Raw genomic sequence first — 210,576 nt, 5'->3', positions numbered from 1 at the left:
CGATGCTGTGCGCTTATGCGGTATTATCAGTCGTTTCCAACTGCTATCCCCCAGTATGAGGCAGGTTGCCCACGCGTTACTCACCCGTCCGCCACTAAGATTAAACAAGATTTGACCGAAGTCTCGTCAGCGTCTAATCTCCGTTCGACTTGCATGTGTTAGGCACGCCGCCAGCGTTCATCCTGAGCCAGGATCGAACTCTCACGTTAAAATAAGTTCAATTCCAGCCAGAACTAAAACGTTAGCTTTCGTTCTGTCCGTTATTACTTTTGGTTTGTTACTTCTGAATAATTCTCTTGGAATTTTTCAGGGTTGCATTACTGTTTATTTGTCAAGGTGCTATAATTATGACCCTTACTGATTGCGTAAGGCAACGCAGAAGGAGGGATTTGAACCCTCGCGCCGCTATTAACGACCTGCACCCTTTCCAGGGGTGTCTCTTCAACCACTTGAGTACTTCTGCAAAATAGTTGATACACAATAACTTATATTGTTGTAGCAGCGTGTTCATAATTAAGCGGAGCGAAAGGGATTCGAACCCTTGTGGCGTTGCCGCCAAACGGTTTTCAAGACCGCCTCGTTATGACCGCTTCGATATCGCTCCGAGTTAACTTACCACATATATCTCAGATAAGATAACGCTCTGTTTGAGTTGCTGTGGCATCTCGCGCAGCGCAAGATTTATATTAACAAAGCAGGGGGTAGATGTCAACTACATTTTTTAATTTTTTTCTTTTATTTTATAATTTATCAAATTAAAAACGAGCTTTGTGACAAAATAACAAATATCAAATCAGAGAATTGTAGATATTTACTAGTCTTTCCACACTGGCGCTGCTCGAATAATTTTCCTCAACTTTTTTAAAGGCGCTTACTCTAAGTTTATCGGCAAGAGTCTTGTCATTCATAACCTTAAGCACTGCATTTTTCAGCATTTCCGGATCCTTAGGAGGCACAAGCACGCCTGTTTCTCCATCTGTCACCACATCAGGAATGCCCCCAACCTCGCTGGCTACTACAACACAGCCGCCTGCCATAGCCTCAAGGACTGACACCGGGAAGCCTTCATAGTACGAAGGAAGCACGAAGATGCCACATTCGCCCAGGTACTTCTCCTTCTCTTCTCCCGAGATCCATCCCAGGAACTCAACCAGATTGTTACCTTCTATCCTCTTTCTGTAGCTCTCCTCTTCGTAAATTCCACCTATATAAAGCTTTACATCCTTGTTTTCGCGTCCAATCTCCGTAACGGCATCCAGAAGTTCATCAATGCCCTTATCCTTACAAATACGTCCCAGAAAGAGAAGCTTATTCATATCCCTGCAAGACTCCACGCCTTCAGCAAAAGAGATATCTCTTTTAACCGCAACGCAGTTGGGGAAGACTTTGATCTTTCCGGAATCAGTCAAATTAGAGAAATACTCCTTCCAGGAAGGGGTCAGAACCAGCATCACATCTGCCATATCAAGAATAGACTTAAGATACGCTCTTCTCTTATCGCTTATCTGGTTCTCGAAGTAATTCTTGAAATCACCACCATGCTGATGGAGCACGATCTTTTTGTTGCGTCGATAGGCTGCTCTTATAAAGAAAGACTTCCTCATGATGCTGCTGTCTGAGGAGGCGTTAACATGCACAACATCGCACCATGAAAGAGAGCACAAAAACTTAAAGTAAGCAGCGGCAGCTACCAAAAACTTCTTGCCCCTGCTTCCCTCTTTCATTGTTCCTATATATTTGAGGTCGACCTTTTTATCAAGGCCGGCCTCATAGTAGTTGTTAACTATAGCAGCGATTCCGCCGTGGACGCCCCTGTCAGGACCCACCATCAGAACTCTTTTTCTTTCGCTATCCATGTAACCTATCCTTATTTCCTTCCAAGGATTGCCTCTGCTACGGCGATATCCTCTGGTGTAGTGATCTTGATATTATCGTAGGAGCCCTCTACGAGCTTGACCTTTGTGTCTGTGTAATACTCAACAACCATGGCATCGTCGGTGAAGTTGATGCCCTTGGCCATGAGGTCGCCCTCCTCACGATCGAGTCTCTGATAGAGATCCAGTATCATCTTATAAGAGAAACACTGCGGAGTCTGAATAGTCCACATAAGATTTCTGTCCGGGGTTGAAGCTGCAAAGCCCTTTTCGTCAGCGATCTTGATGGTGTCCTTGGCAGGCATACCAACTACGCAGGCCTTGTATTCCTTAACAGCCTGAAGTGCCCTCAGAATAATGTCTCTGTTTATGAAAGGTCTTGCACCATCGTGGATAAAGGCATAGTCGCAATCTGCAGCTGCTGCCTGAAGTCCGAGCCTTACGCTGTGGTATCTTGCAAGTCCGCCTTCAACAACCGCCGTAACCTTATCAAACTTATATTTCTCCACGATTTCTTTTGTCACATAGGAAACGTCGCCTCTTGAGACCACCAGAACGATGTCGTCGATGATGCTCTCCTCAAAAGCCTTGAGAGAATAGTAAATAAGAGGCTTTCCTCCGATCTCCATGTACTGCTTCTTGACATCCGACTGCATTCTGCTGCCGGAGCCTGCTGCCAGAACTACCGCAACTGTCTTCATCTTCGTCCTCCAAAATCCCGCTCAAGCGCATCCAGACGGCTGGCTCTGCCGTGGAAACGTCTCTCGCGATCACCCAGCGGAAGGTTTGGAACTGCGTTCATGTCCAGTCCGAACCTGACGCCTTTTCTGTATTCATAGTATGCTGCTGCACCGATCATTGCCGCATTGTCGGTGCATAAAACAGGACTTGGCCTGTAGAATTCGATATTATTGGCCGCGCACTCTTTTTCCAAAAGCTCGCGAAGTGCAGTGTTGGAAGCAACTCCTCCGGCGATGGCAAGCTTGTTCATGCCGTATTCCTTGCAGGCGCGGATTGCATGTCCGGCGAGGACCTCTACTACTGCCTTCTGGAATGAAGCTGCGATGTCTGCCTGGTTGAGCTCCTGTCCCTGCATCTTGGCCTGATTGATGAGGTTTAGTACTGCGGACTTAAGTCCGGAGAAAGAGAAATCGTACTCCGCACCCTCGATCTTGGCCTGAGGGAATACGAAAGCATCGGGATTTCCTTCCCTTGCTGCTTTGTCAATCTTGGGGCCTCCGGGATAGCCAAGGCCGATGGCTCTTGCCACCTTGTCAAAAGCCTCTCCCGCCGCGTCGTCTCTGGTCTGACCGATTATGTCATACTCGCCGTAGTCCTTGACCACTACAAGGTGAGAGTGACCTCCCGATACCACAAGACACACGAAAGGTGGCTCAAGGTCTTTGTTCTCGATGAAGTTTGCGCTGATATGACCCTCTATGTGGTGGACTCCGATAAGTGGCTTGTTTTTGGCAAAAGAGATTGCTTTTGCCGCGGAGACTCCCACCAAAAGAGCACCTACAAGGCCGGGGCCGTAGGTTACTGCTACTGCGTCGATGTCATCAAGCGTAACTCCCGCTTCGTCCAAAGCTGCTCTTATGCAGCCGTTGATCTTCTCGACGTGCTTTCTGGATGCGATCTCCGGAACAACTCCGCCGTAGATGGTATGGAGCGCGATCTGTGATGAAATGATGTTGGAGAGGACTTCGCGTCCGTTTCTGACAACTGCAGCTGCAGTCTCATCGCAGGAGCTCTCAATGGCAAGGATGGTTACATCACCCTCGCTTCCGGTTTCCTGTGCTCTCTCATCATTCTCTTTTATCGACATGAAGATCACGCCGTCGTTTTCTACATTCTTATCTATCTTCATATAATTATCTCTTTAATCCGCCGCCAAATTTAACAAGGGCCTCAGCCTCTTTTTGTCTGTTAACGCTATTTTCATTAAGAAAATCCAGATCATCTTTGCTTGTGATCTGTGAAACCTCGGTAATATCTGTCACGTCTCCGGGATGGAATAATATCTCCATATCCTGAAGCCCCTTATCTGCCATGATGTCTGCTGCCACAGGGATGCACTCTTTTACATTGTCATAGAACATATGGCCCGAGAGCATGACTCCCATGAAAAACTTCCTCTGAACGCCGAGGCTGACGAGCATATCTTCATACTTTCTCTCATTGCGATTTGCAAGGGTGTTCAGCACAAGAACCTTGACTATATTGATGAGCTTTATGCCCTTTATCTTACCGGAGACCTTGCGATAGAGATTAAGGTCTTCCCTTGGGAACCTGATATAGGAAACCTCCAGGTTATGCTCCTTAACAACATCCATGATTGCATCAAAGACCAGTGGGAGCATGTGGTAGTGAACGTGTCCGTCGAGTCTGAATTTGCCGTCGTTCATGTACTCTCTGCAGGAGAGGATCTGCGCTTCCATCTCTCGTCTTATCTGGCGATAGTAGATCCTGCGAAGTACCGGCACGAAGCCTACAAGTAAAAGCTTCCCAAAGCCGATGCTGAAATTCCCGTCTCCGTCGATGAGCTTTGAAGCCTTAGCGCCGGTCAGTGGCTGTCCCTCCACGAGGTTCAAGTGCACGGTGATGGCGAGCTTTTTCTTAAAGTCTTTTATCTCATCCATGCACTCAGCAAGATATGGGCTGTTTGGCATGATGCTGATACCATTTAAAGCTCCATTGTGGTAACAGTCGATTATATGACGGCTCTGGGTCCTGAACATCCCATAGTCGTCTGCATGATATTCAATCATCTGATTCTTCCCTCTGTGTCCATCCAAGGATCTTCCAGTTGTTTGTGGTCTGATCTCTTCTTAGGATAAATGTATAGTAATTCGAGTAAGTCGGAGTTGTTGCATTTCTTATGTTAAAGAGGCAGTCACAGCTGCACATCTTGCGACCATCCACCACAACCTCCTCAGGCTCTTTTGTCTGAACGACATATGCAGGGATTGAGTACTGCTGCGCTTTTCTGCTGGTGACCTCGATCCTGATGCTTCCCTCGAAATTCTCGTTGGAAGCAAGAAGCTCATCATCCATAAGGCCCTTAAGAACTGCGATCATGGCATCTCTCTGGTCGTCGTCATAGGTCTCTCTGTAAAGAGTCTGCATGATCTTGGCATAGAGCTCAACGACCTTTCTTGCGCTGGCGGGATAGCTCTTTTCAAGGTTGGTGGTTGTGATCTCGTCCACCACCGTGATGACGTAGTCCTCGTCCTTGGCCGGCTGCTTCCTGGTCCTGGTGAGCATCATGTATACTCCCAGAACGATCATCGCTCCGAGCACGATCAGAACAATCGATTTAAGTACCGCTGATCCGACACTGCCTTTTTCCATACTTCCTCCTTCTTATTCGGTAAATCTAAGGGTGCAGCTTCGTCCGTCCTTGGCTGCAATGGTATTAGGAAAGATCTTCTTTGTATCCGACATGAACTCCATAGGATTTACAAGGGATGGGCTGTAGTGGGTAAGCCACATCTCTTTTACCTCGGCGTCCCTCGCCATTTTGGCGGCCTCGTAGAAGGTCATGTGCTTGTATTCCTTGGCCTTCTGGAGCTTGTCAGGCTCGCCGTACATTCCCTCACAGATAAACAGGTCTGACCCGGCAGCGTTTCTTACTATGCTGTCGGTGGGCCTTGAATCCGTACTGTAGGTGAGCTTGATACCCTTTCTCTCCTCTCCGAGAACCATGTCCGGTGTATAGGTGATTCCGTCATCTGTAGTCACGGTTTCGCCCTTTTGAAGGTTGTTCCAGAAGTCTCTGGGAATTCCCTTCTCCTGAGCTGCTTCCACGTTGAACTTGCCCTGACGGCGTAGGTTCATGGTATATCCGTAGCAAGTGATATTGTGGTTAACCTTGAAGGCTGTGATCGTGAATTCAGGCATGCCTTCCAGGTCAAAAGACATCTCGTCTCCGTTAATCTCTTTGAACTTAATCTCAAAAGGCAGCTCCGGCGCGATGGTACGAAGGCTGTTTACCACCTTCTCAAGACCCTTGGGGCCGACCATAAGGAGCGGCTCCGTGCGCTCTGCATTTCCCATGGTCAGCAGCATTCCGGGAAGTCCCGAGATGTGGTCCGCATGGTAATGGGTAAAGCACATTACGTCTATAGGCTTGGCGCTAAGGCCCTTTTTCTTCATGGCAATCTGTGTTCCCTCACCACAGTCGATGAGGATGCACTTGCCGTTATATCTCACAAGAAGTGCTGTGAGAAGTCTGTTGGGGAGTGGCATCATTCCGCCGGTTCCCAGTAGGCATACATCTATCATTAATTTTCTTCTCTCTTCCAATAAATCACTGCGTCGTCCTTGGGATCATCGTAAAATCCCGGGCGAACGCCTTCGCTCTTAAATCCGAGCTTCTCATAAAGTCTTATGGCAGGCGCATTCTGGGCTCTGACTTCCAGAGTATAGTCCTTGATCCCAATGCCCTTGCCCCTTTCAAGGAGCTGCTTGACCATCTTGTAGCCGCAGCCTTCCCTGCGGACATCGCCTGAAACCGAGACATTGGTGACTTCTCCATCGCCGGAGATGTTCTGAACTCCGCAGAGTCCCACGATCCTGCCGGCCATCTCGGCAACAAGGTAAATGGTATCATCTCTTGTCATAGCATCAAGGAGTTGTTTCTGAGTCCAGGCTTCCTTACCAAGGTTTATCTGTTCAAGCTTCCAGGCATCCTCAACATCCTCGGCGGTCATGGGTCTTATGCGGACCTTACCGGGAGTGCTGTGAGCTGCTGCCCTCTTCTCTGAAGCTGAAACGGAATCCGATTCCTCTTTTTCCAGAGACTCACGCTCTGCCTGAGACAGGCGAAGATAATCGGGAGCAAACTCATCGGAGGAAACGAACCTGCCGTCTGCAGCGTACTTAAGGGCCAGGGCTGCAATGGATGCTGCGCTCTGGCGGTTCATATGCAGAGGCGCTACGGTGAAGGGCACCTTAAGCCCCTGTTCAAGCTTGTCATGGTATACGGGAACGCCGTCGCCCAGGAGCACAACGCTCTTGCCGATGCTGTTAAGCTCGGCGATGACATCGTCCACAGAAGCTGCGTACTGTTTCCTTATCACACGCATATCAAAGCCCTGCTCGAAGTTCTTCTCCTCGGTGGGGCTTGGTACGAAGGTATAGATTCCTGTGTAGACCTGATTGCGCCTTGCGTCCATCATAGGGCAGATGATCTTCTCATTACCGTAGAGGTTATAGGCAAGGCCATCCACAGTGGGGATTGGGATGATGGGCTTATCGAGAGCCAGCGCCAGTCCCTTGGCAGTAGCAGAGCCTATGCGAAGTCCGGTAAAAGAGCCGGGACCTTTCGCTACAGCTATCGCATCAATCGTACTAAGGTCGAGCCCTATCTTGTCCGTCATGTCTTTTAACATGGGCATCAGGATCTCTGAATGTGTTGTCTTATGTTGTATTGAGAACTGGGCCTTAAGTAAGTCGCCGTCAGTGATGGCAACGGTTGCAACCAGTCCTGAAGTGTCTATTGCAAGTATTTTCATAATCTATGTTCCTGTTGTTAGTATGGCTTAGTGCCTTGTCATGGTGATGAGCCTGTAATCAAGGCCCTTCTCAAGGTTCTTTTCAATAACGATCTCTGTGTAGTGCTCTGGAAGCAGCTCCTCTATGAGGTTGGCCCACTCAACGAAGCACACGCCGTCGCCGTAGAAGTAATCCTCGTAGCCGATCTCGTCCATCTCACTGATATCGCCGATCCTGTAGACATCGAAGTGATAGAACGGAATCCTGCCCTCGTCATAGACCTGAAGTATGGTAAAGGTCGGTGAACTCACAGGTCCAAGGATGCCGAGTCCTGCTGCCACTCCTTGGGTCAGCACGGTCTTTCCAACGCCAAGGTCTCCTATAAGGGTATAGACCATTCCGGGTGTCGCGCTCTCTCCAATCCTTCTTCCGATCTCGAAGGTCTCACTTGCACTATTTGTCTCATGTCTGGTTACGATTTCCATAAAAACCCCCGTATGCACAAACTAAACCACTTTTATAATATCACAAAAGAAACGCTGCGGGTAGATTCCGCAGCGCTTCGAGGTATGCGTTATTTGGTTGTATTTGTATTATGCCTCTTCTGCCTTGGCTACTCTCTTGCGAACTGCCATGGGAGTGGTCTTAAGGATAGGGCTGAGCTGCTTGTAAACAAGGAAGGTCAGCGTGCTGTCCACTGCACCCTTTAAGAGATTGAATGGTGCTACGCAGATTGCACAGAAAGTAAATACGTTGGTTACAAGAGGATTGATTGCTGTTCCGGCCTCAATGAATACGCTGATGTCGCAGCCGTATGCGATTGCGTATGCAGGAAGCAGGAAGAATGCATTTAAGGTTGATCCTACGATCGCGATGCAAAGTGTACCTGTGATGCAGCTGATAAGGGCAACCTTTCTGGTCTTCTTGAATCTGTAGATGACTGTTGCAGGAATTACGAAAGCTGCTCCAACGCAGAAGTTTGCGATCTCACCTACAAATCCCGGTGTAGGTCCCTGGATAAGGACGTTGAGTGTAACCTTGATGAACTCGATCATCACTGCAACCATGGGACCTGCTGCGAATCCGCCGATAAGAGCGGGAATATCGCTGAAGTCAAATTTGTAGAATGGAGGTGCGATTGGAAGCGGGAACTCAAGGAGCATAAGCACAAAGGCAATTGCGGAAAAGACACCTATGATTGCGATCTTTCTTGTGCTGAACATTGCTTCTACGGTTCCGGTCTTTTCAAGCTCCTGCTTTCTTGCGAGCTTCTCGGCCAGGTACGCAATAACAAATGCCACTACGATAAGTAGCAAAAGTGCTGCGAAACGTCCGGGCGCTCCGGTGATGTTTGCGATTGTTTCTTTCAGATTGTTCATTTTTCTCCTTCTTTCTCATCGGGTGAATTTTTATTTGATTTGAAGGAGAGATAAAGTGGGAATTAATAATGACTTACTCGCACGGCTTCGAGAACCTCAGCTCGTACTCTGCACTTCTTCTCTCATCCAGACTATACTGTCGGTCTTGGAATCTCACCAAGTCGGCCGCTTGAAGATCAAGCAGTTCGCGGACTATACCGCCGGTTGGGAATCGCACCCTGCCCCGAAGAATTATTTTTTCTAGTAAAATACTATCCCTTGCCGAGTGTACTGTCAAGGATTTATAATAATACATATATCTACGTTTTGACGTAAATTCTTTTTGCGAGGGACAATGAAGAGAGTACTCACAAAAAAACTTTTGCCCGGAATGATTCTGGCAAGTGATGTGTTTACCTACGATTCCCACACCAAACTCATGGAAAAGGGAACTGTACTTAATGACAAAGACATTGCCAGACTTGCATTCTACTCAATAATAGACGTACCTATTGAAGAGGCCCAGCCCAAGGAAGCTGCAGATAGCAGCGCCGATGCAGGGCTTACTTATGCTGAGCGTTTAAAGCAGTCAGAGGCCTTCAAGGAGTTCAAGCAGGACTTTGAGCAATGCGCCAGCAAATTCGAGCACACCATCAGTGATATCCTAAAGGGCAATGAAGATCTTGATATTGATGATATGATGACGCCCATCTACTCGCTGCTGAGCGAGGGCAGAACCACAGCCAACATCTTTGACATGCTCCACAACCTAAGACTTTATGATGATGCCACATATACACACTGCATCAATGTTGCCCTCATTACAAATATCATCGCCCAGTGGCTCAGATGGGATGAGGCAGAGATAGAGTTAGCTACTCAGGCAGGTCTTTTCCATGATATCGGCAAACTCCTGATTCCTGATACGATCATAACCAAGCCCGGTGCTCTGACAGATGATGAGTATAACATGATCAAGACACATCCCCAGAAGGGATATGAAGCCATGAAGGCGCTGAATATCAGCGCACATGTCAAGAACGCCGCCCTCATGCATCATGAGAGATGTGACGGAACGGGATATCCCTTGAGATTAAAAGGGCCTCAGATTGATAAGTTTGCCAAGGCTGTTGCCATTGCGGATGTATATGATGCCATGACAAGCTCAAGATACTACCGTGGCCCTTTGTGTCCGTTCATTGCGATCTCAATGTTTGAAGAAGAAGGTTTCCAGAAATATGATCCGGAGATGATCATGTGCTTCCTCAACAATATAGTAAACACATATCTTCTCAACACCGTACGCCTTAATACAGGTGAAGTCGGCGAGATCATATTTATAAACAGTTCACACCTCTCAAGGCCCACCATCAAGGTCGGCAATGATTACATTGATCTGTCGAAATGCCCGGGAGTATACATTCAGGAAATTATATAAGCAAAGAAAAAGCCTGGCATGCTGAGCATGTCAGGCTATTATAATGCGCTTTATGCGTTCTTTAACTTAAACTTCTGGATATCTCTGTCATCATCCACTTTCTCAATCTGAGCACCAAGGCCTCTTAACTTGACCTCAAAGTCCTCATATCCTCTCTCGATGTACTTGATATCCTCTATTGTTGAGTAACCTTCTGCTGTGAGGGCTGCGATAACAAGCGCTGCACCTGCCCTTAAGTCAGGAGCTGAAACTGTTGCGCCGGTGTATCTCTCGACACCTTCGATGATGGCTGTGCTTCCTTCTACCTTGATGGAAGCTCCCATTCTTGTGAGCTCATCAACATACTTAAAGCGGCTCTCAAAGATGCTCTCTGTTACTATACTGATACCACTTGCAAGGCCAAGTGCCACGGTGATCTGTGGCTGCATATCTGTGGGATATCCCGGATATGGCAGGGTCTTAACATGTGTGTTCTTAAGTCTCTTGGCAGCCACAACTCTGACCTCGTCGTCAGACTCGTGGATCTGGCATCCCATCTCTACAAGCTTGGCACTGATGGACTCAAGGTGCTTGGGAATGACATTCTTGACCGTTACATCACCCATGGTTGCTGCTGCAGCCATCATGAAGGTTCCGGCCTCTATCTGATCGGGAATGATTGTATACTCAGTTCCGTGGAGCTTCTCAACTCCCTTGATTCTGATGACATCGGTACCTGCGCCCTTGATATTAGCTCCCATGCTGTTGAGGAAGTTCGCGATATCAACGACGTGTGGCTCCTTGGCTGCGTTCTCGATGATGGTCTTGCCCTCAGCCATTACAGCCGCCATCATAATATTGATGGTAGCACCTACGCTGACAACATCGAGGTAGATGTGGCTTCCTACAAGCTTATCAGCCTTGGCATAGATGATGTCCTGGATGTTGACCTTGGCTCCAAGAGCAGTAAAGCCCTTGATATGCTGGTCGATAGGACGAAGGCCGATGTGACAGCCACCGGGAAGTGCAACTCCGGCATCCTTATACTTACCAAGAAGAGCACCAAGGAGGTAATAACCTGCCCTGATCTTCTTGATATAATCATTTTCAATTGTATGGTTTTTGATCTGAGAAGCATTGATCTTCACAGAATGTCTGCCTGTGCGCTCAACAAATGCGCCTATGCTCTCGATAGCCTGAAGCATTGCATTGGTATCGGAGGCGTCCGGCATATTATCTATATAGACAGTCTCATCCGTCATGGTTGCAGCAGCAAGGATCGCAAGTGCAGCGTTTTTGGCTCCACCGATCTCAACCTCGCCAACCAGCGGATTTCCGCCTTTTATCACGTATTTTTCCATAGGTATCTCTCTTCTTTTTCTTGAACAAATATTAGTTATACCACAATAATGTGTATTTGTAAAACCGATAGTTTAGTTCAAGTAATTAAGCGGGTTAACCTGACTTCCACCCACCAAAATCTCAAAGTGAAGGTGAGGTCCCGTAGATACACCTGTATTACCTGAGAGAGCAATTCTCTGTCCCTGAGAAACCGACTGTCCGACTGAAACCAGGACCTTACTAAGGTGTCCGTACCTGGTCTCCCTGCCGTCCGGATGCCTTATGTATACACAGTATCCGTATCCGCTTCCCCAACCGGCTCTTGTAACAACACCGGAAGATGAAGCAACAACAGAAGTTCCGACAGGAGTAGCCCAGTCAACACCCTTGTGATAGGAGCTTGCTCCCTTGGTGGGACGATTTCTTTTACCAAATCCGGAGGTAAGTCTTCCGCCGGAAATAGGCTTGATATATGTAGGCGGAACGATGGTTCCTCTCTCAACAATCTTGGGAACAGCCTTGTAGGTGACTTCTTCCTTCTCAATCTCACGCCCTACTTCGCTGTTATCCATATATGAAACCAGAGCGACAACCTTTCTGTGTCCGGCTGACGGCTCCTGAAGGACCTTGGTCTGGGTTGTGTACCAGCTGTCGTTGTCGACATACTGAACCTCAGCCTCATAGTCCTCTTCGTAGTATTCCTGAATTGTATAGTTAACTGAGAGCTCGGGCTCAGGAACGGTAACGATCAGGTTATCCTGTACCCTTATCATGGTGCGCTCGCTCTCGAGCTGTTCGTTCATGTTAACAAGGTCATCGACGGTAAGACCGAACTTCATGGCGATGGTTCCAAGAGTATCGCCGGACTGAACCTCGTAGATCTGGTTGGTCTCTTTGTCCTTGGTAACTTCGTCGATGGCTGTTGCAAGGTCAGTGATCTCGCTGTCGGGAAGGTAACTCTCCACGATCTCAACCTTGTCAGCAAAGTCCATGCTCATAAGTCCAAGATCATAGTCGGAGAAATCCTTGTCATAGGCAAGAGGCTTAGCCTCGTTGACGATCTGTGTCAGCTCTGCCTGGAAACCTGCCTGAGGAAGGGAAGTCTCTGCTATCTCTTCTTCCTTCTTAACCTCTTCCTTGCTGAGGACCTGAGGCGTAAGAACGTTAACCTCACGGTCTGTATCAAGAATGAGGTTTACGTCGTAGAGCCCTTCTTCATCATAGTTTGAAAGAGCTGTCGAAAGCAGCTTCATTACATCGTCGATGCTTGCGAGATTGACTGCAAACTCGTTGATCTTGATGGAATAGGATCTGTTGAGTGTGCTCCTGAGGTTCCCTTTAAGGACTGTCGACATCTCTTTTGACATGGAAGAGACAGAGTCTACAGTGCCCCAGAGAACGTTGCTTCCTTCTATGTTAAGGTCTGCCTTGGCAAGAACCAGCTCTCCGTCACTTGATGCGATGGAACGCCTTGCATCTCTGTAGGCCTCGTAAGCCTCCTCTTCAGAGCCTGCTATTCCTACCACTACGTCATTTAATTTTACGGTAAAAATATTGTCGCCGCCCCTTTCAAACTTAACAAAGCTGGGCATAAACAGTATCCAAGCTACGATTATCACCAGTACTGACTGCAAAAACCATACCTTGATCTTGCGGCGAAATACAGTATTGCTAAAACTCATTTATAAAACACCTAAAATTCTAAGAATATTGAGTACCAGGTCTGCGCCTGCTACTAAGAGAGTGATGATAAGAAGGGGAAGAAGCGCGCTGTTCTTGGTCTCTACTGCTACCTGAACAGACTCTATTTTGTGCTTAACCTCTTTAAACTCATCAAGGCTCTTTTCCTGGCCTTTTTCTACTACGGCCTGGACGTTTCTATATACCTGTACACCTACATCGTGAACCTGGGTTTCGCTTTGTTCCAATCTCTCTGTGAGAGCTGCTACGGTCTTGCCGGTTTCCTGAATGGAATTTCTTGCATCCTCGATGGCTGCTCTGTGCTCCTTCTCATTGGCGCGCAGTTCCTCAAGCTGGAGTTTGAACTGCTCCGCCTCCTGCCTGGTCCTCTCAGCTTCCATGGCCTCGGCCTGTGCATTGGCTCTTATTATGTCCTGTGCACCTATTTTCTCTGCAAGCTTGTCCATAAAGTTCTCCACAATTTTTCCTCCCAACATTTTCGCTTACTCCTCTGATGTAATCATGTAATCCACTGATGTTTTATCCACATAAGCTTATCATTTATTATGCAATATATACAAGAATATAATGATTAAAAGAGATTTATTAGCTACTTTTACTATTTGTTCATGCTCAGTTCATAGTTTGTTCATAATTGTCCTGTATATTTATACTACAGTCAAGAGACAGGCAACATGTTAATAACGAAAGATAGATTTTTTCATAATAGGGTAGGCGCAGCGATGTGTCTACCCACTCCTCATTAATGGGGGTTTTCACCCCCGGGAATGTCATTCCTTCTCTATCGCAAGGATCTCCTCATTCAGGGAGAGCATTCTTGCATCAAGATTAGCCACCATTGTGGCACACTCATGGAGCTCCGAATTGATGTGAGCCGGGGCCTTTCCCTCGAACTTATACTGAATCTTGTGCTCTAAGGATGCCCAGAAATCCATGGCAACGGTCCTTATCTGGATCTCAACCTTGACGTTTACGATCTTGTCGGAGAGATAGACAGGGAGAGAGACTATCATGTGATAGCTTCTGTATCCGCTGGGCTTGGGGTTCATGATGTAATCCTTGATGGTATGAACCTGTATATCCTTCTGATTGCTGATCATCTCGGCAATCCTGTAGATATCTGATGTAAATGAGCAGATAATACGGATTCCGGCTATATCATTGACATAGCGCACCATGTTCTCGATGGTGGACTCATATCCGTTTCTCTTTAATTTCTTGACGATGCTCTCGGGGACCTTGACCCTGTATTTAACGTGCTCGATGGGGTTGTACTTGTGAACCTCCTGGAACTCGTCGTTGAGGATCTCGATCTTGGTCTGCATCTGCTTAAGTGCAGCGTTGTAGAGGAGGTTTACTTCCTCCCATGAATTCATGTCGTCGGATATCTTGACGTCCATTCCTGATAAATCTAATTCCATTTGATAATACCTCGTTAGGTCCTATCGGTAAGCCAATACTCCTTATTAAGAGATAGCTTGGGTAAAAGAACTTTCGGCAGCTTTTTATAGTTTCTGCCAAGCTTGTAGCCGAGCCATCTGCAGCCACACATTACGATGTAATGAGGGATGAGATAAGCCTTGCCGACCTGTCTGAAGTGCCCTATTGTCTCAGATACCATCTTTTTGCCCTCGGTCTCTGATCTGATTGAGCCGAAGATCTCAGGATGGTCTGTCTGCGAAACACCGATGTCAAAGTTTCTGTGGAACTGCTGGGCACAGGTGTAGTTGTGGGAATGTATAACTCCTGCCTCAGGAACATAACTGATAGCGTAGCCCTTCTGGCAGATATTTCCTGCATAGACCATATCCTCGTTAAAGATGGTCCTGTGGGTAAATCCCCCTATCTCGTCAAACACGGAGCGCCTGTACATGGCACAGACATTGGAACAAAAGTAGGTCTTTATTCCGAGACGCGGAAGGTCTTTCTGTGTCTTTTTCATAGGCTCGTTGGGGTAGTTGAACTTGCGGGAGTAGCGCTCAGCAAGATTACAGTCTGTCTTGGGGTACTGCCTTGCATAGGCTGCTGCCACGTCGCTGTCCTCAAATGCTTTCACAAGGCTTGAAATAAGCATTTTATCCCTCGGGAAGGCATCCTGTGTCATCATCAGAAAGAACTCCGAATCCGAGTGTTTAACGCCCAAATTCCTGGTCTCTCCGTGATCAAACGAAGCCTTGGTCACATGCTCCACTACTATGTTATCATATTTTTCCTGTGGATTTTCCCTTGATTTTGACAGTAGCTCTTTCCAGTATTTTTCCTCGGTGTTCATGATGATAATCTTTGATGGGCGAAGTGACTGCCTCTCCAGATCATCGATCAGGCGCAAAAGAGCTATATCCGGTTTATAAGTAGGAATAATGATATCTACGGTACTCATTCTTTTCCCTCAAATAGATAAAGAAGAATTAAGGGCCGGGCTCATATGAACCCAGCCCCATAAAATCTGTATTAAAGCATTAAGATCAGCCGATGTACTTGCTTACATCACCCTTGATCTTGTCGCTGTACTTCTGAACATCTGCTGAAGGCTCGTAGCTCTCATCGTTGAAGAGGAACTTGTGGAGCCACTTAACGTTGCTCTGAAGGTCAACCGGAAGTACGCAGCTTCCTGCCTTACCCATGGTTCCTGTTGCACGCATCTCCTCGTAAGGGAATCCGTTGTTATCAACAACCCTGTACTTGGCAACGTTCTTGAGCATATCAAGGATCTCAGAGATATCAAGTGATGTGTAAGTCTCTTTGAATGCGTTGTTGGCAACTGTCTCGAGCTGTGAGTAGCTCATACCCTGTGCCTTCTCAAGGCAAGCCATAAGGACTGTTCTCTGTCTCTCTGCACGTCTGAAGTCATCGCCTGCTGTGTATCTGATACGGCAGTAAGCTGTTGCCTGAAGTCCGTTAAGGGTCTGTACTCCTGCGCTGGTTACAGGTGTGTAGTTGAGCTTGAGCTCCTGAGCCATTGTGGACTGGTAGTTGTTAAGGTGAGAGATCTCTGCATCTGTAACATCGATCGTTACTCCGCCAAGGGCGTCAACAACGTCTGTAAGACCTCTGAATCCGATAGTGATGAAATCAGAAATATCCATATCCAGGTTCATGTTGAGCATTGAAATAGCCTGCTCGGGACCACCCTGAGCGTAAGCTGCGTTACACTTGGTGTAAGTATCGTTACTTAAGTTAAGGTAAGTATCACGGTAAACTGAGCAGAGCTTAACCTCTCCGGTATCATTGTTGATAGATGCAATGATGATGGAGTCGGATCTTGTATTCTTGGTCAGCTGCTCGTCACGGGCATCAACACCAAAGAGTGCGATATTGGTGTATCCCTTCATCTTCTCATCGTTTACAACGGTCTCACTGATACTCTGTGTGATTGCTTCCTCGTTAAGGTTAACCTTACCAACCTTAGTTACGTCAACCTTGAAGAAAAGAGTGTAAGCAACATATACAAGTACGCAGGCAAGGAGCATTTCTGCTACCAGAAGGATTATTGCCTTCTTGTTGTTCTTTTTCTTGCCGTTTCCACCGTTACCGCCTCTTCCGTTACCACCGTTTCCTCTGCCGTTTCCGCCTCTTGAAGATGATGGTCTTGATGAAGAAGGTCTTGAAGATGAACTTCTTGAAGCTGATCCTCTTGATGAAGAAGTTCTGCGTGGATCTCTTGATGATCCTGAAGCTGATCTGCCTGATGCTGATCTTGCTGATCCCTGTGAGCTTCTCCTTGGTCTGTCTTCATAATCGTCGTAGCGATCATCATATCTGTCATCATAGCGATCGTCGTATCTATCATCATAGCGATCGTCGTATCTGTCATCGGTTCTGCGAGATGGTCTGCGACTATCTCTCTCGTAGTATTCGTCGTCTCTGTTTGACATAACACGTCTCCTCGTCCCAACAAAAATTCATGCTAATGCTAATATGGCAAATTAACACCAATATATTCTGCCACAAATGTGTACTATTTACAACCCCAAAAGAAAATGAGAGAGTGGGTGAGTCAGTGGGGACGTTTCAGTTTGACTCATTTTGCCGCGCAAAATGAGTCAAACTGAAACGTCCCCACTGACTCACCCACTCTCTTAATATGCATTTTTATTAACGAAGCCGTGCCTTATGGTTCCAAGCAGTATCTTGAAATCAAAAGCCATGGTCCAGTTTTCGATATAGTAAATATCGTAGTCGATTCTTTTCCTGATAGAAGTATCACCGCGATATCCGTTGATCTGTGCCCATCCGGTAAGGCCGGGGCGAACCTGGTGCTTGACCATGTAGCGTGGGATCTGCTCCTTGAACTTCTCAACGAACTGAGGGCGCTCAGGTCTTGGTCCCACAAGGCTCATCTGACCGATGAAAATATTGAAGAACTGTGGCATCTCATCGATACTGGTCTTACGAAGGAATCCCCCAACTCTGGTGATTCTGGGATCACCCTTGGTGGTCCAGCCTTTCTTTTCCTCAGCTTCTGTCTGAACCTTCATGGTCCTGAACTTGTACATCATGAAAGGAACGCCGTTCCTGCCGACTCTCTCCTGCTTGTAGATGATGGGTCCCGGGCTCGTTGCCTTGATGGCGATGGCCGAAGCCAGCATGATAGGTGAGAATATGATAATTGCGAAAAGAGATCCCACAATATCCACCGTTCTCTTGGCAAATCTGTTAAAAGAGTTTGTAAGAGGCACATATCTGATGTTGATAACCGGAAGCCCCTGTACATCCTCGGTGTATGGACTGCTGGGGATGAGGGATGTGTAATCCGGAATAAACTTGGTGTGAACGCCGGATTTCTCGCATTCGGCAACCAGTTCCTCCAGGCGATCGTAGTCGTTCAGAGGAAGGGTGATGGTGATCTCATCGAAATTATTTTTCTCAAGGAGGTCCGTCAGCTGTTCAATCTTGCCAATGACCTTGATTCCGTGGTAGCTGGTATCAAGGGGAACAAAGTCATCGAGAACGCCCGCGATAACGTAGCCCCACTGCGGATTTTCAAGAATCCTGCTGATGTAAGCCTCAGCGGCTCTTGAGTATCCAACCAGAAGAATATGCTTGATGTTATAGCCCTTCTTGCGGATGAACTGCAGGAACTTACGCAGCATCCAGTGGGCAATCGTCGTCAGGGTAATATTCAGAGCAAAGAAGATGGCCATCATCCAACGCGAGAAATCGCCCTGCTTTAACAGGTACAGGATAACCGTAAAGCCGATGATGCCCATGATATTGGCCTGGACAATGTCTACAAACTCCTCCCAGAGGCGCAGAGCCCTTCTGGAGGTGTAGAGCTGGACCATATAATAAAGAAGAATGTACGCGGGAACCAAAAAATAAAGCGCAGAAAAATAGGTCTCCATCGGAAGTCGTCCGCCGGGCCTTTTATCTGCGAATATAGATTCAAACTTGATATAGTAGGAAAGCACATAGGAACCGGCCACCAAAAGCCCGTCCACGATAACATGTGCCCTATTGAGATGTACCTGATTGTCCTTGATCACAATACTTTTCCATACCTTCCCATAGTTAGGGATATTATATCACACATTCATGATTCTGCGACCAATATTTACCCAGAGCTCGATCTGAAGCCTAAATGCATTGATGATCTCTTTTCTGCCGAAGATCACGCGGTGATTTGCGAACTTTGCAATCTTCTTTAAACCGCCAAGAAGACCTTTTATGTGGGCTTTCCCCAGGCCCTTTCTGGCATAGAAGGCGTGCTTGATGGCGATACCGATGCAGATCGGAATAAAGTTGATAAAGAGCTGGAACGCAGCCATGTTCTTATAAATAAGGAACAGGTTGTTGGCCGCCGTAAGCTCAACCTTAAAGGCATTATATCTTGAGCCGCTGGATCCGCTGCCTACGTGATAGACGATGGCTGTCGGCTCCATAACGTTGGCAAAGCCCTTAAGGCGCGCTCTGTATCCGATGTCCACGTCCTCGAGGTAGCAGAAGTGCTCCGCGTCGAAGTATCCGACTTTGTCAAAATACTCTTTTCTGTAAATCGCAGCACCTGCGCAGGCGCTGGTTATGGACTCCCTCCGGCTAAAGTGGCTGTTATCCGCATCCTTCCCCGGTGTGAAAGCCCAGCCCAGGGCACAGTAGAGGTCTCCACAATCGTCGATATTGTGGGGCTCTTTCATCTGTAGCATCTTAGCCTGTGCGGAAAAGAGCTTTTTCTTATTGTCCATGACTTTGATGAGCCTCTCAAGTACGTACTCATCGCACATGGTGTCGTTGTTGAGCAAAAAGACATACTCAGCATCAGCCGCCTTGATGCCCACGTTCACTGCGTTTGCAAAGCCGGTGTTCTCGCCCAGTTCGATGAGCTCGACGTTTGGCCACTTTTCCTTTATATATTCAACACTTCCGTCCGTGGAGCCGTTGTCGACGATGATGACGTCGAAGGCAACAAAAGTCTGCTTCTCCAGGCTCCTGAGGCAGTCGCCGAGATATTTTTTCCCATTGTAGTTAGGTATTATTACTGTCAAAAATCCCATAGCTTATACCCTCTTTATGATCTGCGGATCCCACATGATGCGGAAGCCGCGCTTTCTGACTTCGCTTCCCAGCTTAATGCTCATGTCCCGTATATCCTCGCGGGAGAGGTCGCCAAATGTGTCATCTATCTGTCTGCCCGTCACCTCTTCAAATACCGGGATCAGTTCGTCCCTTAGTTTCAGGCATCTGATATCAACTGCGTAAGCGTCCTGCTGGAGCACTGCTCTGTGCTGGAGACCACCGGAGAAGCCTTCCGGGAGCCTGTCATAAGCAAGCGTTCCGTCCTTTAAGTACATTCCGCCGCAGATTCTTCCTTTTTTATCAATTATCTTGCCGCCGATACAGCCAAGGTCTCCTCTTTGGGAAAAGACATCTTCGCCGTAATTGAGTCTGTAGAAACCGACATGTTTAAGCTGCGCTGCTGTGGCGTTTAGCTTGTAGTTATCCGAAAGATCCTGAAGAGCACGGCGTCCTGCGTCATAGGCGTAGTCTTTGCTGCCGGGATTGGCGGCGGTTGAAGCATCGTGGCATCTCCAGTGGTAGAGGACTTTGTTTACATGTGCGATCTGTCCTGCTGCCAGTGGCATGTTCAGAGTGGCTTCTGCGCAGGCACGGAGAAATAAGTCGTAGTCCTGGGCGCCGTCGAAGTCCTTCCTGAGTTTGAGTCTCTTTATTATGTCTGCCCTCATGACTGTGAAGTGGCAGATGTAGTTGTTGGACATGAGATAGTCCATGTTAAAAGCGGGCTTTTCGTGATGCTCGTAGTATCTGCCCGAATGGTCGTCGTACTTGTCCTCATCGGAGTAGATAAGGCGCAGCGGACAACTGGAGAACTTGACCAGCTTGTTGGTCTTCATGCTCTTTCTGATGACTCTGTCCACCTCGTAGAGCGCATCAGGGGTCAGGGTGTCATCATGGTCTAAAAGACCTATGTAATCACCGGTCGCCTTTTCAAGGCCGCGGTTAGTGTTCTCGGAAATTCCCGCATTGGAATCAAGGTGATAATAGCGAATACGCGGATCAGAGGCCGCGTACTCTTTTGCCACATCAAGAGGTCTTTCTGAAGCGTCAGCAAGGACCAGCTCCCAGTTTCCGTAGGTCTGAGCGATAACAGAGTCGATCATATCCTTGAGATACTTCTCGGGAGTGTTGTAGAGCGGAACTACGATGCTAAAGCGCACCAGGTCTCCTGCCTGCGCCAGCATCTTGTACTCCTTCTTCTGCTCGGCAAGGACCGCCTCGGAGAGTGGTGTGAAGGTGTAATTATCCTTGCGGTTGTCGGAAACTCTCTCAATGGCAGCAAAAAATGCGGCCCTGACACCATTGCGCTTCGCGTATGCTATTGTCTTGGAGACCGCATTTTTTATTGACATGTTGTTATTACTTCCTTGTAGTTATATTTTTTGAGTCATTGGGGTTTGTTTCATTTTGAGTCACTGGGGACGTTTCAGTTTGACTCATTTTGTTTAGCAAAATGAGTCAAACTGAAACGTCCCCAGTGACTCAAAATGCCCCCTATAATTTCTTTAGATAAAGCTCTTTACTGCCTCTGTAAGTTCGTCCTGGAGCTTAGCTGCGTCCTCAAGGTCTTTTCCCTTAACGCCCATGTAGAACTTGATCTTGGGCTCTGTGCCTGAAGGTCTTGCGCAGCACCATGCGTCGTTATCAAGCGCAAAGTAAAGAACGTTGGAGGTTGGAAGTCCTGTGTCGCCCTCCTTGCCTGTTGCCATGTCGATGGTCTTGTGAGTCTTGTAATCACGGAACTCTTCAACTGTCCACTGGCCGAACTTCTTGGGAGGATTGTTACGAAGCTTGTCCATTAGGGCTGCGATCTGCTCTGCGCCTTCCTTGCCCTTCATGGTGATAGCGTACTGCCCTTCCTTGTAGTAGCCGTACTTGTTGTACATATCGATCATAGCGTCCCAAACGCTCTTGCCCTGCTTCTTGTAGAAAGCAGCGAGCTCGCAGAGCATCATAACAGCTACAACAGCGTCCTTATCTCTTGCGTGGGTTCCTGCGAGGCATCCGTAGGACTCCTCGAGACCGAATACATAGTTGTTGCACTGGCCGTTCTGCTCGAAGAGCTTGATCTGCTCGCCGATGTACTTAAAGCCTGTGAGAACCTCGATGTACTTAAGGCCGTAGTTCTCAGCAACTGCCTTGGCCATGTTGGTTGTAACGATTGTTGTTACGAACGCAGGGTTAGCGGGCATTGTGCCTGTAGCCTGACGCTCTCTTAAGATATAGTCACCGATGAGCATTCCGGACATGTTTCCGGTGAAAGCAACGTACTCGCCGGTCTTAAGGTCTTTTGCATAAATACCGAGTCTGTCGGCATCGGGATCAGTTGCAAGCACGATGTCTGCATCCTTCTCCTTGGCAAGCTTAAGAGCAAGCTCGAATGCCTTGGGATCCTCGGGGTTAGGATAATCAAGAGTTGTGAAGTCGGGATCAGGAAGCTCCTGCTCCGGAACAACAAATACGTTCTTGAATCCAAGCTCCTTAAGAACACGTCTAACAGGGAGATTACCTGTGCCGTGGAAAGGTGTATATACGATGGTGAACTTGTCAGCCATCTCGTCGATAACGTCCTGGTGGATGATCTGCTTCTTGAGCTCAACCATGTACTTGTCATCGATCTCCTCGCCAAAAGAAACATAGAGGCCGGCAGCGATGGCATCTTCCTTGGACATTGTCTTAACGTCATGGTAATCAGTGATGGCTACTACTTCGTCGATGATTCCTGTATCGTGAGGAGGTGTAACCTGTGCGCCGTCCTCCCAGTATACCTTGTAGCCGTTGTACTCAGGCGGGTTATGTGATGCTGTTACCATTACACCTGCGATGCAGCCAAACTCTCTAAGAGCAAATGAAAGCTCGGGTGTAGGTCTTAAGATATCGCTGACATAAGCCTTGATTCCGTTTGCAGCAAGACAAAGAGCTGTCTCATCAGCAAATTCGGGTGAAAATCTTCTGCAGTCATAAGAAATGGCAACGCCCTTCTTTGGAGCGTCAGGTCCGCCGTGCTTCTTGATATAGTTAGCAAGGCCCTGTGTAGCCTTTCTTACAGTGTACTTGTTCATTCTGTTGGTTCCTGCTCCGATTACCCCGCGGAGTCCACCGGTACCAAACTCAAGCTCTCTGTAAAAACGATCCTCAACCTCTGCCTCGTTATTGCGGATAGCAAGAAGTTCATCTTTTGTTTCCTGATCAAAATAGTCGTCATTCAGCCAGTACTCCAGCTGCTTTGTAGCTTCACTCATTACCTTTCCTCCTTAAATAAACATGCTGTTTTTGCACTATGTAATTATACCATGAAATGCAGGGTGAGTCACAACAAATCCTCCATGCTGCATCCTAATGTTCTGGACAGCTGAAGCAGAGTTTGCCCCTGCGTCTTGGTGATATCTCTTTGCCCCTGCTCAAATAACTGGATCTGCCTTAAGGGAACTCCCGATTTATCTGCAAGTGCACGCTGCGACAAGCCTGCATAAGCGCGAAGTCTCTTTAGCCGTGAATCTTCTCTGTGCTCCCTCAGGCTCTTATCCATCATGTCGACGAATACTGTAATATCTGCTTCATGAAGAGTCTTATACATCCCGCGTATGGTATCGATTGGAACGCATCTGTCGATATCTGCATATCTGACATTTGATATCCACTGATAATATGCCAGCGCCCAACCGGTCCAGTACTCCGGAGACTTGTCAACGTGCATTTCATCAGGCTTATCTATGTGCAGATCCGTACATGTTTCTATGACTTCCCTTGCCACTTCACAGCCATTCTTGCCAGCGACATATGTGGAATTGCCTATCTCAAACTGATCTGCCATTTTGCTGATCATGAAAAGCTCGTGGAACTCATGGAGCTTCATGCCAATGGTATTTACGGCGTAGTCGTACATGTCGCCCATAACCCTTTGAGCAAGCGGAAGATATAGTTCAGAATATGCGTAGTTCTTCATACTTCACATTTCCTCTCATGATATCCAAAATGTAAATCTCATCAAGCCTGTTTGTGGAAGGCCTGATTTCCTGATAACTTCTTCTGGCGTTTAGGTCTCTTGCTTCTTTTTTATTGAAGTACACAACGGCTTCAGCTTCTTCATAGGATTTAAAGGACAATTGGTCGAAAGCTCTTTTACTCTTTAATACAATCTGCTCGTTCAGTCCTCCAAGCCTCATGGCCTCTGACAACTTCTGTACTGATATAGTTCCCATAATAAAATCCTGGGCAAAAGAGAAATAGGAATCATCTGCTCTATAGCCCTTGATCACATCAAATTTCGAAATATCAATGAGGTACTTTTCCTGCAGAAAATCCTTGGCATCCTCAGCTATACTCTTGCGCTGCCAGTAACCTCTGTATTTGGTCAAGAGTGCCATCCAGTTGAGGATGCTGTAATCTCCGCCATTTAAGTCACATATATTAAGGCCTTTTGTGTTTAGTTCATAGCAGTTTGAGAAGCCGTCTTTGTTCCTCTTGCATGCCCATTCCTTGGACAGTTCGGGATCTTCCGTGCAATAGAAGCCCCTGCCATAGTCATTGGCGGAAGTTCCATGTCCGAAGATGGGATTATATATGATGCTCTCTGAGCCGTGATAGATTAACAATTTCATGGCCTCCATAAAAAGAAAAAGTATCGCTGTAGAGATACTATAATTATATCTCTGTAGCGATACTTTTGCAATAAGTGAGATAATGGTGAGTCAGTGGGGACGTAACAGTTTGACTCATTTTGTCATGGCAAAATGAGTCAAACTGTTACGTCCCCACTGACTCACCAAACTGAACCGGCCCCACTGACTCACAACTGACTTTCTTAGCCGATATGCTCTGCGCCTTGTGCAAGCTCTGCAGCTTTCACATGTGGATTGTGGTAGTGCTCACGCTTCTTGGAAACGTCGCCGATGGAGATGGCGTTCCTCGGGCAGTACTGAAGGCATCCAAGGCACTGTGTGCAGTCTGTGCCGATGACAGCCTTGTTGTTCTCTATCTTGATGTTGCCTCTTGGACAGATGCTAGCGCACTGTCCGCAGGCGATGCAGTTGTCGTTAACCTCAAATTCCCCAGCCTTCTTCTGGAGAATCTTGGAAAATCCCGCGTTCTCTATGGCGTTGAAGATGTTCAAGCCGGGTCTTCTCTTTGTCTTACCTGCCATTACGTCATTGGCTATTATTCTGGCAAGGTCCTTACTTCTGGCTTCTGCCTCTCCCACTGATAGACGTGGCATCATCAGGTTATGCGGGAAAAGCCAGATGCAGCTGCAGTGATGTGTGATCACGCTCCAGTATTTCAGAGGAATTATCTTGTTAAGCCTTGAAAGACCAGTTCCCTTGTATGCTGCGCAGGAAGTTACGCCAAAGGTGTAAGCACCGGGGCTAACCTTGATCTGCTTAGCATATTTAAGGACATCTTCCGGTGCTCCGCCGCCGTAACACGGGAATACAAAGCCAACCTTCTTGGCGCTGGTAACATCAGTGGTTGTCATGCCCTTCTTGATCCTTACAAGGTCTGCGCCACCGATTCCCTTTGCTATATTTCTTGCGATATCCAGGCAGTTGCCGGTGCCTGAAAAATAAAAAATTACGTTCTCTGCCATAAGAAACCTCCCAGTAAAAATGTGTTGCATTATATTTACTATTTTAGCACAGGTGATGGGGGATTTTTAGGGAAATATCCCTTGGTGGGATGGTTTGGAGGGTGGTTTTTTGGGAAGGCACATAACAATGACCTTAATATGACAGTCTTGGTTGGAAACGGAATTTCGACCACCCCACATGACTTCTCCATACAAAAATTAGTTGGAATTTGCAAAAAGACCTTTCGGCGTTTTTTCCGGGAGTTCATCACATGATACCCGTAGGCCCGTTCTTGTGATGCAGGAAAAGAGCTAGGCATCAAATTTACTTGACCTATGGCCCTGAAAAGTCTTTGCAATTTCCAACTAATTTTCAAATAGAGAATCTTTGTTATGTAATTTAAAAATCAATTCCAACCAATGAGGCTGTCAGCTATGCCTTGTGATGTGATTTTCCGCCGGCATCATCACTCTTCGTTGTCAGAGGACCTTCCGGAGCTATCACGATCCAGCAAAGTAACGGAAAGGGCAATATTATTCTTGCCTTCCTTGACTACGTAGGTTGTCTTGGAATTATATGTAACGGATAATCCCAGGAATGTATCAGAATGCAGAGTTGTCCCTGCAGGAAAGAGGTTCGATAATTCTTTTACCGCAGCAGCTTCAGCTGCCATGGAGATTATGGCCAGCAGTCATTAAATGTGTATTAAATAACCATTTATACAGGGAGTGCTACTGTCCTTTTCTTATTTTTCTTTATAGACAGTAGCTTTTTCTTACGAATCATGTTGTTAGTTCAACCTAACACTAGATTTCTAATCATTTTTAACTGTCCCTGTGCTTTTTTCACTTCTGGACAGTAGGCAGTTCACAGTTTCAGGCAAGTTCCTTACTGTCCTTGTCTAAAAAACTCCTGCAGACAGTAGGTGCTTGTGTAATCTCCTGTCAATACTACTGTCCGGGAAGGAAATTTGGATCAGGACAGTAATAATTCAGGCTGATTTCATAGATGCAAATATAGATACAAATATAAATACAAATATAAATACAAATATAGATATAAATATAGATACAAAAATACCCGGATGCCGGGGATACGAATCACTTTCGCTAATCCCTGAAATCCGGGTGTTTTATCTGTTACATCCATCCTACCTGAAATGCATTAATTATATCTATAGCATAACCAGATTCTACTGTGTTCTCAGGCTTGAATACCCCTCAACATTCAGCGAGAAGTCGCTGCGGTCAAGAGAGAAGTTCGGGTTGTAGTAAGGATCGCCCTTGTCGAGAACTTCTTTCCACTTGGTGCGGAAGTGCTCGGACTCGCCTTCGTATCGAGCGGCGTTCTTGCCTTCGAGGTCAAGGCCTCGGGACAATGATTCGTAGTGGTAGAGCTCTGCGAAAGGCGTGAATACGTTGAGGTATCCGGCCTGGCGGAGCTTAAGGCAAAAGTCCACGTCGTTGAGGCTTACAGCAAAGCCCTCATCAAAGCCTCCGACTTCGTCGTACTTCTTACGGCTCACCATGAGGCATGCACCGGTTACGGCACTGACGTCCTGTGCGTAGCACAGGCGTCCCATGTAACCCAGGTTCATGCCGGCCTGACCGTAGTGGGAGTGCCCAGCGGTCCTGTGGGCGCCGAGCCTGAGCACAACGCCGGCGTGCTGGATCTTGCGATCCGGGAAGTAGAGCTTGGCTCCGACGGCGCCCACGTCTTCACGCTGGGCGTACATCAGAAGCTCCTCCATCCAGTTGACGGTGATAACCTGTGTATCATTGTTCAAAAGAACTATGTACTCACCGGTAGAATTCTTAACACCATAGTTAACAACCGCTGAGTAGTTAAATCCGCTATCCTTGCCATCGCCACCGGCCATAGTCTTGTAAGCTGTGTAGTCAACAACCTTGACGATGTCCTTAAGGCCACCGTTTGCCAGTTCCTCATAATATCCGCGGATCTCGCTGCCCTTGGAATTATTCTCAACAACGATTATCTCGTAATTATCATAAACGGACTTCTCATAGATAGAATCTATGCACCTCTTAAGATCTTCCTTATGCTCACAGTTGGGAATCACGATGGAAATCTTAGGTGTTCCCTGAACTTCATAAGTGATCTTGAAGATTGTCTCAAAAGCCCTTGTACTTGTTATCTTGAAGTGGTCATAACCGTGTCTGCGCAGATGATCTGCCACAGCGCCCTTGGCTGCATCAATCGCATAAGGCTTGGCATTGATGTCTGATGCAACGCTGCCGGCATGGCTCCTCCAGTAGTAGAGAAGCTTTGGCACATGCACGATGTGCTGCGCCCTGTCAGTAAGACGCAGGATCATGTCGTGGTCCTGACTTCCATCAAACTTAGGCCTGAAGAGCTCTGTTCCATCAAGCAGCGTTCTCTTGAACACGCTGAAATGGCAGATATAGTTGTTAGCCCTGAGGTTATCAATCGCGTAGTCAGGCTTGAAGTGCATGGTGATCATCTTGTTGATGTCATCACCCTTGAAGGTGGTCTCATCACAGTAGATGTAGTCTGCATTCTCCTCGTTAATTGCCTTCACATACCAGTACAGAACTTCCGGATGAAGGATATCATCGTGGTCGAAAAGACCTATATACTCTCCTTCTGCAAGCTCCAGGCAATGGTTTGTGTTGCCAGAGATGCCTTCATTTTTCTCAAGTTTCTGATACTTAATACGGCAAAAGTCCTCTTCGGCACTTGAATTTGCATTAGAATCAACACCGGTTCCGGGTGTACTCCATCTGGCATCTATTCTGATTGCACGTGGGTCTTTCTGGTATTCTCTGACGATTGCCTCAACAGTCCCGATATGTTCAGCATCTGATCCATCAGCAAGGCACAGCTGCCAGTTTCCATAGGTCTGCGCCAGCACAGACTCAATCATGTCGCGGAGGAATTTCTCAGGAGTATTGTAGAGAGGAACAAGAATTGATATAAGAGGCATCTTCTCAAATACAGCGCTCTCCTGCTCTTTTCTGGTCTCCTCGCTCGGGAAGCTCTCTGTTCCATAGTGTGTCATGGCCTTCTTCTCGATCTGCTTGTACTTGATCTTGGCGATGACTCCACGAAGGGATCCCTGATTTCTGATCCTATCTCTCTGCCTGATCACCCAGTGCATTGCATTACGCGCCGGTGTTGAAGCCTTCCAGATTGGATTATTCTTGATACGATTCAGCTTAAACTCAAGCTCCTGGTTTTTATCTTCTAACTCTGCAATACGACCGGCCAGGTCCGCAGTCTTCAGCTTCTCCTTCTCATATGCAGCTTTATAATCAAAGTTCTTGTTATCTTCCATTCTTACTTCCTTGCGTCCTTTATCTTAATCACATTCGGCACCCAGTTGATGAGCTTCAAACGACTGGTCTTATCAATCGCCAGCATTCCGATCTGGTAATATCCCGGAGGCAGTGTATTCTTGTCGATCCTGAGCTTGTAGCCTGTCAGGTCCACATTCACCTGGTCACTCAGTCTCACACGGATATCAGGCCTGTACCAGACATAAGGCACAAAGCTGTATACCTTGGGGCCTGTAGGTCCAACAGAGCCGTCAGGGCTCTTCTGGATCTGTCTGAGCACAAGCTTCTTCTCAAAGCATGCATTATCAGAACCAATGACAAAGCTGTAGCCCTTGAGGAAATATCCCTCATCATGGCCCTTGGCAGTTACGCCGTAGAGCCAGTTGTCCATGGTGCCGTTGTACTCGCAGCCAACGCGCAGGCACTGGTCCTCTCTTGCGCCGCGGATGCCCTTCTCATGGATGGTTGCAGTCGCGTATGGCAATTCCTCAACAGGAGTGTAATCCTCGCGAGGAATAATTGCCGAAATAGTCTCGTCCTCAGTCAGATGCGGACTGTAGAAAGGATCCCAGTTGTAGAGATGCGAATGCCTTGTCATAAGGGTATCGCCCTCCACTGCCAGCCTCTCCATCTTCTTGGGATCGAGGTTATCAAGGCCCCTTGTCAGGGACTCGTGGTGATAGAGATAAATATGATTACAGCAGACATTGTAGTAGCCCTTCTCGTGAATGGAATAGCACAGATCCACATCGTTGAAAGCTACTGCAAGGTCCTCCGGGAATCCACCTGCATCAAGGAACTTCTTGCGGCTTACCAAAAGACATGCAGCCGTAGCGCCTATCATGTTGTGAATTCCTCTGTTATATCCAAAGTAATGACTCTTGTTATCGTGCATCTTCTGAAGCTTGTGCACCGGACCACGTCTGACATTGGCAATTCCCGCATGCTGGATAAGGTCCGTATCCGGATAAATCAGCTTGGCTCCAACCGCGCCGACATGACGGAGCTGCGCTTGAGATAGCATCTCGCGAAGCCACCCTTCCTTGGCACATTCAATGTCGTCATTCATGAAAAGAAGATATTCTCCGGTGGAGTTCTTAACTCCCTGATTGCACATAACGGAGAAGTTAAAATCCTGGAGCTTGTAGATATAGTTGATCTTCACAAGGCCGTTCTTACGCGGAGCCCTGGAAGCATAAACGCCGTACTTAACCCTGTTTGCTGCATTTGAACCATTATCAATAATGACAATATCGTACTTGATGTTGTCATCACCGGTGGTCTCGATTATTGAATTAAGGCACTGCTGCAGCACCTCGGGGTGATCTTTGGATGGAATAATGATACTTACAGTTGCCGGTGCAAGGAGCATATGCCTTGATGAGTGGAAGCTCCTTCCATAGAAGACGTCCTGCTCGGGGCTTCTGTGGAACAGTATCTGCTTGATATGTCCAATCGGAAACTCCAGTCCGGTTCTCTTGGCGAAGGCGTGCTCATGTATCGCCAGCATGCAGAATAGTACGTCTGCAGACAAAAGAGATGCCTCCAGCCCCGCCTGTTCTACACTGCCGCGTTTGTTTGCCGTTCCGCCCAGCATTTTAACTGCGTTATCGTATTCCTTTGCAGATGCATGCATGGCCTTGGCTCTGCATGCGAAAAAACTGCCTATATAAAAGGCATTCAGATATGAATCAGGAGACCAGTCAGGCTTAAAATACGGATGAATGTATTTTCCATTGGTGGAAGCCTCGTCCTCATCTCCGTAAACTACGTTGTGTTCCGGATGTGCGATAAAGTACTGTCTGACAACCTCGGCAGCTTTCTTGATGAGCTTGCCCTTGGGACTTACAAAGAGGTAGACCACGTTGTCATCGCCCTCGTTGTCCTGAACTTCCCATACTTTACCGTAGGGGATCACTTTGACAGTAGGGTCCGGGAGCTTGTGGGGTACCATTTCCCCGTTCTCACCCTGTTCATACATGACAGGTGCAGTGGCCATGACCACAGGCTCTTTTTCCCGGGCGTGCTGCCACTTGTCATAAGCTGAAGACTTGCTGGCCAATACCTTGTTGTATTTAGTTGTGCTCTTCTTCACAAGCCCTGACTTTACCAGACCTTTAAGCATATCCCCTTAATCCCACTCCTCGTCTTTATACATGCGCTCTTCGCGCTTTTCTATGATCTTCTTGCCGATCTTCTTGATCAGATTCTTACCACCCTTTTTAGGCTGTGGCGCAGGTTCTTCCTCGTGAAGAGAATCGGCGATGGCATCCGCTGCATTTCTTGGAATCAGCGTTGTGAGCAGCGTCAGCTCCAAATGATTCCTTGCCTGCATGTTCAGCTTCTGACTCATAAGCCCAAACTCAATATTCGGGTCCTCAGAATTAAAGACAAATGTATCATCGGAAATCCATTGACCATTAACCGGATGGATGTCAATGTCGCAACCCGAATCAGAAATTGCCTTGCCATTCCAAAGCGCATCCTTGATGGTCACGATGCATGGTGCAAATGCAGGATCCACGCGGACAGTTCTGCAATCATCGGAAATGCGAAGATCCAGCTTGATGATGTTGTTGTCATCATAAACCTCCTCCGGGAAGAAGGAATCATCCTCGGAGTAGCCATTTCCCTCATCGAGATAGACCTGAACGCAGTCGTCCGGTCTTGCAGCCTCAGCGCCGCCTCGCAATTCTTTTGGCACGATAGTCTTTCTGCCAAGAGCCTTCCAAAGCTCAACCATTGACTTGCGATTGCCTGTCACATACTTCTGGAACTGATACTCTTCCTCCAAAAGCTCTTTTGCCTCATCCTCGGTGATGTCAAGCTTCTTGTAAAGCGGCTTTAGGTCGAACTTCTCGCGCTTGCGATCCTCTAATCTGTAGCAGTAGAGCGCCCTCCAGACCTGTTCCTTGGCCGGAATGCACTTACCGTAGGTCCATTCATAATCTATTATAGTCCAGATCGGGCCGTTGACCATAATGTTGGAAAAGATAAGGTCGTAGTCCGAAACGGGATAATCCTCTTTGTAACTGATCCTCTTGATGTACTCGCCAACCAGCGCGAAGAACCCGTCGGGGTCGTCCCTGTCAACGCACTCATCCAGGAGCGATGCCAGTGGCACTCCGTTGACAAAAGAGAAAACGGCGCAGCCAAGTTTATCGTCAATTGAGCAGTCGTTGATCTCGAGGTCACCTCCCTGGAACCTCTGGCGAAGTCCTAAGTATGCGTCACGAATGCCGAAAACATGCTCCTTGGCAGCTTCGGTCAGCGGGAACTTACGGATGACTCTGCGACCTGTTTTATCAATCGCGATGTCGGTCCTTATCTTGAACTCATCCACGCGGTCATTACTGTACTTGCTGTAGATGGTATCAAAGCCGGGTCCGAGTATTACTTCAAAAGAGTTCGCGAACTCCTGATACATGTCCTCACGCACAAGGTCTTCGTAAGCTCTTTTCTCATTAAAGAGCACAAGTCTGTCCTGGTCGTAGTTGCGGACGTTGTCCTGCAGATCCCCGAACTTGGGGGTGTAGGAATCCGAGTGCAAAAGAGACATGAACTTGTAGTCAGGATATGGATAATAGAAATGGTACTCATTCATTCCGCATTTCTTGAAGATGTTGATGAGTCCGTTCCTACTAAATGTTCTTGCAACTGAGTCGGGTGAATAGCCTTCAATGCCTGTAAAGTAGCTGCCCAGGTGGTCTTCCTTGCAGCCGGCAAAGTACTTAAGTCCCAGCCTGTTCTCGATGGCGATGACGATCCTTCCGCCTCTCTTTAAGTGTCTCTTGAGCATGCGAAGGAACTTCTCGTAGGGGCTGTCAGTGCCGATGTAGCCCTGTCCATACTCGAAAACGCCGATGAGGAAGATGTAGTCAAAGTCCTTGGGAAGGTCAGGCTCGATGTCCCTGAAATTACCCACGTGGATGGTGACGTTGTCGCAGTCAGCGTTACGGGTTGCGTTGATCTCTGACCTTCTGCGGGAAAGATCGCAGGCCACAACCTCTTTTGCCTTGGAAGCGAGCATGCCTGTGATGGCGCCACAGCCTGAGCCGACTTCAAGGACCTTGGCGCGCTTGTCCATGGGGATCCACTCGACAATGTTTGCACGCTGGTCGGAGAGGTGGTACATGATGGGCCAGTTGTTGCGCTCCTCGATGACCTTCTGGTACTCTTCTTTTTTGTATTTTTTGACAATATCAAGAAGGTCGTTCTCGATAGCTCCGTCGCTGTAGAGATCAACCCCTGAGTAGTGTTTGAAATTAAGGCTTACGCCGCCAATCTTAATAACTTCTTGCATGTTTCTTATTCCTTAGCGTCCTGTACAACGCATTTTGATTCCATGTCGTAGTAACCAACTGTGTTCTTGTCAGAGACAACAGTGATGTTCAGCGCATCATAGAGGCGATGGTAGACCGTGAAGTCGTTCTGCTCAAAGCCTGTAACTCCGAAGCTGATGAGGTACTCGCCGCCCTGAAGGGTCATTTTCTGGGTAAAAGAGATTTCTTTTACATCTCCTGCTTCTACCGGGTCAAGGAAAGCCTTCTCCACCATGGAGTTTGTGCCTGTAATCTCGATACCCATGATGTTCTTGAAGGTGAAGGCAAAGATGGGCGCTGCCACGGGCTGCTTAAAGCGGACCTTCATGTGGACTGTGAACTCGCTTCCTTTGATGATGGAATTGGTGCGTGTTCCGCGGTCGTCGGTTACGTAGTATTCTTCTATGTTTGCTGCGCCGTCACCGTACTCGAGGGTGTCGGGGTTGGCAGCGGGCTCTTTTTTGACCTTCTTATCTGCCTTGTCGGATGCACTTGCTGCTGCCTCGCGGATCTGCTCATCATCCAGGAGATTCTCCGTATCACCTGCACTTGGCAGCGGATACTGTCCTACAAGAACCTGCTTGTAAATATCGATCATCTTCTTGGGAGTTCCCTCGCCCAGGAGCACGCCCTGATTAAGGAGCACTGCTCTGTCGCAGTACTTGCTGATGCTGGAGAGATCGTGTGATACGAAGAGGATGGTCTTGCCCTGCTTCTTGAACTCCTCAAACTTGTGATAACACTTGGCCTGGAAGAACACGTCTCCTACAGAGAGTGCCTCGTCGACAATGAGGATCTCCGGGTCAATGTTGATAGCTACCGCAAAAGCCAGGCGGACAAACATACCGCTGGAGTAGGTCTTGACCGGCTGATAAACATAGTCGCCAATGTCAGCAAACTCAAGGATCGCGTCAAGGCGCTTGGTGATCTCCTCCTCCGAGAAGCCGATCATCATGCCGTTCAAATATATGTTATCGATTCCGTTGTATTCCATGTTAAAGCCGGCACCCAACTCAAGAAGTGCAGAGATGTGGCCGTCTACGTTAACTTCACCGGATGACGGCGAAAGAACTCCTGTAATGATCTTGAGGATGGTACTCTTTCCCGAGCCGTTGGTTCCGATGATGCCGACAGTCTCGCCCTTTTTGACCGTGAGGTTCACGTTGTTGAGGGCCAGGTGCTCCTTGTACCTGTTCTTACGGGCAAGGCCAAGAGAGTCCTTCAGGCGGTCAATCGGCTTGTCATATAGTTTGTAAATTTTCGTGAGGTTCTTGACCTCAATCGCTGTGTCTTTTTCCATATATGAATCCCTGAAATTTAGTTATGATACTACGGATTGCTTCGCAAAAAGCGCTCTCACAATCCTACAAACATGCGGAAATCAATATGCTCATTTCATTTCGCATATCTTTTTTCCTTATGTTTGTTCGGTCTTCAAGGTCACAATAAATCTTACACAAGTGCAAGATTTATTGTGACTTTGAATCCCTAGTATCATAACACGTCTGCGAAATGTGTCTTACTTCTCTTAAATATCAGCGCTCCGAGGCAGAACGAAGCCACCACAAAGAGCCAGAAATACGTCGATGAATAGAAGTGCTCAAAGAACCATGTATCTCCGTAAATCGAGTTCCTGAATCCCTCAACAATATAAGTCATGGGATTGAGCTTAACCAGCCACTTGTACTTATCCGGCACGATCTCGATGTTCCACAAAATAGGTGTTGCCCACTGGAAGAGCTGCAGGCCGATTGAGATGATCTGCAAAAGATCCCTGAAGAACACCACGATGGCACAGGTTGCGTAGCTGATGGAGAGCACCAAAATAAACTCGCAGCCGATATAGTAGATCAGCTGGAGCCAGTAAACATTCGGATAATAGCCGTAAATGCAGGCGATGATCATCATAACTCCGATGAAGAAGATATGGATGAACATTGCTGCGATGATCTTGATAATGGGCAGGATACTGATTTTGAAGAGTACCTTTTTAACCAGATAGTTGTACTCTAAAAGAGACGTTGTTCCGTTGGTCAGAGCCTCGGAGAAATAGAACCAGGGCACGAGACCGGCAGTAAGGAACAGAACGTAGGGAACTTCCACGCCCCCGGAAACCGCCTGGGCCTTGGCTGTAAAGACAACGTCGAACACAATATAATACATACAAACAGTGACCACCGGCTGAGCCAGTGCCCACACTATACCCATGTAGGATCCTGCGTATCTCTTCTTGAAATCGTTGATGGCAAGGCGCTTGATGAGGTTCCTGGAATTCCAGAGCTCCACGGGAAGGACCGTGAGCCTGTCGTACCAGGCAAAGACCAAAATGCTGCCGACAGCGATGAGAATACATCCGCAGATCTTTTTCAGCATCGCGGTGTGTGGATCCTCAAGCGGGTTATTATGCAAGATAAGTATCAGCGCCAAAGCCAGCGCCAACGTGTAGAAAACCGCCAAAGCTACCACCTTGGTCGGTTTCTTTTTTGCAGAAATCAAAGCTCCTTAATTCCTCCCCACTTAGTATCTCTCTCGGAAAGATTAAGCTTCATGTCATCAGTGATTGGCCACTCAACCCCAACGTCCGGGTCATCCCACTTTATTCCGCCCTCGCCCTCCGGGTGATAGAAATCTGAGCATTTATATGCGAACTCTGCGTAATCTGAGAGCACCAAAAATCCATGAGCAAATCCCTTAGGGATGAAGAACTGCTTCTTGTTCTCAGCTGTGAGCTTAACTCCGAACCACTTTCCATAGGTCTTTGAACCTTTGCGCAGATCCACTGCCACGTCGAAAACCTCACCGTTTATGCAGCGAACAAGCTTGTCCTGCGGATGCTCTGTCTGGAAATGAAGGCCGCGAAGCACGCCCTTTGTGCTGGCTGACTGATTGTCCTGAACGAACTCGCAATCGATGCCTGCCTCCACGAAATCATTCTTGTTGTAGGTCTCCATAAAGTATCCTCTGTTATCGCCGAATACCTTAGGTGTGATGACCTTAAGTCCTTCAATTTCGCATGTTTCAACTGTTATCTTACCCATTGCTTTAATACTCTCCTAAATAAATTTTATGGTTGTCCAACCGGAGTTCCGGTTATTGTCTGATCTGCCGGGATGTACTGACCGTAGCCGCCGGCCGGTGCATCAGGAAGGCTCGTAAGGTATCCCGATGAATCCGCAGCGCCCTCCAGGCTTGGGTTTGTGAGCTCACCCACTACTGCCATTCCAGAGCCTTGTCTGTCCTCTTCTTCGGCAAAAGAGCTTTCTGCGCTCCCCTCATCAGTGCTTGCATCAGATTTCTTGATCACCACTACTGATGGGATCTTCTCAGTCTCATCAAAGAAATCCTCATCAAGAAGAAAGGCATTTAAGCTGTCACCGATCTGGTCGCCGTAGATGATTTCTTCCTCAGTGGCCTCTTCAGTAGCAGCTTCAGTGGCCGTCTGTGTCTTTTGCCCCCAGCCGAACAGGCTGTTGATCTTGTCTGTGTTAGTGGCGTATACGATCACCAGCACCAGAATGAAGGCGCTTAGGATGGTAAGTATCGCCATTCTGAAAACTCTTGTGTCCATAACGCTCCCCCAAAAACATTAGTTACAGCCCGTTAGCTACTTCCACTAAGTATTTGCCGTAGTCTGTCTTCATAAGAGGCTCAGCAAGTGCAAGGAGCTGATTCTTGTCAATGAATCCGCGCTTGTAAGCAATCTCCTCGATGCAGGAAATGTAAAGTCCCTGTCTCTTCTGGAATGCGCATACGAAGTCTGATGCATCAAGAAGTGAGTCGTGGTTGCCGGTGTCGAGCCATGCAAAGCCGCGTCCCATGGTCTCAACGCGAAGCTCTCCTCTTCTAAGATACTCGTTGTTGATACTTGTTATCTCTATCTCGCCTCTTGCTGAAGGCTTAACGTTCTCGGCGATCTCGACAACCTTGTTGTCGTAGAAGTAAAGTCCGGGAACTGCGTAGTTACTCTTAGGATTCTCAGGCTTCTCCTCGATGCTGATAGCCTTTCCGTTCTCGTCGAACTCAACAACGCCGTAAGCTCTTGGATCTCTTACATAGTAACCAAAGATGGTTGCGCCTTTTTCCCTTGATGCAACTTCTCTAAGAAGTTTAGAGAAGCTCTGACCGTAAAAGATGTTGTCACCCAGCACCAGTGCCACAGAGTCTTTTCCTATAAATTCAGCACCAATGATGAAGGCATCTGCAAGTCCTCTGGGCTTCTCCTGAACTGCGTATGAGAACTTCATGCCAAGCTGGCTTCCGTCACCAAAGAGCTCCTCAAATACAGGAAGATCTCTTGGAGTTGAGATTATAAGTACTTCCCTGATGCCTGCGAGCATCAGAGTTGAAAGCGGATAATAAATCATGGGCTTGTCGTAAACAGGCATCATCTGCTTGCTCATGGCCCTTGTGAGCGGATAGAGACGAGTTCCGCTACCACCTGCTAAGATAATTCCTTTCATGGATGAATCCCTCCAAATATTTCAGTTTGTATTATTACCTGTTGTCATACATCTTTGAATAATACTTCTCGTAATCACCGGATGTAACGTGCTCCATCCATTCTGTGTTCTCGAAGTACCACTTGATGGTCTTCTTGATGCCCTCTGCGAACATTGTCTCAGGCTCCCAGCCAATCTCTGCCTTGATCTTGTCAGGTGCGATAGCATAGCGGCGATCGTGGCCCTTTCTGTCTGTTACATACTTGATGAGGTCGTAAGAAAGATGTGCCTTACGAGGATCTGAGTCATCAAGCTCCTCTTTCAGGGTATCGATGATTGTCTTAACGATCTCGATGTTCTGCTTCTCATTGTGTCCGCCTACGTTGTAGGTCTCGAAGAGTCTGCCCTTTTCCTGAACCATGTCGATGGCCTTGGCGTGGTCTTCTACATATAACCAGTCGCGGACGTTCTTACCGTCGCCGTAAACCGGAAGGTCTTTTCCCGCAAGAGCGTTATTGATGATGAGCGGAATGAGCTTCTCAGGGAACTGGTAAGGTCCGTAGTTGTTGGAACAGTTGGTTATGTTGGCAGGGAACTTGTAAGTGTCCATGTATGCCTTAACCAGCATGTCTGAGCTGGCCTTACTTGCTGAATATGGGCTGTGAGGTGAGTATGGAGTTGTCTCATAGAAGTATGCATTAGGGTCATCATCAAGTGATCCATAAACCTCATCAGTTGAAACGTGAAGGAACTTCTTGCCCTCTTTAAAAGAGCCATCGGGAAGCTCCCAAGCCTTCTTGGCAGCGTTGAGCATTGTTGCTGTTCCAAGAACATTGGTCTGAACGAAAACCTCAGGGTTGACGATTGATCTGTCAACATGGCTCTCTGCAGCGAAGTGAACAACTCTGTCGATGTCGTTCTCCTCAAATATCTTATTGATTGCATCGCGGTCGCAGATGTCAGCCCTGATAAATGTATAATTGTCGCGGTTCTCAACATCGCGAAGGTTCTCAAGGTTTCCTGCGTAAGTCAGGACATCCACGTTGATGATGCGAATCTCGTTGTCATACTTTTTGAACATGTAATGAATGTAGTTGGAGCCGATAAATCCGGCACCTCCGGTAACTAAATAAGTTCTCATCTCTATTCCTTTCCTAGAAAAAAGCATAATTTAACTAAATAAGTATACCACACAGAAGGGATAAGTAGAAGTGGTTGATTGCCGGCGACGGATTTGCATCACAAGCGCCTATATAATTAACACTGGTTGGAAACGGTTTATCGACCACCCCACAACTCCCGTCTATACAAAAAATAGTTGGAAATTGCAAAAAGGATTTTGTGGCCATCTGCTTATACTTGCGGGAAAGTACATAACAAGAGACCCGTAGGCCGGTACTTGTGGGGCAGGAAAAGAGCTAGGCATGAAATTTCAGTTTCCCCGGCCCGAAAAAAAATTTGTAATTTCCAACTAATTTTTCATATAGGATTTTTTGTGATGCTTTTAAAAAATCAACTCCAACCATCAGGCTAATATTTAAAGCCTTGTGATGTGTGAGTCACCGGGGACGTTTCAGTTTGTCTCATTTTGAGTCAAACTGAAACGTCCCCAATGACTCACAATTAAAAAGACAGGAGCCCTAAGCTAAGGCTCCTGTCCTTTAAATCATTTATCCATTGCACCATCAAAACAAATCAGTTATAGAGAATGTTCATATCAACATTTCCGGAAATTCCGGAAACAGATCCCTTTGATGTGTACTGCCACATATCGTAACGAGTCGCAGTGTAACTAACATTAGCTGCGTACTGAGCAAGCCAGATCTTGTAGTTTGTCAATGAAGCAGTATTGATGTTCTTGGTAAACCAGGTCTTGTTGGAGTAAACACCTGCCCTGTAGCCTGCGCTTTGAATGGTTCCGCAGAAAGCCTTGATATTGGCTGTACGCTGGCTTGCGCTGATGGTGTCACCACGGCCGTTACTTCCCTCAACGTCGATGTAGATAGGGAAGCTGAGGCTGTAACCCTTGCAAAGGTTGATGCACATGGACGCTTCCTCTACGGCTTCAACTTCGTTGACCGCCTGTGAGAAGAAGTAAACACCAACTCTGAGTCCTGCTGCCTGAGCGCCTTTGATATTTGCTCTGAACTTAGGATCCTCGATGAGCGCACCTGCTGAAGATCCTCTGTATCCGCAGCGGATGATTACAAAGTTAACACCGTTGTTCTTAACCTTATTCCAGTCAATGTTTCCATTCCACTTGCTGACGTCAATTCCCAGCGTTCCTGATGAAGATGAAAGAGCTCCATCGCTGCCGAATGTGTACTTGGCACCCTTGATGACCTGCTCACCGGTTACGTAGTTACCATTCTTGTCAAAGTAGTAAGTCTTGCCATCGATGGTCCACCATCCCTGCTTAACGTCAGGGCCTGATTTCTCTTTTCTGAGATAGAAGGTTGACCCCTTGTAGTAATCGTCGTAAGTCGCCTCAACATAATCGCCGTTGGCGTTCTTCACATAAACGGTGTTTCCGTTCTTGTCCTTGAGGACTGTAGTCTTGCTGATGACTGTTACTTCTACAGTTCCGTCCTTGTAGCCGTCGCACTTAAAGGTAATTGTTGCGCTACCTGCACCAACACCGGTAATTGTTCCATCACCGCCAACTGATGCAATATCGCTCTTTGCAGATGAATATGTCACCTTCTTGCCTGCATCCTTAGGAGCAAGCTTAAAGGTTCTTCCCTGAACAAGAGTAACCTTGGTCGCATTCATCTCAACCGTCTTGTCGCTGTTCTTGGTTACGGTAACTTCTATTGTTGCGTCCTTGTATCCCGATGCAGAAATAGTGATTGTTGCCTTACCTTCCGCAACACCCTTTACTGTTCCATCCTTAGCAACTGTTGCAATCTTTTCATCGGAACTCTTGAATGTAACAGCATTTGCATCAATTCCTGAAACAGTGAGCTTGCCGGTTGCATCTTTCGCAATGCTAAACGGTGATGGGCTTGATGTGAAGGTGATGAGCTTTTCATCTGCCTTTGCTACATTTACTGTTGCTGTTGCATCCTTGTATCCATCAGCTGTAACAGTGATCGTAGCCTTGCCTTCTGCCTTAGCCTCGATTGTTCCGTCGCTGCCAACTGCTGCGATGTTGTCTGCGCTTGACCTAAATGTAACTGATGAAGGACCTGTGGCTGTGAGCTTTGTCTTTTCCCCGACCTTCATGTTTATGTTTGTGCTGCTGAGTGTCATGTCCTTGAGCACAACTTCAGCCTTCTTAACAGAAACGCTAACGCTGCCATTGTTGTAGCCATCAGCCTTAACCGTAATGGTTGCGCTGCCTTCGCCCTTGGCAGTTACTGTTCCATCGTTTGACACAGTAGCTACCGCCTCATCACTTGATGTGCAGGTAAAAGAGCTTGGACCTGAAACAGAGATATTGGCTGTCTGTCCTACTTCGAGGCTTGAACTTGATATAGAAACAGTCATATCCTTAGGTGTTTCTACGGAAGCATCTGTTGAAACGCCATCTCCTGAAGATGAACCACTGCCTGAATCCTGGCTGCCACCTTCGCCGGATCCGTTGTTTCCGGCATCATCAGGATTGGTGTCATCTCCGGTTCTTCCGGCACCTGCAACTGTCGAACCCTCAGTTGATGCATCTGTGGAAGCACCTTCTGTTCTTCCCCTGGAAGCTGAAAGTCTTCTGATTGTTCCTGTAGGAATCATTGAGCTTGTACTTGGATCAGCAATTGTATCTTTATTTATCTGCTCATAGTTATAATTGCCACTGCCAGAACTTGTACTTCCCTGGTTTGAATCAACCCACTCAACCGTATCAGTAAGCGCTGACTCAACAACTTCCTGGACCGCCGTATCCTCTTTTGCCGCATTGACCTGAGACTCTTTCTTGATCTCGTTGCTGACATCGACAACCTTAGTCTCGACTGTGTCCTTGATGGTCAAGGACTGGGTTCCAAGTTCAAGAGCATAGTTGCTGAATTCAGAAGGCAGTGCGTTAGGTGTAACCTTGTACTTGCCGGCTGTCAGGTTATTCTTGTAGATGATTCCGTCCTTGTCGTGATCATCGTAAGTTACTTTTGTTCCGTCAGGAGTAACAACATCAACTGTGAAAGGCACGTTTGCAACGAGCTTGTTAGTCTCCGAGTTGATGAACTTTATCTTCATGTCGCTCTTGATGGTAGTGAGAGTCATCTTAATGGTAACTCCCTGTGCATCGTCGGCGACCTCTTCCTCTTCTTCCTCTTCTTCCTCCATGACGATGCCTGCTGTCATGGCTCTTGCACGCTCTGCATCTGCCACTGCCAAAAGACCTGTCGAACCAATAACATCATCGAACTGCATTCCGGCTCCAACCTCAGCAAAGGAATTGATCTCAGCAGTCCTTCCCAGAGCATCTCTGTAGAATGACATGGTTATAAGACCACCAATCACGAGAAGAATAGCTACAATAGCCGCTGCGCGCTCTGCAAAAGAGGTATTCTTAACAAATTCAATTATCTTGGCTCCGGCACCTGATCCACCGCGTCTTCTGCGATCTCTGTCTTTTTTGTCACGACCCGATTTCTTGTCAGCTTTTGAAGCACGAGAAGACCTTCCGCTATCGCGTCCGCCTCTTCCACCACGTGCTACGGCAGCTGCAGCGTAGTAATCATCCTCGTCGTCACGGTAGTCTTCATCATATCTGCCGTAATCTTCGTCGTACTCTTCTTCGTATCTATCGTAGTCTTCTGCGTCGCGGTAGTCGCGTTCATCGTCGTAGCGATCATCTATGTCGTCTTCAGGATAGTCGTCCTCATCCTCATAACGATCATCCTCTTCATCAGGATAATCATCTTCATCTTTGTAACGGCCTTCTACCTGATCGCCGTAGTCTTCTTCGAACTCCGGGTCATAATCTTCATCTTCGTAGTCTACTTCATCACGATAATCTGCGCCATCTTCCGCATCTTCTAGCTCGTCGCGATACTTAGCTTCTTCAGAATAGCTACTGTCTTCATACTTCGAATCAGTTTCATACGATTCCTCTTCAAAGTAATCTTCATCACTGTAGTCATCCTCAGGCTCTGACTCAGCCTTAACGGGGAATGGAACCACATTACTATCCTCAGCTACTACATCTTCAGGATACTCATCCTCTTCAGGATATTCTTCTTCCTCAGAATACTTGTCTTCTTCAGGATACTCATCCTCATATCTCTTGCGATTTGTATCCACATCGAAGTCATCATCTTCCCTTAACTCCTGATCGAAGTCGCCATGCTTCTCTCTGCTGTACGACCTGTCCTCGGGATAATCTTCCTCTGGATAATCATCTTCCGGATAATCCTCATCACGATAATCTTCATCATCGTCACGGTAGTCCTCATCACCGTATTCTTCTTCAAATTCTTCGTCGTATTCCTCGTCTTCGTAGTAGTCCTCTTCGAACTCCTCGTCGTAATCCTTGACGTCCTGTCTTCGGCGAGGCTTCTTTCCAATTTTATTAAATAACTTAAGACTTCTTTTCATACTTTCTCTCCTCAAATATGAATGCCTTCTATACTTCCCCACAAGGCACATCAAACGAGTAAAATCATCTCACAATATATTGTATATATCAAGAAAAAAACACAATACTTATGAAGATTTTACCATTTATTAACCATTCTAACAACCAAAGTAGTCAATTGCGGTCAATTGCACTCATTTTCAGCTTGCCGTGCATCACAACTCCTCAGTATTGTTCACATGGTTGGAAACGTTATTCCGACCACCCCACAACTCACTTCCATATGAAAAATAGTTGGAAATTTCAAAAAAGGTTTTGAAGCCACACAACGATATTGGCAAAAAGCCACATCACAAAGTACCTTGTAGCCCGTAGTTGTGATGTAGCCTCTGCGTTAGGCATGAAATTTTAGAAATCCTCCAGGTAAAAAAGTTTTGTAATTTCCAACTATTTTTTCATATAACAATTTTTGTGATGCTTTTCAAAAAGTAAATCCAACCAACAACACCAGATACAGCCTCTTGTGATGCAGTAGCAACCAAGAAGTCATAAAGTCTAACCCCACAGCATCACAACTCCACAATAAAGTCTCCCCAAATAGAAAACGCCACAGCCCCCAATCAAGGCCTGTGGCGCATATCCTTACCTCCACTCGAATCTGTTCTCTTCAACAACCTTCTTCATCTCCTCCGCATTCACATCCCAGGACTTGTAATACTCATCCCCGCGGTGATCAGGAAGCACTTCCTCGCCATACAGATTCCTTAGCTGCGCGCCAAGATAGTGTGAGAACTTTGTCGCTCCGTAGTAATTCAAATGTGACCCGTCATAGGTATCCTGGCCACTCTCAAAGTCAATCCCGATATCCCAGTAGTGCTGCACAGTGTAATCAAAGTACACATGCGTATTCCCAGCCTCGTTCTGCTGCGCCACATACTGCACAAGCCAGTTATACCTAAGATCCTCAGCCTGGATCTGATCCATAACCTGCTCTTCATTGACATGATAAGGCACAATTGTCAGGTACAGCTCAATCCCGTTCGCCTTGGTATAATCCACAATCTTCTGAAGATACTCAATCGACTTATCGGATGGCGCCAGAACCTCGCTGGGATTGATACCCGGCGCCGAAACAGGATTCATCTGAAAATACGGCGTAAATCCCTTGAAGTTCACATAATCATATTTAAATTCCTCTATATCCTCATCTTCCAGTGCATCATACCTGTCATGATAGCCAAAGAATCCCGGAAAATACTTGTTCCAGTTTTCCTTCTCTCCATCAAAGCTCGCCCACATCATCTTGAGCTTGTTCACCCCGAACCTGAATCCATTCATCGAGTCTGCCAGGTGAGTGTACTTGTACTTGTATTCATCCTGAAATGCCGCCGGCGTAAAGAAATCCAGCACCACAACCTTAGGCTTCTGCGTCTTGCACATCTCCTTCAGGTAGTAATACGAAATCCATAGAGGCTGCTCCGCCGACGAAAAATCAAATGCCGAAATCCCGTACTCCTCCCATAGCTTAGCCGTGTTAACACCATAATGCACATGGCTGGAGCCCAGCATAACAACATCAATGGAATCCTTAGGCTGCTCATACATGGCAAGACACTGCTTAACGCCGTGATCCGTCCTGTCCTTGAGCACGAAATCCGCGCCCCATAGCGCAACCGCCAACACAACTATAGAGAGAATTGTCGCAATTATCTTTTTCATAAAAAACACTTCCCTCCCTTAAAAACTCATATACATGAAGCTTCTGATTGCTTCACCTGAGCCGTATTTTCCAAACACCAAAACCACCAGAGCGATCACCACAATGAATACCGAGCGCGCAACATCGCCCCATTCCACAGCAACAACCTCCGGCAGCACACTCTTTTTCATCCAGGCATGAACATCCATAACAACCATCAACGCCACGGCCAGCACAGCGACCCACCACTCCATGGTAGAAATCCCCAACATCATCTTATCCGCGACCGCCATTCCCGCCAAAGGCGCCATACCATTAACTCCCGGAATCATGCCACCGACGAACCTAAGCGCCTCAGTAAGGCCATTTGCTCTGAAGAATATCCAGGCAAAAGACACAAGACAGAATGTAATTACCTGGCCGGAAATTCCCTGTATCGCAAACTTAAGCTTCGCCTTCTTACAAAGCCCCGCACAGATATTGAACAGCCCATGAAGCAGTCCCCAAACCATGAACGAAAGCCCGGCTCCGTGCCAAAGTCCGCACACAATAAACACCACAAGAGTGTTGATCATCTTCCTGCCTTCGCCCTTGCGATTTCCGCCCAACGGAATATAGATATAATCCTTGAGGAAATTACTGAGAGAAATATGCCACCTGCGCCAGAACTCAGTGGTAGACTGCGCCAGATAAGGCGTCCTAAAGTTCTGAGTCAGCTCAATCCCAAACAGCCCGGAAATACCGATCATGCTGTTGGTATAACCCGCAAAGTCGCAATAAATCTGTATAGTATACAACACCGATGCCAGCATCATAGTAAGGAATCCGCAAGATGCCATATCCGCATACACAGCATCCACCACAACACCAAGCCTGTCAGCAATAACCAGCTTCATAAAAAGTCCCCAGACCAGATACGACATGCAGCGAATGAATCTGTCCAGATCAAATATCTTCGCCCTGCTGCTGGCCTCTATCTGCTCAAAGAACTCCCCGGCCCTCTCGATAGGACCACTCATCCACTTAGGGAACCACATCATGTAGAGCGCAAACTTAAAGGGATTCTTCTCCGGCTCCACAAGCCTTCCCATATACAGGTCCGCAATATAACTGATCGCCTGGAACGTGTAAAACGAAAGGCCAATCGGCATCGCAGCCAGCGCACCCATGCTGTTTTCACCGTTCCCGAACCGTCCCATCATCCATGGAACATATTTCCACCCAAACAAGATCAGCGCCAATACAGCGATACTGACCGTCATTAGTACTGTTTTGGAGTCATGAGCGTTTCCCATAGCCAGCCCCACCAGCCACGTCATCAGCGTGATAACTGCCAGCACAGCCAGCCCACTTACGCCACCTTCGCTGTAAATAAACGCCACACTCCCTATTAGCAATACATACTTACGAATTTTCCCAGGAGAAATCCTGAAAAGAAAGACCATGGCCAAAAGAAAAACTATAGTTGTTGTTTGAAGCAACATATACCTTTACTCTCCCAAATCATTAAAATCAGATCACAGATAAAAAACAACAATTCCGGTAATGATAAGCCCCATTCCAATAAGCTTGTTCTTCGTAAACTTTTCCCCAAACACAAGCCTGGACAGGATCATCACAAGAATATAAGCAACAGGCTCCATGATAACAGTTCCCATGTATCCCAGATGCTTGTAGCACAGGATCCCTACAAACATGGATACAACCAAAAGCCCATATCCCCCGATCACCAGGACATTCAGATATTCCCTGATCCGACTTGGATATTCCTTCTGCGCGCTCTTTTTCAGAAGCACCTGCGAAATTGATGCCAGGAGTTCGCCAAAGATCATTACGAGCATGAAAATGTTAAGCATCTTTGCCCTCCCCCATATTCATCACAATTACGCCGGCCATTACGACTAGTACTCCGATAACCTTCTTCACAGTAATCCCCTGGCTGAAGATCAGGAAATTCCATACCATAGACCAAAGCAGCGTCATAGCCTTATTAGCATACGCTATCGAAAGCTGAAACCTCTTAATTATCTGCTGCCACAAAATGGCATAAACGCCCAGAATGCAGAAATCCAGCCCAAAGAACAATATATACCCCGGGCTCAGAAATTCATGCTTGGACGCCATATTTCCCGCAACGGTCGACAGCGAGTAGACCATCACTGAGAACTGCAGCATAACTATATCCAGTTTTCTGATTCCTTTTTTACTCTCAGAATTCATTAACCAACTCACTCCACGCCATAGATTACTTTTGCGAAATGCTCAGCCATATGCTTGTTGCATGCAGCATTCACATGGATATTATCAAGAAGCCACTCCGAACTGTTGTCCTCATGGATAGTTCCGTAGTAGTTGTCGACAAAAGACACTCCGGTTGCCCCTGACACATCGATCATAAATTGCAGATATGTTGTGAGCCTTCCGTTTCCGAAGTCATACATATCGCCATTAACAAGCGATCCGGTATTATCATATGCATAGCACATAGGAAAAGACATACATACAATCCTGATGAACGGATATGCTTCCTGAATTGTCTTTATCCCGGCATTCAAAGCGCCGCTGTAAGTCAGCGGATCAGAGTCATTATCAGGATTCATTCCGATTCGCAGATTGATATAATCCTGCGCATCATAAAAGATCACCAATGTATCAACACTGTTCATATCAAGCGCCTCAAGCGTCTCAGTATGATTATCGTAATTTGAATCTTCAAATTTCTGCGCTGCAGAAGCCATCTGTGAGAAGTCGCGATTTGCAATGGCCTTGGCCACGTTTACGAAGCTGAAGGCATCAAGCGCATAGTCATCAGTATATTCAGCATTCTTAAGCGCCACGGTAGAAGCCGGGAAACCGGCATTGATACAGTTTGCGCCGAGCTTGCTTCCAATCTGCTCAACCACACCCTCTTCATTGCTGTAGTAAGTCAGGATATCATTTCCCAGGAAAAGAATCGTCTCCTGCCCGTCATCCTCGTGCATAGCCTTCTTATCTTCAGGCAGCAGGAATATCTGGTCCATGACCTCTACTGAAAAGTCGCCCTCGACAACACCCTCTGTCTCAGCCGTTCCCTGATTCCAGATCCACAGCTTAACCACTGAGAACACTATAACCGCCAGGATTACTCCAAGCACAGCGACAAACGCCCACTTGGGAATGCCCTGATTTTCTTTACTCTGATCTTCTGTCTTGCTCATAATCTTCCGTCCTTTTTATTTACCAATCTTGTGAAAAGAGCTCTTCATAATCGAAGCTCTCTACAATCCCACGCATCTTCGTTAGCTCTTTTGCCATCTGCTCTGAAGAAGTTATCCGATGAGAATCGTCACTAAAACATTCTACCATATATCTGTTGATCTCGGGTTTGTAATGAGAATAATCCGCGTAGTTGTTAAGGTCCGTCACTTCATCCATGGTCTGAAAATAGAAGAGATGAACATTGTCGTACTCAAGCAGCCTGTCAGCAACGTACTGATACTGCGCAAAGGCCGCCTCATAAAATCCCTCCTGCTTCAGGTTATGCCAATACAGAATGCTATAAGGCGGGAAAAAGAAATAGAACTGCGTTTCAGGATTTTCCTCAACGAAAGGCAAAATATTTTTTTCCAGATTCGCCTGAGTCATTGGCAGAACATCGTCTGCAGTATAGACAACATCTGACTTCTCCGGCTCCTCATAGGTGTGCATGACCCACTGAATGTTGTAATAATCCGGAGTCCACCAGCTGGCATAAATCTCAGAAAGGTCAGAACCCTTGCCCTGAATTACCGGCCTGAAGATATATTGGAACAGCACGTCTTTGTTCAGGACATACTTTACATCATTGAAGATATTGTCATCATAGAGATGCTCCGGCAGCGGATACTTGGTCTCCTCAGTATCTGCCGTCATGGTCGGGATATCCATAGCAAAGAACACTGCTCCCATAGGCTGCGTCTGCCTTGCATGACTCGACTCATCAAACACGATCGAGAGGATGTTGTAATCATCCTTGGGATAAGCACCGCTGTAGCTGAGCTTAACCGTGTCATATCCCAAAAGCTCTTTAAAATCATCCGTATCAAAGTTAACCGTCATGGATGATCCGATGATACATCCGTTGTAGTCCATGTTCACAGCCATTCCGGGATTCTGAGATAACTGGTTGTCAACAACATAAGGAAAGCCCTTCAGCGGAGTATGGTAATGAAAGAACGGATCCACATACACCACCAGAGCAGCCACCAGCGCCAGCGCCAGCACAACAAATGCTATCAGGCCCCAGAACAGTTTATTCAGTTTCTTCTGACTATCGCTATTATTCATAATCTACCAATCAACAAACTTGATATTTAGAAATTCATATACAGGAATGTGCTCACTCCCGCAAGAGAGATAATGCTCCATACAAGAAGTATTGCAGTCGCAACCGTTGTCTTCACGCCAATCTTACAGCTCTTAGCAATGCTAATCGCATTTTGGGAAAAGAAAATGATGACCACCGCCACAATCAGGAACAGCCACATGCAGCTCTCCCACGCAAATGGCAGCTTCATAATAGGCGTAACCTTTATCACATACCAGATTTCATCGAGCTGGAAGCAGGCTGATAACTGAGTTGCAATCCTCTTACTTCCGCCAACAAACATGCGCGTGATCAACTCTATTGCCTGACTTATGCTGCTTGCCCTGAAGAACACCCACGCCAGGGTCACATAAATAAATGTTAAAAGAGTCTTCACAACACGTACGGGTACTAAAGATTTATCTTCTTTCTTGCCACGAACCATTCTTGTAATGACGTACAGAACGCCGTGCATAGCTCCCCAAACGATAAAGTTCCAGCCATTGCCGTGCCACAAGCCACTTACCAGGAATACAATCATGAGGTTAACATACATTCTCGCCATGCCCTTACGATTTCCGCCAAGCGGTATATAAACATACTTGGTAAAAAACTTCGTCAGAGTAATATGCCATCTCTTCCAGAAATCAAGGATATTGACCGCTTTATATGGTGAATCGAAATTCAGTGGCAGGTCAAATCCGATCATCATGCACACAGCAGATGCCATATCACAATAGCCGCTGAAATCAAAATACAACTGGAATGAATAGAATATTGCAACAAGAATGGCTTCAAGGCTTCCTAGACCCGCCACGGCATCGAAGCCGAAATCTACTGCTTTGCCAAATGTGTCAGCGAGGATGACTTTTTTGAAAAGTCCCATGGAAAAGAGGAAAAGAGATCTGAGGAGGAGGTCGTAGTCTATTGCTGGTTCCGTACCAATAGCCTCATCTAGCTTCTTGCTGAACTCTTCATATCCCATGAGCGGTCCCTGAAGAATCTTTGGGAAGAATAGTATGTACGCCAGATAGTCGACCAAGCTGAAGTCCTCAATCTCTCCCTTATACACATCAACAACATAAGAGATCTGATTAAAAGTATAGAAGCTGACAGCCACCGGGAAGAATACTCCCGAGAACTTAAAGAAAAGTAAAGAAACGACATTAGCCAGAAGAGCAATCACAAGAATCATCTTGCTTCTCGAAGTACCTGGATTAGTTCTTACATCTGCATCTGTTTTCCTGTCTATGTTCAGTCTTTCTTTTGCTAAGAGCCTTGCCAGTACTCCATTCACAACAACACTTACTGCTAGTACCAGTAGATTCCTAACTCCAAAAGGGGCATAAAAAACCAGAGATGCAATGATAATGATCCATTTACACACATCCCTATACTTCTGATCTTTATTAGCCGCATTTCTTGCAACGTAAAACAAGATCACAAACAGCGGCAAGAATATCAAAATAAAACCGTAAGAATTAAATAGCATCTAACAATCCCCAACTAATATCACTCCCACTAGTTTAAGCCATCTGAAGTATTCGTGCAAATTCTTGTGAGTCAAACTGAAACGTCCCCATTGACTCATTTTGAGTCACTGGGGACGTTTCAGTTTGACTCATTTTTCATGTGTGGGGAATTACGCGGTCAAAAGTACATCACAACGCCCTTTATAATGGAGTCTTGGTTGGAGCGTGTTTTTGAAAAGCATCACAAAAATTTGTATATGGAAAACTAGTTGGAAATTACAAAAGTTTTTTCAAGGCCAAAAAGTTAAAATTTCATATCTAATACTTTGGCTACATCACAACTATCGGCTACAAGGCACGTTGTGACGTAGTTTTTGCCAGATATTTCCAGGTGAGTCCTATGTGACGCAAAAACCCTTTTTGAAATTTCCAACTATTTTTTATATGGAAGTGAGTTGTGGGGTGGTCGATATCACGTTTCCAACCAACGTAGAACATATGTCGCCTTGTGATGCAAATTAGAGTCAGCTGAGCCTGAGCAAAGGGACCATTTCGCTCCATTTGTAGAAATAAGCAATAATAGGTATAATAGCTTTGTATTTTCGAAACAAGGAGAAATCAAAATGAATATAATCTTACTATCCGGCGGATCCGGAAAGAGACTTTGGCCCTTATCCAACGACATCCGCTCCAAACAGTTTATCAAGATATTCAAGAAGACAAATGCAGATGGCACAGACGAATACGAGTCCATGGTTCAGAGAATCTACGGTCAGATAAAAGCTGTCGATCCTGATGCCACTGTAACCATCGCAACCAGTAAGTCACAGGTATCAGCAATCCACAATCAGCTGGGATATGATGTAGGCATCAGCGTTGAGCCTTGCAGACGTGATACATTTGCAGCCATCGCTCTCGCAACTGCATACCTTCACGATGTTCAGAAGGTTCCCGAAACTGAAGCAGTTGTTGTGTGCCCTGTAGATCCTTATGTTGATGCGGGATACTTCAAATGCCTTGAAGATATGTGCAAGGCAGCACAGGAAGGTGACAAGAACCTCGTCCTCATGGGAATCGAGCCAACATATCCATCAGCCAAGTACGGATATATCATTCCTAACGACAATGGCTTTGACTTCACAGAGAAGCCCGATGAGAAGACAGCTGCAGAATACATCAGCCGTCATGCTCTCTGGAACGGTGGTGTGTTCGCCTACAAGCTTTCCTATGTTCTGGAAAAGAGCCGCGAGCTCCTCGGCTCATCAGACTATGAGACACTCTTTAGCAGCTACGACACACTCAAAAAGATAAGCTTTGACTACGCTGTTGTAGAAGCCGAGAAATCCATCGAAGTCCTTAGATACTCTGGCACCTGGAAGGATCTCGGAACCTGGAACACCCTCACAGAGGCAATGTCTGAGAGCACTATCGGCGACGTTCGCATGGATACCACTTCCACCAACGTCCACGCCATCAACGAACTTGGCGTACCGATCCTTATCATGGGAGGTCACGACCTTATAGTGTCAGCTTCCGCAGAAGGAATCCTTGTATCAGACAAAGACCAGAGTTCCTACATCAAACCTTTCGTTGACGACATCGATCAGCAGATCATGTTCGCCGAGAAGTCCTGGGGAGACTACAGAGTTCTCGACGTTGAAGAAGGAAGCCTTACTGTAAAAGTAACTCTCAACCCCGGACACAAAATGAACTATCACAGCCACGACCACCGCGATGAAGTCTGGACAGTAATAAGCGGAGACGGTCGCACCATAGTTGACGGCATGGAGCAGAACATCCACCCCGGCGATGTCATAACCATGGCTGCCGGATGCAAGCACACAGTAATCGCAGGCGACAACGGCCTTCAGCTCATTGAAGTGCAATTAGGCGAGTCCATCAACGCAGCTGACAAAAAGAAATATGAGATGCCCTCGTGAAAGGACAGACAAGCATGACCGGTAACGTTCCTTTTCTCCTCAGGCCCAGCAGCAAGGATTACCTGTGGGGAGGAAGCAGACTAAATGATGATTTCAACTTAGGACTGGACTCAGACCCCTTAGCAGAGGCCTGGGTCTGTTCAACGCACCCTGACGGACCCTCATATACCACTTCGGGAAAAGAGCTTACAGATGTCCTCAAGGCTCATCCGGAATACCTCGGCACACACGTCCTTAGCCTTACCGAAGGAAAAGGCGAGCTTCCTATCCTGATAAAGTTCATCGATGCAAAAAACGACTTGTCCGTTCAGGTCCATCCCGATGATGAGTATGCCAGGATCCACGAAAACGGATCTCGCGGTAAGACTGAAGTCTGGTACGTTCTTGATGCCAAGAAAGACTCCAGCATCATCTACGGCTTTAGCATGGACGTGGATAAAGAAACCGTCCGCAAGAGCCTTGAAACAAATAAGATCACAAAACTCCTGAGCAAAGTCCCTGCCCACAAGAACGATGTCTTTTTTATCACTCCGGGCACTGTTCACGCCATCGGATCCGGCTGCCTTATTGCTGAGATCCAGGAGAGCAGCAACGTCACCTATAGATTTTATGATTACGACCGAACTGATAAAAACGGGAACAAAAGAGAACTTCACATAGATAAGGCTCTGGAAGTTGCAGACCTTAGATCAACCGCAGCTCCCCGTCAGCCCATGAGAGTCATAAAATATCGCTCAGGCTATGCCACCGAGCTTTTATCAAGATGTAAATATTTCATCGTTGAGAGAATGCTTCTGAACACAGAAAACAGAATTCTTGCAGAATATAAAACAGATTCCAACAGCTTCCACAGCCTTCTTATCACAGACGGCTGCGGCAGTATCGGATGGGAAGGATGCACAGGCGGAAGTCTTAACTTCTTTAAAGGCGACTGCATCTTCATCCCGGCAGATTCAGTGCCCCTGACTCTTCACGGAAGAGCACAGATCCTGGATGTCAGCTGTTAAGAATACACCTGCGGATCCTCATAAATATAGTAATTATCAATTGTCTTGATCAGCTTCAGACCCAGCGTTGTCAGATTTTTATTGATCTTCCTATCTTTGGCAAGAACAATATATCTGCAACCGGTCTGTCTGGTAGCGTCAAGAAGTTCTTCAGCATCAATAATCTCGGGCTTCTCCATAACCTCATAAACAGGGTTATAATAATCCCACTGTGTAACTACCATCTCGCGGCCGAAAGGCATCAATATATCAGTATCGTACTGACGGACAAAGTGCACCAGTTCAGAAGGAAATGCAGCCCTTACTCTGTCCTCGCCATCAGCAGGCGCAATAACATCACATATTTCGATCACATGCTGCGGAATGTGATACAGATTCTGTGCCACAGACATATACTGATTCAGATAAACAAGATGACCTGAGATCACCACCACAACAAGCGTAACAACAAGCGCGATACGCTGCTTCATCTTGTTTTCAAAGCTAAACACCAGCTTGCAGGCAGCATAACCAATCACCACATACATAGGCACGAGCCAGAGCACGCGGTAATAAGTATCACTCCCATCATCAAAGGCAGCCACATAGACTATCTTTGTCACAGGGAAAAGAAATCCCGCCAGAATCACAATCGGCAGAATCCCCAGAAGTATTTTCTTTTTCAGGTCCTTCTCGGCGACAATGATGTAAATCGCTGATGCCACCAGAAGGATTGCCAATAGCGGATTGCCAAAATACAATTTCAGAGCAACCCAACACTCCATAAAAATACCATACATACTCAGAACCTCAACCAAACGGAGAAATAAACTCCAAGGTAAATGATATTGGGAATGATGCAGAGAAACGCTCCCAGGATCACAGTCCATCTCTTAGTCACAACAAGCAGTACCAGAGTCAAAAGAGCTATCAGACCACTTCCAAAAATAACACCCAATGAGCTGCATACCCCGGACAGCATATTCACCAGAGTCAGCATTATCCATGCAGTCCTAAAGCTCGTCCTCTCTTCCATCTTTGAATCCTCAAACATCCAGAGGAACAGCCAGAGGATCATCGGGAACACCAGGTTCGAAACCAGCGCCTTACCCTGCCATGTCCTCATCAAAAAGAACGTCGCCGGCGTATAAATAGATACATTTCCGAACATCAGAAGGAGCGACACCACGATCATAAACACCGGTATCAGCTGTTGTCTGCTCCTGAACAGTATCCTTCCGATCTCAACATAAGCAAGATAAACCAGAGGAATAAAGAACAGCGGAATTATACTGTGAGATACGATGGTTGCATGAATGCCACTGAGCTTAGCCACAAAGGCGATCCACATGGTAATAACAGCCAGTGCATGCCTTATATCAAGCGATGTCGACATACCCGTATATGGCAGGATGGTATTCATAACATCCGCCTGCTGCGCCAACAAAGACTCCACAACATAGTACGCATCGTCTCCGTCAAAGCTTGCCATCGCAACACTCATGATCATCTGAAATGCCATGATAGCAAAGAATATTCCCCAATAAACTCTGCTCTCTAAGGTGTAGTCAGCCTTGTAAGTCTTAGGATCAGTTCTCGGATTAAGGAGATCTCTAATATCAGCATGAGCTTCGCCTGGGAAAAGAGCTAAGAACTTCCCATCAGCGTCATTCAGTATCCTGATACTTCTTGCTATTCCGAACGCTGCAAGGAGAAGCACTGCAATAATAAAACTTCTCCTACAGTAGGTAAAAGCACTGTATACTACTTTGAACATACTGGTTATGGCAATTACCTCAAACACAGCCATGTAGACCAGATAGCCCAATATAAATGTTATCCCCACAGTCCTTCTAAACTCAGGCAATATGAAGTTAAAAAGCAGCCCTATACAAAAGGGAACTACCAGCAGCCACAATAGCAGCTGCAAAACAGAAATAACAACTCCCACAAGATTGCCCTCTCAATCAAACAAATAGTATATCAGTCAGCCATCATGAGCTTTAAGTGCTCACGAAGAATGTTGATACCTGTCAGGTTCTCACCACCGCGGGGGATGATGATATCCGCATACTTCTTGCTGGGCTCAACAAACTGCTCATGCATGGGCTTAACAGTCTCTCTGTACTGGCTGAGGATTGACTCAATACTTCTTGCACGCTCAACCATGTCACGCCTTATTCTTCTCATCAGTCTCTCATCAGCGTCTGTATCAACGAAGACCTTGATATCCATAAGGTCACGAAGTTCCTTGCTCTCAAGGATAAGAATACCCTCTACGATGATAACCTTCTTGGGAACAACATGAACTGTCGCATCGGACCTGTTATGAATTGTGTAATCATAAACAGGCATATCGATTTCCTCATTGTTCTTAAGCTTCTTAACATCCTCGATCATAAGATCTGTATCAAATGATTCAGGATGATCATAGTTAAGCCTGCTCCTGTCCTCATAAGAGAGGTCATTGTGAGCCTTGTAGTAGGAATCGTGATTGATGACAACAATATCGTCGCCAAAAGACTCCTTGATCTTCCTTACGATTGTAGTCTTGCCTGAAGCTGTTCCTCCTGCAATGCCAACTATGCAAATCTTATCGCTCATAAAATCCCTCCTGAAATAATTAACCCTTAGTATAGTTACTGCCGTATGACTTGTAATAATTATGTGACAATATCTCCCCCGACTCACTGTCGTAGGTGATTATCTGTATGTCATACTCAAATCTTGAATCGTCGTATAAAAGATTGTTCTCCGGATCCTCATCTGTATAGAAGAGCCTAAACAAGTGCTCTACCGGCTGATAGTGGACCGTTCCGAGACTGGTACTTACTCCATCCAGAGCTTCACTGCCGCTGGCCTCATAGATATTACCCGATGCCACATCATTGATAAGGATATAAGGCCCATCCGTATGATAAATCTTGGGCGTCACAGTATAGTTGTGAATAAGCCGCTGGAACTGAGTATCACCGAACGCCTGAGAACCATCGTTGATGTAAATAATCGAGCTTACGTTTCCTTCTGACAGGTAGTTGAGCTGCTGATAAATGCTGTCGGAATGAACAGCCATCTCATATATATCATTGTGGAAAGCATCAGTCTTCCTCTGCCAGTCAGCGTATGCGTCATCACCTCTGTGGTCAGTCAGATCTCCGGACTCTGCCAGAATCTCTCCAAGGTACTTCGTTGCCTTGATTGATCCAAGAGCATTCATATGTCCGGTATCATTAAGGTCAGTGTACAGATCAACTACTCCAAGATCCTGCATGTTAACAAATTCAACACCGTAGTCGTTACAGATGATCTCCGCACTGTCGATAGCTCTTTTGTCATCAGTTGTAGCACTACAGGTCAAGAAGGTGACAATTACATCTATTCCCCTGCTCTGGCACTCCTCAATAACCTTCCTTAAGTACTCTTCACCAATCGTGTCGCCACCAAGGCCATTTTCATCGTCCGGATTAGGATAGATCCCGGGTGTGAGCTCCATTCCATATCTCATCTCAGCGCCAAAGAGCTCATTTCTATCCTGAGTTCCCCAGATAGCCTTGTAATCGTTCTTATCAAGCTCTTCCCACCTATTGTGGTACACATAGAAGTCTGCCAGAAACTGCTTCTTAACTTCATCGTCCTTGATAAGGTCATTTATAGCCTCGACCTTAAGTTCATTAAGGGGCCAGCAATCCATGTTCAGATGAAGCTGCGATATAGAACTCGCGCGCTCCTCATCAGAGTAGCTCTCATCCATCTCATCCAGATACTTGTAGTTCTTCTGAAGCATGAAAGTATCAACCACAACACACTTGGGATTGCAGTACTGGAGCGCCTCTTTAAGCTCCCAATATGTAGCCTGCATGATGGAGCCGTGACCTCCCATGTTGTAGGAAGTTATACCGTACTCTCCATACAGAACCGCCGGATTAATTGCATTGATAACGTGGGAGGATCCAATGAACAGCACATCAATCTGATCTGCCTTATCAAAGAAGTCTCCGTACTTAAAGTCACTGTCCTTGCTTCGAAGCACAATAGTTGTAGCAAACACGCACACGCACAGCACTGCAAGGAACGCTATTGTTTTTAAAATGCTTGAAATCTTAATCTTCATTCAAAAGCCTCAAAACTGCTGATATATAAAACTTGATGCATTATAGCCCGCACCCCAGATACCAAATATCAGGATGGCGAGTATTGCCCCGATCATTATGATCCATCTGTACCAGATGCTCTGCTTAATGATCCTCTCTCTCATTTCAACACCGTTGAAATTCAAAACATCCATTATTATCAAAAGAACTATTCCTGCAATTCCAATGTTGAAACTGCCATGGGAAAGTCCAAACTTGAAGAGCGTCTCATCGCTAAGCACCCAGGGTGTAAATTCAAAGCTCTTTTTGATGATCAACAGTGCCTGTTCCAGAGAACTTGCCCTGAAGAACACCCACGCCAGATTAACCAAGAGGAATGTAAATATCGTCTTCATGGTCCTGTGGGAAAGACCGTTTCTGTCTATCTTCAAAGTCTCAACAACCTTGTCTCTTATAGGCTGGGTAACATATCCCAGAATCTGATAAACAGCATGGAGCAAGCCCCAAACCAGGAATGTAAGTGCTGATCCATGCCAGATACCACTTATTGCGAACACAATAAGGACATTGATATACTTCCTGACTGTTCCCTTCCTGTTTCCGCCAAGAGGAATATAAATATAATCCTTTAGCCAGCTGGACAGAGATATATGCCATCTTCTCCAGAACTCAGCTATGCTCTTAGCCATATATGGGCTGTCGAAGTTCTTCATGACATCTATGCCAAGGATCCTTGCAACACCGATAGCAATGGCAGAATATCCTGCAAAGTCACAGTAAATCTCAAATGAATAGAGCACCGTTGCGATCGCAACAATAGTACCTTGAGCCGACTCAGGAGCCTGATAAACAGAATTAACAAATATCGCCAGTCTGTCCGCGATAACAAGCTTTAAGAAATAGCCCCAAAGACACTGAAGGAAGCCATCCCTGAATCTGTCAAAGTCCACTGTTACAGGATATGCAAACTGTGGCATCATGTTTCCCGATCTCTCGATAGGTCCGGATAATACCTGAGGGAAGAATGACACAAACAGCGCCAGCATAAGCGGATTGTGCTCTGCGATATCGTCGCCTCTATACACATCCACCAGATAGCCGATAGATTTGAGCATGTAAAAAGAGATACCGATAGCCCCGAGAATCTTGCCACTTCTGAACACCAGCATAGCAGCGACTTCAATGACAATCGCAAGTGCAAGAATCACAGCTGCAGACTTAGGCCTGACCTCGTCAGCTCCGCCTGATACTTTTTCCATCAAAAGAGCTGCAAAGTAAGTCACCACAATGGTTCCTGCCATAACAGCTGCAGCCTTCATATCAAGGCTCAGATAAAAGAGAGCACTGACAACAAGGAGCCAGATATATCTGTATTTTCTTGGAATAAAGAAATTGATCAGCGCCACAATCGGCAACATGATCAGAAATCCAAATGATACAAACTGCATAAGCAAACCTTCTTAATCAAAATATAAGGCGGCAAAAACGCCGCCTACATATTTTAGTTATTTAGTCGATTTCAACTTCATCCTCTTCTTCTGATTTGGATTCATCAGTTTCGTGGTACTCTTCCTCAGTGTTAACACTCCAGATATTGCTTCTGTCAGTCACGCCACCAAGGATGTTCTTGACTGTCTCAAAGGAAGTGCACATTGAGTGGTCGATATTGTTGTATCTGTGCTGACCGTTACGTCCTACACAGTAGAGGTTATCAATAGTGTTGAGATATTCAACGAGCTTGTCCATCTCATCATAGGTATCAAAGTAAGCAGGGTATGCCTTCTTAACCTTCTCCATATGATAGTCGATAACTTCGCCTGCGTTGTTGATAAGTCCAAGGGATACCATCTCGCCAATCGCCATCTTGGCAAACTCATCCTCAGTCATGGTCCACATTGAGTCGCCCTCGAAGCAGAAATACTCAAGTCCAACCCAAACGGTGTTCTCAAGGTCTTTTACCAAATAAGGGGACCAGTTGTTGTAGATCTGGAAACGTCCCATCTTAACTGATCTCTCCTGAACGTATACCCAGTTATCGGGAACGATGTTTCCAATAGTCTTGATGTTTGTCTTATTCTCAAGATTGAGCTTGGGAACAAGAACGCCCAGAGTCATGTAATCACGGTAAGGAAGTCCTGCTGCGATTCTGGCAGGATCTGCAGGAACATCGTTCATACCTGCAACCAGGTCCTTGATAGGCATTGAGCTGATAACTACATCGCCGTCGATATCAATCTCCTGTCCATCCTGAAGATAAGTAACACCCTTCACGTGGTTGCCATCCTTGCGGATCTTAACAACCTTGGCATTCATGATGATGGTTCCGCCGAGCTTCTTGATCTCCTCAGCTGTTACATCCCAGAGCTGTCCGGGACCAAGCTTAGGATATTTGAACTCCTCGATAAGGGAGGTGTTGACCTTACGGTTCTTAACCTTAAACACTCTTCCGAGGTAATCTCTGATGATACCAAAGATTGATAATCCCTTTGTTCTCTGCTTGCCCCAGGAAGCATCGATCTCTGATGGATGTCTGCCCCAGAGGTTCTCTGTATAGTACTCAAAGAACATTGAGTAAAGCTTCTTACCGAAGTTGTTGATATAGAGGTTCTCAAGATTATCCTCAGGCCTCTTGTGGAATACGGATCCCAGGTATGAGAATCCAACCTTCATGGTGGTTATAAAACCAAAGTTCTTAAATGTCTCAGGCTTAAGTGAGATAGGATAATCATAGAACTTGGAATCAAAAAGGATACGGGAGACACGGTGCCTTTTAAGCATTACCCTGTCTTCCTTCTCCGGATCAGGTCCTCCCTGATTCATCTGTATCTGTGTGCCAAGAATCTTGTAGTCGTAGGCGTCAGATCCCTGCTGCGGAAGCATGTTCTCCCACCATTCGTTAACCTCAGGAACCTTGGAAAAGAATCTGTGGCCACCCATATCCATTCTGTTGCCCTTATACTCAACAGTTCTGGAAATACCACCAAACTTCTCAGTCTCCTCAAATACTACAACCTGATAGTCCTTGGATTTCTTTAAAAGCTCATAAGCAGCAGTAAGTCCCGCAGGGCCTGCGCCAATGACAAGTGCTTTCTTCATAACGTCAACCTTCCTGTTAAAATCTAATCAAACAATAACTAAAGTATACCTTAATGAAGGCTTTTCTTCAACTCAAAGGGGATAAACAAAATTATCTTATGTTATGTTCGTAATATAGTTCGCTAAACAGCGTGATACAGTTAATTTCTTAAGAATTTCTTAAGATTAACGGCAGATTTTCTTAAGATTGCCCCAAAAGTCTTTTAAATTGAAAATCAAGTGTTAAAATAACTGATGGAAAGACGAGGAGACAAATTATGAAAAAGTATAAAATCTTAATATCAACAGTCATGGCTTTCTCCCTTATTCTGGGAGGGTGCTCACTTAATAAAGACGAGGCACTTGAGCCAACAGAATTCCTATCAGATAACAAAAACGCTAATGAAGCTAATGACGACTCAGCTTCAACAGACCAGTCAGTTGTAGTAGTTGAGAACCTGTTTGAGCCTATTCTTGAAGCTTTGGAGAACGAAGAAGAACTCCCTAAAACTCAGGAAGAGACAACAGAAGAAAACAGCGAAGATGATGTTGTAAGAATGGTCTTCTTTGGAGACAGCCAGATAGCCAATGGAAGAAACGATGGTTCTGACATCCCCAACATAATGACAACAAGAATACCAAACTCTGTTGCTTACAACCTTGCAATCGGTGGAACCTCTGCTTCTGTAGAACCGACCACCTCAGATGTATCACCTGAGAGCATTAATTCTACCAGCTTTCTTAGCATGGCTTACTGTCTATCAGGGAAAGCCGACAGACAGCGGATACTTGCTCAGCAGCAGAACGTCCTTAGCATAATGAATACCATAGATCCTTCTACAGTTGATTACTACTTCATCGAATATGGAGCAAACGACTTCTTCAACAACGCTCCACTGGATGCTTCCATCTATGACTCAGAAGGTGACAAGGCTCATGCGTTCTATAATGCAATGAGCATGGGAATTGAAGAGCTCAAGTCAATTAGTCCTCAAGCAGCCATCTATATCATCACTCCATTTTATGGCATCTATGTTGGAGGAGATGGCCAATTCGTAGGTGACTCTTACGTTGTAAGTAATGGTATCGGTACATTATCAGATTATGCTAAAAAGGCTAAAAACGTAGCTGAAGATGAGCAGGTTACACTCATCGACACAATGTTTCAGGAGCACACAGATTTATATGTCGATACAGCCAGCCAGTACCTGATGGATAACCTTCATCTTACTTTGCTGGGTAGACAGATCTTCTCAAGAATATTTGCTCACTACGTAAACTTTGCTGAGCACAATGAACCTTATGCATATCTCGAGACAGACTTCATTAAGATAGCTGAATATGACACTGAAGAATACTACAGATGTGATGAAGAACTTATGAAGAACAACTATCCAGAATCATGGGAGAAATATATCAAGGGTGAATTCCCACTGGCACAACCTTCTCAGGAAGCCCTTGATGCATACAACGCTGAACAGAACGGCGGCTGATAAACATCGGAATATAGTTAAGGCCTGATTCCATCAACTGATGAAATCAGGCCTATTATTTTACCTTAAATCACTGTGTGCCCTCTTTGGCATAATCGGTTTCTTTATGCCTCTGCAGCATATTGAGCTGCATCTCAAATTCTCTTCTGTTATTGATAGCCAGTGTCGACAAGATAACACCCGCAAATATACTCTGTACAGCTGCCATCATAACAAAACAGCATACAATCAGTGTAGGAATCCTTGGAACCAAATGTGTAGCCCAGTACTCCTGAAGGATAGGAATAAAGAAAATAATCGAGATCAGAGCAAGAACCGCTGCAATTATACTAAAGAATCCAAACGGCTTATAACTCCTATACAATCTTGCAATAGTCTTAAGCACCTTAAAACCATCAGCATAAGTGTTGAGCTTACTTACTGACCCTTCAGGCCTATCCCTGTAATCAATGACCACATTGTCGATCTGCATGTTATTATAAACAGCATGGATGGTCATCTCAGTCTCAATCTCAAATCCCTTGGACAATACAGGGAATGTCTTAACAAACTCATAAGAGAATGCCCTGAAGCCTGTCATGATGTCTCTGACATTGCTCCCAAACAACCTGTTAACACTTCCTCTGACCAGATCATTACCAAAGTTATGGAACGGTCTCTTATTCTCCTGATAATAAGTAGATGAGAGTCTGTCACCAACAACCATATCTGAATTGTGATTCAGTACAAGGTCAACCATCTCAGGTGCTGACTCCATAGGATATGTGTCGTCTCCGTCAACCATGACATATACAAGAGCATCTATCTCGCGGAACATACGCCTAATAACATTTCCCTTGCCCTGCATATACTCATTACGCACAACAGCTCCGGCTTCTGCTGCAATTTCAGCAGTTCTGTCCTTGGAATTGTTGTTATATACATAAATCGTAGCATCCGGAAGGGCAGCCCTTGCGTCCCTGACCACCTTGCCTATTGTCTTCTCTTCGTTATAGCATGGAATAAGTACTGCTATCTTGTCCATGTTGTACCCCACTTCAATATATTACTTAATGCCATCATCGTCGTTGTTTTTATTGCCGATCTTCATTCTCTCATGACCGCCAAGCTTGTTGGCTGCATCCTGATCTCCGCGAAGAATAGCATTTACGATCTGCATTCTAAATCCGGCATCAATGAAGTCACAGTGCTTACAGAACGGATAGTTCTGACGGCCTTCCGCAATCTTGCGTCTAACATTCTGGAACTGTTCACATCCCCAGGCTTCCTTAAGAGTCATCTTGTTAAGATCACCAAAGTCTGTAACCTCGAAGTTGTCACAGCAGCACAGACCCATCTTACCATTAGGCATGATCCACATATCTGTAAATGGAAGCAGACATGTCTCCTTGATAACCTTCTGAGTCTCCTGCTTGTTAGGAGCACTTCCTGCACGGTTGGTAAGAACCTCCTGAAGGTATCTCATCTGGATCTGGATATCCAGGTCCTTGAACTCATCGGGATGAGCCTTGACATAATCATAAATCTCCTGAAGATTCTTATGAAGCTTCATCTCCATGGAGTAATTGTTGATAATAAGCTGATTGATATATGGTGCAACTTCCTTGACCTTATCAATTGTCAGGATAAGTCCGTTAGTTGACATGAAGATAAAGCTGTCAGGAAGCTTCTCCCTCGCATACTTATGTCTCTCTACAATCTTGGTATCAAGAAGCGGCTCGTTATTTCCGTACAGTGTCAGATGTCCCTTGTATCCCCAGTCAGCAAGCTGGTCAATAATGCTCTTGTAAAGGTCATCATCGATCTTGGCAAGAGGTCTCTTCTCAGCATGTACGTTAGCTGTGCAGAAAGCACAGGTGGAGTTACATCTGTTGATAGTCTCGATATTTACAACATTAGGCATCGGAACTTCCTTGGCATTAAGGAAGTAGTCACAATATGCCTTCTGTGACTTACTTCTTGTTACAAACTGAAGCTTAAGATAAGCGTTACTTGCAAGCATTGGGAAGTGCTTTCTTGCAAACCATCCGAACTTTCCCATAAAACTGTTAACTCTGATTGGCATTTAATATTTCTCCTTCATAAATACAATTACTCATCCGTTACCGGGTTCTCATTCCTCTGATAGAGGTAATAGGTCTGGTCGAAATTATAGAACTGACAGCGCTCCTGCATGATAAAATCATATCTGTCGCCGAGACCTTCTGCCTCAAGCCCCACAGAAACCACAAAATCAGCCTCTCCGTTGTGAACATACTGCTTCTGATAGTCCAGAACTTCCTGCATATTAAGGGTCTGCGTCTGGAAGTAATAACAGATAGGTTCTACGTCAAGAACGGTATATAGCCCAACATCAAAGGTATACTCCAGGATGATTCCCGGGTCCTCGACGCCGGAATTCTCTATATAGTCCTTGAAATGATACAGCCACAGATCCTCTGCCTTGAGCTTCATGACCTTCACATTCATGGATGTGAATATCACTATCACTACTGCAGCAGCAAAAGAAATAAGACTGAAAGCAAAAGCCAGTCCGGAGTCCAGAATAGCTCCGTCGTAGTTTCTTCCGTGAGTATTTTTCTCAATTCGTCCCTTAAGGAACCTTTCTATTATATAACAAAATGGAATAAAACCAAACACCACAAATCCATTTATAGGAAAAGAGTAGTAAGGAAGGCTCACACCACCGATAAAAATCACAATCGCCAAGAACGCAAACAGCATTCCCATGTTGATAAGTTCAAAAATATCTACATGTATAAAGAACCTGTCCCTCTTCTTAAGCGAATTTCTATCATCCGGAATAAATGTCGAAATAGCAGACGCCAGGAAATACAATATTCCTATGGCTATCAACACATATACAGGGAAATTGTTTAATACATGGTCCTTAATGATATCGTAGAAAGTTGCCATTCTCTCTGTGAATGTCAGCTTCTTGGAATACTCAAAAACATTCTTGTAGATATACACATATACCCAGTCATCTATTGCTCCATGTATTCCAAAATAGATGATCCAGGGCAGCGTTGCTATCCCCATTCCTCCCAGGAATACGAAACAGCTGATAACCGCCTTAGCAATTTCCTTCTCCCCTAAAAGATCTGCAAAGAAGACCATCGCCATCCAGGCAAAGAAAAGTCCCAATGAATTGAATTTAATATGCAGCACACATCCGGCAAGAATGCCACCTATCAGCACCACTTTATAGGGCATCACCCTGGGATAAACTCCCCTGAAATACCGTAGTGATAAGTACATTCCCCACATGATAAATGGGAAAAGAAATTCTTCCGCGCTTCCACCCCAGTAGAAATTAGAGCTTGAGTAGATAACAGCTCCGGTTATCGGTGTCAGTATATAGGGGAAAGTCCTTGGCTCTAAAAACAGCTGATAGATTCTAAGAATCGCCAATAGAGAAAAGAACGCTGCAATGATCTCCATGACAAAAACACCACGGAATGTGGTAGCAGATATGAGAGATGCAATACCATAGATGAAATAGAGCAAGATTCCCTTCTGATCAAAGAGATCTCTATATGGCACAAAGCCTCTGAAAATACACTTTCCAACAGTAAAATAGCTGTTGGCATCATCCCATAGATTAAACACATACAAGAAAGAACTTCTGGTACAAACAAGCATGATGCAGACGGCACTTAAAGCGCACCACAAAGAAGGCTTTAACAGCCCGTCCTTGTAATCATCATTCAGATCATATTTACCCTTTAACGTGTTTGCGAATAAATCCAAGTAGCACCTTCAATCCGTATGCCCCAAAAGGCAGGTAATATATGTAATACCTCATTATATATCGCGAAGAGCCTTCCCAGAACTCGTGGAAACCCATTCCTCCAAAGATCAGGATAAGAAGCAGCATCTCAGATGTAGATGCCTTTCTCCCTTTTAGAATGCCTGACAGATAGATTATAACACCTATGTAGCATACAGGCATAAATACATTCATGATCCATATAAGTACAGGCGATCCATAGGGTGATGCAAATACCAGATAATGGCATATAGCAGGCTGATTCTCCACATGACGGCTTACCAGATCCAGATTGTGAGTTGAGATACATACGCTGTCAGCCCACTGTGTAGCAAACTTCCGAACCAAAAACTTTGCTCCGTGAAGAGGCCTGTTTGCAAAGTCCCTAAGTGTTTCCCTAATATTCTCCTTGGCAGCTATTGCCGTAGCCTCAGAGTCAAAGCCATTCTCACCGAATACTTTGTAGTTATATCCGTTATACCATCCATCCTCTAAGTCACTCTCCTGAAGGCCCATAGCTATATGAGACCAGGATGGACTTCCGGCTGGAATCTCGTCAAGTCCGGTCAAATTGCAAAAGTATGAATTAACTGCAGCCTTAGCTCCAACGACAAGTATCAGCATGACAGCCGCAATAACAAGGTTCTGAATAATCTTCTTATTGTCAATTGTGCTAAACAGCAATATCAGCAAAAGAGCTATCAGAGTTATCTCACAGTTGGTTTTGATCAGTATCGCAACAGCTATACTAACAGCCGATATGACACCATATCGCTTGAGCCCTCTCTTAACATACAGGACCATCATATACAGTGCCAAAGTCTGTGGTGCCATGCTCAGGATATCGCCGTAAATGTATGTCACATAGTTGTAGAAGAACAGTGCTCCGCATGACAAGAGCGAAACAACACCGCATATTTCCTTATCTTCAAAGAATTCCCAAGTCAGTTTGTATATCAGATAAACGGTGATGAGAATACTAAGTAGCTGCACCATATCCCAAGCAAAGTAATTACTCTTGCCAAAAATGCTTACCATTATCTGGCCAAACGCTACGTAGCCAAGCTGAAACGGCCAAATAAAAAGATATCCGCCTGCATTTGTCAGTGAACTGTAATCACCGTCCACAAACTGATTGATGATATCATCCAAAGTCTTTGAATCATTTACTGCCTGAGGCTTTATTCCCAAAATCAGCAACAAGCAATAAGACACAATAAACGCCAGTCCAATAACAGCCAAAAGTCTGCTGCGTTTCTCGAATACCCCTTTAGTCTTAAGTAAATAGAACACTGCAAGCACAGCCACAACCAATATGGCAAGCAGTGGGATATTCTCCCTGCCATACTGAGGCCAATCCACATCCGATCCCATATCATAATATATGGTCGTCACCGTGCTGACGCCCAGCACAATTGCAGCAGCCACAAAAAGGCAAAGCGCGATTATGTAATTAAAAGCACTCCTGAGCTTATTCACTCCCTACCCTCACGCTGTCCTTGTCATAATAAGTTGCCACAATTGTGTTCTCCCACAATGTAGCATCTCCATACATATCGCTTTGAAAAAGAAGCTCCGGGCTAACAGTATGCGGCTTAAATACCACATCCTTCACAGAATCATCCTCGAACACTTCCATACGCTGTTCTTTTTCAGCCAGATACTGCTTGGCATCACCACTTACCAAATCCACTATGGCAGATGTCGCTGAGTAATAATGCGGATTGGGAATAATAGATAGCGCCGATCCAAATGCCAGTAAAAGAGCCATCACAGCCACAATAGTAGAAGAAATCAAAGATAATCTTCCGGGCTCAGTCTCTTTGGTCTGTCTTCCAACTACATTCTGCCTGATCCAGCATGCATAGTACACAACAGTAAGCACCAGCATTACCAGAAACTGCATCCACATGGTAGACCTGATTCTTGGTGCATCAGCATTGCCAACTGCATATAATGGCGGTGCTACGCAGCATGCCATCATACTAAAGGAGAAGAAAGTAAACACCACAGGATGGTGTAATTCAAACTCCATCTTCTCAGCCATCTTCCAGGCTATCACTGCAGCTATCACAAGCGCCAAAATTACTTCCCAGCGCATCATATCGTTAACGCAAACATCAAGTACACTATAATATGACCTGAGTACAACCTTTATGGGATTAATATTTCCCATAGATGTTCCTCTTATCCTGTTCCCAGGAGCAATGGCTGATACTACGAGACCTATAAGCTGGCACACAAAGGCTGTCCACAGCCATTTAACATTCCCGTCACCCTTAAGTTCAAACTTACCGAGCCTTATCATCAGCAGAATGAATACCCCAAGTACAGAGCAAACTGCCATTACAAGTGCAGTCATATAATTGCTTCCACCAAGAAGGAATCCCAAGACACAGATCCATACAAGCCTCAATGTACGTTTAACGGTACTAAGTCCACCTGACTCATAGATAAATCTGAATATCATTCCTATCCAAACCAGTGACAGACCAAACATGAAAGTATAGTTTATTGCTCCGCTCCACCAATAGAAGGCTTCCGCTCTGGTAGTACCATTCTCCATTGACTGTACGATCATCAAGAGAGTTAGCATAGATAAGCCATAAGCCATATGACCTTCCATCTTCCATACACGATGGAATAGCGCATCGAAGAAGTACATAACGCCATAGCTCAGCATTCCCAGCACAATAACAGCATTTATTGCACTCCATCTCTCGCCAAAGATACTAGGGCTAAGACATGTCAGGAAACTCGAGAAGAAATAACCAACCCAATTATTGTAAATATAAATTGTCTTGGTAAATGCGCTCCAAACAGTAACAAAGAAGTTTCCTGTCTGAACAAAAGTCTGATGTGGCTGAAGTGCCATAGAAAAGTCATCCACCGATGGCCAGTTATATATCCCGATAGCCAGCATAGGAATGATGCTCAGCACATAAAGAAAAGTCAGAACAACGCACAGGTTCTTCGTATTTATGTTTTTGATAAAGTTTGGCAATTTATAGCTAAACATCAATCATCCTCAAACTCTGTAATATTCCTTGTACCACTTGGCAAATGCTCTAAGTCCGTCCCTGAGAGGTGTATCCGGCTTAAATCCAAAGTCTTCCTGAAGCGCAGTAACATCAGCGTAAGTTACTTCTACATCTCCTGGCTGCATCGGAACAAGTTCCTTGTGTGATTCAAAGTCATAATCCTCAGGCAGTACTCCTGCTGCCACCAGTTCCTGCTGAAGTATATCAACAAAATCAAGAAGGTTTACAGGATCATTGTTTCCAATGTTGTAGACCTTGTATCTGACACCGTTCTCATTTTCTGCCGGTGCTACCTGCATTACACTGATAACACCCTCGACTATATCATCCACAAAAGTAAAGTCTCTCTTGCAGTTACCATAGTTGAAAATCTTAATAGTCTCACCCTTTATCAGCTTGTTAGTGAATCCAAAGTAAGCCATATCCGGACGTCCTGCCGGTCCATAAACTGTAAAGAACCTAAGTCCTGTAGATGGGATTCCATAGAGCTTAGAATATGCATGAGCCAATAACTCATTAGACTTCTTGGTTGCAGCATAAAGAGATACCGGATTATCAACCTTATCCTCAACACTATAAGGTATCTTCTTATTGCTTCCATAAACGCTGGAGCTTGAAGCATACACAAGATGCTGGACAGGATTATGCCTGCAAGCTTCCAGGATGTTGTAAAATCCGATTATATTAGACTCAATGTATGCATCAGGATTCTCAATAGAGTATCGTACTCCTGCCTGCGCTGCCAGATTCACAATCACCTCAGGCTTAAACTCAGAAAACACCCTGTCTATCAGATCTCTGTCCGCAATACTTCCTCTGACAAGTTCAAACTGATCATCATACTGAGCTGCCTCGGCAATCCTATCGAGCCTGTACTCCTTGATCCAAACATCATAGTAGTCATTCATATTGTCGATTCCCATAACCTTACACTCAGGGAATCTCTTAACCAGCTCTCTCACCAGGTTAGCTCCAATAAATCCTGCAGCTCCGGTCACAAGAATTCTTCTACTATTTAAATCAATGTTACTTTTCAACATATCAAATGCTCCATGCTTCTACTTTCTTATAGAGCCATCACCTTTTTCACTTGTCTTTCTAATCCTACCAATAACTGAGGCCCAAAATACAATAACTTTGTTTTTATCTTCAATCTTTTCAGAAATATTATATAGTTGAGATGCTTCTTCCGTAAGAGAATCAAACCTATCATCAAGCATATAATAGGCCTTATTAAGCTCTGGTCTTATAGCATCTGCGGTTTCTGAAAACTGTTCATCAGACATTTTTACTGTATCAACAGCCTGGTAATAAGGCAATCCTCTAACACTTCTTGATAAGAAAAAAAGGATGATACCATATTCCATATCAGAAAGCTTAAATAAATCAGAACAAAAAAATTCATTATATATTTGCTGGTAAAATGCTTCCTGACATGGGTTATCTCTTGCAATCAAATGAACATATTCTTGCATAAACCCGAAATATTTAGCACCGAGTATCATAGTCTTTTCTTCGAGCTCGGAGGAAACTGCCTCTTTATCAAAGCTAAAATGAGAATTCTCGATTATCTGTTGTAATACCAAATAGTCTTTCTCGTTTCTTGCACTCAAAAGTTTTTTATACAGAAAGACATAAGCGTCCACGATACTTCTTTCTGTAGTAAAAGCATCTTCTATAGTCTTACGCATTTTGTATTTACCTCCTCACTGTCATTTATAAATCTCGGTTCAAAATTAAAACGAACTTTTTGCTCGTTCTTATTGGTAGTACCAAAAACTCCATTCAACGCCAAATCACGAAACTCATTGTTTTCAATTTTAACATCATAAACAAGATCCATTTTTTGAAGGTTTAAAGCGCTTTCCAAATCCCCCCTGTCAAGATACTCAGTAACCCGTTCTTTGTTATCTTCAATCTTCTTCTCATTTGATTTTAATAATCCAAAATAACGTATTCCATTATCTGTAAGTTTATAAACCTTATATCTGCCAACTCTGCTAGATGTAACATAATCCGTGCTTAATATCTTCTTCATGCATTCTGTCATTGTTGATTCTTGCATGTCCAAATCTCTGCTTAGATCTGTGTGGTTGCTTGACCTCTTCTTCCCCAGATACAATATAACTTCATCAAAATGCTTAATATTAGAGTATGCCTCACTGGCATCATTCCATACATACTCATCTCTCTTTTTTTCATATTCGGAATGACTGTATGCCAATATTGCACCTCGGAGCTGGCCAATTTTATATATAGTCCTCAATATCTCAGAGTCTAATATTTTCCTCTCAAACTGCTTTAAAACAGCATTGCCAAATTTCAGACTCTGTCCTAAAGACTTGGAATCTCCTTGTACGTCTTCAAATAAGATATTTAAGTTATTGTCAATATAATCGCTGATTCCATCAAACTTACTTGCCGCATATTCTTCGCACATATCAAAATCCGGCTTATACCATTTCATCGTATTATCTCCATTCTGTATTCTTTATAAATCTTTATATTCCAGCTTCTGCTCACATTTTGATTCATAAACTGTTTGTTTGTATACTGGTTGCTTTAGTGGTATCTTGACCACAAAAATACACGCTTTAACTCCATCACATTTCCCATGGCAATCACCTCCTGCGAATATTTCCATTGTATTTCTTCCTGATTTGGAATATGCTCCACAACACTTGTTGAAGTTCTTGGCAGCACCACAACAATTCCCCCACATTATCGTAGTATCTGTATTAAGGTACTCCATGATTTTGTTCAAAAAATCCTGTTCACCAGGTGTATAAGAAGGCACCAGCAACAAAGACACTCCCAAGCATCTACAAAGGATTTCACTCCACCCAGACTCACTATCTGCTAAAAACTCAGAACAAATAAGTGTAGAAATCCTATGCACATTAGGAATGTGAATTATAATATTCTCCTTTTCCTCATAATCTCTAAGTGCTTCCTGAATATGTTCTTTCGTATTTGAATAAGGGATATATTTGTATTGAATTCCCATTACACTCCCATCACTGTGAGTAATAGTAATTCCATTCTCTCTATTAGCCCAAACACTAGGCCATAGCGTGATAGATGGAGCAACAACGCCTTTCCTGATCTGCTCCTGGCAAAGCTTCGAAATCCACTCTACATTTTGAGGATTACTGCCATCAAAACGTGACGTTCCAAGAGTCTCCGGCATGAAGATTATATCTACCCCCTCACTGCATGCCAGCCTCCAGTCATCAATTATTCTCTCATTAACAAAAGAGATGACTTCATCCTTAAGTATTATTTCCTCCGCACTAATGTTATAACCTCTTTTATTTTGTATCACTTTGTTAGTATCGAATGCTTTGCGATCAATAACAGGGGCAAACGCCACAACAACATTATCATTTCCTTTGTCAAGGATTGCCTCGTCTGAAACAATGATATTCTTAATAGTTCTGGTTCCATCCCATCTGAAATAGCTATAATTTGTAAGCATTCCGTTTAACTCATAAAATGAATCACGGTTAGCTAATCTCTTAGGCCTTTCAGGATCCATAACATCATATACAGTTCGAATAGGGAATTTAGGATTAATCCATATTTTTGTCTCGCGAAAATTAGAATTCAGGGCACCAACTTCAGTATAGGTTGTATCGTTAACAGAACAGAGTTCCCACAAGGAGATCATCCCAACAGCCTTCGAAGGTTTTAAATAGGTAAACTTATCATCCAGCCACTTAGATATTGTATATGCCTTTATAAATCTTGATTGTTCATTAGAATGTTTTAGATTATTTACAGTTCCTTCCAAAAAGGTATTAAATTCAGTGAGGTTACCATTCCACTTGTCATCTAAAAGGACCTCATATCTCGCCTCTTCTTCCTCAAAATTTTCCAAAGAAAATAAATCTGTAAAGTGATCATCTCCAAATTCGTATAGAATACTCAGAGCAATCGACAACAGATTTACACATCCCCTAACTTCAACTCCTACACCCATGTTTACACATCCCTTTGTACCATCATAGTATCATCTATTATACATATCAGCAAGCAATAGTTCAAGTTTAATTCAATTTTAATTCCATTTTAATTCAATTTTTACCGTTGTGACAAAACAAAATCCACACATACAAAAAACAACTCCAAAGCATCCTTATGGCTTGCCTTAGAGTTGTTAAAAATCCTTGCTACCTCTCGAATACATATGGTTCAGATTCATAGGTAACACTATTCTTCTGATAGAACAGCCTCGTTCCTTCTATCCAATCAGATGCATCATAAGGATACAGCGTATTTGGATTGACTCCAAAAGGCATGACGTATACGTCTTCATCCTCCGACATCAATCTGTTTGTATTCTCCTCCATCTGATATCCGTAATATGCTGCCGTACCATTTTTCCAGTTATCTATGGCAGTTGTTGTGAGATAATGCTGTCCCTTATCCGTCATCATCTCGGTTCTTATTCCAAATAAACAGATGATCACAGCTACAACTGCAGCTAAGGCACCGACCAAAGGCGAATATACTCTAAATCCCTTTTGATATAACCATCCCAGGCAATATACAACATCAAATGCCATTAGCAGCACCATATTGAAATATACTACATTCTCAGTCCTTGCCATTTCCGTAGCAATTCCAAACACCTGCAGCATATCACCTGAAGTATCCTCTACTGCAAGCATTGGGCAATACATAGCTGCAAGCAGACAATAGCTTGCCAATACCACAAGAACTGGCATGCCAAAGGAAAACCTGAGCCCTTTATCACCAATCTTGTGAAGCTCTCTCCACGCAATAATTCCAACTCCTAATAGCACAGCCAATAATTCAAGCGAGAATTTATCAGCAATATCCATGGTGCATACTTTAAAAGCCTTTACCAAAATATCAACAACATCCAAATGTCCGATATCGGCTCCCATTGTACCGCCTCTGGCCCTGTTTCCGGGGGATAACATGTTTGCCAGGAAGCCAAACGCATATGCAATCATCATTGGGAGAAAAGCCAAGAAGCAATTCAGTTTATGCCCTTTTTCTTGGAGCACCATAATTGCAACTCCGAAAACAAGCATCACAAGCATTCCTGTAAGTGCTGTCACATTGTTCGATCCCGCTGTAACAACACCTAAAAGGCATAGCAATGCCGTTAATACAATCTTCGAGATTGGCTTTCTTTCATCCCGGTTCTTGCCAAATACATACAGTGCCACCATCGAAACAAAGAACACCAACAACGAATTCATGTATGTGTAATGAACTGCACTGTTATACCAGGTAAAAGCCTCCGCTATACCAATTACTCGTTCTGCCGATACCAGATATGCAAGGAGCGAAATGCTTATAGCTCCGGGAAAAGACATCTTCCAAAGTCTTTTAAATACCACAAGCCCCAATACAACATATGCACCCAACATGGAAATCGCCATTATCAATCCGGTCAGATGATATAACTTAATATTCCATACAGCCGGCTGCAAAGACATTAAAAAACACGATGTATATGTTCCCTGCCAATCCATGTAAACAGCTGCAGTAGACCTGATAGCCTCTCCAATGGTCTTAAGAACAGAATGTGTGCTCAAATAAACCATTCTCGCATCAGTGCCATAGCTGAAATCGTCAGCCCATGGATATGCATATTTAGAAACATATATGAATGGAATCAGTAACGCAATTGTAATTACAGTGAGCACAATTGCAGTTACCGTCATTGTCGTGTCTTTTTTTCTCATCCCCATATAGCGCTATTACTTCGCACCCTTTCCAAACAATACCACTCCCACAGTCTGAAGAAGTATCTTAAAGTCCTCAGTAAGACTCCAGTTATCAATATACTTAAGGTCAAGCTTTACCACTTCGTCAAAGTCTTGAATATCACTTCGTCCGCTTATCTGCCACAAACCTGTAAGTCCCGGTGTCATAGAAAGACGTCTTCTGTAATGTTCATTGTACTGCTCAAATTCAGCCTCTGTCGGTGGTCTTGTACCAACAAGGCTCATGTCTCCTTTTAAGACGTTAAGGAACTGAGGGAACTCATCCAGACTGGTCTTTCTGATAAAGGCACCAACCTTGGTTACTCTCGGGTCATTTTCCATCTTGAACATGAGACCGCTCATCTCGTTCTGAGCTTCAAGCTCCTTCTTGCGCTCCTCAGCATCTATATACATTGATCTGAACTTGTAAATCTTGAATCTTCTTCCGTTCTTTCCAATTCTCACCTGGGAAAAGAAAACCGGGCCGGGAGAATCTATCTTGATTGCCGGTGCAAGGAAAAGTGTAATAATTCCTGTAAACACCAATCCCACAAGGCCACCGATAATGTCAACAATACGCTTAATAAACAGCCTCTTGTAGCTGGTCCTGTTCATGTTGTAAGACAGCACGGAATAGTCGAGGAAATCACCGACTTCTGTAACAGCCTTTCCAACGCTGGGCAGTTCAAGACAGTAGTGAGTGGTAACACCCATCTCTTCAAATCCCAGGATTATATCCTGCATCTTGCTCTGAGGAATATTGGGAGTGTTAATAAAGACCTCATCAAAGGGATCTGTAATAAGTCTTGTTGTAACATCCTGAATTCCATAATGGACGTGGACATCCCCAACCATCCATTTCTCGTTATTTTCTCCTTTTTCACAATCAGCACAGTATGCTCTTACGACCTTATATCCTACACCGGTTCCTCTATCTACCAGTTTCTCTATGGTCTTCTCCATGAGGTCCTTCTCGGATATAACAACTACACGCTGTACATTCTTCTCACTACTGATGTGTCTTCTCAGGAACTCCTTGAATAAGACTCTCGCTACATATGTCAAAAGAATGTCCATCCATACAAAGTTTCCTACAACAGCTCTGGATAGGATATTAGTCCACTGAAGGAAGAATACTACTACCAAAGATCCAACAAGCATCACAGCAGTAGCTCTGATGACTGCGATAAACTCCTTAACATATCCTCTTATTATGAAATCTCTGTTCCAATCCGCCAGAAATGTGTAAATAACACAAAACAGGAGAAATACTACGCACACCATATAGTGCAGCGTCTTATCTCCCCAATCATTTTTTGTATTATATCTAAACCACGTAGCAAGCAGATATGACACAAGAATGCATGCCATATCTATGATCCAAATTGCATAAGTTTGTAATGTTTTGTACTTTCTATTCATACTCTCTTCCCAAATAAATAATCTATGGTTAAATACCACAAAAACTTGATGTTAGTAACAAAATATCTGCTGATAAGTCTCTTTGGATCCTGTAATAGCCTGTACAGCCACTCAAATCCAATCTTCTGAATCCACACCGGAGCTCTCTTTATTGTTCCGGCATGGAAGTCAAATCCGGCTCCAACTCCCATCATAACGCCGTGTATCTTTCCTTCATGAGCCTTCATCCATTTCTCTTGTTTGGGCGCGCCGAGACCTATCCACACTATATCAGCATCAGCCGCATTGATCATCTCGATGTCTTTCTGATCTTCTTCCGGTGTCAATTCTCTGAACGGCGGTGAATACATACCTTTGATAATTATCCCCGGATACTTGGCCTCAAGGCTGGTCTTAAGAGCATCCAATGTTTCCTGCTTAGCTCCATAGAAGAAATGAGTTATCTGACCTTTCTTAGAAGCCCTGAACATATGCTCCATGAAATCCGGTCCTGCTACTCTGTGCGCACCTAATATTCCACTTTTCCTTTGAAGAAATGCTATAGGATTACCATCAGGAAAAACGTATGCAGCACCGTTTAGCACATCCGCATATTCCTTATTCTCCCGGCCCATTACAGAAGTATGCACGTTGGAAAAGCAGATATACTTCCCTGATAATTCTTTAATATGTCTGATAACATGAAATACAGCTTCTTCAGTCTTTGAAATAGAATAATTAATGCCAAATACTGAGAACTTCTCTTTTCTGATAAATGCAGGGATTGTGGAATATCCGCTCACATCGGTTATTATTCCCGGTTTTACCGTATAATCCAAAGCAGATATGCTACAAAAAGTCCTAATACCGACAGCTTCTGTTTCCTTTAATATCTTCTCAAGACTATCCTCGGGTACTCCTCTGGTCATTATAAGCACTTCATCATATTGACCATCTGAAATTTGCCTCTTTAGTTCTTCACCCTCCGGATATGGATACTCAAGTTTAAGAACTTTTCTCGCCTCACGCGCACCATATTTACGTATATGATGTCTTCTGTATAGCATCCTTAGTGCATATCCAATAATGACGCTGAGCACATAAAACGATGCCATAACAGTTCTGGAAGAATCGGTGCTTATGCGTACAGCATAATGATATACAAAAGCCAGAGTCACCAGTATAAATCTACTCTTAAATACTGTAGCAAAATTTTCTACCGGATCCTGGACAAATATGGATGGCTTGCCATTGTCATAGAGCAGATAGACAATGACATGAAAAACGCACATAGTAACTACGACCGAAACATAAACGCCATTAAAGTACAGAAATGAATGACCTACATCTCTGCCATAGCGTATCAAAAGAGCTATAGCCATTGCCATGACTATAGCGATTTCATCAATTATGAAAACCCTTATAATTGGGTAATTAGATCTGTTCTTCATTCGTTCCATTACCTCTCATTATATCCCATTGAGTAGTATTTGTAACTTCCTTTCATTTTCCGATTATTATTCTAATGTACGGAGTCATAGAATATAGTATTGCATAGAAGAGGCCAAAATTCTTATTCAAAAAATAAAACCATTGCTTAAAAGGTGCTCCCTTTACAGACTCCTTCCTTTTAAGCCTTTCTAATCTTGAAAGTCCCACATCTCTCCATGTGCCACTTGATGGATTATTCTCACATATTCCGGCATAAGATTGCATTACTTCTATCCTGTATCCGGCTCTCTTTATTGCCAGACCATAATCGAAATCCCCAAGACTATGTTTGTAGTGAGAATCCATTATTGGTACGCTATTAAATATTCCGGCAGGTACAGCTACAAAGTTCGCATTAAAGGTATCGCACTGTCTGTCATCATCTTCAGGAGTTATCATCTTATAGTGAATACCGCTAGTATACTTGACTCCTCCATAAGTGCAATGACCGTCACTGCCTCTCATTGCTCCTACAAGAACCGTATCGGTATCTAATAGCAATTCTCCAACCTTATCCAGAACCCCTCTATCAAATGAGACGTCGTCATTGACCAGCACATACAGATCATATCTGTCCTGCTGTAGGGCAAACTCCATTGCCTTTCTCATTCCTCCTGAATAAAAGAGATTGCCATCCCCTTTAATGACAGTCAACTCTTTGCCTTTTTCAAGTGTGACACGAAGACTTTCAAGAGCTTCCACTGTTCCATCATTGCTGCCATCATCAACAACTATAAAGTGAATATTTGCATCACTAAAAGAAAGACCATTAATACAGCTAATGGTCTTCTCCTTCCTATTATGGCACGTCAATAAAACAGCTATGTTCATTTTTGTAATACCTAAAAAATCCTCGAAGCAAGCAGCAATTCTTTATCTGTGTCAAGCATCGTAATTATATCACACATGTCCCTATAGACACACAGGGATATTTAGTATTTGTTACAAAGGTCAATAACCATCTCAACTTCTTCGTCCGTCATTTCCGGAAAAAGAGGCAGTGTTGCACAGTGAGCAGCCAGTCTCTCAGCGTTAGGGCAGTCTCCTTCCTTGTATCCCAGATCTGCATAAGCCTTCTGCAGATGACAAGGCACAGGATAATGCCTGTTGCACTCCACATCGTTCCTTGCCATGTAAGAGAGGAAATCATCAGGATCAGGCACCTGAACCTCAAAGAGATGGAACACAGGATCAGTATTCTCCGGATGTGCCTGAAGCACAAACTTATCATTTGTGATACCGGCCATATAGCGCTTTCCAATCACACGACGGCGCTCAGTCCACTCATCAAGATACTTAAGGCTCACAGAAAGCACTGCCCCCTGAACACCCTCAAGTCTCATGTTGTATCCAATCCTCTCGTGATAATATCTCACACGGCATCCCTGGTTCTTCAGCACGTTAATTGTGTCGATATACTCCTCATTGTTGGAAGTGCAGGATCCGCCTTCACCGAAGGCATACAGATTCTTGCCGGGGTAAAAAGAAAAGCAGCCGATATCTCCAAGGCCTCCCACACGCTTTCCTTCAAACTCAGCTCCATGGGCCTGTGCACAGTCCTCCACAACGAAAAGTCCATGCTTATCAGCAATGGCCTTTACCCCTGCAAAATCAAAAGGCTGTCCATACAGATGCACCCCTATGATTCCCTTGGTCTTATCAGTGATCTTCTCCTCTATCTTAGAGGGATCGATCTCCCAGGTATCAGCTGTACAATCCACAAAAACAGGTGTGGCTCCGGCATGTGTCACGCCCCAGGCAGTGGCAATATAGGTATTTGCCGGCACAATGACCTCATCCCCAGGTCCAACGCCAAGAGCTATCATAGCCGCCTGCAACGCAGTCGTTCCATTATTCACACCGGTTGCATACTTAACGCCACAGTACTTTGCAAATTCCTTGTCAAATTTATCAGCAAAAGAGCCGCCGGAAAAAGCCGTTTCTTCACAGACAGCCTCAATGGCAGCCATATATTCTTCCTTATGTTTGTGGTAATCCCTGGAAAGATCTATTCTCTTCAGCATATCAGTTCCTCCATTTCCTTTATTTCCTCATCCTGTCTTCCCTGTCAAATTCCTTCTTAAGTCGTCTTATGTTGATCAGATAGTTCTTTATCGTCTTGGGGACGTTAACCGTGGTGTCGTAGTCTTCCACCCACTCCACCGGCATATCCAGGATGTTCATGCCGTCGCGCTCTGCCCTCAGCAGGAACTCGATCATATAAAACCATCCGTTGTCGTTGGAACACTCTGACACCAGCTGTAGCGCCTGTGGCTTTCTCACAAAAGTAAAGCCGCATATGGCATCTGTGCTCTTCATCTTCAAAACAGTCTTTAAGATGATAAGAAGTCCCTGGGATGTGATCTTCCTGTACCACTTTCTTCCGGAAACATCCGATTCCTTGGCAAACCTTGAGGCATTCACATAAACAATGTCAGGTCTGTTCCTGAATATCTCAATCATCTTCCTAAGATATCCGATATCCGTTGAAAGGTCTATGTCCATATATCCAACCACGTCAGAAACGCACTCCTCAACGCCCTTCCGGAAGGCAATTCCAACACCTCTCTGCTCCAGCCTGAAGTACCGGACCTTGATATAGTCCCCTTCCAAAGACGCAAACTCATCAACCAGGCGTTTTGCAATCTCCGGGGTATCATCATCCGAACCATTGTCCACTATCGTCAGTGTAAAAGAGCTTTCTCTCTCCAAAACCTCTCTATTCTCTTGCAGGTATTCAACTGTTCTCCTGATTCCCCGCTCCAGACGCAGGTGTTCATTCAGCACCGGAAAAAGTATATCTACCGTCATTTATTCATCTCCAAACTATTTATTCCAAATATTCATCCAGATCATATACCGTATTGATCTTCCCAGACAACACACTCACAAATTTAGGCCCCATACTGCTGACCCTGATGGTCGTAGGCCGTGAATCATCTACTTCGCTGCTCTTTAAAATGGGCTTCATGGAGAAAAGAGATTTCTCATAGGTGTAACTGTATTCAGGAAGCAGATATTTATCTGCCAGATGACTCATGTATTCAAAAGCAGAAGCCGGCCTGTTAAGACATTCATTGCAATTCCCCAGCTGCTCCGGAGAACATGCCACTCCGTTCTGGCAGGAGAACTTCGGCACCTCATCATAACTTGTCACATGTGGCGTAAAGGTCACGGAAGTCAGCGAATGATATCCCGTCTTACCAAAAGGCATGATGGAAAAGAATGGTCCATCCATCACCGTAAAGCCATACCCCTTAAGCGCATCGGAAGGCTTACACAAGATGATTTCACAAAGCTCATACTTGATCCCAAAAGGCTTGAAATCAACTGCATCACCATCTCCATCTTCCACCTGCACCTTCTTCAGTACCTGATTACAGGAAGCATAAGTTGCGTTTAAGATATACGGCGTAGCAGCTACAATTCCTCCGTTACCAGCACCCGTACCATCAGCCTTAGTTCCGGCCACTCCATACTCAACCTCATACTTATCCCCACTCCTGTAAATAGACTCAAGCCTCGCTCCGAACCTAAGTTCAACCCCCGGCATCTTCCCGATCTCATTCAGAAAGTAATCACGCAATATCATTGCATCGTAAGTGTCCTCTTCCGTTAGAAAAGCTCCATCCACAGATCCATCTTTGAAATATCTCGAGATTGCTTCTTCCCTGCACATGATCCCGGCAGCAGCACAGAACTCTTTAAACTGTTGCCCGTTAGTCCAGGAAAACTGCTCACTGGTGGCATAAATCTGCCTGAACTTATCCAAAATGCAGAACCCATAATCCTCATGAAACCTGCGATAGTACCCGGCGGACTTAAGCGCTGTGGAAAGAGACCTTGGATAGTGGTACCCCATGTGCACCCTGGCCTGGTTAATATAAGTAGCACGCTTAAAAGGCGCATCATCATACTCAATAACCAGCACCTTCTCCCCGCGCTTCCCACAGTAGTTGGCCGCATAGAGACCATAAAGCCCCGCGCCAATTATTACTTTGTCATAACTATTGATTGTTCCCATCATCAATTCCCGGAAATCTTCTCCACATCCTCAACCAGATACCTCTGCTGCTTAAACACCAGATTCACCAGCACCGACAGGTATTTCAAGACAATCGTAAGCAGAGAGAAAATCCCAAGGAAACCGATCGACAAGAATCCCATAACTGAAACCCATCCGGACTCAAGATGTTCATCCATAAAGTAGCTCTGGGCCACGTAGATCACCACGCAAAGTGCCACAATAAAGAACACCACGCTGATTCCCAACGAGACCTTCTCCATAACATTGGTAAAGTAAATAAAACTGTCCACTGCCAGACCTGCCCTCTTCTTCTTGACGGAGTGTTCTCCTCTTGCCTCGCGCCCCGTAACAGGTGTATACCTGATTCCGGAAACCTTAAGCCCGCTGTTCATATACACAGCCTTGCGGTAAGGGATATATACTCCCATGGCCTTGACCCTGTTGACAGCCCGCCTTGACAGAAGCCTGAAGGTCTCGTTTCCAATGGGGTTTTGTGCTCCACTGAACCTGTTATATACATGGTAAAAGAGCTTTGAAGAAAGCTTGATCCTTGTGTCCGCTGAAACAGACACCACGTCGTTCCCTTTAAGGCACTCCTCAAAAGCATCTCCAATAACTGACATGTCATAGTCCACAAACATGTCATCAAACTCAAAGATAAAATCCCCGATGGCAAGATCACGCCCGGCATTCATGGCAGTCTCCAGTCCCTGCCTTGTGGCCAGTTTCACAATACTCACCATAAAGTTTGCCGGATGCGTTTCGAAATAAGCCTTAACCTTTTCAAGACTTCCATCATTGGAAGCGTCATTTACCAGCACCAGCTCACACTTCTCAAATAGCCTTTCGCTCTGCCCCATCACATTTTCTATGAAGTTCTCAACACTTTCTTCTGCATTGCACAGATATGCCACCACAGACACAAACTTCTTGTACTTCGCCATTTGAATCTTCTGTCCTTCCCATAATACTTTGCTATCGCTATTTGTCAAGGTAGTTTTCAGTTCCAGTCCTCGAACAGTTCCACAGTCCGCTCCCAGGTCAACTCCGAGGCCACATGTTCCCTGGCCTTTTCAGTCATCTCACGGCGAAGGTCCTCATTCCTTGTTAAAAGAGCTATCTTCCGCCTCATCTCTTCATCCGAATCGCAAAGAAATCCAGTCCTTCCATCATCTATAAGAAACTCAGGCCCCGGAGCTCTCATGGCTATTACAGGACACCCATTCACCATGGCCTCCAGGATTGCCATGCCATATATCTCAACCCTGTTGAAATTCACAAAGAAATCACAGGCACGATAGATATCCTTCATCTCAGAGTTAGGGATCTTGGGAATACGGCGCACTCTGCCCTGAAGTCCCAGCTCCTTGATGCGCTCGTCCAGGCTCGTAGACAACTCCCCGTCCCCAATCATCAGCAGATGAAAAGAGCTGTCAGCCAAATCACTAAGTAATTGGATTGCTTCCAACGGCCTTTTGTAATCCTCAAGTCTTCCCACAAAGAGCAGAATCTTCTTTGCAAAGGGCAGTCCATAGTGCTCACGTATTTCAAGCACATCCGTGACTCCATCATGCCCCTGAGCACTCTCCGGGTCGATCCCCACAGGTGCCAGTTTCGCCTCTATCCCGTTTTCCTTAAGCAGCTTTAGCACATAAGGAGTTTTGGCATATACAGGAACTTTCCTGTAGGCTGAAAGATTCCGTCCCATCATGACTCTCGAAACCGCCCGTTTCAATCCGTTGCTGCTGTCCGTAAAAAGCGTCCCAATATATAGATGGCACCTAATATCATTCTTTAGACAATAACTTATAACCTGTGGTGCATAGAACATATTGTCTGCCAGAAGGTGCACCAGGTCCGCCTTCAGCTCTTTAAGGATCCCTAGCTCAATAAAGCCATGATGTCCAAAGCCCTTTGCCGGAAGGACATGAACTCTAATGTCGCCAGCCTCATCCTGTCCTAAAACTTCCGCCCTTAGCTTACTATACTGTCTCTTGGAAACACTCTCCGACAGCATCACTATATCCACATGATGCTCCGGATGCTTCTCCACCAGCGCCTTTGCCAGTCCCATCTCCTGGGAGTTATAGAAGGCATTATTCACTTCATTGGTTATGTATAACTTCAAAAAAACTATGTTCATCGTTTGTTTTCTTACTCCGGCTTAAACACTCGTCTTAGTATCTTCACGATTCCCTGGAACGAAAGATTCCTCTTGATCTTTTTATCAAGCGTATCTGTGTGAAGAAGATAGAACTCTCTTGTTATCCGCGAATCCAATGCTAAATTTTCAAACTTAACCTCAGTACCAAAGTTCAGAATATTCTCCGGGGCTTGGCCTTTTGTATGAGTTCCACTCCCATCAAAGCCCTTATTACTCACTAGGCCATACTTCGGATATACTGTCAACTTCTCCTGTTTGCTGGCTGCATAATTCCACCTGATAGCCCAGGAATCTGACTCTCCCCGCATCTGTCTTTGAAGCATGGGATAAAGGTCTCCGCCGCCTCTACAGAACTTTTTCTGAAGTTCTTTATTGTTCTGAAGTTCCCCATAGTCAGAAACCTCCCAATCCACAGTGTCCCATCTATCTTTCCAAGTTGCCCATCCCCAGCTGCTCGCACGGTATGACAAATATGCATCATGCTTATAGTGCCTGAGAGCCTTAAGATCATAGCCATAAGAAGCAATTTCCCATATATCACTATCGTCCTGATAAAAGTCCAGAGCTCCGTTCATATACTTCAAAAATGAAGGGGCCACGATCAAGTCATCTTCAACAACAATGACCTTCCCATATTTATTCAATAAATCCGTTGTTTCGGAAATGATGCTGTTTGCCAATCCTGCATTTCTCTCCTTAACAACCGCCTTAACGTGTTCAAACGCATGGTTATCAGCCTCATAAGAAATAGCCCATTTATGAACAGCCTCAACAGTCTCCCTATCTTTATCGCTTTTATATCCGTCTGCAAAAATATAAAGCTCAGTGGATGATGCTAAATCGCACTTCTCCAGAGCCTCTACACACTTCTGTATCTTATCTGGTCTGTTGTAGCCAAAAACAGCTACGGGGGCGAGTTTTTTCTCGTTCATTTCAGTTCCTTACTATGTCACACTATTTTGACAGTGCCTACACGTTATTATATAATACCCGTTGTAATATGCAGGCTGTCATCATGTATTATACAACAATCAACTGCTAATAACACGTAAAACCTTGGATTTGATCATTCTAAATAATCCCTGAAGGCTATGCTAAAAGGAGGAAGGCCTCCCATGAATTTTAAAAACCTTTTAAAAAAAAGGATATTAGTTCAATGTTCCATTGTTGTTTTATATATTCTTACCTTTGCTTTCTTTCATTTCTTTCCACAGGATTTCATGAGAAATGCTCTACTGAAAAAGGGCTTTGTTCTCCTGTTAGCTATTCTGGCATTCTATAATCTTTTCGCCAAATATAAAACATTGGATTCTCAAAACCAAAACGTTTGGGTTCTGATCATCCTTGTTACCTTTTTATCTTGCCTGCCGCTCCTTTTTAGCGGCCTTAACGGTGACGGACACGACCTTGATTTTCATGTTTATCGCATAGAAGGCATCCTAAAGGAACTAAGAACTCATCATTTTCCCGCCAGAATTTATTCTTTTTGGAATGATGGCTATGGCTATCCTCTGCCTATATTCTATGGCGATATTATGCTCTATTTTCCAGCCTTTCTAAGGCTTTTAGGTTTTTCCGTTACCATTTCATTCAAAATATTTGTCACTGTGATCAACCTTTTCACAGCAATTATGGCTTTCAAATGTTTTGAAGGTATATTTAAGGACAAATCTATTTCTACCATCTTGACGTTTGCGTATTGTCTGAATCCATACAGAATGACCGATTTATATATTCGCCATTCCGTTGGGGAATACATTGCATTGATGTTCTTTCCATTATTAGCTTACGGATTCTATAGAATAATAGATGACAACAATACGGGAATTGCAAATAACATTTACAACGGTCTTCTTTTAGGCCTTGGTATGACAGGAATAGTAACTTCACACGTACTCTCTACCACCATGGTCGGATTTTCACTCATACTGCTTGTAATAGTTTTTGCCAAAAAGACATTCAGATTTAACTCCATAAGATCATTTATCATAGGCGCGATATCTGCGCTATTTGCCAGCGCCTTTTTCCTGGTTCCGTTTTTAGATTACATTGCAAACGTAACAATTTTCTCCACTAAAAACATGCAGCAGGGAATGCGCATTCAAGATCAGTGTCTCAGTGTAGCTGAGATATTTACTTTCTTTTCCGCAGATCCTAATTCTCATGTGCAACTGACACCAGGGCTCCTGCTTATGGTTGCTTTAATTTTCTCATTATATCTTTGGTTAACTCAAAGAGCCTCCACTGAGATAAAAATATTATCTGCTTTATCCTTATTTTTCCTTATTTTGCCGTTAAACTTTTTCCCATGGGATGCATTAGCAGATTTCAGAGCCACAAGAATACTCACACAAATAGAATTCCCTTGGCGCTATCTGGGTATTGCCTGTGTGATGCTCACACTCCTTCTTGGCTATATTCTACAATCTTTGGAAAACAAGAATAGTAACAGCCACATCACCTTTATATCCGCAATAAATGTAAGTTTTTCCCTGGCGATTCTTGGAGCATTGGTTTTTACTTCTCTATTTGCATTTAATCCTTCCATGAAGCACTATGGAGATGAGACAACATATTTTTATAAGGGTACAAACGAATATAAACGAGCAGAAATTGTTGGAGATACTTTCATATCTACAGACTATGAACAATTCTCCGGACAAATCGAAGGAAATTTTGAAGAAGTATCAGATATAGAAAATATTGGATTAGACCTTACCTTCCACGTAAGAAACTCCGGAAACGATATCGAAATAACACTCCCGAGAATAAATTATCCCGGTTATCAGGTCGTAGATGAACAGGGCAATAAGTATCCGATACATGACAGCGAAAACCTTCTGGTCGCATTCAATCTCCCGGCCAATTATGACGGAATGATATATGTAACCTTTAAATCTCCCTGGTACTGGACATTGTCACTATTAATCTCACTATTGTCCTTATGCTTTATTATTTCTTATCTATGTGGAGTACTACCATTTCATTCTTCCCGATACAATTCGCAATAAGGGAAAAAGTACTGAAATAACTTCCATATAAAGTTCTTGCTCCAGCCAGGATCAGCATCTCATACAATGCAAAACGTATACCCTCTGCGGTTCTTCTGGAAACAGCTCCTGACGCCTCAGAGAAGATGTTATCAGGATACTTTTCCTTAAGATCCTTAAGAATTCCGGAATCATCCGTTGCAAGATATATTCTTGCATCGTTTTTTTCTTTTACAATTTCTGCGATTTTGTTGTAAAAAAGCTCAGTTGGGCTATTCTTTATTGCCTCCGCATTATCGGTTCTTCTGATATGCATGGCATCGTATTCGCCAAGGCTCTCCTTGTATTCAGAAACCTTTTGAACAACCTCAGTATTAAATTCAACCAAAGAAAGATCCACCTCGCCATAGAATTTGTTATAGCTTTCTATGAAAACACGCTTCCCATTGTGCTCCAAAATCTTTTTCTTCAGCTGCGCCTGTTCTTCATCGCTTTTAATGCTGTTGGCTTCAAACTGATAAGACTTTACGCATAATTTATATACAGCAAAAGCCCCTCTCTGGCATGCTTTCCAAACAGCCTTAATTATTTGTCCATGTTTAAGCATGGTCATGTACGATTCATTTATGAACTTGAGATTCTTAACACGGAAATTAAACGGGAGTTTCGAGAAAACATCCTCGTAGTTACACCCGCATTCATTGATGTTGTCCCATAGCATCTCTATCTTATCTATATTGCAATCTCTGGCAAGATTAATAGCTGAGGAAATAGCCAGTAGTCTGTTCCCCAAGCCTCCTCTCGGTTCAATTATCAGTGTCTTATTATTCATAGCGCTCAATTACCATCACATTTCCAAATACTGTATCCAGGCTTCAGTGTCTTTAGATAAGGCTCCTCTTTTATCTCCTATGACTAAAAGTATCAGAGCCAATACACAGACAAACTGCATTATCCTTATGTAATCAACAGATTTAAAGTCCCTTGTCAAGAGTTTCTTCCTAAGAGCAACAAGCTTTTCCGTTAAAACTTCATACCCTCTTATAGCATAAGGGAACAAGAGTACAAAGTACGGAAGAGTGTACTGCCCTTTAGCCTCCCAAAAGATATGGAATATGAATCCACCTATGAATACCGTAGCAAAGGTAAGCATCTTCACTTCAAACTTATCTTCGAGCCAGAAAGCAGCCAGTGCACCAAGCAACACTACAAGCATAAAAGCGTCCAGAAAGCCATATGCCTTGGTACTTCCTTCCTTGGACATTATCCCTTTGATAAAATCACTTTGCACAATATCCGCGTCACAGACCTGATTTATCCAGAAACATTCAAAGGTAGGATTGTTCCACTGTGAAGCAAGCTTGAGCAAAAAGAACTCTACAGCGTATTCATGGTCATTTTTGAAAATACTAATCCTGTCCTTTATCTCTGATATAGCTACTTCCTTCTGAGCTTCTGCGCTGTAGTTATTATCCACAAAAGAGTCATTGTCAAATCCATTGTGCCATCCATTAGCCCTTGGACCTTCCTGAAGTCCCATTGCTATAAAAGCATAGGCGCTAATTGAATCTGCCTCAGGTATTCCGGTGATATTTTCTACTATCTTACTTGGAAGTCCCGGAACGGTAACCAGAAGAATGACCATCAATGCTAAAAATCCCGATTTTTTAGCATCTATCTTTTGAAGGAGTTCTATTGCGGCATAAATAAGCATAGCTATCACAAAAATCAGGAAATTTGTCTTAGCAACTATAGCCAGTGCAGCCAATACTGCAGCTAAAACTCCGTATTGTATAACGCCCTTTTCAAAAAACAGTATCTCACAATCTATGGCCATCACAGCAAAGGCAAGCCCAAGCAATGTCCCATACAGGAACGAGGTATACATCACAAGCGGGAAAAAAATAAGTCCAATCAAGGATAGAATTGTCTGGTACTTCTTCTCCAATCCAACATGAGTACAGACATCACCCAGTTTCTTATAGAAGCATACTACTGCCAGTGCATTAAGTATCTGGTACGTCAGCACATAATTTCCAAATACAACTTTGGAGCAAAGGTAATAAATAAGTACCAATCCGTACTGCTGTGGGTTTTTCATAAAATATGAGGTGGGTCCAAATAAAGAGTATTCTCCATTATAAAGCGCCTCAACACCTGCAAATATGGCCATCTGATCGGATCTTGGTGTGTATCTGGTCACGAAAACCCAAATCAGCGAAAAGGCCAGGATAAAAAGCAAAAACACTATCCTCTTGCCCCATTTTATCTTCCTGAGCCAAAAGAAAAGAGCCACAAACAATAAAATGATCAAACCGTTCTTCGCGGAAGAATCATCAATAAAAAATGTAGTCTCCGATATGTCACACTTCAGGGTACAGGTACTCAAAAAAGCGATCAGACAAAGGAAAGTAAGTATGACCCGCATGTTCACTATGACGATTTTCTTGTAAGCCGTAGCAATAAACTTGTTAATGGGCATGACTTTAGCTTTGATCCCTCCAACTCATTTTGATTATTCCTGATTTATCTGATCATAAGTTACTTCTGTAGCTTTTCCATCCTTTATCTCATATATCACGTCACAGTTCCTGATAGTGGTAAGTCTGTGAGCAATAATGATCATGGTCTTCCTACCGGCAAGTTGATATATGGCGTCCATAACCGCCTTCTCAGTGTCATTATCAAGAGCAGAGGTAGCTTCGTCTAACACAACCACACTTGGATTGTTGTAAAGAGCTCTTGCAATACCGATCCTCTGCCTCTGTCCACCGGATATCTTTACGCCCTTGTCTCCGATGCTGCTGTAAATTCCATCCGGCTGTTCTTTGACAAAATCTGCAAGCTGGGCAGCCCTAAGCGCCTCCCAGACTTTCTCATCATCAATATCTTTACTGTCCAGCCCAAAGGCCACGTTTGCCCTGATAGTATCATCCATAAGAAATGTAGACTGTGGTATATAGCCTATATTTCTGTGCCAGGATCTTCTGCACTTTATTACATCAACATTTCCCACTGTGACGCTTCCGCTCTGAGGATCCAATACTCCAAGTATCAGATCTGCCAGAGTTGTTTTCCCCGCCCCGGAAGGTCCAATAAATGCAACTGACTTATTGCATGGAACACGTATACTCACATCATCAAGGATTTTCTTATCAGGTCTCGCAGGATAGGCAAAATCAATATGCTCCGCAATTATGTCTGCACTGGGAACTGATATCAGCTCCTCCTCGGAAACAGGTGCTTCCTTTTCCAGTCTTTCAGCTTCCACCAGATCATTGTATAAAGCATCAACAGAAGTCTTGTAAAACATGATGGACCCAAGATAGCCGCTGACCCTGTTGAAGGATGGGAGCATTCTGATAGCTGCAACTGCAAATACCGACATGATAGGAATAAACTCATTAACATCTGATCCCATGATGATCCTAATGGCCATAAAAAGTAGCAGTCCACAGATGCAAATTGACTCCATAAGTGGTCTTGGAATATATGTCAGTGTTAGCTTTTTCTGTTCCATGTAAGCAAACCCCTTGTAGGCATCTTCATATTTCTTCAGGAAGTGCTTCTCTGTACTTGAGGCCTTGATCTCTTTGATCCCACCAAAAGCCTCAAGGAAGTATTTATTCTTGTCCGCATCCTTTTCCCTGGAACAATTACCGTAATACTTAAGTCTCTTCCTTACTACCAAAGCAAAGAACAGAAGGAATGCACCCAGCATCGTTATCATAAGTGATGTGGTAAAGACATCTGTCAGCAAAAGAAATGCAGTCAGGAAAATACATACCAAAGACTCAGTGATAAGCATCAAAACGTTGTTAAGAACATACATGAAACTGGAAACATCTCTGTTGGCATTTCTCTCCAGCTCCGCAACGTTATGGTCTGCATGGAAAAGATAACCCTGATGCAGATAACAATTCATCAGACGCACTGACATACGTCTTAAATTGTTGGTATAGAAATGGTTCTGCGCCACGTTGAGAACAATGAGGTATACATTTTTTATGGCGTATACAACTATAAGAGCTATAGCCATCACAAGAATAAATAGCTTACTGTCATGTATGTTCAGAAAATTAGCAGCGGTACTAAAATATTTGTTTGTCTCAATAATACTTGGATCTGTAACAGCCGAAACCAGCGGAAGGATGGCAGAAACACCAAAAGTTTCCAAAAAAGCTCCTCCCAGGATCATAAGAAGAAGCAGATACACCCTTGATCTCTGGTGTCTGTCCAAAACCATTAAAATCTTTTTTATCATACCGTATCCTCTTGCCCTATCAATTGCTTAGGCCAAATACCCAGAAACTATCATCTGATTTTTGTGAGTCCAAAACATACTCAGTCATGACCCACTTGCCAAATACTGTTTTTTCCAATTCCGACAGCTCAGGATAATTATACTTATTCACCAACATCTCATCCGGCAATTTGCGATCAAATTTAGTATAGAAATCCACCCACTGTTCATTGTAGTACTGAGCTGTAGCTGCATACTGGGCAGAAATGTAATCACCATTTACAAAATAATAAGTTATGGCATCGTTTGTAAGAAGAGTGTAGAGCCTACCTGACTCTGTAATGGAAGCCGCAGACGCTGCGAGAGCATCATACCTTTCCTTCTGCTCAGGAAATACTCCAATGCCCTTCATAGGCCCCTTCTCCATAACAGCTGTGCACTGGAATATATTTGCAGGTTTTGTACTGTCAATCCTCACAAAATAGCCTGTAGAAAAAGCTATTCCAAGGATAAAAACAACAATGGCAGTTCTGCCAATAAACAGTTCCTTAGCCTTAAGCCCCTCCAGCTTCTTAACACATAGCACCACCATGCAGATCATGCATAGTTCCAGGAACATTGCGTTTTCGTTCATTCCCAGATTGGATCCCATGATAACCCCCAGGAAAACAAATATCCCCATTCCTCCAAGGATAAGAGTAAAATCCCGGTCTTCCTTTTCTATCCCTGAAAATGCAGCAAGAATAACTGCTCCTATATAACGCTCCAGAAGCCCAAATGGTCCACTTGGTCTTATTCCGATTATGTTCACCAATACCACGAATAACGTCGTCATGATAAAGAAAACATTTATGATCTGTGTATCTACTTTGAACATCCACTTCATCGCAAACTTCACCATGGCCGAGATTGCGATCATAGCAACTATTCTTATTACAGACTTATAGGCATATACCGGCCAAAGTCCCTTGAAATAAACCAAATGGTCATCGTTCTTTCCCAACTCCCCAACTATCTTGAGAAATTCTTCCACTGTCATGTGCGAAAAGAGGTATGCAAACAAAATACCGGCACATACCAGACATACCCCGAAGAAGACAAGGGCAATCTTAAAGCCTTCAGCCCTCTTATCAGAAATCACTAAGATCAAAGCCAGTGCCACAAAAGGGACCGTGATGATCAGGGTTGGATATGAATAAACTGCAGCAGCATAAAAAATTGCTGCAATTATAATCTTTCCATAATTCACTCCCCGCCTCTTCATCTCAAAGAAAAGAAGCGAACAAATAAGACATCCCCATACAGCTACAGTAGAGTATTCCGTTTCCTGAGTTGCCCTTGGAAGAAGGTTGGCAACTACCACGCCGGCACAAAAAGCACACTTATCTCCATAAAATCGACGTACCACAAAAAAGGTGTATACAGCCACTATGATCTGCAGAATCACAGACATTCCGCGAAGGAACACGGCTATACCATCTGTAGTATGAAATATTCCCACATATGCCCTGCAAAACACTGAAGGAAAAATAGCTGCGGTCTGATGAAGATCCCACATATCCTTAAATATGATCTTTCCATCAGCTATCCTCTGAGCCAGCAGGATATTGTAGGATTCATCCTGATCCCAGCCATAGAAAAGGCGACAGAAAATGCTGGCCACAGTAAAGACTATGAATACCAAAGCCAGCAATCTGTCAGTTTTTTGTTCTTTGCTTACTGTTTCCATGTATTCCTCATAAGTTCAAACTCTTCAAGCATGCTGATAATGCCGCTTGCATAGTCGTAACTTTCAAATTCCTTCTTTTTGATCAACTGCCTTCTCAATGCTTCATCTCTTGCAGATGCATCTGTTAACAGTTTCTCCATGTGAGCCGCCAGTTCATTGGGTTTATATCCATTAAAGTACATTATCCCATCGCCCATCTGTTCCACATGTCCCGGAATATCAGTGATCATAAGTGGGCAATCCAAATAAACCGCCTCGATAGGAGGTATATTGTTGGGCCCCATGAGAGACGCAAAGATAGTTCCGGCAGCGTGAGTGTAGATAAACTTCATCTCCTCATAGGAAACAAAGCCAGCGAAATGGATAAGGTCCTCCACGCCGAGCTCTTTGACCATCTTCTGAATATATGACTTATTGCCCTTATCAGACCCTGTCAGAATCACGTGGGCATCGATATTCTTCTCTTTCCTGAGATATGAAACTGCCTTAACAATACAGATATGATTCTTATGAGGCCAGAACTGTGCCGGATAGAAGAAGTATTTTCCCGGAAGTTCGAATTTCGGCCTTTCCTCTTCTCCATAGCAGAAAAAGGTGATCGGGAATGGCACAATCCTGATCTTATTCTCCATAACGGAATAATTTGCGAGAATCTCACCCTTTCCGGTCTCATTACCTGTTAGAATAAAGGTCGCTTTAGCAAGCATCCTTTCGCACTGCTCCTCATGACCATTCCATCTGTACATTGGCTTTGTGGTCTCGGGGAAAGCAGGCATTACTCTGTGTCCGATATCCCAGATAGTGTAGATAAACGGAGTTGTGAGATCTACATTGGCAGGATAGGTAAACCAAAAGATATCAATATCCTCTGTCTCTGCCAGATAGTCCATGTAAGATTCCCTGAAATGTCTGGGGGCATGATAAAAGAGCCTCAGTCCCATATTCCTGATGCCATTTACAGTATTCTTAAAAAACATCTTAGGGATACTCTTATATCTCATCCGATCGACGTTGATATAAGTCATCCCTTCGCGAACACTCTTATATGGAAATTTCATGCCTCCATTGAAACATATCAGGATATCATACTTTTCCTTAAGCTTTTTCAGTTCATCTTCAATGGTCCTGAGTATGCTGGAAGCCCCACCCTTTTCAGGTGTCACATCGTCGAAGTATACTCCTACTCTCATCTTGCAAAATCCTTGATCACACTACAAATATGCGCAATATCTTCCTCAGTCAGATCAGAAGCACTTGGCAGATAGAATCCATTCTCAGACAGCCACTCTGTAACAGGATACCCCCCGCTACAGTCACAGCCATACTTGATAAGAGATGGCTGTATATGCATACTCTTGAACAACAGCCTTGTATCAATATTGTTATCCTTCAAATGCGCGATCAGCTCATCCCTGGTTCTTCCGTACTTGTCCGGATCAATAACTATGGTATTCATCCAACCCACGTTCTCAGAATCCTGTTCGTCCTTCTGGAAAAGAACTCCCGGAACATCTGATAGATACTTCTTATAAAGAGCATGATTTCCCATTCTCATCTTCTTGTATTCGTCAGCTTTTTCGGTCTGAGCAAAGCCGATAGCTGCATGAATATTGCTCATACGATAGTTAAAGCCGATATCCTGATGCATATAATCCCTTGGTCCATCAGGATTGAAGCAGACATTCTTATAGTATCTGCAGAGTTTGTCATACCTATCATCGTCAGTTACGCACATTCCACCTTCGCCGGTGGTGACGTTCTTATTGGCGAAGAAACTAAAGCATGCAATATCAGAAAAACTACCGACCTTTCTGCCCTTATAGGTTGCACCATGGGCCTCTGCTGCATCTTCCACAATAAACAGATTGTGCCTCTTGGCAATATCACAAATGGCGCTCATATCACAGGGATTTCCAAACACATGAACAGGAATGATGGCTTTTGTCTTAGAGGTTATCTTTTCCTCTATCTTCTTAACGTCTATATTCCATGTATCCTTGTCCGCATCCACAAAAACCGGAACAGCCCCTGTATAACAAACAGCAAAAGCTGTCGCGATCATAGTAAAGGAAGGAATTATAACTTCATCTCCCTTCCCAATTCCCAGTGCTGCCATGGCAAGGTGAAGCGCAACGGTACCATTGCAAACAGCAATGCCGTGTTTCACTCCGCAATAGCTTGAAAATGCTTCCTCAAATTTATTCACATAAGCACCACTACTGGATATCCATCCGGTAGAAACTGCATCCATAACATATTTTGTTTCATTCCCATTTAAAAATGGCTCACAAACTCTGTAAACTTTATCACTCATTAGCGCTTCCTTCATCAACTATCCTCAGACTGTCATCACTTACAGCCTCAAATCTTGTCTTGTCCATCTCTCCAGCGTATGGTCCCTGCTTGATCTCATACATTTCAGTCTCTTCAAGGCACACAAAACCATGTCCTCCGGAGGCAAGAAGTATCACATCTCCTCCCACAAGTTCAATGGACTTGATGTACTCATGAGCATCTGTGTAAAAGTCACAACGAAGCCTTCCCTTCTTAAGGACGAGGACTTCCTTGGTAAAAAGGACTTCACGCTTTACCTCGTTGTGAACATGAGGCAATATCACATGTCCGACAGGATGATGCATATATGCCAGCTGCTGGGAGAAGTCGTCCGGTGTACAAAAGGTAATACCGGGCTTATCGTAATCATGTTTTATCACTATGGCAAGAGTCTTGCCGGAATCATCAAATATTTCCCACATAATACCTATTCTCCTATGAAATCACTTGCTTTCTCGAACCAATTCTACCATCACAGGCCCAATCGGTCAAAAATCCCGCCTTCTAACCATCTGGCGAACTTAACTTCTACAAGATTATAAGTGATATAAGATAAGATCAATGTCAGCACTGCAAAAATCGGAATATAAGTAAATGCACTGGTTATACCAACACGATCAAGAACAGCCAGTACTCCGGCGTGTACCAGATAGATGGAGTATGAAATGGTACTGATGAAAGTAACCAGCGTAACCATGATGCTATCCTTGCGAACGCTAAGTGTCTTGCCCTTGCAGGCAATGATATACAGTGCTGCCAGAAACGGCGTGATAAGAGCCGTTCCGCCTCCGGCCAGGAAACAGAAAAGGATTACAAAGCTAAGGATTGCCGCCAATCCCAGTTCTTTCTCCTCTTTTATCGCCAGGTAAACAAGAATGCCAATCAGGAAATAGAACATATATCTTACAGGAATCCTTCCTGTCCCCACAGAATCTGTTAACTTAAAGACTCCATAAAAACCAAGGACTCCAATCCATGCAACCCAATATTTTCTGATCAGCGCATAAAAAAGCGGAGCCAGCAGATAAAAAAGCATGAAAGCGCTGATACTCCATACTGCACCAAGGTTAGTCCAGAAAACATCCTCCGCAGGAACCCAGAGGTTTATCATAAAGATATACCTGATCCAGTAAAGCCCTGTTTCATCGCCAGGAATGCCCTTAATAGCAAGGTAGAATATAAAATAAAACAGCATCAAAAGATAATATAATGGCAGAACGTGAAGGGATCTCCTCACCCAAAACTTCAAAGTTCCCTTGAAGGAAATCCCATCCTTTTCATATATTCTATCCATGGAAACAAAGGCCAGGTAGCCACTAAGAATAAAGAAAAAGCTTACTCCGGTAGATCCTTTCTCAAAAAATCTCCCCAAAGCTCCGGGAATACTAAACCGCTGTCCTATGTGAACTCCCATTACCATAATGCAGGAAAGAGCTCTTAGCAGGTCCAGCGAAAAGTCTCTCTTTTTATTCGTAAGTTCTCCTCCGAACAGTTTCATAAATCCCCTTCAACATAACATAATTTTTTTCTGCAGTGTACTTAGTCATATACTCTTCCGGAAGAACTATTGGAGACTCAGCAAATTTCTCCACAGCTTTTGCCAAAGACACTACAGAATTGCTCTTAAACTTAAGTCCACTGATACCCTCATCCACAAGGTTTCCCACGTTTCCTATATCCGAAGCTATGATTGGTGTACCCATAACATAGGCTTCAGCCACAGCCATAGGAAAACCTTCGTACCACTGAGTAGGGTAGATCATTGCCATGGATTCGCCGATCAGTTTCTTAACCTCACTGTTAGATATCTGTCCAAGCATCTCCACATTCTCAATCTCATTATTGGATATGTATTCCTTACACCATCCCTCAAGCTCTCCCGAACCACAAATAATAAGTTTGGGAGCCTTATCTCCAAGCTTCATCCAGGCCTGAAGAAGAATGTCCACACCCTTTATCTTCTCTATTCTTCCGGCATAAACTATCTGCCTCTTTCTGTCAACAGCACTTAAGCCCTTGTCTTCTATAGTTGTGAAATTAGGCTTAATGAATATATTATCCTCTTTGATCTGTTTCAGAGCCAGTAGCTTTTGCCTGTTAAAATCAGTAAGGCAAATATAATAGATTGCCCTGTAGGTCTGTAGCAGGCGCTGAATTTTCATTGTGAGAGCACAGACAAAGGTCTGAAGTTTGCTGTCACGATAACAGTTGTAAAGAAGTGAAGCCTTAAGTCCATGTTCCAGGCATCTCTCACAGACATGATCTCTTATATAGCAGACACCATTTGGACATACAAGCCTAAAATTATGAATTGTCTGAATAACAGGTATACCATGATTGATGCCTGCAAGATATACAGCAGGACTAATCAATGCAACAGTATTATGTACCTGGATAACATCTATTCTCTCACGCTCAATGATGCTACATACTTCCCTATAGGTTCTCAAATTAAATATGGATACAAATGCAAGGCCAACTTTCTGAAGAAAGCCGTGATCCCCAGCCTCTGAATTGTTTCTGGAATACAGGATGACCTTATGTCCATTCTTCTCCAGAAGCTCCTTCTCATTGGCCACAACAACATCTTCTCCCCCCGGGATCCTATAATAATTGTGGACAATAAGGACATTTTCCTTATAATCACTGCCTATCTGACGATTCCTTAAAAGAAATCTCACCTTGCTTCTGGCTGTCCAGATAAGCAAAAAGCCTATCGAAACAACGCTTCCTGCCCAAAGGCCATAGCTTATAATGTATCTGAAATACTCAACCTTAACGGTTCCCTTCCGATACACGCGGTACATAGGGGTATTCTCATCCACGTACCCTCGTATTATATTGCCTTCATGTTTAAGTTCCGCTATATCTTCCTCCGTCAGATATAACTCTTCCGCTTTCCCCGGAAGTATTTCTTCCTCAGGCAGATATATATCTTTAGGCGTAGTAGTCACAGACATATAAAGAATGCTTGTGATCAATCCAACAAAGATAAGTAAAATTGCTGAAAAAGCCCAGATGTTAACCGGTACTTTCCTGTTACTTTTATTATCTCTTGCAGGAATTGCTACCATTCTTTTACCGATGCCAAAGCCTAAGATCTCCTCAAAAATAACAACTGGCTTTTTTGCTTTAATAGCCGCCATCTTCCCATACATGAAAAGCCCAAGAAACAAGAATATAAAATTCTTAAAGGACTGATTAAACAGATAAGTCTCGTTTATACCACCAACAGTAAGTGCCAAAACCACTGCCATTTCAGCCCTCATATCATTCTTTATAAGATCATTTACGAACCAGAGCATCACAATAAAATACAAAACAAATGCCACCAGTCCCAGTCTGAATATCAAGTAAATATATGAAGAGTCAATGACATAATGTGACTGCGGAACAGGTATTTCCCTTATCCCAAACAATTTAAGAGGTTCATAAGTAAGGAAATGTCTAGTAAAGACAAATCTTCCTGCAAAAATTCTGTTTAGAATTTCAAATGTATTTCCCTTCACGATCAATGGGAAAATAATAAGAACCAGAGCACTAATTGGAAATATCAATCTTATCAGCGTATCTTCGAGCCTGCTACGTTTTTCCCTCAGTGCAAAATACAGATTAAGAAAAATGAATAGTGTGCTTATCAAAAAACCATTTCTGCTTAATGAGTATAAGAACACGTAGCAATTTCCAAGCATCAAAACTACCGAAATTGCTATCAGGTATTTTCTGGATAATGTCCGTAAGGAATAGAGCAAGAGAAGGCAAAGAATAAAATATGTAACGTGAAGCGTATTAGGATGAGGATATCCCAAACTATGCCTTAAAATTGGAGGCCATCCGTATCTCTCCAATACAAAAGCCCTTTCCGGGATAACTCCGATTACTGCCAACACATACATTGAAACAAAAGAAGTCAGCCAAATAACGCATCCGGTCTTAAACACCTTATCCAGAGAAACATTTTTCACGCCAAACATCATAGTCAGAAAGATCAAAAGTGACTTCTCACCGGACTGTAAATAAATAACAGTTCCCAAGGCCATAAGTAAAATCATCAACAGATACTCTGCAGGAGAATGCTTTGTAATAAGGATCTTTACCGCAAAAAGGGCGCCACCAATAAGGAGACAGACATTGTACCAAAACTGCCCCTCGTATAAACCAATCGCTTTAGCTCCCAGCATAACAGCAAAGTACGCCAGGTAAACCAGTTCTTCAATTGTAACTTCCTTTTTCGTTGATATCATCATACTTTATCGATTATTTTTTTCAAACAGTTTTCTATTTTCAATTTTTCTAGCAGCTTTACATAAATCTTTTCCAACGGAGTAGAGACAAATCTTCTAACACTTTCAACAACTACCACAACCGCAAATGTAACAATAGCTATTCCAAATACCACAAATATCATCAATGATGAATTATAAAATAAATCATACCTGAAATGCTTTTCAATGACAAACCTAATCAAAGACTCTCCTAGGTATACTGCTGGAACAAATGTAGCAATCTTGTTCAAAGGTTTGCATGTAAACGAAGTATTACAACAATAGTAAAAAATGAAAATAGCACTTATTTCCTTGATACTAAAAACGTCTGATGCAAACCAAGTAATAGCTTTTCCTAAAATCAGTGTAAGTAGCATATTCGCTGCATATGTAGCCAATACCAAAAGTATACCAGTTATCAGATATGTCTTTTTATTCTTAAAAAAATGCAACCCATATATCCTGAGGAATCTTCCCGAGAAATAATAAAATAATACCTTCCACAAATAATCATCAACAAATCCAAATGTCGGAAAAGCAGAAACTGTGTTAACAACAATAATCCATACCAGTATAGTCCCGACATATAGTTTCTTTGGTAGATTGTCTACAATATAATTCACAACCGGAGAAAAAATAAGCAAAAGAAAATAACAGCTAAAATACCAGAATCTATAAGATAATATAGGAAAAACCGCTCTCACAGCATCCTTTATGCCTACAGAATCTCCCATCAAATATCGGATTACAAAATCCAAAATTGAATAGGTGAGGACCATTAGATGAAGACTTGCCAATTTCCTTGTACTTAAGGTCACGGAAAACCATCCGGATATCAGCAGAAACATAGGCACTGCCATAGCAAATATGTCACAATACAATATTTCCACATATACATTAGGCATCGATAGCTGATTCTTTATCTGACCATATATGTGAAGACCAGTTATTCCTAACACGCTTATTATACGAATCAACTCAAAAGTCGACTGTCTAGTAGTTTGTTTGTCCATAATTTCACTTATTTATCCCATAATATAAAAGTTTTAAATCCGCATATTTTCCATTGTTAATATATGTCGCAGCGATTGTCCCACCATTAACTCCTCCAACCAGACCATCACAACCAGCCAGGATCATTATAGAGCTTAAATACTCTAATCCCGCTTGGTATTCGGAGCCATTCTTTTCAAACATAGTATTGCTCAACTTGCTGTCATCATCCACATCAAAATATGTATTATCCTCATTAACAATAATTTTGTCTTTAAATATTTCTTTAAACAGCCTTACATTAGCATACTCTTCTGTAGCCAAATATATTTTGTCATATCTGTTCTGAATCTTTTTTACTTCCCTAATAACTCGATCGACCGGAGGCTGTAATGGATGTCCTGTAGCAATCTTATAATCAGTACCTCGAATTTTTACCCCCAACACTGATACTTTCTTTGAACCCAATAGTTTATTTCGTTCATTTTCAACGTATCTGGAAGACTCTTCGTTTAAGTGAAAATACCTTTCATACATGTTTCCCCAAAACCATCTGCTTTTTTTTAGCAAAACTGCTTCTCTTCCGTATGGGAAACTAACTGAGTCTTCGTATTCACATTTTTTATTTTCCGAGAAAAAAGATGCAGGCATCTCCCGTAAAAAGGGTTGTTTAAAATACAATTCCCACCAATTGATAGTATCTTCCTCCCCCTTTTTCACGAACGGACTTGTACATCCTGTCATGTCAATAATGGGATAATAATTGTTTCTAATAGCATAATGAATGTACCTAAGGCACATTTCCACATATGAAAACATCCCATTATATTCATCTCTAAAAATATGGTAAGAAGTGTCACTACTAATCTCTTCGGGAAACAACCTCTTTGCATCATACATCCTATGCTCGACCAGGTCCCAATATAAATTCCTAGCCAGAATTTTTAGTTTAATCATTTCCATTTATTTCTCAACCATTTCCTTTAGTTATGATTAATCAGTTTATATAGACCTGTTTTCTCATCAACAATATAGACTGCTTTATCTACATGAATATCATCTGGATCAGCAAACATTTCAGCATAGCGTAAAGTAAATTCCTCATTCGCATTATTGATATACATATAATTGCAGTCCTTTATTATTTCTCTTAGCTGATTCTGAGTTACATATGCTGCATTATTAGCTTCTCTATACGTGTACGACAGTTCATCAACATTTGTTACTTTATAGGGGAAACAATAGAGCGTGAATGACCTGAAATAATCCCTTATCCCCATATCGATATATGCTACATTATCCTCCTCAGAAAGCTCTACTCCTGCCAATTCCAGCTCTGAGAAAACAGTTTTATTTTCATTTATAAAAATAAAGTCAGAAAGATTCTTCAGATTGCAAAACAACATTATGCATAGTAACAATATCAAAGTACTCCGATAGTCTTTACACTTGCTAATAATCAGATAAAGGAAATAGCACCCAATGATCATTGGTATTATCTTCATATAGCGAGATAATCCAAGCAAAGATTCCCTAAATAAAGCTCCACTGGCTCTGCCAATTTGCGTCATATATAAATAACACATCATTATCAAATATAATGCCGTTGTAGCCAATATTCCTCCAAAAGCTGTTATCTCGTATTGGTTGAAAGACTCCCTTTTCAAAAAAAACAATCCCCCAAAGAGTCCAATCATAAGCAGAATAAATGCCATGGTAGACAATCGAATCATCTCGCCCACATAAAAATAATCATCATTGGCAGAAAATAGCGTTTTGATAAACAGCTTAGCAATTGATAGCTGATCGAATTCAGTATATTTTTCAGATGATTTTGTCAAGGCTACCCACCCCACACCTACACTTATACATACTGAGATTGCAATTACAACCGCATTCATTTTTATTGATTTTTTTACCACTAGAAATCTCAGTATTCCTGCTGCCAGCAACGACCCCAACAGAGTAAGTGCATACTTAATAGAACCAGCCCCCACATAATATACTAAAAACGGAACAATAACATATAAAGCAATAAGCTCTTTTAATTTTTTTTCAATCAAGATGTAGAAAAGCCACAACATAACCATAGCTAATATTACTATTGCTATTCTTTTCATTACAGTAGCTGCACTCAAGTACAATAATGCTATATAGAAAAAGGATTTCCTCTGCTCTGAAACAGCCCTTATGAAAAGGACTATCCCCATTCCAAACAGAATTCCCATTATAAGGTCAGTAGAATAAATAGAATACTCATCACTACCAGAAATAAACGGAAAGATAGCAATGATGATTGCCACTAGGATGTTACTAATAAGGAAATCCTTTTTTTCATCATCCTCATTTGAACAACTAATGCATGAAAACAACGGAAAAAATAAGCTTACCTTTAATATATTGTTCGTAGCCACTAAAACCATATCCGACCATTCTGGCCAAGTTTTCATGGATAGATATCCCCAAATTGCCACAAACTGTGGATGAGTGTGAATACTATATCCCTTCCAAAAATCATCGTAATAATATATTCCCTTCACAATTGACACCCAATATAATGAGTCAGGACTCTCTGCAGCATCTACATTTAAATTAAAAATAAATAGCCCAAAAGAAATAACTGCAAAAGCTAAAAGTCCGGGTGTAAGTATATATGCAGTCACATTCCCCTTTTGAGAGACAATCATGTAAGCAACAAATCCAAATGCCAAAAGAGAAACAAAATGAGAAACCCAAACTCCTGCTTGAATAATCCCCATCCTTGCAAATATATAAGCCATTATGGTAGTAGCAATGATTGATGCACCTATAAAATTCTCAATTTTTTCACGTAGCAGAACAGCACAAGCTGCTGCCAAAAACAAAACTCCAATTATCATCATTATGAGTTCATTCCTTCTTCAAAAAAGCCATTAATATAACATCCCCAAAATAAAAGTACCATAACCACCGGCATCTGGATATATTGTTCAAATCCAGTCAAATACTCTCCATTTTGGAAATTGTGATATGCCATTATTCCTACATATAGCACTCCTAATGCTATAACATAAGCGATTATTCCTACATTCATTACTAAAAACATATTCGTTTGTTTCTTATTCGAATAAATACCAACTATCACAAAGGCCAAAATGCTCAAAATCAAAAAATAACTTACCGGAATATGGATAACCAGATCAAAAGAGTATCTGCGAATTGTAAAGACAGAATCCAAATAGGTAAACAACACATCTTTCCTAAAAATATCGTCACCTATCATGAGATTACTGCTTATTGCTGTAATTACCATTCCAAAGCAAAGAACTATTGATAATACAAGCCCTTTGGCACTATATCTCATCAGAATCTTGTTATCCATAATATCAATCAGATAAACGGAAAGTGCAGCTATCAGTAATGCCGCAAGTAAAAGAATGCTCATCCTTCCCGTAGTAAAAACTGCCCCAAAATGTAAACATGCAACAAACAAGTAAGCAATATCCTTACAAGTAAAATACTTATATATAGAGAATAAGAAGCACGATATTACTAGCCCTGCCAACACAAAACGATTATCACTGATAAACTCATTCTCTATAGCAGTCAAATAAATCGCGATGGCTACAATAGCGCCAATAATCAAACTCTTATATTTTCCCCATCTAGTTGCCCCCATCATTATTAACATCAATCCCATAATTATTATATTTTTATCAAATAGCCTCACGCATTCGGCATTATAAAAATAATAGAATCGCAAGCTAACACTCGCAACAATCCAGGTGACTACCGCAGGAGAAGATATAAGCTCGCCAATAACCAATCTTATATCCCTTCTAGCAATAATCAAAACAGCAATAGAAATGATTGCTGCCAATATTTTGAAAAGATCATAGTATTCAAACAGTCTCAGACGTCTCATTCCATATTCAATAACTAGCATTACCGATAACATTCCCGGAATAATTTTCTCCATTTTTCCATTAAACAACTTGGAAAGGCATGCTGAAGTAGCTATCGCATAAATAATAATCATTTTTAGAAACCATCCACTTCTGTAGCAATTTTATCAACATATGATAATGCGCCCTCATGATCACGAATATCATATTCAATCATTCTATATTTCTCAGGATCTCCTGTACTATCATACAACGAAAACAATACCTCGTCCTTTTTCTCATAAAAGTTAGAGATAAAAATCCATTCAGGATGCGAATCAGTCATCAATTGGCGACTATCAGTCTCATCTATATTAACAAATATTTTATCAGGTACAACCTGATACATATGCCAATAATCAAATCCACTCTTTGCCCCGATTCCCAATGGTCCTGGAGAACATAGTTCTCCATCAGATAGCAAATGAACAAAGCATGCCCAATCTCCCCATCCGAGAACTTGATCACTTTCGTCTGTTCTTGCCCTCAATTCTCGTTCCAACTCGACTATCATCTTAGCTCTTTGTTCAGTAGTATAACATCCTTTCCATACTCCCGAATTAACTTTACATGTTAATTGCGGTACGGACATATCTCTAAATGCATACATGTTAGCTCCTCGCATCATCATAATTGATACAAAGAAGGCACTTATGACTATTCCCCAATAACAAGAATTTCTCTTGAAGTCATCCGTCCTATATACATCCAAGAAACACAGATATATACAACATCCACCAAGAAGAAAAGAATTGAAATTCCACCAGGAACGTCCTCCTCCCATAAAGCCGTACGCAGTGGTATATCCTTGAAGAATATGTATAAGTAGCATACTGATAACATAATAAGAAATAAATTGAATATTTCTTTTTATCTTTACATCTGAGTAGTCAAGAAACCTCAATAACAGGACAATATACCATCCGTATTTCGTAGTTCTAATCATACTCAAACCAGTTCCAGAGTACTTTATCAAGAACCCCAACGAGCAAATGAAAGCACCGCATGAAATCCACATGATTATTCTATTAGCTAATAGTTTCTGTTGCTTAAGAAAAATACTTATTGCTGCCACACCTCCCACTGCAATAACAGCAGGCCACAAGTATTTCAACAATAAAATCGTATTTTCTACCGGATTTACCCCCCGCGTATCTATCACATCATAGTAACTTTGATCCCTAAAAAAATACTTTAATCCTAATAAAAAATTATTGATACCTCCTTTTATACAGCAAAACAGTATAACCAATACGGTCGCTATAACTCCACCAATAATGAATCCCCAAAAAGTCTTAAAGTCTTTCTGAAATAATAAAACAGCTGCAATAACCCCACACACTACTACAGTTGCAGGAGTGCCTATAACGCATCTTCCCATTACAAGTCCACAAATCAATCCATAGATATATTGTCTTTTTCTTGATGCCTCGTCATCTCCATTGAATGAGAGTGAAAGTATCGAGAAAGCAAGCAATGAATATGTAATCCCAATAGTATTATAATTTATGGCAAATAATTCTAACGCTTCAAAAACAATTATGGGTAACGCCAATAAACTATGAATTTTAAGCCCCGACTTCTTAAATAACCCAAATGATAGTACAGTTATAGCTGGTTTCCAAATACTGTATAAAACCCTAGAAAACAAAATAATGCCTTCGTTGCCACTATGAAATCTCAAAAAGAAATAGTATAGAATATATAACGGCAGTGTAAATCCGCTAGCCTGGGACCAATTATTCACATAAGGAATTGAACCCTTTGCAACCCAGTAAGGATCAGCAGTATACCATACGTCATCTGATAAATCCACTCCATAACGGCTTCTGTATAGTAAAAAAATAAAGCCAATTAATCCTATAATCATCAACTGGCATACATAAGAATATTTTCCTGATCGAATCTTGTTCACAACATTATATGTCACCCTAAAATCCACCTCACGCTTTCTTTATTCAAAATCCCAGATCAACGTTGCATAATATGGATGCAATAAAGAACAGCAGCATTAAACATCCACGCATTATTCTTAAAAACGTTTCAGAGCATACAATGCCTCCATCTATGTCACTTGGCAATATCTTACACCATGGATTATTAATCACGAGAATTGTAGCTGCCAACACAGCGGTAAGCGCACACACCCCCGGAAAATAAACTTCTAAATGAAGCCATTCCACAATATCTTTAAAACTCTTTCCTGCATAATTTGAATCAGAAAACAATCCCTTGAGCAGCAATTTATCAAAAACTCCCTTGGCAAGGTATACCCAATAATACACATAGGCCATCATAAAGGTAAAACCTGCTTCTAAGAGCGTTTCAAAAAGCACATTCACCCTACTATATTCAGATTTTGTTCCTATCAGTAGTATCATAAATGGCGCCATCCAGATAATCCAATATGGAAATGCCCGCTCCATAAAAATGAAAAAGGATAGCCATGTGAAAGATCCCATCCATATCCACAGGTCAAAGATTTCCTCAGAAGTCTTCCTGTTTGACAAGAATGCAAGCACGCAAACAGTGCTGATCAAAAGGCAAAAAAGAGAAATATTTACATTCCCCCCCGGAAAGCAAACCGTAAACAATCTCTGCAACATAACTCCATTAAAAGATCCAGAACTAGACTTAAACCCACTGGCAAAAGGAATCATAACAACAAAATTAAAAAGCACTCCAAACAAGAGATTAATGCAAATCCGAATTATTCGCTTTTCAACCAATAAAACTAAAATCAAGTATGGGAAAAGAGCAAAAAACTTCATGGAAGCTGAAACCGAAAAAAGAAAAATGGATAGTGCAGATAGTCGTCCATCCTCAAGATATTTCCTTATTGCACATAGAGAAAAGGCTACCCCAATAATATCATATTGACCAACTGCCATAAGTGGACAAAAAACAAAGAGAGAAGACATAAACAAAAACATTACTTTTTCTTCGTCAATTCCCCTTAGCTTTGCAATTTTATAAATCTGCATCATAGCCAACGACAGAAAGGCCAGCAGCAAAGCTTTTGCCCACAAAAGACATATTACAGCATCTTCCGGCATTCCAACAATCCTAGTCAATATCCACGTAGGAATATTCCAAACAGCGAAAATAATGTATATAGGAATCGAATATGCAGCGTTATATTCTCTTTCTATTGTAACCGCATAAAAATCAAAGAATCTATTATCAACAATACTATCTATTAGCATAAGGCCATGGCGATATGTTATGAATAAGTCGGAGTACCACATCGAAACAAAAGCTAATAAGGATGCAACAATAAGAACTATCCATGTAATTCTATATAATATTGGCTTATTCTTTGTCCCAAAAGCAATCATCAAAAAATCCCTTTCTCTATTACTCTTTGCTTGAGGAATAAATATGTGTTTCCTCGTCAATATAAATATCTGTGTTAACATTATATCCCAGATTTCTAACCCACTCTTTTACACCTTCATCCTCACTATCTTCCGAAAAGAAACAGACAACATTCGGTGCTGTTCCATCAAATTCGACATATTGTTCCCAATTCTCTGTATCTATAGTTATTACTTGAACATACTCAAACCGATCTACTAAACATAATGTATCTCCATATCCTTTAGCATGCTTCCTAAAATACAAACATATCGGACTAAGCGAGCTTCTGGACAAAGCCTCCTGTTTTTGTTCAAACGTCTGGTTCTCTCTAATGGTAACCTTATATGCAATAACAAGGTTAGTCGCACAAAAACACACAAGAAGGACAGCCATAACCATTTGTGCCAAAACTCTATTATACGAACTAATAAAACGATAATATATCAAATAAATCACTCTAAAGGTAATAGCACAAAATATAGGAAACATTATTCTGGCATACCCAAAACTTCCAGTTGCAATTCTGGCAATTAGAGCCACAAATAATGATGAAAGCACTAAATAGTCTAAATTACTTTGTGTAATCTGTCTTTTTTTTAATATATTACCAACAAAAATTATAATCAGAACAATTATCAGTATTATTATAATACTCCCAAACAATCGGGATGAGTTTTTGATATCCGAAATCTCAGTTCCTCTCTTCAACAATTTTCGTAAAAGTCCAATCAATGATTCAGGTGAAAAAACAATCCCAATATAAATGCAGCCATTCCCGTTGAAAATATTATCCAAGGATTTTTCTTATAAAAAACGTTTGTATAAAAAAGCAGCGTGATACCAAATGATAACAGTACTATCCCCATAGTATAATGCGTAATATACCCCAAAACATATAACGCGACAATCCCTATTAGATGTTTAGAAGCTATCGCCTCATTTGCCATAACTCTTTCTAACATACAAATAGAGGCATATGCAAAGGACGTCGCCCAAAAAGATGCTACTGCATATGGTCTTAAAGTAGTTACAGAATTAGTAAGAATCGTACTCACTACACCTACAAAAATGATCATTGCAATATTCTGATAATACGTATTTCCTGTTTTTTTTCCAATTGCTAACAGTATCAACAAATTTCCCAAGTAAAACAAAATGTTGACAAGAAAAGCTGACCATTTGGTACCACTAATCTCTGGGAATATTGAAGAAGATAGATTAACCAACTCATAATATCCCCATGGATTAGCATCATCACTCAATGAATGAATCCATGTATTAAAAAAATCAAACCGATCCTCTTCAGCTTTATAAAACCACCCCTTAACTTCTTCAGCCTCGTACAACCTTACTTCTTTATCTCTGGGATAATTAAGAATTTGTGCATTTGCTTTGTGTTTTATTAGATCTTTCCCCATAGATGCAATACTCTTAATAATTCCATCCTTGCCAGAAAAAACTTCTGTCCTTAAGTAATCTGATATCCTGCCCTCGGAAAAAACAAAACCTGCCTCTTTATTATTGGCCATATTATAAGTAATCACTTCATCCCCAAAAATAAAGTGATCTATCTCCATAAAATATATAGGCACCAGCAATAAAACTAAAATCACTATCACTAATAGCTTCTTTTTATTCATTTACCAACATCCTTCTTCATCCATGCTATTACCACAATTATTGATAGCAATGACACTATTGCAGATAAAATATTTAATGTGCAATCATATTTAAACATAACATCATGTGTGCCTTCCGTTAATTCGATTGCGGTAAAACCGCTATCCGCAAGCAACAGTTTCTGTGAATCGCCATCCACAAAACACTTCCATCGCTTGTCAAAAAGGAGGCTTACAAACAATAGTTTATCATTTTCGCATGTAATCCTACCTGAAATACTATTGGGGGTGAATTTTATATCCTCCAGACTATCGTTTATAAGTTCTTCTCTTCTGGTAGCATAATCTGAGGTATCCACTTTTCTGATCTCAATTGTTCCGAACTTATAATTTCCTTTTGAAACACCAAGAGTAATATGCCCACTCTTTTTTATTTCATCGTTTATAGGAATTCTTGCCAGATACTCGCCTTTTTCATTTGACGCTTCACCAGCTGATGAAAAACGCATTTTCTTCATCTGGTTGATATCTATTGACCCCCAATCCCGATCTGTTTCTATACTTTCAAAGTACAGATAATACTCTGACGATTCATCTAGTTCCATGTTCTCTCTAGATAAGCTAATATCAATGATATCGTAAGAATCAACAGCCATTATTCCTTCATCAGTCATCGATGAAGGATAAGATATTTCTACAGGCACAATCTCATAAGAGTTATTATTTTCAATCTCTTCTAATTCCACCTTTGGCACATCTATATCAGGCACCGAATCAAGATATACTGTGTCCAAAACTGCTGTACTTTTACTTAACGAATCCAACTGTGCAACATCCGAATTAAGCGCATATGAATCATATGTAAACCCTAGCGGAAGTCTCAAATCATTGTTATCATGGAGAATTGTGCCATCTTCATCCTCAGAATATGTTCCAACTCCCATCAGCATTTCTAATGATCTTCGACCATCAAGAGTTCTCATTTGGACATTTCCACCATATATTGAACATGAGCATGTCATATCCCTAAAAAAATCATATAACGAATCATTTTGAATTGAAAAATAAGAATATGTGCCAGGGTTGCCCAGAATCAACGCTGCCATATTCTTTGTATCGATTATATCCGTGCGAAGCGCATCTCTGGATTGATCTTCTTCTGAATGTCTTCCATAAGCACTGTTTTTAATTTCATCATATATATCCAAATCAACAAAATACTCACTAAGCCTTTCATAATATCCCAAATATCCACAAGCCATGAATGATGCAAAACACAAGAATGCAGCACCCATACCCCCACAAGATTTCCTGATTTTCCCAGCCCAGAAAAATAAACAAGCTGCCAGTACAAATAGTATCAAAAACAAAAAAAAGAGCACTTTGTGCTGAAAGCCATTTCTGTACGACAAAATCATCCAAAATACGATGTAACAAGAATAAACAGATAATGCAGGAAGCATTTTCTTTATACTTCTATGCTCAGATAAAGATAGCATATCGTTGATGGAATACGCGACGCAAACTGAAATCAGAAAATAAAGCGTATAGTTGCTTCTGCCCACAGCGTAATCTGAATAGGCAAAGCAGTTCATCAAAACATGATATCCAAATAAAATTGATACCATTCATCGATGTCAAAGCTATTCCCAGTATTAACAACAAAGATTTTCTTTTCTCATCGATAACCTCATCAACCCCTACAACAATAAAAGGGAATGCTGTGAACGCAGTTAAATAATTGAGAAACGGTATCCCAAATTGTAATATATAGCCACAAAATGCATAGGTAACAGCTCCTATTACTATTGCTTCATTACATAGTTTCTTTCTTCCCCCCATATCACAAACCCAATCCCAGCGCAATACACCCTTACCAAAATTGAGATTCCATATCCTATAACAGATAGCCTTCCCGGGAAAAAAATAGATAGCCAATTAAACGGATCCCCCAGCGCAGCAAACATATAAGATACATTTGTTCCAAAACCAAGTGAAAAATCAAAAATCGGTATAGAATGATATTTTACGATATCTAGCAGAATACTTCTGAAATAATTTCCAACATAAACAAATGATGGATATATGCCTGAATAGGCATCAGCAAACCATATTAGGCTTTTCCCTCTAATCACGAAAAAGAGAATGGGTATTCCAGCAAAAATAGCATAAATAACACTGTATATAATAATAGCATTTTTAATAAACTTGGATTTACTGGCATCCCCCCATAGTATTTAAATTCTTTATCATTGATTTACTAACCCCATTCCCATCGCTGTTATCTCACAAGCGATTAAAAATTTATTCGTTCCTCTTCAATTACTAAGGGTCTGTTTTTAACTCTTGTATTTATACTCAGAATATATTCACCAATTAGTCCCAAGAATACAAGCAAAACTAATTTTTTTATTCTGCATTCGTTCTAAAAGCCCAAAATTTGTTAATAATATAATTAGTCGGAACGCTTATAAGCAAATTGATTATAGGTGCCACAAACGCAGATATGTGAAATATCTGGACCCATAAAACAATCAAAACACTATTGAGAAACAACCCTGTAAAGGAATAGGAAATATATGTTTTTAATAAAGCTTTCCATACATTGCGTCTCTGTCCCTCTTTGAGGGTAAATACAACTTTATTATTCCAAAAAAAGGACCACAAAACACTTAAAACAAAACCTATTATCTGAGCAACAATGTAGTCAATACCTGACAAAATCCCGAATTTTCGCAAACATAGCAAAGACACTGTATACAACAAATATCCTATTACAGTGTTGCTAACACCTACGATTCCAAATCTCACAAACTGCATAAGTGAATTATGAATATCGTCAGTATATTCTTTTCTAATTACACGAAAGCAGAAGCGGAATACCGCTCCTGCAATCTTTTCGATCATACTCCACACAGTAGACATTATTTTATTGCCTCTAGGATTATTTTTGCCATATATTCAAGTTTCTCATCAGTCATTCCGGGATATACGCCAACCCAGAAACTATCAGTCATAATTCTGTCTGTGTTATTAAGAGCTCCAATCACACGATATCCATTTCCGCTTGCTCTCATTTCATCAAAGCAAGGATGTTTTATAAGATTTCCTGCAAAGAGCATTCGTGTCTGTATGCCATGACTTTCGACATAGTCTACAACTTTATTACGACTTGTGCCTTCCTTACAAGTCATAATAAATCCAAACCAGCTTGGATCAGCGTTTTCTGTCGCCACTGGAAGAATAATCTTATCCTCAGCTCCTCCCTTTATCAGTAGATCCTTAAGAACTCTGAAATTATATTTTCTTCTCTCAACAAAGCTTGGGAACTTATCTAGTTGAGCACAGCCAATTGATGCCTGAAGATCTGTTGCCTTTAAATTATATCCAAAATGGGAATATACATACTTGTGGTCATAGCCCAAAGGAAGTTCACCATATTGTCTGTCAAAACGATGGCCACACATATTATCACATCCTGAAGGGCATACACAGTCACGTCCCCAATCACGGAACGATCTCACAATTTTATTGAGCAGCGCATTATCCGTGTAAACTGCTCCGCCCTCTCCCATTGTCATATGATGAGGTGGGTAAAAGCTAGATGTTCCTATATCACCAATAGTACCGGTAAACTTCCACACTCCGTCAATTTCATATCTACTACCAAGTGCATCACAATTATCTTCAACAAGCCACAGATTATGCTTATTACAGAACTCCTTAACACTCTTGAGGTCAAAGGGATTCCCAAGAGTATGAGCAATCATAACGGCTTTAGTTTTTTCAGACAGCGCCTTTTCAAGCTCATCAACATCAATGTTATAACCTGGTATGGTCACATCAACAAACACAGGAACTGCACCATATTGAATGATAGGTGTAACTGTTGTAGGGAAGCCTGCTGCCACAGTAATAACCTCGTCACCGCGGTTAACCCTTCTATCACCAAGAAGAGGGGATGTAAGTGTCATAAATGCTACTAGATTAGCTGATGATCCGGAATTAACAAGCGAGCAATACCTGACTCCCAAGTAATCTGCCAGCTTCTTTTCGAACTCATCAGTATATCTGCCCGATGTTAGCCAAAATTCCAACGCACTGTCGACAAGGTTTACCATTTCATGCTCATCGTACACACGAGATGCATAAGAAATACGGTCTCCCTCCTTAAATTCTATCTCTTGATTGTGATATTTCTTCGCATAGTCTGCTACTAGATCAAGTATCTGTTTCTTTGATTCTTCTTGATTATTCATTTGCTCTATCCTTTAACATATTTTTAATTCCATCAGAAAATGCTGTCTTTGGTTTCCAACCTGTATGCTCCTTAATCTTGGATACATCGGGTTGTAGTGATATAAATGGGTTCGGATCATCACCAAAGATAACCTCTGAATTCGAAGCGATAATATCGACGGCCTTCTGAACATATTTCTTCAATGGTTTATAATTGCCAGTGGCAACATTATAAATTTCACCATCTATACCTTTTTCAGCGAGACAGATAAGCGCATCAGCAGCATCACTTACATCAAGATAATCCCAATTCTGCAAGCAACTGCTTAGCTCAACAATTTCTTCTTTAATCAGCTTATCTACTAAATCAGGAAGCATCCTTCCTGATGGTTCATATTTACCATAAAGGCTAAATATCCTGGCCCAAATCCACTGGATTCCTAATTGTTCTGCACGTCGTTTAGTAAGATACATTGCGGAAACTTTTGCCGCACCATAGGCATTTATTGGTGCTGGCAAAATATCTTCTGTAATAATCCCTTTTTGAACACCATACTCTGCCTGAGAACCTGTAGCTATAAATCTTTTACACCCAAGTTTTGATGCTACTTCAACTGCAGTTACCGTTGGATTAATGTTGTCAAACTGTTCATCAAATGCATCTCTTCCACCCGACCATGCAAGATGAAAAAACAGATCACACTCCTTATCAATAATATCCGGAAGTTTCCCCAGCTCTGCTGCATCTGCCTCTATCATATGCAAACTCAAATTCTTCAGTCGTTCATTATGCCCAGATCCCGGCCGAACTATTGCATATACTTCATATCCTTTTTTCACCAAGTGACTTGTCAGACTATAACCTGCAAATCCCGCAGCTCCTGTCACAACAGCTTTTGTGTACTTATTCCTTTTGTTTCTCGTTGTTTTCGCATTCATCAAAGTTAATTCTTCGTTCCTCTACCACAATAGGTCTGTTAATTGCTCTGGTATTTATGTTAAGTATATACTCGCCCATAAGCCCCATAAATGCCAACTGAACAGCACCGATCAAAAACATACCAATAATCATAGGTGCATATCCAGCATTAAATTCATCCCAATTAGTAATCTTCAATATAAGATATACTAATGCTACGATAACATCAATAAAACCAATAATGAAGCCTAACCAGGTCATTAATCTAAGCCCTACTTTTGTGTAGGAGGTTATGCTGAGCATTGCTGCATCATACAAGGTATAGAAATTATTATGGGTCTTACCGGCTCTTCTAGTCGGCTGTTCATATTCTACAGTCTTAAGATTAAAACCATCTCCGTATTCTGCCACTATTCCACGAATAAAGGGTAATGGATCATCAAGTTCTCTTAATAATTTCACAAAAGATTTATCATAGAGTCCAAACCCTGTAAAATGCTCAATCATCTTAACAGATGACATTCCCTTAATGAGCTTATAATATATACTTCTCAAGAAATATATAAAACCATTTTCTCTGCTTGATGTCTTAACTCCACTTACAATCCTATGTCCTTTTTCCCATTCGCGAACAAACACAGGAATCATTTCCACCGGATCCTGAAAGTCAGCGCAAATGGGAATCACACAATCTCCATCAAGAGAACAAATTCCATGAAATGGTGAATTGAACTGACCAAAATTTGTTACATTAAATATCGCCTTGAATTTCTTGTTTGTAGCACATTGCTGTTCTATTAGCTCCCTAGTCTTATCCTGAGATGCATTATCAACATAGCATATCTCATAGTCATACTCAGGAAGGGACTTCTTTATCTCAGCCTCAACTGCATCACCAATAGCAGGAATATTCTCCTCCTCGTTATAACAAGGAATCATGATACTTATTTTTTCCATAATTTAGAAAATCCTTAACTCCTTCAAAAAGTTCAACCAATAATAATAACATAACCCCAATATGTACATCCCATAGTATAAATGATATCCTATACGTTAAAAATATCATGAATATAGCTGTCAATATAATTATCGACATTATTGCATCGTGTTCAGCATCATTCAAAAATTCTATAACAAAAGGCACCAACATCAGTAAACAATACTCATTTGCTTGGCCAGATATACTTATAGAAGCCAATGTTATAGCCAAAATTGTTTGCCACTTGTGTTTATAAAAGAAACCAAATACTAACAAAAGCAAGCAGATTACGTAATTAACTATTATTAAAATTGTTTGAATATTATAATCTACCCCCCCAGGAAAAATTCTTTCTATGCAATACGATACGCTCCCCAAAACTGAAACTCCGTCAAAAGGAGAATGAGCCTTAGCAGATATTCTCATATTTCTCAAAAAATAGAATAAGTTCATAAAACCATCTTTAAATAATAAAAATGGCGCAAAAAAAGCAATCATCCCATATAACGCTGCCCTTATTGCATCAGCCCATCTCTTTTCGTATATTAACAAAATCCCCAGTATAGCAGGTGTCATCTTTAATCCAAATGCAACAGCCAATGACAATAATGCAAATTCACGAAGAATCTTACTATTGCTATTGTAATTAAATATAAATATCATAACAAATACAATCACAAACAAATAACTATTTCCACGCTCCAATGAAAATAAGATTGGAAAGGATAATAATATTGCTATAGCTGTACCATATTTTATGAAAGCATTATCATTCTTATTGTGTAAAACTAATTCAAAAACAAAGATAAGAACACTTACCCAAAACACAATCAACATATATAAAAATAAATGCTCCTGATACATATTCAGAAAGAATCCTCTTTCATAATAAGGATCCATATCTGCAACAAATTGCGAAAATCCCCAAAAGAAAACATATGCCAGCGGAGGGTATTGTTTATGTTCCCAGCCAACATATGATAAGTTATTGTAAGGATCTCTCTGCCCACAATATCCTACAGTATTTAAAAAATCCGCAAAAAAATCACTCATTTCATTAAAAAAAAGGGAAATCTGTCTTGATTCATATCCATTCACCATTAAACTTAACATCCAGAGGAAAAAGCCAATAACACTTATTAAAATAAATACATATTCTAGAATTTTTTTTAGTTTCATAACTGTGTTACCTATACATGTAATTGAATATGCCTAGTTTTAGCCACAACTATAATTCTAGGCTTCAACAAATGGAACAACCATTATCTGCTGCAACTCTTCTCTTGGCAGGAACGGTGCCAAATCCTCTAGTGGCGGACTCACCAATGTACCATCTTCCAACTTCTTAGTTGAGCTTTTTGGCTCCCACACCTGTTTTGTATCTGTAAATATCTCAGTAAATACAGGTCCTTCCATTTCAAGAACTCGATCAACTACATTCTTCATTTCCGCATTGCTGTGAGCAGAATAATATGGATAGCCAAAAGCTTCAGCTATCTTCTTATACTCAGGGAACGACAAATCTCCTGATTCCTCGCCTATTCCCACTTTACTATGCTCAGAGAATAAATTGCTCTGTGTGATTCTTATTGAGTGATATCCACTATTATTTATCAGAAAAATCTTAATCGGAAGCCTATTTGTTAATATGGTCTGCAATTCCTGCAGATTCATCATTATACTTCCATCTCCTTCAAGACAGATTGTCTGCCTTCTTCCTCCACTTATACAAGTCCCTATTGACGCAGGCAATCCATATCCCATACTTGCTACTGCACTGTTATTATGCATTCTACTTCCTTTTTGAATAACATAGGCCTGATTTCCCACCACACAGCATGCTCCATTGGACACAGCTGTCAAACTATTCTCCGGAAGCTTACCGCTAAGATATTTAACAAAAGCATATACATTTGCAGTTTCACCATTTTCCTGCCAATGTTTGTCTTGTACTACAGGGTAATTCTCACGCCAAGAATGACATCTATCAAGCCATTCTTCTCCGGAAAAAGCTTTTTCATTTCCTATCTGAATATTCAATTTCTCAAGAAAATCCTTAGCATCTGCCCAGATTGGCAAGTCAACATGGAGTGTCGGTTTTTTCATTTCAGCCTCGTCTACATCTACCATGATAACTTCTGCTGCACGAGCCCATGTCTTCCAGTTGTACCCAACCTGTCGTATAGAAATTCTAGTTCCAATTGCAAGTATAAGATCCGCGTTCTGAATAGCCCAGTTTCCCGGCCTATCCCCCATATTTCCTGCTCGCCCCACATATAGAGGGTTGTCATTCTCTATTAAATCAGCAGCATTCCAATATGTCACAACTGGAATATTTAGCTTATCTGCCACTTCTCTGAAAGTATCATATGCACCTGAAAGCCTTATTCCATAGCCTGCATGAAATACCGGTCTTTCAGCATTTCTTATCTTTTCAATTACAAGTTTTACTGTTTCATCTGATACCTTAGGTGGAAGATTAGCATCATCCTCAGCAGGATCATACCCCCTAAGATCATCAGTTTCAATATATGAACCCTGATAGTTAACCGGTATATCAATCCATACCGGCCCCGGTCTTCCGGTCGTTGCTAGATGCCATGCTTTTTCCAATGCATATCTGATATTACCTATATCTTCAATCATGGTTGCATACTTCGTCATCGGTTCTACAGATCTGACAATATCATATTCCTGATCACCGACAGCCCTTAATCTCTTACCGGTAAACTGCATCGCATATCTTGCAGTTGTATCATATCTAACTTGTCCACTTATGATGAACATAGGTATGGAATCAAGCCATCCTCCAAGGACTCCCGTCAACGCATTCGTACCACCAGGGCCAGTGGTTACGCATACTGCAGCTATTCTATTATCCAAACGCGCATAGGCTTCTGCCGCAATGGCACAAGCCTGTTCATGATGATTATAAGTAACTTTTAATCCATCGTTGTGTCCCAGTGCATCATTCAAGTGCATTGCACCTCCGCCAACAACACTAAATACATCTGTGACACCGTGTTCAACAAGGAAATTTGCCACATAGTCCGCCAACCTGATTCTCAAATGCTCACCCTCTCATACCTTAGTTTATATTTTTACCACTTTTTCCATGGTGCCCTGTTCTCAGCAAGCATTGTATCCAGTTTATCCTTCTCATACTTGGTATCCATGCATTGCCAAAAACCATCATATACATAACTCATAAGTTCACCAATTGAAGCCAATGTTTCAAGTGGTTCTTTTTCAAATACTGTCGAATCATCCTTCAAATAGTCAAAAATCTCAGGCTGTAGCACCATATATCCGGCATTAATTGGCACGCCGTCAGATGCTTTCTTCTCTCTGAATCGTTTAACAGCATAATCTCCACCAATCTCCAGAACTCCCTTCGATTGATCCTGGCGAACAGCTGTCAGCGTAGCAATTTTACCGTGAGCCTGGTGAAACTTAACCAATTCCGTAATATTTACGTCACAAACACCATCGCCATAGGTCATCATAAAAGGTTCATTTCCAACATATTTTTGTATGCGCTTAATTCGTCCACCGGTCATTGTCTTGAGACCCGTGTCCACAACTGTAACCTTCCATTTGTCCAAATACTGGTCATGAACAATTATGTTTCTCTTACCTTCTGTGTAGTCAAACGTTATGTCGCTATTATGAAGAAAATAATCTGCGAACCATTCCTTGATTACATGTTGCATGTAGCCTGCACATATTATGAACTCATTATAACCATAATAGGAATACTCTTTCATAATATGCCATAAAATAGGCTTTCCACCAATCTCTATCATTGGTTTGGGTTTAAATTGAGATTCTTCAGATATTCTTGTTCCATAACCACCTGCTAAAAGTACAACCTTCATAGATACTCCAACCTGTAAGATTTTATTATTATTTTAGTACTTCCCCTCAAACCGTACATTATCTCCCCGCTTCAATGCTTGAACGCCCACCACCCACGGCAAAAGAAGCCTCATGAATGAATTGCATCTCAGGACTACGCTTCTATGGAGCAGAACAAATAATAAATTTTGTATGCTCACGATTTGTCATGATCAGATTCAGTCCATGACTGTGCTTTGATAATCCAAATTTACGCTCAACTTCAACTCTGTCTATGCTATCAATGTACTCTGTACGCTTATCCATGACTGTATTTACTGTTTCACTGGAATTTAAAATTTCAAGTCAGCGTTATTAATTGTTTAGCACGCACTAGTTAGGCTATAGATTTTAAGCGCCTTGAAGCTAGGAAATATCTGTATTTTACAGATTCAAGGCAGATAAACTTGTAAACTTACGCTAGTGAATTATTATGGCTTTGTCGTCACTTGTCCGGCAAGGCCATTTTCATAGAAGGCTGATCTCTTCTTTATTTCTCCAGCAATATAATCGGCACCATACTCTTCTACCAAAGTACTCTTATCCGAGAACAGATTGGTTCCAAGGCCAAGCCTGTCTCCTTCTATATCAGCGCCAATCGCAGCAAGAGTAGTTGGGAATATATCATAAGTCGCAAATTCTCTTTTAGAGCCAGTATAATCTTCTGCAGGGTTTATGATGGCAAAATATGTCAGTCTCTTATAATCATCCGGAACCTTTAAGTAATCGATGATCTCCGAATCCTCTGTCGGATGATCTCCAGCAATGATAATTGTTGTATTCTCATAAAAGGGCTGCTGTTGTATCCAGCTTAAAAATTCACTGCACTGTTTGCTGGCACAAGCATACACATTACAGTATTTGTAATCGTACTTATCTCCACAGAGCTGGCATTTATATCCATCTGTAAAATGTGTATCCACAGTGAGCATTGTCAGGTTGAAGGGCTCATCTTGCTGGGACATTCTGGTAAGCTCATCTTTGGCATATTCGTAGAGTTTTGCATCCTCATATCCCCACCAAACAAGATAATCTGGAGGAATAAGGCCTTTTTCTTTTGCGGTAAGATAATCGAAAATCTCATAATTACCATGGTCCACAAAATATGACTTTCGACCACCAAAATCAGCTTCTGAGCCTATGAGAAGTTCCTGATAGTATCCGTTATCCTGCAATATCTCACCAAGAGCATAGACTCCGGGAAGATAATCTGATTTATACTCCTTATCATTCCATGTATCATTTACAGTATCCCAGGTGAAGAAATCCTCTTTTACGCCTATCCCTGATGTCATAGAGCACATGGCGGCTATGGTATAATTTGCATCCGGCATAGCGTAACCACCGTTGATCTTTTCTCCATCTGAAAAATTAACATTGTTCTTAGCAATCTCGGTCAATTCCGGAAGGTAGTTATCGTAGGAATATCCACCATTCTCATATCCTGTAAAAGTAATCTCCATGGATTCAAGGAAGATGAATATTAGGTTTCTCTTTTGGTTAAAAGTAATGTCTGTTTCCCTGGCATCCACCCAATTGTCCTCAATAAATTCTGAGTATTCTGAACGGTAATGGATATATTCCCCGATGCACAGCTGCTTATACAGCATCCCCGCGCCGCATAAGAATAACATAATGGATACTAAGGTAGAGGCTAATGCGAAGCGAGCAACCTTAGCTCCTTTCCTAGCACGCGAAAACAAATATGTATAAAGAATCACAAAGGCTACTATAACCAGCACGCCTGCCATGATATATTTCTTAAAGACTGTGATATTGGCGCCTTTCATGTTGGAACGAAGTATCCACAAAATCTCTGCTGTTCTTATGGTGTTATAACTTCTTCTAAGGACAAAAAAAGTGACCATCTCTGCCAATGCCAGAACACAAACTATCCCGGCAAGGGCTATGATTACCACCCAGCCATTATTTCTTTTATTACTTGTTTCCATTCTATAAGTACTCCAATCTTTATTTCCGTAAGCCCTCAACCATAGGTACCTTATAATACTATCACAATCATGAGATGATTACTCCAAATATCAACGCGCGATTTGCGCATTTTGTGCGATTTGTGCGAAAGACTACGGAGGTATCTCATGAACGCTAAAGAAAAGTTACATCAGGCAAGAATGACTAAATGGGCTGCTTTAATCAGGCAGCAAATGGAAAGTGGCCTTCCCATCAAGGAATGGTGCATCCAGAACAATCAATCTTTCCACGCTTACAACTACTGGAAGCATCTTTTGAAAGAAACAATGGTCGATTCAGTAGTTCCAGACATTATACCAATCACTCCCTCTACCGTAATTGTTTCTTCACATACCTCAGGGATCGCCGCGACTCCTTCACGCGAATTGAGCGAATCGCACAATTCGCCCGATTTGATCAACTCATACAATTCTATGACATCAGTTCCAGTATCCATATCACTTGGCGATGTCTGCATAGAGATTGGCCCTGGCGCTAAAGATGAAGTCATTACAAACATCATCAAGGCGGTGCGCCATGCTTAAAGATGCGGATTTTAATTACTTCCCAACAGTTTACGTGGTATGCGGCTACACTGACATGCGCTGCGGCATAGATTCACTTGCCGCAATCATTGAACGCAAGTACAAGGTAAGCCTCTTTGTCCCCAATACGCTCTTCCTTTTCTGTGGCAGGTCTTCTACCAGGATAAAAGGGCTTCTGTGGGAAGGAGATGGATTTCTTCTCCTTTACAAACGTGTAGAACAATGGCGCTTTGTCTGGCCAAGGAACAGTGATGAACTCAGACAGCTACGTGCTGAGCAATATAAATGGCTTATACAGGGCTTCGCAATTGACCCACTCATATATGATACCAATCCTAGGTTTTCTGCCTGACCCGATATTTAATTATTGTGCAAAACAGAGATTTTTTATTTCTGTTTTCAACACCTGTTTCTATGGGTGCTGTGCACAGCTTATCACGACCATTATGCTACTTTTTAGGTCATGACAGGCTCTACACGGCACTTTTCTTTTTATTTCTGTGTTTCATAAAGGCCTTCTTATACGGCCTCTGACTAATACTTATTAATAGGCAATTTCACCATTCCATAAATCCACCAAGCTCGCATCAATACTGCCATTTTGCTATAATTACATTATGAACAGCCATTTATTGAACTTCTTACCGCCTTCGAATGTGAACTCTGTTAAGAACCCTGAAATAATAAAGAACAATTCCACCAAATAGCCAAATGTAAAGCGACCACCATAGAACTCAACCCCTCCGAATTTAACGTCAGAAATTTGTTGATAATGATGAAAGACAATACTTGTCGCTGCAACTATTTTTATGACATCAAAATTTCCAATATATTCCTTATTCCCATCTGCCATCATATTCAACTTTCATTAATCCATACTTGTTGTTGGCCTTTCCAAATAACAGTATGGATAAAAGACACAAAGTAATCTCCATCACCTTTTCAATCAAAATCCATTATAATTGTCAACCTCTAATGCTAACCTTGATTATCAAAGGCACTTTACTAAATCCATTGCCGCACCTATTGCAACATCCATATTATAGTATTCCCAGTCCGCAAATCTTCCTGTAAAATAAAAATTATAATTTGCAAGAAAACCTTTCAATTCATTAATCATACCTCGGGTATTTGCATCCTGAATTGGATAAGTATACTTGCTAAACACATGATCAATATACGTAGGATTTAGCGGAATACGTTTTAGATTATCCAATATGTCTTCCTTGCAAATCTCATCAGTAAATTCGATAGTGGCCGTTATTCGATTCTTTTTCACTTTTGAATCATTATTAGTTCCCGAAAAATTACCCGTGCAAATAATACGATGACTTTTATGTTGCCGTGAAGGCTGATAAATCCAAGAATAAGGATTTTTATCTATTTCACAAAATACAGTTGTCGTCCCGTGATATTCCAATTTCTTGACGGGTTCTTTGAATGCCTCAACATCTACACCATTTATTATGCTTATCATGTCTTTAATGTTTCCGCAAAACACCACCCTATCATAGGCTTCTCCGCAAATAATCCATTGTCCATCCTCATATTGAATATTGCTAATATCGGTATCATACTTAACATTCAAGTTCTCTGCGAGTTTGTCCGCAATATATTGTGATCCTTCATTCTTCTCATACCAGAATGTAGAGTGTACAAATGCTTTTTCCTCCACTTTATAAGCATTATTATCACGCATCTCACTTGTTGTCGGCATTGGAAGCTTCCCTTCCATCCAAGACATAGGTATAGTATTCAAATCACATCTCCATACTTTCTCATTATATGGTTTGAAATAAAGATTATATAGTGTCTTGCCAAATCTCCAGCGCAAAAAATCTCCAAAATTACTATAGTCAGTCAACTCAGCATTTGATCCTTTAACACTGTCAATCTCCTCAAGATCGTTATAAAATGCATTTTGTAATTCCATATCCAAAAGATATACATGATTTTCTATTGGATATGGAATACATTCATACTCCAACGATGAACTATTCTTGTCCAAAAACACGCAAGATTTGCGATCGGCTTTTTTAAACTCTTCATCACGCGCAAAATGTGACCAGAACCAATCAAGTACATCTTGTCGTTTCGAATTAAACACATGTCCTCCACACATATGGAAAAGGCTTCCATTTATCCTGCGGCATTTAATCAGCCCCCCCGGTTTAGCATCACGTTCATAAATAATAACTTCATTACCTTTATCCAATAAGAAATGCGCCGTTGACATACCTGATATACCAGCCCCAATAATAGCATACTTGTTCATATCAACCCTAACTCCAATCTAAACCATTAAGTAATTCTTTAAGCGTCTCAACACGTACTGATGTATAGTGCTTCTGGAGATATGAAGAATACATATCACTATCCACATCGTTATTCAGTGCTTTATCAATTGTACATTCAAACTCTTCATATGATTCTATCGAAGGTGAAAATTTATCAAATTCATAATATTGAGCATCTACGCCTTCTTTACCTTTAGGATAGCGAGCAATAACATGGCAACCGCAAGCAATAATCTCAAGAAAATGTGGTGTCATATGATAAAATCCTTTTGTATAGCCTCCGAGATACCCTTGTACACCATATAATGTAACTCGACCCTGAGACTGCAATTTCATGAAATCTTCTCGTGTGTCAATAGAGCCAATACATTCTATACCATTTAAGTAATAATTCTTTGTTTTTGATACGTCATTATCAAGTTCTTGACCACGCTTAACATATGTCACATCTGGATGACGCTTTATATATTCCAAAAAAAATGAATATAGCAGAGGGTCTTGCCTTCCTGTAAGTACTATATCGTACTTCTTCTCTGGCTTTTTCTTAGATATAGCGTACTTATCTGATAAAGAGTAAGCAAACAGCCCAATATTTAATGGGCAGTTATTCTCTTTCAAATATTCGTAATCAAAAGGGCTTGAGAGCAAAACGATCTTGTTCTTAGAATGCTTGTTATAAAACTCTTGAAGTTGATTATCTCTTTCAAAAAAATCAATAATACATGGAATAACATATTTGTTATTCATTGGTTCATCATAATCTCTTCCATTAACAACAAAACGAAAAGTATGCTTCATCGGTCCACATAAAGTATTGTGTATACCTAATTTATTTATCACTCGATATATTGTGGGATATTGAGTGATTGGTATGTTCATCTCACTAGCAATCACATCTTCCCACTCATAAATAATAGGCTGTGCATAATTCTGTCCCGATATATTTCTTCGCGAATAAATCTGATGCAAATCCATTCTTATGTCTCCTTAACCATTACAACTGACCTATTTCTCTGCCGTTAACTGTAGCAAGTTTTATCTTCTTCAGTGATTTAAAAACAACATATGCAGCTCCACCTATTGTGATAACCATGCTTGCAATTGATCCTAGTACTACTCCATCTACACCAAAACCAGCATTTACAGCAAGCCATATTGAAAATGGTATATTAATAATTGTGCCAATCACCGTTGACATAATTATCTTTTTTGTCTGGTATGTGGCATTAACAAAGCTTGACACAGTATACCCAAACATCAACAATATATAATATCCCGCAAATAGCGGAATCAATCCCACCTGATAATTCAACTCCTTTCGTAACCAAAATGCTGCGAAAGGTCTAAAAATAAAGATTCCTAGTATTGAAAAAATAGCGAACAATCCCCATACCCTCCATAATTTTTTTAGTGTTCTTATTAACCAATCCGCATTGTTCTGCGCATAAGCAGCTGTGTATGCAGCAAAGTATGGAGAAACAGCCGCAGCAAATACAGCTTGAATAATCCCAAAAAACTTTTGGCAAAAACTATAGGGAGTCACATCTACTGCGCCAAAGTATCTGGAAATAACTAAGTTATCTGTTGTATTTAAAACTAATGAGCCAACATTATTAATAAAAAGTAAGATACCAAAGCTCATAATATCTTTTGCATAGCTTTTTTGGACACTTTTAAATGCGCCTCTAAACTGTGGAAATCGTGCCCATACATAAAAAGACGCCATAATATTCTTAATAAGATTTATTGTACCCTGAGCCACCACAAACCAGAACAAGTAGCTATTTCCAGTTTCCACGTAGATAATAAGTACTCCAATCCACATCAGTTGAGCAACAAGCCCAAATAGACCAACAAGTCCAGCATTTTGTGTAGCATAAAGAATGTTCTCCACTAGCTTCGTTACGAAATTTATACATGCAAAAAATAAAGCCACAATAAGTACCAATGTCACATCTTCACCGATCGAGTCATAATGGAAGAATTTAGGTACATTTATGACATAAAAAAATAACGCACAGATAATAAATCCTATGCCTGAAATCAATGATAAAAAAGCATAAGATGTTCCCACGTATTTGTTTGCATCCTCATTTCTGTTCTGTGCTAAGGCCGTTGATAACTTGTTCTGAAGTCCACCTCCAAGTCCAAGGTCAAAATAGTATATCCAAGAAACAATTCCAAGAAGAGAAGTCCATATACCATATTTCTCTTCTCCAAGCCCTTGCAACATGAGCGGTGCAGTAATTAACGATAGTCCCATCGATATGAACTGAGTAGCCATCATAATCATCGAATTATGCTTCAAGTTTTTGTTTCCATAATTGACGGTTGTAGCCACTTTAGTTTTGTTTACTTCGCTAACAGATATGTACCTATCCGCATACGAATTTGGACCTTCTTTGCTATTCATATCTTCTCTATGATGTACTAATTTCTTTTTATAGTGTTGCATGTAGTTTCCATCTAGTGTTTCAGTTTATAATCACTATATTCTATTCTTTCTATTTATTACAGCTTAACTTGAAGCAAGATGTTGTCTGCACTAAGCATAACAATGCTAGGTACTACCTGAGTGCCATTACTCGGTAATCGATTTACCAAGTAGTATAATTTATGCAAAATTTGAAGATGCTCATTTATACAATATCTATACTTGCACTCTGAGCCTTGCCTGATAACAAGCAGGGCTCTATCGCTAGAGTTTTATTAATCGCACTTATATTGAAAGCAATAATCTTATTATTTCAAGACAAAACGAATCAAGAGTTAAACATCAAACCATAAAACAAATTTTGACAACTATACTGTACGTTATCAAATATATCATTTTCTATACGTTTCAATTTTCCTTCCATCAAACAGACAATTTGATATTCTATCTTCAAATCCAACCCTTCTCATTTGCATTACAATATCTTCTATTGCATATTCTACTCTATATAATTCAACTTTACGGTCTCTTATAATTGCAAAAGCAGCTTTGGGATTTCCATCTCTCGGTTGCCCAACAGCTCCGGGATTAAAATATGTTTTGCCCGATTTTGCCTGGATAACTTGCACATGCGTATGCCCAGAACAGTAAATTCTATCATCTTGTTGAATTGAAAAATCAAATTTGTCTATATACTCTTCTAATGGATCTCTCCAACCACCATGCCTTGCAGATATAACATCACTATCATAAGACATTAGTGACTTCTTCAAATAAATCAAGTTCTCCTCTGTAATTATTTTTTTCTGATATTCGATGCAGTTTCTCACAGTTAAAGAGCGATAGCAATTGTTTATTCCCAACAAATATGATTCATGATTTCCTAGTATATTGATTACATTTCTTTTCCTAAATTCATCAACACACTCATTAACCATGCAATAATAGCCAACAACATCCCCCAATGAAATAATCCTATCACATCCCATTTCATCAATTTTATCTAAAACGCTTTTTAACGCAGGATAATTTCCATGTACATCAGATATTATCGCCATTATCATATACTATAACCTCAGTAATATATCTATATGCCTTACCACCACGTAGTCTCCTATCAACAGGTCTATGTCCCTCAACAAAGTACTCAATGCACATTTCTGCTTCATTATATCCGAACGAAGAACGTATGGATGTAGCAGAAGAAATCCTAGGATTTATCTCTAAGAGTAAATAATTACCCTTGTGTAATCTAAACTGAAAATTGGTTGGCCCAATTGGTTTGAGCACTTCTACAATTGAGTATATTTCCTGATTGATTTGTGGAATTTCTTCAAAAATTGCCTTATCAGTTGCCCCTGCTTTGCTAAGCTTTCTCCTTAAAACGATAGGCTTAATGCAAGTTCCATCCCCAAATGCAAAGGTTGAAGCCGTATATTCATGATCATCATCTCCAACTAATTCCTGAACCATAAAAAGTTCACCCTGTTCAAGCTTCCACGAATCAAATTCATCTTTTGAAGAAGTCTTACATATTCCTTTAGATGCATAAGATCTCCTTGGTTTCAATAACAAAGGTAAGCCAAACCTTTCTTTTGCCTCTTCATAATCACATGAAACCGAACCTCTTATATAAAAATTTAGTCCACTATCTTCAAGAAATCTTGCTGTATCCCATTTATCTTCAGCTATCCGAATTGCTTCCATGGAATTAATAACCAGTTTATTATAATAATCACCAAGTTCTTCTCTACACGAACTGCACTTTTGAATTTCCTGTTCCGTTCCAAAAAAAACCAAGTCAACATTATATCTATCTATCATCGTCTTTAAAAATGGAATATAATTGTCATCGGCTGCCAATACTGCACATTCAAACTTATCACACCAAACTTGTCCAACAGCATCTTCAAAAATATCCATCCCAATTATTGAACAATCATATTTGCTCTTTCTTAAAGACATAATAACACCATAACCTATAATGGCTCCAACTCCAGTCACCAATACAGTATATTTTTTTCTATTCATCTGTTTATTAACCCTTCTAATCTATTTCGCAGATCTTTTATAGTCAAATTCCAATAATTCATATTCTCTATTGTAGAACCATAATGAGAGCAAAATTCATGTGGCAACCCAAACTGCTGTATAGATATTGGTTGACCATTAAACAATTTGATTACGTCATATAGAATTCCTCCCTCATAATATGGCTCACAAATCATTATTTTTCTGCTTGAACTGTTTATTAATAATGTCTCTTTATCGAAAGGTTCAATTGATGTGTAATATAGAACTGTAACATTCAATCCTTCGATAGCTCCCAGCACCATGTCTAGCATTGGTCCAACGGCTATAATTGTGGCATCATCGCCTTTACAAATAACATTTGCATGTCCCAGCTCTACATTCTGGTCATTTCTATTCATATCTCTGCATAATCTATAATATGTAGCACATCCATTATTATAATTGTCCCTAAACAAGGTTTCAAATTCATGAGCCGTTCCAGGGACAATAATCTGCATATTTGGTATTTGTTTAATTACATTTATTTCTGCAGGACACTGATGTGTAGCACCAAATGACGAATAATCAATTGACGCTCCGTTTGATACAAAATTCCCCCCAAGTTTCTGATATCCAAAATCAATTTTCAATTGCTCATAGGCTCGTTCTGCTAAAAATGGTGCTATAGTATGATATATTGGAATCATCCCCGAAATCGACATTCCTGCTGCAATTCCGATTCCTGTTTGTTCCATAATACCTGCGTCGAATACACGCTTAGGATACTTATTGATTGCATCAGAAAAGCTAGCAACACTTATTCCGCCTAGAATCAAGGACACTTTAGTATCCTTTTCAACCAAATCATTGGCAGCATTAATAAATGCTTCTCTCATATTCATGATAATTCCTCCATTAACTGGTTATATTCGCTTTCGCTAATCACATGATGATGCCACCCTTCAGGATCATTTTCCATAATCTTGCATCCATATCCTTTAATTGTATGAGCCCATACGAATAATGGTCTATGGTGTTCAGTAGAAAGTGCTTTCTCAATAAGTTCTAAATCATGCCCTTGTTTTAAATTAATGACATCCCAGCCAAATGCAGAAAATTTGTCCCCTAAATCAGGCATATGACTTGCCGAATTGTTATCATCAGCAACACATACCAAGTTATCTAACTCTAGTTGCGCTGCAACAGCTGCTGCTTCCCAAACAGTTCCCTCATTCGCCTCTCCATCACCAATAATCACATATACCTTATTTTTCATGCTTTGTGCTTTATATCCTGCAGCAATACCTACTCCATTAGGTAATCCGTGTCCTAGAGACCCTGTTGAGACACAAATACCCGGGACTTTATTCCTATCTGGATGCTCTCCTAGCATACTATCAAATTTAGAGTAAGAAAAAAATTGTTCTTTAGTTATAACTCCTAACTCATGCAAAATAGCATACTGAGCCAATGCCGCATGTCCCTTACTCAATATCACCTTATCATTATTTATACTATCAGGATCAGCTGAATCAAACGTTATTATCCTCTTATATAAAACATTAAGTATCTCTAATACAGACATGCTACTGGATAAATGCCCTTGTTTCGCCCTATACGCAACTTCAACAATGTCTTTTCTTTGCTTATTTATGCTATTCATCATAAAAGAATATTCTCCTTAAAGTACTAATTATCTAAGCCAAACATCATGTCCCGAATCCATTTTTAATACTGTGCCTGTTATGTGATCAGATAAATCAGATAATAAATACATAATCATATGACTAATCTGCTCAAATGGAATTGCCCCCAACGGATACCTCTTTGCCAATTCAGCATTATTGCTTTCTAATTCTTCAAATAGTTCAGTCCTTACTGCACCTAAAGCCAAAGCGTTAACACGAACACCTTTTAAAAGCAGTTCTTTTGCAATACATCTAACTATTTCTTCTAAAGCAGCTTTGCTACCAGCATAAAGAGCTTGACGATTAACAGACTGTGATGCTGCAATCGATGATATAGCTACAATACTCGCCTTATTAGTAACACATTCATATACTTCCATGCACTTTACAGTTTCAACAAAGGATAAACAATTGACTGAAAAGGTATCAATCATAATGCCACAATCATTTTCAACAACAGACATCATTGGTGAAACCCCAGCGCTATATACTATACCATCAAATACCATCTCATTCTTTTTACAAACCTCAAAAATCTCTCTAACATTCATTGGGTTCCTAAGGTCACAAAGCACCCCCCAACAATTGGATGGTAGCTGCTGCAATGATTTATTTAGCTTTTTCTCATTGCTTCCTACAATAACAACATTTCCTTTATATGTAGAAATAGATTTTGCTACATGCAGACCTATTCCGGATGTTCCGCCTATTATCAAATAACTCTTTCCTTCTAGTCCATCCATCTCCACGTATTCTCCATAATATATTTATTTTCTCTTTATTATGTAGCAACCAGCTCGGTTTGAGCTGTCTGTTGTTTTCCCCAACAAATCCAAATGTTTATCATCAACAATTCGTAATATTCTGTCAGGCTGCTCCGTCTTAATTCTTATAAATTCATTAAGATCACTTTTGTTTAAAATAAACCTAACTTCTGGTTCACATAAATCACCATGTATAGATAGATCAGGTTCATTCCCGCAAGCAACATCAATTACCGCTTTTAGATAATCTACTCCTGTTGAATACTCTACAAGATCACTTCCTATGCAATCTCCACCCATGCGCGATCCAATTTCAATTATCTTTATCGTTCCAGATTCATCAATCTTAATCTCAGAATGAGAAGCACTATTCTTTATTTCCAATGTATCTAATGCATGCGTAATAACATTCACAACTCTAGCATATACTTCTCTTGATATAGGTGCTGGTTCCATATGTCCTGTTTCAATAAAATGTGGAGCCCCTGTTGTGTACTTTAATGTCACTGCTAAAATGTGATGTATCCCATGATATGAAATTCCCTCTACACTATACTCTTGTCCTTCAACATATTCTTCTATCAAAGCTTTTTTTTCAAAACTTTCTTTAAATGCCGCTTGTACTGCTTTCTCTAATCCTTCCCTAGACGCAAGTTTGAATATACCACGACTACCACTGCGATCGGTTGGTTTAACTATTACCGGATAAACCAATGATAATTCTGAAAGATTACTATACTCATCGACAAGAATACATTTCGGGCTAGGATCTCCATTTTGATCAAACGCCTGTCTCATCAAGTATTTATTTGTGCTTTTCATTGTACATGCAATAGAATTACCTGGAAGCCCCAACTCATTTGCAACATGGTTAACAGCAATATTCCCAAGATCTGTTGCTATACTACATATACCACATATGCCAATTTCCCTGCATTTTTCAGTGATTTTACTGCATTCCGTAATGCTGATAGGATGAAAAAAATCAGCCTCATATTCGCCCACATCACCCGCAGCCCATGCAAAGACATGTGTTGTGTATCCTAGCTCTTTTGCTTTTTTTATTAAAGGTAATTGAAGATAACTAGCGCCAATTATAGCTAAATTTCTATTCATATGCCGCCACCTTATTATGAGTAAAATTCTACAAGAGAATCTATAGTAGTTTGAACATCCGTAGCAGTAATTCCATAATACATTGGTAGTCTGACTAATCTATTGCTTTCTTTTGTTGTAAAAACATCTTCACCAAAAAAAATACCATACTTCAATCCTGCTGGCGCAGAATGTAATGGAACATAATGGAATACGCATCCTATATCAAGTTCTCTCATTTTTTTTAACAACCTGGTTCTTTCGTCAAGATTTTTACACTTTATAAAAAACATATGGCCATTATGCTTACATTCACTTGGTACATATGGTCTTTCAATGTGACCATCTTTTTCCAAGCATTCTAACGCATCCCAATACAGTTTCCAAGAGTCTAATCTATTTTTATTTATTCTGTCAGCATTTTCTAATTGAGCATACAGGTACGCTGCATTCATCTCACTTGGTAAATAACTATCGCCGAAGTCTACCCATGTATATTTATCAACTTGTCCTCTAAAGAACTTGGAACGGTTAGTTCCCTTTTCCCTCAGAATTTCTGCGCGTTCAATATATTTCTCATTGTTGATGAGAATTGCACCGCCTTCACCCATTGAATAATTTTTTGTTTCATGAAAAGAAAAGCAACCAAAATCGCCTATTGTCCCAAGCGCCTTACCTCTGTAAGTTGACATAACACCTTGCGCAGCATCTTCTACAACCATTAAATTATGTCTTTCTGCAATATCCATTATAGTTTCCATTTCACATGCAACACCAGCATAGTGAACCGGAACTATGACTTTAGTCCTTTCTGTGATGGCCGCTTCAATTTTATTTTCATCAATGTTCATTGTATCAGGTCTGATATCTACAAACACGAGCTTTGCTCCTGCTAAAACAAAAGCATTTGCAGTAGAAGAGAATGTAAATGACGGAAGAATAACTTCATCTCCTGGATTTATGTCACATAAAATAGCTGCCATGTCTAAAGCTGTCGATCCACTAGTAGTAAGTAACACTTTCTTTGCATGAAATCGCTCTTCTAACCATTTACTGCACAGTTTTGTAAATGGACCATCTCCGCATATTTTATGATTCTCTATTGCTTTTTTGACATAATCTATTTCATTGCCAACCATAGGCGGAACATTAAACGGTATCATTTTTACTCCTCACTCTCTTAATAAGACTTATTAGTATTCTATAAAAAAATAATTTAGGGAAACATTTCCATAAAGATTTATTCCGCTTCGTCACTATCGCATTAGCTATGTCCTCATAGGAGAAACGTTCTAAAAACTCTCTTTTCAATTTATTTACATCAACATCTTCTATAACCCCATACGTAAACTCTGTTTTATGTTGCTCAATCATAATTTTAATATTACGAATATAGCAATCTTCTGAGACAACTGCTCCCTCAAGCAATTTTTCTCTTTCCTTCAAATAATTTGCATCTGATAGAAGCTTGTCAATATCTGTAACAAGATTCTCAAATGAATCATATTCAATCTGCCTTTTTTCTTGATTGATAAGAATACCATCTGAATCACTATTATGTTTCAAAGTAATTGGTATTTTCCCAGCTAACGCGGCGTATCTCATCATTAATCCACCAAACATTGGATATGTATTGATATAAATAGTACATCTCTTCATTATTTGAAAAAAATCCGGACGTTCTCCAATTAAAAAAACCCTTCCTGGATATTTGTTCTCGAGTTTCTTAACCTGAGAATCATCTCCATACCCAGCATATAGGTATTTAATATCAGCATGTCTCAGTAATATATAATCAATAATTCTATAATAGACATGTTCCTCATCTCCCAAGGTCTTATACAAAGAACCTCCACTAAACAAAAATCTACTAGTGTCGTCAAACGGCAAACCTTGATATTGAACATCGTCAACAAAGAGATTTGCATCAAGGCGTGTCATTTTATCTAATGGAATTCCTCTATATAAGTGTTGAATACATGCCGATAATTGACGCCCACCATTACATATGTCAAATGCATTTATCCCCAGCCAGAAAGCATGATCTGTAAGATCAATTTGGCATCTAAAACATCTATTTCTCAAAGAGTTAAAAACTACTACTCCCGAAACATCATAGGGTGTAGTGTACATATATGCAAAATCAGGCGCTTCATTTTCAAAAATATCCTGCAACTGACTGATTGACTTCAAATATGAATTCCTATTTTCATAGTATTTCCATGTTACATCATATCGCTCAAGCACATTAGACAAAGTAGGCTGTTTGCCTTTTGATGATAAGGGCGATACATATATGAGCTTGTAACCATTCTCACAAATAGCTTTATTCATGACAATGGAAATGCCTCTTCTATCTAATCCAAACCCATCATAAAACAAAACTTTTTTACGTCCTCTTACATTATTTTGCGTGTTGCTAAAGGAGAATTTCACTACGTTTTCACTTATTTGAATAAGCAGATTCTCTAGATTTAAATCTGTATAAAACTGATTATACTTGTATGCAACATTTGCAGCTGAAGCAATTGCCTGAAGCGATATTTCAAAATTCCTATTATCTATATGTTTCCTTGCAATACCAATCAGTTCCATGTAGTATTTGTAAAATTCAGCATTTTTATCCATTGCTAAGTCCTCAAGTGCACTTACTTAATGAGTCTCATGCACCCCGTGTATTTACATTAAATTTTCACAGAATCACCTTGATATCATATGAAAATTTATTAATAACGCAGTCACATATATTTAGTAATATCGCAAAAAGAGTTACCCCCGGTTCACGGAGTAGAGATTATCCAACTCCGATAATGTTTCACCCCACTACAATTCAAAAAAAGAGCGTTTGTGATGTTCTTAGAATGTAAACGATTCTCATCAAATTGAATCAAGAATCTTATTAAGAAATGACCTTTAAAACTATATATCATCTGACATCACGTATTCCTGCTGGTCTAAAATCTATTAAATCTATATTAGTCATAAGAATATCCTTAAATTATTATATTTAAGTTTACATAATTATATTATGTGTTTTCCTTGTTATACAAACCTACTCTGTTAACAGCTTAACACAATCATTATGTTGTTTTATTGTCTATGATACAATTACACATAATATCTTTTTTTGAAAACCATGAGAATAGGCTCATTACATCCTCAATACTCAAATCATCAATTGATTTATATAAATCATCTATATGGTCACAAATCATCCCTTCTGAAAGTTGACTATAATCAAATGTTAAGAGAAAATCGATTACTTCCTGCGAGAATCGGTACTTGATTACTTTTGCTGGAACTCCACCAACAACGGAATATGCTGGCACATCTTTATTTACTAATGCTCCCGCTCCAACAATAGCCCCTTGTCCAATTGTGATTCCTGACATTATTGTAGCCCCATATCCTATCCATACATCATCCTCTATAACTATATCGCCTTTTCCAAATGCTTCTGTCTTCTGTGATCTTAACACTTTAACCTTAAAAGGATATGTAGATATATGATTTAAATAGTGTTCTGCATCGAGGACAAATGTAACATTTTGTGCAATTGAGACAAAATTCCCGAGAATCAAATCATGATCGTCGCCATAATTGATAAGCCTAATCTCTCCATATGTACCTTTTCCTACAACAACATGAGAAAAATCAAAATCTGTCATGGGAATTGTATCGCTATCAGGATGCATTTTATGCCATTTCCGTTTTCTTATCCCACTTTTTATTATGTTTTTTATTTCCCCTAATACAGAATAGTCTGAAATCATTAGCACTCCCTATTATATCGTCGAAACTCAATCCAGCTTTTGCGCGTTCCGTAATGCCTCTAAATACTCATATTTGCTTTCTGAATCCGGTTCTAAATAAGCACCCTCTCCCCATTCATTCCATGCCGTCAAAAAAACATATTCTTTCCCTTGTTCTTTAGATATTTTAATAAGCCTTGCTAAATAATATTGAAATTTTTCAGGAGTTGCACCTACTGCTATTTTGGCTTTCTTCCCTCGTCTTGGGGTATCATCATATTTTACAAATCCACTTAGAATAGTATCTTTTTTTGATCTTTTCGCCTCCTTAATAAGTACATTCCAACACTCATCATATGTAAATATCTTAGGTTTCCCTGACCAATCTGAGTATAATTGCCTAACCTTATAGTTAAAGTAATTGCTATAATTACAATATACAAATGGAGAGTATTTAAATCTTTTATCTACCGAAAAGTCTCTCCTATCATCTCTTACCATTGAATACATTCCTGGGAATCCATTCCTTTTTGCCAATTCATCCCAATATTCAATCATGCTTTTTATTGTATCTATATCATTTTGAGGCTGAAAGATACCAAACATGGGCTTTCCATCTATTTTTATATATCTTTCATCTCTAAAAAAAGGCAATAGGTATTCAAAATGAGCCTTCCAGTCCTCTTTTCCTCCGTATACCAGCTCCATCAGAATACCATTATCTTTTTTTACGTTATTCTTGACTAAACTGCTTTCATCAAAATTCGGAGCCCAATCGTTTGCATTTCTTACATTGCTCCATGTTCTTTTCCATGTGCTGTTATCCCATAAAAACATAAAATGTATGTCTATACTCTTGTCAGCGAGTATTATTTCGGCAGGCTTTTCTAATAGGTATTTACCAGTAGAAAACCAATAATGATATATTCCAAAGCCATATACCCCATATTGTCTGGCTAAATTTGCCTGCCAACGTATCTCCTCTGGATTATCTAACTTGTAATAATGGTCTTCATATGGGACTTTTGGTTGCTTCTGTCCTTTTATAATAGGTTTTGCCTTTTTTACTGCTTCCCAATCCGTATATCCTTCTCCCCAAAACTTGTTGTTTTCTTCTATTTCATGGTACTGAGGAAGATAATTTGCTATTATTTTTACTTCAGTCACTTATAAATGCTCCTTTTATGCTAATCAGTACATAATAGTTGTAAATACTCTTTTGCCACTTTTTTTATCGAATAGAACTCCAAAAAATCCGAAGAATTTCTACTGCTTATATTGGAAGAAATCATATCTGCCCACTCTTTAGGATCCTTTGGGTTAGATACATAATTTGCCTTACCTTTAGTCACCTCTTCTAAACTAGTGCATTTAGTAGTCAATACTGGAGCACCTAATACCATCGCCTCAATAGGTGGCATTCCAAATCCCTCAAACACACTTGGAAACAAAAATACTTTGCAGCTTTTATACAGCCTATTCCTCTCATTTTCTTCAACAAATCCCGTGATAATAACATAGTCTTCCAAATTTAGCTTTTTCGCCAAATCAAGTATTTCAGCTTTGGATTTTCCTCCAACACCCGATATTATCAATGGGAATAGCGCTGATGAATTTCTTTTTTTCAATTCATTTAATGTAAGTAGTAAAGTATTGAGATTTTTGTGTGGTAATAGAGAACTAACTGTATAATAGTACTCTCCCTCCTTTACTCCATATTTATCAAGTACTGACTTTGATGCGCAATTGTTTACATCTATATCAATAGCATTATGTATAGCAACAACTTTATCAGGATTTGCTTTTAGTCTCTGTATTATATCGTTTCTTACATAATCAGAAATTGCAATTATCCTATCAGCATGCCGAACCGTATGATTCCAATTAAATCTCATCCATAAAACTCTGAGCGAGCTAAAGTATTCAGGATAATGCAATGCTTGCAAATCATGAATTGTAGATATAACTCTTATGCCTTTTGTTCCAAAGAACGGGATTGAGTATATTGGTTCAAATAGTGTATCAATATGATTCTGCTTTAGAATTCTTCCCAACTTAATATTCTGCCAAATTACCCTCTTTAATTGGACCGACGAATCAACTTCGTATACAAGTTTCTCAAAGCAATCAGCATTATACGCGTCAAATGTGTCAGCATTACTTGCAGACATGATCAGTACTATTTTTATGTCTGAAGGATTTAGGACATTAATACCTTTAAGAATATTTCGAATATATGATTCAGTTCCGCCAACTTGATTATGTCTGACCCAAGTTAAATCTATTGCTATTTTCTTCATTGCTTTTGCCTATTTCTACATGATTCCAGGATGTATTTACCAAGCTCTACTACAACTACATCTACTGCATGAGCATAAGAATAACCATATTTTCGATACATCTCTGTTTTTGTCTTGATTCTATCTTTTATATCCTGCCATGATTTACTATGGCTCATACCTTCCACAGTGAAATCCGCTATTGTTTCATTCAAAACCTCAACATGCTTTTTACCACTTCTTATATAGAGAAATAAATCCAAATCATCGCTCATACACTTTACTGGATAGGGATGTTCTAAGAGAAGATCTCTCTTTGTAAACTGTGTTGGATGATTCCAATGCCTAGTATTTACAAACTTGTCAATTTTGCTTCTTTTTATCCAAGTACTACCATCAGGATTAACCATTCTGAGATCGGCGTATGCCATGTCATATCCACTGCATCGATTGTATAATTCAACCATCTTTGCTACAGCAAATGGTTCATACCAGTCATCTGCATTAATCTGACCTACAATCTCTCCAGTAGCTAACTTAGCTCCTTTATTTAAGGCGTCATACATGCCTTTGTCATTCTCGCTGATAATCTTGAACTCGTACCCGCGATTAATGAAACGATCCTGATAAGATTCACAAATACTAACTGTATTATCTTTGCTGGACCCATCCAGAATCAGGTATTCAATATTGTCATAAGTCTGATTTAGAACTGATTCAATTGTTTTTGCTATCGTTGCAGATGCATTATAAGCTACAGTTAGTATGCTAACCTTCATTGATTTCCTTTTGTTTCTCCTCCGAAAAACCTTCTGTGCTCTCCTTCTGTACCAATATCTTAACTGTTTCAAAGAGTATCTGAAGATCAAGCAACAACGAATAATTGGTTATGTAATAAATATCCATCTTGAGCTTACTAAGAGGACTTGTGTTATACTTTCCGAATACCTGCGCAACTCCGGTAAGTCCACCTTTTACTTTAAGTCTGAATATGAATTCCGGGATATCTTTCGTGTACTTTTCAACATGTTCTACACGTTCAGGTCTTGGGCCAACTATGGACATATCACCTTTGATGATGTTAATTAGTTGTGGAAGCTCATCAATTCTTGTAGGACGGATTACATGACCAACTTTAGTTATGCGGTCATCAGCTTCTCCTGCAGGGTGTGGTCTACCGTCTTTTTCGGCATCTACTATCATAGATCTAAACTTAAGGATGCTAAATACTTTACCACCTATAGTAACCCTGTCCTGTCTGAAGAATACCGGACCACCATCCTCAATCTTTATAGCAAGAGCTGTGACAAGCAAGATAGGGCTTGTTATTATCAAACCAATAAGCGAGAATACAATATCAAAAGCTCTCTTTGCAAATAGCTGATGGAATCTTAATCCATTGTTTCTACAAAGATAAAGCGGAGTATCAAATAGGTTTATATTCTCTGAGTTCTTGCCTATTATGTCTGATATCTTTGGGGTGAAATAAACTCTTTTACCAATTCGAAAGCATTCTTTTAGAATATCATTCTTGCGCTCTGAAGGCACATCATTAAGAAGTACTGCCTCATATTCATCCAACATTGGGAGAATATTGTCTACACCCTCAGCAATACTTACCGACTTAACTATATGGTATTTGTCAGGTCTTCCATCCATAAAACTGATGGCCTCATGAGTGTTGTCACCATAGATTTCCAATATCTGCTGAGGCTTAAATAGTTTCCTATAGAGGTCGACTAAGGGAAGAGTGAGAAGACACAATACTACTGACTGTACTATTGCCAAAAGTAAGTATCTCCACAAGAAATTTGGAAAATATCTGAACTGTCCTGTTATTGCGCAGGATACGAATAGCTCAATAAAATCCGTCGCGAACAGTGTCATTGTCTGGGAGGCCAGAAGGTTAGCCTTTCTATCAACACCAATAGTGAAGGCCTTAAGATTCTTACCAATAAAATAATATAGGATCAGGTATATACCGGTAGCCATGAGAAGGTTACCCGCCCCTAAAAGGTAACCGGTATTATTGTTAACCGATACAAATCTATACCACACAAAGAAAAACATGGCCGTTGCTATTAAGCACAAGGCGGCCATGCATAGCCAGCGATATATATATCTGCTTTGAATCTTTTGTTTGTTCATTGTTGCTCCACCTAATCACGTGTTACAACGATTATACTATAAACCAGCCCCAAATGCACATTGAATGCTAAATCCTAGTTTTGCTTTTCAAGTCCTGTAGCAGCCAGCAACACATATAGGGGCGCCCAAATCAACAAATATCTGGCCTGAGCTTCAAAGAGAGTGACAAATGCTGTTGCTCCCATCAGGGCTATGTATACTACTATCACAGTACTTCGATTTTTCTGTTTTCTTATACCTGAGCAAAATGCCATTGACAAAATGCCGAGCCAAATGGTCTGCTCTATATTAAACAGCCAGTCCGATCCACCATTGGAAGGGCGATAAAAGTATCTGATCCAGGTATTTATGGCGGAATCGTCTTCCAAAGGATCTGATATGAAGTCTGCACCTGTCAGCGCATAGCCAAAAGAGCCGTCATTATAGTTCATAGTAAGCTTCCTTCCATATAGAAATAAAAGCTTATCCGGCCACAAATTCTTTACTCTTTTCTCAAATTCAGACTTGTTCCTCGACACTCTCTCATCAGGGTCTGAAATATACATTGATAACGTCAGATCATCATTATTTACAGTTCCATCCTTTTCATAATTGTGCCCCATCATAAGATAATGCCAAGCAGATAGAGCTATAGTATCATCACGCTCAATTCCAGTGATGTTTTCAAAGCTTTTGTCAAGTAATGTATCTCCCGCTTTAAGCAGAAGCATGCAAGAAACTGCTACAACAATAATATTAGCTACGCCACTAATAAATTTCTTTTTCCCAAAGTCTGAAATAGTTACTATTACAATTCTCAATATGACTGCAATCAGAACTATAAATGTTGGGGCTTTCATATAATAGCCGATGACTGATACTAACACTATGAGAGCCCACTTGGTAAGACTTTTCCACCAAGTTGAGCCGGAAAGCCTACAAAAAAGCCATATAACAAGCATGGGAAATAAGATTCCTAAAGAGTCTGTGTAAACGATGAATATCCATGGGGATGCACTGATAAATATGATATAGAGAACCAGTCCAAAAACAGCAACTCTTTTGCCATGCTGAATTTGCAGATAGTCATAGAGCAATATCCCCGTCAGCCAGAACACAATACACGTGAATAATACTGCACAGCCATAAAGAGCTGTTTTAGTGGATAGCCCCATTCCAATGCCTAACCTGAAGATAGCAGTTAGTATTAGCAGTATCAGCCTATTATTAGGATTTAAGGAGTAATAGTCGACAGATATATCTTCTCCCAACGCAAGATGCATTGCATCATTTGTAACAACTCCGGCATCCCAACCAGTTATAAACATAGCGCCAAAAGCTACTATTACTGACAAAGTGAACATTATTACGATTAGTATCCATGGCTTTATTACGTCATAGAACTTTATTGTTATCAGGTATTTTATTCCAAACAGAACTGCAACTCCTAATGGTAGCAAGATATAATTAGGAGCCACAAAAGTCCTTTTATGAAACTCGTTATAAGGGATACTATCAGCAAATAACAGTAATACTATGATGAGTGCCAGCATTACATGAAATATCACCGATGTTACCTTTTCTAATATATTACTCATGTACTTATGAACACTTCTTTCTTTTGTAAATTACAAAGAAAATGATAAACAGAGTTGTAACTAAAGTAATAATATAAGAGAGTTTCTGAATACGCGTACTACGATAGGTTACCATCAGGTGCCCCACGCCTTCTCCGTCTTCCGGCATGAAGACTCTTGTGTAGCCGTTGTCATCATAAGCTTCGCCCACCGAAAGCTCTTTTACCGGATTACCATTGTCATCGATCAGATAAGCCCTATACCCGTAGTAATAAACATAGGGCACGTCATAGTACTTCTTGTCGAGGAGAACCCATGCTTCATAGTACTTGTTGTCATCGTGCTTGAAGCCCTCTGCACTTGTTCCGTCATCACAGCGGGAGATGCCCACCTCTTTACATTCGCTGGGCTCACACTCTACCGGGAGCCATTCACCACAGGAAATGCCGTAGTCTGCAGCCGTTTCCAGGTAGGTAATATCCAGGCCGGTGTTTCTGGTGTAAGCGCCAGGGTTATAAAAGTCCGGTTTGATGTATAGTCTGGTGGCGATGATGAGGATGATGCTGACAAGTGCAAAGACTACAGGACTCTTGATAAGGGGTGTATCCTCTTTTTTCAGTATCTCATCTTTAAAGGTCTTGATCGCAATTCCATAGAATATGATCATAAGGGGCATGACCACAAGTGTCAGTCTGTCTGTTGACTGGAAGAATGCGAAGAACTGACCAATGGGGCCTTTCCAAAAAGCCTGTGATTGCATACAAACGATATGTAGTACGGTCACGATGAGATATGTCAGGCCTTCCATATATACCTTGCGGGTTCTGATCATGGTGTAGATGAAAAGAGCTGCTGCCAGGATGAACAACACAAAATACACTGGTGCTATGCTGTGGATCACCTCTGATAAGCTCAGGATGTGATCGTTGATGTCTATATAGTTGTCATAGATAACTGTGTACTTGGTGTGGATGGCAAGTTCGATAGCCGGGAGCCAGTACTGAGCTGTAAAAAACAGGCCCAGCATGCTCACTCCGAAGAGTTTGCCCAATATTCTGGGGTTTTTGATGATCGTCTTTATATTGATCAGAACCATCATGAGCAGAGCTATCATCAAGGAGATGAAGGAAAGGTGATGGCTTAAGACGATCACAACTATGCCGATGGCGTATTCAATATATCCGCCTTTCTCATCCTTGAGGGCTCTGCTGAGGCCACACATGGTCATGGGCAGGAATGCCTGAGCAACAAAGGCGCCTATTCCGAAACCGTCATAGAGGTTTTCCCACAGGAAAAACGTTCCGAAGTAGAGGATGTCCGCTATCAGGGCAATTCTCTTATCACCTATGAGCTTATCTAAGCTTTTATATGTGGTTATTGCACCTATTATGGCTGCTACAACAACATAGAACTTAAGTGCAGAGATAATATCCATTCCAAGGAGAACGAGAATAGCTGATGGATACAGAAAGAAATCCGGATAGAAGAATCCTACTCCATAGCCAAAACCTCTCATGGACATGGGGCGAAGTTTAGCCGGGAAGATGCCCTGCTGCAGGGTTCTGACCAGTGACAGGAGTCTTCCATAATGAAATCCATTCTCGGCTCCTTTCGGTAGATCTTTTGCATAAAAAGGGACGAAGAATGCAAGCAGCATGATTATTATAATAGCGAGGTATACCCCCTCTTCCTTCATAAACCTCTTAAACTTGTTCATTAATTATATTTCCTTCCACAATCAATTGATTTCATTATTAACAGTATTGTTTTTTAATAATCAAAGCTATTACTTTATTCCAGATATTATCTAATACTACTGCTATGGCTATCGATATCAAAAATGATATTACTCCAATAGCCGGCACTGATAGCACTGTAGCGAATGTAAATGTATTTAATCCTAATAACCGATTCAACATAGTAATTACAAACTGGTGCACAAGATAAAGTGTAAACGTGTGATAACCAACAAAACGTAAAATACGCCCAACTCTTGTTTCCTTGTTATTCTCATGTACATAATACTTAGCCAGCAAGAATATAGTTACACTCCTAAAGAAATCTCCCACTGCAAAATTACCAGTCAAAAAAGCCAATTCCATTTTAAAATGTGAAGCATAAAGTATCAGTATAACTACAGGAACTATGTATAAGGCGATTCCTGCCATAAATAGCTTCACAATCTGTTTTCTTTTTATCTCAATCATATCAAGATAATATCCCAGCATATAATAAACTGCATATCCTGAAACAACCTTAGCATCAATACTTGAATAAGCTCCGGAAAGATATCCTCCCGATTTTGATGAAACAACTCCAATTATTTCTAATACTTCAGGTATTAGTATGGATGTAATAAATCCTAATACTATGAAATATCTCAAAAGCTTTACATCTTTCGCTACATGTCTAAGAATCGGAGTAACAAGATATAAGCCAGCAATCATGTATAAAAACCACAGATGTGAATATCCCCTTACAAATGATGCTGCAACTGAGTCCCACCCATTCTTCAACTCAAATACAAGTGCATAGAAAAGAGACCATCCAACAAAGGCAAGCGCAATCCTAAAAATATATTTAGTTACTATGGTCTTTATATCTATATCTTTGCTCAAAAATAGGCTTCCACTTATCATACAGAAAACCGGCACAGCCCAGTTTGATGCCATCAGATAAGCTTTAAATATGTTCCAATTAATACTCCCCACTTCTGTAAGATGAAGATTCTGAGAAGATACATGTATTATTATGACTGCAAAAGCAGCAAAAACCCTAAGGTAATCCAGATAGTTTTTTCTATTCTTAGTCATTGTTAAGGCTGATCTCCATATAAGGCTTCCCATTCAGGTCTGTGGATGGATCTGCATGAGTTCTTTCCATAGAATGAAGCAACAGTAGTATTATCTATATTTGACGGATCAGCTACTATCGGCATATGCATCAGTGGTCCCTGTTCATTATTAATCTCAGGGACAACCACATCCATAACATCTTCCTGTGACATAAGTTCCCGCTGAAGTTTCATTTGTTCAAGATAATCATCTGCCTGGCCGGTCAAATAGTATTCCATACATACATAATCAGTATATTTCTTAATTCCATGCCTTCCAAAATACAAAGCAATAAAGAGGACTATTATGGTGATAGCATAAGTTGCAATAACACCTCTTCTATCTACCTTAACTAAATCCTTAGATACAAGCCATCCTTCAATATAAACTATGGATGCAATGCAACAAATAAAAAAGGTCCAGAAATTAAAATTGAAATAGCCGGACGAAACCACACCCCCAGCATATATTCTAGGCGCATATATACTAGCATTAATCAGGAATGCAGTTACTAGAAACAATATGGGATGTGAAAAAATTCTCGTTACACTCTCCTCATCATTCTTGTAAAGTTCTTTTATATACATCCATGAAATAACTGCAATGATAGCAAATGCAAATAATATTAGTGTTTTCTCACCAATAAATGTTACTGCAGCATCTTTGATTGAATATGTAATGCTTGATATAACAGTATCCACTATACCGTTAGCCGGAGTGGCACCATTGCTTATATCTGAAGCACTTCTAACAGCATTGCCAGGAGCCAGCGCGCTAATAATTAGTCCAATTATTTCTACAAGAAATGGTAATAATAGCCAAAAATTTCTCTTATCTCTTACTTTTCCAATAACAAAATCTGCGAGCCATAACACAAACATCGCTTCTATAAGCAATAAAGCAGCCGGATATGTAGCACCACCCATAAAAAGTGCTGCAATTGTCAGTGCGACCAAGTACCGTGTTTTATGTGTCATCAGATAATTATCGCCTGCAACAACTCCCACTATTGCCAAACACATCGGCATAACGTAATGGATACATCCAACCCACCAGAAGATTGCTGATTTCTGAGATGGAACAAGCTGAAAACTAAATGTCAGAAATATCAGCGCAATAATCAGCCAATACATACCTGGAAAATTCCATCTGACTTTAAGAAAATGATGGGCTAGCAGGCAATAGCAAATAATCTGGCCAATCACGAAAATATACGGGACTATTACATATGCCGTGTCTGAAAACACTTCAGGATGAAGGCAAAATACAAAACAATCAAACCAAGTTCCCTGCCACCCATGATAAATACCAATGGTTGTTTGTACCGCTTCTTTTACTGCCTGTATAACAGAACCTGTTGCCATATACGCCAAGTGCGATCTGGCGCCATAACCATAATCATCGCCACTAGCACAATCATATCTGGCAATGATAACAACCGGCACAAGAGATATGGCCAGTATCAATATTAGCAAAGCTACGGAAACATATTCTTTTTTTGTGCCTTTATCTCTCATAATCTCAATTATCCTTTTATTTCACCAGGTAAATTCTGTCTTTGTGGTAATACTTGCACATGCTCTCATCTCTGTAGTTGTCCGGATCTCCGGTAATGTCGAATTCAGAGTAGTAGATGGGCTTAGGCTGCTCGTTTATTACGTTCAGGGTCACTTCTTTATCGTCTGAAAGAAGGATATTGGTCCATTCGTTCCTTGCATCTGCGTAGCGCTTGGCTTCGCCGATGAGGAGGGTTCTGGTTGCGGATATGGAAGTAATGTTGTCACGGTTCTCCTTGGGGATAGTGTTGACGCCAAGGAATATGGTAAGTCCGGCGATTACTATCAGGAGGTATCGAGTCAGGTATGTCTTGGTGAGATCCGGGTTTATCGCGATTCCTTTGGATTCGAAGAGTGCTCTGGTGCGGATGACTGACTCCAGTTCAAGGAGCATCAGGAATACGACAAATGTGTAATATCTGACATTCTGGATTCTTCTTGGGCCGACTTCGCTCATGGAGTACTCGGTTGGAGTGAAGGTTGAGGCGAAGAGGCAAAATGCGATAATGAACAGGATGAAAACCGGTATTTCAGGGGTCAGGCTCTTTTTGTCTTTTGCATAGTGCCATAGGAATGGCAGGAGCAGGAGGAGAAACATTATTACAGGGAGGTTCAGCCACTCGTTGAGGTAAGCGAAGGCGTCAAGGAATGAGACTCCTATTGCTTCCAAGACGGGTCTAGAGACTGACTCTGCTGCCCTGACCTGATTGCCCGGGGCTAGTACGTTTATTATGAAGCCGGCGGCTGAGATTGCAGTTATTATTGTGAGTTTGATGAAGCGTTTGATGCTTGTGGCGGCGGGGATGTCTTCTGCGTGGTGTTTTTTGGGGACTACCCAGATTTTTAGGGCTGAGTAGATGATGGCAAGGGCCATGATCTCCAGGTTTAAGAGGCCTGTTACGAGGTTTCCACCACCTATGAAGAAGCCAAGGATGCAGGGGAGGATGAATCTCTTTTGCCTGATAAGCATTCCCCACTGGATCAGCATCAGTGAATAAAACAGGGTGTAATAGCTTGAGCCGTTCCACCAGTAGAAGCCCTGGATTGCGTGCGGAAGGGTCTGCATCAGGAGGATGGAGATGGATGCAAATACTACTGTTGTGAGGCTGCTCTTCTCCTTGAAGAGTGCGGTTATGAACAGGTAATTGCCGAGGAGGAACAGCGCCACCAGGATGAGGGTGGACAGGCCATAGACTCTTTCGGAAATTATGCCGGGCTGAAGGGAGAAGATGGCGATGGCAGAAAAGGAGCCCTGCCAGGTATGATATGCTTCTACTACCTCTTTTCCCATGGCACCAAGTACGGCGATTATCGAATGCGTGGACTGCCAGGCATCGTGGGTTCTTGTGCTGTAACCATAGTCGTCGACAAAGGGTCTGGCATAGATTGCTATGACGAGCATAGGGATCAATGACAGGGTCAGGAGGATGGTCAGGAGTTTTCCGGATTTATTTAGAAATTCGTTGGTCATGAATTGGGGTTATCTCCTCTTTGGGTTGGTGGGACGAAAAAACAATGGCGGGGTATAAATGCCGCCATTGTTATAATATAGGAAATTATGGGGAATAGCAATGTGGGGTGTTATGTTAAACTTCCTTGACCCACAAGCCATGGAGATTGCAGTACTCATATACTGCAACAGCCCTTTCACCGTCTGCGAGTACGAATTCAGCTACGGGTTTCTCAGAAGGCTTAAGGTACTTGATCTGAGCACCGGTTGTTGTTTCCAGAGCGATGAACTGGATGTAGTGTGCATCCATCATAGGGTGCTCAACCTCGCCAATCTGGACCTTAATAGTATTTCCATCTACTGTTACTGCAGGTACGTGCTTCTCTACTGCACCGTCTACTGCTCCGGGTACGAGCTCTTTCATTGGCTCGCCACAGCATACAACAGGTACGCCTGAGTCAACTAATTTAGTGATTATATTTCCGCAAGTTTCACATCTGTAGAATTTCATTTAGGTTTCCTCCTTTTCCGGCTTTGCGCCACTTAATGTTATTATAGCATAGTTATATGCTTAATAAGTGTAATATCGTGATCATGAGAATTAAATATCGCGAAGAATTTGCAGTCTTTTCTCAAACATGGCCGCGTCGGTACTGCGAGAGCCAAAGATATCCGGATCTATTTCTTTTAACTGATTAAGACCTATTTCCTTAACAGCCTCGATTGCAGCCTGTTTCTGGGAAATGTGTCTTGGAAGGGTAGTCTGACACAAGGCGCCTTCCTCAGTATCATACCCTCTAAAGGCCTGATTGAAATCCATCAGATCGTAGAGTCTGAGCATTTTACCGTCAGAATTATCCACAAGCACGCCCCAGTTTTCCCAGTGTCTATCTGTATTACCCACCAGATAATCCAAAATGTTCATCATATAGTATCCATGAGCATCGAGTTTTATAATTTCCTGAGTCGGATCAAGGTCATGATTAACCGCATATATATCAAAAGCTGCTCTGGTGATCATACTGTACTTCAAGCCAATTCCTTTTATAAGCTTGCTTGACGTGACCTTTTCTCCGTCATATTCGCTCAGTTCATATAAAACCTGGTTGCAGTCAAAATTACGGCAAATCTCGCTGGCAAGTATTTCATTTTCCACACACTGACTGTCTCCATCTTTGAAGAGATAGAAACCATCTTCTTTTCTGATCCAGGCCTTTGGAAAAACTCCGCTGGTTGAAGTATCGGTTGCAACAAGATGGGCATTTTCAACCGTCATTGATCTGCCTCTTAAAGCCACATCGACAAAGGCGTTATCTAAATGGTTCTCAAAAAGATTAATGTCAGAAAACTTAGCATTATCATTTTCATCTTTGACCCAGAAATCGTCTGTAAGAGTAAGACAGTGATAGCTTAGTGCAATCTGAGCCCGCTCCTTATCCGTCTTTCCCTGAGATGCTCCAATACTTCCAAGTATCTCTTTTGCATATTTGCGGTCAAGAGTTATGACTCTGGAGGCACACCAGAAATTGAAATTGGTAACATTATTAACCAGTGCATCAACATCTAAATCCCGGCATTCTTCCAACCAAAGGTCAAAAGGCATGAGCTCAGGTTTCAAAATTCTGGCATGCCCGGAACTTCCCATGGTCGCTATTATTTTTTCACCTCTCATTATATGCCAAGTGGACATTTCTGCTCCTTATCTGATCAATTAAATGATATCCATAAAACGTCTATCGTACCTCTACTTCAATTCTATAACTAAAGCCGATTAAATCAACACCCAAAAACCTGCCAGCACTTTTCTATCAGCGATGGCAGGCCTTTTTTAGTTCTATTCAGTTGTCACCCTTATTCCTGTGCTGTGAAATCATCCTTGCCTACGCTGCAGAGTGGGCAGGTGAAATCATCGGGAAGATCTTCCCAATTGGTTCCCGGAGCGATGCCATTATCGGGATCGCCTGCTGCCTCGTCGTAAACATAGCCACATACGTTACATACATATTTCATAAGATTAGTCCTCCTATCTTTTGGGTTCATCTATTAGCGGATGATCTTTTCAAAGTCGTCTTTGCCGTGCTTGCAGATCGGGCAGATGAAGTCGTCGGGAAGGTCTTCGCCGACATACTCATAGCCACAGATTGTGCAGCGCCACACGGTCTCGCCCTTAGGGGTTGTGCCTACTGCCTGAGGTTTTGGCTTGATGTCGCTTTGGTAAAACTCGTAGGTGCAGGACTGGGCGTCCGAGAGAACTGTCATGAAGGTCGGTTCGCAGATGAAGAGAGTGTGTGAGCCGAGGTCAACAAGCTCTTTTACCTTAAGAGAAAAGTAGGCGTTGGTGCCATCTGTTATATATGGAATGCCATTGTCGGCAAGGGCGTAGTTGCCGGGCGCGTAGTCTGCGCTGAACTTGTCGACATCGCGGCCGGACTGGAAGCCGAAGTGCTTGAAGAGGTCAAAGGTGGCTTCTTTGCTGATGACTGATATGTTGCAGGCCATAGTGGCTTTGATCATGTAATGGGTGTAGTTAGCCTTGTTAACTGCGATGGAAATGGTGTTGGGGTCTGATGCGACCTGGACTGCGGTGTTGATTATGCAGCCGTTCTTCTTGTCGCCCTGGGTGGCGGTGCAGACGAAGAGGCCGTAGGAGAGCTTGTACATGGCTTTGTTGTTGAATTCCGGCATGGCTTTTTTCCTCCTTATTAGGGTGTGGTGGTGGTTGGTGTCTGTGGCGCGTTTGGTGGTGCGGGGGGTGGTTGTAATTTCGTTTATATTTGTATTTATAATTATACAGAAGGGGGTTCACGATTGGAAGAGGTTAATGGAATGTTTATATATTGAAAATGGTACACTATTGCAATTAATGTACCATTATGTTAGGATAAGATTGCGTAACGTAAGATTGTACCATGTAGGGCATAACATGGAGGAGACGGGGGAATATGAATGGATATTTTGTCTCCGAGCGAGGCACTATCTCGCTTGAAGCAACTCATAAAGAGCGGAAAGTATGGTATTAATTACACTTTTGTTCCAACAGACAAGAACAAGTTATTAATAGATACATACTATGTAGACGACAAAAAGCGAATTGAAATATTGCTGAGCTTGGAAGAACAAGATTATATAAAAGATGAATATAGCTATAATTCAGATAATCCTGATGATTACATGTATGTTTTCATTAAGAGAAATGTTCAGTTAATGCCAAGGTTTCACGAAGAAGCGCAATTTGATTATTTAGATATATACGTGAAGTTTTTCTTTGGAAATGATACGAACAGTTTTGTTGTAATCCTTTCAATGCACAAGGCAGGCGATTATTAAGAGGGGTAAGGTATGGACACTGAGAATAATGGTTTACTATGCTGGAAATGCAGAAAAATAGTTCCCTATACAATTAAAGCAAGGCACAGATCACGCTCAATTAACGGTAAGAACTATGAATATAACGAACGATATGGCATATGTTCAGTATGTCATAGTGAGATATCTGTTCCGGGGCTAATGGATGAAAACGAGAATCGCTTTGATATCATTTACAGGCGATTATCCGGCATCATTACCAAAGGCGATATTCGTGAGCTACTGAACAAGTATGACATCGAGAAAAGGCCACTATCCCACCTTCTTGGATTTGGGGAGCATACAATTTCCAGATATCTGGATGGACAGATTCCCAAGCGTGAGTATTCTGATCTTTTATTGCGCTTACTGCAAGATCATCTTGAGATGGAAAAAGTTCTCGAAGAAGGCAAAGATAGAATCACAAATGTAGCTTATAACAAAGTTAAGAAGAAAATTAATCTGATAAAGCAGATGACAAGCTGTAGCACAAAGCTTGAGTTAGTTGCGTTGTATATTGTTAACTCGCAGTATGAAGTCACAGACTTATCTCTTCAGAAACTACTCTATTTCGTCAAAGCTTTTTCACTTGGTGTTTTTGACGAAGATGCTGTATTTGATGGCACATGTGAAGCCTGGGCTTACGGGCCGGTTTTTCCTGATATTTACAAAAAATACAAAACATTTGGTGATTCGCTTATACCTAAAATCGATCCGGATCCAAGTTGTTTTGCAGGACTGAAAGCTGAGGATAAGAAAATTATAGACTTTGTGCTTAATACGTTCGGAAGGCTGAACGGTAAAGTGCTGATGGATATAACTCATAAGGAAGAACCATGGAATGCTGCCAGGGTCGGACTAGAGACCTTTGAAATGTCTAAAAATGTTATATCCGATTCGAGTATAGGCGATTACTATAAAGGAATTAACAAGATATATGATCTGACTACGCGAGAAGGTGTAAATAAATATATTGATAGTTTATTTGAGGAATAAGGATGGATCGTTACTTAATTTTTGATGAATCAGGCAATTTAGGAGCAAATGTCCGTTTCTTTGTAATAGCATGTGTTGATACGTATAGCTTTAAGCCTTTACACAACGTAATGAAAAGGAAACTTGGAATCGCCAAAAAAATCTTTATTGAACTTGGAAGCCTACATGCGCATGAAATCAAAGCTAAGGATGCATATCCTTGTATTAAATACCATATTGCTGAAGTTCTATCCCAGAAAGACATACGAATCTCATATATAGTTGCAGATTTAAAACACGTTAGTCCTAAACTCCTAGAACAGAAAAATATATTTTATAATTACTTAATGCGTATTCTGATGGATCATCTACTATCTAAGGATGATGAAGGCTCAACTATCCATGTAATCTATGATAATCATACAACAAAAGTAGGCTCTGTAAATTCACTCGAAGAGTATCTTCTACTGCATTTTGTTTATGACAAAGGCTACAATCTAGATTTAAAGTTTAAGTGCATGGATTCCGACTCATCTGATGCATACGTTGTTCAAGCGGCTGACTATGCAGCCAACGCAATTTACAGTCATTTTGAGTATAACGTGAATACTTACTATGACCTACTCAAACTTGTAACCAAGCACAAAATCAAATTTCCTACTAAAAGTTTTATGAAATAATTCATATAGTGCTTGAAATCAGTGCCTATTGATTGTAATATAATAAGACCAAATATTGTTATGATTTTAAGGGTGTGTAAGCCTATTATAGCGTGCGAACATTTAAGCATAAGTTGCCTGTGTGGCAACCACTATATTAGCAGCACCCTTTTAATAATTAATTATTTGTCTTCTAGTGAAATCATACATATCTTCGCCGTTGTTCCAGGCTTTGTACCACTCTACTGTATTGCGTATGGCTTCATCTACATGCCACTCGGGTTCCCAGCCAAAGGTGGTGCGGGCTTTGGTGCAGTCGAGCTTGAGGAAACTGGCTTCGTGAGGGGCATTGGCTTCTGCATGGTTCTCCCACTTGGTGTTGTCTCCCCAGTATTTTACAAAGTAATCAGCAAGGTCTCCGGTATTGATGCAGTCCTCGTCGCGTGGACCGATGTTGTAATAGCCGGAAAGGCTCTTTTCCTCTGATTGGCGCATGGCAATCATTAGATAAGCGTAGAGGGGCTCGAGCACGTGCTGATAGGGCCTCGTGGAATACGGGTTGCGGACGATTATTGGCTGGTTCTTGATCGTCGCTCTGACGCAGTCCGGAATGATACGGTCATTGGCAAAGTCGCCGCCACCTATTACGTTGCCGGCTCTGGCTGTGGAAATGGCCGGTGCTGCGGGATCTGAGAAGAATGACTTCTTGTAGGAATGTGTCACGAGCTCAGAGCAGCTCTTGGAGTTGGAATATGGATCATAGCCGTCGAGCTTCTCATCCTCGGTAAAGCCGTGGTTCTCCAGGTCGTTGTTCTCGTAGACCTTGTCCGTGGTGACGTTGAGAAAGCTAGTGGCACCGGGGTGATTGCGGAGGCACTCGAGGATGTTTACGGTTCCCATGACATTGGTCTCGTAGGTGTAGCGCGGATCCTTGTAGGAATCGCGAACAATGGGCTGCGCTGCGAGATGAAGGACGACGTCAGGATTGGCCTCTACGTAGGCTTTCTCAAGTGAGTCGAGGTCGCGGATGTCACCGATGGTGCTGTGGATGCGGTTTTCAAGGCCCAGGATAGTGAAGAGATCGGGCTTGGTGTTTGGGGCTAGGGAATAACCGTAGACTTGTGCCCCAAGCTCTTTTAACATAAGGCAAAGCCAGCTGCCCTTGAAGCCTGTATGGCCGGTGAGGAAGACTCGCTTGCCGTTGTAGAAGGTCTTAAGTTCGGTGAATTTATTGGATGTGGTCATAATTATCGTTCATCTCCCCATTTAAATGTGTTTTTTGTACCAGCGGTAGTAGTCTTTTTATGAGCTCTTTGCTTGATCTTACCTCTATGTTTTTCAAGTAGAATTGATGGTCTTTTATCCATGTCCGGGATGGCGCTTAATACAGATTCAGTAAGTTCAAAGGCAATTGATAATTTCAAAAAGTTCTCTAATGATATGTCTTCACCATTTTCAAATCTCTGTATTGAGCGCAAGGAAAGCCCCGTGATGGATGAAAGCTCCTTTTGTGTTATTGAGCTCTCTATTCTTAGCCTTTTCATTCTTCTACTAATTTCTAGAAGGTATGCTTTCGATGTCATGGTTTGTTCCTCCAAGAAAATGATAACATTCCAAGACTTAAAGTGCAATATTTTACGCTTTATACCTGGATTATGGGGTTAACCCGCAATTTGTTGCATGTTATTTGTAATCACAGGCTAGCGCAATTTACGCAATTTACACAGTCTAGCACAGGCTAGATGGCTACGACTAGCCCCATCTGCTGCTGAGGACATCACCCTTGAGATAGAGGTTGCCCCGGGTGTTTGTTTTGATGGGTTCGAACAGGCCTCTGTCGGTCATGTAGGCTAGATTCTGGCGGGTGCAGGAAAGCTCCCTACAGCACTCCTGGGTGTCAATGATGTTGTGGCCAGCGAAGGTTATGAAGTCGGAAAGGGTTAATGGGATGGGCTTACCGGCAGCATAGAGTTCTGCTGCCGGAACATCTATGGAATCATTGAAGGTGATGTAATAGCCACCGGTTCCGACCATGCAGGAGTTCAGGAGTTTTGAGTTTTTGCAAACTTTCCCGGTTACGTCCTCGTTATCAAGTTTGGTGAGGTCGATTTTTCTTGTTTTGCCATCTGCAAAGAAGCAGAGAATGTTGTGGTCGTCCAGTACCGTGCAATCAATCAGATTTCTCTTTTGCCTGATTATCACGTAGTCGGGAAGGGTGGAGAGTTCGCGGATCGAAAGGCTGTCCTGGCAGCAACGGCCGTGGGATAGTTCGAGGAATTTCATCTCGTCATACTCTTTGAGTTTGTGGGTTCGGAGGATGCTTGAGATGTTCTGGCGGGTGCTGGGGATGATGCGACCACGGACCCACAATAGGCTTGCTTCTCTCGGGATTGTAAATACTCCTCTTTTAACAAAGGCGGCGAAAAGGAAGGGGGAAGTCCATTCATCAAGATCATTTTCCAGTTCAACTATGAAGGTCTTCACCTTTTTGTAATAAAGCAGTACACCCATTGTACGTCCTAAATACTCATCATATATTTCATAGCACTTCATTTCAAATTCCTCCAACTTAAAATTGTAATGTTTTATTTGACGCGCGTCAAATATATCCGGGTGATTGGGAAATGTACATCACAAGGTAGAGTATAGAGCTGTGTTGGTTGGAATTGATTTTTTAATTGCATCACAAAAAATGTCCTGGGAGAAATTAGTTGGAAATTACAAACTGTTTTGATGGCCGTGGTTTTGAAAATTTGATGCCTAACTCTTTTCCTGCATACCAGTACTCGGCCTACGGATGTCGTGTGATGTAGTTTTGGGCAAATATTGTTTTTTGGACTGTTGGGGGATTTTGCAATTTCCAACTATTTTTCATATGGAAGAGAGTTGTGGGGTGGTCGGAATAACGTTTCCAACCAACGTTCAAAAGGTCGGGCACTTGTGACGTAAAAATGAGCCACTGACTCCGTCCCCGGAGGTCATTTAGTGCAAACCGGCCTACGCTTCCGAGAATGGTCCCTACCCCCCGTCCCTGGGGACCAAAAATGAGCCACTGACTCCGTCCCCAGGGTTCAAAATGGCAAGAAAAAGTTTCCCCGGTGAACAGGGAAGCCTATTATTACTTTCTGTAGTAGTTGATGATCTTCTTGACGGCGGTGATTACGCTCTCTACGTCTTCGTCGGTCATCATCGGGTAGAGAGGAATGCTCATGATGCCCTTGTAGATGCTCTCGGCAACCGGGCAGAGGCCTTTCTCGTAGCCCATCTTCTGGTAGAACGGGAAGAAGTAGACCGGTACGTAGTGGACCTGGCACTGGACGTTCTCGGCGCTCATAGCGTCGAAGAACTCACGGCGAGTGCAGGTAAGCTTATCAAGCTTAAGCTGAATGATGTACAGGTGCCTTGTTGTGTCAGACTGAGGGATCTCTTTCTGGATGAAGAGCTCAGGGACGTCGGCGAAGGCTTCGTTGTATCTCTTTACGATCTCTTTTCTTCTATTTGAGAACTCGGTGAGTTTCTTGAGCTGGCTTGAAAGGAGCGCTGCCTGGAAGTCAGTCATACGGTAGTTAAAGCCAAGGGTCTGCATCTCGTAAACCCAGATTCCTTCAGGGTTCTTGTCGACGAAGTCTGCAGGGTCGTGAACGATTCCGTGCTGGCTTGCAAGGTGGAGCTTCTTGTAAAGCTCAGGGTCGTTGGTGGTGATGGCTCCGCCCTCTCCGGAAGTGATGGTCTTGACCGGGTGGAAGCTAAAGCAGGTCATATCGCCAAGTGAGCCCTCGGGCTTGCCATTGTACTTGGTGCCGATAGCATGGGCTGCGTCGATGATAAGAGTCAGTCCGTGCTTATCGCAGATCTCGCGAATCCTGTCGTGCTCGACTGCCTGGCCTGTGAAATCAACTGCAACGACTGCCTTGGTGCGTTCTGTGATGTGCGCCTCGATTGAGTCGGGATCTATGTTGTAGGTCTCGGGATTGACGTCTGCAAAAACGGGCTTAGCTCCGACATAAATTGCGCAATTAGCTGATGCTGCGAAGGTCAGGGGTGTTGTGATAACTTCATCCCCCGGGCCAAGGCCTGCTGCGATAGCTGCACAATGAAGAGCTGCTGTTCCGTTACAAACTGCCACAGCGTATTTAGCACCTGTTACTTCGCAGAGCTTTTTCTCAAGTGCTGTTACTGATGGTCCGCAGGTGATAAGGTCGCCCTTAAGTGTTCCGGCAACTGCTGCAACGTCATCGTCGCCGATCCACTGGCGGCCGTAAAATATCTTTTCCGATCTGACGGGTGTTCCCCCGTGTATCGCAAGTTTCTCCATTAAGTATTCCTTCTTTCTGAAATTGATATAACTTATCATAACATAATTTCACAAAAGTTGAACAATTCAAAAAAGCGTATTATAATATCACCTAATAGTTTACATTTTCTTTTTATGAATAGGGAGGAACTAAAATGGCAGCAAAGGTTAACACAAAGATTGAGCTTCAGTTTGGTGAGAAGGCTGTTACTGATGATACACTCGTAGCAGCAGCTAAGAAGGCTTACGGCAAGAAGGATATCAAGAATCTTGACATCTATGTTAAGCCTGAAGAAGGCAAGGCTTACTACGTTGTAAACAACGATGTAACAGGAAGCTTCGACCTTTAATTCTGAGTTAGTTCAAAATGTTTGGGCCTCTACCTGATGGTAGAGGCCCATTTTTCGTGTTCATATAATTCTAGCCGACGTTCTTGGCGGCGATGAAGCAGGCGATAGCCATGATGACGGCGATGACGGCGAAGATCCTCATCCATTTGAAGGTCTCGGCCTCCTCTTCGCTTGCTTTATTAAGTTCTCCGATTGTGAAGAATACGACGCCGGCGATAAAGATTGCTGCGGCGTATATCAGGAGTAATTTATTCATAGGCTGAAATCTCCAAAAATGCTGGTATTGGCTGTGGCTTTCGCTGTTGTAGTGTAAGCCTTGATGATGGCCTTGGCGAGGTCGTTGCTTGTTGCGACAGTTGCATCGCCTGATGTCTGTTTAGCTGTTGAATCTGTTGTCTTCGCAGCAGTTGAGCTTGATTCCTTGTCTGCCACAGTCTTAAGCGCTGCTGTCAGTGAGTCTGTAGCAGTTGTATTGACTCCAAGCGAGTTTGCAAGCAGTGAGTTCACGTTAAGCTGGTCCAGAGACTGGGTCTGGAAGGGGTTCGCTGCTGTGGTAGTGCTCTGGCCAAGGGATGATGTGAGGGCAGATGTTACGCTGTTTAGGGCATTTGTACTGCCGGAGCTTGTGCTTTCTTCATCATTAGTTTTAAATAAAGAATTCGCAATCAGGTTGCCGGAGAAGTATCCGGAATTAGAAAGCTCTTTTAACGCTTCTGTACTAAGAGTTCCTGCATATGCATCAGCGTTGGCTGACTTGGCAGTACTTGCGTTTGTCGAAGAACTTCCGCTCTTGTCAGCGCCCGATGTGGCTGCCACGCTCTCTTTTGCCGAAGAAGTACTCTTACCGGCCTCGGAAATCTCAAGGAAGGCGCCGTTTATCTGCTCGAAGGTGGCGTTTATCCCGTCAGTTGCGGACTTCACCTGGCTCTGCACCATGGCGCCGATGTCCGGAACCTCGTCGATTTCACGGGTCTTGCTCTGGATGTTGGCCTTAATGGCCTCCGAAAGATCGGCCTGGAACTGGGCTTTGTCCGCCATTTCCTGGGCTCTCTGGGTTGCCTGCTGGCCAATGTCTGAAATTGAATTGAGATATTTGTTGACGGCTTTTGTCAGCCGCGAGATATCAAATGACATTTATTTCCCCCAAAATAAGCAACTATACCTACCAATATTATACACTATATCTTATACTTATGTTATGGAAACCACGAGATTTAGTCATTTACGAAACAGATTCAGATACAACTTAAAGCAGCTGGCAAAGTTCGAGGCGACCCCCGAAGTTGTGGAGCAGAAATCCAGGATCTCCATCATTCTTCTACTGGGGTTCATCATCTATGCAGTTGTGACGATCTATCCCTGCATCAAGAGCGGTTACATGCATGGAATGGTTACGAACATTGCCATTATTGTGTTATTTCTTTTATCTATATTGCATCTAAAACTCTACAAAAATCACACCATAACGACGATACTGACTTCATTCGGGCTCAATGCGATCCTGTTCTTCCACTTCATCATGGAAGTTGACTGGACCATCGGAATGGACGCGTTCTGGCTCTTTATCCTGATCATGCCCTTCATTACGGACTACCTGGCGGGCGCCATCTACGGTACGATAGCAGCGTTTTCAGGGCTGGCCCTTAGTATCCTGTGTTTCCGGACACCCATGCTCTATTACCTGCAGCCCTACGGCAGCAACATGGTGAGATGGTACACAGTAATTTACCTGGTTACCATGATCGCCGGGGCAATCACTTCCTACGAGCTGACGGCGCATCAGATCGACAAAAAAGTTTCCGACGAAAAGATCGCTTATCTCCAGGCCGAGCGCACCGAGCGTCTTAAGAAGCTCCTCTCCGTATATGAGAGCAATGAGCAGACCATCCGCAAGTACAAGCACGACATCAGGCACTTCAACCGTGTGCTGGCGGGCTTTATCCAGAACCAGGAATATGACAAAGCCGCATCCTACCTGCAGGAATTCGATTCCATGCTTGAGGGCGTGACGGCAGTTTCCTTCTGTGAGAACACTATCGTCAACGAGCTCCTGACCATCTACGCAAGCCAGTGCCAGAAGCTTGGCTTCAAGCCCAGGATCAGGGCAGATGTGCCTGAACGCTTCGCTATCGAGGAAACAGACCTGACATCACTTGTGGCCAACGCGCTGGAGAACGCAGTCGAGGCCCTGACTCATGTGGATCAGGACAAAAGAGCTCTTCAGGTCGAGATCTCTTTTGACGGGCGCAAGCTAAAGCTCCTGACCAAGAACCCCGCGGGAAGAGTGGTTTCTTTTAGGGATAACGGACTGCCGATCAGTACGAGACCGGTGCAGAGCGGAATTGGTACAGCTCAGATCAAGGCTATTGCGGAGAAGTATGGCGGAGTGGCGAGTTTTTCGCAGGAAGATGGGGTGTTTGTGGTTAAGGCTGTTTTGACATGTATGTGATGGGGAGTCAGTGGGGACGGTTCAGTTTGGCGTGAGTCAGTGGGGACGTAACAGTTTGACTCATTTTGGTTCGCAAAATGAGTCAAACTGTTACGTCCCCACTGACTCACGCCAAACTGAACCGTCCCCACTGACTCACCCACTGACTTACCTGCTGACTTGCACAAAAAAGCATCCTGCCGGGCGATTACGCGCTGGCAAGATGCTCTTTTATTTTGTCTTTTATTCTGTTCTCCACCATCTCTGCAATCTCGGTGGTCTTCATTCCCTTGTAATCTTCATAATAAATCGGATCAAGGTAGTAAACATATGTCGTAACCGGGCCCTTATGCGGACTGTTGTAAACCTTGTAGGAATCAACCAGCGCAACCGGCACGATTGGCGCCTTGGCCATCTGAGCAAGCTTAAAGCTTCCGGGTTTGAAGTGCTCTACGATATTCTGATTATTCTCTTTGTAGCCGCCCTCCGGGAAAAGGATGAATTTCTTTCCCTGAGTCTTGATCTCCTGCGCCATTTCCTGGAACACGTGCAGGGTCTGGCGAAGATCGTCGAGTATTATCGATTTGCCATCCACCAGCATCAGAAATTCCGCAACCAGTATGATATGTGCCTTGGCCTCGTCCATCACAAAGGACAGGGGCTTTTTGTGGACGCTGAAGATTCCGGGAACATCGTATTTTCCTTGATGGTTGGGGTAAAGAATGTAGCCGCCCTCCTTGGGGAGCTTGTCCTCGCCAAAGCATATGGTCTTGTAGCCTGAGGACTTGTTCATCTTGTCAACCATTGTCTGGGCTACTGCGTAGCGCTCCTCGACGCTGTGGCGCTCGGGATGGCGCATCCAGATTCTGGCTTTTACCACATAGTAAATGATGCGGTGAAGGTTGATTAGTATGGTTTTTGTGTAATTGGTCATGGGGTTAAATCATCTCCAGAGCAGCAAAAAGTGACTTAAATCCGTACTTTTCGAACTGCTCTTTGGCCTTTTCTTTATTGATATTGAGTTTGAAATCATCCAGATTGTCGGATATCGGATAATCTCTGCGGATCTGAGCAAGGTCTTTTGACAAAAAAGCCATGTCCCTGTACTCATTAAGCGCCTTCATAGGGCTGCGACTGATGCCGAGGTCCTCCTTCCAGGATGTGGCAAGGGTCTTGAGGTCCTTGTCAGTGGGGCAGGCATCGATGGCTTCGTAAATGCCCTCAACGGTGCCATAGTGCGCAAGAAGCGGGATTGCAGCGCTGCTGACGCCCTTAACTCCGGGGATATTGTCGCTGCTATCGCCCTGAATGCCCTTGAGATCCGGGATCTGCTCGGGGCGCACGCCGTACTCCTTAAGGCACAGGTCGGGAGTCACTTCGAAAGCCTTGTCTGGAAGGCTTGTGAGCTTCTTGTTCCAGCCAAACTCCGCGCCGTACTTGGCCTGGAGCTCGTCGGCTGTCTCCTGCTTGGTCTGAATCAGCCACACTCTGGTGTAGTCGCTGACCAGCTGAAGGTAGTCGTGATCTTTCGTTATTATATATGAAGGAATCTGTTTTTCAAATTTCGTTGAGGCGCTGCCAACGATGTCGTCAGCTTCGAAGCGGTCGTCGAACATAACGGGAAGTCCAAGCTCTTTTAACAAGTCTTCCATGTTCTGGAACTGCTCCTTGAGAGGCTCCGGGGTGTCGCCTCTGTTGCCCTTGTAGTCCGGATATTTCTCGCGCCTGAAGGTGTCCCTTGTGGTGTCGAAGGCAAACATCATGTGGGTGGGCTTCTGCTCAGCGATGATCTTCAGGATCGTGCGCATCATGCCGTACATGGCGTTTGTGTACTGCCCCGCGTCGTTATGCATAATCTGGGAAAAGAGCTTTTCCTTCTTCTCTGGGTCTTTTTCAAAAAGCAGAGCCTTCGGGAGGTTGCCGTAGTAGTTGGTAACCAGCATGGAACTGCCGTCTATAAGGATGAATTTATCTGTTGTGCTCATTTGTTAATCCTTGTTTGCTTGAACTACCACCACCGTCTATGACGGAAGTGGATTCCTGCTTCAGCCACCCAGGTTATTATCTCGCACAGGAAATATTCTGGTGAGTTTTCCCCACGGTGTCCACAGGCGTTTGGTTCCCGTAGTCCCTACGGTACCTTTATTTCGTTTATGCTACTGAAGGCAGCAAGGTTTTCCCTTTACTCAGGATATTTATCGCAGCATTTACGTCTCGGTCATGCATTGCCTTGCACTCAGGGCATGTCCATTTGCGGATAGTAAGGGCTTTGGTTTTCGGCTCCTTGTGTCCACATATATGACAGGTCTGTGTTGAGGCATAGAACCTTGGTACTTTTACAAGCATGCCACCACGAAGTGCCATCTTGTATTCGAGCATTGATATGAACTCAGACCATGATACATCACTTATGGATTTTGCAAGTCTGTGGTTTTTTGTCATCCCTGCTATATTTAGGTCTTCAATACATAGAAGGGAACACTTCCTGGCAAGATATGTGCTCTCTTTATGCAGAAAGTCATGTCTTGTATTTGATATCTTTTCATGAAGGCGTGCAACCTTGAGCTTCTGCTTACGCCAATTTGAAGAACCTTTCTTCATACGTGAAAGACGACGCTGTTCTCTGACTAGCTTATTCTCATATCTGTACAGGTATTTGGGATTGTCTTTCTTTGTCCCATCGTCCAGGATATAGAATGACTTAAGTCCCAGATCAAGGCCATGCTCATTTCCGTCATTACGTTTTGTAACAACAGATGATGCTATCTTTACTGTCAGTGATACAAAATACTTCCCTGAAGGCTTTTGTATTAGGGTGACATTTTCTATTATTCCTGGAACCTGACGAGAAAGCCTGATCTTTGTCCAGCCAAGCTTAGGAAGATGGATGTACCTATTATCGGCAGATATCCTTATGCCATCAGCTTGATTGCGTGTTCTGAATGAGAGCCCTGTACTTTTCTTGGCATGGTACAAGGGATAAGAAGCATCGCCACGCCAGAAGTTTTCAAAGGATCTCTGGAGGTCTTTGAGCTCCTCCTGAAGTGCCATTGAGTCAGCCTGCGCCAGCCATGGGTAGACAAGCTTTAAGTACTTCAGGTCATTTGCACAGTCATTGTAGTTCATACTGCGGTGCTGAGTGCGCCATGCAAGGCTTCTCAGGTTCAGATAGTAGTTGTGGATGAACCTACAGCAGTCAGCAGTAATCTGTGCTTTTGCTTTTTGTAAGTCATTGGGATATATGCGGTACTGATATCTGAGGTAGATATACTCATCCATAGAAGCTGCTCCAAAACTTGTCTTATGCTAGTATTATAGCACTTTTGCAGCTCTTTAGCAAACGTATGTTCCCGTATTACAAAATTTAAACATCAGTGCGATTCATCCCACAACCGACTTCATCGGAAGGGGTTTTCTCGCACGTTATTATAATTATCTAATTATTATATAGAAAGATTGGGTGCCTTGGCAAGCATGGCGTGGATGCAGAGTCGGCGGCATTTAGCAGATTTGCCTGCAGCTCAGATCAGTGACAGCCTGCATTAGAGTGCCTTGGTAAAAAATCTTGTCATGGCGCTGTGATTAACGAAGTCCGGGCGCGGGATTTCAGTGTAGTCGCATTTCTCATACAGGTGGATCGCGGTTTCCAAGTTGTCGTGGGTCTCGAGGTATGAGGTTTTAAAGCCTGCTTCGCGCATCTTCTCTTCTACTAAGGTCATCAAGTCATAGCCAAGGCCCCGGCGCTTTACGGAATTGTCCAGGTAAAGCTTCTGGAGTTCTGCGGTGTTTGGCATCGGGTCGAACCTGGCAAAGCCCACTCCGCCAAGAACTGAGCCGGCGTTGTCGGTCAGGACGTAGTATTTGTGGTCTTCATCGCAGTAGTAGTCGCTGAGGTGATCGAGGCCGTCGTCGTAATAGACGGTTCCGGGGATGTCGAGTTTGTGCGCTTTTAAGTTGGTTCTGATCAGGGCCGCTACGACTGCGTTGTCTGACGGGGTCATTTCGCGATAGGTGTAGGGCTTGGCATCAGTGTGGGCTCCGGTTTGGGTGCTGGTTTGTGCGCCATCTTGGGCGCTGGTATTATTATGCATAGATTAGGTTTACTCCTTGTTCCAAGTAGTACTATTATAGCAGAATTCCTGGTCAGGTTTACCTAGTTTATGTTTGCAGAAAAATGCCGGTACATTGGCAAGATGTACCGGCTTTTAGGTAGGAGATTTCTTATGACTATTGTATTCCAAGTGACTTAGCATTGCCACCTGGTTAGTCTGAGCCGCTAAGCTTGGCGAGCTATAGTGGCTCGTATGTTGTTTTTGATTGTTAGCTCTTGCTAACATGGTAATATTAGCATAGGCTAACATGAAATGCAAGGGGGAAATTGAATTTTTTGCAAATTTCTTTTAAAAAGAACTAATTGTAATAATTCAGTTCGATAGAAGGGGATACATAGTACTTGTAATTGTGCTTATGGCAATAGCTTTTGATTTTTGCCGCAATAAAGGGATTTCTGGTGTATTCCAGAAGATAAATCTCGATACCCTGAGATGAATATTTCTCGATATAATCTTTGAAATACTCCCTGTCGTCTTTTGTACTTGCAGAAAAATGCCCGCTGTTCCAATCTATTCTTGTAAAAACAGATTCCTGATTGATTCCGGTGATGATGTCATCTGCTCTGCCACCACCGGCAGTATAGGCCTCGACAAATGCATCTCCGCCGTTCACTATAACATCAGCGCCCGTGGACTTAAGGCCTTCCATGATAACAGAAAGGCCTTCAAGTATCTCAGCTGTGGGGTACTGATAATAAACGTCGCAGTTGTCCACAAAATATCCATCAATTCCTTTTTCTAACAACTCCGGCGCAAGTGTTTCAAGCACAAAATCCTGCCAGATCGGCGAAGATACGTCGATCCATCTTTCCTCATCCCAATGCTCATAGTTGCCAAGAGTCAGGCTTTGGTATTCATCGTAGTAGGTGCGGAATGTTTCAAGAGATCCGATGTTGATGTAACTGTATACTTTGTGTCCCTGCTGTTTGAAGCTTTCTATGGATTCTTTTTCATAATACTGCGCATCAATTACCACTGTGTCATACGCTGAAAGCCTCTCCAGGTCATCTTCGTAACTTAAAAACACTCCGTACTGATCATTGTTATAGGAACAGGAAGTAATTATAAGGGATATAAGTGCCGTGGCTATAAATGCCACGGCAATAATAGGGCTATGTTTCTTCATTGGTTCTCATCCATTCATCAGATTTGGCTAGTAAAACATTATAGCATCATATGAGATAGCGCTCAATCACATCTACGACAGCTTCCATTGTGAAAGGATGTTTTTTGTCCTCGAAGGTCATAATCAGGTTAACTCCGGGAATATATCCATTGTTGAAGTACAGTTTAAGCTTCCGACTTGTCTTTTCAACATATTTGGGATCGTCTATCCTGCCAAAATGTTCCCAAATGATCAGTTTCTGATTCTTGCGGCTTTTGAGTGTGAAATCCGGGAAAAGCTCCACTCCATCAAGCACAAGTTTGTTTTCATAACGGTATGCGATTCCCTCAGCTAAGAGCCCGTCTGCTATGTTGGCTTCAGACTTAGAGCGTACCATTTCTCCTCTGATTGTAGGATGCGTCAATGCTTCAGGGTACTTCTGATTCTTCTCATAAGGCTCGTTTTCCCAGTTAACATCTACAAGAAGTTCCCTGTAGGGAGATGTCTTTTGCAGGAATCTCCTGTAGTTGACTTCACTGCAATTTACCAAGTAGCGTTCAATACAGTGAAGCTCATTTTGCTTGTCCAGCATAACTGCCCGGTCATAGGCTTTTCTGGCAAGCTTCTTAGCCTGCATCAGGTTTTCTCTCTTAATGTATGTGCGGGAATACTTGCCATCTTTTTCTTTTCGCTGGACATACCATTGTGGTTTGCCTTTTGAGGCGCTGATTACAAGTGTTCCCTTGGGGTAGCGCTCAATATCCCTTTTCAGCTTTTTGATTTCTTTTGCCAGCTGCGTTTTTCTGGCGTTGTAAAACTCTTTTCTATGCATAGTCTCCTTTTCCGCATGTGACAAATATGTGGAAAAAGAAATCATGACATATCTGTACATGCTTATGTAATTTCTTTTATCCACGATTAAGTGCCTGTGGATGCGGCAAAAAACAATAATCCGGGGAAATTTGGAAGAATATCCTGGGAATCCCTAGAAACAAGGATGATTGTATCAGAATGAATTCGATTTGTGAAGTAGAAAAACAGGTTAGATTTCACAAAATATAATAGGACACAAAATATTCACATTTTTATATCTGTTCTGACTGTTGGTCAGCGGGAATTGTCAGACAATTTTTTGTTGGAATTTATGCGGGTTATACGGGTGTCGTGAAACTTTTTTCCAAACAGAATTTAATGCTCGAAGAATTATGTTGCAAAACGGTAATAAATTTTATCATTTTATATTGAACGCAATGTATTGCTTATGATATATTTCCACTTGCGTCGCGCTACGAGAGTCTGCCTGAGCGTCACAAGAGGCGTTCGCCAAAAGAGCTCACGGCAAAGCATCACAGGTAAGGAGCGCACAGCCTGACTTTTGATAGCATCTAATTCACCGTTTTTATGAAAAGATGTGCGAGGTGAGTAACTTGTCAAAGGGATATTCACCATTATGTGTCCTCGTGGTCACAGAGAAGCCTTCAAGGCAAAAGTCGACCGGACATCAGACTGGACGATCGTCCAAAAGTCCGTGGTCATGCATCAAGAATCTGCGATTTCCGGATTGGAAATCGTCCTCAACCCGGATTCCTGATAGCGTCTTAAGATTGTTTATGATGTGAAATTCATTGATTTGTTTTTTAGAGCAAGTAGCTTTACTCCAGCTGCTTGCTCTTTTTTTGTTGTTTGTGGGTTTTATGTATTACAATTTATTATGTATTAATCAATTTATGTATTAATGTATTTTTATATTGTTGGAATTATGTCTTTTTGTCTTTTTGTCTTTTTTGTCTTGGTTCTGCATCACAACAGCTGCTATATGAGTCCCATGGTTTGAATCGTTTTTTGAAAAGCATAACAAAAATTGTCATATGAAAAATTAGTTGGAAATTACAAAACTCTACGTTTGGAAAATTTGAGGCCTAACACTTTGGCTACATCACAGTAGCCGGCTCCACGGTACTTTGTGATGTAGTTTTGCCACATATTTTTTGACGACTTCTATTTGACTCCAAAATCTTTTTTGAAATTTCCAACTATTTTTTATATGGAAGTGAGTTGTGGGGTGGTCGTAAATACGTTTCCAACCAACGTACATTATAGGTCGCCATGTGATGTAGTTTGAGCCGTAATATGATGTAATTAGAGTTGCAGACTGCGATATTATATTATTTCAGTCGCAAACCACAAATATTGGTACATATAAATAGCAATACACTGATATGAAATGCAGAAATAGCAATCAACAGCTATAAATACATGAATGGCACCAAAGGCACAAAAAAACGCCGCAGACCTGATAAACCAGGCTGCGGCAAAATATAAATCTTTAATCAAATATATCCTCACCAAATCTAACCTTACAATGCGCCTTAATAGCTTCCACGCACTTGTCGAAGCCGAGCTTGCTGCTGTCGAGACAGAGGTCGTAGTTCATGGCGTCGGTCCACTTCTGGCCGGTGTGGTGCTCGTAGTAGACTGCACGGAACTTGTCCTCCTGTGCCATGAACTTTACAAGTTCATCGTGCGGAAGGCTCTTAACCTTGGCTGCCTGTTCCTCGAGGAATGGCTGTGGTGCATGGACAAAGACACTGAGGACGTTGTCGTAGTCCTTAAGGACGAAGTCTGCACATCTTCCAACAATGACACAGCTGGTGGTTTCTGCAAGTCTCTTGATAACCTTGGCCTGGTAGTTGAAAAGATTGGCCTCGGATGTAAACTCCTTGCTGTCAGGGCCGATGAGTTCGCCTTTATACACGTTTACCGGAGTCTTGAAAAATCCGGTATTTCTTACTCTCTCGTCTGCGTCGAGGAAAAGTCCGAGGCTGATGCCACTCTCCTCAGAAGCAAGATGAATAAGTTCATGGTCGTAGTAATGTATTCCAAGATCATTGGCCAGCATCTCACCGACAGTTCTGCCACCGCTACCGTACTGACGCGCAATTGTGATGACGATATTCCTCTTCATCCCTCAAATCCCTCCATACTAAATAAAATACCTTCTACATAAATTATACTTCCAAATCACCCTCAAAAACAGTATCATGCATTAATTCAAATACAGAAATGATTCTTATCCAAAAACCATTTCTGTAATATTGTTACATATTCAACTCGGCTTACTCGCCCAGATATGCCTTTCTGATTGCCTCATCATTAAGAAGATCCTTCGCATCGCCTTCCTTAGAAATGCTGCCGGTTTCAAGAACGTAAGCTCTGTTTGCGATAGAGAGCGCCTTGCGGGCGTTCTGCTCAACCAGGAGCACGGTAACACCGTCTTTGTTGACATCCTGGATGATGTTGAAGATCTCGTTAACGAAGATTGGAGAAAGACCCATTGAAGGCTCGTCCATGAGGATCAGGTCAGGATGAGACATAAGAGCTCTACCCATAGCAAGCATCTGCTGCTCACCACCTGAAAGTGTGCCGGCAAGCTGGTTCTTACGCTCTTCAAGTCTTGGGAATCTCTTGTAGATATCCTGAAGAGTAGCCTCCATCTCAGCCTTATCGGATCTTGTGTAAGCACCCATCTTAAGGTTCTGAAGCACTGTCATCTCAGCAAAAACTCGTCTTCCTTCAGGAACCTGGGCCATGCCTAGACTTACGATCTTGTGGCTGGGAGTCTTGGTAAGCTCGACGCCCTTATACTTGATCTCTCCTGTCTCTGCCTTGAGAAGACCTGACAAGCTGTGAAGTGTGGTGGTCTTACCTGCGCCGTTAGCACCGATCAGGGCTACGATCTCACCTTTATCAACGTGGAAAGAAATCCCCTTAAGGGCCTGGATCACGCCATAATATACACTTAGATCTTTTACTTCTAAGATTGGTTCAGCCATAAATTAACCTCATTACTAATAGTTTTTGTTTTACTCACCCAGATACGCTGTAATAACTTCCGGATTATTCAGCACGTCCTTAGTATCGCCCTGGCAAAGCACGCGGCCAAAGTTCAGCACTGTCAGCTTCTCGCAAATACCTGAAACAAGCTTCATATCATGCTCGATCAGAAGGATTGTCATATTAAACTCCCTGCGGACAAGTGCGATGGTGTCCATCAGCTCTTTTGTCTCGTTAGGATTCATGCCGGCTGCCGGCTCATCAAGCAGAAGGAGCTTGGGGCTTGTTGCCATGGCTCTCGCGATCTCGAGCTTACGCTGCTTACCGTAAGGGAGATTGGCTGCGAGATAGTCACGCTCAAGGTCCAGTCCAAAGACCTGTAGAAGGCGCATGGCTTCGTCGTCCATCTCCTTCTCCACCCTCTTGTAATTGCCGATGTGGAGCATGCCCTCGATGGCGCTGTATTTGTAATGCTCGGAAAGTCCAACCTTTACGTTATCGATAACCGACATATTCTTGAAAAGTCTGATGTTCTGGAAGGTTCTGGCGATTCCGGCGTGGTTGATCTCGATGGTGCTCTTACGAGTGATGTCCTCGCCGTCAAGCCTGATGATTCCTTCGTTTGGCTTATATACGCCTGTCAGAAGGTTGAAAACTGTGGTCTTTCCGGCGCCGTTAGGTCCGATAAGTCCGTAGAGCTCGCCCTTTTCAATCTGTACGTTAAAGTTATCAACGGCGCGAAGTCCGCCGAATGAAATGCTTAGGTTGTTTACTTCAAGAAGTGCCATTTAAGCCACCCCCTTATTTCTGCGGAAGATAATTCGACCGATTAAGCCGAACATTCCGCTCTTTCCAAATTTCTTTTCCCTCCAGGCGATGATCTTGGGTGACCAGTTAACGATCATCATCACGATCAGAATGATAGAGTAGATCAGCATTCTGTAGGTGTTAAGGCCTCTGAGCAGCTCAGGAAGCATGTACAGGATGCAGGCTGCGATGACGCTTCCGCGGATGTTTCCGATTCCGCCCAGTACCACGTAAACCAGGATCATGATTGATGCGTTGTAGCCGAAGTACTGTGAAGAAGCCGTCAGGGTTGTGATGTTATGGGAGAAAAGAACTCCCGCAGCCCCTGCAATTGCAGCAGAAATGGTAAATGCCATCATCTTGTAACCTGTAACGTTGATGCCTGTTGCTTCTGCGGCGATATAGTTGTCGCGGATAGCCATGATTGCACGTCCGTCGCGAGAATTTATAAGGTTCTGAACTATGAAAAGAGATATCAGAAGCACCACAATTCCAATGGTGAAATTAGCGTTGTGAGGTGTTCCGGTGATTCCCATGGCGCCGTTGACGATGACGTTTCCGTCGGCCTCCATGTTAAGATCCATGGCACTCTTCATGTTCATGTGAAGGCCCTTGGAGTCGATTCCAATGTAAAAAGAGTTGATGACGTTCTTGATGATTTCACCAAAAGCCAGGGTTACGATGGCAAGGTAGTCACCTTTAAGGCGCAGTACCGGGATTCCGATAAGGAAGCCAAACAGCGCAGCTACGCCGATTCCTATGATGAAAGCGATGATGAATCTCGGAACTGTTGGAAGTGCGTTCTCCGTTGCTTTGGAAAAGAATGCGCTGGAGAAAGCTCCAAGGCACATAAAGCCGCAGTGTCCGATGGAGAGCTCACCAAGTATTCCGACGCACAGGTTCAGGGCCACAGCAATGACAGCGTAATATGTCATGGGCACCAAAAGACCTTTCAGATGGCTTGAGAGATTGCCCGTCAGCATCAGGATTTCAAATACGATATAGGCAAAGATTACGATGCCGTAGGTTATGAGATTGTTCTTGGTGATTTTATTCATAGTTCGCACTCCATATAGAATAATTTCATGTTTTTGATCAGACCTTTTCTTGTACTACTTTTCCAAGTATTCCGGTGGGCTTAACAAGGAGCACCACTACCAGGATTCCGAACACGATCGCATCGGAAAGCTGTGATGAAATATAGGTCTTGGACAGGATCTCGACGATTCCGAGAACCAGGCCTCCGATCATGGCACCGGGTATTGAACCGATTCCGCCAAGAACCGCTGCAACGAAGGCTTTGATACCGGGCATTGCGCCGGTGTATGGAGAAAGGGACGGATAAGCCGAGCAAAGAAGCGCTCCGGCAACAGCAGCAAGTGCTGAACCGATGGCAAAGGTAAGGGCGATGGTTCTGTTTACGTTGATGCCCATAAGTGCTGCAGCGCCCTTATCCTCTGAGGCTGCAAGCATTGCCTGTCCCTGTTTGGTCTTATTAATAAAGAGCTGAAGAGCGATCAGGATAACCACACTGACAAGAATGGTCACGATGGTTACGCCCTGGATCTTGAGCTGTCCGCCTGCAAAGGAGACGCCCTCCCACTTGATAACTGAAGAAAATGACTTGATATCTGCGCCGTAGATAAGAAGCGCGATGTTCTCAAGAAGGTAGCTGACACCGATGGCTGTAATGAGAACCGCCAGGGGTGAAGCTGCTCCACGAAGAGGCCTGTAAGCCACGAACTCAGTTGTTACGCCCAGGAGTGTGCAGAGTACAATTGCAACAATAATGCCTACTACTGAATTGCCTGAAAGTGCTGCGCTCACTGAAAAGATAATATAGCAACCCACCATGATGAAATCGCCATGTGCGAAATTCAGCATCTTGGCAATACCGTAAACCATGGTGTATCCCAGGGCAATTATGGCATATATGCTTCCTAAGCTAAGTCCGTTAATGAGATAAGTCAAAAAACTCATCGGCCACCTCCAAAGTGTCTTTTAATAATAAAGAGAACGAGGGATACCTTTGACAGCATCCCTCGCTGGATGTCTAAAACATTATATCATAGAAAACTTATTCTGCAGATACGTAAACGCCACCCTTGATAACAACAGCCTTAGGCTCCTTGTTAGGCTCTCCGTTTGCAGACCATGTCATCTTGGAAGATGTAAGACCTGAAGCCTCGATCTGAGTCATAGCCTCTGTGAGCTTTGTTCCGATATCTGAAACGCTCATGTCAGGTGTAACACCGCTCTTCTCGATAGCTGCCTTGATGATGTAAACTGCATCGTAAGCGTCAGCTGCGAACTGGTTAGGTGTCTCGCCGTACTTCTCGTTGTACTTCTTAACGAAGTTAACTGTGAGATCATCTGTTGCATCAGCTGCGAAAGGTGTAAGAAGCATAAGTCCCTCAGCAAGTGATGTGTCGAAGTTCTCAACTGTAAGGATACCGTCCATACCGTCTACACCGAAGAATGTAGGAGCATATCCCATTGTGTTAGCCTGTGTAAGAATAAGAGCTGCATCTGAATAATAAATAGGAAGGAATACAAGATCAGCACCTGCATCCTTAGCCTTCTGAAGCTGTACAGAGAAGTCTGTGTTGTTGTCCTGTGTGTAAGCCTCAGCTGAAACTATCTCGTAGTTCTTGCCCTCAGACTCCTGAGCGAACTTCTGGTAGATACCTGAAGAATAAACGTCTGAGCTGTCGTAGATGATACCAACCTTAGTTGCGAGGTTGTGATCACTTATATACTGAGCAGAAGCGATTCCCTGGTTAGGATCTGAGAAGCATACGCGGAATACGTTGTCATACTTAACGCAATCTTCAGCTGATCCTGAAGGTGTAAGCTGGAACATGTTGTCTGCCTTTGTGTTCTCTGAAACTGCGATTGAGCAAGCAGATGTTGTTGATCCAACAAGGATCTGCATTCCCCAGTCCTTAAGAGTATTGTAAGCGTTAACTGACTTCTCAGCGTTGAGCTCGTCGTCCTCGCCCTTGTACTCGATCTTAACACCATTAATTCCACCGGCCTCGTTGATCTCGTCTACAGCGATCTGTGCGCCGTTAACTACTGCGTTACCGTAAGCAGCTGCTGCTCCTGTAAGAGGTCCGATAGCACCGATCTTGAATGTGTCAGATCCTGAAGCTGCTCCGCTGCCACATCCTGCAAGCATTGTAAGAGCAAGAGCAGAAGTCATAACTGCACTTACTACTTTGTTAAACTTCTTCATAGTTTTCCCTCCTCAAATGTATATTTGTATACAATGTTATATCTTAAGTTAAATCAATAGTTAAGAAAAGTCAATACTTTAAAGCAAAAAAGTGACTCCCAAAAATATGGGAGCCACCGATAGTTCTTTTAACAAAAAAACGTAACCTAGCGGTAATAATCGTTCTCGGCCTTCTGGAGCATCTTGGCCTCCTGGATCTTGTCGTTGACGTCAACCAAAAACTGGTGATTGGTCGGATCAGATATGAACTCAAGGAAGTCTGATGCTTCCTTATTCTTAAGCTTCTGGATTTTGGTCAGGTACTCAAAAATCTCCTCGTGAGTCTTGCCCTCGTTGTGGAACCTGTCAACAATGTCGAAGAGCACCATAAATCTGCGCATCCTCACACGGGTGTTGATCTGATGAATTTCAAAAATGATGGAAAAGATAAAGATAATGGCCGCTATTCCAAGCACCATAAATACCGCGCCATAAAGAGTAAGCCCTGATCTTATATTAAGGACTCCGGCGGTAACACCTGATATTGAGAAGATAAACAAGGAAGCTAATAGAATGATTAGCCTTGCCTTATTCCTGGCTTTCTGGGTAAGCTCCATAAAGCGAACAGCCAGTCCAAACACTACGTAGAATACTAGTGCAAAGGCAATCCCCACATACGCTAATTTGAGCATTGAGTCATCCCCCTATGAATTAATTGTAACAACCTTTTTGCACCAAAGCAACGAAAGTTATACCGTATATTAATTAACGGAAAAACGCCACAGTTCAAAATATGTTTGAACCATGGCGTCTATATATTATCAGTATTCTATTGCACGGAACTCATCAAACTGAGGATCCTCAACGAAATCCAGGATCAGGTTCAGCGGTGTAAGACCGATGGCCTCGTGATGAATCTGCTGCTTGATAACCATCTTTTCATAGGTAGAAAGCTTGTAATATTCCGGATGGCTCTTCGCATACTTCTCATTTAACTGGTCGAATAGGTTATACTCCGGATCGCCCCATGCTAATACTTCGGCTGTCTTTAGGTTTGGTTTGAACGGAGAATACTTCAGCTGGTTAGACATAATCAGTTGTCCTTTCTCTAGTTGCAAAGCTCGACGTCAGAAACCGAAGGTTATAATAACAACCTCTATATGAAATTATAGCATAGAGTTTAATAAATTTTAATAAAATTACACAAAAAATTTATAATTTGGAATTTTAGTTTCAGGCACCGATTCCATGTGCTCTGTTGTAGCCACGGCATACAGTGTTTGTGTTGTTGATGATGATGTTCCATCCGATGAAAACACCAATACCACAGAGAAGAACACCAAGGAGCATCCAGAGAAGAACTGCTGTGCCACCTTCGGTGGTAGGCTGTCCGTATCTTGCGCAGTTGTTCTGAAGCCTGTTACCAAGCTGATAGTACCAAACATATGCAAAAATACCGCATGTTACAAGTGAAAGCAGGAAAAAGAGCCAGAAGTTCATTGTTTCTTCTCCGTCACCGTCGCATGCGATGTTAACATCCTGAATAAGCTGATAGATGAAAACCCAGCTGTAAATACCACATGTAACGATTGTGAGCAGGATAAATACCAAAAGACTACGATCTGTTCTAAGTGGCATGAATCCGTAAGGTGCTGAGTAAGTATTTCCAAAGTTAGGTCCGGCTGTGCTGTTTGCACCGGCAAACCCGTTTGCGCTATCTGCTGAAAAGCCCTTTATCTCATCGCTTGCAGGCTCCTGATTTGCATTCTGCTCTGCTCCCTGAACAGGTGCTCCGCAATTAGGGCAAAACTTCTCCCCATCATTTATCTGTGTCCCACAATTACTACAAAACATAATAAAATCCTCCTTAACCTCTACATAAACAACATGTTTATTATAGGTAAGGAGGATTTTTTTGTAAATATGGTAATATTCTGAATCCGTCACATGGTGTCGCGGTTTACGAACTTGTTATGGAACTTGGAATACATGATCTTCTGGCTGCTGTAGAGGCTGTGATAGCCTGAGAACGTGTAGCTGAGCGCCACGGCCAGCAGATAGAAAGGCATTCCTTTAAATCCAAAGAGCTCGAAGCAGATAAACAGCGATGAAATCGGGCAGTTGGTAACTCCGCAGAACAGCGCTCCCATTCCGATAGCTGCACAAAGAGCCGGATCAAAGCCAAAAAGCTGAGAGTAAAGACATCCGAAGGTTGCTCCTATATACAGCGCTGGGACGATCTCGCCGCCCTTATAGCCTGCACCGAGAGTCAGTGCCGTAAATATCATCTTAAGAAGGAATGCAAAGTACGGGGCTTCACCCTTTATCGCCATCTCAATGACGTTCATTCCTGCGCCGTTGTAGTATCTGGTACCGGAGAGATATGTCAGAGCTACTACGATACATCCGCCTACGAAGATCCTGATGTATGGATTTGGCAGAAGCTTCCTGTAGGTCTTTCCCGAGAACTTGAGAGCCTCACAAAAAATAACACTCACTATCGCGCACAGCAGTGCAAGTACGCCCGTGAATATCGCGTGATATGGTGTGAATTCCGGGACTACATTTACTGCGAACTGTTCTCCCGTTGCTCCCATCCATTCGCTGATGCCCTGGGCCACAAGCGCTGAAACAACGCACGGAACCAGCGCCGAATAATACATAACACCTACATTTTCAATCTCCATTGCCATAAACGAAGCTGTCATTGGAGTTCCGAACAGTGCGGAGAATGCAGCACTCATGCCACACATAGTGATTATCTTGACGTTGCCCTCTTTTAATTTAAAGAGCCTTCCCAGATTATAACCGATACTTCCGCCCATCTGCAGAGCTGCGCTCTCACGGCCTGTAGATCCGCCGAAGAGGTGGGTCAGTGTTGTTGAAATAAATATCAGGGGAGCCTTGGTAATAGGCAGTATCTCCCCTTCCTGAATGGACTTGATGACCAGGTTCGTTCCCTTGTCCTCGTAGTCCTTGCAGATTCTGTATAAAAAGACAATCAGAAGTCCCGCCACAGGAAGGCCCAATATAATATAGTCGTGTGCTATCCTAAATTGTGTTGCAAAAATAATTGATTTAGAGAACACAGCACCTATAGCACCCACAACAAGTCCTGTCACGCTGCCCAAAAACAGCCACCTGAACAGCACTCTTATGCGCCCCCAGAGGTCTACTTCCTGAAAATGTTTAATTAGGAATGATAAGGGATTCTTCTTCTCGTCCATGGCTTCACTTCAGCTCTTTTACCTGATCACGCTGCTCTATCAGCTTATCATAAAGCGGCTTATAGTCAATCTCATCTCGCCCGCGAAGGTGCTCTGTCAGCTCGCAGATGGTCTCATAGAGCGGCCCAAGAGCGAGGTTCCCGATGACACCCTTTAGCGCATGCACTGTCTCAAAGGCCTCCTCAAGGTCTTTTGCCTCAAGGTTCTTACCAAGGAGCTCGAAGCGCTCGTCAGACATGCCAAGCTCTATCATCTCAATATAGAAGTCCTCCATGCCCATGCATCTCTCGAGGCCTTCGTCTACGTTTGCACCAAATTCCCTCAAGGAATCAATTGTCATGGCAGCTCCTTTCTATAAGTTTCCCAAATTCGCCGGCGGTAAGCGGCTTTGAGAAGTAATAGCCCTGTATGACATTGCAGCCTGCTTCCTTTAAAAGGGCAAACTGTTCGTACGTATCGACACCCTCGGCAATGACCGGAACCTTCAGAAATTCGGCCATTTTCAGGACAAACTCCACCATGTGCATCTCCTTGTTGTCCGGAGAAATGTCTTTTATAAATGCCATATCGAGCTTGAGCGAGTCAATGGGCAGGTTTGTCAGCATATTCAGTGACGAGTAACCCTTTCCGAAGTCGTCCATGGCCACCTTAAAGCCATGGCTTCTGATTTCTTTAACCACTTCGACAATTCCGCTGACGCTGTCCGTGTAGGATGACTCCGTGATTTCCAGCGACAGATCCGAGTTCTCAAGGCCATTCTCCTTGACAATGCCATTGAGGAACTCCAAAAGGTCAGGATCGAAGATCTCGGCGCTTGAAACATTTACCGAAACATGCACTGTAACGCCGTATATATCGCGCCATCTGCGGATCTGACGGGCGGATTCGCGCCAAACATAACGGTCGATTTCTTTTATATGCCCGTTTTCTTCGAAGAGCGGGATGAAGAAATCCGGGCTCACAAAGCCAAACTTCGGATGCTTCCAGCGAATTAGCGCCTCTGCGCTGCACAGTACGGGACGCTGTCCGGAAATGTCATACTTTGGCTGAAATACAACGCTGATCTGATTATTCAAAAGAGCTTCATCCACGTCTCTGAGTAGTCGCTCCTCATAGAGCTCTTTTTCATGCATCTCGTTGTTGTAGATGGCAACCTCAGTGTTGTGTGCGTTTCTGGATATGGTGTTGCAGGCCTGAAGGGCGCGGTCGAAGCGCTGCTGAAGAGTGCAGGAGCGGTAAAGGTCAGGATACACGCCGATTCGAAGCTTTGCATTTATGTTATTCATGACTTCATTAAGCTTGTCCAGTATTGTCTTTTTCAGGTAGTCGTAGTCCTTCTGGTGCTCGATGTAAAGGAAAAAGCTGTCTGCGTTGTGGCGGCAGGCAACTCCTCCATAGGCTCTTGCCACGGTTCTTACGCCCTCTGCCATGCTCTTTAGGACCGTATCGCCAAATACCCGGCCGTAGAGGTCGTTGATCAGATGGAACTTGATAAAGTTCACCACTACAGCGTCCACCTGCTGTTCAGGGTGATACTTGTCGTACTCATGACAGTACTGGACGAAGAAGTCTCTGGTCATGAGGCCTGTGAGGCGGTCGATTCCTGTGGCTCCGATGATGGTCCTGTCGATGAAAAGCTCGATGGCACGGCCCACTCTGGCCTTTATGACTTCGGGCTTGTCGTAGGGCTTGCCAAGGAAATCTACAGCTCCGCGATGAAGGCTCTCAACCTCAGCATCCTTGTCGGTTGTAACCACAACAACCGGTATGTTATGAAGGTCTTTGTCCGCCCTCATGGCATCGAGCACTGCAAAACCGCTCTTTCCCGGCATGTGGAGATCGAGAAGTACCAGGGAAATGGCGTCTTTCTCTGTCTGGATTATGCTTATGGCCTCGTCTGCTGACGTGGCGAAATCTATGTCGTACTCATCACCCAGGATGTTGCCAAGAATGCGCAGATTGACCGGCTCATCATCTACTATAAGGATGGTTCGCCTGAAATCCCGGCCGTGCTTGGCTCCTATATCCAGTTTGTTGGAGCTATCCATTGTCATGAGCAATCACCTGTTTTGGGGCTGGTGTACTGGTGTGGTGTGATGGAGTTATGGTGTGATGCGCGATGTACGATGCGTGATGCGCGATAATAATGCATATTAATTATACTATGAGTAATTGCATATTAACGTAAAAATATATACTTTTTATGGATTTACGTGAAAAGCCCCCGGGACCTTTTGAGTCTCAGGGGCTTACCGTGTGTTGTTTATTTAGGCGTTGTGCTCAAGAAGATAATCGTTAAGGGCGTCCGTGATCTCGTCGCCGTCAATTCCGTGTACTGCACAGGCCTCAGCCAGTGACTCCATCTGTGATGCGGGACATGAGATGCATCCCATTCCGCACTCCATAAGGAACTGCGCTGCAAGTGGGTGCTGTCTGATGATGTCTCCTACAAGCATGCTGGAATCTATGATGTCACCATTATCGGCTGTTGCGCCGGCATTCTCGTTCTTTAACTCTTCTGACATTGTGTTTCCCTCTCTTTCTGTATCACTTCCAAAGAATAAATCTTTTAATGAACCCATGATTAATGTACTCCTTTATACAATTCGTTATTCTACTCCTATAATTGATTGTGCGCAAGATATTTTTTGATGCGCGTGGTTACGGGATTTTGCTGATTGTTTAATGCGCGCGATTATGAGATTGAGTCTTATATTGTATGCACGTGGTTATGAGATTTACGCTAGTTTTCGTGGTTGGTTGGATCAGGGATAGAATCTGATCTTTAGGTTGTTGGACTCTTTCTGAGCGCGGCTGGCGAGCTTTTTTAGCCTGTTCAGGTAGTCAGGATTCTCCTTCTCCATGACGCTTGTATTATAGATGATTATGTTCCAGGTCTCTGTCGTCTCTGTCAGTACGTCATAGAAGGCGTCCAGGTTGTGCCCGTAATGTTCCGGCAGAGGTAGCTCTTTTGCCAAAGTATCGTGAAGTTCGGACTTGGCGGTAACATTCGAAAGGTCTATGTAAAAAACTTGTTCCATGCTTATCTCCTGTGGAAAAGGTGATGGGGTTGTTTGTTGCAATACGTGAATTTTTGTGTTTGTATTGCATCTGATGTAAAGCTTGGTAGTCATGGTATATGATGCTTCTAATGCAGCTGTTGGCTATCAGGATATGTGCTTATTCAGATGCTGTTCCTGATTGTTAGGGCTCATAGAGGAGCTCAAAGCTATTACCGTAGGCTGTATGCTACGGCTCATAGAGGAGCTCGAAGCTCTCGTAGTGGTCGCCGGTGTAGTATATGTAGCCGTCGTCCGAGTAGATAATACGCTTAGCACCTCGCTTGGACTTGCCGAGGGTGCCGATATCACACTCATGATACTCTTTATCCTCCGGCAGAAGCCCTTCGTAATTACCGAAATAGTCACCTCCGATGCACTTGCCCGGTGCGTAATCTTCAAGGGATCCGCCCTGCCAGCCAAGCTTCTTGGCGGCTTTCTTGGTGATGAAGTTCTGCGGAAGCTTGCCATAGGTGTGGATGTACAGCGCCACGTCCTCTTTGGTGGTGTAGGTGCCATCTTCGGGGATGAGATCGGTTGGTGACTGGGATGTGGCTTCTGAGGCCGATGATTTATCTGACTTCTCTGCTGTCGCAGATGAGAGCTGCGATGTAGCTGTGCTTGCTGCTTCTGTTGTTGATGTCGCCTTAGATGCGTCTGAGCTTGTGGCATCTGTTGTTGATGCTACCTGAGCGGCATTTGAGCTTGTCACATCTGTTGATGCTGCTTGAGTCGCCTCTGAGCTTGTCGCATCTTTGTCCGAAGTCTCTGCTGTGGCAGCTTTCTGGCTTGTATCCTGTGAGGCTGCGTCGGTACTGGTGCTGTCTGGCGCTTCAGACGGCAAAGATATCAGAGTTGTAGCTTCTGATGCCTCTGCAGTCTGTTCTGTTGATGCTGTTGTAGCTTGTTCCGTAGCAGTAGTCTGCCCGGGCTGTTGCGTTACAGGCTTCTTCTGGCAGCCTGTAAAGAGCATGAGCAGTGATATTATGAGTATCAAGGGCAGGACTTTAAGCCTGTTTCTCTTCTTTCTTGTCAAATTCATCTTGTTTTCCCTTTATATTTGCTTGTGTAATCTGTAACTACTGCTTAAAATACCTCAAAAGTCATGAATATGCTTGTAAAGTTCATCACAAAGCTCTCCAGCTAGGTCTCTTGGTTGGAAAGCTTTTTTCAAATGCATAACAAAAATTTATATATGAAAAATTAGTTGGAAATTACAAACCTCTACGCTTGGAAAATTTCATGGCTAACACAGTGGCTACATCACAGAACTCGACTCCGCGGTATGTTGTGACGTAGTTTCTTGTCAATATTGTTATGCGGCTCCAAAACCCCTTTTGAAATTTCCAACTAGTTTTTGTATAGAAGCAAGTTGTGGGGTGGTCGCAATAACGTTTCCAACCAATGTACAGAATATCAAGCATTGTGCTGAAGTTTTTGAGTCAAACTGTTACGTCCCTGCTGACTCAGAAGTTTTGATTCAAACTGATATGTCCCCGGTGTCTCAAAATGAGTCAAAATGAAACGTCCCCGGTGTCTCACAAAATGAGTCAATCTGAAACGTCCCCGGTGACTCATTGTGCGCAATGAGTCAAAGAGAACCGTCCCCACTGACTCCGTCCCCATTGACTCCCTGCACGAGTTCGTCGGCGCGGCGGGATATTTCTAGAGCTAGGGCTTCGTCTATATCGCGGACCCACGGGTTCTTGTACTCGAGGGATGCTAGCTTGCCTGCCTCAGAGCCACTATTTGAAGCCCCTGTGCCTATGCCAGCAGCAATTCTAGTTCCAAACTCGCCATAAAATGTATCCGGCTCGTCCTTTGTTATTCCGCCCCAGCCTGAGAAGCGCTCGGATGCTATGCTATCATCCATTGTGCAATTAAGGAAAACTGTTCTGGCCTCTTCTCTCCAGGGTCTACCAAGGAAGACTGAGCCCTTTTCGCAGCCGGAAGCACCGGTAATACTGCAGTTTCGGAAAACAAAGCCCAAATTATCCTTAAGTCCGCACGCTGCGGTTATATATCCATTTATAATGCGCTCTGAGACGTCGATCTGATCCTTATCAACGCCTGAACCCCCGGAAACTGTAGTTGCGCTGCCTGCAGACACGCCTGCACTACTTCTCCCGAACATCCTGTCATTGCATGTGATCACGCAGTCATCAAATACCGCATCAGCGCCGCCAAAGATGAAATCAACATCGCCAACAATCTCGCAATTCTTGTAATACTGCTTGGTCAGGCGCCTCTCTGTCATCATTCGAGGCCCCATAAACCCGTTCTGCTGCCTTGCAGCCACTGGAAGTGGCGCGCAGAACAGGGTATCCTGGCAGCCTGTCATCTTCACATTCTCAAACCTGCAAACATCCGCATCTGCATATACTGCCACTGCCTGTCCAACAACTCTGCCATCTCCGGCAGAATTCCTGATGGTCATATCCCTGACTGTCACCTTTTTGCCACCAAAGAACGCAGTATATGTTCTGAAAGTCCCACGCTTGCTGCCATCAGGCATAACTTCATTTGCATAATCATCATAATCAATGACCGTCTCAGCCATACCTGCGCCAACAAGAGTTATATCCTTCTTCTCGCAGAAGATCTTCTCCCTGTATACTCCGACACCAATCTCAATCACCGCGCTCTCGTCATAAGGCACAGCATCAATTGCTTCCTGTATTACGGAGTAGTCTCCGCCATTTTTCTCAACCTTAATCTGTAGCATACATACCTCATCATTCCATGTGTTCAGCGTCATTTACTGTCCTATACTATTTTGCTTATCAGACAGTAGCGTGCATTCAGTCATCAAGCTACTAGCTACTGTCCTTGTACAATTTTTATTACAAGACAGCAACGCATTTCTATTCACTTCATTGCTAGCTACTGTCTCTGCACATTTTTATCTTCAAGACAGTAACACTCTACCAATCATTGCTTTGATAGCAACTGTCCCTGCTTAATTTATGATTCAGGACAGTTGCCTCCCACCAATCATCGACCTGATAGCTACTGTCCTTGCATAATTTTTGTCTCAAGACAGTAGCACTTGCCAAATCATCAAGATGATGCTAACTGTCCTCTTTGATTTTTCGTTCCAGGACAGTACATGCCGCCAATCAATAAGTTTTCTCTTACTGTCCAGCCTTCATTTTACCCTAAGACAGTAACCTCACCTGTACTCAACCCCATCCAGAGTCTTGCTCTCAACGCCAATCAGCTCCGGCTCTGCATCCACCGAACCACAAATCTCAACGTCCCTGAGCACCAGCTCCTTGACGTTCTTCGCATAGACGCTGCGACCGGTCATTTCGTCGAAGTTGTCCATCATTACAGGCCTCTCAGGTACGCGCTCCGCCTCCGGCGCAAATGACACCTTGATGTCCTCAAAACGCAGCTCTCCAATAGGGCTCTCCGGCAGACCTACAGCGCAGAGAACACAGGCAGAAACACCACTTGCCACAATATGTCTGCCACAAATGCTGCCGATCACGGGAGTCATCTCGTCAACCGGCGCCGGTGCCTGATTCTGCACGTAATCGCTGTGTCCGTCAGGATCACAGAAATAGAACATATTTACAGTGAAGGGCATGTGAACGCCCTCCATCACTATATTTTCAAACAAAATGTCATCAAGAATGCTTCTCTCGCCGCGTCCGCGCCTAGTTTTGATGCGAAGTCCCCTGTCGGTGCCTATAAATTCGCACTGGGAAACTCTTACATCCCTTACGCCGCCTGCTGCCTCAGAGCCAACAGTAACGCTTCCGTGGCCTCTCTCAAACTTGCAGTTACGGATCTGCACTCTCTCGGTCACCTTGTGGTGCTTCAGCGCCATGTAATACTTGCCGCTCTTGATGGCCATGCAGTCATCACCAACGGAGATCACGGTTCCAAGAACCCTTACATCGCTGCAGCTCTCAGGATCAAGGCCGTCAGTATTAGGTGAATCCGAAGGATTGTGAATATACAGGTTAAGGAAAGCCAGGTCCTCACTATAATAAGGATGCACTGTCCAGCAAGGTGAATTCTGCACTGTCACGCCCTGAACTCTTACCTTCTTGCATCTGCACAGAAACAGGGTCTTAGGTCTCCATGCAATTCTTTTAACCTTGGCATCCTTCCACCAGTCAGAGTTCTGAGCATTTCCATCGATAACACCGGGGCCGATGATATCCAGATTCTCCGCATCAATCGCCGTAACAAGAGACGCAAAGTTATCCAGAGGATTGCCCTCCCATGTGCCAAGATTGTACTCATCAGCTTCATCTGTCGACATGGTCATTCCGGGGAGCACAGGAATCTTGTTCCTGTCAGTCTCTCCAAGCAGCACAGCGCCCTCATCAAGCCAGAAAGTCATGTCAGACTTAAGGAAAATCGGTGTAGTGAAGTACTTACCTGCCGGCAGATACACGGTTCCATCCTTCGGGCAGGCACAGATAGCCGCCTGAATAGCCGCCGTATCGCTGGTCACACCATCTCCCACAGCGCCGAACTTCCTGACATCCAGAAGCACGGACTCATGCTCTGTCACAATCTCCTTCTCCACAAGCTCTCCGCCTGCATCCACGCCAATCTTATATTTCTTATCAGGTAAAAGACCCATCACCGAAATAACGTTTCTGTCAGTCCTGAGCCTCTCTGTGCCATCCACATAAACGCCAAACTCTTCAGCCTGCTTAAACACTGAATCAGAGTCAAGCTCGATGGTCACACTCCTGTTAAAAACCTCTACAATCTTAAAATCCATGAAACCCTCCAAATAATAAAAAAGCTAATATGCAGTTACCTACATATTAGCATATTTCCTATACAAATCCCCGTAAAATCATGAAGTAAAAGTGGCATCAATTTCCCGCAATCCACTCATCAATAACTTCCGCCGTCTCATCCAACTGCTGATCAGCTGTAATCCCCGGCTCGCCGTCGCCCTTCTGGATGCCATAGTTCCCAAAATACGAATGAATACCGCCCTGAATCACATACTCAGTGGCATCCGCAGGCCAGTCCTTCTTGGCCTCTTCATATTTCTTCATGTTGACAACCTTGTCATTACTTCCAAGAATTGACAAAAGCCGCAGATCCGTGCCTGCCAGCGAATCAACAGGATAAGAAGCGCACAAAATCACGCCTTTGAAATTCCCTACAAAATGAGCCCCTGACTCCGTCCCCGGGGTCCATTTTTCAGAATGAGCCACTGACTCCGTCCCCATGGTCCATTCTGCGAGGTAGCGGGTGGCTGCGACTCCGCCAAGGGAGTGGCCTGCCAGATACCAGTCCAGGTTCTCAACCGACTCGGAATCGCCCGGTCTTGCAGCCTTTAAGGTGTCCACAGCATTGATACTAAGGAGAGCCACATTATCTGCCATTTTAGGCAAAAGACATATGTACCCCCGCTCAGCAAGTCGATACATAAGGCCACTGTAAGCCGTGTACTCAACCTTTGCTCCGGGATAAAAAACTATTACCGCCCGGTACTCCTGATTCTGGGGCAGAAAAACCATGCCCTCCGGTGCGGTAAATGTATGCACTTCCTCCGATAAATCATCTGCAAGCTCGGAAATTACTGTATTATCCGCATTATAATAATTGCCGGTGTAGATCTTGAAGGCCACAAAGAGGCCTGCAACGATCAGCACCAGCACTATTATCACGCTAATTATTATCTTTTTAATTCTGCTCTTGTTATTCAAAAAGCCTCACCAACTCACTGTTTCAGAGCCCTGTCCATGATCTTAATAAGTTCAAGCGCGCTGACAAAGTCTATCTTCTCATTCTTTTCCTGGTGGATCACATGTCCCTGCCAGGTTGAATTCTGTCTGTAAACGACCTGGATCACGAAGGTTCCAAGCTTACCCTTTTTATTCTGGACGTTGCGAACGCCGCTAGTCTCGGAGATCACCTCGATTGGAAGCTTGTCCGAAGGATTCTTTTTCTTATAACCGATGTCATCCCTTGATCCCTTCTTGAACATACGGGGGGCAAGGCCACGCTGAGGAAAATCCCACTCGTCATAGAGCTCTTCAAGCTTCATCATAAAGTCAGTCATACCGTCAAAAGGTATTGGGTTGTCCGCATACTGATGGTATATAAGTCCCTGATAATCTGCGTTGTCATCACTATCAATGCAGGCGCAGATCAGATTCCTGGCAAAAAGCATCTGCTTAGATTCGCTCATATCCTTCTTTAATCCTCTTCTGAAAAATTCTACAATCATAGCTATTATAACCCTTTATAGCCTTTAAAGGAACAGATTTCCTAAAGGTTCTTAAGAAAAGGGGCCGTATGATTTGACTCACACGGCCCCTCGCGATAAGAGAAAACTTCCAGCTAAAGTGCCGGTTGCTTCTTTACTTTTTATTACTTATCTTCCTCTTTTTTTCTTGTGAGTAAAAGAGCTGTTGCAACCGCTGCTGCAACGAGAACTGCGAAGATTCTTCCCGGTACGTTTGCTTCGTCGTCAGTTCTTCCTCTTCTTGCTCCGAGAACTGCTGCTCCGTCAGTTTCTCTTGTTGCTCCGAGAACTGCTGCCGGTGGAGCTGCTAAAGGAGTAGGTGCTGTAGGTGTAGGATCGTCAGTAATTGTTGTACCGCCTCCTGGAGGAGGTGTAGGTGCATTTGTTACTGTAAGTGTACCATAGGTGTAATTGATTCGGTAGTTGAGATCAAGATTTGTATCTCCTTCAGGAACTGCTACGAATGTGTTGCTGCTAGATCCAACTGCTGTCTGTGTTCCTGTTATGTTATATCTTACCTTGTCGCCTACGCCCCAGTCCTTATCGGCTGTGATGTTTGAATTTGTAAGAGGAGTTCCGTCGTAAACCTTAGCTGCACTGCCTGATGTCAGGTTGATGACCATCGGATAGATGGTAAGTTTTCCTGAATTTCTCTCAACCAGTACGAACTGATCCGTTACATCTACGTCTCCGTCAAATACCTGCATATCACCTACGATAGGAAGCTCGTAATCGCCGGCATTTCTTTCTCTTGTAGGAACTGAAAGTCCCTTAACTGTGAATTCTACGCCATTGATTGTTACTGTAGGATCGCTTCTTTCACCGTCATCAGCATCTGCTTTGATCGGTGCGAACATCTCTCTAAAGAACTCTACTGCTCTGCCTGCTGCCTCAATGATGATGTTCTGTGTAGGGCCTTCACCTCTGAGCTCGTATCTAAAGCCATCATAGTAATTACCGGTATAATCTCTTTCGGCATCTATTGCTGTTGCATAGATTCTGAACTCTTCGCCCGGGCCAAGAGGCTCGATTGTAAGTGATCCGTCTTCAATAGCAAATGTTACTTCAAAGTTCTTATTATTGTTTGTGAACTGCTCTGCTTTAAGGTTCATCGGATATGTATCCGGTGTCTTACCCTTAGCAATTGCTTCGCCTGCAAAAGACATCTCGCTTTCTTTGTAGAGTGGATTAGAAATCTCTGTTACTTTGTATCCCTCTGCTTTCTGCTCCTGTCCGTTGTACTTGAAGCACTTCTGGTCACCTTTGATATTAACTGTTACCTTTGCAGGTGTAATCTTGATGTAGCCATCTTCCTTAGTAATCTTAAGTTTTGACGTTACATCTACTCCATCTGCATTGACGATTACCAGCTCATCACAGGTTGCATCTACATCTTCTTCAGTAACATCTGTTGCTGTTGCACTTGATGTTGCTGTCTGAACAGTGTAGCCACCATCCTCAGGAAGTCCCTGAACTTCTACTGTTGCACCGTGAGCTTCTCCGTCGTACTCGAACTCTCCGCCGGTTGTTATAACTTTGATCTCTCCTGCGAACTCTGTAACCTTAAGAGTTCCGATAGTCTCATCGAGTTCGTAGTTACTCTTCTTAGCTGTTCCGTTCCACTCAAGCTCGTAGCTGTTAGGCTCTTCACCAACGTTTGTGATGGTTCCTGTTGTTGTGAAGGTTGCTGTCTCGTTATTAACAAATCCGGAAATGCTGCCCTCTGCTGTAAGTGGCTTACCATCATATACCTTTTCTGCATCAGGTGTTACGATTGTAAGAGTTGCAGGTGTTACTTCGATTGTATCGTCAACGTATCTGATGTTGTCTTTCAACTTACTTGTTACATCTTCGCCTGCTGCATTCCTGATGATCAGCGTATCTGCTGTTGCTTCTACAGGAGCTGTTGTAACATCTGTTGCTGTTGCGGAAGAAGCTGCTGTATCAAGTCTATAGCCTGTTGGAAGATCAGAAACTTTTACAGTCGCTCCGTGAGGTTTTCCATCGTATGTAAATTTACCACCTGTTGTTGTTACTACTATTTCTCCTGCATACTCCGTTACTGTAAGTTTTCCTACAGACTCAGATTCGATATAGTAGTTGCTTTCCTTGGCTGTTCCATCCCATTCAAGGGTGTAGGTATTATCACTTGTTCCAACCTCTGTCTGGCTGCCGGTTACTGTGAATGTCGCTGTCTCGTCATTTACAAGGCCTGTCATCTTACCGTCTGCTGTAAGAGGTGTTCCATCATAAACCTTCGAACCAGGATCCGTAACAATTGTTATCGGAGCAGGTGTTATTGTAATGCTGCCATCAATCTTTGTGATGTTCAGATCTTCTGTAACGTCATCGCCTGCTACATTTCTGATGATCAGTGTATCTGCTGTTGCAGGTACAGCTGTTTCAGTAACGTCTGTTGCCTTAGCTGAAGACTCTGCTTTCTCTAAAGTATATCCTTCAGGAAGCTTGGATACTGTTACAGTTGCGCCTCTCTCACTGCCATCATATACGAACTCTCCACCTACTGTAGTTACTGTGATTGCAGCTGTGCTCTCAGTAATCTCAAGTATCCCAAGATTCTCAGAAACCGTGTAGTCTCTCTCGTCTGCTGTAGCACCTTCCCAATCCAGTGTGTAAGTGTTGATTACTTTACCCGGAGTTGTAATTGTTCCGGTTGTTGTGAAGGTTGCTGTCTCACCATTTACAAATCCGCTGATGGTTCCTTCTTTTGTAAGGGGTGTTCCATCATAAACCTTTGATGCAGGTGGGGTAGTAACTGTAAGGGTTGCAGGTGTTATTTCTACCTTATTGCTCTTCACTTCACCAAGAACAAATGTTATTGCTTTGCTGTCAAAGAGTGAACTTATATTCTTGAACTTACTTGCATCCAGCGATATCTCTTTTGACTCATAAACATGTGTTGCGGAAATATCAGTCTCTCCGTCGTAATCGACATACTCTGCTTTATAATTTGAATCTCCTGTGATGTCTGTTACTACGAATTTAGTTACTGTTACTTTCTGTCCATTGTAAACCTGAGTCTTCTGAGTACCTTCAACAGTTACTGTTATCTGCTTAGGGCTGTAAAGTACGTAGATTATGTTGTCATTGCCCTTATGTACTGTGTAAGGAGCGTCGATCTGAACACCGTCCTGATATCCAACGTTCGGTCTATAAGCATTAAGCTGTGTGCCGTTAAGGGTAATTTGTGCTCCTACTCTTGCTGTCGCCGGGTCTGACTCTCCAAGGTAGTGTGCCAGATCGGTTCTTGTTGTAACCTCACCCTTGTAGTACTCAATAATGTAGGTGCCTGTTACACATTCCCAAACTGCGTAGAGCTCATTTGGAAACTTGTTGTTATCAGCTGCTATATTTTCTCCGGCATTGATCTCAACTGTAGCGTCCTCGCCACCGGTTCTGCTCCAGCCCTTGAATTCGTAGCCTTCTCTTGTAAATCCGCACTGCTCTGCTGTGAGAGCGATAACCTTCTCGTTTACAAGGATTGGTGCTGTTGTTACGTCGCTGCCTTGTCCGCCGTTTGGCTTGTAAGTGATAGTTGTTGTAACTCCTGCATCTCCGCCTGTCTTGATGTACTGAGCGATAAGTGTTACCTTGCCGTTCTTTACATAATCAGGTGTGATCTCAAAGCATCCGTTTGGATAGTAGATAATCTGTGCACTATCGCCATCGATTGTCCATCCAACGAAGGTATATCCTGAAGCCGGTGTAGGAGGTGCGCCTACAACTACGTTTGAACTTGATGAGTAGTTATATTTATCTTCAGGTGCGTTACTTCCGCCGTTTGCGTCATAGACTACCTTAACTGTTCCGGGGTTACGCCACTTAGCTACCAGTTTAGTATCATGAGTTACTCCGCCGTAGCCGTAAGGTGCGCCGTTCTCATACCATCCCATGAGTTCATAGCCATCTTTTGTGGTATTCATTAGTGAAGTCTTATTTACTGTATCACCATAGTCAAGCTCGAAGGATTGGTCCTGTCCTGTAGGAAGTGTTCCGCCTACTGCGTCCAGAGTTACTGTATATCTCACAGGTACATAGCATCCGTAAACTACCATGTTAGCTGCCGGCATCTTACCTGTCCATACAAATGGCTTTGTTCCGGCTGCATCCAGGAACCAGCCGTTAAACTTGTAGCCCGGTTTGCTTTCATCAAATTCAGGAATGTCAGGAGCCTGTCCTGAATATGGTGATATAAGTGCGTCGTATGGTACACCTGTTACAGTCTTAAGTGTTGTAAGATTTTCTCTGTAGTTTTCTATAAAGGTGATGTCATATTTAAGTCTCTCGAAGCGGATTTCAAGTACTGTATATCCGCTGCTAACCGAGACGTATTTGCCATCAGAACCCACAGCGCTGGTCCATGATCCCCATTGTTTGTTCCTATAAGTTCTATAGCTATGTGCTTTGAAGCCATTATACTTATCTGTGATATGGAAAGTACCGCCACCGGCTTGTGTAGTATATGCCGGATCTGAAGGCCATGTTTCGTCAGTGTTCTGAGTATAGAATCTTATGGTTGCACTGCCTTCTAAGTCTTCGCCATACTGGTTAAGTGTCTTTCCATCTTCGGAAACACCGCTAAGTCCTTTGAACAGGAATGCATCGAGGAATGTAAGTCTTGTTCCACTTGCATCTCCGCTACTTCCGCCGTTATCGTACCAGGCATGAGTTGTTGGCCAGGTGTAGCCATTCTGAGCTAGTGTCTGTCCGTAAAGGCCTGTGTAGGTAGATGTTATATCCCATTGATGATATGAACCCCAGCCACTTCCATGTTTCTCCCATGTATGGAAGTTTATGGTCATGAGGTCTCGATCAAAGTATACGTTAACAATTGTGTCACCTTTTGCTCTGATCTCGGTTACAGGTATGTCCTGATCGCCCTTTTTCCTGATAACTTCGCACCAGCTGTAGTGGAAGCCTTCAGAGCCCTGATTTTTGTAATTATTACCGATTGAAGAATCGATGTGGGCACCGGTTCTTCCGGTCTCGGTAAAGCTGGTCTTGTAGTCATAGGTCTTTTGCGAATTATCAGTTGTGTTCTTGCTATCAGAAATCTTCTGCTGCCAGATGATAACTGTATACTGGGTATCTTCAGCAGGTGTCCACTTTGCGTAAAGGGTTACGTCCTTAGTGAGAGTGGAGTTCCATGCAAACTCATCACCAACAACCTGGCCATCGCCTTCACCTTTATTTTCGTACCATCCACCAAATACATATCCTCTTCTGGTTGGATCAGCCGGCTTTACATCTATAGGTTTCTGATCCTCGAATACAGATACAGGACCTGTGAAGGATGCTCCACCGTGGTCATCACCGTCGTTTTCAACGAATGTGATCCAGTGAGCTTTCATTATTACAGGATATACTTTGCTGTGCTCTCTTGCATTAACTACCGGATAAAGAGTTGTGTCACCTTCTTCTATTGTCCATCCTCTGTATGCGTCGTCAGCATCTTTAGGAGTTACATGTACATCACCGGTTTCGATATTTGCAGGCTCGTCGCCTTCAACGACTTTCTGTTTAACCTGAGTTACTTCTTTGTCAACGCCGATGAATGTCAGGTAGAATGTGGTTTCAATCTTAGCGTAGCACTCGATGGTCTTTTCTTCTGTGATACCGGTCTTTGGAACGAATTCTACAGCTTCATTATCATCTTTATAGAACCATCCCTTGAATTCCTGGTTATCTCCAAGAGTAGGAACTCCGGGGTTTATAAGCTCTTCGCCTTCTTTGACGGTCTGCCTTGAGAACTCTGTATCGCCGTTCATGAAGACGTAGGTGTTTGTTACTATTTCGGTTGCAGGATCGATAATCTCAGTATCGGTTCCTACTACGATGTAAATTGAGAACTGATTTGCTTCGAATTCAGCTCCGCTTGCACTTGCGCTTGCGATTACATCTGCGTTACCTGAATCATCTTTATGTACAACGCTGAAAGATTCACCTTCAAGTTCAGAAGCGAGGGAAATTGAAACATGTACATATCTTGCATCTGCAGGCTCGATCTCTTCGCCGTCTGCATTTCTGAATGTAATGTCTACACCTTTTGCTGTCTGTGCTGCTTCGCCGATAGCGTCTTTAGCTGCATCAAGGGCTTCGTCATCTGATATTGCAGATACGTTCATTGTTGTGCCCTCAGGGAAAATTCCCTCGTCAGCTGATACGGAAACGTTCATTCCACCTGCGCTTCCGCTAAAGCTCTGTGCCGGCATCTCAGACATCTTCATGAAGTTTGCAGTAAAGGTTGCATCTTCTTCTATATTAGAAGGAACGAAGGTTGATTCTCCGCAAACTGTATTGCCATCTGCATCTACCCATGCAACAAACTGGTAATACTTATTAACTGCTGATGCTGTGGATCCTTCAAATTTTGCTTCCTCATCGTTAATGTCGATGGTCTCGCTTGAATTTGAAACTTTTCCACCAAGAGAAGCTGTGTAAGATACTGTTACCAGTTTCTTCTTTGCTTCCTTCTCAGCTGCTTCCTTCTCGGCCTTTTCCTTAGCCTCTTTTTCAGCCAGCTCAGCGAGCTCTTCTTCTGTAAGCTCTTTTTCCTCGAGCTCTTCATCTGTGGGTTCGCCTTCTATAGGTTCGCCTTCTATGGATTCGCCATCTGTAGGCTCACCTTCGATATTCTCACCCTCAGTGGGCTCGGCGTCCTGAATTGTCTCATCGTTCTGAATCGGATCATCTGCAGGCGCAGGATCTTCAGTTTCAGCCTCCACATATTCAGGCTCTGCTGCCGGCTCTTCAACTACAGGTTCCTCTACTACTGTCTCCTGTGGCTGTGCATCGCCGACATCCTGAACAACGTCGTCGTCAGCAAATACTCTTACGGTTGCGAGATCACTGTTGAAAGTAGTCGCAACGAGAGCAATTGCCAGAATGAATGATAAAATTCTGTTCCATTTTCTCAACATAGCGGAATCCTCCCTCACAAGAATTTTGCTAGTTAATAGGTACAAATGGGTTACGCACTACCCTTTTGGGCAAGTTCACTGCCCCTTGCTGCGTTGATTGCTTCGTCTACCAGTTGAAGCAATTCCAGAGCACTTCGGAAATGCTCTGTAGTATCCTCATCCGCCCACACAACTTTTCCCTGCCAGGTACCTCTTTGGCAATCCTCCACTTTGATAATGAAGGTTCCCTTATTCTTCCCACTTAGGTGATTCTGACGTTTCATACGCTTTACCTCGTGTCATGTTTCCAGGCTATTTCGCCTATAAGATTGACAATAGGTTTCCCTTGTATCTATATGATACAAATTGCACAATCATACAAATAATCATAGGAATGCCCGTATTTTGTGGATTTGGCTTAAACTATTATTAACAAGATGAAGGGGGAATAAAGATAATTAACGCAAAATAAAGAAAATATAATGTGTTTAATCATAGTTTTCTGACTTTTTAGCGTTTTATGATTGGATTTTGATTGAAACCTTTGTGCAATTTTACGAAATACGAAAACGATTGAAACTGCATAAATATTAGGGTTTCAGGGACTGCGGATTGGGCGCCATTTGGCGCCTTTTGGCGCCTGATCCGCAGTTTTGAAATTCTTAAGAAATCTTAAGAATTTTCGACGGTAAATCTTAAGATTTTTGTGATAATGTAGTATTCATGCGGGTTTGCGGGTGTATACAAAAATCCTGCGCGCTTTTATGATTGCGGAAGGGGATTCGCGTGTTGGGAGGAGTCGGAGTGACAGCTATTGGATGCGTGTGGTGGTTGGATGCTACTCTTGTGCAAGTATTCTTGTGTGGAGGTTGGAGCTGTAGTGGCGGCTATTGCGTGCGTGTGGTGGCTGGTTGCGACTCTTGTGCAAGTATTCTTGGGTGGAGGCTGGAGCTGAAGTGGCGGTCATTGGGTGCGCGTGGTGGCTGGTTGCGACTCTTGTGCAAGTTTAGCTTGGGTGGTGGCCGGAGCTGTAGTGGCGGCTATTGGATGAGCGTGGTGGCTGGAAGGCGCGCGAATTGGCCTGTGCTACTGTCCTTAGTCACTTTCATTCTCTGGACAGTAACCAATTTCTTGGTTACTCCCGACCACTACTGTCTCTGGCGAATTCCTTCATCGAGACAGTAGCGTTATCTAAGGAGTTCTTCAGAGCTCAACTGTCCCGAAGCATTTTCTTCTTAAGGACAGTTGCTCTTCCTCGACATGTACTCAGACCTCTACTGTCTCATTTAAATTTGCACAAGGGGACAGTAGCCTTCCCTCGACATGTGCTCAAGCCACTACTGTCTCATTTAAATTTGCTCAAGGGACAGTAGCCTTCCCCAAACATGCGCTCAGACCACTACTGTCTCGTCTAAAATTTGCACAAGGGACAGTAGTCTTCCCTCAACATGTACTCAAGCCACTACTGTCTCATTTAAATTTGCCCAAGGGACAGTAGCCTTCCCTCGACATATACTCAGACCACTACTGTCTCATTTAAATTTGCACAAGGGACAGTAGCCCCCGGCAGAACATCGGCCATCCGCGACATTATTGCCTGCCAAACAAGTAATAACCTGCAGGATTCTGTCCGACATGAATACAAACCTCGCATAAATAGCAAAAAAGAAATAAAAAAGAAAGGAAACACAATCAGAACCAGAAATGAATCAAAGAAATTATCTAAATGAGGAGCTAAACAGACTAGACAGGCTCATAAAGATCAATAGCGCCAATCTAAAGAAACACAAGGACATCAAATCTGAGAACATCTTGATCTCAAGCTCCAGTAATGGAATCCCACAATTTAAAGTCCGCAATGCAGGCAGCGCAACTACACGAGAGGAAATATATACGGGCAGGTCTTATGTCCGCCAGTCAGACCTCGCTCCCATCAAGAAGCTCGTCCAGAAGCAGTATGAGGAGCGCCTGCAGAAAGCGCTCCTCGCGAACCGAAGTCGGCTTACGAGGTTCATCAAGAATTACGATTATGATTTTGTGGATCAGATTTATCAGAAGTCAGCGTTCGCAAGGAGGCAGTATATATCGCCGATCATCGAACCGCGGGATGAATTCATCAAGGACTGGTATGAGCACCATCCCGGAGGGATGAACCCTTATGATGATCCGCCGGAGCGCGATACATTAAGAGGAGAAAAAGTCCGCACAAAGAGCGAACAACTTCTAGCAGATACCTTCTATCGTTTAGGCATTCCGTATCAATACGAGCCTGAATTTGTCTTAAATACCGGATATTGCAAATATCCGGATTTCGTACTTCTAAATGTAATCCAAAGAAAAACCTATTACTGGGAACACATGGGCCTTACAGATGAGTTTGATTACGCCACAAAAAACTTCAAGAAACTCCTGGTCTATGAGAGAAATGGTCTGATTCTTGGCGAAAACCTCATACTTTCACTGGAAACAGAAGACATGCAACTGGACATGAAGATGGTTGACAGGAAAATCCGGGAATACCTGCTCTGATTTCCAAGCCAATCCATTAAGCGTATAATTATATTGAGATGAGCTATTCACCACCATTGCAATAGCTTCATCATTAAACCAATATTTTACCCACCAACCGGAGAACAACACATGAACATCTTCGACATCATCGGCCCTGTCATGATCGGGCCCTCAAGTTCACATACAGCAGGCGCTGTGCGCCTTGGACGCGTAGTCAACAAGCTGATTGACGAGCGCCCACTTAAAAAAGTTGAGATCACGCTCTCAGGCTCATTTGCCCAGACCTACAAGGGCCACGGCACAGACAAAGCACTTCTCGCCGGAATCATGGGCTACAAGAGCTATTCCCCTGAGATTCGCGACGCCCTGTCAATTGCCAACAACCGCAGAATCAGCTACACCTTCAAAACCGAGAACATCAAAGGTGCGCACCCTAATACTGCTCTGATCCACTACTTCCTTGAGGACGGCAGTGAAGGCAGCATGCAAGGCGCCAGCATCGGTGGCGGAAACATCCTCGTAAACCGTATAAACGGCATGAATGTTGAGTTTAACGGCGATGCCAACACAATCCTTATCATGCACAAGGACACACCGGGTGTCATCGCAAGCGTAACAAACCTCATGCACTGGGAGTACGAGAGCCTCAACATCTCAGGTTTCCACCTCTCCCGAGATGAGAAAGGCGGAGACGCCATCATGACCATCGAGATAGACAGCAATCCCCCGGAGCAGCTTATAAGCGACATCCGCGGCATTGAACACATCACCAACGCAATCCTGATAAGAAGGGTATGACATGTTAAAATACGAATCTTTGGCAGAACTTGTTAATGAAGCCACTAAACGAAATATCAAAATAAGCGAACTTGTCCTTGAGGACCAGGCCAAAAGCATGGAGAAATCAGAGCTTGAGCTCTATGAACAGATGGAGCTTAACTTCAGCATAATGAAGGACTCCGTAGCAGACGGTATGCGCAAGGACCAGCGCTCCACCTCCGGCCTCACAGGTGGCGAAGGCTACCTTATGTCAGAATATGTCAAAAGAGCTGACGGCGGCCTTTCAGGAACCTTCATGAGCAAAGCGATCTCCCGTGCCCTGGCAGTTGCAGGCTGTAACGCCTCCATGGGCAAGATCGTGGCAGCCCCAACAGCAGGCAGTTGCGGAGTTCTCCCGGGATGCCTTGTCAGCCTCTACGAAGACAGAGCTTTTCCGGAAAAAGACCTTGTAATGGCCATGTTTACTGCAGGAGCTGTGGGAATGGTCATCGCAAACCGCTCAAGCCTCGCAGGAGCTCAGGGCGGATGTCAGGCAGAGTGCGGAAGCGCCTCAGCCATGGCAGCTGCAGCTCTCGTTGAAGTCATGGGTGGAACACCTGCGCAGTGTTCCGACGCCTGCGCCATGGCTATCTCAAACCAGATGGGCCTTGTCTGTGACCCTGTGGCAGGTCTTGTGGAAATCCCTTGTATCAAGCGCAATGTATCGAGCCTTATGATCGCATTTTCCTGCGCAGACATGGCACTTGCCGGCATACAGGCCAAGATCCCTGCAGACGAGTGCATGGACGCAATGCGAGAAGTCGGCGAAGCCCTGCCAAGCACCTTAAAAGAGACAGCTAGGGGCGGCCTTGCAACCACGCCAACAGGCCAAAGGCTCAAGGACCAGGTCTTTGGAGCCTGATCAAAATTCGTCAAAAGTTCACATTTTATCGCATTTTCTGGCAAGCCGGCAGCACTTTTTGAGAAGTGCCTCCGGCTTCTTATTGTTACAATAAAAGTGCTCGAGCTAGCTAGATGACGCGAATATTGTTTGGGGAACAATATCTGCAAAGACACAAAAATAAAACTTAATAATGTGGGGAAAATGTATGAAAAATTATTCAAAGATCATCATTGCAAGGCTCACGGTGCTAATCATGCTTGTTTGCTCCATCGGACTTTCTTACAAAGTCGACGCACAGGCAGCTGATAACACCCTTCTCAACACCTATGGTGCACAGTACGGATATTCCGGAACATGTATCAATCTTTACCAGCTCAGAGACGCTAATCAGCTCAGTCTTTTAAAACAGCAGTACAACAGCATAACGCTTGAAAACGAGATGAAGCCCGATGCGCTTCTTGGAAATTCCGCAAGACTCATCAGTGTCAGCGAAGCCAAGAACAGAGGCTACTACATCCCTGACAGCTACAAGGAATCCTACGTTCCGCAGATCAATTTCAGCACAGTTGATGAAGTCATGAAGATCTGCTACCAGAACGGGCTGAAAATGAGAGCTCACACGCTTGTTTGGCACTCTCAGACGCCAAGCTGGTTCTTCAGAAACGGATATAACGGAAGCAGCTCTTTTGTCAATTCATCAACCATGGACGCAAGGCTTGAGATGTACGTTAAGACTGTGATGAACCACGTTTACCTCAGCGATTACGGCAGTGTTGTCTATGCATGGGACGTTGCCAACGAAGTCATCCACGCCTCAAACTCAGGCTGGGAGGCAGTTTACGGCAACAACAAGACAAACGCTTCTTATGTTAAAAAAGCTTTCAACTATGCCTACGACTGTCTCGATTATTTCGGTCTTACAGACTCGGTAAAGCTCTTTTACAACGATTACAACACATACATGGAGGTCAACAACGTAATCACTCTTGTGAATTACATTAACCAGGGCAAAAAAGTCTGCGCCGGCGTTGGAATGCAGTCGCACCTTGGAACGAACTTCCCTTCAACAGATTCTTATGTAAACGCCCTCAACTCCTTCTTAAAGGCAGGTTTTGAAGTTCAGATCACAGAGCTGGACATCACAAATAAGGGCGATTCAGATATGGCAAACTACGCTTACAACCTCTTCAAAGGCATCAACAACGCCAAGAAGAACGGCGGTAAGATCACAGGCATCACCTGGTGGGGACTTTCAGATCAGACAACATGGATCAGCAATTCCGCTCCTCTCCTGTTCTCAAGACCCGGCCAGCCCAAGCAGGCCTACAGCAAAGTACTTCAGGCTTACACAGATGTCTTTGGCCAGGGCAGCAGCGTAACACCACAGCCCACACCTACGCCTACACCTACACCTCAGCAGGGCACCAAGGCAGCTCACATCGACGATGGTTGGTATTATATCAAGAACACTCTCTCACAGAAGTACCTGTCAGTTCAGGGCAATTCAGCAACCGGCTGGACCAATGTATGCATCAGCAGCGGAACAGGCGTTGATGGCCAGAAGTGGTACGTTGCAAACACATCAGACGGCTACATCACACTGACCACCAAGCTCGGCAGCTACAGCCTGGATGTTTCTTACGGCGATGCTGCAGATGGCACCAATGTTGGAATTTACAGCAGTTATGACGGAGATCCACAGAAATTTGTGGTAAAAGAGACAGGAAATAGCGGCGTTTATACCATTGCAACCAAGTGCTCAAACGGAGCCAGCGGACTTGATGTTTATGAGAAAAAGACATCTGACGGCACCAACGTTTGCGAGTGGACCTACAACGGTGGCACAAACCAGCAGTGGTCCTTTGAAAAGGTAGATAACAGCTCATCTTCACAGCCCGCGCCTACTCCCGAGCCGGAGCCCACTCCTGAGCCCGAGCCGGAGTCACAGCCAGATCCAACTCCTGTAGCATCCGGCCTTGAAGCAACAGCTTCCATCAACAGCTGGGGCAGCGGATATCAGGTAAGCTTTAAGATTACCAACAACACCGGTAACACAGTAAACGGCTGGACTCTCAAGGTTCCCACAAGTCAGCTCAACATGAGCTCTTCCTGGAACGTTAACGTAGCCAAGCAGGACGGCAACTACGTTATCACACCCGTTGATTGGAACAGATCCATTCCAAGCGGATCATCCATAGAATTCGGCTGCATCGGCAGCGGCCAGATTGGCAACTCACTCTCTCTTACTATAGAGTGATTAACTTCATAGATCCTTCTTAGAAAGGCGCAGCCCTACGGGGCTGCGCCTTTTCCTTGAGTCACCGGGTGAGTCACCGGGGACGTTTCACTTTGTCTCATTTTGAGTCAATGGGGACGGTTCTCTTTGACTCCCTCACCTTAAGGAAATCTTAAGAATTCTTCATAAAGTCTTAAAGACTTTTGGTATGCTCATGTGATAATATCTCCTTTGTGCTCCTCTTGAGCACGTTCTATGGCACTTCGCCATCTATCATTCCAGGTATGCGCATACATTGGATATCACAAAGGCAACACAAAGGAGGAATCAACAATTGCCATCTAATTCAATAACGAGCCCCAAGTACAAAGACTCTGTCTTTAGAATGCTCTTTAACGACAAAAAAGAGCTTCTGTCACTCTACAATGCACTGAACAATTCAAACCACACAAACCCTGATGATATCATCATCAACACCATCGGCGACAGCACGTTCCTAAAGGTCAAGAATGACGTCTCATTCATCTTCAACTATGAGCTCAACGTATTCGAGCATCAGTCAACGCCATGCCCAAACATGCCACTGAGAGACTTGTTTTACGTTGCGAAACTCCTCAAGAAAATCACTCAGGAGGATGACTTGTACGCTTCCAAACTGGTCAAGATACCCACTCCGAAATTCTATGTCTTTTACAACGGCACAGAACCCCTTCCGGATGAAAAGATCTATCGCCTCTCCGAACAGTTTGAGAAGCAGACAGCCACTCCCGATATCGAGCTCACAGTTACAGTCCTCAACATCAACGAAGGCAACAATAAAAAGCTCATGGCTGCTTGCAATACCCTAAAAAGCTATAGCATTTTCGTATCGCTCGTGAGAAAATATATAAAAGAGATACCAAAAGACATCGACGATAAAGAGGAAGAAATCAAAGCAGCAATCAATCATGCCATTCAGGATTGCATTGACCAGGATATCCTGAAAGCCTTTTTTGAAAAGCACAGAAGAGAGGTACAAGACATGACATATTGGGATTACAATGAAGAACTTCACAATAAGACTATTGCTACAGAAGCCACTGAGAAAGCAGCATTAGAGATAATACGATTTGGACGTGAAGATGCTATACCAGACGAAAAGACCCGTCTCAGAATAAAAAGACTTGGTTTATCCGATGCCACAATCAATGAACTCTTCGCTCAGATTGATGCCGAAACCGCCAACTTAATACAATAATAATTAAGGCGCAACCCCGAAGGGCTGCGCCTTTTTATTGCATTTAGATTTTCAAAAATTCAGTATAACTCTCTTTTGTTTCGCTCATCGCTTGTTCATGCTGCTGCCTTATAAGATCCTTGCGAATTTCTTCATCCTCAGCGGCCTTTTTTAAAGTTTCCGTAAGCGATTCATAGTCACCGGCTTTAAACCTAAGCGACTCTGCTACAACCTGATCATTGTGCATGACATCCTTAAAGGTCAAAATCAGTTGATTATGCAAAAAACCTCTCTCTCCGGCCCCTAATATCTCCTTGCCACGGTTTATATCAAGCAGAAAGTCGCATTGCTCAAAAAGCTCATCTATTCTCTTTTGGCGAACATTGGGATATAGCCTTACGTTTTCGTAACGATCCAGAGCCAATAGCTTATTGCTCATCTCAGTAATTGCTGCCACGTGTATCATAAAGTCTGGCAGTGCCTTGATAATGTCCTCCAAATTCTCCACATCGTCGGAATTGGTAAAGATCACCGCTTCCTTTTTTCCATTATTCTCTTTCTTGAAATCATAATGATAGCCAAGAAGACCGTATTTTCCCTTATCCAAATTCAGGCTTTCCATACGTTCAAAGACACGGCGATACATGACAGCTATCTTTTTGGTCCTGCAGTCCTTATTATTAAAGATATTCTTCATATTCTGGGGGATATCATCCCTTATACCCTCCTGCCAGAAGAGGACATCATTTCCGGGAATTCCCTGTTGCTGCAGCTTTTCAGATACAAAGAAAGGTGTTGAAAGAGAATTGTACAAGATTCTGTCAAGATCAAAGCCTCTCTCCTTCAGATAGTAGATGACAAAATCAGTCTTATTCTTAAAGAACACTTCGTTTTTGTCTTTCTTAAGGATTATGTGACCGGTGGCAAAGTTCTCCACAATCTTCTCTTTTCCATCCTGGTCAAAGTAGGTCTTAAAGAGCATCTTCTCATTGTTAAGGGTAGTTCTTGCAAAGCACCTGCCAAAGCGGTTGTAATGATCTGACCACCTGACTTTACCTGCCTCATCCACCTCATCAACTATCCTGATAAATCTCTTTTCCTTGGGCTCAGCATAATAAACTCTTGATCTGATAGTATTATTTTCATAAATAATCGCATTACCCGCATCAGATTTTATCTCCTGATGGGATGGTCGCTCAAGACGACTAAAAAACAGAGGCTTGCCTTCAGCCTTATAATCCCCAATATAATAGCTGTATGGTGACTCTACTCCCTCAGGATGGAAGCCATCGTACAGTACACTGATGGCAGGGCAGTCAAACTGACAGTTCTTTATGGATTCTATCAGTTTATCTGAATAATTGTTTATCTGATCTGCAAGGATTATCATAGTTCCTCCAAAAGTGTCTTCATTTTCTTTTCAATCTTCTCTGTCAGGAAATCTTCAGCGATAATATAAGAGTGCATGGAGAATTCCGACACATGATCCTCGTTAAAGAGCTTATCTATCCTATCAGCAAATTCATGGATCAGAGCCTTGCTGTCAAGGACTCCTCCATCAGGATACGGTATAAGATATCCGTTTTTGCCGTCTTCGATAAAAGTCTGATTGCCATAAGGCACATCAAGACCTATCATGGGAAGTCCTGATCCAACTGCCTCCATAAGGGAAAGCCCAAAGCCTTCGCTGGTAGAACCTGCGATATATCCGCTGTAGTCCTTGTATATCTCATCCATCTTCTGATGGCCCCTGAGCTTTATATAGTCTCCGGCATTGTTCTCTTTTATGAGATCAGATATCCTTTTCTCCTCAACGCCCCTTCCAAAAATATCAAGAGTCAGGTCACCAACTTTTTCCCTTGCTTCAACAACAGCTCTGACAACCCAATCAATATGCTTTTCTGGAGCCAGACGCGAAACAGTACACAATGCATGGGGCTTTCTTGCTTTCTCGGGACGCCTTAGTTTATCAAGGCTTCCAACAGGAATTGCCACTATCTTAGGCTTCCTGTTAAAATACTTTTCAAACTGCCTTGCGAGATTTTCCTTCTGTTTTTCAGTTGATGTGATAAAAAAGTCCACTTCATCCGAATGATGGAAAGGATATTCATAAAAATTGTTCCAAAGGATATTATCCTCATCTGTCAGGCTCTCACTGAAGTGCTCAGCATGTATAACCACTCCCAACTTGTGATTTCCTCGATGTTTAAAGATGGCCTGTCCCATAAGCGTTGTCCTGTCAGCAATTATGATATCACCATCCTCCAGAGGGAGTTTTTTCATAAAGTCCTCTGCAAGTTCCATTTTTGAGTAGAAGATACCGTCAGGAAACTTGTAAAGGCAGCTCTTTTCCCACAGATCTTTATTAGATGTATAGGTAAGATACTCTTCAAATGCTGTAGAGCCGTCTCTGTTAAAGAACCTGCGCATATATACCCTGGCCTGCCCCTCAAAGGGCGCAGAGTACTCAGAGAAAATCTTTCCGGATGTATAATAATCAGTCCTTATAAGACATCCTGAGTCAACAAATTCCACCTTACAAACCTTATCCGTGTTTGTTCTTGAAAAATAGATAGTCAGAAACCTGTTATCATCCTTATAGACATATTGCTTCTTACCCGGAGATATCACATTGACAGTATAATCACCTTCCGGAAAAGATGGCGCGATATCCTCCTCTCGAAGAGAGCATGGCTCAATGGTAAAATCTGTATAAAACCGGTAAAGCCAGATTACCTCATCATCTTCAAAATCCAGCGCCCGTGTCATTTCCTGAATATTGTCTCCACGCATGATATCTGTAAAGATGAATTTTGCGGGAATTCCAAGTTCCCTGAGAATCTTTCCTCTGTAGGACTGAGCATACTCAACGCCGCTGCTGGCCCAGCCAATTCCTTGATTGATGTTGTAAACAGTCATTTTCTGCCCCCATGTCTTATGGATTTATAACAATCATTTTGTCGTTTTTTTCCTGAATCTCACCCAAAAGGATATTGCGCATCATGCCAATTTTGACATTTTCCACCATCCGCATGAACGAGGCGTGAGCTTCCTTGTGATACTCATACATGATATTTCTCTGGGCATATGTTCTTCCACTGATGTAAAGCCTAAGCTGTTGCATATAGTCAACCTGTTCTATCCAGCAGTCATCCAGAGCCTTCAGAGACATTATCTTATAAAAGTATACTTTTCGCATATCACTTTTCAGTACCTGTTTCTGGGCCTCAAGTCTCGACTTTGAGATATCCATGAGATATTTCTTCAGGCTCTTTTTGTCATGCATATCATTTTCATCAGGCCTTGACTCAAGGTTGTAACAAATATGGTCTAGTATGAAACGTACCACATCAGCTACTGCCGGCATTTTTTTATACTTTGTAAGGAACCCGTCTATCACATGTTCCTGTACATCCAGAAGAAAATCCTCATCCATGTTTTCCATATCTATTATACTATTTCTCATAGAATAAATAACGGTTCTTTGGATTTTATCACTCTCAGCAAACTGGGTAGTGGTATCCCTTCCTTCTCTTCCTGAAAGCTCACAGTTTCTCTGGGCTTTGCGAATCTGTCTTGCCAGCCATCTGGACTTCACCTGTCCACTGCCTCTTTTCGCAAATTCCTGCAACTTCTCCGCGCCATAGTCTTTTACAAGCTGATCTTCGAGCGATGTATAAAATATACTGGTACCGTTATCACCCTGCCTTCCGGAACGTCCTCTGGCCTGTTTCTCTGACCTTAAATTCGAAGCTATTCCGATGCCTATGACTGCGAGACCACCTAATTCATTTACGCCTTCCCCGAGTCTTATATCAGTGCCTCGACCGGCAACTGATGTAGCAATAGTCACAGCGCCACGCTGCCCTGCTTCTTTTATAATGTCAGCTTCTTTTGGTACGTTATATGCATTAAGGACATTGTGTGGAATACCCTTTTTTAAAAGCCTGTCAGAACACTCCTGCGAAACATCGATTGCATCGGTAATAAGGAGCACAGGACGGCCATCCTTATGGATCTTTTCAGTCTCCAAAAGAGCTGCATCCACCTGGTCTTCTCTGTTGTAAAAACAGAGGTTACGCAGGTCTTTTCTACGCACAGGTCTGTAAGTCGGGATCTTCACCACATCAAGGCCATAGACATTCATAAACTCAGCCGTATCGTCGGCGGCGGTTCCCGACATTCCCGCAATCTTTGGAAACATGTTAAAGAGCGCCTGATATGTGATAGACGCCATAGCTCTGCTCTCCTGCGTTATCTCAACATGTTCCTTTGCTTCAATTGCCTGGTGTTGCCCCTGCCTGAGCTTGGTGTTCTCTAATATTCTGCCTGAACCGCTGTCCAGGAGTTTAACCTTGCCATCCCCGATCAGATAGTCCTTCTGTGAAATCAAGAGCTTATGAGCTCTAAGTGCCAGCATGATGTGTCTTACCAGTTCGAAGTTTTCCTTTGCAAAGAGGTTCTCCTTGGAGTAAAAAAGCTGTGCCTTATCTATACCTGCATCAGTCAGGTATACCTTCTTCCGCTTTTCGTCAACTTCATAATCCTCTTCACTTAAGGTAGTTACAAACAGATCGGCTGTCTGGTACATGTTTGAAAGGACTCTTGGAGCACCTGAAATAACAAGAGGCATCTGTGCACTATCCAAAAGTACAGCATCCGCTTCATCGATTATGACGTAATAATAAGGTCTCAGAAACCTGTCATTCTTAGTTGCCCCCAGGTTTTCCGTCAGATAATCAAAACCCAGTGCACCATTAGTAGTGTACATAATATCAGCTGCATAAGCTGCCTTCTTTTCTTCAAGGGTAAGCATGTCTGCCATATCTTCTTTTACACCAACGCTTGTGGTGAGCCCCATGAACTTAAACAGTTCTCCCATCTGATTGCCATCGCGGCATGCCAGATAGTTGTTCATGGTGACCAGTATGGTGCTCTGTCCGGTAAGGGCATTTAAGTACAGCGGCATTGCTGCAACAAGTGTTTTGCCCTCACCGGTCTTCATTTCGGCTATCTTGCCCTGATGCAACGCAATAGCACCAAGAACCTGCACATCTCTTGGGTACATGCCCAGAACTCTATCCGCAGCCTCACGTATTGCAGCATAGGCGTCGATCATTATCTTATCAAGGTTTTCACCCTTACTAAGCCTTCCCTTAAAAACGTCAGTTAAACCGCTGAGTTCACTGTCAGATAAGGCTTTCATTTTCGGTGCAAGCTTATTTATTTTTTTTAGAATCTTGTTGTACGACTTTATCTTTTTCATAAATAATTATGTGAATTTGCCTTTAAAAAGTCTTTCAGTTTTGTCGCTTAAGGGCTCCATCAGGGAACTTACCGGATCACTCTTTTGCCCTTTGTCTTTCCCATATACTATATTTTCCAGCCTGCCTTTAAGCTTTCTTGAGGGACTTCCATATGTATAGAGTTTTACATTTTGGCCAAGGCGATTAGCAAGTTTTGCAGCGCTCTCATTGGATTTTTCGCCATAGCCTATGACGGCAATCTCTTCCTGCCTGATATCCATCTGAAGTTCATCTGTGACACTGCTGTTCAGGGCAATGGCGTCAGCACCCTCGCAGGTCAGGATTACCCGATTCCTGAACCGAAGAAGAATCCGTTCCTGGGGTACTATATAACTGCCCCCTGTAGGCTCAAGTACTATGACGTACAAGCAGGAGTCCGAATCAATAATTCTGACGTTCTTTTTTGCCTTAGATTTCTTCTGGATCTCGATATGATGAAAGATCAATTCCTTTGCTCCGGCATTTATGAGCTCAAGTTCATAGGCAAATGCTCCTTTTGGACACTCAAGCTCAGCCGTAGGTTCATCTATAATGACTGTTCCCACTTCCTCACCCTGTCGATCCACAAACCTGAATCTCAGTTTTACACTGCCTTCAGGCTTATAGCATACATAGCTTCTGATCTCGTACTTTTCTCCTTCCTCGAGAACCGGAAGTTGTGGCTCATGTCTTGTCATCTGATAATTAACATCTGACTGCCACTTTCTGATGATCTGTCCCGGAGGCATCAGCAAATTAGAAAATTTCACCGTTCCGTCCGGTTCAAAAGAGATGCTGCTACCATAAAGGTATGAATTAGATGCCAAATTGTCCCAGCGAACCGAATAAATTATGGAATTATCTACCTTCATGTGCTATTCCTGTTAAATGAGTCCATGAAGACCCTGACAAACCTTGATTTAAACCACTCAACAACGCCTGCGGTATTGTCGTTGTGTCTTCCGGTCATTCCCTTTCCATATATAGTGATCTCCTTTGGGGAAAGATGATTTACCAAATCTTCATAACCCGTGCGGTCGTAGTCATCTTCTCTCATATATGAGATGGCAAATCTGGTATTGGAAAAGTCCGCGCTATCAAACTTATCCCAAAAAATATCGTTTCCTTTCTTTATCTGTTCAGGTCCAATTCCACCTGCGATACCCTTAAGGACATCAAGAGATGTGGGGAAACCTCCGGGTCTATGGTATTTTTCGTTATAAGCTATACTGCCCAGATTGGTAAGGGGTTTCCCAACTATGACCTGATACGGTAGAAAATCAGGGCTGTAATACAGGGCGCCCGTTGATCCCATTGAGATTCCGGAAAGAATCAGCTGCTGTCCCGTAAATCCAAGATTATCGAGAGTACTTCTGATAATAGCCTTTATCTGTTCCTCATACTCCTTACTACCCATATAAAAGGCTCCACCCTCAAGCCTGGGGTCTGCCAGCAGCAAAAAAGGTGCTCCCAATGCTTTCATCATGTTGTATGCCTCAAAACCTTCGGCAGTCCTGTAACCTGAAAAGTAAACACATAATGGCGGTTTTCTGTCCATGGGGTCAAAGAAACTAACTATCTCCTCTTTTGAAGCATCCTGCCTTTTGCTGCCTCCGGTCTTCAAAACGCCGAAGCCAAGGTGGCTGTATCTATAATGGAGATTTCCAACATTTATCCTGCCCTTTCCCTTAACCTGAAGCGAAAAAGCCAGAAGTGTTCGCACTCCATTATCTTCTACCAGCATTGTTTCGTCAGGATTTTTGAGCTCATTTTCAAAGATCCAGGTAAAAGACAGGTCATTGCGGCTTCCTGATATAACGCTCCTGACAACCAGCCTTATGTCCACCGACTCATCTTTGGTATACTCAAGCCACAACTCTAGCGGTTCTCCCTTATTAAGCGGGACATTATACCTCCAGGTCACAAGGGACGACCAGTTTTTCCCAAAATCTCCCTCCATGCTTACGCATCGGTTTCCATCAAAAGAAATATCCTTTACAAAGCGCCGTGATATATCCATTTCATTTGTATGCATTTTTGCGCCATACTGGCCACCAAAAAACCTCTGCGGAAGGCGCCTGAAAAAATCATTAGCCATGGCATCATCAATAACAAATCCCATCTTACGGCCGATAAGTCCAACAAATTCGATGCTCAAATTAACATCCTTCTCATGACACAATACCAATGAGTATGGATCAATAACGCTTTCCATCTCAAATATCTCACTTATCTCCTCCTCAAGAAGGATCACTTCAAAGCCAGGAAGAATTTTTTTTCTAACACGATCCGGTATCTCTGCGCACTCGGAAGGTGAAACATGATGCCATGTGACCTCGGGAGGAAGCACATATTTAATCCTTGTATCCAGTTTTCCAATATGAAGAAGATTAATGTTGTAATCCATTCTCTATCCGCTTTCTCATGTTGCCGACTAGTGTACCGGCTGTATACTTTTCAGCCTGACTTACACAGTACACAAGTGCCTCGTTCCAATGCGCAAGTCCCTGCAAATAATAGCTCATGGCATCTTTGAGATGGACGATGTTGTGTATCATGTACCCGTTCTTCTGATCCTCGATATATCTAGTAGTGCGGTAATTAATCTGTGGTATTCCCGCAGAGATTCCTGCAATCTGTATATACTGGTCGGGATCATCCCTTATGTCTACTATAAGTCTGATATCTTTTAATATGGTCATGACATCTGACTCGTTGGTATAGGTCTGTATGAAAATTTGTGGTTCTCTCTTATCGTCTTCCTCCTGAGCCTCATTCTCACCTGCTGCAATCTGTCCTTCGTCATCATAGACATATATTGGCGTTCCCTTAAGAGACGCTGCTTTTTCCTTCATCTCCTCCTTAAGTTTTCTGGTACCCGCATCAGTGGAATCCTTTGTACCAACAATCAGCATGATCCTCTCATCCTCCTGAAGCAGAGAGAGCATTTGCATGATACCCCTGGAGCGTATTGGCTCTATCATTCCATCCTGCGGGAAAAAGACCTTTAACTCTCTTATCTGCTGACTCTTCCCCAAAGAAAGTCGTGTATCAAAAGGTGAGATATCCATTATCCTGCTACCGACATTTACCTTCTCATTTATTCTGGATGCAAGCTGCTCTGTATCGGTAATGATAAGGCTCGCGCCTTGAGTATCTTTTTTTAGTGACTCCTTATTCTCTATATTGTATCGATCGCCGTAAAAAGACATGACCATGACGCAACCCTTTGCCGCTTCCATGACCATGCAGTTGTGTCTTTCATCAGCTGCAATATGTACCACATCCTTCTTTTCATTAAGCTGTGACATTTTTGCCTTAAGCACTTCTTTAATAAGGTCATCTATTACCGCATAGTTATTGCGCTTTGTCCTGTATTCAGATGACTTTTCAACCACAACACTCTTTTCAGGGTACTTAACGGTAAACTGAAGTTCGCCCTTTCTGTTATAGAAGAGCTGCTCGCCGGGCTTAATTCCATTCCATTTCATGATGCTGGACAAAAAGCCTCTGTCATCAATATACAAAGTCTCGCATATCTTCCCCTCTGAAAAAAGATTAATCATCAGAAGATTCCCATGCTGTCCAAACTCCACTTCGGTATAGAGCTCTCCATCGACATAACCGGCTACAATAAATGGCGTAAAAACCCATTCTATGTTTTCTGGCCAATTCAGATCTCTATAGGAAAAACTGCAGGGTGTATCGCCTGAAATGCTCTGAAGACGATCAAAAACGTTCCAGTTAGTGATTGGCCATATTCCCTGTCTGTGCAGGAAATATCTAGCCTGCGGACCATATCCCAGTGAAATGATCTCTGCTTTTACCCCCTCGCTTCTAAACATACTTATGTGGTTAATCGTATCGTCAAATTCAGACTCCTTGCCAACCCTATACCACTCACTGACAGGCATTTTCCAGGATTCATCAGACGCATACCATGATGGGATGAAATAATACATAGAAAGACCTCACAGAAAAACTTTATAATCACGGAAATTCCTATAAACCCTTATCTCTTCAAAGACATTCAGCATTAAGCCTGTGAGTATGATCATGGTAACAGGCATCTGAAACATCTTTGAATCAGATCCTGTTGCTGCCCTCATAAACAGCGGAATTCCCACCATCGTACACTGCATGATGCAGCTTAGAACTGCACAGAATCTAATGTTTTTATTTATAAATTTATGTGTCTCTTTTCCCGGACGCAGACCCGCGATACAGTCACCTGACTCCATAAATTGTTTTGTAAGTTCGGATGGATTTATCAATATAAAAGAAAAGGCAAAATTCAAAATAATAGCCATCAGAAGATAGAACAGAATACCTATATAGTTTTCCATGCTTATAGTGTCACTAATAGTAACAAGAACCTCCTGTCCCGGCCATATATTAAGCAAAAGCTCAGCTATATAATGTGGAATCAAAAAGAAAGTCATTGCAAACATGACAGGCATTGTTCCCGCAGGGTTGAGCTTTATAGCAATATAAATATCATCTGCAAGATCATTGTTTATCATTACGCGATAGATTGGGATCCTAAGTTCAGATCTTTCAAACAACGCAGTGGCGAAGACTATAAAAATCAGATATGCTACGGGAGCAACCCCAAACAGCAAAATGGTCTGTTTGGTCACATCTGTCCACTGTGGCTCATATAAATATGATATCAGATTGTTCATGAACGTGGAAAGAATATTGACAAGAATCAGTGCCGAAGTTCCCGCTATTCCGTACTCAGAAACGTTTTCCCCAAGAACTATGACAGCAAATGTACCTCCCATAAGAGTGATAAGAGTAGCAATCTCTGCCATCCGGATATCAGGGAAAATATCTTCCCTGAATGTAAACTTTTCCATGAGTGAATAAGCCTGTATCAGCGACATAAATATAGTGACTATCAGAGTTATACGCCTCATAAAGGCCTTAGAAATAATTTTGTCCTTGCCTCTAAACAAAGATGACAATATCTGCATCAGGATCATAGATGTGATCCAGGGGCTTATTCCAAGTGAAAATATCGAGCCTCTGCTGACATCGGTTCCAAGAATACTCTCCGTATATGCAAACAGGGAATCAGTAGGGACATCCGAAGTAATGACCCATGGTATCGGAACTTTGCGTCCCAAAATGTATAAACATACGATACACAAGGTGTAGAAAAACCTTCCCGGCAAAACATTATAGTTGTTGTTTTTCTTATCTCGCTTCATGCCTGTCCTTTGACTCCCTCAAAGAAAAATTAAGGAGGCATATGTTATACATGTGCCTCCTTATATTTTATATTACGAACAGATTTGTGACAATATTAAGTTACTTCTCTTCTTCCTTCTTGCGGGAAGCTACTGCAACTGCGCCGATAGCTGCTGCGCCAATTGCTGCTGCTCTGCCAACGGTATTGGTGTTATCACCTGTTCTACCTCTTCTTGCACCGAGAACTGCAGCGCCATCGCCAGCTTCTCTGGTTGCTCCAAGGACAGCTCCTGCAGGAGCAGGTGCAGCTACAACACCTTCATCAGCCGGAGATACCGGACCACCTACAACCGTAGGGATAATTGGAGTTGTTGAGTCACTTGTGCTTGCAGATATGCTTGCGCTCACTGATACGCTTAAGCTTGTGCTGGTTGACTCTGACTCGCTGATACTGTT

At 42.9% G+C, this 210,576-nt stretch carries 176 protein-coding genes, 2 tRNA genes, 1 pseudogene and 1 riboswitch; of the genes and pseudogenes, 17 read left to right on the top strand and 162 right to left on the bottom strand.

The annotated features are described in order from the left end of the window. Positions 1 to 374: 374 nt before the first annotated feature. From G633_RS0113845 to G633_RS0113795, 11 genes are all read right to left on the bottom strand, one after another. Positions 375 to 463, bottom strand: a tRNA-Ser gene (locus G633_RS0113845). 55 nt (positions 464 to 518) lie between these two features. After that, positions 519 to 604: transfer RNA gene (locus tag G633_RS0113840), tRNA-Ser, on the bottom strand. A 184-nt stretch (positions 605 to 788) separates the two neighbouring features. After that, entirely contained in the window at positions 789 to 1,856 is a 1,068-nt protein-coding gene (locus G633_RS0113835; protein WP_022768149.1) for a glycosyltransferase family 4 protein, read from the bottom strand. An 11-nt stretch (positions 1,857 to 1,867) separates the two neighbouring features. Next, positions 1,868 to 2,575 carry a 2-C-methyl-D-erythritol 4-phosphate cytidylyltransferase gene (ispD, locus tag G633_RS0113830; protein ID WP_022768150.1) on the bottom strand — a complete coding sequence of 236 codons (708 nt, stop codon included), beginning with the start codon at positions 2,573 to 2,575 and terminating at the stop codon, positions 1,868 to 1,870. Beyond that, positions 2,572 to 3,702: a tRNA (adenosine(37)-N6)-threonylcarbamoyltransferase complex transferase subunit TsaD gene (tsaD, locus tag G633_RS18555; protein WP_051200262.1), complete on the bottom strand. Its 1,131-nt coding sequence runs from the start codon at positions 3,700 to 3,702 to the stop codon at positions 2,572 to 2,574. Before tsaD ends, ispD begins: the two co-directional genes overlap by 4 nt. A gap of 46 nt (positions 3,703 to 3,748) precedes the next feature. Next, entirely contained in the window at positions 3,749 to 4,645 is an 897-nt protein-coding gene (locus tag G633_RS0113820) for a ChbG/HpnK family deacetylase (protein WP_026520286.1), read from the bottom strand. Beyond that, entirely contained in the window at positions 4,638 to 5,228 is a 591-nt protein-coding gene (locus tag G633_RS0113815) for a DUF6715 family protein (protein WP_022768153.1), read from the bottom strand. The genes G633_RS0113820 and G633_RS0113815 overlap by 8 nt, the downstream gene beginning before the upstream one ends. A 12-nt stretch (positions 5,229 to 5,240) precedes the next feature. Next, the gene (locus G633_RS0113810; protein ID WP_026520285.1) at positions 5,241 to 6,161 is read right to left on the bottom strand and encodes a ribonuclease Z; all 921 of its coding nucleotides are present in this window, start codon (positions 6,159 to 6,161) and stop codon (positions 5,241 to 5,243) included. Beyond that, positions 6,161 to 7,393, bottom strand: a complete 1,233-nt coding sequence (gene tsaB / locus G633_RS19810) for a tRNA (adenosine(37)-N6)-threonylcarbamoyltransferase complex dimerization subunit type 1 TsaB (protein ID WP_026520284.1) — start codon at positions 7,391 to 7,393, stop codon at positions 6,161 to 6,163. Before tsaB ends, G633_RS0113810 begins: the two co-directional genes overlap by 1 nt. A gap of 27 nt (positions 7,394 to 7,420) precedes the next feature. Further along, a complete protein-coding gene (gene tsaE, locus G633_RS0113800) occupies positions 7,421 to 7,858 on the bottom strand; it encodes a tRNA (adenosine(37)-N6)-threonylcarbamoyltransferase complex ATPase subunit type 1 TsaE (RefSeq protein ID WP_026520283.1) in 438 nt (145 codons plus the stop codon). Positions 7,859 to 7,966: 108 nt separating this feature from the next. After that, on the bottom strand, positions 7,967 to 8,752 hold the full coding sequence (locus tag G633_RS0113795; RefSeq protein WP_026520282.1) for an ECF transporter S component: 786 nt from the start codon (positions 8,750 to 8,752) through the stop codon (positions 7,967 to 7,969). A 110-nt stretch (positions 8,753 to 8,862) separates the two neighbouring features. Then, positions 8,863 to 8,987: riboswitch (FMN riboswitch) on the bottom strand. A gap of 99 nt (positions 8,988 to 9,086) precedes the next feature. Between G633_RS0113795 and G633_RS0113785 the strand changes: the two genes are divergently transcribed. Next, positions 9,087 to 10,169 (top strand): HD-GYP domain-containing protein, encoded by a 1,083-nt coding sequence (locus G633_RS0113785; RefSeq protein ID WP_026520280.1) that lies wholly within the window; start codon positions 9,087 to 9,089, stop codon positions 10,167 to 10,169. Positions 10,170 to 10,219: 50 nt separating this feature from the next. Here G633_RS0113785 and G633_RS0113780 read toward each other — a convergent pair whose 3' ends face one another. The 31 genes from G633_RS0113780 to G633_RS0113625 all read right to left on the bottom strand — a co-directional run bounded on the left by G633_RS0113780 (position 10,220) and on the right by G633_RS0113625 (position 50,177). Then, entirely contained in the window at positions 10,220 to 11,509 is a 1,290-nt protein-coding gene (locus tag G633_RS0113780) for a UDP-N-acetylglucosamine 1-carboxyvinyltransferase (protein ID WP_026520279.1), read from the bottom strand. Between the two features lie 72 nt (positions 11,510 to 11,581). After that, the gene (locus G633_RS0113775) at positions 11,582 to 13,171 is read right to left on the bottom strand and encodes a M23 family metallopeptidase (RefSeq protein WP_026520278.1); all 1,590 of its coding nucleotides are present in this window, start codon (positions 13,169 to 13,171) and stop codon (positions 11,582 to 11,584) included. After that, entirely contained in the window at positions 13,172 to 13,666 is a 495-nt protein-coding gene (locus G633_RS0113770) for a hypothetical protein (RefSeq protein WP_022768161.1), read from the bottom strand. A gap of 294 nt (positions 13,667 to 13,960) precedes the next feature. After that, positions 13,961 to 14,611, bottom strand: a complete 651-nt coding sequence (locus tag G633_RS0113765) for a GTP pyrophosphokinase (RefSeq protein WP_026520277.1) — start codon at positions 14,609 to 14,611, stop codon at positions 13,961 to 13,963. Between the two features lie 14 nt (positions 14,612 to 14,625). Further along, positions 14,626 to 15,570, bottom strand: a complete 945-nt coding sequence (locus tag G633_RS0113760) for a glycosyltransferase family 2 protein (RefSeq protein WP_026520276.1) — start codon at positions 15,568 to 15,570, stop codon at positions 14,626 to 14,628. Positions 15,571 to 15,655: 85 nt separating this feature from the next. Next, positions 15,656 to 17,065, bottom strand: coding sequence for an LCP family protein (locus G633_RS0113755; protein ID WP_026520275.1), 1,410 nt, complete (start codon positions 17,063 to 17,065; stop codon positions 15,656 to 15,658). 204 nt (positions 17,066 to 17,269) lie between these two features. Further along, positions 17,270 to 18,676: an undecaprenyl-phosphate glucose phosphotransferase gene (locus tag G633_RS0113750; protein ID WP_026520274.1), complete on the bottom strand. Its 1,407-nt coding sequence runs from the start codon at positions 18,674 to 18,676 to the stop codon at positions 17,270 to 17,272. 39 nt (positions 18,677 to 18,715) lie between these two features. Next, on the bottom strand, positions 18,716 to 19,681 hold the full coding sequence (locus G633_RS0113745; protein ID WP_026520273.1) for a glycosyltransferase family 2 protein: 966 nt from the start codon (positions 19,679 to 19,681) through the stop codon (positions 18,716 to 18,718). Positions 19,682 to 19,684: 3 nt separating this feature from the next. Then, the gene (locus tag G633_RS19470; protein WP_051200227.1) at positions 19,685 to 21,055 is read right to left on the bottom strand and encodes a glycosyltransferase family 2 protein; all 1,371 of its coding nucleotides are present in this window, start codon (positions 21,053 to 21,055) and stop codon (positions 19,685 to 19,687) included. 153 nt (positions 21,056 to 21,208) lie between these two features. Next, entirely contained in the window at positions 21,209 to 22,945 is a 1,737-nt protein-coding gene (locus G633_RS0113735) for a phospho-sugar mutase (RefSeq protein ID WP_026520272.1), read from the bottom strand. 68 nt (positions 22,946 to 23,013) lie between these two features. Next, complete coding sequence (locus G633_RS0113730; RefSeq protein ID WP_026512423.1) at positions 23,014 to 23,649, bottom strand: helix-turn-helix domain-containing protein; 636 nt, start codon at positions 23,647 to 23,649, stop codon at positions 23,014 to 23,016. Next, positions 23,627 to 24,304: a DUF3990 domain-containing protein gene (locus tag G633_RS0113725; protein ID WP_051200225.1), complete on the bottom strand. Its 678-nt coding sequence runs from the start codon at positions 24,302 to 24,304 to the stop codon at positions 23,627 to 23,629. The genes G633_RS0113730 and G633_RS0113725 overlap by 23 nt, the downstream gene beginning before the upstream one ends. Positions 24,305 to 24,507: 203 nt before the next feature. Then, complete coding sequence (locus tag G633_RS0113720; protein ID WP_026520270.1) at positions 24,508 to 25,287, bottom strand: EFR1 family ferrodoxin; 780 nt, start codon at positions 25,285 to 25,287, stop codon at positions 24,508 to 24,510. 446 nt (positions 25,288 to 25,733) lie between these two features. Beyond that, positions 25,734 to 25,940 (bottom strand): hypothetical protein, encoded by a 207-nt coding sequence (locus G633_RS0113715; RefSeq protein ID WP_026520269.1) that lies wholly within the window; start codon positions 25,938 to 25,940, stop codon positions 25,734 to 25,736. A gap of 519 nt (positions 25,941 to 26,459) precedes the next feature. Continuing rightward, entirely contained in the window at positions 26,460 to 28,583 is a 2,124-nt protein-coding gene (locus tag G633_RS0113710; RefSeq protein ID WP_026520268.1) for a glycosyltransferase family 2 protein, read from the bottom strand. Between the two features lie 2 nt (positions 28,584 to 28,585). After that, positions 28,586 to 30,709: a glycosyltransferase family 2 protein gene (locus tag G633_RS0113705; protein WP_026520267.1), complete on the bottom strand. Its 2,124-nt coding sequence runs from the start codon at positions 30,707 to 30,709 to the stop codon at positions 28,586 to 28,588. 6 nt (positions 30,710 to 30,715) lie between these two features. Beyond that, complete coding sequence (locus G633_RS19805; protein WP_081664787.1) at positions 30,716 to 32,887, bottom strand: class I SAM-dependent methyltransferase; 2,172 nt, start codon at positions 32,885 to 32,887, stop codon at positions 30,716 to 30,718. 5 nt (positions 32,888 to 32,892) lie between these two features. Then, the gene (locus tag G633_RS0113695) at positions 32,893 to 34,206 is read right to left on the bottom strand and encodes an ABC transporter ATP-binding protein (RefSeq protein WP_026520266.1); all 1,314 of its coding nucleotides are present in this window, start codon (positions 34,204 to 34,206) and stop codon (positions 32,893 to 32,895) included. A gap of 194 nt (positions 34,207 to 34,400) precedes the next feature. Beyond that, complete coding sequence (locus G633_RS0113690; RefSeq protein WP_081647083.1) at positions 34,401 to 35,402, bottom strand: ABC transporter permease; 1,002 nt, start codon at positions 35,400 to 35,402, stop codon at positions 34,401 to 34,403. Further along, a complete protein-coding gene (rfbC, locus tag G633_RS0113685) occupies positions 35,399 to 35,944 on the bottom strand; it encodes a dTDP-4-dehydrorhamnose 3,5-epimerase (RefSeq protein ID WP_022768176.1) in 546 nt (181 codons plus the stop codon). The genes G633_RS0113690 and rfbC overlap by 4 nt, the downstream gene beginning before the upstream one ends. Before the next feature lie 26 nt (positions 35,945 to 35,970). Next, on the bottom strand, positions 35,971 to 36,474 hold the full coding sequence (locus tag G633_RS0113680; protein ID WP_026520265.1) for a hypothetical protein: 504 nt from the start codon (positions 36,472 to 36,474) through the stop codon (positions 35,971 to 35,973). 22 nt (positions 36,475 to 36,496) lie between these two features. After that, a complete protein-coding gene (rfbA, locus tag G633_RS0113675) occupies positions 36,497 to 37,366 on the bottom strand; it encodes a glucose-1-phosphate thymidylyltransferase RfbA (RefSeq protein ID WP_022768178.1) in 870 nt (289 codons plus the stop codon). 34 nt (positions 37,367 to 37,400) lie between these two features. Then, positions 37,401 to 38,486, bottom strand: coding sequence for a dTDP-glucose 4,6-dehydratase (rfbB, locus tag G633_RS0113670; RefSeq protein ID WP_026520264.1), 1,086 nt, complete (start codon positions 38,484 to 38,486; stop codon positions 37,401 to 37,403). Between the two features lie 554 nt (positions 38,487 to 39,040). After that, positions 39,041 to 42,877 (bottom strand): GH25 family lysozyme, encoded by a 3,837-nt coding sequence (locus tag G633_RS19465; protein ID WP_051154883.1) that lies wholly within the window; start codon positions 42,875 to 42,877, stop codon positions 39,041 to 39,043. A gap of 622 nt (positions 42,878 to 43,499) precedes the next feature. Beyond that, positions 43,500 to 44,576, bottom strand: a complete 1,077-nt coding sequence (locus G633_RS0113655) for a hypothetical protein (RefSeq protein WP_026520263.1) — start codon at positions 44,574 to 44,576, stop codon at positions 43,500 to 43,502. An 18-nt stretch (positions 44,577 to 44,594) separates the two neighbouring features. Further along, on the bottom strand, positions 44,595 to 46,040 hold the full coding sequence (locus G633_RS0113650; protein ID WP_026520262.1) for an MBOAT family O-acyltransferase: 1,446 nt from the start codon (positions 46,038 to 46,040) through the stop codon (positions 44,595 to 44,597). A gap of 33 nt (positions 46,041 to 46,073) precedes the next feature. Further along, positions 46,074 to 46,412 carry a multidrug ABC transporter gene (locus G633_RS0113645; RefSeq protein WP_026520261.1) on the bottom strand — a complete coding sequence of 113 codons (339 nt, stop codon included), beginning with the start codon at positions 46,410 to 46,412 and terminating at the stop codon, positions 46,074 to 46,076. Next, entirely contained in the window at positions 46,405 to 46,776 is a 372-nt protein-coding gene (locus tag G633_RS0113640) for a transporter (protein WP_026520260.1), read from the bottom strand. The genes G633_RS0113645 and G633_RS0113640 overlap by 8 nt, the downstream gene beginning before the upstream one ends. A gap of 8 nt (positions 46,777 to 46,784) precedes the next feature. After that, positions 46,785 to 47,753, bottom strand: a complete 969-nt coding sequence (locus G633_RS0113635; protein WP_026520259.1) for an SGNH/GDSL hydrolase family protein — start codon at positions 47,751 to 47,753, stop codon at positions 46,785 to 46,787. Between the two features lie 19 nt (positions 47,754 to 47,772). Then, entirely contained in the window at positions 47,773 to 48,861 is a 1,089-nt protein-coding gene (locus tag G633_RS0113630) for a hypothetical protein (RefSeq protein ID WP_035771427.1), read from the bottom strand. A gap of 26 nt (positions 48,862 to 48,887) precedes the next feature. Next, a complete protein-coding gene (locus tag G633_RS0113625) occupies positions 48,888 to 50,177 on the bottom strand; it encodes an MBOAT family O-acyltransferase (protein WP_196804269.1) in 1,290 nt (429 codons plus the stop codon). Between the two features lie 798 nt (positions 50,178 to 50,975). Between G633_RS0113625 and G633_RS0113620 the strand changes: the two genes are divergently transcribed. Together G633_RS0113620 and G633_RS0113615 are read left to right on the top strand one after the other, a co-directional pair. Continuing rightward, complete coding sequence (locus tag G633_RS0113620) at positions 50,976 to 52,292, top strand: sugar phosphate nucleotidyltransferase (protein ID WP_026520256.1); 1,317 nt, start codon at positions 50,976 to 50,978, stop codon at positions 52,290 to 52,292. Further along, entirely contained in the window at positions 52,289 to 53,299 is a 1,011-nt protein-coding gene (locus G633_RS0113615; RefSeq protein ID WP_242838878.1) for a type I phosphomannose isomerase catalytic subunit, read from the top strand. The genes G633_RS0113620 and G633_RS0113615 overlap by 4 nt, the downstream gene beginning before the upstream one ends. Here G633_RS0113615 and G633_RS0113610 read toward each other — a convergent pair. The 6 genes from G633_RS0113610 to G633_RS0113585 all read right to left on the bottom strand — a co-directional run bounded on the left by G633_RS0113610 (position 53,296) and on the right by G633_RS0113585 (position 60,465). Next, a complete protein-coding gene (locus tag G633_RS0113610; protein ID WP_026520254.1) occupies positions 53,296 to 54,078 on the bottom strand; it encodes a hypothetical protein in 783 nt (260 codons plus the stop codon). The genes G633_RS0113615 and G633_RS0113610 overlap by 4 nt on opposite strands. A 2-nt stretch (positions 54,079 to 54,080) precedes the next feature. Beyond that, positions 54,081 to 55,229: a DUF6077 domain-containing protein gene (locus G633_RS0113605; protein WP_242838877.1), complete on the bottom strand. Its 1,149-nt coding sequence runs from the start codon at positions 55,227 to 55,229 to the stop codon at positions 54,081 to 54,083. Between the two features lie 32 nt (positions 55,230 to 55,261). Further along, positions 55,262 to 55,882 (bottom strand): uridine kinase, encoded by a 621-nt coding sequence (udk, locus tag G633_RS0113600; RefSeq protein ID WP_022768191.1) that lies wholly within the window; start codon positions 55,880 to 55,882, stop codon positions 55,262 to 55,264. 19 nt (positions 55,883 to 55,901) lie between these two features. Then, complete coding sequence (locus tag G633_RS0113595; protein WP_026520252.1) at positions 55,902 to 57,389, bottom strand: hypothetical protein; 1,488 nt, start codon at positions 57,387 to 57,389, stop codon at positions 55,902 to 55,904. A gap of 9 nt (positions 57,390 to 57,398) precedes the next feature. Beyond that, positions 57,399 to 58,817, bottom strand: coding sequence for an MBOAT family O-acyltransferase (locus G633_RS0113590; protein ID WP_026520251.1), 1,419 nt, complete (start codon positions 58,815 to 58,817; stop codon positions 57,399 to 57,401). Between the two features lie 61 nt (positions 58,818 to 58,878). After that, a complete protein-coding gene (locus G633_RS0113585; protein ID WP_022768194.1) occupies positions 58,879 to 60,465 on the bottom strand; it encodes an NAD(P)/FAD-dependent oxidoreductase in 1,587 nt (528 codons plus the stop codon). A gap of 257 nt (positions 60,466 to 60,722) precedes the next feature. On the opposite strand from G633_RS0113585, the gene G633_RS0113580 reads away from it, so the two are divergent. Continuing rightward, complete coding sequence (locus G633_RS0113580; RefSeq protein WP_026520250.1) at positions 60,723 to 61,937, top strand: SGNH/GDSL hydrolase family protein; 1,215 nt, start codon at positions 60,723 to 60,725, stop codon at positions 61,935 to 61,937. Between the two features lie 70 nt (positions 61,938 to 62,007). Here G633_RS0113580 and G633_RS0113575 read toward each other — a convergent pair whose 3' ends face one another. From G633_RS0113575 to G633_RS0113485, 19 genes are all read right to left on the bottom strand, one after another. Further along, a complete protein-coding gene (locus G633_RS0113575; RefSeq protein WP_035771424.1) occupies positions 62,008 to 62,961 on the bottom strand; it encodes a glycosyltransferase family 2 protein in 954 nt (317 codons plus the stop codon). Positions 62,962 to 62,982: 21 nt separating this feature from the next. Next, positions 62,983 to 64,002: a radical SAM/SPASM domain-containing protein gene (locus G633_RS0113570; RefSeq protein ID WP_022768197.1), complete on the bottom strand. Its 1,020-nt coding sequence runs from the start codon at positions 64,000 to 64,002 to the stop codon at positions 62,983 to 62,985. Positions 64,003 to 64,028: 26 nt separating this feature from the next. Continuing rightward, positions 64,029 to 65,690, bottom strand: a complete 1,662-nt coding sequence (locus tag G633_RS0113565) for a hypothetical protein (RefSeq protein ID WP_026520248.1) — start codon at positions 65,688 to 65,690, stop codon at positions 64,029 to 64,031. Beyond that, positions 65,659 to 67,188 carry a glycosyltransferase family 39 protein gene (locus tag G633_RS0113560; protein WP_026520247.1) on the bottom strand — a complete coding sequence of 510 codons (1,530 nt, stop codon included), beginning with the start codon at positions 67,186 to 67,188 and terminating at the stop codon, positions 65,659 to 65,661. The genes G633_RS0113565 and G633_RS0113560 overlap by 32 nt, the downstream gene beginning before the upstream one ends. Beyond that, complete coding sequence (locus G633_RS0113555; protein WP_026520246.1) at positions 67,181 to 68,728, bottom strand: DUF6056 family protein; 1,548 nt, start codon at positions 68,726 to 68,728, stop codon at positions 67,181 to 67,183. Before G633_RS0113555 ends, G633_RS0113560 begins: the two co-directional genes overlap by 8 nt. Before the next feature lie 9 nt (positions 68,729 to 68,737). Next, positions 68,738 to 69,790 (bottom strand): NAD-dependent epimerase/dehydratase family protein, encoded by a 1,053-nt coding sequence (locus G633_RS0113550; RefSeq protein WP_026520245.1) that lies wholly within the window; start codon positions 69,788 to 69,790, stop codon positions 68,738 to 68,740. Between the two features lie 18 nt (positions 69,791 to 69,808). Continuing rightward, on the bottom strand, positions 69,809 to 70,441 hold the full coding sequence (locus G633_RS0113545) for a hypothetical protein (protein ID WP_026520244.1): 633 nt from the start codon (positions 70,439 to 70,441) through the stop codon (positions 69,809 to 69,811). After that, positions 70,426 to 71,217, bottom strand: coding sequence for a MarR family transcriptional regulator (locus tag G633_RS0113540; RefSeq protein ID WP_026520243.1), 792 nt, complete (start codon positions 71,215 to 71,217; stop codon positions 70,426 to 70,428). The genes G633_RS0113545 and G633_RS0113540 overlap by 16 nt, the downstream gene beginning before the upstream one ends. Positions 71,218 to 71,241: 24 nt before the next feature. Then, positions 71,242 to 72,732: a hypothetical protein gene (locus G633_RS0113535; RefSeq protein WP_026520242.1), complete on the bottom strand. Its 1,491-nt coding sequence runs from the start codon at positions 72,730 to 72,732 to the stop codon at positions 71,242 to 71,244. A gap of 190 nt (positions 72,733 to 72,922) precedes the next feature. Further along, complete coding sequence (locus tag G633_RS0113530; protein WP_207638116.1) at positions 72,923 to 74,473, bottom strand: DUF6056 family protein; 1,551 nt, start codon at positions 74,471 to 74,473, stop codon at positions 72,923 to 72,925. A gap of 15 nt (positions 74,474 to 74,488) precedes the next feature. After that, a complete protein-coding gene (locus G633_RS0113525) occupies positions 74,489 to 75,916 on the bottom strand; it encodes a sugar transferase (RefSeq protein WP_026520240.1) in 1,428 nt (475 codons plus the stop codon). Further along, entirely contained in the window at positions 75,913 to 77,346 is a 1,434-nt protein-coding gene (locus G633_RS20320) for a WecB/TagA/CpsF family glycosyltransferase (RefSeq protein ID WP_242838876.1), read from the bottom strand. Before G633_RS20320 ends, G633_RS0113525 begins: the two co-directional genes overlap by 4 nt. Positions 77,347 to 77,398: 52 nt before the next feature. Beyond that, a complete protein-coding gene (locus G633_RS0113515; protein ID WP_026520238.1) occupies positions 77,399 to 78,217 on the bottom strand; it encodes a glycosyltransferase family 2 protein in 819 nt (272 codons plus the stop codon). A gap of 101 nt (positions 78,218 to 78,318) precedes the next feature. Then, positions 78,319 to 79,410, bottom strand: coding sequence for a DegT/DnrJ/EryC1/StrS family aminotransferase (locus G633_RS0113510; RefSeq protein WP_026520237.1), 1,092 nt, complete (start codon positions 79,408 to 79,410; stop codon positions 78,319 to 78,321). Between the two features lie 19 nt (positions 79,411 to 79,429). Beyond that, positions 79,430 to 80,197 carry a glycosyltransferase gene (locus G633_RS0113505; RefSeq protein WP_026520236.1) on the bottom strand — a complete coding sequence of 256 codons (768 nt, stop codon included), beginning with the start codon at positions 80,195 to 80,197 and terminating at the stop codon, positions 79,430 to 79,432. Between the two features lie 19 nt (positions 80,198 to 80,216). After that, positions 80,217 to 81,413 (bottom strand): FAD-dependent oxidoreductase, encoded by a 1,197-nt coding sequence (locus G633_RS0113500; protein ID WP_242838875.1) that lies wholly within the window; start codon positions 81,411 to 81,413, stop codon positions 80,217 to 80,219. Further along, positions 81,413 to 82,357, bottom strand: a complete 945-nt coding sequence (locus tag G633_RS0113495; RefSeq protein WP_035771421.1) for a glycosyltransferase — start codon at positions 82,355 to 82,357, stop codon at positions 81,413 to 81,415. Before G633_RS0113495 ends, G633_RS0113500 begins: the two co-directional genes overlap by 1 nt. A 56-nt stretch (positions 82,358 to 82,413) precedes the next feature. Next, positions 82,414 to 83,541, bottom strand: a complete 1,128-nt coding sequence (locus G633_RS0113490; RefSeq protein WP_196804268.1) for a glycosyltransferase — start codon at positions 83,539 to 83,541, stop codon at positions 82,414 to 82,416. A gap of 26 nt (positions 83,542 to 83,567) precedes the next feature. Next, positions 83,568 to 84,509 carry a glycosyltransferase gene (locus tag G633_RS0113485; RefSeq protein WP_026520232.1) on the bottom strand — a complete coding sequence of 314 codons (942 nt, stop codon included), beginning with the start codon at positions 84,507 to 84,509 and terminating at the stop codon, positions 83,568 to 83,570. 183 nt (positions 84,510 to 84,692) lie between these two features. Here G633_RS0113485 and G633_RS0113480 point away from each other — a divergent pair, with 183 nt between their 5' ends. Further along, positions 84,693 to 86,588, top strand: coding sequence for a hypothetical protein (locus G633_RS0113480; protein ID WP_026520231.1), 1,896 nt, complete (start codon positions 84,693 to 84,695; stop codon positions 86,586 to 86,588). Here G633_RS0113480 and G633_RS0113475 read toward each other — a convergent pair. The 28 genes and pseudogenes from G633_RS0113475 to G633_RS0113345 form a co-directional block, all read right to left on the bottom strand. Next, positions 86,530 to 87,399: a hypothetical protein gene (locus G633_RS0113475; RefSeq protein ID WP_026520230.1), complete on the bottom strand. Its 870-nt coding sequence runs from the start codon at positions 87,397 to 87,399 to the stop codon at positions 86,530 to 86,532. The genes G633_RS0113480 and G633_RS0113475 overlap by 59 nt on opposite strands. A gap of 15 nt (positions 87,400 to 87,414) precedes the next feature. Beyond that, the gene (locus tag G633_RS0113470) at positions 87,415 to 88,740 is read right to left on the bottom strand and encodes a hypothetical protein (protein WP_207638115.1); all 1,326 of its coding nucleotides are present in this window, start codon (positions 88,738 to 88,740) and stop codon (positions 87,415 to 87,417) included. Positions 88,741 to 89,082: 342 nt separating this feature from the next. Then, on the bottom strand, positions 89,083 to 90,831 hold the full coding sequence (locus tag G633_RS0113465; protein WP_026520228.1) for an ABC transporter ATP-binding protein: 1,749 nt from the start codon (positions 90,829 to 90,831) through the stop codon (positions 89,083 to 89,085). Between the two features lie 19 nt (positions 90,832 to 90,850). Beyond that, entirely contained in the window at positions 90,851 to 92,539 is a 1,689-nt protein-coding gene (locus G633_RS0113460; RefSeq protein WP_026520227.1) for a hypothetical protein, read from the bottom strand. Beyond that, positions 92,527 to 93,729 carry a glycosyltransferase family 4 protein gene (locus tag G633_RS0113455; RefSeq protein WP_026520226.1) on the bottom strand — a complete coding sequence of 401 codons (1,203 nt, stop codon included), beginning with the start codon at positions 93,727 to 93,729 and terminating at the stop codon, positions 92,527 to 92,529. The genes G633_RS0113460 and G633_RS0113455 overlap by 13 nt, the downstream gene beginning before the upstream one ends. Further along, positions 93,726 to 94,853 (bottom strand): DegT/DnrJ/EryC1/StrS family aminotransferase, encoded by a 1,128-nt coding sequence (locus G633_RS0113450; protein ID WP_026520225.1) that lies wholly within the window; start codon positions 94,851 to 94,853, stop codon positions 93,726 to 93,728. The genes G633_RS0113455 and G633_RS0113450 overlap by 4 nt, the downstream gene beginning before the upstream one ends. Beyond that, positions 94,846 to 95,295 carry a hypothetical protein gene (locus tag G633_RS0113445; protein ID WP_035771416.1) on the bottom strand — a complete coding sequence of 150 codons (450 nt, stop codon included), beginning with the start codon at positions 95,293 to 95,295 and terminating at the stop codon, positions 94,846 to 94,848. Before G633_RS0113445 ends, G633_RS0113450 begins: the two co-directional genes overlap by 8 nt. A 50-nt stretch (positions 95,296 to 95,345) precedes the next feature. Further along, positions 95,346 to 96,371 carry an acyltransferase family protein gene (locus tag G633_RS0113440; protein ID WP_026520223.1) on the bottom strand — a complete coding sequence of 342 codons (1,026 nt, stop codon included), beginning with the start codon at positions 96,369 to 96,371 and terminating at the stop codon, positions 95,346 to 95,348. Continuing rightward, positions 96,340 to 99,120: a glycosyltransferase family 4 protein gene (locus tag G633_RS19460; protein WP_051200223.1), complete on the bottom strand. Its 2,781-nt coding sequence runs from the start codon at positions 99,118 to 99,120 to the stop codon at positions 96,340 to 96,342. Before G633_RS19460 ends, G633_RS0113440 begins: the two co-directional genes overlap by 32 nt. Next, a complete protein-coding gene (locus G633_RS0113430; RefSeq protein WP_026520222.1) occupies positions 99,117 to 100,151 on the bottom strand; it encodes an acyltransferase family protein in 1,035 nt (344 codons plus the stop codon). Before G633_RS0113430 ends, G633_RS19460 begins: the two co-directional genes overlap by 4 nt. 4 nt (positions 100,152 to 100,155) lie before the next feature. Further along, complete coding sequence (locus tag G633_RS0113425; protein WP_026520221.1) at positions 100,156 to 101,094, bottom strand: hypothetical protein; 939 nt, start codon at positions 101,092 to 101,094, stop codon at positions 100,156 to 100,158. 20 nt (positions 101,095 to 101,114) lie between these two features. Further along, positions 101,115 to 103,013 carry a hypothetical protein gene (locus tag G633_RS0113420; RefSeq protein ID WP_026520220.1) on the bottom strand — a complete coding sequence of 633 codons (1,899 nt, stop codon included), beginning with the start codon at positions 103,011 to 103,013 and terminating at the stop codon, positions 101,115 to 101,117. Then, entirely contained in the window at positions 103,013 to 104,149 is a 1,137-nt protein-coding gene (locus G633_RS0113415; RefSeq protein ID WP_026520219.1) for a hypothetical protein, read from the bottom strand. The genes G633_RS0113420 and G633_RS0113415 overlap by 1 nt, the downstream gene beginning before the upstream one ends. Positions 104,150 to 104,151: 2 nt before the next feature. Further along, complete coding sequence (locus G633_RS0113410) at positions 104,152 to 105,924, bottom strand: hypothetical protein (RefSeq protein ID WP_026520218.1); 1,773 nt, start codon at positions 105,922 to 105,924, stop codon at positions 104,152 to 104,154. A gap of 88 nt (positions 105,925 to 106,012) precedes the next feature. Further along, positions 106,013 to 107,473 carry a hypothetical protein gene (locus G633_RS0113405; protein ID WP_155834965.1) on the bottom strand — a complete coding sequence of 487 codons (1,461 nt, stop codon included), beginning with the start codon at positions 107,471 to 107,473 and terminating at the stop codon, positions 106,013 to 106,015. Further along, complete coding sequence (locus tag G633_RS0113400) at positions 107,412 to 108,146, bottom strand: hypothetical protein (RefSeq protein WP_026520216.1); 735 nt, start codon at positions 108,144 to 108,146, stop codon at positions 107,412 to 107,414. Before G633_RS0113400 ends, G633_RS0113405 begins: the two co-directional genes overlap by 62 nt. Next, the gene (locus G633_RS0113395) at positions 108,143 to 109,054 is read right to left on the bottom strand and encodes a hypothetical protein (RefSeq protein WP_026520215.1); all 912 of its coding nucleotides are present in this window, start codon (positions 109,052 to 109,054) and stop codon (positions 108,143 to 108,145) included. Before G633_RS0113395 ends, G633_RS0113400 begins: the two co-directional genes overlap by 4 nt. Then, the gene (locus tag G633_RS0113390; protein WP_242838881.1) at positions 109,051 to 110,532 is read right to left on the bottom strand and encodes a YfhO family protein; all 1,482 of its coding nucleotides are present in this window, start codon (positions 110,530 to 110,532) and stop codon (positions 109,051 to 109,053) included. Before G633_RS0113390 ends, G633_RS0113395 begins: the two co-directional genes overlap by 4 nt. Next, the gene (locus tag G633_RS20315; RefSeq protein WP_026520213.1) at positions 110,516 to 110,971 is read right to left on the bottom strand and encodes a hypothetical protein; all 456 of its coding nucleotides are present in this window, start codon (positions 110,969 to 110,971) and stop codon (positions 110,516 to 110,518) included. Before G633_RS20315 ends, G633_RS0113390 begins: the two co-directional genes overlap by 17 nt. 358 nt (positions 110,972 to 111,329) lie before the next feature. Beyond that, positions 111,330 to 111,434 (bottom strand): annotated as a pseudogene (locus G633_RS20455) (glycosyltransferase); the annotation flags it as partial. 8 nt (positions 111,435 to 111,442) lie between these two features. Continuing rightward, positions 111,443 to 111,940, bottom strand: coding sequence for a GtrA family protein (locus G633_RS0113380; RefSeq protein ID WP_242838874.1), 498 nt, complete (start codon positions 111,938 to 111,940; stop codon positions 111,443 to 111,445). A 17-nt stretch (positions 111,941 to 111,957) separates the two neighbouring features. Continuing rightward, entirely contained in the window at positions 111,958 to 113,292 is a 1,335-nt protein-coding gene (gene rfbH, locus G633_RS0113375; protein WP_035771414.1) for a lipopolysaccharide biosynthesis protein RfbH, read from the bottom strand. Then, complete coding sequence (locus G633_RS0113370; protein ID WP_051200222.1) at positions 113,285 to 114,211, bottom strand: NAD-dependent epimerase/dehydratase family protein; 927 nt, start codon at positions 114,209 to 114,211, stop codon at positions 113,285 to 113,287. Before G633_RS0113370 ends, rfbH begins: the two co-directional genes overlap by 8 nt. After that, positions 114,177 to 115,148 carry a glycosyltransferase family 2 protein gene (locus G633_RS0113365; protein WP_026520209.1) on the bottom strand — a complete coding sequence of 324 codons (972 nt, stop codon included), beginning with the start codon at positions 115,146 to 115,148 and terminating at the stop codon, positions 114,177 to 114,179. The genes G633_RS0113370 and G633_RS0113365 overlap by 35 nt, the downstream gene beginning before the upstream one ends. Further along, positions 115,114 to 116,349, bottom strand: a complete 1,236-nt coding sequence (locus G633_RS0113360) for a glycosyltransferase 87 family protein (protein ID WP_026520208.1) — start codon at positions 116,347 to 116,349, stop codon at positions 115,114 to 115,116. Before G633_RS0113360 ends, G633_RS0113365 begins: the two co-directional genes overlap by 35 nt. A gap of 57 nt (positions 116,350 to 116,406) precedes the next feature. Beyond that, complete coding sequence (locus tag G633_RS0113355; RefSeq protein ID WP_026520207.1) at positions 116,407 to 118,239, bottom strand: thiamine pyrophosphate-binding protein; 1,833 nt, start codon at positions 118,237 to 118,239, stop codon at positions 116,407 to 116,409. 32 nt (positions 118,240 to 118,271) lie between these two features. Further along, positions 118,272 to 119,048 (bottom strand): glucose-1-phosphate cytidylyltransferase, encoded by a 777-nt coding sequence (gene rfbF / locus G633_RS0113350; RefSeq protein ID WP_026520206.1) that lies wholly within the window; start codon positions 119,046 to 119,048, stop codon positions 118,272 to 118,274. Positions 119,049 to 119,498: 450 nt separating this feature from the next. Further along, positions 119,499 to 121,019 (bottom strand): LTA synthase family protein, encoded by a 1,521-nt coding sequence (locus G633_RS0113345; RefSeq protein ID WP_026520205.1) that lies wholly within the window; start codon positions 121,017 to 121,019, stop codon positions 119,499 to 119,501. 147 nt (positions 121,020 to 121,166) lie between these two features. On the opposite strand from G633_RS0113345, the gene tnpA reads away from it, so the two are divergent. Beyond that, positions 121,167 to 121,583, top strand: coding sequence for an IS66 family insertion sequence element accessory protein TnpA (tnpA, locus tag G633_RS18530; protein WP_035771411.1), 417 nt, complete (start codon positions 121,167 to 121,169; stop codon positions 121,581 to 121,583). Beyond that, the gene (gene tnpB / locus G633_RS0113335) at positions 121,576 to 121,935 is read left to right on the top strand and encodes an IS66 family insertion sequence element accessory protein TnpB (protein WP_026520204.1); all 360 of its coding nucleotides are present in this window, start codon (positions 121,576 to 121,578) and stop codon (positions 121,933 to 121,935) included. Before tnpA ends, tnpB begins: the two co-directional genes overlap by 8 nt. A gap of 258 nt (positions 121,936 to 122,193) precedes the next feature. Here tnpB and G633_RS0113330 read toward each other — a convergent pair whose 3' ends face one another. The 26 genes from G633_RS0113330 to G633_RS0113205 form a co-directional block, all read right to left on the bottom strand. After that, on the bottom strand, positions 122,194 to 122,439 hold the full coding sequence (locus G633_RS0113330) for an acyltransferase family protein (protein ID WP_026520203.1): 246 nt from the start codon (positions 122,437 to 122,439) through the stop codon (positions 122,194 to 122,196). A 135-nt stretch (positions 122,440 to 122,574) separates the two neighbouring features. Then, positions 122,575 to 123,858, bottom strand: a complete 1,284-nt coding sequence (locus G633_RS0113325; protein ID WP_026520202.1) for a protoporphyrinogen/coproporphyrinogen oxidase — start codon at positions 123,856 to 123,858, stop codon at positions 122,575 to 122,577. A gap of 7 nt (positions 123,859 to 123,865) precedes the next feature. After that, on the bottom strand, positions 123,866 to 124,855 hold the full coding sequence (locus tag G633_RS0113320; protein WP_026520201.1) for a hypothetical protein: 990 nt from the start codon (positions 124,853 to 124,855) through the stop codon (positions 123,866 to 123,868). A gap of 19 nt (positions 124,856 to 124,874) precedes the next feature. Further along, positions 124,875 to 126,293, bottom strand: a complete 1,419-nt coding sequence (locus G633_RS0113315; RefSeq protein ID WP_196804264.1) for a lipopolysaccharide biosynthesis protein — start codon at positions 126,291 to 126,293, stop codon at positions 124,875 to 124,877. Positions 126,294 to 126,706: 413 nt separating this feature from the next. After that, on the bottom strand, positions 126,707 to 127,378 hold the full coding sequence (locus tag G633_RS0113310) for a metallophosphoesterase family protein (RefSeq protein WP_026520199.1): 672 nt from the start codon (positions 127,376 to 127,378) through the stop codon (positions 126,707 to 126,709). Next, positions 127,356 to 128,345 (bottom strand): ATP-grasp domain-containing protein, encoded by a 990-nt coding sequence (locus tag G633_RS0113305; RefSeq protein WP_026520198.1) that lies wholly within the window; start codon positions 128,343 to 128,345, stop codon positions 127,356 to 127,358. Before G633_RS0113305 ends, G633_RS0113310 begins: the two co-directional genes overlap by 23 nt. Further along, positions 128,342 to 129,229 (bottom strand): transketolase family protein, encoded by an 888-nt coding sequence (locus G633_RS0113300; protein ID WP_026520197.1) that lies wholly within the window; start codon positions 129,227 to 129,229, stop codon positions 128,342 to 128,344. Before G633_RS0113300 ends, G633_RS0113305 begins: the two co-directional genes overlap by 4 nt. Then, positions 129,226 to 129,993, bottom strand: coding sequence for a transketolase (locus G633_RS0113295; RefSeq protein WP_035771409.1), 768 nt, complete (start codon positions 129,991 to 129,993; stop codon positions 129,226 to 129,228). The genes G633_RS0113300 and G633_RS0113295 overlap by 4 nt, the downstream gene beginning before the upstream one ends. A 27-nt stretch (positions 129,994 to 130,020) precedes the next feature. Continuing rightward, positions 130,021 to 130,758, bottom strand: a complete 738-nt coding sequence (locus G633_RS19455) for an SDR family NAD(P)-dependent oxidoreductase (RefSeq protein ID WP_051200220.1) — start codon at positions 130,756 to 130,758, stop codon at positions 130,021 to 130,023. Between the two features lie 24 nt (positions 130,759 to 130,782). Further along, positions 130,783 to 131,895, bottom strand: coding sequence for an ATP-grasp domain-containing protein (locus G633_RS0113285; RefSeq protein WP_026520195.1), 1,113 nt, complete (start codon positions 131,893 to 131,895; stop codon positions 130,783 to 130,785). A 14-nt stretch (positions 131,896 to 131,909) separates the two neighbouring features. After that, complete coding sequence (rffA, locus tag G633_RS0113280) at positions 131,910 to 133,037, bottom strand: dTDP-4-amino-4,6-dideoxygalactose transaminase (protein ID WP_026520194.1); 1,128 nt, start codon at positions 133,035 to 133,037, stop codon at positions 131,910 to 131,912. Next, positions 133,024 to 134,502, bottom strand: coding sequence for a hypothetical protein (locus G633_RS0113275; protein WP_026520193.1), 1,479 nt, complete (start codon positions 134,500 to 134,502; stop codon positions 133,024 to 133,026). Before G633_RS0113275 ends, rffA begins: the two co-directional genes overlap by 14 nt. A gap of 452 nt (positions 134,503 to 134,954) precedes the next feature. Next, complete coding sequence (locus G633_RS18520; RefSeq protein WP_051200218.1) at positions 134,955 to 135,647, bottom strand: CatB-related O-acetyltransferase; 693 nt, start codon at positions 135,645 to 135,647, stop codon at positions 134,955 to 134,957. Between the two features lie 27 nt (positions 135,648 to 135,674). Further along, positions 135,675 to 136,793, bottom strand: coding sequence for a glycoside hydrolase family 99-like domain-containing protein (locus tag G633_RS0113265; protein ID WP_026520192.1), 1,119 nt, complete (start codon positions 136,791 to 136,793; stop codon positions 135,675 to 135,677). A gap of 20 nt (positions 136,794 to 136,813) precedes the next feature. Next, positions 136,814 to 137,926, bottom strand: a complete 1,113-nt coding sequence (locus tag G633_RS0113260) for a glycosyltransferase family 4 protein (protein WP_026520191.1) — start codon at positions 137,924 to 137,926, stop codon at positions 136,814 to 136,816. Next, positions 137,923 to 138,684 (bottom strand): glycosyltransferase, encoded by a 762-nt coding sequence (locus G633_RS18515; protein WP_051200217.1) that lies wholly within the window; start codon positions 138,682 to 138,684, stop codon positions 137,923 to 137,925. Before G633_RS18515 ends, G633_RS0113260 begins: the two co-directional genes overlap by 4 nt. Beyond that, a complete protein-coding gene (locus tag G633_RS0113250; RefSeq protein WP_207638114.1) occupies positions 138,674 to 139,963 on the bottom strand; it encodes a sugar transferase in 1,290 nt (429 codons plus the stop codon). Before G633_RS0113250 ends, G633_RS18515 begins: the two co-directional genes overlap by 11 nt. Before the next feature lie 164 nt (positions 139,964 to 140,127). Next, positions 140,128 to 141,630, bottom strand: coding sequence for a hypothetical protein (locus G633_RS0113245; protein WP_026520189.1), 1,503 nt, complete (start codon positions 141,628 to 141,630; stop codon positions 140,128 to 140,130). Between the two features lie 4 nt (positions 141,631 to 141,634). Then, positions 141,635 to 143,326 (bottom strand): hypothetical protein, encoded by a 1,692-nt coding sequence (locus G633_RS0113240; protein ID WP_026520188.1) that lies wholly within the window; start codon positions 143,324 to 143,326, stop codon positions 141,635 to 141,637. A gap of 37 nt (positions 143,327 to 143,363) precedes the next feature. After that, entirely contained in the window at positions 143,364 to 144,422 is a 1,059-nt protein-coding gene (locus G633_RS0113235) for an acyltransferase (RefSeq protein ID WP_026520187.1), read from the bottom strand. A gap of 2 nt (positions 144,423 to 144,424) precedes the next feature. Further along, positions 144,425 to 145,960 (bottom strand): hypothetical protein, encoded by a 1,536-nt coding sequence (locus G633_RS0113230; protein ID WP_026520186.1) that lies wholly within the window; start codon positions 145,958 to 145,960, stop codon positions 144,425 to 144,427. Between the two features lie 16 nt (positions 145,961 to 145,976). Then, positions 145,977 to 147,470, bottom strand: a complete 1,494-nt coding sequence (locus tag G633_RS0113225) for a DUF6056 family protein (RefSeq protein WP_026520185.1) — start codon at positions 147,468 to 147,470, stop codon at positions 145,977 to 145,979. 115 nt (positions 147,471 to 147,585) lie between these two features. Then, on the bottom strand, positions 147,586 to 147,960 hold the full coding sequence (locus G633_RS0113220) for a desulfoferrodoxin family protein (RefSeq protein WP_026520184.1): 375 nt from the start codon (positions 147,958 to 147,960) through the stop codon (positions 147,586 to 147,588). A gap of 90 nt (positions 147,961 to 148,050) precedes the next feature. Then, positions 148,051 to 149,121 (bottom strand): hypothetical protein, encoded by a 1,071-nt coding sequence (locus tag G633_RS0113215; RefSeq protein ID WP_242838873.1) that lies wholly within the window; start codon positions 149,119 to 149,121, stop codon positions 148,051 to 148,053. A 179-nt stretch (positions 149,122 to 149,300) separates the two neighbouring features. Continuing rightward, positions 149,301 to 149,459 (bottom strand): rubredoxin, encoded by a 159-nt coding sequence (rd, locus tag G633_RS0113210; protein WP_026520182.1) that lies wholly within the window; start codon positions 149,457 to 149,459, stop codon positions 149,301 to 149,303. 33 nt (positions 149,460 to 149,492) lie between these two features. Beyond that, positions 149,493 to 150,134 (bottom strand): flavin reductase, encoded by a 642-nt coding sequence (locus tag G633_RS0113205; protein ID WP_026520181.1) that lies wholly within the window; start codon positions 150,132 to 150,134, stop codon positions 149,493 to 149,495. Positions 150,135 to 150,395: 261 nt separating this feature from the next. Here G633_RS0113205 and G633_RS0113195 point away from each other — a divergent pair, with 261 nt between their 5' ends. The 3 genes from G633_RS0113195 to G633_RS0113185 are packed head-to-tail and all read left to right on the top strand — an operon-like array spanning position 150,396 to position 152,449. After that, a complete protein-coding gene (locus tag G633_RS0113195; RefSeq protein WP_155834962.1) occupies positions 150,396 to 150,776 on the top strand; it encodes a hypothetical protein in 381 nt (126 codons plus the stop codon). A gap of 12 nt (positions 150,777 to 150,788) precedes the next feature. Then, entirely contained in the window at positions 150,789 to 151,790 is a 1,002-nt protein-coding gene (locus tag G633_RS0113190; RefSeq protein WP_026520178.1) for a type II TA system antitoxin MqsA family protein, read from the top strand. A 2-nt stretch (positions 151,791 to 151,792) separates the two neighbouring features. After that, on the top strand, positions 151,793 to 152,449 hold the full coding sequence (locus G633_RS0113185) for a DUF3800 domain-containing protein (RefSeq protein ID WP_026520177.1): 657 nt from the start codon (positions 151,793 to 151,795) through the stop codon (positions 152,447 to 152,449). A 150-nt stretch (positions 152,450 to 152,599) separates the two neighbouring features. Here the strand turns inward: G633_RS0113185 and rfbG are convergent, their stop codons facing one another. The 4 genes from rfbG to pseC form a co-directional block, all read right to left on the bottom strand. Then, positions 152,600 to 153,673 (bottom strand): CDP-glucose 4,6-dehydratase, encoded by a 1,074-nt coding sequence (gene rfbG, locus G633_RS18510; RefSeq protein WP_035771407.1) that lies wholly within the window; start codon positions 153,671 to 153,673, stop codon positions 152,600 to 152,602. Positions 153,674 to 153,675: 2 nt separating this feature from the next. Then, complete coding sequence (locus G633_RS18505; protein ID WP_035771405.1) at positions 153,676 to 154,011, bottom strand: helix-turn-helix domain-containing protein; 336 nt, start codon at positions 154,009 to 154,011, stop codon at positions 153,676 to 153,678. 169 nt (positions 154,012 to 154,180) lie between these two features. Further along, on the bottom strand, positions 154,181 to 154,981 hold the full coding sequence (locus G633_RS18500; RefSeq protein WP_035771404.1) for a hypothetical protein: 801 nt from the start codon (positions 154,979 to 154,981) through the stop codon (positions 154,181 to 154,183). Positions 154,982 to 155,546: 565 nt separating this feature from the next. Then, on the bottom strand, positions 155,547 to 156,743 hold the full coding sequence (gene pseC / locus G633_RS0113165; RefSeq protein WP_026520176.1) for a UDP-4-amino-4,6-dideoxy-N-acetyl-beta-L-altrosamine transaminase: 1,197 nt from the start codon (positions 156,741 to 156,743) through the stop codon (positions 155,547 to 155,549). A 134-nt stretch (positions 156,744 to 156,877) separates the two neighbouring features. Between pseC and G633_RS18495 the strand changes: the two genes are divergently transcribed. Further along, positions 156,878 to 157,072 carry a DUF6465 family protein gene (locus tag G633_RS18495; RefSeq protein WP_022768282.1) on the top strand — a complete coding sequence of 65 codons (195 nt, stop codon included), beginning with the start codon at positions 156,878 to 156,880 and terminating at the stop codon, positions 157,070 to 157,072. A gap of 70 nt (positions 157,073 to 157,142) precedes the next feature. On the opposite strand, the gene G633_RS0113155 is transcribed toward G633_RS18495, so the two are convergent. Together G633_RS0113155 and G633_RS20155 are read right to left on the bottom strand one after the other, a co-directional pair. Then, positions 157,143 to 157,328 carry a hypothetical protein gene (locus G633_RS0113155; RefSeq protein ID WP_026520175.1) on the bottom strand — a complete coding sequence of 62 codons (186 nt, stop codon included), beginning with the start codon at positions 157,326 to 157,328 and terminating at the stop codon, positions 157,143 to 157,145. Further along, positions 157,325 to 158,206, bottom strand: a complete 882-nt coding sequence (locus G633_RS20155) for a hypothetical protein (protein ID WP_026520174.1) — start codon at positions 158,204 to 158,206, stop codon at positions 157,325 to 157,327. The genes G633_RS0113155 and G633_RS20155 overlap by 4 nt, the downstream gene beginning before the upstream one ends. A gap of 64 nt (positions 158,207 to 158,270) precedes the next feature. Between G633_RS20155 and G633_RS20150 the strand changes: the two genes are divergently transcribed. Further along, on the top strand, positions 158,271 to 159,521 hold the full coding sequence (locus tag G633_RS20150) for a sensor histidine kinase (RefSeq protein WP_196804263.1): 1,251 nt from the start codon (positions 158,271 to 158,273) through the stop codon (positions 159,519 to 159,521). A gap of 187 nt (positions 159,522 to 159,708) precedes the next feature. Here G633_RS20150 and G633_RS0113140 read toward each other — a convergent pair whose 3' ends face one another. From G633_RS0113140 to G633_RS18455, 27 genes are all read right to left on the bottom strand, one after another. Beyond that, positions 159,709 to 160,434, bottom strand: coding sequence for a lysophospholipid acyltransferase family protein (locus G633_RS0113140; RefSeq protein WP_026520172.1), 726 nt, complete (start codon positions 160,432 to 160,434; stop codon positions 159,709 to 159,711). A gap of 4 nt (positions 160,435 to 160,438) precedes the next feature. Beyond that, the gene (locus G633_RS18490) at positions 160,439 to 161,485 is read right to left on the bottom strand and encodes a 5'-3' exonuclease (protein WP_022768288.1); all 1,047 of its coding nucleotides are present in this window, start codon (positions 161,483 to 161,485) and stop codon (positions 160,439 to 160,441) included. A gap of 166 nt (positions 161,486 to 161,651) precedes the next feature. Continuing rightward, positions 161,652 to 162,779 (bottom strand): RNA-guided endonuclease TnpB family protein, encoded by a 1,128-nt coding sequence (locus G633_RS0113130; protein WP_035771402.1) that lies wholly within the window; start codon positions 162,777 to 162,779, stop codon positions 161,652 to 161,654. Between the two features lie 263 nt (positions 162,780 to 163,042). Next, on the bottom strand, positions 163,043 to 163,591 hold the full coding sequence (locus G633_RS0113125) for a GNAT family N-acetyltransferase (RefSeq protein ID WP_081664783.1): 549 nt from the start codon (positions 163,589 to 163,591) through the stop codon (positions 163,043 to 163,045). Between the two features lie 319 nt (positions 163,592 to 163,910). Continuing rightward, positions 163,911 to 164,738 carry an endo alpha-1,4 polygalactosaminidase gene (locus tag G633_RS0113120; RefSeq protein ID WP_051200215.1) on the bottom strand — a complete coding sequence of 276 codons (828 nt, stop codon included), beginning with the start codon at positions 164,736 to 164,738 and terminating at the stop codon, positions 163,911 to 163,913. A 46-nt stretch (positions 164,739 to 164,784) separates the two neighbouring features. Beyond that, positions 164,785 to 165,549, bottom strand: coding sequence for a hypothetical protein (locus G633_RS19450; protein WP_196804262.1), 765 nt, complete (start codon positions 165,547 to 165,549; stop codon positions 164,785 to 164,787). Between the two features lie 1,494 nt (positions 165,550 to 167,043). Then, the gene (locus G633_RS0113110) at positions 167,044 to 167,682 is read right to left on the bottom strand and encodes an AAA family ATPase (RefSeq protein ID WP_022768292.1); all 639 of its coding nucleotides are present in this window, start codon (positions 167,680 to 167,682) and stop codon (positions 167,044 to 167,046) included. A 151-nt stretch (positions 167,683 to 167,833) separates the two neighbouring features. Continuing rightward, positions 167,834 to 168,550, bottom strand: a complete 717-nt coding sequence (locus tag G633_RS0113105) for an ABC transporter ATP-binding protein (protein WP_022768293.1) — start codon at positions 168,548 to 168,550, stop codon at positions 167,834 to 167,836. 30 nt (positions 168,551 to 168,580) lie between these two features. Beyond that, positions 168,581 to 169,339, bottom strand: coding sequence for an ABC transporter ATP-binding protein (locus G633_RS0113100; protein WP_026520168.1), 759 nt, complete (start codon positions 169,337 to 169,339; stop codon positions 168,581 to 168,583). Then, complete coding sequence (locus G633_RS18480; protein WP_051200211.1) at positions 169,340 to 170,416, bottom strand: branched-chain amino acid ABC transporter permease; 1,077 nt, start codon at positions 170,414 to 170,416, stop codon at positions 169,340 to 169,342. A gap of 37 nt (positions 170,417 to 170,453) precedes the next feature. Continuing rightward, complete coding sequence (locus G633_RS0113090) at positions 170,454 to 171,338, bottom strand: branched-chain amino acid ABC transporter permease (RefSeq protein ID WP_022768296.1); 885 nt, start codon at positions 171,336 to 171,338, stop codon at positions 170,454 to 170,456. A gap of 97 nt (positions 171,339 to 171,435) precedes the next feature. Then, entirely contained in the window at positions 171,436 to 172,596 is a 1,161-nt protein-coding gene (locus tag G633_RS0113085) for an ABC transporter substrate-binding protein (protein ID WP_022768297.1), read from the bottom strand. 146 nt (positions 172,597 to 172,742) lie between these two features. Further along, entirely contained in the window at positions 172,743 to 173,267 is a 525-nt protein-coding gene (locus tag G633_RS0113080) for a hypothetical protein (protein WP_022768298.1), read from the bottom strand. 129 nt (positions 173,268 to 173,396) lie between these two features. Beyond that, positions 173,397 to 173,666 carry a hypothetical protein gene (locus G633_RS0113075; RefSeq protein WP_022768299.1) on the bottom strand — a complete coding sequence of 90 codons (270 nt, stop codon included), beginning with the start codon at positions 173,664 to 173,666 and terminating at the stop codon, positions 173,397 to 173,399. A 142-nt stretch (positions 173,667 to 173,808) separates the two neighbouring features. After that, complete coding sequence (locus tag G633_RS0113070; protein WP_026520167.1) at positions 173,809 to 174,429, bottom strand: DUF4234 domain-containing protein; 621 nt, start codon at positions 174,427 to 174,429, stop codon at positions 173,809 to 173,811. Between the two features lie 89 nt (positions 174,430 to 174,518). Then, the gene (locus G633_RS0113065) at positions 174,519 to 175,802 is read right to left on the bottom strand and encodes a chloride channel protein (RefSeq protein ID WP_026520166.1); all 1,284 of its coding nucleotides are present in this window, start codon (positions 175,800 to 175,802) and stop codon (positions 174,519 to 174,521) included. Between the two features lie 4 nt (positions 175,803 to 175,806). Next, a complete protein-coding gene (locus tag G633_RS18475) occupies positions 175,807 to 176,142 on the bottom strand; it encodes an Hpt domain-containing protein (RefSeq protein ID WP_051200209.1) in 336 nt (111 codons plus the stop codon). Then, positions 176,132 to 177,856: a two-component system response regulator gene (locus tag G633_RS0113055; RefSeq protein WP_026520165.1), complete on the bottom strand. Its 1,725-nt coding sequence runs from the start codon at positions 177,854 to 177,856 to the stop codon at positions 176,132 to 176,134. Before G633_RS0113055 ends, G633_RS18475 begins: the two co-directional genes overlap by 11 nt. Positions 177,857 to 178,069: 213 nt before the next feature. Continuing rightward, the gene (locus tag G633_RS19795; protein ID WP_022768304.1) at positions 178,070 to 178,384 is read right to left on the bottom strand and encodes a DUF1858 domain-containing protein; all 315 of its coding nucleotides are present in this window, start codon (positions 178,382 to 178,384) and stop codon (positions 178,070 to 178,072) included. 183 nt (positions 178,385 to 178,567) lie between these two features. Then, positions 178,568 to 178,843 (bottom strand): barstar family protein, encoded by a 276-nt coding sequence (locus G633_RS19445; protein ID WP_051200207.1) that lies wholly within the window; start codon positions 178,841 to 178,843, stop codon positions 178,568 to 178,570. Positions 178,844 to 179,051: 208 nt separating this feature from the next. Beyond that, positions 179,052 to 179,903 carry a ribonuclease domain-containing protein gene (locus G633_RS20305; protein WP_242838872.1) on the bottom strand — a complete coding sequence of 284 codons (852 nt, stop codon included), beginning with the start codon at positions 179,901 to 179,903 and terminating at the stop codon, positions 179,052 to 179,054. A gap of 549 nt (positions 179,904 to 180,452) precedes the next feature. Further along, positions 180,453 to 181,586, bottom strand: a complete 1,134-nt coding sequence (locus tag G633_RS18460; RefSeq protein ID WP_051200206.1) for a pectinesterase family protein — start codon at positions 181,584 to 181,586, stop codon at positions 180,453 to 180,455. A 447-nt stretch (positions 181,587 to 182,033) separates the two neighbouring features. Next, positions 182,034 to 183,608, bottom strand: a complete 1,575-nt coding sequence (locus G633_RS0113030) for a glycoside hydrolase family 28 protein (RefSeq protein WP_026520164.1) — start codon at positions 183,606 to 183,608, stop codon at positions 182,034 to 182,036. Between the two features lie 97 nt (positions 183,609 to 183,705). Further along, entirely contained in the window at positions 183,706 to 184,551 is an 846-nt protein-coding gene (locus G633_RS0113025) for an alpha/beta hydrolase (protein WP_026520163.1), read from the bottom strand. Between the two features lie 14 nt (positions 184,552 to 184,565). Beyond that, the gene (locus tag G633_RS0113020; RefSeq protein ID WP_051200204.1) at positions 184,566 to 185,075 is read right to left on the bottom strand and encodes a hypothetical protein; all 510 of its coding nucleotides are present in this window, start codon (positions 185,073 to 185,075) and stop codon (positions 184,566 to 184,568) included. Positions 185,076 to 185,218: 143 nt separating this feature from the next. Further along, entirely contained in the window at positions 185,219 to 192,034 is a 6,816-nt protein-coding gene (locus G633_RS0113015; protein ID WP_026520161.1) for an InlB B-repeat-containing protein, read from the bottom strand. Between the two features lie 50 nt (positions 192,035 to 192,084). Continuing rightward, entirely contained in the window at positions 192,085 to 192,297 is a 213-nt protein-coding gene (locus G633_RS18455; RefSeq protein ID WP_035771400.1) for a hypothetical protein, read from the bottom strand. 1,420 nt (positions 192,298 to 193,717) lie between these two features. Here G633_RS18455 and G633_RS0113005 point away from each other — a divergent pair. The 5 genes from G633_RS0113005 (at position 193,718) to G633_RS18450 (ending at position 199,660) form a co-directional block, all read left to right on the top strand. Continuing rightward, positions 193,718 to 194,542 (top strand): hypothetical protein, encoded by an 825-nt coding sequence (locus G633_RS0113005; protein ID WP_026520160.1) that lies wholly within the window; start codon positions 193,718 to 193,720, stop codon positions 194,540 to 194,542. Between the two features lie 111 nt (positions 194,543 to 194,653). Beyond that, the gene (gene sdaAB, locus G633_RS0113000) at positions 194,654 to 195,322 is read left to right on the top strand and encodes an L-serine ammonia-lyase, iron-sulfur-dependent subunit beta (protein WP_026520159.1); all 669 of its coding nucleotides are present in this window, start codon (positions 194,654 to 194,656) and stop codon (positions 195,320 to 195,322) included. Between the two features lies 1 nt (position 195,323). Continuing rightward, positions 195,324 to 196,205, top strand: a complete 882-nt coding sequence (sdaAA, locus tag G633_RS0112995) for an L-serine ammonia-lyase, iron-sulfur-dependent, subunit alpha (RefSeq protein WP_026520158.1) — start codon at positions 195,324 to 195,326, stop codon at positions 196,203 to 196,205. Between the two features lie 187 nt (positions 196,206 to 196,392). After that, complete coding sequence (locus G633_RS0112990; protein ID WP_035771398.1) at positions 196,393 to 198,444, top strand: endo-1,4-beta-xylanase; 2,052 nt, start codon at positions 196,393 to 196,395, stop codon at positions 198,442 to 198,444. A 313-nt stretch (positions 198,445 to 198,757) separates the two neighbouring features. Further along, complete coding sequence (locus G633_RS18450; protein WP_051200202.1) at positions 198,758 to 199,660, top strand: hypothetical protein; 903 nt, start codon at positions 198,758 to 198,760, stop codon at positions 199,658 to 199,660. Positions 199,661 to 199,703: 43 nt separating this feature from the next. Here the strand turns inward: G633_RS18450 and gtfB are convergent, their stop codons facing one another. The 8 genes from gtfB to G633_RS0112945 form a co-directional block, all read right to left on the bottom strand. After that, positions 199,704 to 201,029 (bottom strand): accessory Sec system glycosylation chaperone GtfB, encoded by a 1,326-nt coding sequence (gtfB, locus tag G633_RS0112980; protein ID WP_026520156.1) that lies wholly within the window; start codon positions 201,027 to 201,029, stop codon positions 199,704 to 199,706. Next, positions 201,026 to 202,558, bottom strand: a complete 1,533-nt coding sequence (gtfA, locus tag G633_RS0112975; protein ID WP_026520155.1) for an accessory Sec system glycosyltransferase GtfA — start codon at positions 202,556 to 202,558, stop codon at positions 201,026 to 201,028. Before gtfA ends, gtfB begins: the two co-directional genes overlap by 4 nt. A 16-nt stretch (positions 202,559 to 202,574) precedes the next feature. After that, entirely contained in the window at positions 202,575 to 204,905 is a 2,331-nt protein-coding gene (secA2, locus tag G633_RS0112970; RefSeq protein WP_026520154.1) for an accessory Sec system translocase SecA2, read from the bottom strand. Positions 204,906 to 204,911: 6 nt separating this feature from the next. Continuing rightward, positions 204,912 to 205,796 (bottom strand): accessory Sec system protein Asp3, encoded by an 885-nt coding sequence (asp3, locus tag G633_RS19440; protein WP_051200200.1) that lies wholly within the window; start codon positions 205,794 to 205,796, stop codon positions 204,912 to 204,914. After that, positions 205,793 to 207,331 (bottom strand): accessory Sec system protein Asp2, encoded by a 1,539-nt coding sequence (gene asp2, locus G633_RS0112960; protein ID WP_026520153.1) that lies wholly within the window; start codon positions 207,329 to 207,331, stop codon positions 205,793 to 205,795. Before asp2 ends, asp3 begins: the two co-directional genes overlap by 4 nt. Further along, entirely contained in the window at positions 207,315 to 208,886 is a 1,572-nt protein-coding gene (gene asp1 / locus G633_RS0112955; protein WP_026520152.1) for an accessory Sec system protein Asp1, read from the bottom strand. The genes asp2 and asp1 overlap by 17 nt, the downstream gene beginning before the upstream one ends. A 9-nt stretch (positions 208,887 to 208,895) precedes the next feature. Then, on the bottom strand, positions 208,896 to 210,140 hold the full coding sequence (gene secY2 / locus G633_RS0112950) for an accessory Sec system protein translocase subunit SecY2 (protein ID WP_081664781.1): 1,245 nt from the start codon (positions 210,138 to 210,140) through the stop codon (positions 208,896 to 208,898). A 100-nt stretch (positions 210,141 to 210,240) separates the two neighbouring features. Further along, positions 210,241 to 210,576 (bottom strand): hypothetical protein (locus G633_RS0112945; RefSeq protein ID WP_026520150.1); only part of this gene is annotated, 336 nt, incomplete at its 5' end.

The organism is Butyrivibrio sp. FCS006, assembly GCF_000424525.1.
Classification (GTDB): Bacteria; Bacillota; Clostridia; order Lachnospirales; family Lachnospiraceae; genus Butyrivibrio.
This window is presented reverse-complemented; position numbering and strand designations above follow the sequence as displayed.

Coding starts and splice junctions, on each gene's coding strand:
- G633_RS0113130 (WP_035771402.1), bottom strand. CDS start 162,779: ATGGATGAGTATATCTACCTCAGATATCAGTACCGCATATATCCCAAT.
- G633_RS0113425 (WP_026520221.1), bottom strand. CDS start 101,094: ATGGAAATGATTAAACTAAAAATTCTGGCTAGGAATTTATATTGGGAC.
- G633_RS0113155 (WP_026520175.1), bottom strand. CDS start 157,328: ATGAATAAATTACTCCTGATATACGCCGCAGCAATCTTTATCGCCGGC.
- G633_RS0113080 (WP_022768298.1), bottom strand. CDS start 173,267: ATGCTCAAATTAGCGTATGTGGGGATTGCCTTTGCACTAGTATTCTAC.
- G633_RS18475 (WP_051200209.1), bottom strand. CDS start 176,142: ATGACAATTGATTCCTTGAGGGAATTTGGTGCAAACGTAGACGAAGGC.
- G633_RS18520 (WP_051200218.1), bottom strand. CDS start 135,647: ATGATTTCAGACTATTCTGTATTAGGGGAAATAAAAAACATAATAAAA.
- G633_RS0113445 (WP_035771416.1), bottom strand. CDS start 95,295: ATGTGGGAAATATTTGATGATTCCGGCAAGACTCTTGCCATAGTGATA.
- gtfB (WP_026520156.1), bottom strand. CDS start 201,029: ATGATAATCCTTGCAGATCAGATAAACAATTATTCAGATAAACTGATA.
- G633_RS0113090 (WP_022768296.1), bottom strand. CDS start 171,338: ATGAGTTTTTTGACTTATCTCATTAACGGACTTAGCTTAGGAAGCATA.
- G633_RS0113110 (WP_022768292.1), bottom strand. CDS start 167,682: ATGAAGAGGAATATCGTCATCACAATTGCGCGTCAGTACGGTAGCGGT.
- G633_RS18480 (WP_051200211.1), bottom strand. CDS start 170,416: ATGAATAAAATCACCAAGAACAATCTCATAACCTACGGCATCGTAATC.
- G633_RS0113075 (WP_022768299.1), bottom strand. CDS start 173,666: ATGTCTAACCAGCTGAAGTATTCTCCGTTCAAACCAAACCTAAAGACA.
- G633_RS0113360 (WP_026520208.1), bottom strand. CDS start 116,349: ATGAAACTAAAAAAAATTCTAGAATATGTATTTATTTTAATAAGTGTT.
- G633_RS0113235 (WP_026520187.1), bottom strand. CDS start 144,422: ATGACTAAGAATAGAAAAAACTATCTGGATTACCTTAGGGTTTTTGCT.
- G633_RS0113285 (WP_026520195.1), bottom strand. CDS start 131,895: ATGAATAGAAATTTAGCTATAATTGGCGCTAGTTATCTTCAATTACCT.
- tsaB (WP_026520284.1), bottom strand. CDS start 7,393: ATGAAAATACTTGCAATAGACACTTCAGGACTGGTTGCAACCGTTGCC.
- tnpA (WP_035771411.1), top strand. CDS start 121,167: ATGAACGCTAAAGAAAAGTTACATCAGGCAAGAATGACTAAATGGGCT.
- G633_RS0113820 (WP_026520286.1), bottom strand. CDS start 4,645: ATGATTGAATATCATGCAGACGACTATGGGATGTTCAGGACCCAGAGC.
- G633_RS0113485 (WP_026520232.1), bottom strand. CDS start 84,509: ATGAACGAGAAAAAACTCGCCCCCGTAGCTGTTTTTGGCTACAACAGA.
- G633_RS0113205 (WP_026520181.1), bottom strand. CDS start 150,134: ATGCCGGAATTCAACAACAAAGCCATGTACAAGCTCTCCTACGGCCTC.
- rfbC (WP_022768176.1), bottom strand. CDS start 35,944: ATGGGTAAGATAACAGTTGAAACATGCGAAATTGAAGGACTTAAGGTC.
- G633_RS0113245 (WP_026520189.1), bottom strand. CDS start 141,630: ATGAGTAATATATTAGAAAAGGTAACATCGGTGATATTTCATGTAATG.
- rfbA (WP_022768178.1), bottom strand. CDS start 37,366: ATGAAAGGAATTATCTTAGCAGGTGGTAGCGGAACTCGTCTCTATCCG.
- G633_RS0113635 (WP_026520259.1), bottom strand. CDS start 47,753: ATGAGCAAGACAGAAGATCAGAGTAAAGAAAATCAGGGCATTCCCAAG.
- G633_RS0113630 (WP_035771427.1), bottom strand. CDS start 48,861: ATGAATAATAGCGATAGTCAGAAGAAACTGAATAAACTGTTCTGGGGC.
- G633_RS0113590 (WP_026520251.1), bottom strand. CDS start 58,817: ATGCAGTTTGTATCATTTGGATTTCTGATCATGTTGCCGATTGTGGCG.
- G633_RS0113460 (WP_026520227.1), bottom strand. CDS start 92,539: ATGGAAACAGTAAGCAAAGAACAAAAAACTGACAGATTGCTGGCTTTG.
- tsaE (WP_026520283.1), bottom strand. CDS start 7,858: ATGGAAATCGTAACCAGACATGAGACAAATAGTGCAAGTGAGACCTTC.
- G633_RS0113505 (WP_026520236.1), bottom strand. CDS start 80,197: ATGACGGTAGATATACTTTTTCCGGTGCTGAATGAACACCTGCGTCTG.
- G633_RS0113815 (WP_022768153.1), bottom strand. CDS start 5,228: ATGGAAAAAGGCAGTGTCGGATCAGCGGTACTTAAATCGATTGTTCTG.
- G633_RS0113085 (WP_022768297.1), bottom strand. CDS start 172,596: ATGAAGAAGTTTAACAAAGTAGTAAGTGCAGTTATGACTTCTGCTCTT.
- G633_RS0113365 (WP_026520209.1), bottom strand. CDS start 115,148: ATGGAAAAAATAAGTATCATGATTCCTTGTTATAACGAGGAGGAGAAT.
- G633_RS0113100 (WP_026520168.1), bottom strand. CDS start 169,339: ATGGCACTTCTTGAAGTAAACAACCTAAGCATTTCATTCGGCGGACTT.
- G633_RS19455 (WP_051200220.1), bottom strand. CDS start 130,758: ATGGATGGACTAGAAGGAAAGAGTTATTTGATAATAGGCGGAACATCC.
- G633_RS0113760 (WP_026520276.1), bottom strand. CDS start 15,570: ATGAGTACCGTAGATATCATTATTCCTACTTATAAACCGGATATAGCT.
- gtfA (WP_026520155.1), bottom strand. CDS start 202,558: ATGACTGTTTACAACATCAATCAAGGAATTGGCTGGGCCAGCAGCGGC.
- G633_RS18505 (WP_035771405.1), bottom strand. CDS start 154,011: ATGACATCGAAAGCATACCTTCTAGAAATTAGTAGAAGAATGAAAAGG.
- G633_RS0113810 (WP_026520285.1), bottom strand. CDS start 6,161: ATGATAGATGTATGCCTACTGGGAACCGGCGGAATGATGCCACTCCCC.
- rd (WP_026520182.1), bottom strand. CDS start 149,459: ATGAAATATGTATGTAACGTATGTGGCTATGTTTACGACGAGGCAGCA.
- G633_RS0113725 (WP_051200225.1), bottom strand. CDS start 24,304: ATGAAATTGTTAATCTATCACGGCTCAGAGAGCATCATATATAATCCC.
- G633_RS0113770 (WP_022768161.1), bottom strand. CDS start 13,666: ATGTTGGGAGGAAAAATTGTGGAGAACTTTATGGACAAGCTTGCAGAG.
- G633_RS0113545 (WP_026520244.1), bottom strand. CDS start 70,441: ATGCGTAAGACTATAGAAGATGCTTTTACTACAGAAAGAAGTATCGTG.
- ispD (WP_022768150.1), bottom strand. CDS start 2,575: ATGAAGACAGTTGCGGTAGTTCTGGCAGCAGGCTCCGGCAGCAGAATG.
- G633_RS0113305 (WP_026520198.1), bottom strand. CDS start 128,345: ATGAATAGAAAAAAATATACTGTATTGGTGACTGGAGTTGGAGCCATT.
- G633_RS0113070 (WP_026520167.1), bottom strand. CDS start 174,429: ATGTTTTGTAGTAATTGTGGGACACAGATAAATGATGGGGAGAAGTTT.
- G633_RS0113765 (WP_026520277.1), bottom strand. CDS start 14,611: ATGGAATTAGATTTATCAGGAATGGACGTCAAGATATCCGACGACATG.
- G633_RS0113345 (WP_026520205.1), bottom strand. CDS start 121,019: ATGGAAACAAGTAATAAAAGAAATAATGGCTGGGTGGTAATCATAGCC.
- G633_RS0113015 (WP_026520161.1), bottom strand. CDS start 192,034: ATGTTGAGAAAATGGAACAGAATTTTATCATTCATTCTGGCAATTGCT.
- G633_RS19805 (WP_081664787.1), bottom strand. CDS start 32,887: ATGCAAGAAGTTATTAAGATTGGCGGCGTAAGCCTTAATTTCAAACAC.
- G633_RS0113780 (WP_026520279.1), bottom strand. CDS start 11,509: ATGGAAAAATACGTGATAAAAGGCGGAAATCCGCTGGTTGGCGAGGTT.
- G633_RS0113120 (WP_051200215.1), bottom strand. CDS start 164,738: ATGAAGAAACATAGCCCTATTATTGCCGTGGCATTTATAGCCACGGCA.
- G633_RS0113480 (WP_026520231.1), top strand. CDS start 84,693: ATGAATTTTAAAAACCTTTTAAAAAAAAGGATATTAGTTCAATGTTCC.
- G633_RS0113735 (WP_026520272.1), bottom strand. CDS start 22,945: ATGAGTGAAGCTACAAAGCAGCTGGAGTACTGGCTGAATGACGACTAT.
- G633_RS0113430 (WP_026520222.1), bottom strand. CDS start 100,151: ATGGACAAACAAACTACTAGACAGTCGACTTTTGAGTTGATTCGTATA.
- G633_RS18455 (WP_035771400.1), bottom strand. CDS start 192,297: ATGAAACGTCAGAATCACCTAAGTGGGAAGAATAAGGGAACCTTCATT.
- G633_RS18460 (WP_051200206.1), bottom strand. CDS start 181,586: ATGCTACAGATTAAGGTTGAGAAAAATGGCGGAGACTACTCCGTAATA.
- G633_RS0113125 (WP_081664783.1), bottom strand. CDS start 163,591: ATGCATAATAATACCAGCGCCCAAGATGGCGCACAAACCAGCACCCAA.
- G633_RS0113525 (WP_026520240.1), bottom strand. CDS start 75,916: ATGAATAGAAAGTACAAAACATTACAAACTTATGCAATTTGGATCATA.
- G633_RS0113215 (WP_242838873.1), bottom strand. CDS start 149,121: ATGAGAGGTGAAAAAATAATAGCGACCATGGGAAGTTCCGGGCATGCC.
- G633_RS0113650 (WP_026520262.1), bottom strand. CDS start 46,040: ATGTTGCTTCAAACAACAACTATAGTTTTTCTTTTGGCCATGGTCTTT.
- G633_RS0113595 (WP_026520252.1), bottom strand. CDS start 57,389: ATGAAGATTAAGATTTCAAGCATTTTAAAAACAATAGCGTTCCTTGCA.
- G633_RS0113370 (WP_051200222.1), bottom strand. CDS start 114,211: ATGAATGCGAAAACAACGAGAAACAAAAGGAATAAGTACACAAAAGCT.
- G633_RS0113645 (WP_026520261.1), bottom strand. CDS start 46,412: ATGCTTAACATTTTCATGCTCGTAATGATCTTTGGCGAACTCCTGGCA.
- G633_RS0113755 (WP_026520275.1), bottom strand. CDS start 17,065: ATGTCAAACAGAGACGACGAATACTACGAGAGAGATAGTCGCAGACCA.
- G633_RS19465 (WP_051154883.1), bottom strand. CDS start 42,877: ATGAAAAGAAGTCTTAAGTTATTTAATAAAATTGGAAAGAAGCCTCGC.
- G633_RS0113220 (WP_026520184.1), bottom strand. CDS start 147,960: ATGAAATTCTACAGATGTGAAACTTGCGGAAATATAATCACTAAATTA.
- G633_RS0113555 (WP_026520246.1), bottom strand. CDS start 68,728: ATGTTTAGCTATAAATTGCCAAACTTTATCAAAAACATAAATACGAAG.
- G633_RS0113440 (WP_026520223.1), bottom strand. CDS start 96,371: ATGAAACTGTTCGGAGGAGAACTTACGAATAAAAAGAGAGACTTTTCG.
- G633_RS0113720 (WP_026520270.1), bottom strand. CDS start 25,287: ATGGCAGAGAACGTAATTTTTTATTTTTCAGGCACCGGCAACTGCCTG.
- rfbB (WP_026520264.1), bottom strand. CDS start 38,486: ATGAGAACTTATTTAGTTACCGGAGGTGCCGGATTTATCGGCTCCAAC.
- G633_RS0113510 (WP_026520237.1), bottom strand. CDS start 79,410: ATGCTGAAGAGAATAGATCTTTCCAGGGATTACCACAAACATAAGGAA.
- G633_RS0113420 (WP_026520220.1), bottom strand. CDS start 103,013: ATGATGATAATTGGAGTTTTGTTTTTGGCAGCAGCTTGTGCTGTTCTG.
- G633_RS0113230 (WP_026520186.1), bottom strand. CDS start 145,960: ATGAGAGATAAAGGCACAAAAAAAGAATATGTTTCCGTAGCTTTGCTA.
- G633_RS0113295 (WP_035771409.1), bottom strand. CDS start 129,993: ATGATGAATAGCATAAATAAGCAAAGAAAAGACATTGTTGAAGTTGCG.
- G633_RS0113705 (WP_026520267.1), bottom strand. CDS start 30,709: ATGCTTAAAGGTCTGGTAAAGTCAGGGCTTGTGAAGAAGAGCACAACT.
- G633_RS0113190 (WP_026520178.1), top strand. CDS start 150,789: ATGGACACTGAGAATAATGGTTTACTATGCTGGAAATGCAGAAAAATA.
- G633_RS0113470 (WP_207638115.1), bottom strand. CDS start 88,740: ATGGCCATATTTGCAGGTGTTGAGGCGCTTTATAATGGAGAATACTCT.
- G633_RS0113710 (WP_026520268.1), bottom strand. CDS start 28,583: ATGGAAGATAACAAGAACTTTGATTATAAAGCTGCATATGAGAAGGAG.
- G633_RS0113730 (WP_026512423.1), bottom strand. CDS start 23,649: ATGAAGAACTACGCATATTCTGAACTATATCTTCCGCTTGCTCAAAGG.
- G633_RS0113395 (WP_026520215.1), bottom strand. CDS start 109,054: ATGAATAAAAAGAAGCTATTAGTGATAGTGATTTTAGTTTTATTGCTG.
- G633_RS20150 (WP_196804263.1), top strand. CDS start 158,271: ATGGAAACCACGAGATTTAGTCATTTACGAAACAGATTCAGATACAAC.
- G633_RS18495 (WP_022768282.1), top strand. CDS start 156,878: ATGGCAGCAAAGGTTAACACAAAGATTGAGCTTCAGTTTGGTGAGAAG.
- udk (WP_022768191.1), bottom strand. CDS start 55,882: ATGAGCGATAAGATTTGCATAGTTGGCATTGCAGGAGGAACAGCTTCA.
- G633_RS0113835 (WP_022768149.1), bottom strand. CDS start 1,856: ATGGATAGCGAAAGAAAAAGAGTTCTGATGGTGGGTCCTGACAGGGGC.
- G633_RS0113745 (WP_026520273.1), bottom strand. CDS start 19,681: ATGGGATTTTTGACAGTAATAATACCTAACTACAATGGGAAAAAATAT.
- G633_RS20155 (WP_026520174.1), bottom strand. CDS start 158,206: ATGTCATTTGATATCTCGCGGCTGACAAAAGCCGTCAACAAATATCTC.
- G633_RS19445 (WP_051200207.1), bottom strand. CDS start 178,843: ATGGAACAAGTTTTTTACATAGACCTTTCGAATGTTACCGCCAAGTCC.
- G633_RS0113275 (WP_026520193.1), bottom strand. CDS start 134,502: ATGGATAAAAATGCTGAATTTTACAAATACTACATGGAACTGATTGGT.
- G633_RS0113455 (WP_026520226.1), bottom strand. CDS start 93,729: ATGAGAGTAGGAGTATACTTCGACGATGTGACACCTGAAAAGGGTGGG.
- rfbF (WP_026520206.1), bottom strand. CDS start 119,048: ATGAAGGTTGTACTTTTAGCAGGTGGTTATGGAACAAGAATATCTGAA.
- G633_RS0113785 (WP_026520280.1), top strand. CDS start 9,087: ATGAAGAGAGTACTCACAAAAAAACTTTTGCCCGGAATGATTCTGGCA.
- G633_RS0113055 (WP_026520165.1), bottom strand. CDS start 177,856: ATGACAATGGATAGCTCCAACAAACTGGATATAGGAGCCAAGCACGGC.
- G633_RS0113715 (WP_026520269.1), bottom strand. CDS start 25,940: ATGGCAGCTGAAGCTGCTGCGGTAAAAGAATTATCGAACCTCTTTCCT.
- G633_RS0113065 (WP_026520166.1), bottom strand. CDS start 175,802: ATGGACGAGAAGAAGAATCCCTTATCATTCCTAATTAAACATTTTCAG.
- G633_RS0113240 (WP_026520188.1), bottom strand. CDS start 143,326: ATGAACAAGTTTAAGAGGTTTATGAAGGAAGAGGGGGTATACCTCGCT.
- G633_RS0113775 (WP_026520278.1), bottom strand. CDS start 13,171: ATGAGTTTTAGCAATACTGTATTTCGCCGCAAGATCAAGGTATGGTTT.
- G633_RS0113640 (WP_026520260.1), bottom strand. CDS start 46,776: ATGAATTCTGAGAGTAAAAAAGGAATCAGAAAACTGGATATAGTTATG.
- G633_RS0113225 (WP_026520185.1), bottom strand. CDS start 147,470: ATGACCAACGAATTTCTAAATAAATCCGGAAAACTCCTGACCATCCTC.
- G633_RS0113535 (WP_026520242.1), bottom strand. CDS start 72,732: ATGGGTGTAGGAGTTGAAGTTAGGGGATGTGTAAATCTGTTGTCGATT.
- G633_RS0113405 (WP_155834965.1), bottom strand. CDS start 107,473: ATGTTAACACAGATATTTATATTGACGAGGAAACACATATTTATTCCT.
- G633_RS0113620 (WP_026520256.1), top strand. CDS start 50,976: ATGAATATAATCTTACTATCCGGCGGATCCGGAAAGAGACTTTGGCCC.
- G633_RS18490 (WP_022768288.1), bottom strand. CDS start 161,485: ATGAGCACAACAGATAAATTCATCCTTATAGACGGCAGTTCCATGCTG.
- G633_RS0113795 (WP_026520282.1), bottom strand. CDS start 8,752: ATGAACAATCTGAAAGAAACAATCGCAAACATCACCGGAGCGCCCGGA.
- G633_RS0113465 (WP_026520228.1), bottom strand. CDS start 90,831: ATGATAAAAAAGATTTTAATGGTTTTGGACAGACACCAGAGATCAAGG.
- G633_RS20320 (WP_242838876.1), bottom strand. CDS start 77,346: ATGAAGAACAGATCTAATTACCCAATTATAAGGGTTTTCATAATTGAT.
- G633_RS0113610 (WP_026520254.1), bottom strand. CDS start 54,078: ATGTATGGTATTTTTATGGAGTGTTGGGTTGCTCTGAAATTGTATTTT.
- G633_RS0113185 (WP_026520177.1), top strand. CDS start 151,793: ATGGATCGTTACTTAATTTTTGATGAATCAGGCAATTTAGGAGCAAAT.
- G633_RS19450 (WP_196804262.1), bottom strand. CDS start 165,549: ATGCATAGAAAAGAGTTTTACAACGCCAGAAAAACGCAGCTGGCAAAA.
- G633_RS0113500 (WP_242838875.1), bottom strand. CDS start 81,413: ATGATGGGAACAATCAATAGTTATGACAAAGTAATAATTGGCGCGGGG.
- tsaD (WP_051200262.1), bottom strand. CDS start 3,702: ATGTCGATAAAAGAGAATGATGAGAGAGCACAGGAAACCGGAAGCGAG.
- asp1 (WP_026520152.1), bottom strand. CDS start 208,886: ATGTATTATTTCATCCCATCATGGTATGCGTCTGATGAATCCTGGAAA.
- secA2 (WP_026520154.1), bottom strand. CDS start 204,905: ATGAAAAAGATAAAGTCGTACAACAAGATTCTAAAAAAAATAAATAAG.
- G633_RS0113475 (WP_026520230.1), bottom strand. CDS start 87,399: ATGAATAATAAGACACTGATAATTGAACCGAGAGGAGGCTTGGGGAAC.
- G633_RS0113580 (WP_026520250.1), top strand. CDS start 60,723: ATGAAAAAGTATAAAATCTTAATATCAACAGTCATGGCTTTCTCCCTT.
- G633_RS0113105 (WP_022768293.1), bottom strand. CDS start 168,550: ATGGCTGAACCAATCTTAGAAGTAAAAGATCTAAGTGTATATTATGGC.
- asp2 (WP_026520153.1), bottom strand. CDS start 207,331: ATGGATTACAACATTAATCTTCTTCATATTGGAAAACTGGATACAAGG.
- G633_RS18515 (WP_051200217.1), bottom strand. CDS start 138,684: ATGAAGGTTAGCATACTAACTGTAGCTTATAATGCATCTGCAACGATA.
- G633_RS19460 (WP_051200223.1), bottom strand. CDS start 99,120: ATGATGATATCAACGAAAAAGGAAGTTACAATTGAAGAACTGGTTTAC.
- G633_RS18500 (WP_035771404.1), bottom strand. CDS start 154,981: ATGAAGTGCTATGAAATATATGATGAGTATTTAGGACGTACAATGGGT.
- G633_RS0113540 (WP_026520243.1), bottom strand. CDS start 71,217: ATGAAATGGTATAAGCCGGATTTTGATATGTGCGAAGAATATGCGGCA.
- G633_RS0113030 (WP_026520164.1), bottom strand. CDS start 183,608: ATGGATTTTAAGATTGTAGAGGTTTTTAACAGGAGTGTGACCATCGAG.
- G633_RS0113020 (WP_051200204.1), bottom strand. CDS start 185,075: ATGATTGTAGAATTTTTCAGAAGAGGATTAAAGAAGGATATGAGCGAA.
- rfbH (WP_035771414.1), bottom strand. CDS start 113,292: ATGAATAATCAAGAAGAATCAAAGAAACAGATACTTGATCTAGTAGCA.
- pseC (WP_026520176.1), bottom strand. CDS start 156,743: ATGGAGAAACTTGCGATACACGGGGGAACACCCGTCAGATCGGAAAAG.
- G633_RS0113530 (WP_207638116.1), bottom strand. CDS start 74,473: ATGAGAAAAAAAGACACGACAATGACGGTAACTGCAATTGTGCTCACT.
- G633_RS0113380 (WP_242838874.1), bottom strand. CDS start 111,940: ATGATCGAAAAGATTGCAGGAGCGGTATTCCGCTTCTGCTTTCGTGTA.
- rfbG (WP_035771407.1), bottom strand. CDS start 153,673: ATGACCACATCCAATAAATTCACCGAACTTAAGACCTTCTACAACGGC.
- secY2 (WP_081664781.1), bottom strand. CDS start 210,140: ATGAAGCGAGATAAGAAAAACAACAACTATAATGTTTTGCCGGGAAGG.
- G633_RS0113005 (WP_026520160.1), top strand. CDS start 193,718: ATGAATCAAAGAAATTATCTAAATGAGGAGCTAAACAGACTAGACAGG.
- G633_RS0113585 (WP_022768194.1), bottom strand. CDS start 60,465: ATGAAGAAAGCACTTGTCATTGGCGCAGGCCCTGCGGGACTTACTGCT.
- G633_RS0113415 (WP_026520219.1), bottom strand. CDS start 104,149: ATGATTATTATTTATGCGATAGCTACTTCAGCATGCCTTTCCAAGTTG.
- G633_RS0113680 (WP_026520265.1), bottom strand. CDS start 36,474: ATGGACACAAGAGTTTTCAGAATGGCGATACTTACCATCCTAAGCGCC.
- G633_RS0112990 (WP_035771398.1), top strand. CDS start 196,393: ATGAAAAATTATTCAAAGATCATCATTGCAAGGCTCACGGTGCTAATC.
- G633_RS0113260 (WP_026520191.1), bottom strand. CDS start 137,926: ATGAAGAAAATAGCAATAGATTTAACTTGGGTCAGACATAATCAAGTT.
- G633_RS0113330 (WP_026520203.1), bottom strand. CDS start 122,439: ATGATGGCAGATGGGAATAAGGAATATATTGGAAATTTTGATGTCATA.
- rffA (WP_026520194.1), bottom strand. CDS start 133,037: ATGATACCGTTTAATGTTCCGCCTATGGTTGGCAATGAAATAGATTAT.
- asp3 (WP_051200200.1), bottom strand. CDS start 205,796: ATGAAGGTAGATAATTCCATAATTTATTCGGTTCGCTGGGACAATTTG.
- tnpB (WP_026520204.1), top strand. CDS start 121,576: ATGCTTAAAGATGCGGATTTTAATTACTTCCCAACAGTTTACGTGGTA.
- sdaAB (WP_026520159.1), top strand. CDS start 194,654: ATGAACATCTTCGACATCATCGGCCCTGTCATGATCGGGCCCTCAAGT.
- G633_RS0113695 (WP_026520266.1), bottom strand. CDS start 34,206: ATGGAAAAAGACACAGCGATTGAGGTCAAGAACCTCACGAAAATTTAC.
- G633_RS0113495 (WP_035771421.1), bottom strand. CDS start 82,357: ATGGCGAAGTACAAGAAGTTTGTGTCTGTGGTGGCATATCTGTGCAAT.
- G633_RS0113550 (WP_026520245.1), bottom strand. CDS start 69,790: ATGTTGAAAAGTAACATTGATTTAAATAGTAGAAGAATTCTTGTGACC.
- G633_RS20305 (WP_242838872.1), bottom strand. CDS start 179,903: ATGAATTTGACAAGAAAGAAGAGAAACAGGCTTAAAGTCCTGCCCTTG.
- G633_RS0113655 (WP_026520263.1), bottom strand. CDS start 44,576: ATGAAAAAGATAATTGCGACAATTCTCTCTATAGTTGTGTTGGCGGTT.
- G633_RS0113515 (WP_026520238.1), bottom strand. CDS start 78,217: ATGAACATAGCTGTTTTATTGACGTGCCATAATAGGAAGGAGAAGACC.
- G633_RS0113410 (WP_026520218.1), bottom strand. CDS start 105,924: ATGATTATAGGATTAATTGGCTTTATTTTTTTACTATACAGAAGCCGT.
- G633_RS0113325 (WP_026520202.1), bottom strand. CDS start 123,858: ATGAACAAGTATGCTATTATTGGGGCTGGTATATCAGGTATGTCAACG.
- sdaAA (WP_026520158.1), top strand. CDS start 195,324: ATGTTAAAATACGAATCTTTGGCAGAACTTGTTAATGAAGCCACTAAA.
- G633_RS0113315 (WP_196804264.1), bottom strand. CDS start 126,293: ATGAATAGCAAAGAAGGTCCAAATTCGTATGCGGATAGGTACATATCT.
- G633_RS19795 (WP_022768304.1), bottom strand. CDS start 178,384: ATGGGTTCATTAAAAGATTTATTCTTTGGAAGTGATACAGAAAGAGAG.
- G633_RS0113570 (WP_022768197.1), bottom strand. CDS start 64,002: ATGCCAATCAGAGTTAACAGTTTTATGGGAAAGTTCGGATGGTTTGCA.
- G633_RS0113195 (WP_155834962.1), top strand. CDS start 150,396: ATGGATATTTTGTCTCCGAGCGAGGCACTATCTCGCTTGAAGCAACTC.
- G633_RS0113300 (WP_026520197.1), bottom strand. CDS start 129,229: ATGAATATGAGAGAAGCATTTATTAATGCTGCCAATGATTTGGTTGAA.
- G633_RS0113575 (WP_035771424.1), bottom strand. CDS start 62,961: ATGGACAAGATAGCAGTACTTATTCCATGCTATAACGAAGAGAAGACA.
- G633_RS0113390 (WP_242838881.1), bottom strand. CDS start 110,532: ATGCTATCTTTATCTGAGCATAGAAGTATAAAGAAAATGCTTCCTGCA.
- G633_RS0113450 (WP_026520225.1), bottom strand. CDS start 94,853: ATGAGTGATAAAGTTTACAGAGTTTGTGAGCCATTTTTAAATGGGAAT.
- G633_RS19470 (WP_051200227.1), bottom strand. CDS start 21,055: ATGTCAATAAAAAATGCGGTCTCCAAGACAATAGCATACGCGAAGCGC.
- G633_RS0113320 (WP_026520201.1), bottom strand. CDS start 124,855: ATGGATTTGCATCAGATTTATTCGCGAAGAAATATATCGGGACAGAAT.
- G633_RS0113310 (WP_026520199.1), bottom strand. CDS start 127,378: ATGATAATGGCGATAATATCTGATGTACATGGAAATTATCCTGCGTTA.
- G633_RS0113140 (WP_026520172.1), bottom strand. CDS start 160,434: ATGACCAATTACACAAAAACCATACTAATCAACCTTCACCGCATCATT.